Source organism: Escherichia sp. MOD1-EC5433, from assembly GCF_002966005.1.
GTDB classification, from domain to species: Bacteria; Pseudomonadota; Gammaproteobacteria; order Enterobacterales; family Enterobacteriaceae; genus Escherichia; species Escherichia ruysiae.
This window is the reverse complement of record NZ_PTRL01000001.1, coordinates 230,686-461,371: the sequence shown is the minus strand read 5'-3', so window position 1 is coordinate 461,371 and position 230,686 is coordinate 230,686. Positions and strand designations below refer to the sequence as shown.

Here is a 230,686-nt window from a genome sequence, read left to right as displayed (position 1 = left end):
CGCCAAATTCGTGGTCTGCGTTTGCGCAATACCGATAAAGCTGTTCATGATGCCCCAGACCGTACCAAACAGACCAACGAACGGCGAAATCGCGCCAATGGTTGCCAGATAGCCGTTACCGCGTCCCATTTGACGCCCCACTGCGGCGACCCGACGCTCCAGGCGGAAGCTGGTACGCTCTTTAATACCTTCGTTATCGTCGCTGCCTTCTGACAATTCCAGCTCGTTCTGCGCTTCATTGAGCAAATGCAGGCTTAAGCTTTTGCTACCAAAATCAGCGGCGATATCGTTGGCCTGGTTTAAGGAACGCGCTTCAGCCAGCAGTTGCTGCTCGCGCTTAAGGCGACGCTTCTGATTGAAGAACTCTACGCTCTTACTGAAGAAGATTGCCCAGGTGACTACGGAGGCCAAAATAAGCCCAATCATCACGCACTTAACGACAATATCGGCGTGCTGATACATACCCCAGACGGAAAGATCCGTCTGCATTAAATTATTACCCACTGTGTATCTCCAGGACGCAAGTCACAAAATCTGCGCATAATAATATCAAAACGACGTCGAATTGATAGTCGTTCTCATTACTATTTGCATACTGCCGTACCTTTGCTTTCTTTTCCTTGCGTTTACGCAGTAAAAAAGCCACCAGAACGCCATTTGCGAAAATTTTCTTCTTAATGCCAATTCTTCAGGATGCGCTCGCAATTATTCATGCTAGTTTAGACATCCAGACGTATAAAAACAGGAATACCGACATGGCGGACAAAAAGCTTGATACTCAACTGGTGAATGCAGGACGCAGCAAAAAATACACTCTCGGCGCGGTGAATAGCGTGATTCAGCGCGCCTCTTCGCTGGTTTTTGACAGCGTTGAAGCGAAAAAACATGCGACGCGTAATCGCGCCAACGGCGAGTTGTTCTATGGACGGCGCGGAACGTTAACCCACTTCTCGTTACAAGAAGCAATGTGCGAACTGGAAGGTGGCGCCGGCTGTGCACTGTTTCCTTGCGGTGCGGCAGCGGTTGCCAATTCCATCCTTGCTTTTGTCGAACAGGGCGATCATGTGTTGATGACCAACACCGCCTACGAACCAAGTCAGGATTTCTGTAGCAAAATCCTCAGCAAACTGGGCGTAACGACATCGTGGTTTGATCCGCTGATTGGCGCGGATATCGTTAAACATCTGCAACCAAACACTAAAATCGTCTTTCTGGAATCGCCGGGCTCCATCACCATGGAAGTGCATGATGTTCCGGCGATTGTCTCCGCCGTGCGCAGCGTGGTGCCGGACGCCATCATTATGATCGATAACACCTGGGCTGCCGGGGTGCTGTTTAAAGCCCTTGATTTTGGCATTGATGTTTCCATTCAGGCCGCCACCAAATATCTGGTAGGCCACTCGGATGCAATGATCGGCACTGCAGTATGTAATGCCCGATGCTGGGAGCAACTGCGGGAGAATGCTTATCTGATGGGACAAATGGTCGATGCCGACACCGCTTATATGACCAGCCGTGGCCTGCGCACTTTAGGTGTGCGTCTGCGTCAACATCATGAAAGCAGCCTGAAAGTGGCTGAATGGCTGGCGGAACATCCGCAGGTTGAACGGGTTAACCACCCTGCTCTGCCGGAAAGTAAAGGCCATGAGTTCTGGAAACGAGACTTTACAGGCAGCAGCGGACTATTTTCCTTTGTGTTGAAGAAAAAACTCAACGATGAAGAACTGGCGAACTATCTGGATAACTTCAGTTTATTCAGCATGGCCTACTCGTGGGGAGGATATGAATCGTTGATCCTTGCAAATCAACCGGAACTTATCGCCGCCATTCGCCCGCAAGGAAAGATTGATTTCAGCGGCACGTTGATTCGCCTGCATATTGGTCTGGAAAACGTCGACGATCTGATTGCCGATCTGGACGCTGGCTTTACCCGAATTGTGTAACATTGCCAAATTTGGACAATTTTGCAGACATTTAATTGTGAATAGTCTTAAATTGTTGCGTCCGGGATCAAGGCGTCCCGGACGATTCAGGAGTACAATAGGCAAATAAAGGCTTAAACGCTGTTCCACAGGAAAGTCCATGGCTGTTATTCAAGACATTATCGCTGCGCTCTGGCAACACGACTTTGCCGCGCTGGCGGATCCTCATATTGTTAGCGTTGTTTACTTTGTCATGTTTGCCACGCTGTTTTTAGAAAACGGTCTGCTGCCCGCTTCATTTTTGCCAGGCGACAGCTTGTTGATACTGGCTGGCGCACTGATTGCCCAGGGGGTGATGGATTTTCTGCCAACAATCGTGATTCTGACTGCCGCAGCCAGCCTGGGCTGCTGGTTAAGTTATATTCAGGGGCGTTGGCTAGGTAATACCCAAACGGTGAAAGGCTGGCTGGCACAGCTTCCGGCTAAATATCATCAGCGCGCCACCTGTATGTTTGACCGCCACGGTTTGCTGGCTTTGCTGGCTGGACGTTTTCTTGCATTTGTCCGCACGCTGCTACCAACCATGGCGGGGATTTCCGGTCTGCCAAACCGCCGCTTCCAGTTTTTCAACTGGTTAAGTGGATTGCTATGGGTCAGCGTGGTGACCGGTTTCGGCTATGCCTTGAGCATGATCCCGTTCGTTAAACGCCATGAAGATCAGGTAATGACATTCCTGATGATCCTGCCGATTGCCCTGTTAACCGCCGGCCTGTTAGGCACGCTGTTTGTGGTGATTAAAAAGAAATACGGTAACGCCTGACGTTTTTCTCCGTTCCCGGCGGCGATGCCGGGAACACATTTAACTCCCTTGCATCGCCCGCATTCTTGCCGCATCTTCCCCCGGCGTCACACCGAAGTAGCGTTTAAACTCACGGCTAAATTGCGACGCACTTTCGTAGCCGACGCGCATCGCCGCCGCGCTGGCCTTCATGCCATCATGGATTATCATCATCCGCGCCTTATGCAGTCGGTAGTTCTTCAAATACTGCAACGGTGAGGTGCTGGTGACAGACTTAAAATTATGGTGGAACGCTGAAACGCTCATGTTAGCTTCTGCCGCCAGTTGCTCGACGCTCAGGTTTTCGGTGTATTTATTCTCAATCCGTTTCAGCACGCGGCTAATCAGGCTGAAGTGAGTCTGACGACTGACCAGCGCCAGTAATGCGCCACCGCAAGGTCCGGTCAGCACGTAGTAAAGAATTTCGCGGATGATCTGTTTACCAAGAATGCGCGCATCCAGCGGTCGCTCCATCACGTCCAGTAACCGCTCCGCCGCGCATAAAATCTCTTCTGACAACGTAGCGGAGTTTATGCCACTGGCAGCCATCGACGGCTGGAAATGCTCATCTTCACCAATGTCCATCAACAGTTCCTGTAACTGCAAAATATCGACGTTGAGACGTAAGCCCGCTAATGGCACCTCCGGCGTGGCATAGGTTTCGCACTCAAACGGTAACGGCACCGTCAGCAGCAGATATTCATTGGCATCATAACGAAACACGCGTTCATTGATATAGCCGATTTTATGCCCGGAAAAGAGAATTATGATGCCAGGTTCATACATCACCGGCGTACGTGCGCCGGGGTTCTCGCCATACAATAAGCGCACATCGGGCAACAGCTCAGACAAACTATTTTCTTTATTTTTCAGGTTATTAATTTTGTCCGTCAGCAGGCGGCAAATCTCTTCACGTTTCATATCGCGTAATTTCTTAAGAATAATGCGGCAATTTGATTGTGCGCAATTTTGTAACATTTCTCCAGTACTCTGGAGAAATAGGCAAGACATTGGCAGAAATGAGCATTGAGAGCTGCGGCGCTGGCGACCACAATGAAAAACATCAGGCAGACCGATCTCTGCCCTAATATTGACCCAGCAAAGGGAGCAAGTAATGAACAACTTTAATCTGCACACCCCAACCCGTATTCTGTTTGGTAAAGGCGCTATCGCTGGTTTACGCGAACAAATTCCTCACGATGCTCGCGTATTGATTACCTACGGCGGCGGCAGCGTGAAAAAAACTGGCGTTCTCGATCAAGTTCTGGATGCGCTGAAAGGTATGGATGTGCTGGAGTTTGGCGGTATCGAGCCAAACCCGGCTTATGAAACGCTGATGAACGCCGTGAAACTGGTTCGCGAACAGAAAGTGACTTTCCTGCTGGCGGTTGGCGGCGGTTCCGTACTGGACGGCACCAAATTTATCGCCGCAGCGGCAAATTATCCTGAGAATGTCGATCCGTGGCACATCCTACAAACTGGCGGTAAAGAGATTAAAAGCGCCATCCCAATGGGCTGTGTGCTGACACTGCCAGCGACCGGTTCAGAATCCAACGCAGGTGCGGTGATCTCCCGTAAAACCACCGGCGACAAGCAGGCGTTCCATTCTGCCCACGTTCAACCCGTATTTGCCGTGCTCGATCCGGTTTATACCTACACCCTGCCGCCGCGCCAGGTGGCTAACGGCGTAGTGGATGCCTTTGTGCACACCGTGGAACAGTATGTTACCAAACCGGTTGATGCCAAAATTCAGGATCGCTTCGCAGAAGGTATTTTGCTGACGCTTCTCGAAGATGGCCCGAAAGCCCTGAAAGAGCCAGAAAACTACGATGTACGCGCTAACGTCATGTGGGCGGCAACCCAGGCGTTGAACGGTTTGATCGGCGCTGGCGTCCCGCAGGACTGGGCAACACATATGCTGGGACACGAACTGACTGCGATGCACGGTCTGGATCACGCGCAAACGCTGGCTATCGTTCTGCCTGCCCTGTGGAATGAAAAACGCGACACCAAGCGCGCAAAACTGCTGCAATATGCTGAACGCGTCTGGAACATCACTGAAGGTTCCGACGATGAGCGTATTGACGCCGCAATTGCCGCGACCCGCAACTTCTTCGAGCAATTGGGCGTGCCAACCCGCCTCTCCGACTACGGTCTGGACGGCAGCTCCATCCCGACATTGCTGAAGAAACTGGAAGAACACGGCATGACCCAACTGGGCGAAAATCATGACATTACGCTGGATGTCAGCCGCCGCATTTACGAAGCTGCTCGTTAAGCTTTTTCCTCCTCAAACTTTCGTTTTTGGGTATTTCGTCCAGACTTAAGTTCACACCAACTCACCGGAGCCTGCTCCGGTGAGTTCATATAAAAGGAGGAACGTATGGCTAATCCAACCGTTATTAAGCTACAGGATGGCAATGTCATGCCCCAGCTGGGACTGGGTGTCTGGCAAGCAAGTAATGAGGAAGTCATCACCGCTATCCAAAAAGCGTTAGAAGTGGGATATCGCTCGATTGATACCGCCGCTGCCTATAAAAACGAAGAAGGTGTCGGCAAGGCGCTGAAAAATGCCACTCTTGCCAGAGAAGAGTTGTTCATTACAACCAAACTGTGGAACGACGACCACAAACGCCCCCGCGAAGCACTGCTCGACAGCCTGAAAAAACTTCAGCTTGATTATATCGACCTTTACTTAATGCACTGGCCCGTTCCCGCTATCGATCACTATGTCGAGGCGTGGAAAGGAATGATTGAGCTGCAAAAAGAAGGATTAATCAAAAGCATTGGCGTCTGTAACTTCCAGATCCACCACCTGCAACGTCTGATCGACGAAACTGGCGTGACGCCTGTTATTAATCAGATCGAACTTCACCCGCTGATGCAGCAACGCCAGCTTCACGCCTGGAACGCTACGCACAAAATCCAGACCGAATCCTGGAGCCCATTAGCGCAAGGTGGGAAAGGCGTTTTCGATCAGAAAGTCATTCGCTACCTGGCGGATAAATACGGCAAAACACCGGCACAAATTGTTATCCGCTGGCATCTGGATAACGGTCTGGTGGTGATCCCGAAATCGGTCACGCCTTCACGCATTGCCGAAAACTTTGATGTCTGGGATTTTCGCCTCGACAAAGACGAACTTGGTGAAATCGCAAAACTCGATCAAGGTAAACGTCTCGGTCCCGATCCCGACCAGTTCGGCGGCTAACGCGCAAATTCTCCCGGTGGCGGTAATGTTCCGCTACCGGACTTTTCAGAAATCATTTATTCCCCTCACCTCCCGCCCGTTGTTACTCTTCCTTGTTCAGAAATGCCAAATTTAAGGACATCATCATGCAGAGCTGGAAGCTCTTAAAGCAACAAAGCATCTACAATATGGATAAACACGACGGTGAGGTGAAAAACAGATGAAAATAATACTTCTGTTTTTGGCGTTTTTTGCAAGCTTCACTACTCAGGCACAATCACCCTCGCTGACTGCTGAACAGACAGTTCGCCAGATTTATCAAAACTATAAATCTGATGCCAGCGCGCCTTATTTTGGTGAGACAGGAGAGCAGGCGATAACGTCTGCACGCATACAAAAAGCACTTACCCTGAATGATAATCTCACGCTGCCGGGCAATATCGGCTGGCTGGATTATGATCCGATTTGTGATTGTCAGGATTTTGGCGATCTGGTGTTAGAAAGCGTAGCAGTTACTCAAACGGATACCGATCATGCAGATGCCGTTGTGCGCTTTCGTACCTTTGACGACGATAAAGAAAAGACCACGCAAACGCTGAAAATGGTGGCAGAAAATGGTCGTTGGGTCATTGATGATGTCATCAGCAACCATGGCAGCGTCTGGCAGGCAGTTAATAGCGAGAATGAAAAAATCCTGGCAACACTAGCTTCATTACAAAAAGAAGAGCCTGAAGCCTTTGTCGCCGAATTGTTTAAACATATTGCAGATTATAGCTGGCCCTGGACATGGGTTGTTTCCGACACCTATCGTCAGGCAGTCAATGAATTTTATAAAACCACATTCAATAAAAACGGCAATTTCGATCAAGAGATGCAAATAGAACGGCAATTTATTTACGACAACCCGATCTGTTTTGGCGAAGAGTCGCTATTTTCTCGCGTTGATGAAATTCGTATCCTGAAAAAAACCGCCGATTCTGCCCGCATTCATGTTCGTATTGCGCTGACCAATGATAACAGTGAAGAGCAGGATTTAGTTTTACAGCGGCGCGAAGGAAAGTGGGAAATTGCCGATTTTATCCGTCCTGGCAGCGGGAGTTTACTTAAACAGATTGAAGCGAAAACATCCGCCAGATTAAAGCAATAAGCTGAATAAAATAAAAATTAATCGGAACAATAAATAAAAGGGAGCACGATATGAAAAATATTTTCACCGTGGGAGCACTCATTCTGGTAACCGGCTTATTAAGTGGTTGCGTCAATGAGCAAAAGGTCAATCAACTGGCAGGTAATGTACAAACATTAAATACCAAAATCGCCAGGCTTGAGCAGGATATAAAAGCATTACGCCCGCAAATCTACGCCGCAAAATCCGAAGCTAACAGAGCCAATACACGCCTTGATGCGCAGGACTATTTCGATTGCCTGCGCTGCTTGCGTATGTATGCAGAATGATAAAAACATCCCCGGCAGCATTCAGTTACCGGGGATGTTTTACTTAACGACCTGTCGCCGCTTTAGGGCGTTTCTTCGCACCGGCATTCACCGGGCGAGATTGCACAGGCGACGCTTTCTTTGTCGTAGCAGGCGTCTGACGCTGAGTCGCCATTGGCGTATGTTTGGTCAACGCCGGACGGGTGTTACGGTTCTGTCGGCGAGCTTCGCGCATCTCTTCAATGGTTGGCGCAGGCACTAAGCAATCGCGACGGCTGCCAATCAGATGCTTTTTACCCATCGCTTCCAGCGCCTGGCGGATTAACGGCCAGTTTGCCGGATCGTGGTAACGCAACAACGCTTTATGCAGACGACGCTGCTTGTCGCCCTTCGGCACGAAGACGTCTTCGCTCTTATAACCAATTTTCGCCAGCGGATTTTTGCCGGTGTAATACATGGTGGTTGAGTTAGCCAGCGGCGACGGATAGAAGTTCTGCACCTGGTCGAGACGGAAGCGATGTTTCTTCAGCCACAGCGCCAGATTCACCATATCTTCATCGCGCGTACCGGGGTGCGCGGAGATGAAATACGGGATCAGATACTGCTCTTTACCTGCCTGTTTCGAGTAGGTGTCGAACAGTTCTTTAAAGCGGTCATAGCTACCCATACCCGGCTTCATCATCTTCGACAACGGCCCTTCTTCGGTATGTTCCGGGGCAATCTTCAGATAACCGCCAACGTGATGGGTTGCCAGCTCTTTGATATAGCGCGGATCTTCCACGGCGATGTCATAACGCACACCGGAGGCGATCAGGATCTTTTTAATGCCTTTCAGATCGCGCGCGCGGCGATAGAGGTTGATCGTCGGTTCGTGGTTAGTGTCCATATGCGGGCAAATATCCGGGTAAACACACGACAAACGGCGACAAGTTTGCTCGGCGCGTGGTGACTTGCAGCGCAACATATACATGTTGGCAGTTGGCCCACCGAGATCGGAAATCACGCCCGTAAAGCCCGGAACGGTGTCGCGGATCGCTTCAATCTCATTGATGATCGAATCTTCCGAACGGCTCTGAATAATGCGCCCTTCATGCTCGGTAATAGAGCAGAAAGAGCAGCCGCCAAAGCAGCCACGCATAATGTTGACCGAGAAACGGATCATTTCGTAAGCCGGAATACGGGCATTACCGTAAGCCGGATGCGGCACGCGCTTGTACGGCAGCGCAAAAACGCTGTCCATCTCTTCGGTAGAAAGCGGAATAGCAGGCGGGTTGATCCACACATAGCGGTCGCCATGTTTTTGCATCAGCGCGCGGGCGCAGCCAGGGTTGGTTTCGTGGTGCAAAATACGCGAAGCATGAGCGTACAGCACTTTATCTGCCTTTACTTTCTCGAAAGAAGGTAACAAAACGTAGGTTTTTTCCCACGGTTTCGGGCGCGGCGGCTGCACGGTAACGGCATTGGCTTCCTGTTTTTTCGGAGCCACCGGTTTGTTATCCGCACACGGCAAATCTTCACCATACGGATGCGGGATCGGGTCGATTTTCCCTGGTGTATCAAGACGAGTAGAATCCACGCCGCTCCAGCCAGGCAGAGCCTCTTTCACGATAATCGCGGTATTACGTACATCGCGGATTTCGCTAATCGGCTCGCCCATCGCCAGACGATGCGCCACTTCCACCAGCGGACGCTCACCGTTACCGAACATCAGCATGTCGGCTTTGGAATCCACCAGCACGGAACGGCGCACGGTATCAGACCAGTAATCATAATGCGCGGTACGGCGCAGGCTGGCTTCAATACCACCGAGGATCACCGGCACATCTTTCCATGCCTCTTTACAACGTTGGGTATAAACCAGCGTGGCGCGATCCGGGCGCTTACCCGCGACGTTATCCGGCGTGTAAGCATCGTCATGACGCAAACGGCGATCGGCAGTGTAACGGTTGATCATCGAGTCCATATTGCCTGCGGTCACGCCGAAAAACAGATTCGGTTTACCCAGACGCATAAAGTCGTCTTTGCTGCTCCAGTCCGGCTGGGCGATGATCCCGACGCGAAAGCCCTGCGCCTCCAGCATACGACCGCAAATCGCCATCCCAAAGCTCGGGTGATCGACATACGCGTCGCCAGTAACCAAAATGATGTCGCAGCTATCCCAGCCAAGTTGATCCATCTCTTCACGAGACATCGGCAAAAACGGTGCCGGTCCAAAACAGGCGGCCCAGTACTGCGGCCAGGAGAACAGGTCGCGATCCGGTTGGATCAGGGAGATAGAGCTCATTTTGCTTCCAGAAATGATAAAAAAATAATCAAAGGCCGGGGATTATAAGCCGGAACGAAAGAGAAATCGAAAGGTATTCCATACTCGCCCTCCTCGGGCGAGTATGGCGATTAAGGCACTGGATTAACCAGCAACTGCCCAATAGAGCCGCGATCCGCCATTTCCAGTGTCTGGCTACCAAAGTAAAACGGGAAATGCGCCCAGGAAGGCTGACCGTAATAAACAAGCAGTTCCACTTGTCCATCAACCCAGACGGTATCTTTCCAGCCTCTGTCTTCCGGGAATGGCATTGCGCCATTCACGTTACGGATCTGGAACATCACACCTTCAATATGGAATGATTGCGGCTCGTCCGCGCGTACCGTCCAGCGTTCCCACGTTCCCTGCTGGGCAGCAACATCAATGCGATTAACGTCCCATAGCTGCCCGTTGATGCCGGGATCATCGCCCAGGCTAATATCACGGCTGCGAATCGGTGAACCGGCCATGATTTCAGTCGGTAACAAGCGCATCGGCAGGCTGTCAGTGACCAGCGGCAGAAGGCCGGTCGGGCGCAACGTTAGCACCAGCGTGGAAACCAGAATGCTGGACGGCTCAAAGAAGCCACGAATACGATCAACAATGCTCGCCGCTTCGCCACAGGTGATAGACACTTCATCACCGTTGCTCATATCCACCAGAATTTCACGGCGTTCGCCCGGCGCCAGCGAAAGCTGCTTCACCGACACGGGAGCAGGCAGGAATCCCTGATCGCCAGAAATCACGTGCAACGGACGACCATCGCTCATCTGCAGTTGATAGCGACGGGAGTTCGATGCGTTCAGCAGGCGCAGGCGCACCCAACCGCGCGAAACTTCAACGTACGGGCTTTGTACACCGTTGACCAGCAGCGTATCGCCAACAAAGCCGCCACTTCCCGGTTCGTTGTATTCTGGCGTACCAAAGTTATCCAGCCGTTTATCCTGGATAATGACAGGAAAATCATCCACACCATAATGGTTAGGAATGGGCAGCGACTTGCTGACTTCATCTTCCACCAGCCACATCCCGGCAAGGCCGTTATAGACCTGCTGCGCCGTGCGGTTGGGGGTATTAGCGTGATACCACAAAGTCGCAGCATTCTGGCGAATTGGCAGCACAGGCGCCCAGTCAGCGTTTGGCGACATCATGCGTGCCGGACCGCCCATCAGTGGACCTGGCACTTGTAATCCAGCCACTGTCATTGAGACATTTTCTGTCAGTCGGTTGCTGTAAATCAGCTTAACATCGTCGCCCTTCCAGACGCGAATAGTCGGCCCCAGGTAGCGACCATTGATACCCCAAACCGACGCGCGCGTTCCTGGCGTAAATGACCAGTGCGCACGTTGTACTGTCATAAATAGCGGTTGCCCACGGCGAGATTCAAGCAGCGGCGGAACGGGCAGTGGTTGCTGTTGACCGGCTGCGCTTGCCTTCAGGGGGACAGCACCTGCACACAGTGCGATCCCCGATGCCTGAATGAACTGACGCCGACTGAGTGACATATTTGCTCCATGTAAAACTGGCTAAAGTAATACCGTGCAGGAAAACATCCCCGCAAAAAACAGATTGCCGACTTAAACTTTTCCGGCGGCTTCGCGCTCTGCGACTTCTTTATCGAGCTCGGCGATTTTTTGTTCCATTATCGAACGACAATGAGCAGCCAGCTCGCGAACCTGATCTTTACCATATTGACTGATGTCAATTGGCGGCAGCATTTCTACGATCACTAAACCATTATTCAGTCGATTAAGATTAATCTTATTCGAAGTCGTGGAAACACACACGGGAATAATCGGGACGCCTGCCGCAATTGCCGCATGGAATGCCCCAGTTTTAAACGGCAACAGACCGCGACCACGGCTGCGCGTTCCTTCCGGGAACATCCAGATGGAAATACGGCGTTTTTTGAAGTGATTCACCACTTCCGCGATAGTGCCGTGCGCCTTAGTACGGTTGTTTCTGTCGATCAATAAGTTGCCGGTTAACCAGTACAACTGCCCAAAGAAGGGGATCCACAGCAAACTCTTTTTACCCACTGTAACCGTCGGCGGCTGCACGATGTTCGATGCTGTCACCATGTCATAATTGTTCTGGTGGTTAGCAATATAGATAGCATTACCATAGCTTTCAGCATCTGCAGGTTTGCGACACTCAACTTTCAGCCCGTACAGCGGCGCAAGGCGCCCAAACATATGCCCGAAGGTGGCTACATGCTTTGGATTTCGCGGGCTGAAAAGGCAGTAAATGGAGCCGAAAACACAGACTAAGATGCTGTAAATAACGGTAATAATAAGACGAAAGATATATAGCATAACACCCTCTGAAGATCTGAGAGACTGGCATTGTACGTCACCTGAAATCAGGTTAGGGCATTGTTAAAAGCCGCTCTCTGGAAAAGCGTATTGTTAATCGCAACGCATGAATAAACAACGGTTTCAAGGGAATTTTTATCGTTTCCTGGGGCTGATTACGCTGCCGGATGACGACTTAACGTGTCATCCGGCGTTCCTTACAAACGGGAGAAAGCCCCTCCGGCATGTTACTCTTCGCTATCGCTACTGCTGGCGCGGTGAGGTGAGTCAATCTCGACACGGTCGATACGCTGTAAACCGCGCATCAAGGTGCCACGGCGACCACGCTCACCGGTCACTTTCAGCAACTCTTCCGGGCGCAGTTTGATTTTGCGTTTCCCGACATGAATAGTCAGAGTGCTCTGCGGCGGCAGTACATACAGGTGTGCCAGACCATCCTCGCCCCGCGCAGCTTCTGCCGATGGGATGTTGATGATCTTGTTGCCTTTACCCTTCGACAGTTGCGGAAGCTCACTTACCGGGAACATCAACATACGTCCTGCCAGGGTGATAGCCAGTAGCATATCAGAGGCATCTTCAATCACTACTGGCGGCATAACATGCGCATTTTCAGGTAAGGTAATCAATGCTTTACCTGCACGGTTACGGGCAACAAGATCATTAAAGGTGCAGACGAATCCATAGCCAGCATCGGAAGCCATCAACAGTTTCTTATCGTCGCTTTCCATTAGCATGTGATCAACAGTGGCACCTGGCGGTAACGTCAGTTTACCGGTGAGTGGTTCGCCCTGACCACGCGCCGACGGCAGCGTAATCGGGTCGATGGCGTAGCTACGACCAGTGGAATCAACAAATACCACCGGTTGGTTGCTCTTGCCTTTCACCGCCGCTTTGAAGCTATCGCCCGCTTTATAGTTCAGGCCTGGTGCGTCGATGTCATGGCCTTTGGCGCTGCGTACCCAACCCATCTGTGACAGCACAATGGTAACGGGTTCGGACGGCAGCATATCGTGCTCGCTCATCGCTTTCGCTTCTTCGCGTTCCTGCAACGGCGAACGGCGATCGTCGCCATAGGCTTGTGCGTCGGCCTGTAGCTCTTTCTTCAGCAGGTTATTCATCTTGCGCTCGGAAGCCAGAATGCTCTGCAACTGGTCGCGCTCTTTTTCCAGTTCGTTCTGCTCACCGCGAATCTTCATCTCTTCCAGTTTGGCGAGATGACGCAGTTTCAGTTCGAGGATCGCTTCCGCCTGGGTTTCCGTAATGCCAAAACGCGACATCAGTGCCGGTTTCGGTTCATCTTCATTACGAATGATCTCAATCACTTCGTCGATATTGAGAAACGCCACCAGCAAACCTTCAAGAATATGCAGGCGCTTGAGGACTTTCTCCAGACGATAATTGAGACGGCGGCGCACGGTATCGCGACGGAACACCAGCCATTCGGAGAGGATTTCCAGCAGGTTTTTCACCGCCGGACGCCCATCCAGACCAATCATATTGAGGTTGATACGATAGCTCTTTTCCAGATCGGTCGTGGCAAACAGATGATTCATCACCTGATCCATATCCACACGATTAGAACGCGGCACAATCACCAGACGGGTCGGGTTCTCGTGGTCAGATTCATCGCGCAGATCGTCAACCATCGGCAGCTTTTTGTTGCGCATTTGCGCAGCAATTTGCTCCAGTACGCGCGCACCAGAAACCTGATGCGGTAAGGCGCTGATAACTACCGCGCCATCTTCTTTCTTCCACACCGCGCGCATACGCACAGAACCACGACCGTTCTCGTAGATTTTACGGATCTCGGCGCGGGAGGTGATAATTTCCGCTTCGGTCGGGTAGTCCGGGCCCTGAACAATATCCAGCAACTGGTCAAGCGTGGTTTTCGGCTGGTCGATTAAAGCGATTGCCGCCTGGGCGACTTCACGCAGGTTGTGTGGCGGAATGTCCGTCGCCATCCCGACAGCAATACCGGTGGTGCCGTTAAGCAAAATATTCGGCAAGCGAGCAGGCAGCATTTTCGGCTCCTGCAAAGTGCCGTCGAAGTTTGGCACCCAGTCCGCCGTCCCTTGCCCCAGCTCACTCAATAACAGCTCAGAATATTTCGACAGGCGGGATTCGGTATAACGCATTGCCGCGAACGATTTCGGATCGTCCGGGGCCCCCCAGTTTCCCTGCCCATCAACCAGCGGATAACGGTAAGAAAACGGCTGCGCCATCAGTACCATCGCTTCATAGCAGGCGCTGTCACCGTGCGGATGGTATTTACCCAGTACGTCACCCACAGTACGGGCCGATTTTTTAAATTTGGCGGTAGCATTCAGACCCAGTTCTGACATCGCATACACAATGCGGCGCTGAACAGGTTTCAGACCATCACCAATAAACGGCAACGCACGATCCATGATGACGTACATGGAGTAGTTTAAGTAGGCGTTTTCCGTAAATTCATGTAGCGCAAGGCGCTCTGCCATATCGCTCATTAATTCTGATTCCTCAACTTATTCGCCAGCCTTCAAAGGGGCAATATTGCCGGAGATACTACATTATCTGTCGCGTCGAGTCACAGGAGATCAGTGTGAATAGTGCCGCCGGACGTGCTCCGACGGCGATAAAGGCATCAATGTGCCTTGATATACAACTCTTTGCTGTAGACATAATCCTGGGGATTATGCAGCGGGAAACCGCCAACGTAAGGTTTAAGCAGTTTGATCAGTGGCTGATAGTAGACAGGAATGAGCGGTGCCTGCTGGTTGATAATGGCCTCTGCCTGTTGATACAGCGCATTACGCTTTGTCGCGTCAGTGGTCTGAGCGGCCTGGTTTAGTAACGCGTCATACTTTGCATTTTTCCAGTGGCCGACGTTCTCTTCACTATCGCTTTTAAGCGTGTTCAGGAAGCTGGATGCATCATTATATGTCGCATCCCACGACTGCCGCGACAACATGAAATCACCGCTACGCCGGGCATCGAGATACGTTTTCCACTCCATTGTGCGCAGCGTCACCTGTGCGCCAAGCCATTTTTTCCATTCGGAAGACAAGGCTATCGCCGTTTTTTCATGCAGATCGTACTTGTTGTAGAACAGTTCAAAGCGTAGCGGATGAGAGGCGTCGTATCCCGCTTGTTTCAGCAAGGCTTTTGCCATCGCAACACGCTCACCCATTGGCTTTTGCAGTTCCTCGAACGTTGGCGCACGAAATCCTTCTACCTCTGGCGGTGTCAGCGTTGTTGCGGGCGTTCGCAACCCAAGTATCTTTTGCGCGATTAACGGCCTGTCGACCGTAAGATACAACGCCCGCCGCACACGGGCGTCATCAAACGGCGGTTTCCGGGTGTTGAAGTTGTAATATTCGCTGTTCAGACGCGGGATAATTCGCAGCTCGCCAGGAAGTGATTTTTCGATTGCAGGAATTTGCTGCGCCGGAACCCAGGTGAGATCAACCTCTCCCGCGCGATAGCGGTTATAGCCGGTGACCGAATTATCCAGCGCCAGATACTCAACCTGCTGCAAGACAGTATGCTCTGCATCGCGGTATTGAGGATTTTTTCGCGCTGTAATCTTTTCGTTAACTACCCATTTATCAAGCACAAAAGCGCCGTTGTAAACCATATGTCCAGGCTTACTCCAGCTATCGCCATACTTCGCAATCACATGATGCGGAACCGGAAACAGCGTCGGCCAGGCGAGCATGGTCGTGAACCAGGGAACGGGTTGCTCAAGCGTGACTTCAAGAGTGCGATCATCGGTAGCCTTCACACCCAGCGATGCAATATCCGCTTTACCTGCCACAATAGCCGCTGCATTTTTAATATGCGCCTGTGCCAGATAGCCGGCAAAAGGGCTTGCCGTTTTGGGGTCAACCGCGCGCTGCCAGCCGAGGACAAAATCCTGTGCCGTTAAGGGCTGGCCATCAGACCACTGTAAGCCGTTACGTAAATGGAAAACATAGCGTTTGCCGCCATCTGACACCTCCCATGATTCGGCCTGAGCGGGTTGCACTTTGCCTTCACTGTCTATCCATACCAGACCTTCAAACAGATCCAGCACAATCTGCGCAGCAGTATTCTCCTCAACCTTTTGCGGGTCGAGCGTACCTGGGTCGCTATGATTGTTGTAACGAAAGACTTGTTGCGGGGCGAGCGGTGTGTTGGCGGGAACGTCAGCAGCATAGAGAGGAGCCGCACTTACCAGGCTGACCAGCCATAATAAATTTCGCGTATACATGGTATTCCTTACCGGAGAAATTATAAGCCCGACAACAATACGCCGGTGAGATTGTTAGCTCAAACTTATAGCGAGTGATTTGGCTCACACTCCGTTAAAATATTTCCCGTCACGCCAACGGCACATAGACATCTGTTTCCAGCCGTTGCTCTGACATCCCTTCAGCCAGATTAGTGTAGTGAAACAGTATCGGCGCTTTACGTATTTTCTCTCCGCTTTCAGGCAGCCACTGACGAATGATGCCCCATACTGTGCGCGAAATATCGTCCAGTTCGCCAACGTGACGAGCCACGGCATAACGTCCTCCATCAAGCTCACTATTACTCACGCCATAACGATTCTCCGGAATCGCTTCGCTAACGCTGCCGCAGATATCAAAGCGAAACGCTTCCGGCGCGGTGCTGGCAGGATCATCCCAGGCGACGCCAAATGTCTGGCTTTGGTTAACAGGGGAAAGTCCCGTCTCTTTGCGCCACATGATAAATTTCGCCACGCTATAGTTGAGCAACTCAGGGCTACAACGATGCGGCAACAAAGCCACGCGGGTTGAAGGGAAATTGATGATGTTCACGGCCAGTGCCTGGTTTTTCATGTTGCCTCCCTGCGAAATTATTCCCGGGAACGCGTCCCGGGAGCGGTAACAATTACGGATTCACTTTACGAATCTGTTTAACGTCGATCTCAACTGAGTTCCAGTCTTTATCGACCTCCCCCTGAATCTCAACCGTATCTTTCGGTGTCACCGTTACACCGTTCCAGCGTTTGTGGTCGATATCGACATTGATAGTACCGCTGGCATCTTTGAACACGTAGAGATCGTCAGAGATGCGTTCAACGATATTGCCGCGCAGAGTTACCCAGGTATCATCACGCAGGGATTTTGCGTTTTCTACGTTAGTTACACTGCCGTTCGGCCCCTGAAATCCTCCGGCCTGATTTTGCGTTGCTGATGGTCCAGAAAAACCACCCTGCTCTGCTGCCATAACTGGTGCGCTACACAGAGCCATTACTGCAATTACTGCTGCTAATTTTTTCATGTTTGTTACTCCCTTTAATGTCTGTTTTCGAACATTAAACAAGATACTCCTTAACAACTTCTTAAGAAAAAAAAAGAAAATTTAGTACTGTACAGAGCGCGTTACAACACGGTTTACTGACAACGAATACAGCTATCGCAGGGATGAAAAGATGCGAATTTTACTGATAGAAGATGACATGCTGATTGGCGACGGCATCAAAACAGGTCTTAGTAAGATGGGCTTTAGTGTTGACTGGTTTACGGAAGGTCGTCAGGGAAAAGAGGCGCTTTATAGCGCACCTTATGACGCAGTAATCCTTGATCTAACCTTACCAGGAATGGATGGTCGCGATATTTTGCGCGAATGGCGGGATAAAGGTCAGCGTGAGCCAGTATTAATCCTGACCGCGCGCGATGCCCTGGCGGAACGCGTGGAAGGTTTGCGTCTGGGAGCCGACGATTATCTTTGTAAACCTTTTGCATTGATAGAAGTCGCAGCCAGGCTGGAAGCTCTGATGCGCCGAAGCAACGGGCAAGCCAGCAATGAGCTACATCACGGTAACGTAATGCTCGACCCAGGCAAACGTATCGCCACCCAGGCCGGCGAACTCTTAACGCTGAAGCCAAAAGAATTTGCCCTGCTGGAATTACTGATGCGTAACGCCGGTCGGGTACTGCCGCGCAAACTGATTGAAGAAAAACTGTATACCTGGGACGAAGAGGTCACCAGCAATGCCATCGAAGTGCATGTGCATCATCTGCGACGTAAGCTCGGCAGCGACTTTATTCGCACCGTTCACGGTATTGGCTACACATTAGGTGAGAAATGAAATTTACCCAACGCCTTAGTCTGCGAGTCAGGTTGACGCTGATCTTTTTGATTCTGGCCTCGGTGACCTGGCTACTCTCCAGCTTTGTCGCCTGGAAACAAACAATTGATAATGTCGATGAGTTATTCGATACCCAGTTGATGCTGTTTGCCAAACGGTTAAGTACGCTCGATCTTAACGAAATCAATGCGGCAGATCGTATGGCGCAGACACCGAATAAATTAAAACACGGTCACGTAGATGATGATGCGCTGACCTTTGCTGTCTTTACTCACGACGGCAACATGGTCCTTAACGATGGCGATAATGGCGAAGATATTCCCTATAGCTATCAACGTGAAGGGTTTGCTAACGGGCAACTGGTAGGTGAAGACGACCCCTGGCGTTTTGTCTGGATGACATCCCCCGATGGTAAGTATCGCATCGTTGTTGGCCAGGAGTGGGAATACCGTGAAGACATGGCGCTGGCGATTGTCACCGGACAGCTCATTCCCTGGCTTATCGCGCTGCCTATCATGTTGATTATCATGATGGTACTACTAGGTCGTGAACTCTCGCCACTAAACAAACTGGCGCTGGCGCTACGTATGCGCGATCCTGACTCGGAAAAACCGCTCAACGCTGACGGTGTACCCAACGAAGTGCGTCCGCTGGTCGAGTCGCTGAATCAACTGTTCGACCGTACTCATACGATGATGGTTCGTGAACGACGCTTTACCTCCGATGCTGCTCACGAACTGCGTAGCCCGTTAACGGCGCTGAAAGTACAAACCGAAGTTGCGCAGCTCTCTGACGACGATCCACAGGCACGGAAAAAAGCACTGCTTCAATTACATTCCGGGATCGATCGCGCCACCCGCCTTGTTGATCAACTGCTCACTCTGTCGCGGCTCGACTCGCTGGATAACCTTCAGGATGTCGCGGAGATCCCACTTGAAGATCTCCTGCAATCGTCGGTAATGGATATTTACCACACGGCGCAGCAGGCGAAAATTGACGTGCGGCTGACGCTCAACGCACAGGGCATCAAACGCACCGGACAACCGCTATTGCTAAGTTTGCTGGTACGAAATCTGCTGGATAACGCCGTGCGCTACAGCCCACAAGGCAGCGTGGTGGACGTCACGCTGAATGCCGATAATTTCATCGTGAGGGATAACGGCCCCGGTGTGACGCCAGAGGCACTGGCGCGAATCGGCGAACGTTTCTATCGCCCACCGGGACAAACCGCCACCGGCAGTGGGCTTGGGCTGTCGATTGTCCAGCGGATCGCCAAATTGCATGGCATGAATGTTGTGTTTGGGAATGCAAAACAAGGTGGATTTGAGGCGAAGGTGAGCTGGTAGTGGTGATATTGTTGCTAAATTCGCAAAAGACTTTGCACATTTTGCTAATTTCACCGTACCGCTCTGTGACGTACTATAGTCGACAAACTTCTCACCTTGAGGATAAAAAATGAGCAATATCCTGATTATCAACGGCGCGAAGAAATTCGCCCACTCCAATGGTCAACTGAACGACACCCTGACCGAAGTCGCGGATGGCACGCTCCGCGACCTCGGGCATGATGTCCGCATCGTTCGCGCCGACAGCGACTACGATGTCAAAGCCGAAGTACAAAACTTTCTCTGGGCTGATGTGGTTATCTGGCAGATGCCTGGCTGGTGGATGGGCGCGCCGTGGACGGTGAAAAAATACATTGATGATGTGTTCACCGAAGGTCACGGTACGCTGTATGCCAGCGATGGTCGTACCCGCAAAGATCCGTCGAAAAAATACGGCTCTGGCGGCCTGGTGCAGGGCAAAAAATATATGCTTTCCCTGACCTGGAACGCACCAATGGAAGCCTTCACCGAAAAAGATCAGTTCTTCCACGGCGTCGGCGTTGACGGCGTGTATCTGCCGTTCCATAAAGCAAACCAATTCCTTGGCATGGAACCGCTGCCGACATTTATCGCTAATGACGTGATAAAAATGCCTGATGTTCCCCGCTATACTGAAGAATATCGCAAGCATCTTGTGGAAATTTTTGGTTAACTAGAGCTCTGGCTTTAGAAGGAGTTAACCATGCTTACAGTAATCGCTGAAATCCGTACTCGTCCTGGCCAACATCACCGTCAGGCGGTATTGGATCAGTTTGCTAAAATCGTTCCAATCGTACTGAAGGAAGAAGGTTGCCACGGCTATGCGCCGATGGTGGATTGCGCTGCTGGCGTGAGTTTCCAGTCTATGGCGCCGGACTCTATCGTGATGATTGAGCAGTGGGAAAGCATTGCCCATCTTGAAGCGCATCTGCAAACCCCGCACATGAAAGCATATAGTGAAGCCGTAAAAGGCGACGTGCTGGAGATGAATATTCGTATTCTGCAGCCGGGGCTTTGACATTTCTGACCTGAGGCCGGTGCTGTTACCGGTCTCAGGTCAGATTAGCCAGTCTTTCTTCCCGTTTTCAAACCCCGATGGAAATCGTTAATTCGCTTAATGGTTTTAACCGCACGCTGCGGCACTGCGGAAGCCACCGACCAGACAATCATTTCCAGGCACAACAATACCGTACCATGTAGCGGCGTTTTCCCCTTTTCATCGCCGCGCGGAACATGAATCACGATACTGGCGTCTTTGCTAAAACGCGAATCCAGAGCGTTTGTCAGCAAAATAACAGGGATCCCCAGCCGTCTTGCTTCACGCAGCGTTGTCAGTCCTTCCCGGTGTGCGGATTTTTGCGCCATCATGATCAATACATCACCACGCTGAAGCGCGATCAGTTGCTCGGCAAGGCCAATACCAGTACGGTTTAGCGCCGTGGCGGGTAAGCCAATACGATTGAATAACCGTGCAGTATAGTCCGCCAGAATACCCGAAGCGCCAATGCCAAAAATAACAACTTGCCGCGCCTGCACCAGCATAGCTACCGCTTGTGCAAGCGCATGGCGGTTTTCAGGCTCTGACAGGACATTACAGGTATACAAATGCCCTTCAAGAACAAAATCGATTGCGGTGTTAACATCGCTCGTCAAGTTACTCACCGTCGTAGACATCTTTTCGCTGGAACTAAGAGCAGGACCAAGCCACTGTTCCAGAGTGCGTTTCAGATCTCGTAGCCCCGCAAACCCCAGGGCCTGTATAGCCCGAATCACTGTGGCATCAGAAGTGTTCAATGTGGTCGCAATTTCCATCGCCGTTTGCTCGAGTACCACTTCACGATGTTCATTAATGTAGCTGGCGACGGCTCTTAACCCAGGCGTTAACTGACTCGCGCGAGTACGAAAACGCTCACCAAAAATATCAACTCGTGTTTTGTCTTTCTGAATCATTTGGCCTCCGGTAGAGGTCGCCCTGCAATTTGTGATTGTATCTGCGCGGCTATCAGCCCCAGCGATGCAAAGGAGTTAGAAATCGCCTCTTCACGAGAAATCAGCACATAGCGCCCGGAACGACAGGCCGTCAGAAATTGACACCATCCCGGCATGACTTTTTCCATTGCTGCCAGCTCATCCTGAGGTTTACCACCGGTGTCACCACGCCAGGTTGCAAAAACAAAATCGGCATCCAGTTCAGGCAAACGCTCCGCGCTCACATCCATTCGCCCACCTTCAGGAATGCTCTCAATCAGCGGCGGAAAGAGAAAACCAGCATCGCGTAATACACGCCCCAGCGAATGATAGCTATGCATCACATTAATTTTTCCCTGATTTGCCTGAATCACCGATACCGTTATTTTTTGGCTGTCCAGCGTCGCCTTCAGCGCATTGATTTGTGCCTGATAGCGGCGTTCAAGTATCGCCAGCCGCGCCTGCGTTCCTGTAAGTTCTGCCAGCTTGCGGTAGATTTCTGGCGCGCCCCCTTTGAGATGATCAATGCTCACCGTGGGCGCAATTTTTTCCAGTTGTTCAATGGGCGTATTACGGGTCGGTTCTGTGATGATCAGATCAGGCTTTGCCGCCACAATCGCTTCAATATCAATATCAGCAGTTCCAATAAAGGCTATCGATGAATTATCGAAGTCGACGCCTGTTAGTAACGTGCCTGATCGAATGAAATGGCTACCATCAGGCCGTGTTCGCCCGTGGCTGGCGACAGGAGGTACACCGAGCTCAATCAGAGGAATAGTGATATCAAGGTCGTGTAAAGAGACAATTCTCTTTGGATGTGCAGGAACAGTGACTTTGCGCCCCAAATCATCAGTAAAGACCTGAACCGGTTCTGTTGCACGGGCAAAAAATGACAACAGTATCAGCAGAGAAAAAAATAAACGCATATAACTCCCGTTAAAAACTGTTCCTGCGCTGCCAGAGCAGTAGTAAAAAGAATGGTCCACCAATCAGTGAAATAATGATTCCGGCTGGCAGTTGCAAAGGCAAAAAAGCCAAACGACCAATGCTATCCGCCAGGATAACTAATAACGCCCCCGATACTGCGCTCCCCAGCAGTAATGTCGTCTGCCCGCCACGCAGAATAAAACGTGATATATGCGGTGCTATCAATCCGACAAAACCGATGTTACCAACACACGAAACGCAGACAGCTGTCAGGATTATTGGTGCGGCGACACGTAACAACGCCAGACGAGAACTATTCACCCCTAACCCGGTTGCAACCTGATGACCAAGCAGAGCGATATCCGCCGTCCTGGCGGTGAACAGCAATAAAAGAGCGGCTGGCAACATCCAACAGGCTGAAATACCGACTAACATCCAGTTAGCTGCATGCAGGCTTCCCGATAACCACATCAATGCAGTTTGTACATCTCGAACATCTGCAGTGGTCATAAATACACCGATACCGGCGGCGAAAAACCAGGAAACACCAATACCAATCAGAACAAATCGCGGGCGGGAAATATCGCGCGCACAAAAAATCACGATTAAAGCCACCAACAAGCCACCAGCAAGACCAGCCACTGGACGCCAGAACATTCCCAGCATTGGAAACTGGAAAATCAGCCACAGTACCGCCACGCTACATCCTTCTTTGACGCCGATTAAACCAGGATCGGCAAGGCCGTTACGCGCAATGGATTGCATCGCGGCCCCCGCCATACCTAACATGGCTCCGCATAGCAATGCCATGATGACTCTCGGCAAGCGAATATCCTGCACAATATAACGTGCGTCTGTGCTTACGTTTTCTGGAGCAAACAACGCTCGTCCTACTTCCGATGCCGGGACAGAAAAAGAACCATGCATCAGACCGAATATCAGTATTCCAACCGCAAACAGAAACAGCCCACCAAGCAACACCAGATTTTTAGGGCGTACCAGTGTCGAAAACTTACCAACACGTAGTGAACGTAGCCCGACGTTCATTATCCGACTCATTTGAACATCCTCGTCGCCATAATGACAAAAACAGGCGCACCAACTAACGCCGTCATGACACCGGTCGCTAACTCATGGGGCGTGAAAAGCGTCCGGGCAATAATATCTGCCAGTAATAACAAAAGCGCGCCGACACAAGCTGAAAGAGGGAGCAGAACGCGCAGATCCGCTGATACCAGACGCCTGACAATCTGCGGTACTAGCAGACCGACAAAACCAATGGGGCCAGCAATCGATACGGCTGCGCCACAGAGCAACGCGATCGCAAGCAGAGTGAATGTTCGCGTGCGGAGTACCGAGACGCCCAACCCCTGCGCCATGCGATCACCCAGTGCCAACATGTTAAGAGAGGGCGCAAGGTAAATGGCTAACACAACCCCCCCCAGAGAAAACCAGGCGGACGTACCCAGCGTCGCCCAATCCTGCCCCGCTAAATCACCTGCTAGCCATGTCCGCATCGCCAGCAGTGTTTGTTCGTCAAGAATCAGGATTGCAGCCGTTATTGAGGAAACAAACGCCGATAGCGCCACGCCGCATAAAGTAACTTTCATTGGCGTTAACCCTGAACGCCCTGCGGAGGAAAGCAGCAATATCAACAGGAACAATAACGCGCCGCCCGTAGATGCCAGCAGTGGGCGTCCAACCGGAAAGGCCAGCCCAAGCGCACTGGCAGCAACGACAGCAAGAGCGGCTCCGGCATTTAAGCCTAAAATATGTGGCTCCCCCAATGGGTTACGAATGACAGCCTGCAACAAAGCACCAGCAACGCCAAGAGAAGCACCAGTCAGCAATGCTGCCGCTAAACGCGGCAAACGGAGTCTTACAATTACGTTGTGATCGAAGTTTTGCGGTTCAAAATGAAGAAATGCCTGCAACACCGTTTGTGGTGCAATAAATCGGGCACCAATCCCTGGATATACCACGCATCCCACCAGCAGTAAGGCGAGGAAAAATACAGTAACCAGCCCCGCGCGCATCATACTTTTTCTACACCACGAAACGGCATGAAAAACGGTTTCCCCGTCAGAGGATTTATTGATGCGTGAACATCAACGTCAAAGACAGCTTTTACCAGCTCAGGCGTGCAATGCTCCCCCTCATTCAATACACGCACCACTTTTCCCTGGCGTAAAAATATCAACGTATCACCATAATTCACGGCAAAATTCAAATCATGCAACACCACAACGACTGTACGCCCGTGATGACGCGTTAAATCATGTAATAATTCAAGAATTTCAACCTGATAACGTAAATCAAGCCAGGTTGTGGGTTCATCCAGCAGGATATAAGGCGTCTTTTGCGCCAACACCATCGCAATCCAGCAGCGCTGGCGCTGCCCACCAGAGAGTTTTTCAACCGGTAAATGTGCAAACTCCTGCGTACCGGTTAATTTCAGTGCCTCTTCTACCGCCTGTTCGTCGGCGTCGCTCCATTGACGTATGAAATTTTGCCAGGGAAAGCGCCCACGCGACACCAGTTCATAAACGGTTAAGCCCTCCGGCAATAATGGCGACTGCGGCAAGATCCCAAGTCTGCGGGATAACTCTTTCGTTGGTTGCTCGTGAATCGCTTTACCATCCAGCAATATCGAGCCGCCCATGGGTTGCAAGATACGTGCAATGGTGCTGAGCAACGTCGACTTTCCACAACCGTTTGCCCCAACCAGAACGGTCATTTTTTCTGTGGGAACGGAGAAAGAAACACCATCAACAATGATTTTCTTGTGATACCCGGCAGAAACATTGTCGAGGATCAGCCCCTGCCCTTTTGCGTTATGTGCCACGTGTACGCCAACTTAATCAAAGACAAACAAAAATAAAACTCATTCTCCTTTGAGAGTTTGACGCCACAAAATGTAGTAGTCAAGAAGTTAAAAGCCACACAAAAACAAGGTAAATAACAGGTTAAATATTTTTAATGATAAAAATAAAACCATTATGTATTAATAATTTAATCACAACTAAATTGCATTAATCTCTCATAAAAACACATGTAGCAATTTTTTGTTATTTCTCATTTACTACTACATAACCACATGATTGAATGATTCTCAATTACATATCCGATGGCGAAATAACAAACGGATAGTGCTTAGTGAGCAACAAGAAACAATTTTCACTCGCGACAATCCGCGAGTTTTTGGGATAACAGACTAAATGGCTAAGTTCACACCTTCATTCTCAGGAGTCACAGGCCGGGCGCTCTTTTCACTGCTCTTTGCGGCACCGATGATTCATGCAACCGACACTGTAACGACCAAAGATGGCGAAACAATCACTGTTACAGCGGATGCAAATACCGCAACTGAGGCTACCGATGGTTATCAACCTCTGAGCACCTCCACGGCGACATTAACCGATATGCCAATGCTGGATATTCCGCAGGTGGTCAATACGGTTAGCGATCAAGTACTGGAAAATCAGAATGCGACGACGCTGGATGAGGCGCTTTATAACGTCAGTAACGTGGTACAGACCAATACATTAGGCGGGACTCAGGATGCTTTTGTACGCCGTGGGTTTGGCGCAAACCGGGATGGCTCGATCATGACCAACGGTCTGCGAACCGTACTTCCTCGCAGCTTCAACGCCGCAACAGAACGTGTGGAAGTGCTAAAAGGCCCGGCCTCCACGCTGTATGGCATTCTCGATCCTGGCGGACTGATTAACGTCGTGACAAAGCGCCCGGAAAAAACATTCCATGGTTCTGTCTCAGCCACGTCCTCCAGTTTCGGTGGTGGCACCGGGCAACTTGATATCACAGGCCCCATTGAAGGCACTCAGCTGGCATACCGCCTGACGGGGGAAGTGCAGGATGAAGATTACTGGCGGAATTTCGGTAAAGAGCGCAGTACATTTATTGCCCCATCACTCACCTGGTTTGGTGATAATGCAACAGTAACCATGCTCTATTCCCATCGGGATTATAAAACGCCGTTCGATCGTGGAACGATTTTCGACCTTACGACGAAACAGCCCGTAAACGTTGATCGAAAAATACGTTTCGACGAACCGTTTAATATTACAGATGGTCAGTCCGATCTGGCGCAACTCAACGCAGAATATCATCTCAATAGCCAGTGGACAGCGCGCTTTGATTACAGCTACAGCCAGGATAAATACAGCGATAATCAAGCTCGCGTTACCGCGTATGATGCAACGACAGGAACACTGACACGGCGTGTTGATGCAACTCAGGGATCTACCCAGCGTATGCATTCTACTCGTGCGGATCTGCAAGGGAATGTTGATATTGCTGGATTCTATAATGAAATTTTGGGTGGGGTGTCATATGAATATTATGATCTTCTGCGCACAGATATGATTCGCTGTAAAAACGCTAAAGATTTCAATATTTATAATCCTGTTTATGGCAATACCAGCAAATGCACAACGGTCTCGGCGTCGGACAGCGATCAGACGATCAAACAGGAGAGCTACTCAGCGTACGCACAGGACGCACTCTATCTGACCGATAACTGGATTGCCGTCGCCGGGATCCGCTATCAGTATTACACGCAGTATGCGGGTAAAGGCCGCCCTTTTAATGTCAATACTGACAGTCGCGATGAACAATGGACTCCCAAACTGGGGTTGGTCTACAAACTGACGCCATCGGTATCCTTATTTGCTAATTATTCGCAAACATTTATGCCGCAATCGTCAATTGCCAGCTACATTGGCGATCTTCCACCGGAATCATCTAATGCTTACGAAGTCGGGGCAAAATTCGAGCTGTTCGATGGTATAACCGCAGATATTGCGCTGTTTGATATCCATAAACGTAACGTCTTGTATACCGAAAGTATTGGTGACGAAACCATCGCCAAAACGGCAGGCCGCGTTCGTTCAAGAGGGGTAGAGGTCGACCTTGCGGGAGCATTAACTGAAAATATTAATATAATTGCCAGCTACGGCTATACCGATGCTAAGGTTCTGGATGATCCTGATTATGCAGGAAAACCATTGCCGAATGTTCCTCGTCATACCGGTTCGCTATTCCTGACCTATGACATTCACAACATGCCAGGCAATAACACACTGACGTTTGGCGGTGGCGGACATGGCGTAAGCCGTCGTTCGGCAACCAATGGGGCTGACTATTATCTGCCAGGCTATTTCGTTGCCGATGCCTTCGCCGCATACAAAATGAAATTGCAGTATCCGGTCACTCTGCAATTAAACGTCAAAAACCTGTTTGATAAAACGTATTACACCTCTTCCATCGCCACAAATAATCTGGGCAACCAGATTGGCGATCCTCGTGAAGTGCAATTCACGGTGAAAATGGAGTTTTGATAAAAAAGCCCGGTATACGATTGTATACTGGGCTATGTTTTATTCTCCTGACGGGAGGATTATCAGACCTCAATCTCCGCCATGTCGCCTTTCTCTTGCAACCAGTTACGGCGGTCTTCCGAGCGTTTCTTCGCCAGTAGCATATCCATCATCGCGTCAGTACGCTGATCGTCTTCATCATCAATGGTTAACTGCACCAGACGGCGAGTATTCGGATCAAGCGTGGTTTCGCGCAATTGCATCGGGTTCATTTCCCCCAGCCCTTTAAAACGCTGAACGTTCGGCTTGCCTTTCTTGCGTTTTAATTGCTCAAGTACGCCCTCTTTCTCTTCTTCTGTCAGCGCGTAATAAACCTCTTTACCCAGATCAATACGGTAGAGCGGTGGCAGAGCGACGTAAACGTGACCATGTTTCACCAGCGTGCGGAAGTGTTTTACAAACAAAGCGCAGAGCAGCGTGGCAATGTGCAGGCCATCGGAGTCCGCATCCGCGAGGATACAGATCTTGCCGTAACGTAGCTGGCTAAGATCATCGCTGTCAGGATCAATACCGATCGCTACCGAAATATCGTGCACTTCCTGCGAGGCCAGTACTTCATCGGAAGAGACTTCCCAAGTGTTAAGGATCTTACCTTTCAGCGGCATGATCGCCTGATATTCACGATCGCGCGCCTGCTTGGCGGATCCGCCTGCGGAGTCCCCTTCCACGAGGAACAGTTCGGTACGATTGAGATCCTGCGCAGTACAGTCTGCCAGTTTTCCGGGCAGTGCCGGTCCACTGGTCAGCTTTTTACGTACCACTTTTTTGGCGGCACGCATACGACGCTGGGCGCTGGAAATTGCCATCTCAGCAAGTAGTTCCGCCGCCTGGACGTTCTGGTTCAGCCACAGGGTAAAGGCATCTTTCACCACGCCAGAAACGAATGCCGCACATTGACGCGAAGAGAGGCGCTCTTTGGTCTGCCCGGCAAACTGCGGGTCCTGCATTTTTACTGACAGCACATATGCGCAGCGATCCCAGATATCTTCCGCCGACAGCTTCACGCCGCGCGGCAAAATGTTGCGGTATTCGCAAAACTCACGCATCGCATCCAGCAAGCCCTGACGCAGACCGTTAACGTGCGTACCGCCCTGCATCGTTGGGATCAGGTTGACGTAGCTTTCGGTCAGCAGTTCACCACCTTCCGGTAGCCACAGTAGCGCCCAGTCAACCGCTTCAGTATCGCCAGCGAAATTACCAATAAACGGTTTTTCCGGCAGCGTCGGTAAACCATTTACCGCTTCCGCCAGGTAATCGTTCAGACCGTCCTGATAGCACCAGCGTTGCTCAGTGTTGTTGATCTCATCTTTAAAGGTGATCTCAACGCCGGGACACAGTACTGCTTTGGCTTTCAGTACATGTGTAAGCCGGGAAACAGAAAAGCGCGGGCTGTCAAAGAAGGTTTCATCCGGCCAGAAGTGCACGCTGGTGCCGGTATTTCGTTTACCGCAAGTGCCGACAACCTGCAAATCCTGAACCTTTTCGCCATTTTCAAAGGCGATATTATAAATCTGACCATCGCGGCGCACGTTGACTTCTACGCGCTTTGACAGGGCGTTAACCACCGAGATCCCCACGCCATGCAGGCCGCCAGAGAACTGGTAGTTTTTGTTAGAAAATTTACCGCCTGCGTGCAGACGGCAAAGAATCAGTTCAACCGCCGGTACACCCTCTTCCGGGTGAATATCCACCGGCATCCCGCGCCCATCGTCAATAACTTCTAACGACTGGTCAGCATGTAAGATTACATCCACGCGTTTTGCGTGACCCGCCAGTGCTTCATCGACACTGTTATCAATAACTTCTTGCCCCAAATGGTTAGGGCGAGTGGTATCGGTATACATCCCCGGGCGGCGGCGAACCGGCTCAAGCCCGGTGAGTACCTCAATGGCATCAGCGTTATAAGTTTGCGTCATGGTTTAAGTTAGCAATTCGAGTTGATCGTCAGAAATGGTGCAGACCAAGAAAATCGACGATCGGGTTGAAATAATCTTCGAAGCCCGTAAATGCGTGGTTGCCGCCTTCTATTACAGTCTGGCGGCAGGAAGCGTAGTACGCCACCGCCTGGCGGTAATCCAGCACTTCATCTCCCGTCTGTTGCAGCAGCCAGATAAGATCCGGCGCTTCCAGCGGGTCAATCTGCATGACTTTGAGATCGTAAATATGGCGTGACTCTAGCACATATTGCTGCCCGGTGTAGGGGTTCTCGTTCTGACCGAGATAGTCTGTTAGCAGTTCAAACGGGCGCACCGCCGGGTTTACCACTACTGCGGGCAGCATAAAACATTGCGACAACCAGGTGGCGTAATATCCCCCCAGTGACGAACCGACAATACCCAGCGAATCGCCGCCATGTTCCAGGACAATGGATTCCAGCAGTTCTGCCGCGTCGGAAGGATACGGCGGCAACTGCGGAATGATCATCTCAACGTCAGGGTGATGTTCCGCCAGCCAGTTTTTTAACAAGCTCGCTTTTGCAGAGCGCGGCGAGCTGTTGAAACCGTGTAAATAAAGAAGCGTAGACATCAGTAGCCTTCTGAAGCGGTATCAGGTTGGAAACGTGTGTCCGCCAGGCGATGCACCTCGGTGGTCAGCGTGCCATCAGCATGTAACTCGAGAGTACGCCAGCCGGGCGCGATGGTGTCCAGCGTAAAGTTGGAACAGTGCGGCTTAAACTGCACACAGGTCGACGGCGTTGCCAGCAGGCGGCGACCGTTCCAGTCGAGATCCAGCTCCTGATGAATATGACCGCACAGCAAGTATTTGACGTGCGGAAACTTCGCCAGCACGGTATCCAGTTCGCCCGCGTTACGCAGGCTGTGTTGATCAAGCCAACTACAACCCGCAGGTAGCGGATGATGATGCAGCAGCAGCAACGTATGGCGTTCTGGCGCATCGGCCAGTTTACGTTCCAGCCACTCAAGCTGAAACTCGCTCAGCTCACCGTGCGGCACGCCAAACACCTGGCTATCCAGCAACAGGATTTGCCATTGCTCACCAATAAACACCCGCTTCGCCGGGGAGATACCCGCATCCTGTAACGCGCTGTACATCGCGGGCTGGAAATCGTGGTTGCCCGGCAGCCAGACGCAGGGCGCACGAAAACTTGCGATGCCTTCAGCGAAATGCTGATAGGCCGCAGAGGATTGATCCTGCGCTAAATCACCTGTCGCGACAATCAGGTCGAATTCGTGCTGGTGTGGCCGAATCGCCTCCAGCACCGCCTGGTAGCTTTCCCAGGTGTTTACCCCTAACAGGGCTTCGTGCTTTTGCGCAAACAGGTGAGTGTCGGTAATTTGTAAAATCCTGACTCTGGCCTCACCAGCCAGAGGAAGGGTTAACAGGCTTTCCAAATGGTGTCCTTAGGTTTCACGACGCTAGTAAACCGGAATCGCCATCGCTCCATGTGCTAAACAGTATCGCAACCAGTCCGCTAGAAACTGATTAATTTGATGCTTTTCGTCGCGTTGATGCAACTTTTTATTAGGATAATCATACCGCGCTTTGAAGCGAAAAATCTGCTGGCTTGAACACACTTCAGCCACCATCGCGTCATGATACAGACGCACCGTCATTGACGGAAGGCTCCAGTAACTGATCGCGGGCGCAGTCTGTTCTATTGTCACCAGGGTAGTGTATCGGGTCGATTCCACAATCGTCAGCCGATATTGTGCGTTTGCCACCTGATAGCTTACAGTTTCGCCGGGTGCGTCATTGCGCGGCAACAAACGGCGCAATTGTGAAAAGTTCATCTCGCACAGGCGCATCATTTCAGGAAAGTCAGGTGTGTAACGCTTCATTTATGCCCACTCATTTTTTAACGCTTGATGATGCAGCTGCAGCCATTGCAAAGCGATGACCGACGCTGCGTTGTCGATTTTCCCCTCTTCTACCCACTGGTATGCCTGTTCCCGGCTTACCACATGAACGCGAATATCTTCGTTTTCATCAGCCAGACCGTGAATACCGCTTGCGGTCGTGGCGTCCACTTCGCCCACCATAATTGACGAACGCTCACTGGTGCCCCCCGGGCTTGCCAGGAAACTTAACACCGGTTTGGTCCGTTTGACTATCAGTCCCGCCTCTTCAATCGCTTCGCGACGGGCAACATCTTCCACACTTTCACCCTCTTCAATCATCCCGGCAACCATCTCCAGTAGCCAAGGGGTTTCGCTGGTGTCGTACGCTGCAATCCGAATCTGCTCAATCAGCACAACTTCATCACGCACTGGGTCAAAGGGTAGCAAGACTGCGGCGTGACCGCGCTCAAAAATTTCCCGCCGTACCTCATGACTCATTTGCCCGTTGAATAGACGATGACGAAATCTATAAAGATCTAATGAAAAAAAGCCGCGATAAAGTGTTTCTCGTGCAATAATTTCTACATCGTTTTTGCCAAATGTAACGGGCAGGTTGTCTGGCTTAAGCATTGTTAATGTCCTGGCACTAATAGTGAATTAAATGTGAATTTCAGCGACGTTTGACTGCCGTTTGAGCAGTCATGTGTTAAATTGAGGCACATTAACGCCCTATGGCACGTAACGCCAACCTTTTGCGGTAGCGGCTTCTGCTAGAATCCGCAATAATTTTACAGTTTGATCGCGCTAAATACTGCTTCACCACAAGGAATGCAAATGAAGAAATTGCTCCCCATTCTTATCGGCCTGAGCCTTTCTGGGTTCAGTTCGTTGAGCCAGGCCGAGAACCTGATGCAAGTTTATCAGCAAGCACGCCTTAGTAACCCGGAATTGCGTAAGTCTGCCGCCGATCGTGATGCTGCCTTTGAAAAAATTAATGAAGCGCGCAGTCCATTACTGCCACAGCTAGGTTTAGGTGCAGATTACACCTATAGCAACGGCTACCGCGACGCGAACGGCATTAACTCTAACGCGACTAGTGCGTCCCTGCAGTTAACTCAATCCATTTTTGATATGTCGAAATGGCGTGCGTTAACGCTGCAGGAAAAAGCAGCAGGGATTCAGGACGTCACGTATCAGACCGATCAGCAAACCTTGATCCTCAACACCGCGACCGCTTATTTCAACGTGTTGAATGCTATTGACGTTCTTTCCTATACACAGGCGCAAAAAGAAGCGATCTACCGTCAATTAGATCAAACCACCCAACGTTTTAACGTGGGCCTGGTAGCGATCACCGACGTGCAGAATGCCCGCGCACAGTACGATACCGTGCTGGCGAACGAAGTGACCGCACGTAATAACCTTGATAACGCGGTAGAGCAGCTGCGCCAGATCACCGGTAACTACTATCCGGAACTGGCGGCGCTGAATGTCGAAAACTTTAAAACCGACAAACCACAGCCGGTTAACGCGCTGCTGAAAGAAGCCGAAAAACGCAACCTGTCGCTGTTACAGGCACGCTTGAGCCAGGACCTGGCGCGCGAGCAAATTCGCCAGGCGCAGGATGGTCACTTACCGACGCTGGATTTAACGGCTTCTACCGGGATTTCTGACACCTCTTATAGCGGTTCGAAAACCCGTGGTGCCGCTGGTACCCAGTATGACGACAGCAATATGGGCCAGAACAAAGTGGGCCTGAGCTTCTCGCTGCCAATTTATCAGGGCGGAATGGTTAACTCGCAGGTGAAACAGGCCCAGTACAACTTTGTTGGTGCCAGCGAACAACTGGAAAGCGCGCATCGTAGCGTCGTGCAGACCGTACGTTCCTCTTTCAACAACATTAATGCATCTATCAGTAGCATTAACGCCTACAAACAAGCCGTGGTTTCCGCCCAGAGCTCATTAGACGCGATGGAAGCGGGCTACTCGGTCGGTACGCGTACCATTGTTGATGTGTTGGATGCGACCACCACGCTGTACAACGCCAAGCAAGAGCTGGCGAATGCGCGTTATAACTACCTGATTAACCAGCTGAATATTAAGTCAGCCCTGGGTACGTTGAACGAGCAGGATCTGCTGGCACTGAACAATGCGCTGAGCAAACCGGTTTCCACTAACCCGGAAAACGTTGCACCGCCAACGCCAGAACAGAATGCTATTGCTGATGGCTATGCGCCTGATAGCCCGGCACCAGTTGTTCAGCAAACATCCGCACGCACTACCACCAGTAACGGTCATAACCCTTTCCGTAACTGATGACGATGACGGGGCTTCGGCCCCGTCTGAACGTAAGGCAACGTAAAGATACGGGTTATCTGCCGCATTCTTCCCCCTTCTCGCTTCAATTTCGACCAGCCATCCTCTATTCTGATGGGTATTTACCACTGGTCCCGGAAGACAAAAATGAAACGGACAAAATCCATACGCCACGCATCGTTCCGTAAAAACTGGAGCGCACGCCATCTGACACCAGTCGCTCTCGCGGTTGCCACTGTTTTTATGCTGGCTGGCTGTGAAAAGAGTGATGAAACAGTGTCTCTCTATCAAAATGCTGACGACTGTTCAGCTGCAAACCCAGGCAAAAGCGCCGAATGTACCACCGCGTACAACAATGCGCTGAAAGAAGCCGAACGTACTGCGCCGAAATACGCCACCCGTGAAGACTGTGTTGCTGAATTTGGTGAAGGTCAGTGCCAGCAAGCACCAGCCCAGGCTGGCATGGCACCAGAAAACCAGGCGCAGGCTCAGCAATCCAGCGGGAGTTTCTGGATGCCGCTGATGGCCGGTTACATGATGGGGCGTCTGATGGGCGGCGGCGCGGGATTTGCACAGCAGCCGCTGTTCTCCTCGAAAAATCCAGCCAGTCCGGCTTACGGTAAATATACCGACGCGACGGGTAAAAACTATGGCGCAGCCCAGCCAGGCCGCACCATGACCGTACCGAAGACGGCAATGGCACCAAAACCGGCGACCACCACTACCGTTACCCGTGGCGGTTTTGGTGAATCTGTTGCCAAACAAAGCACTATGCAGCGTAGCGCAACCGGCACCTCTTCTCGTTCAATGGGTGGCTGATACCGATGGAAAGAGTCAGTATTACCGAGCGCCCGGACTGGCGTGAGAAAGCCCACGAATACGGTTTCAATTTTCACACCATGTACGGCGAGCCGTACTGGTGTGAAGATGCTTACTACAAGTTGACCCTCGCCCAGGTTGAAAAGCTGGAAGAAGTCACCGCCGAACTGCACCAGATGTGCCTGAAAGTGGTGGAAAAAGTGATCGCCAGCGATGAGCTGATGACCAAATTCCGCATTCCAAAACACACCTGGAGTTTTGTGCGCCAGTCATGGCTGACGCACCAGCCATCGCTTTATTCGCGTCTTGATCTGGCGTGGGATGGCACTGGCGAACCTAAACTTCTGGAAAATAACGCCGATACGCCAACGTCACTATACGAGGCGGCGTTCTTTCAGTGGATCTGGCTGGAAGATCAGCTTAACGCCGGTAACTTGCCGGAGGGCAGCGACCAGTTTAACAGTCTGCAAGAAAAACTGATCGATCGCTTCGTTGAGCTGCGTGAACAGTATGGCTTCCAGTTGCTGCATCTCACCTGCTGTCGCGACACAGTGGAAGATCGCGGAACCATTCAGTATTTGCAGGACTGCGCAACGGAAGCTGAAATTGCTACTGAGTTCCTCTACATCGATGATATCGGGTTAGGTGAAAAAGGTCAGTTCACGGATTTACAGGATCAGGTAATTTCCAACCTGTTCAAGCTGTATCCGTGGGAATTTATGTTGCGTGAGATGTTTTCCACCAAGCTGGAGGATGCAGGCGTACGCTGGCTGGAACCGGCGTGGAAGAGCATTATCTCCAACAAGGCACTTCTACCGCTACTGTGGGAGATGTTCCCGAATCACCCGAACCTGCTGCCCGCTTATTTTGCGGAAGATGATCATCCGCAAATGGAAAAATATGTGGTTAAACCGATCTTCTCCCGTGAAGGCGCAAACGTGTCGATCATTGAGAACGGCAAAACCATTGAAGCAGCGGAAGGTCCGTATGGCGAAGAAGGCATGATTGTTCAGCAATTCCATCCACTACCGAAATTTGGCGACAGTTATATGCTGATTGGTAGTTGGCTGGTGAATGATCAGCCTGCCGGAATTGGGATTCGTGAAGACCGTGCATTAATCACCCAGGATATGTCACGGTTTTATCCTCATATTTTTGTAGAGTAATCAATGATACCGGATGGCATTCGCCATCCGGTTTCATTGCTCAAATAAGGCATTTACGCCGCATCTGACAGCCGTTGCCGGATGTGGGCCGACAAAGGGGGACATTTTCTCCGTTAGCCTACCTGCACCGACAACATGCTTAAACTGCCCATCTCTATGCCATCAACCGGAACAGTCACCGGCTCCTGACCATCCCACGCACCTAATACATACAACAGTGGCAGAAAGTGTTCCGCTGTTGGGTTCGATAACGCCCCACCTTCATGGTCGAGGTAATTCACTAGTGGATGCTCCTCAACCGCCCCTTGCCACGTCAGATTCGCTTTCACATACTCATTAAATGACATCGCCCACGGATACGGTGAACTATCACCATGCCACTTCACCGTGCGCAGGTTATGCACCACGTTGCCACTGGCAACTAACATTATCCCTTCATCGCGCAGCGCCGCCAGTTTACGTCCCATTTCGAAATGCCACGCGGCGGGTTTAGTGCTGTCAATACTCAACTGTACCAGCGGGATGTCAGCGTCAGGATACATCTTAATCAGCACGCCCCAGGAACCGTGGTCAAAACCCCACGCTTCTTTATCCAGGGTAACGGGTACTGGTGCCAGCAATTCGACCAGTCGCTGTGCCAACGCTGGTGAACCCGGAGCCGGATAATGCGTTTCGTATAATTCCTGAGGAAAACCGCCAAAGTCATGAATTGTCGGCGGCGTTTCCATCGCCGTTACTCCCGTGCCACGAGTAAACCAGTGCGCAGAAATAGCGACTATCGCTTTCGGGCGCGGTAATGTCTCGCCTAGCTGCTGCCAGGCCTGGGTATATAAATTATCTTCCAGCACATTCATCGGACTACCGTGACCTAAAAACAATGCTGGCATACGCGTTGAAGACATGATGATATCCTTAATTGAAGGTGTCATTTTGATATCCTCACAATACGCTTGTTCGGTGGGCGAAGAACCCAGATAACCATGATGATGATCATCAGTTATTTTGAAGCTCCACCTGAAGTTGAAGAATTATAAGGAGTTGTCGATGTCAGTACCTCTCATTCTGACCATACTGGCGGGGGCAGCCACGTTTATTGGCGCGTTTCTCGGCGTTCTTGGACAAAAACCCTCAAACCGACTGCTGGCGTTTTCGCTGGGATTTGCGGCGGGGATCATGTTGCTCATCTCATTAATGGAGATGCTTCCTGCCGCATTAGCCGCCGAAGGGATGTCGCCTGTGCTGGGCTACGGTATGTTTATCGTTGGTTTGCTGGGCTATTTTGGCCTGGACCGCATGTTGCCCCATGCCCACCCGCAGGATTTAATGCAAAAATCAGTGCAGCCGCTACCAAAATCAATCAAGCGCACTGCCATTTTGCTCACTCTGGGTATCAGCCTGCATAACTTCCCGGAAGGGATTGCCACCTTTGTCACAGCGAGCAGTAACCTGGAGCTGGGCTTTGGTATCGCTCTGGCAGTGGCGTTGCACAATATTCCTGAAGGTCTGGCAGTAGCAGGACCGGTTTATGCTGCAACAGGCTCGAAACGCACCGCAATTCTGTGGGCCGGGATTTCTGGACTGGCAGAAATTCTCGGTGGTGTTCTGGCGTGGTTAATCCTCGGTAGCATGATTTCTCCAGTGGTAATGGCAGCAATCATGGCGGCGGTTGCGGGTATTATGGTCGCACTTTCCGTTGACGAATTAATGCCATTGGCCAAAGAAATTGATCCCAATAATAACCCCAGCTATGGCGTGCTATGTGGAATGTCAGTAATGGGGTTCAGTTTAGTGCTGCTACAAACGGCAGGAATTGGTTAAAAACGACTTCAGATGTTGTCCCGCGCATGGACAACATCTGCAGACATCACAAAAGCTCTATTCCAGCTTTTCTGCTACTTCTTCTCTCGCACTGCTTAAGTATTTGTTACGCGCTTCCAGCAGTGCGTCTCTGTCCTGGCGGAACGCCCGACAATAACGTTTCAGATGCAGAAAATAACCCACCACAACCAGCGCAATCAATACAATCCAGTACCAGGCGATAAACATCCTTTTTACCCTTAATATTTAACATTATTAAACATTTGGCGAATAAATTTCACACATCCATTTTCGGATATATTCATATGGTCGCATAATAGAGAAACAATTATATGATTTCGATCATATTTAATGAACAGGAACATATCATTTGTTGTTCGAAAAACACCCTTTACATTAAAAATACTTATACTTATTTCAACATAGGGTATCTATTCATTATATATATTTCATTGTTGCCATTTTATGTAACCCATATGTTTACAATATTTCATTAGCATTCAGAATATAAATGAAAAGCTATTACCGACAAGCACAAACCGCCTAACAACGGAGGTTAATTTCACCTGTTTACTCAAAACAACATTCACCACATCAATTAATTTTATTTATTTTGATTGATGTAATAGCAAATTCATTTTCTTTATTTATTGTTTAAGTTTTTCTTAAAGTCAATTTAAAAAAACATAACAAGACTTGCATTTAGCCACGTGATAACATTTTACTGAAATTAATATTTCATTCAAAAAATATATTTTCTCTCATATTTCATACTTCCTATTTATAAAGGATTATACTCATGTTAAAGAAAACCCTTCTGTCTGCATTCGCGGCTACGTTAATTTCTGGTGTCGCTTTTAACGCTCTTGCTGATGATACAAATCAGGGGTCAGGTAAAATCACTTTTAAAGGTGAAGTTATCGATGCACCATGTTCTATCGCGCCTGGTGATGAAGATCAAACCATCAACCTTGGTGAAGTTGCCAGCACTGTATTGAACAGTGGACAAAAATCTCTGCCGGTAGATGTCACCATTCATCTGCAGGACTGCATTTTGTCTGATGGCACAAATACTGTCGATAAAGTCAAAATTACCTTCAGTTCTGCCAGCGTTGATACCACTGACTCCAGCCTGCTGAAAAACACCCTTGATGGCAACATCGGTAGTGCATCGGGTGTTGGTGTTCGCCTGATAAAATCTGACAACACTAATGTGACCCTGGGTACTCCAGTCACCATCAATTTCCCTACCACCAACTCATTCCAGGAGCTGAACTTCAAAGCTCGCATGGAATCCCTGGCTAAAAATGCAACACCAGGTAACGTCCAGGCGCAGACAAACTATGTCCTCGACTACAAATAATAATACTCATAGATAACGCCAGAAAATCAAGCCGATGAAGTTTCATCGGCTGTTTGGGACATTGTAAAAATGGATTTTTATGCAAACTAAAAACACGTTTAGTCGGGATAAATTATCTCTCTCAATAAAAAATGTCCTTTCTGGTGTTGTATGCTCACTGTTATTAGTTTTTCCGACACAAGCGGTAGAATTCAACGTTGATATGATTGACGTTGAAGATCGTGCAAATATCGATCTCTCCCGATTCGAGAAAAAAGGATATATCACCCCAGGCAAATATCTTGTTCGCGTGCAGATCAATAAAAATATATTACCGCAAGCGTCGACGCTGGACTGGGTAAAAGCAGATACAGAAAGCGGTTCGTTACTGTGCCTGACGAAAGAGCATTTAACTAACTTTGGCCTGAATGAAGAATTCATTGAAACCTTACAAACAATACAAAGCACTGACTGCCTTGATTTAAGCCTAAAACCAGAATTAATAACGCGCCTCGATAAGTCAACAATGGTGTTATCACTCAGTGTTCCTCAGGCATGGCTCAAATATCAGGCCAAAAACTGGACTCCCCCCGAATTCTGGGATGACGGTATCGCAGGGTTTATTCTCGACTACAACCTGTACGCCAGTCAGTATGCGCCACATCACGGCGACAGCACCCAAAATATCAGTTCCTACGGCACATTAGGTTTCAACCTCGGCGCATGGCGTTTACGCAGTGATTATCAATATAATCAGAATCTTACTGAAGGCCGTTCCGTTAGCCACGACGGCGACTTTGCGCGCACCTATTTGTTCCGTCCTATCCCCACATGGTCATCAAAATTTACCATGGGGCAATACGATCTGAGTTCCAATCTTTACGATACATTCCACTTTACTGGTGCATCCTTAGAAAGTGACGAAAGTATGTTGCCACCCGATTTACAGGGTTACGCCCCGCAAATTACCGGTATCGCGCAGACTAACGCCAAAGTCACCGTTGCACAAAATGGTCGAGTCCTTTATCAAACTACCGTTTCACCAGGGCCATTTACCATTTCTGATTTGGGGCAATCGCTCCAGGGGCAACTGGATGTCACTGTAGAAGAAGAAGATGGTCGCACCAACACCTTTCAAGTCGGCGCTGCTTCTATCCCTTATTTAACCCGTAAAGGGCAAGTGCGCTATAAAATGTCACTTGGGAAACCAACCTCCGTTGGGCATAACGATATCAATAACCCATTCTTCTGGACGACGGAAGCCTCATGGGGATGGCTGAATAACGTCTCTCTCTATGGCGGCGGCATGTTTACGGCTGATGATTATCAGGCGATTACTACCGGTGTAGGTTTTAACCTTAATCAGTTCGGCTCGCTTTCATTCGATGTCACCGGCGCAGAAGCCTCTCTGCAACAACAGAATAGCGATAAATTACGCGGCTATAGTTATCGGTTTAACTACGCAAAACATTTCGAATCAACTGGGAGCCAGATTACCTTCGCGGGTTATCGTTTCTCTGATAAAGATTATGTGTCGATGAGTGAGTATCTCGCCTCGCGCAACGGCGATGAAAACGTCGATAATGAAAAAGAGAGCTATGTAATTTCGCTGAACCAGTACTTTGCTGCGCTGGAGCTGAACTCTTATCTCAATATTACACGTAATACCTACTGGGACCGTGAAAGTAATACCAATTACTCCCTGTCTTTGAGCAAAAATTTTGATATTGGTGATTTCAGAGGGATCTCCGCTTCGCTGGCAATAAGCCGGATTCGTTGGGATGACGACGAAGAGAATCAGTATTATTTCTCATTCTCTCTGCCTTTACAGCAAAATCGTAATATCTCATACAGTATGCAACGTACCGGTGACAGTAATACCTCGCAAATGATCTCCTGGTATGACACATCAGATCGTAACAATACCTGGAATATTTCAGCATCGGCAACAGACGACAATATCCGCGATGGAGAGCCAACACTGCGCGGAAGTTATCAGCACTATTCTCCGTGGGGACGCCTGAATATCAACGGTAGTATGCAACCAAATCAATACAACTCAATCACTGCTGGCTGGTACGGCTCTCTGACAGCCACGCGTCACGGTGTTGCGCTTCATGATTATAGCTACGGTGATAATGCCCGCATGATGGTGGATACAGACGGCATTGCTGGCGTTGAGATTAACTCTAACCGTACCGTGACCAACGGGATGGGCGTTGCTGTTGTTCCTTCTTTATCGAACTACACCACCGCCATGCTAAGAGTGAATAACAACGAATTGCCCGAAGGTGTGGATGTTCAAAACTCAGTCATTCGCACCACGCTCACTGAGGGCGCGATCGGTTACGCGAAACTGAATGCCAGCACCGGATATCAGATCGTCGGAGTGATCCGCATGGAAAATGGCCGTTTCCCGCCACTGGGAGTAAGCGTAACGGATAAAGCATCAGGTAAAGATGTGGGCCTGGTTGCAGAAGATGGCTTCGTTTATCTCAGCGGAATTCAGGAAAATAGTACATTGCGTTTAACATGGGGGGATAACATGTGCGAAATGACTCCGCCCAATAAAAGTAATATCAGCGAAAACGCTATTATTTTACCGTGTAAAAAAGTCAATTAATTCAGGATGAATGAAATGAAAATGCCAATAATCACAACGGGAATGATTTGTTTACTGGTGATAAGTTGTTTTGCCCAGGCCACGGTTTCACCGGACAGGACGCGCATTATTTTTAATGCTTCTAGTAAAAGTGCGACAGTTCGTCTGACCAATCAAAGCAAAACTGAACCTTATCTGGCGCAGTCATGGATTGAAGATGCCAGCGGCAAAAAAACACGCGACTATATTTCAACACTGCCGCCAATGGAGCGTATCGAAGCAGATGAACAGGTGCAAATTCGTCTGATGGCACTGGCATCGCTCAATAACTTACCACAAGACAGGGAAACCTTGTTCTACTATAACGTCCGGGAAATTCCGCCTCGCGCCAAAGAACAGAATGTAATGCAGATCGCGATGCAAAGCCGCCTGAAATTATTCTGGCGTCCAAAAGCCATTGAATTAAAAGAGGGGCAAATGGTGCCTCTGCAAAAAGTCACGGTAAGCCGTACTGCGACAGGACTCACGCTCAATAATCCAACGCCTTATCATATTACTGTTGGTTATATAGGCACTAACGGAAAAACATTAATGCCTGGGGCAGACAGCATTATGGTAGCACCGTTTGCAACAGCGACTCAGCACCTGAACAACCTGCCAGCCACATTCCTGCTCGGTTTTGTTGGCGACTATGGTGGTCTGGAAATGTTTAAAGTTGAGTGCAACTCCGTCCAGTCTCTGTGTCAAAGCACATCAGCCAGAAAGGGAAAATTATGATTACGCTTTTTAGGCTGTTAGCTATTCTGTGTTTGTTTTTTAACGTTTCTTCTTATGCTGTCGATTGCTATCAGAATAAAAACAAAGGACCTACGCTGATCGAAAAGGAGATGCCCTCCTTCAGAATTCCTCAAAATGCCATTCTGGGTCAGAAAATTTGGGAAAGTGACGATATCGCTGTCCACGTTTTTTGCAACAATGCAGGTAACTGGTCATCTGCTAACCCCACAGAAAATATTCATGCCTGGATCAAATTGGCAGAGTTTAATGATCCCATCGTTCTGAACAACCCGTATTTAATATTTGGTGTGACTTATAACGGTCAGGACTATGAAGGAAATGGTCAGAGCATAGATACGGGAGTGTGTCTGGATCGAAAGAATTCAACGGGGGATCAATATACAACTAAAGCTTGTAATGGCAGCACATATCAGAAAAATAACGAATTCAATGCTCGTTTTCGCTTGTATGTAAAACTCGCTCAATTTCCCCCTTCTACAGAGGGCCTCAGTTGGGACTTTGGGGATGTAAACGTGTTGCAATTTGATGGTGGACAAGGTGCAAACACTAACCCCGGAGCAAAAAACCTTCATGTGAATATTACAGGTCTAGACAATATTTCATTTCTTGATTGCGGCGTAACTATGCGCATTTATCCAGAGAGCCAGATCGTCAACTTTGGTCAAATCGCTGCAAACTCTTTCTCGACATTTCCCCCCAAAGCAGCTTTTAGTGTTTCAACAATAAAAGATGCCACTGCTGATTGCAGCGAACAATTTGACGTTGCAACAAGTTTCTATACAAGTGACACACTCTACGACGATACCCATCTGGAAATGGGAAATGGTCTGTTGATGAACATCATCGACCAAAAAACGAAGGATTCCGTAATATTTAACCAGTATAAAATATTTACCACCTATGTACCGGGACAATCTTCCACCACGGCGACCCATGACTACCTGGCGGAATTAACACAAAAACCTGGCGAATCGCTTAGATTCGGCCCCTTCCAGAAAGACTTGATCGTAAAAATAAACTATCACTAAATAGCAAAAAAGCCGGGGTCAGTCCAGATGCCCGGCTTTTCTATATTCAAAATATACAGGCTATTAACTGGCTTTACGCTCGTGCGCCTGACGATAAGCCACCAGATCTTCGATAGTAACCAGTGCCATATTGTGTTTATTCGCAAACTCAATGCACTCTGGCGCACGCGCCATGGTGCCATCGTCATTAGTCAGCTCACACAGTACACCTGCCGGTTTAAACCCTGCCAGCGTCATCAGATCAATGGTCGCTTCAGTATGACCACCGCGAGTCAGTACACCACCCGCCTGTGCGCGCAGTGGGAAAACGTGGCCCGGACGATTCAGATCTGACGGTTTCGCGCCATCGGCAATAGCAGCACGAACGGTTGTAATACGATCAGCGGCAGAAACACCGGTAGTCACACCTTCAGCAGCCTCAATGGTCACGGTAAAACCGGTGCCATAGGCGCTGGTGTTATTTTCTACCATCATTGGCAGATCGAGTTGCTTACGGCGATCTTCAGTGATGCACAGGCAAACAATACCGCTACCGTGGCGAATGGTCAGCGCCATCTGCTCAACGGTCATCGTTTCTGCCGGGAAGATCATATCGCCTTCGTTTTCACGGTCTTCATCATCAAGCACCATTACACCGCGTCCTTCACGCAGCGCAGCCAGTGCATTTTCAACACGTTCGAAAGGCGTACCAAAAGAGGAAAGTAGCGTCTGATTCATGGTAAAAAAACCTCACTAAAATTATGGTTACCAGAATCAGGGCAGTCTTAGGAGTGGCGGCATATAGCCAAAATAACGTGAGCGGGTCCATGCCCGACAGAATCGTTACTCTCTCCCATCCGGACTCTAACCGTCGGCCCCGGAATTACACCGGATCTGCTGTCCTTTGAGTTTGCCCCCAAAGCGCTCGCGGGCTTTCAACTAAGTTGATTTACCGCCGGTGGGGAATTTCGCCCCGCCCTGAGAATAAGCGGATTCACTATAACGCTAATGATTAGCGGCGGCAACGCACAGGTTCACATAATTCTGGTTTATGACTTACCCTTATCGCACTACAATGGCACTAAACACCTATCAGTACAGGGAAACTACAATGATTGACCCGAAAAAAATTGAGCAAATTGCTCGCCAGGTTCACGAATCAATGCCTAAAGGAATCAGGGAGTTCGGGGAAGATGTGGAGAAAAAAATCCGCCAAACCCTGCAGGCGCAGTTGACGCGTCTCGATCTTGTGAGCCGTGAAGAATTCGACGTTCAGACGCAGGTTCTGTTACGGACCCGTGAGAAACTGGCGTTACTGGAACAGCGCATCAGTGAATTGGAAGCACGCAATAATCCGGTAGCAGAAGTTCAGTCTCCTCCAGCCATCCCACCCGTTGATAAAGCAGAATAAAGCAACACAAAAACGGGCCAAATGGCCCGTAATATCAATGTTCTAATTCCAGTTCTTTTGACTGTGTCATCCGCTGGCAATACCAGGCATAGCGGGCGCAAAACCAGGTCCGATGTTCTTCATCCATATTACCGGTGACGGCCAGAATATCGACCGGGCGGCCTTCAGAATGCATTCTGGCAAAACTACGCGCCAGGAAATCGAAATTATTTAAAGAATTAAGACTATGATCCATAAGCACATCCTCCGGTTATCGCATACCTTTTAAGGCTATATGCTTTTTCTGATTTCAGTATTCCCTAATCAGTGTAGTGCCTTTAAACATAACGTGCGTAAATATATTGTTTAGGATCACACTTTTTCAAAAAATAAAAAATAACATTAAATGACTTCTCCTTTTAAGAACTCACTAACATATGTTATTATTAGCCAAGATAAATGTAAGTAAGGAAACCATACCACAATAAACAATGCGTCACTGAATGGACGATGGAGTGACTGATGATTTTATTTGCCGACTATAACGCACCTTATCTTTTCGCTATTTCCTTTGTACTATTAATCGGTCTGTTGGAAATTATTGCCATTATCTGTGGCCATATGCTATCCGGCGCTCTCGATGCACATCTTGATCATTACGATTCCATAACCAAAGGTAATATTAGTCAGGCGCTTCATTATCTCAATATCGGACGGCTACCAGCCCTCGTCATCCTCTGCCTGCTAGCCGGTTTCTTTGGGCTGCTTGGTGTTTTGCTACAACACGCCTGCATCTTGCTCTGGCAAGCCCCACTCTCGAATCTGTTCGTTGTTCCTGTCAGTTTACTGCTCTCAATTATCATGGTGCATTATACCGGTAAGATAATTGCCCCCTGGGTTCCACGTGACCATAGCTCTGCTATTACCGAAGAAGAATATATTGGCTGCATGGCATTAATTACCGGTCATCAGGCGACTTCAGGTAACCCCTGTGAAGGAAAACTCACCGATCAATTCGGTCAAACACACTATTTATTACTGGAACCCGAAGAAGGGAAATTTTTTAATAAAGGTGACGAGGTATTAATTATTTGCCGACTTTCTCCAACGCGGTATTTTGCTGAAAAAAAATCCCTGGCCAAATATATTATAAGTATTTAATTAAAAGGAAATTTAATAATGGATGATATTGTTAACTTAGTGCCTTCCTGGATGTTTATGGCGATTGTTGCCGTATGCGTTCTATTTATTATCGGTATTATTTTCGCGCGGCTTTATCGTCGGGCATCTGCTGAGCAGGCATTTGTCCGTACCGGATTAGGCGGACAAAAAGTGGTTATGAGTGGCGGCGCAATTGTTATGCCGATCTTCCATGAAATAATCCCTATCAATATGAATACATTGAAACTGGAAGTTAGTCGCTCGACGATTGATAGTTTGATTACAAAAGATCGTATGCGTGTCGATGTCGTGGTCGCTTTCTTCGTGCGGGTAAAACCGTCGGTAGAAGGCATCGCCACCGCCGCTCAGACGTTGGGGCAACGAACCTTGTCACCGGAAGATTTGCGGATGCTGGTCGAAGATAAATTCGTCGATGCTCTGCGTGCCACCGCAGCACAAATGACCATGCATGAGTTACAGGATACACGCGAAAACTTCGTTCAGGGGGTGCAAAATACCGTTGCAGAAGACTTGTCGAAAAACGGTCTGGAACTGGAAAGCGTGTCACTTACCAACTTTAACCAGACGTCGAAAGAGCATTTCAATCCGAACAACGCCTTTGACGCCGAAGGTTTAACCAAGCTGACCCAGGAAACAGAACGCCGTCGCCGCGAGCGTAACGAAGTTGAACAGGATGTAGAAGTTGCGGTGCGTGAGAAAAACCGTGATGCGCTGTCGCGAAAGCTCGAGATTGAACAGCAAGAAGCGTTTATGACACTTGAGCAGGAGCAGCAGGTTAAAACCCGCACCGCAGAGCAGAATGCGAAAATTGCGGCTTTTGAAGCTGAACGTCGTCGTGAGGCAGAGCAAACGCGTATTCTGGCTGAACGGCAAATTCAGGAAACAGAAATTGACCGCGAACAGGCCGTGCGCTCAAGAAAAGTTGAGGCCGAACGCGAAATTCGCATTAAAGAGATCGAACAGCAGCAGGTCACCGAAATCGCCAACCAGACGAAATCGATCGCTATTGCCGCCAAATCGGAACAGCAGTCACAAGCGGAAGCGCGTGCCAACCTCGCACTTGCAGAAGCGGTAAGCGCCCAGCAAAACGTAGAAACAACACGTCAGACCGCCGAAGCCGATCGTGCCAAGCAGGTCGCTCTGATTGCCGCAGCACAAGACGCGGAAACCAAAGCGGTCGAACTGACCGTCCGCGCGAAAGCTGAAAAAGAAGCCGCAGAGATGCAGGCGGCAGCAATCGTAGAGTTAGCTGAGGCAACACGTAAAAAAGGCCTGGCGGAAGCGGAAGCACAACGCGCATTGAACGATGCTATCAACGTACTTTCTGATGAACAAACCAGCCTTAAATTCAAACTGGCCTTGTTGCAGGCGCTACCTGCGGTAATAGAGAAATCCGTTGAGCCAATGAAGTCTATTGACGGTATTAAGATCATTCAGGTCGATGGTCTGAAGCGTGGTGGTACTGCGGGTGATGCGAGCACAGGTAGCGTTGGTGGAGGAAACCTTGCAGAGCAGGCATTGTCTGCCGCCCTTTCTTACCGCACACAAGCACCGCTTATTGACTCTCTCCTCAATGAAATCGGCGTTTCAGGTGGTTCGTTGGCGGCATTGACTTCACCATTGGCTTCATCGATTCCCGTCGCAGATAAAGTAGAGTAGATTTTCTTATATTCACATCCCTGGCACACAAAGCCGGGGATTTTTTATATCTGCGTTCCGCTAAAAAGTGCAAATGATCAGCTTGTTGCAGCGTTTTGCGAGTCGACTCGGGGAAGAGAAAACTGCATCAGGGAAAGCATTGCGCAGGGTCTGATGCTCATCAACAATCGGGGAGTCAGCAAGGGGCTGAAACGGGAAAGCCCCTCCCGAGGAAGGGGCCTTATAGAAGGAAAGGGTTATGATGAAGTTCGTCATCATACTGATTGTGTTGTTACTCGTAAGTTTCGCAGCTTATTAACAGCCAATCAGAGGGGGGAGGAATCCTCCCTTACCCTTGTTCCTTTACTTTAGGTTGAAAAAAAATCAGCGTCAAGAAAGTTTCTGCATCCCACATCCCTGGCTCCAAAAGCTGGGGATTTTTTATATCTGCGTTCCGCTAAAAAGTGCAAATGATCACCTTGTTACAGCGTTTTGCGAGTCGACTCGGGGAAGGTAAAACTGCATCAGAGAAAGCATTGCGCGGGGTCTGGCGCTCATCAACAATCGGGGGGTCAGTAAGGGGCTGAAACGGGAAAGCCCCTCCCGAGGAAGGGGCCTTATAGAAGGAAAGGGTTATGATGAAGTTCGTCATCATACTGGTTGTGTTGTTACTGTTAAGTTTCCCGACTTACTAACAACTCATCAGAGGGGGGAGAAATCCTCCCTTACCCTTGTTCCTTTACTTTAGGTTGAAAAAACAACAGCGTCAATAGGTCTACCTGGCACGAAACGAGATCTGTGAACCGCTTTCCGGTTAGCCTTTTTTATCCTGTTGGATCTTCTTGATGATGTTGGTCGTCGAGCAACCGTCTTCAAAGTTGAGCACCAGCACTTCACCGCCGTTGGCCCAGACTTCTTCACTCCCGGCGATCTCTTCCGGTTTATAGTCGCCGCCTTTCACTAGCAGATCTGGCAAGATGCCGGCGATCAGGCGCTGCGGCGTGTCTTCTTCAAACGACACCACCCAGTCGACAGCTTCCAGTGCGCCCAGCACAATCATACGCTGTTCGAGCGGGTTAACCGGGCGAGAATCCCCTTTCAGGCGTTTGGTGGAAGCATCGCTGTTCACTGCGACAATCAGGCGGTCACCCAGTTTGCGGGCGTTTGCCAGATAGGATACGTGCCCGGCATGTAGGATGTCGAAGACACCGTTGGTCATCACCACTTTTTCGCCGCGTTTACGCGCCGCCGCTACAGCCAGCTTCAGCTCCTCTTCGGTCATCACACCAAAGCCGGTATCTGCACGTCCACGAACCGCGTTTTCCAGCTCGATCGGCGAAACAGTGGAGGTTCCCAGTTTGCCGACCACTACGCCAGCCGCCGCATTGGCAAAGAAGCAGGCTTCTTCCAGAGAATTACCCGCTGCCAGCGTTGCCGCCAGTACGCCAATTACCGTGTCGCCCGCACCGGTAACGTCATACACTTCCTGCGCCTGGGTTGGCATATGCAGCGGCGCTTTACCCGGTTGCAGCAGGGTCATGCCTTGTTCGGAGCGGGTTACCAGCAGCGCAGAGAGTTCGTAATCGGCAATCAGTTTCATGCCGCGCTCAACAATCTCTTCTTCGGTCTTACATTTACCGACAACAGCTTCAAATTCTGACAGATTCGGCGTTAGCAGCGTAGCGCCACGATAACGTTCAAAATCGGTGCCTTTTGGATCAATCAGCACCGGAACGCCCGCCTTACGCGCCAGTTGGATCATCTGCTGTACGCTTGCCAGCGCACCTTTCGCGTAGTCAGAAAGCACCAACGCGCCAATCGAACTCAGCGCCTGATTAATCCGCTCATGCAGCGGCTGCGGATCAACACCTTCAAAACCTTCTTCGAAATCCAGACGGATCAGCTGTTGGTTGCGGGAAAGCACCCGCAGTTTGGTGATGGTCGGATGCGTTGGCACAGAAACGAAGTCGCATTTTACGTTGACGTCCGCCAGTGATTTACTCAGCGCGCGCGCCGCATCATCAATACCGGTCAGCCCGACCAGGCGAGCGTTAGCACCAAGAGAAGCGATGTTCATCGCCACGTTGGCTGCGCCGCCCGGACGTTCTTCAATGGTATTGACTTTAACCACAGGCACCGGCGCTTCCGGGGAGATACGGCTGGTGGGACCGTACCAGTAACGATCCAGCATCACATCACCAACCACCATCACTCCTGCACGTTCAAACTCTGGCAGCGTTACTTTCATTCCTGTCTCCTGAGAGATTCAAAATTTGCGCGCGATAATATCACACTTCATTCCTCCACCAGCCACTTCTGCCAGCTTGCCCGCACCAGTTCACGCTCTGCGGTGAAGCACTCCTCCGGCACATGACCCGGTAATTCCTGTAACGCCAGATGATGAAGTTCATCGCGCAGCGTAGTGTAAGCACGGGTCAGCGCCATCGCTTCCTGCTCTTCCATAATGTCGTTTTGCGCCAGCAGTTCCAGAATGCGTACGTTGTCTGACCAGCGTGTTAACTTCGGTTTTTCGTGAGCGTAGCGCAACACCAGATATTGAGTAATAAATTCGATATCGGTAATTCCGCCTTCATCGGCTTTGATATCAAAGCGATCGCGATGTTTATTGCCGAGATGAGCGCGCATTTTCTCACGCATTTCCCGTACTTCCGTTTGCAGAGTTTTACTTTCACGCGGCAGCATCATAATTTCCCGACGCACCGCGTCAAAGTGCGCAGTGAGCTGTGGATCGCCATACACTACCCGCGCACGCACCAGTGCCTGATGCTCCCACGTCCAGGCCTCGTTTTTCTGATAATCGGCAAACGCTTCAGCGGATGTCACGAGCATTCCCGCCGCCCCGGACGGACGCAGCCGCGCATCCACTTCGTACAAAATGCCGGAAGAAGTACGCGTACTGAACAGATGCATAATGCGTTGCGCCAGACGCAGATAAAATTGCCGCCCGTCGATTTCCCGCTCGCCGTCAGTCATCACATCCATCGGGCAATCATGGAGGAAGATAAGGTCAAGATCGGAACTGTAACCTAACTCCCAACCGCCCAGCTTGCCATAGCCGACTACCGCAAAACCACGGCCTTCGCGTTCGTTTAAGTGATTCGGTTTACCGTAGCGCGCGACCATTTGAACCCACGCCTGCTGAACGACAGCATCTATCATTGCTTCCGCCAGCCAGGTTAAGTGATCGCTCACTTTCATCACCGGTAGCGTACCGGCGATATCCGCTGCCGCAATGCGTAACAGTTGCGCCTGTTTGAACTGACGCAGCGCCTCAAGCTGTTGTTCTTCGTCATCTTCCGGCACGCGCAGCAAATACTGGCGCAACTCATCACGGTAGGCATCGGTCGCCGTCGGTTGGTAGAGGGTATTTGGATCGAGCAGTTCATCCAGCAATAATGGATAACGCGCCAGCTGGCTGGCAATCATCGGCGATGCGGCACACAGAGAAATCAAATGCTTAAGTGCCGCCGGAAATTCACTAAGCAACTCAAGATAAGTGGTGCGAGTAACAATCCCCACCAACAAGGCGGTAATGCGCGACAGCGTGACAGCAGCATCTTCACGCGCACAAACGTCACTCAGTAGATGAGGCATCAGATGGTCGAGCACCTGGCGACCGCGCGGCCCAATGGTACGTTTATCCAGCTCTTTGCGGAAATCGGCAATCAGCGTCAGCACCTGTTTGCGATCATCTTCGCTAAGATGCGCCAGTACCAGCGTAGTGTCATCTTCCTGCAACGCATCCTGCCACAACTCACGCCACTGTTCCGACAGCGACTCTTCCTGAGTTTCGCTTTCGTCGTCGCCAATCAGTTCATTAAACACCCGACGCACATTTGTCATATGTCCGGTCAGTGCCCCGGTCAGTTGCGGCCAGTCAGCGAAATCCATTGCCCACGCTAGCCGCGCACGGTTAAGCTCATCGGCGGGAAGCGTCTGGGTTTGTTCGTCGTTAATGCTTTGCAGCAGGTTTTCCAGACGCCGCAGGAACAGATATGCCACTCGCAATTGTTCGGCATCATTTTCAGAAAGCAGATGCAGCGCGGCAATGGCGCTGAGTGTCGGCAGTAAAGAGCGCGATTGCAGCGACGGTTCACGTCCGCCGCGAATGAGCTGGAACACCTGGACGATAAATTCAATTTCGCGAATACCGCCCGCGCCAAGTTTGATGTTGTCGGTCAAACCGCGTCGACGCACTTCACGGGCAATCATCCCTTTCATGTTGCGCAGCGACTGAATCACGCTGAAATCGATGTAACGGCGGAAAACAAACGGGCGCAGCATTGAACGCAATTCGTTAGCATAGACGCCATCGCTATCGCCCATAATCCGCGCCTTGACCATCGCGTAACGCTCCCAGTCGCGCCCCTGCTCCTGGTAATAATCCTCCAGCGCCGCAAAGCTCAACACCAGCGGGCCGCTTTCGCCAAACGGACGCAGACGCATATCCACGCGATAGACAAAGCCATCCTGCGTTGGTTGATCCAACACTTTAATCAGCCGCTGGCCCATGCGGGTAAAGAACTGAGCGTTATCCAGTTCGCGGCGTCCGCCCTGCGTACAGCCATGTTCCGGCCAGGCAAAAATAAGATCGATATCTGAGGAGAAATTCAGTTCCCCGCCACCCAGCTTGCCCATGCCTAAAATCAGCAACGGTTGCGCTTCGCCCTGCGTATTGCACGGCGTTCCCCACTCGCGACAGCAGGCTTCATACAGCCAGTCGCGCGCCGCGACAATCAGCGTCTCCGCCAGATGGCTGAGTTGCTGCAAAATGCTCTCTTCAGTAACCAGTGCCAGAGTTTGCGCCCAGGCGATGCGCACCATAATGCGCCGCCGGAACAGACGCAGCTCGCGCATTAAACTGACTTCATCGCTTACATCACTGAGCGCCTTCTGCAACCATGCAGCGTAATGCTGCCATTCGTCGGCCTGCGGCGGCTGGCTTTCCAGTTCCGTTAGCCACTCTGGATGCGCAATTACGCTGTCCTGCACAAAATCACTAAAAGTAAGTACTGACTTCGCCTGTGTGCTAAGTGATTCCTCGGCTAAAGGCGCTGGCAGCCGCTCAACAACGGTCTGCCAGTACTGCTGTAACGGTGAAGAGAGCGGCTTCATAAGCGATTTTATCCTTGCCTGATTAACGTTTTCCGCTGTGCAACCAGAACGGTTCCTGATTGTTTGCCTCATTACGGAAATGTTCAATTTCAATGCGTTGCCCGGTCGCAATGGCGTGACGCAGTCCCTGCCAGTTCTCCAGCCAGGCTTGCGCAACGAGAGGATCGTAGTAACCCGCCAGCAACAGTATTGAGTCAATATCACGCGTCAGACGTGGTAACTGGTCACGGTAGCGATCGCCCAACGGTTGGCAAAAAACGCTTCTCAGTTCAGCAGCATGGCGGGAAAGATGGATATCGGCAAAGCGTTTAAAGGAATCGCTCATTTTGCCCTGCGCTTTGGCATCTAAAAACGGCTGCCAGGCTTTGCTGACCAGCCATTCAGTCAACGCCAGTTTCGCCATTGCCGTTTCGGTAGAGTAGACCGCCGTCACGGCAGAAACCGCAGAAGCAATCGTCGCTTCACATTGGGTCAACAGGTCACGTAAGTGAGTGCTCGCTTTCCTTGGCACAATACCACCGAACAGCATCAGCGTATGACGAACAAGGCCGATGGCTGCCAGCACCTGCTCTTTCGCCGCATCGTTGCCGCGCACCCACAGCTCTTCATGATATTGCCATTGCGCTAACGCCAGCTCGAGCGCCGCTTCCAGCCCCTGTTCCACATCGGCTTTTGCTGCAACATGCAAAATGGTGGTGGGTTTGATTTCACGCGCGGGATTGCCCTGCGCCAGATGATAGCCACGCGCCGCTTTACTCAGGCTGCCCTGGCGTAATCCGGTTTGCGATACCAGTTGGTTCGCCAGTTTCAGCACCGCGCGTGTTTCACCGCTAAGCAGCTCCAGTTCCAGCTCACAGATAGGTTCAGCAAATTCACCCGCTTTCACCTCGCCCTGATCGAGAGCGATTTCAATCTGGCTGCCATCGACCTCCACCAGCCATTTTTCGCGATAAAAATCGGTGCTGAACAGCGGCTGCACGCGGGACGCGAGATCGGCAGGTAACTCACCGTTTGGCCAGACTTCCGTCGGTAACAGCGCCAGGTCGAGCGTCGGTTCACTCAACGCCACGTTATATTCCGGGCGCTGGTGCAATCCGCCCGTTACCCGTCCGGCAACTTTCATGGTCATCTCATAGCGACTGTTTTCGCCACGAATACGCAGCCCCATGTCGTGCCCACGCAGCCAGTTATCCGGCGTTTCGTAGTAAATATTCAGCAACTGCACGGGGTCATGGTGCTCGCCGCCCAGCGTATTGAGATGGTCACGCAACGCCTCAACGGCACTGTGATTAACAATAAACTTTAATTCGATTTCCTGAGCCATGGCCTTTACTTATCGGTTATGTCACATAAGTGACGATGAACGGCGAACTAAATGCGATCTTTTTTGTCAGTAGATAGTATTTTGCGCCAAATTGCCATGCAACGAGCATTTTGACGGGCGTAAAAGTTTGAGACAGTGGCAAAAGCTGACACAGAGGATTCCGATTGATACCGAATGCTTTGCGCAGCAACACTGATGCCACTACTATCGTTCCACTTTCCATGACAATAACGACAGCCTGATGCCAAAATTACGCCTGATCGCACTAACTTTACTCGCGCTTAGCGCCACTGCCGTCTCTCACGCGGAAGAAAAACGCTATGTTTCTGACGAACTGAACACCTGGGTTCGCAGTGGTCCGGGAGATCATTATCGCCTCGTGGGCACCGTGAACGCCGGTGAAGAAGTGACATTATTACAAACTGACGCCAACACCAATTATGCCCAGGTGAAAGACAGCTCCGGCCGTACCGCCTGGATCCCGTTGAAACAACTGAGCACTGAGCCAAGCCTGCGCTCCCGCGTGCCAGATCTGGAAAATCAGGTCAGAACCCTGACCGATAAGCTCACCAATATCGATAACACCTGGAATCAGCGCACCGCAGAAATGCAGCAAAAAGTGGCGCAGAGCGACAGTGTGATCAACGGGTTAAAAGAAGAAAATCAGAAGCTGAAAAACGAACTGATTGTCGCGCAGAAAAAAGTCGATGCCGCCAGCGTTCAGCTGGATGACAAACAGCGCACCATCATCATGCAGTGGTTTATGTATGGCGGCGGTGTGCTGGGACTTGGCTTGCTGCTCGGTCTGGTATTGCCGCACCTGATCCCAACGCGCAAACGTAAAGATCGCTGGATGAACTAAATCGCCTTCTTCGTTGCACTGTCTTATTATTAGGAATTGTGTATTTGACGAAGGGAAGATGGCGTGAAGATTTATCTGGTCGGTGGTGCGGTTCGGGATGCATTGTTAGGGCTACCGGTCAAAGACAGAGATTGGGTGGTGGTCGGCAGTACGCCACAGGAGATGCTCGACGCGGGCTACCAGCAGGTAGGCCGCGATTTTCCCGTTTTTCTGCATCCGCAAACCCATGAAGAGTATGCGCTGGCACGTACCGAACGGAAATCCGGCTCCGGTTATACCGGTTTTACCTGTTATGCCGCGCCAGATGTCACACTGGAAGATGATCTTAAGCGTCGCGATCTGACCATCAATGCACTGGCTCAGGATGATAACGGCAAGATTATCGACCCGTACAACGGCCTGAGCGATCTGCAAAATCGTCTGTTGCGCCATGTTTCCCCCGCGTTTGGCGAAGATCCGTTACGCGTTCTGCGCGTGGCGCGTTTTGCTGCGCGTTATGCCCACCTCGGTTTTCGTATTGCCGATGAAACTCTGACGCTGATGCGCGAGATGACCCATGCGGGTGAACTGGAACACCTAACGCCTGAACGGGTATGGAAAGAGACGGAAAGCGCCCTCACCACCCGCAATCCACAGGTGTTCTTCCAGGTACTGCGCGATTGCGGCGCACTACGCGTTTTATTCCCGGAGATCGACGCGTTGTTTGGTGTCCCCGCTCCGGCGAAATGGCACCCGGAAATCGACACGGGTATTCACACCTTAATGACGCTCTCCATGGCAGCGATGCTGAGTCCGCAGGTCGATGTCCGTTTCGCAACGTTATGCCACGATCTCGGTAAAGGGCTGACTCCACCAGAACTTTGGCCGCGTCATCACGGTCACGGTCCGGCGGGCGTGAAGTTAGTGGAACAACTATGTCAGCGTCTGCGGGTGCCAAATGAAATTCGCGATTTAGCCAAACTGGTGGCTGAGTTTCACGATCTCATCCACACCTTCCCAATGCTGAACCCAAAAACCATCGTCAAATTGTTTGATTCCATCGATGCCTGGCGTAAACCGCAGCGTGTCGAGCAACTGGCGCTGACCAGCGAGGCTGACGTGCGCGGCAGAACCGGCTTTGAAGCGGCTGATTACCCGCAAGGGCGCTGGTTACGTGAAGCGTGGGAAGTGGCGCAGTCAGTACCGACAAAAGCGGTCGTTGAAGCGGGATTTAAAGGCGTGGAGATTCGCGAAGAGTTGACCCGACGCCGGATTGCGGCGGTAGCCAGCTGGAAGGAACAACGTTGCCCAAAACCTGAGTAAGTGTTGGATATATAACTGCGAACTGTCCCCTCGCCCCTCTGGGAGAGGGTTAGGGTGAGGGGAACAGGCCAGTACCAGAGCGAACAATTACCCTCCCCCCGGCCCTCTCCCTAAAAGGGCGAGGGAGAAAACCGGGCCTGCTCCGAATCAAAAGAACACAACGTACACCGCAGCCGCCACAATAAAGCGATAAATGGCGAACGGGATAAACGAAATGCGCTTAATCAATTGCAGGAAGGTTTTAATCGCAATCAGCGCCACTACGAAGGCGGTGATAAACCCAACGGCAAACATCGGGATATCGCCGGTTGTCAGGAAGCCCCAGCTTTTGTAGAGATCGAGCGCCGTTGCGCCCATCATCATCGGCACCGCCAGCAGGAACGAGAACTCAGAAGCGGCGTAGCGGCTCACGCCCATCAGCATCCCGCCGGAAATAGTTGCCCCAGAGCGGGAGAAACCCGGCCACAGCGCCAGACACTGGAAACAGCCAATCATAAACGCCTGACGATAGGTCATATCATCCAGACCCGGCGCACGCGGCTCTTTCGGCTTCAGGCATTCGGCGGCAATCAGCAACAGACCGCCGACGACCAGCGCATACATCACATTTATCGGGTTAAACAACGACTTAATCGTATCGTGGAATAAAAGTCCCAACACCACCGCCGGGATCATCCCCAGCAAAATGTGGATCAGCGTTAACCGACCTTTGCTTTCTCCTTCGTGCTGCAACGGACGCCCAAAGTGAATGCCAATCAGGCCAAACAGACGCCGCCAGAACATCACTACCACAGCCAGAATTGATCCTAACTGGATCACGACTTCAAAGGTTTTCGCCGTGTCGCCCTCAAACCCCAACAAATGACCGACAATAATCATATGGCCCGTGCTGGATACCGGCAGAAATTCTGTCAATCCTTCGACCACACCCAATATTGCCGCTATCAGCAGCGAGTGCATATCGCTCATCAATAAACCCCTAAATTATAAAAATGTACCGCTTGTCCGAACTACTGCAGTATGACCAGGTTATAACCGTTTGGTTTAACAGCTGTAAAATTAATTATTTTCTTTCAGATTATTGCCACGCTCAATGATGACGCCAACATTCGCTGCACGCGCCACTGCGCCTGGCTTGCTGAGTTTGATACGCACCCACGGCGAGTTAAAGCGTGCTAACAGCAGTTCCGCCACCTCTTCCGCCACGCGTTCCACCAGCGCAAAACGCGCGCCCTCGACGTGGCTGACCACCGTTTCTGCAATGTCAGCGTAGCTGAGACAATCCGCCACATCATCGCTTTTCGCCGCTTTACGGTTATCCCACGCCATTTCGATATCGAACACTAACTTCTGTTCGATGGTCTGTTCCCAGTCGTAAACACCAATAGTGGTGATTACCGAAAGTTGCTCTATAAATACAATATCCATCACGTCCTGCCTGCTTTTTGGCTAACCGGATACCACTTCCGGCGAAATGTGCGTATTATCCACAGATTCATCGTTGAACACGAATTTTCAAAACGGAACAGCTTATGAGTGCAATCGCGCCTGGAATGATCCTCATCGCGTACCTCTGCGGCTCCATTTCCAGTGCCATTCTGGTTTGCCGCTTGTGTGGGCTGCCCGATCCGCGAACCAGCGGCTCCGGCAATCCCGGCGCAACCAATGTGTTACGTATCGGTGGCAAGGGAGCAGCCGTAGCAGTGCTGATTTTCGACGTTCTGAAAGGAATGTTGCCCGTCTGGGGCGCGTATGAATTAGGCGTCAGCCCCTTCTGGCTAGGGCTGATTGCGATTGCCGCCTGTCTTGGGCATATCTGGCCGGTTTTCTTCGGTTTTAAAGGTGGAAAAGGCGTTGCCACCGCTTTTGGTGCAATCGCCCCGATAGGCTGGGATTTAACGGGCGTGATGGCGGGAACCTGGCTGTTAACCATTTTGCTCAGCGGTTATTCGTCGCTGGGAGCGATTGTCAGCGCACTGATTGCCCCGTTTTATGTCTGGTGGTTTAAGCCACAATTTACCTTCCCGGTTTCTATGCTCTCTTGCCTCATCCTGCTGCGTCATCATGACAACATCCAGCGTCTGTGGCGTCGCCAGGAGACAAAAATCTGGACGAAATTCAAAAGAAAGCGCGAAAAAGATCCCGAGTAATTTCTGGCAGGTTTACAAAACCTGATAGCCTTCATCGGGCTTGCCCAGTCGTTGCTGGCACCACGCCGCCAGAAACTCTACGCAGACGCGCAACTTCATACTGCGATAGAGTGGCTCCCGATAGACAGCCCAGATATTGGCGCTTTGTGCATATTCCGGCAATACTCGCACCAGTTTGCCACTCTCCAGAAACGGCAGCACATCCCATTCGGAACGCAGCATAATCCCTTTCCCTTCCAGCGCCCATTGCAGCACTATCTCACCGCTGTTGGAGGAAAGGTGCCCGCTGACTTTCACCGATTTTTTCTCCTGACCGTCCCCCAGCTCCCATATTCCGTGGTTCATATCGCGCTCTTTAGTCACCAGGCAGTCATGACGACTTAATTCCTGTAAGGATTGTGGTTGGGGATATTTTTGCAGATACTCAGGTGCTGCGCATAATATTCTTTTATTTTTCGTCAAAAGATGCGCAATATAATAATCAGGGATTTCATCATTAATACGAATATCCAGATCAATATTATCCTGCACTAAATCAATTTGCCGATCGAACAATTCAAAATGCACCTGTAACTCAGGATAATTGCGCATCAGTTCGGTAATAGCTGGCGCAATATGGCTGCGACCAAAACCAAAACTACAGCCAATACGAATCATCCCCTCCGGGCGCGTTTTGATTTGCGTGACGTCATCGACCAGTCGCTGATATTGGGTGAGGATTTCCAGCGCATGTTCGTAACAACGTTGGCCACTTTCAGTCAGCGCCACGCCGCGAGCGGAGCGGTTAAGCAGTGTCGTTGCCAGCGTGTTTTCAAGGATTTGGATTCGTTTGGTGACAAATGCGGGCGTCTGCCCAAGCGTCGCCGCTGCGGCACTAAAACTGCCGCTATGGACGATTTCTACCAGTACCTGCAAGTCTTTGGCTAAAGGCCAGCTATTCAGCATCGTTAATTATCCGCAATTTTGACTGGCTCAGTGTATTTCGCAAAACATTGCCATTCCCTGCTCTGGCGCAATATTCATTCTTATTTTCGTGTTGATTCACGAACTGTTAATTACATATTCACGGCGGTAAGAAATATAAAACCCTATTTTTAGTGGTAGTTTGTGGCGGTGAATTTTTCCAGACAAATAGAAAACTGGAGTTGCCATGATGAGCGAATGTAATAAACAACAGGCAGTAAATAAGTTGACGGATATTGTCGCTAACTTTACCGCCATGATTTCTACCCGGATGCCCGATGACGTGGTGGATAAACTAAAACAGCTTCGGGACGCCGAAACGTCGTCGATGGGGAAAATCATCTACCACACGATGTTCGATAACATGCAAAAAGCGATCGACCTGAATCGCCCGGCCTGTCAGGACACCGGCGAAATCATGTTTTTTGTTAAGGTCGGTTCCCGTTTCCCGCTGCTTGGCGAGCTGCAAAGCATTCTTCAGCAAGCCGTGGAAGAGGCGACCGTCAAAGCGCCACTGCGCCACAACGCGGTGGAAATTTTTGACGAAGTGAACACCGGCAAAAATACCGGTAGCGGCGTACCGTGGGTTACCTGGGATATCGTCCCCGACGGTGACGACGCGGAAATCGAAGTTTACATGGCTGGCGGCGGCTGCACGCTACCTGGCCGCTCGAAAGTGTTAATGCCATCGGAAGGCTACGAAGGCGTGGTGAAATTCGTCTTCGAAAATATCTCCACCCTCGCCGTAAACGCCTGTCCACCGGTGCTGGTAGGTGTAGGCATCGCCACCTCGGTGGAAACCGCCGCTGTACTCTCGCGTAAAGCCATTTTGCGCCCAATTGGCAGCCGCCATCCCAATCCAAAAGCAGCAGAGCTGGAGCTACGCCTGGAGGAAGGACTCAACCGTCTGGGGATTGGTCCACAAGGGCTGACTGGCAACAGTTCAGTGATGGGCGTGCATATCGAATCTGCCGCTCGCCATCCCTCTACCATCGGCGTCGCTGTCTCTACCGGCTGCTGGGCGCATCGTCGCGGCACGCTGCTGGTTCATGCCGATCTCACCTTTGAAAATCTGTCTCACACCCGGAGCGCGTTATGAAAAAGATCCTGACAACCCCGATCAAAGCTGAAGATCTGCAAGATATTCGCGTCGGCGATGTGATCTACCTGACCGGTACGCTGGTGACTTGCCGCGACGTTTGTCACCGCCGCTTGATCGAACTGAAACGTCCGATCCCTTACGATCTCAACGGCAAAGCGATTTTCCACGCAGGCCCCATCGTGCGCAAAAACGGCGACAAATGGGAGATGGTCTCCGTCGGCCCGACAACCAGTATGCGTATGGAAAGTTTTGAACGTGAATTCATTGAACAGACCGGCGTGAAACTGGTGGTCGGCAAAGGCGGAATGGGGCCGCTGACCGAAGAAGGTTGCCAGAAATTCAAGGCGCTGCATGTAATTTTTCCGGCAGGCTGCGCGGTACTGGCGGCGACCCAGGTGGAAGAGATTGAAGAGGTGCACTGGACAGAACTCGGAATGCCGGAGTCGCTGTGGGTCTGCCGGGTCAAAGAGTTCGGTCCGCTGATTGTCTCTATTGATACCCACGGCAACAACCTGATAGCCGAAAACAAAAAGCTGTTCGCCGAACGCCGCGATCCCATCGTGGAAGAGATTTGCGAGCACGTCCACTACATCAAATAACCCTCCCGGAGAGGCTCACCCCCTCTCCTTCTTCGCAGGCATAACACGATGAAACCTTCCACTGAATGGTGGCGATATCTCGCACCGCTGGCGGTCATCGCCATTATTGCTCTACTTCCGGTTCCCGCAGGGCTGGAGAGTCATACCTGGCTCTACTTTGCGGTTTTTACCGGCGTGATCGTTGGGCTGATCCTCGAACCCGTGCCGGGTGCCGTGGTGGCGATGGTGGGTATCTCCATCATCGCCATTCTCTCGCCCTGGCTGCTGTTTAGCCCCGAGCAGCTCGCCCAGCCAGGCTTTAAATTCACCGCAAAATCCCTCTCCTGGGCGGTTTCCGGTTTTTCTAATTCGGTTATCTGGCTGATTTTCGCCGCCTTTATGTTTGGCACAGGCTATGAAAAAACCGGTCTTGGACGCCGTATCGCGCTGATTCTGGTGAAAAAGATGGGGCATCGCACACTGTTTCTCGGTTATGCGGTGATGTTCTCCGAGCTAATCCTGGCGCCTGTAACACCTTCCAACTCAGCGCGCGGTGCGGGGATTATCTATCCCATCATCCGTAACCTGCCGCCGCTCTATCAATCACAGCCGAACGACAGCAGTTCACGCAGCATTGGCTCATACATCATGTGGATGGGGATTGTTGCCGACTGCGTGACCAGCGCCATTTTCCTGACGGCGATGGCACCTAACCTGCTGTTAATTGGACTGATGAAAAGCGCATCTCACGCCACGCTGAGTTGGGGCGACTGGTTCCTCGGTATGTTGCCGCTCAGTATCTTACTGGTTCTGCTGGTTCCCTGGCTGGCTTATGTGCTGTATCCACCGGTGCTGAAGTCTGGCGATCAGGTGCCGCGCTGGGCAGAGACGGAACTACAAGAGATGGGGCCACTCTGTTCGCGTGAAAAACGGATGCTGGCGCTGATGGTGGGCGCGCTGGTGCTGTGGATTTTCGGCGGTGATTATATCGATGCTGCGATGGTCGGTTACAGCGTGGTGGCACTGATGCTACTTCTGCGCATTATCAGCTGGGACGATATTGTCAGTAATAAAGCGGCGTGGAACGTTTTCTTCTGGCTGGCCTCGCTAATAACCCTCGCCACCGGACTCAACAACACCGGTTTTATTAGCTGGTTTGGCAAACTGTTAGCAGGCAGCTTAAGTGGTTATTCGCCGACGATGGTGATGGTAGCGTTGATTGTGGTGTTTTATCTGCTGCGCTACTTCTTTGCCAGCGCCACGGCGTATACCTCCGCTCTCGCGCCGATGATGATTGCCGCCGCGCTGGCGATGCCGGAAATCCCGCTGCCGGTGTTCTGCCTGATGGTTGGCGCGGCAATTGGTCTGGGGAGCATTCTTACGCCATACGCCACCGGGCCCAGTCCGATTTACTACGGCAGTGGTTATCTGCCAACGGTGGATTACTGGCGACTGGGGGCGATTTTTGGGCTGATATTCCTCGTGTTGCTGGTGATTACCGGCTTACTGTGGATGCCCGTGGTTTTGCTTTAAGTGAGGGCGGTGCCGGAAATTGCTCTCCGGCACCTGAGAGTTTTACGCAGCCGGTAACTCTGCCAGCGGCCAGCGCGGACGCACGCTAACGCCGAGATCCGCCGTCGCGCCTGCTTTAAACCGCACCATTCCGGCATAGGCGATCATCGCACCGTTATCGGTACAAAATTCCGGGCGCGCGTAGAACACTTCGCCGCGACGCTTTTTCATCATTTCCGCCAGTTTCGCCCGCAACGTGCGGTTAGCACTCACGCCGCCAGCCATGACCAGCCGCTTGAAGCCAGTCTGATCCAGCGCACGCTTACATTTAATCATCAGCGTATCGACCACCGCATCTTCAAAAGCGCGGGCAATATCGGCACGCGTCTGGTCGTCGGTGCCGTTGTCACGAATCGTGTTCGCGGCGAAGGTTTTCAGGCCGGAGAAGCTGAAATCCAGCCCCGGACGGTCGGTCATCGGACGCGGGAAGACAAAGCGCCCGGCTGTACCCTGCGCCGCCATTTTCGACAGCAGCGGCCCGCCTGGATAATCCAGCCCCAGCAGCTTCGCGGTTTTATCAAACGCTTCACCAGCGGCATCATCAATGGACTCGCCGAGCAGCTCATACTGACCAATGCCGGTAACGCTGATTAACTGCGTATGACCGCCAGAAACCAGCAATGCAACAAACGGAAATTCCGGCGGGTTATCTTCCAGCATCGGTGCTAACAGATGCCCTTCCATATGGTGCACCGGGATCGCCGGAACGTTCCAGGCAAATGCCAGAGAACGTCCCACGGTCGCACCAACCAGCAGCGCGCCGACTAATCCTGGGCCTGCGGTATAGGCCACGGCATCAATATCTTTTGCCGTCAAACCAGACTCTTTCAGCGCCGCCTGGATCAACGGTACGGTTTTACGCACGTGATCGCGGGAGGCCAGTTCAGGCACCACGCCGCCGTAGTCAGCGTGTAATTTCACCTGACTATACAATTGGTTGGCTAACAAACCTTTTTCATCGTCGTAAATGGCGATGCCGGTTTCATCGCAGGAAGTTTCAATACCCAGTACACGCATGACTTGTTTTACCTCGCTTTATTACCGCGCAGTGTAGGACCAATGCGGGTTGATGTAAAACTTTGTTCGCCCCTGGAGAAAGCCTCGTGTATACTCCTCACCCTTATAAAAGTCCCTTTCAAAAGAGGTCGCGGTGCTTTACAAAGCAGCAGCAATTGCAGTAAAATTCCGCACCATTTTGAAATAAGCTGGCGTTGATGCCAGCGGCAAACCGAATTAATCAAAGGTGAGAGGCACATGCCGGTAATTAAAGTACGTGAAAACGAGCCGTTCGACGTAGCTCTGCGTCGCTTCAAGCGTTCCTGCGAAAAAGCAGGTGTTCTGGCGGAAGTTCGTCGTCGTGAGTTCTATGAAAAACCGACTACCGAACGTAAGCGCGCTAAAGCTTCTGCAGTGAAACGTCACGCGAAGAAACTGGCTCGCGAAAACGCACGCCGCACTCGTCTGTACTAATTCCCTGAGAGCGTTGCTCTCCGATCAGACCGAGTTGTAGTTGTAAGGCCGTGCTTCCGAAAGGAATGCGCGGCTTATTTTCGTTTATGAATTGCTAAAAATCGGGGCCTATGGCTGGACGAATCCCACGCGTATTCATTAATGATCTGCTGGCGCGCACTGACATCGTCGATCTGATCGATGCCCGTGTGAAGCTGAAAAAGCAGGGCAAGAATTTTCACGCGTGTTGTCCCTTCCACAACGAGAAAACCCCGTCATTCACCGTTAACGGTGAGAAACAGTTTTACCACTGCTTTGGATGTGGCGCGCACGGCAACGCGATCGACTTCCTGATGAACTACGACAAGCTCGAGTTCGTCGAAACGGTCGAAGAGCTGGCGGCAATGCACAATCTTGAAGTGCCATTTGAAGCAGGCAGCGGCCCCAGCCAGATAGAGCGCCATCAACGGCAAACGCTTTATCAGTTGATGGACGGTCTGAATACGTTTTACCAACAATCTTTACAACAACCTGTTGCCACATCTGCGCGCCAGTATCTGGAAAAACGCGGATTAAGCCACGAGGTCATCGCCCGCTTTGCGATTGGTTTTGCGCCCCCCGGCTGGGACAACGTCCTGAAACGGTTTGGCGGCAATCCAGAAAATCGTCAGTCATTGATTGATGCGGGCATGTTGGTCACCAACGATCAGGGTCGCAGTTACGATCGTTTCCGCGAGCGGGTGATGTTCCCTATTCGCGATAAACGCGGTCGGGTGATTGGTTTTGGCGGGCGCGTGCTGGGCAACGATACCCCCAAATACCTGAACTCGCCGGAAACCGATATTTTCCATAAAGGCCGCCAGCTTTACGGTCTTTATGAAGCGCAGCAGGATAACGCTGAACCCCAGCGTCTGTTGGTGGTCGAAGGCTATATGGACGTGGTGGCGCTGGCGCAATACGGTATTAATTACGCCGTTGCATCGCTGGGTACGTCAACCACTGCCGATCACATTCAGTTGTTGTTCCGTGCGACCAACAATGTCATTTGCTGTTATGACGGCGACCGTGCAGGTCGCGATGCCGCCTGGCGGGCGCTGGAAACTGCGCTGCCTTATATGACAGACGGCCGTCAGTTACGCTTTATGTTTTTACCGGATGGCGAAGACCCAGACACACTGGTGCGCAAAGAGGGTAAAGAGGCGTTTGAAGCGCGAATGGAGCAGGCAATGCCGCTCTCCGCATTTCTGTTTAACAGCCTGATGCCGCAGGTTGATCTGAGTACTCCTGACGGGCGCGCACGTTTAAGTACGCTGGCGCTGCCGCTGATTTCTCAGGTGCCAGGAGAAACGCTGCGCATCTATCTTCGTCAGGAATTAGGCAACAAGTTAGGCATCCTTGATGACAGCCAGCTTGAACGATTAATGCCGAAAGCAGCAGAGAACGGCGTTTCTCGTCCTGTTCCGCAGCTAAAACGCACGACCATGCGTATACTTATAGGGTTGCTGGTGCAAAATCCAGAATTAGCGACGTTAGTCCCGCCGCTTGAGAATCTGGATGAAAATAAGCTCCCCGGACTTGGCTTATTCAGAGAACTGGTCAACACTTGTCTCTCTCAGCCAGGTCTGACCACCGGGCAACTTTTAGAGCACTATCGTGGTACAAATAATGCTGCCACCCTTGAAAAACTGTCGATGTGGGACGATATAGCAGATAGGAATATTGCTGAGCAAACCTTCACCGACTCACTCAACCATATGTTTGATTCGTTGCTTGAACTGCGCCAGGAAGAGTTAATTGCTCGCGAGCGCACGCATGGTTTAAGCAATGAAGAACGCCTGGAACTCTGGACATTAAACCAGGAACTGGCGAAAAAGTGATTTAACGGCTTAAGTGCCGAATAGCGATCGGGAAGCCCCCGACAGCCGCACTGAGAGGCAGCGGCAATGATATAAGTACGCCCTCGTAATTATCGTTGGCGGTAAACAACCGTTGGATTTCAGTATTAACGTCTGAATGATATCCGGTCAATCGCCCAACACCAACCTCATGAAATAAGTGTGGATACCGTCTTATGGAGCAAAACCCGCAGTCACAGCTGAAACTTCTTGTCACCCGTGGTAAGGAGCAAGGCTATCTGACCTATGCCGAGGTCAATGACCATCTGCCGGAAGATATCGTCGATTCCGATCAGATCGAAGACATCATCCAAATGATCAATGACATGGGCATTCAGGTGATGGAAGAAGCGCCGGATGCCGATGACCTGATGCTGGCTGAAAACACAGCAGACGAAGATGCTGCCGAAGCCGCCGCGCAGGTGCTTTCCAGCGTGGAATCTGAAATCGGGCGTACGACTGACCCGGTACGCATGTACATGCGTGAAATGGGCACCGTTGAACTGTTGACCCGCGAAGGCGAAATTGACATCGCTAAACGCATCGAAGACGGGATCAACCAGGTTCAATGCTCCGTTGCTGAATATCCGGAAGCGATCACCTATCTGCTGGAACAGTACGATCGTGTTGAAGCAGAAGAAGCGCGTCTGTCCGATCTGATCACTGGCTTTGTTGACCCGAACGCAGAAGAAGATCTGGCGCCAACCGCCACTCACGTCGGTTCAGAGCTTTCTCAAGAAGATCTGGACGATGACGAAGATGAAGACGAAGAAGATGCCGACGACGACAGTGCCGACGATGACAACAGCATCGACCCGGAACTGGCTCGTGAAAAATTTGCTGAACTGCGCGCTCAGTACGTTGTAACGCGTGACACCATCAAAGCGAAAGGCCGCAGCCACGCTGCTGCTCAGGAAGAGATCCTGAAACTGTCTGAAGTATTCAAACAGTTCCGCCTGGTGCCGAAGCAGTTTGACTACCTGGTCAACAGTATGCGCGTCATGATGGATCGCGTTCGTACACAAGAACGTCTGATCATGAAGCTCTGCGTTGAGCAGTGCAAAATGCCGAAGAAAAACTTCATCACCCTGTTTACCGGCAACGAAACCAGCGATACCTGGTTCAACGCGGCAATTGCGATGAACAAGCCGTGGTCGGAAAAACTGCACGATGTCTCTGAAGAAGTGCATCGCGCCCTGCAGAAACTGCAGCAGATTGAAGAAGAAACCGGCCTGACCATTGAGCAGGTTAAAGACATTAACCGTCGCATGTCCATCGGTGAAGCGAAAGCCCGCCGTGCGAAGAAAGAGATGGTTGAAGCGAACTTACGTCTGGTTATTTCTATCGCTAAGAAATACACCAACCGTGGCTTGCAGTTCCTCGATCTGATCCAGGAAGGCAACATCGGTCTGATGAAAGCAGTTGATAAATTCGAGTACCGTCGTGGTTACAAGTTCTCCACCTACGCAACCTGGTGGATCCGTCAGGCGATCACCCGCTCTATCGCGGATCAGGCGCGCACCATCCGTATTCCGGTGCATATGATTGAGACCATCAACAAGCTCAACCGTATTTCTCGCCAGATGCTGCAAGAAATGGGTCGTGAACCGACGCCGGAAGAACTGGCTGAACGTATGCTGATGCCGGAAGACAAAATCCGCAAAGTGCTGAAGATCGCCAAAGAGCCAATCTCCATGGAAACGCCGATCGGTGATGATGAAGATTCGCATCTGGGAGATTTCATCGAGGATACCACCCTCGAACTGCCGCTGGATTCTGCGACCACTGAAAGCCTGCGTGCGGCAACGCACGACGTGCTTGCTGGCCTGACCGCGCGTGAAGCGAAAGTTCTGCGTATGCGTTTCGGTATCGACATGAACACCGACCACACGCTGGAAGAAGTGGGTAAACAGTTCGACGTTACCCGTGAACGTATCCGTCAGATCGAAGCGAAGGCGCTGCGTAAACTGCGTCACCCGAGCCGTTCTGAAGTGCTGCGTAGCTTCCTGGACGATTAATCGGTAGGCCGGATAGGCGTTACGCCGCACCCGGCACTAGTCCCTCTGCACAAACGCCACCTTTTCGGTGGCGTTTTTATCGCCCACGCACCACCAGCGCCTGATCCAGTTCCCGATACGCCTCAACCAGTTTCTCCAGTGAAACGCGACTTAAACCGCTGGGATTCGGCAACACCCAAATCTGCGTCGAACCAATAGTGAGCGTTTGTTTCCCCCACTGTACGCCGCGCTGGCTGAATCCCTGTTCATATGCTTGTTTGCCCAGAATCGCCAATGCTTGTGGTTGGTAATCTTCAATTTTTTCAATCAGCTTACGCCCGCCTGCGTGCAGCTCCTGCTTTGAAACTTCATTGGCTTGCACCGTTGGACGGTCTACCAGTTTGGTAACACCGCAACGATAATCCAGCAGATGCTGCGCTTCCTGCGGCTTCAACTGACGGTCAGTAAATCCGGCCTGATAAATCACCTTCCAGAAGCGATTTGCCGGATGGGCAAACGGAAAGCCAGACTCTGCGGAAGAAAGACCCGGATTGATGCCACAAAACACCACACGCAATCCTGGCGCAAGAATATCGTCAACCATATTAACTCCTGAACAACACAACTCGCAGGAAGTATAACGAATTGAAAACACATTGTTTATAAAAACAGCAGCCGCGCGCTAATGGCTGGATTGCAGCACGGAGTTACTTTATAATCCGCTACCATGGCCCCTTAGCTCAGTGGTTAGAGCAGGCGACTCATAATCGCTTGGTCGCTGGTTCAAGTCCAGCAGGGGCCACCAGATACAGCAAAGGCTGACGAGAAATCGTCAGCCTTTTTTCATATATCAATTACTTTGCGTGCCAGTAAGCCGCTGCGCGTACCCGCTGTGGGTCATATTGTTCCGCTTCAAAGCGGCGGCTTAAATTCTTAACCACCTTGCCTTCGCCGGTTATCCAGATGAAATAATCATCGGCAGGAATTTCCAGCTGTGCCAGACGCGCGTCCACCGCCTGCTCATCATGCGCCAGCCACTCGATGTTAAAACCGTCAAGGTGCGCGAGATAATCCTGACAGGCGTTATCCCGCACGCTGACCAGCGCGGTAACTTGCGGTTTAACGGCAAGTTTGCTCAACGTTTCCAGGCGTCGACGCAGTGCGGGCATTCCGGACTCATCGCAGACATATACCTGATACGCGTAATCTTCCGGCACCACCAGTGAACCACGCGGTCCGGCTACTGTGAGTTTATCGCCCGGTTGCGCCTGCATCGCCCAGCCGCTGGCGACACCACCGTCATGAATAAAGAAATCGATCGCCAGTTCATGGCGCTGCTCATCATACAGTGGCGTATAGTCGCGCGACGGTGGACGTGGCCCTTCCGGCCAGACGATACCCTCTTCAGTTACCGTTGGCGGTACAAAGTGAGCGCCAGGTTGAGGAAAGAAGAGTTTGCTGTGATCGTCAAAACCGCGCGACGTAAAACCGTCCAGCGCCTCGCCGCCGAGGACAATGCGCTGAAAACCGGCGCTGATGCGCTCAACACGTAACACGGTCAGTTCACGGAAGCGCAGATCATTGCGAACGCGCTGTGGGTAGCGGGGAGAGTTATTCATTGTTATCGCCTTCGTGATGGTAATCAGATATATCTAAATAAAATTCGCAAATGATAATGATTGTTAATCATGATAAATGCAAGCAATTTGTAGTACTGATATATCTGAAGTATGTGAAGTCATTCAGCACCGTAGCAAGGCTGCCGGATGCGGCGTGAACGCCTTATCCGGCCTACATGTTGAGTACATTTGCGTTTATAAATCATTTTTGTACTTGCAGCAATGCTCATATCAGATATAAATTAGATATATCTAATTAAGCAAAAGGAGGCTGATATGAGCCATCATCACGAAGGGTGTTGTAAACATGAAGGCCAGCCACGCCATGAAGGCTGCTGCAAAGGTGAGAAGTCAGAACTCGAGCACTGCGGGCACGGTCACCAGCATGAACACGGTCAATGCTGCGGTGGTCGCCACGGTCGCGGCGGCGGTCGTCGGCAGCGTTTCTTTGGTCACGGTGAATTGCGACTGGTAATTCTGGATATTCTCTCGCGCGATGACAGCCACGGTTATGAGTTGATTAAAGCGATTGAGAATCTGACCCAGGGGAATTACACCCCAAGCCCTGGCGTCATCTACCCGACGCTGGATTTTCTCCAGGAGCAGTCGCTAATTACCATTCGCGAAGAGGAAGGCGGCAAGAAGCAGATTGCGCTGACCGAACAGGGCGCGCAGTGGCTGGAAGAAAACCGCGAACAAGTAGAGATGATTGAGGAACGCATCAAAGCGCGTTGTGTTGGTGCGGCGCTGCGCCAGAACCCGCAAATGAAGCGGGCGCTGGATAATTTTAAAGCGGTGCTGGACTTACGCGTCAACCAGAGCGATATCACCGACGCGCAGATAAAAAAGATCATTGCGGTGATCGACCGCGCCGCTTTTGATATTACGCAACTGGATTAATCACCAACTGCCGGATGCGGTGTAAACACCTTATCCGCCTACCCACCCGTAGGCCTGATAAGATGCGTCAGCATCGCATCAGGCATTGTGCTCCAACTGCCGGATACAGCGTAAACACCTTATCCGCCTACACCCACCCGTAGGCCTGATAAGATGCGCCAGCATCGCATCAGGCATTGTGTACCAACCGCCGAATGCGGCACACCGATTAATGCAGCACCGTCACCGCGTCTTCCAGTCGGCTGGCGCGGTGTTTCACCATTGCCGACACCTGCGCACTCTCTTCCACCAGTTCGGCGTTTTTCTGGGTGATCAGGTTAAGCTCATCTACCGCACGGGTCAGGCAGGAAAGCCCATCGGCCTGTTCCAGCGTTGAATGGCTGATCTGGGCGATCAACTGCGTGACGTTTTTTACCTGCACCACAATATCGTCCATCGTCCGTCCGGCGGCGTGTACCTGTTGCGAACCGGATTGCACCTTATCAGCACTGGCATCAATCAGCTTGCGAATATCGTTGGCAGCATTGGCGCTGCGGCTGGCTAAATGACGCACCTCCCCCGCAACCACCGCGAAACCTTTGCCTTGTTCTCCGGCGCGCGCCGCTTCCACCGCTGCATTCAGAGCGAGGATATTGGTCTGAAACGCAATATCGTTAATCAGCGAAGTAATGGTGCCAATACGCTGGGTACTATCAGCAATATCATCCATCGTCTTGATCACCGTGGTCATCGCTTCCCCGCCCTGCACCGCCGCATTACTGGCGGTAATAGAAAGTTTATCGGCAGCCGACGCCGTGGCAGAGTTCTGTTTTACCGACGCTGCCATCTGGTTCATGGTCGCCACCGTTTGCTGAACGTTATCTACCGTCTGCTGAGTATGCTCATTCAGTTCATCTGTGCCTTTCGCCAGCGTCTCGCTGCCGTTTCTGACGCTGGACACCTGGCTTGAGACATCATTAATCAACCAGCGGCACATCAGGCCAAGCTGCCCTACCGCGCGTAATGTCAGCCCCAGCTCATCGCTGCGATTCAAATGCTCAACACTATTACGTTCTCCGGTCGCCACCTTCAGTGCCTGACGGGCAACATTTTCTATCGGGCGCACTATCTGCCATTCAAAACAGACAGTTGCCAGCAACATCACTAACGCGCAGAGGAAATACGTCACCACCGGGGCAGCAACAAACCAAAGCATGGCCGCCAGCACGATAAACATCAGCGCCATCACTCCACGCGCCCGCCAGCGAAGCGGCAATGAAGGCAGTTTTCCCAGCCAGCCTTTACGCACCACCAGACCTTTATGAATACGCTTATTTGTGCGTCCGGCATTCAGCGCCTTGTACAGCGGCTCTACCGCTGCGATCTCGTCATCCGTCGCCCGCGTGCGAATCGACATATACCCACTAATTTTGCCCTCGCGCACCATCGGCACCACATTCGCTCGCACCCAGTAATGATCGCCATTTTTGTGCCGATTTTTCACAATACCACTCCAGGGTTCTCCCTGTTTCAGGGTGTACCACATATCAGCAAAGGCCGCTTTTGGCATATCCGGATGGCGCACCATGTTATGCGGCTGCCCCTGTAGCTCTTGCAAGGTATAGCCGCTAACCTGCACAAAAGTGTCATTAGCATGTGTGATATAGCTTTGTAGATTGGTAGTAGACATCAGAGTGGTATCGTCAGCCAGCGGGATATTTTGCTGGGTGACATACGGATGAGAAGACATAATCGCGTCCTGTGCAGGTTATATTGTTGTTAACTTCTTGTCAGAAGTTATGTCGGCTCCGGTGCGGTTATCTTTAGTGGTTTAATTTGATTTAGATCGCAATTTTCGATTAAAGCACAAAACCTAATTCATTGATTTAAAATACTTTCATTTGGGTACTATCCCGGCACGTTTATTATATTGCTCAACAATCAGGCAATTATTGCCCTGGCATGGTGCATTTACTCCTTGATAACAGGAGGTGCGCCCGATAAAAATCGTGCAAAATAACAACAATGGTTAACAATTGGAATTAAATGTTGCATAAATGATAACGTAATTTGTGTTTATCCCGATTTTCGCGATCGCAACCGGAGTGGCGCAATCCCTGCAATACTTAAATCGGTATCATGTGATACGCGAGCCTCTGGAGCATATTTTGAACAGGTTACCTTCGAGCGCATCAGCTTTAGCGTGCAGCGCCCACGCCCTGAATCTCATAGAGAAGCGAACGCTGGATCATGAGGAGATGAAAGCACTTAACCGCGAGGTGATTGAATACTTCAAAGAGCATGTCAACCCGGGGTTTTTAGAGTATCGCAAATCTGTTACCGCCGGCGGGGATTACGGAGCCGTAGAGTGGCAAGCGGGAGGTTTAAATACGCTTGTCGACACCCAGGGACAGGAGTTTATCGACTGCCTGGGAGGTTTTGGAATTTTCAACGTGGGGCACCGTAATCCAGTTGTGGTTTCCGCCGTACAGAATCAACTTGCGAAACAACCGCTGCACAGCCAGGAGCTGCTCGACCCATTACGGGCGATGCTGGCGAAAACCCTTGCTGCGCTAACGCCCGGTAAACTGAAATACAGCTTCTTCTGTAATAGCGGCACCGAGTCCGTTGAAGCGGCGCTGAAACTGGCGAAGGCTTATCAGTCACCGCGCGGCAAGTTTACTTTTATCGCCACCAGCGGCGCGTTCCACGGTAAATCGCTTGGCGCGCTGTCAGCCACGGCGAAATCGACCTTCCGCAAACCGTTTATGCCGCTGCTGCCGGGCTTCCGTCATGTACCGTTTGGCAATATCGAAGCCATGCGCACGGCCCTTAGCGAGTGCAAAAAAACCGGTGATGATGTGGCTGCGGTGATCCTTGAGCCGATTCAGGGCGAAGGTGGCGTCATTCTGCCGCCGCCGGGCTATCTCACCGCCGTGCGTAAGCTGTGCGATGAGTTCGGCGCACTGATGATCCTCGATGAAGTGCAAACGGGCATGGGGCGCACGGGCAAGATGTTCGCCTGCGAGCATGAGAACGTTCAGCCGGACATCCTGTGTCTGGCGAAAGCCCTCGGCGGCGGCGTGATGCCAATTGGCGCAACTATTGCTACCGAAGAGGTGTTCTCAGTCCTGTTCGACAACCCGTTCCTGCATACCACCACCTTTGGTGGCAACCCGCTGGCCTGTGCGGCGGCGCTGGCGACCATCAATGTGTTGCTGGAGCAGAACTTATCGGCTCAGGCTGAACAAAAAGGCGATATGTTGCTGGACGGTTTCCGTCAACTGGCGCGGGAATATCCCGATCTGGTACAGGAAGCGCGTGGTAAAGGGATGTTGATGGCGATTGAGTTTGTTGATAACGAAATCGGCTACAACTTTGCCAGCGAGATGTTCCGCCAGCGTGTGCTGGTCGCCGGAACGCTCAACAATGCCAAAACGATCCGCATTGAACCGCCACTGACGCTGACCATTGAACAGTGTGAACTGGTGATCAAAGCGGCGCGTAAGGCGCTGGCGGCCATGCGAGTAAGTGTCGAAGAAGCGTAATATCAAATCGGATGGCGATGCAACGTCGCCATCCGATCTCTTTATACGATTCGCACGCCCGCAGGCATCATCCGTTCCGGCGTTAACAGTACGCTTTCACTGCCGTCATCGGTTTCCGCACACAACAGCATGCATTCCGAGGTTTCACCGCGCATTTTCGCTTTTTGCAGATTGCACAAGACCACCACCGTTTTCCCCATCAGCTCTTCTTCGCTGTAGTACGGCACCAGGCTGGTCACGGTTTGCAGCGTTTTTTCCCCCACATCAACCTGTACGATGTACAGCTTGTCGGCGTTTTCATGGCGTTTCACATCCACAATTTTCCCGACGCGCATTTCCAGACGTGCAAAATCAGCGTAAGCCACGGTTTCCATTGTTCCCTCCCTCAAGTAAAATTTTACTAAACTATAGCAAAGGTTTTTCTCAATCCTGTAGGCTAAAAATGGAGAATGCAGGCGTGATCACATTCGTGAGCCGCTGTGTTACCGTTACAGCGTCAAAGAAACGCGCTTTATTTACTGAAAACAGGTGACCCGATAAGCACTTCCTCTACAATGGAGACGCACATCAGGGAAAGTAAAAAAGGTAAACATGGCAACACTAAAAGACATCGCAATCGAAGCTGGCGTATCCCTGGCGACAGTATCCAGGGTCTTAAATGACGATCCGACGTTGAATGTGAAAGAAGAGACGAAACATCGCATTCTCGAGATCGCCGAAAAGCTGGAGTACAAGACCAGTAGCGCCCGTAAACTACAGACAGGCGCAGTCAACCAACACCATATTCTGGCTATCTACAGCTACCAACAGGAGCTGGAGATCAACGATCCTTACTATCTGGCGATCCGCCACGGCATTGAAACCCAGTGCGAAAAGCTGGCGATCGAACTGACCAACTGTTATGAACACAACGGCTTGCCGGACATTAAAAACGTCACCGGCATTTTGATTGTCGGCAAACCCACGCCTGCCCTGCGCGCCGCCGCCAGCGCATTGACCGACAATATCTGTTTTATCGACTTTCACGAACCCGGCAGCGGTTACGATGCGGTGGATATCGATCTGGCACGCATCAGTAAGGAAATCATCGACTTCTACATCGATCAGGGCGTTAATCGTATTGGTTTTATTGGCGGCGAAGATGAGCCTGGCAAGGCGGATATTCGTGAGGTCGCCTTTGCGGAATATGGCCGACTGAAGCAAGTGGTACGCGAAGAGGACATCTGGCGCGGCGGTTTTTCCAGTTCGTCGGGCTATGAACTGGCAAAGCAAATGCTGGCGCGGGAAGACTACCCGAAGGCGTTGTTTGTTGCTTCCGACTCCATTGCCATTGGCGTACTGCGGGCAATTCATGAACGCGGCCTGAACATCCCGCAGGATATTTCGCTTATCAGCGTCAACGACATCCCCACCGCGCGATTTACCTTTCCGCCGCTCTCAACCGTGCGCATCCATTCCGAAATGATGGGAAGCCAGGGCGTTAACCTGTTGTATGAAAAGGCTCGCGATGGTCGCGCGCTGCCGCTGTTAGTGTTCGTTCCCAGCAAATTAAAACTGCGCGGCACCACCCGCTAAATCCCCTTACACACTGTCCGGCAATCGTTTTTGCCGGACAGTGCTGCCGTTTATTTTCGTGATCCAGTTAAAGTAAATGCATTTACCCGCTACTTTTTAGTAAAAATTTTACTAAACTCCCCAGCAATTACACAAACTACCATCACCACGAATGGTTCCGATTTCTCTCCACCGGGAGGCCCTATGAATCGCTGGGAAAACATTCAGCTCACCCACGAAAACCGACTTGCGCCGCGTGCGTACTTTTTTTCATATGATTCTGTTACGCAGGCGCGTACCTTTGCCCGCGAAACCAGCAGCCTGTTTCTGCCCTTAAGCGGTCAGTGGAATTTCCATTTTTTTGACCATCCGTTGCAAGTGCCAGAAGCCTTCACTTCCGAGTTAATGGCTGACTGGGGGGACATTACCGTCCCCGCCATGTGGCAAATGGAAGGCCACGGCAAACTGCAATATACCGACGAAGGTTTTCCGTTCCCCATCGATGTGCCATTTGTCCCCAGCGATAACCCAACCGGTGCCTATCAACGTATTTTCACCCTCAGCGACGGATGGCAGGGCAAGCAGACACTGATTAAATTTGACGGCGTCGAAACCTATTTTGAAGTTTACGTTAACGGTCAGTATGTGGGTTTCAGCAAGGGCAGTCGCCTGACCGCAGAGTTTGACATCAGTGCGATGGTAAAAACCGGCGACAACCTGTTATGTGTGCGCGTGATGCAGTGGGCGGATTCCACCTACGTGGAAGACCAGGATATGTGGTGGTCGGCAGGGATCTTCCGCGATGTTTATCTGATCGGTAAACAACCGACGCATATTAACGATTTCACCGTTCGTACCGACTTTGACGAAGCCTATTGCGATGCCACGCTCTCCTGCGAAGTGGTGCTGGAAAACCTCGCCGCCTCCCCTGTCGTAACGACGCTGGAATATACCCTGTTTGATGGCGAACGCGTGGTGCACAGCAGCGCCATTCCTCATCTGGCAATTGAAAAAATAACCAGCGCCAGCTTTGCTTTTACTGTCGAACAGCCGCAGCAATGGTCGGCAGAATCTCCTTATCTTTACCATCTGGTCATGACGCTGAAAGACGTCGACGGCAACGTTCTGGAAGTGGTGCCACAACGCGTCGGCTTCCGTGATATCAAAGTGCGCGACGGTCTGTTCTGGATCAATAACCGTTATGTGATGCTGCACGGCGTCAATCGTCACGACAACGATCATCGCAAAGGCCGCGCCGTTGGGATGGATCGCGTCGAGAAAGATCTTCAGTTGATGAAACAGCACAACATCAACTCCGTGCGTACCGCTCACTACCCGAACGATCCGCGTTTCTACGAACTGTGTGATATCTACGGCCTGTTTGTGATGGCGGAAACCGACGTCGAATCGCACGGCTTTGCTAACGTCGGCGATATCAGCCGCATAACCGACGATCCGCAGTGGGAAAAGGTCTACGTCGAGCGCATCGTTCGCCATATTCACGCGCAGAAAAACCATCCGTCGATCATCATCTGGTCGCTGGGCAACGAATCCGGCTATGGCTGTAACATCCGCGCGATGTACCACGCGGCGAAGGCGCTCGATGACACGCGTCTGGTGCACTACGAAGAAGATCGCGATGCTGAAGTGGTCGATATTATTTCCACCATGTACACCCGCGTGCCGCTGATGAATGAGTTTGGTGAATATCCGCATCCGAAGCCGCGTATCATCTGCGAATACGCTCATGCGATGGGGAACGGACCGGGCGGGCTAACGGAATACCAGAACGTCTTCTATAAGCACGATTGCATTCAGGGACATTATGTCTGGGAATGGTGCGACCACGGGATCCAGGCGCAGGATGACAACGGCAACGTCTGGTATAAATTCGGCGGCGATTACGGCGACTATCCCAACAACTATAACTTCTGTCTTGATGGTTTGATCTATTCCGATCAAACGCCGGGACCAGGTCTGAAAGAGTACAAACAGGTTATTGCGCCGGTTAAAATCCACGCGCTGGATCTGACTCGCGGCGAGCTGAAAGTAGAAAATAAACTGTGGTTTACCACGCTTGATGACTACACCCTGCACGTAGACGTGCGCGCCGAAGGTGAAACGCTCGCGACGCAGCAGATTAAACTGCGCGACGTTGCACCAAACAGCGAAGCGCCATTGCACATTACGCTGCCGCAACTGGACGCCCGCGAAGCGTTCCTCAACATTACGGTGACCAAGGATTCCCGCACCCGCTACAGCGAAGCCGGACACCCTATCGCCACTTATCAGTTCCCGCTGAAGGAAAACACCGCACAGCCGGTGCCTTTCGCGCCGAATAATGCTCGTCCGCTGACGCTGGAAGACGATCGTTTGAGTTGCACCGTTCGCGGCTACAACTTCGCGATCACCTTCTCAAAAATGAGTGGCAAACCGACATCCTGGCAGGTGAATGGCGAGTCGCTGCTGACCCGCGAGCCAAAGATCAACTTCTTCAAACCAATGATCGACAACCACAAGCAGGAGTACGAAGGGCTGTGGCAGCCGAATCATTTGCAGATCATGCAGGAACATCTGCGCGACTTTGCCGTAGAACAGAGCGATGGTGAAGTGTTGATCATCAGCCGCACGGTTATAGCCCCGCCGGTGTTTGACTTCGGGATGCGCTGCACCTACATCTGGCGCATCGCTGCCGATGGCCAGGTTAACGTGGCGCTTTCCGGCGAGCGTTACGGCGACTATCCGCACATCATTCCATGCATCGGTTTCACCATAGGGATTAACGGCGAATACGACCAGGTGGCGTATTACGGACGCGGGCCGGGCGAAAACTACGCCGACAGCCAGCAGGCTAACATCATCGATATCTGGCGCAGTAACGTCGATGCCATGTTTGAGAACTATCCCTTCCCGCAGAACAACGGCAACCGTCAGCATGTTCGCTGGACGGCACTAACTAATCGCCACGGCAACGGACTGCTGGTGGTTCCGCAGCACCCAATTAACTTCAGCGCCTGGCACTACACCCAGGAGAACATCCACGCCGCGCAACACTGCAACGAACTTCAGCGCAGTGATGACATCACCCTGAATCTTGACCACCAACTGCTTGGCCTCGGCTCCAACTCTTGGGGCAGCGAGGTGCTGGACTCCTGGCGCGTCTGGTTCCGTGACTTCAGCTACGGCTTTACGTTGCTGCCGGTTTCTGGCGGAGAAGCCACCGCGCAAAGCCTGGCGTCGTATGAGTTCGGCGCAGGATTCTTTTCCACGAATTTGCACAGCGAGAATAAGCAATGAGGATCATCGATAACTTAGAACAGTTCCGCCAGATTTACGCCTCTGGCAAGAAGTGGCAACGCTGCGTTGAAGCGATTGAAAATATCGACAACATTCAGCCTGGCGTCGCCCACTCCATCGGTGACTCATTGACCTACCGTGTGGAAAATGACTCCGCGACCGATGCGCTATTTACCGGGCATCGACGCTATTTTGAAGTGCATTACTACCTGCAAGGGCAGCAAAAAATTGAATATGCGCCGAAAGAGACATTACAGGTCGTGGAATATTATCGTGATGAAACTGACCGTGAATATTTAAAAGGCTGCGGAGAAACCGTAGAGGTCCACGAAGGGCAAATCGTTATTTGCGATATCCATGAAGCATATCGGTTTATCTGCAATAACGCGGTCAAAAAAGTCGTTCTCAAAGTCACCATCGAAGATGGTTATTTCCATAACAAATAACAACTACGGCGGCAAAAGGAGTTTGCCGCCACCGCTACCCTACTCATTTTCGGAGATGTGTTATGTCTGATACCAAACGTAATACAATCGGCAAATTCGGCTTGCTCTCGCTGACTTTTGCCGCCGTTTACAGCTTTAACAACGTTATCAATAATAATATTGAGCTTGGACTGGCCTCGGCGCCGATGTTTTTCCTCGCAACGATTTTTTATTTTATCCCCTTCTGTCTGATTATCGCAGAATTTGTCTCGTTAAATAAAAACTCGGAAGCCGGTGTCTACGCGTGGGTAAAAAGCTCGCTGGGCGGACGTTGGGCATTTATTACTGCCTATACCTACTGGTTCGTAAACCTGTTCTTTTTCACCTCGCTGTTGCCGCGCGTTATTGCTTACGCTTCATATGCCTTCCTCGGCTACGAATATATTATGACGCCGGTTGCTACCACCATTATCAGTATGGTGCTGTTCGCCTTCTCCACCTGGGTTTCTACCAACGGGGCGAAAATGCTGGGGCCAATCACCTCCGTGACCTCAACGCTAATGCTGCTGTTAACGCTCTCCTACATTTTACTGGCAGGTACGGCGCTGGTTGGCGGCGTACAGCCTGCCGATCCGATCACCGTTGACGCGATGATCCCGAACTTCAACTGGGCGTTCCTCGGCGTTACCACCTGGATCTTTATGGCCGCAGGCGGCGCGGAGTCCGTCGCGGTGTACGTTAACGACGTCAAAGGCGGTTCGAAATCGTTCGTTAAAGTGATCATCCTCGCCGGGATTTTCATTGGTGTACTGTACTCCGTCTCCTCGGTGCTGATTAACGTCTTCGTCAGCAGCAAAGAGTTGAAGTTTACCGGCGGATCGGTACAGGTGTTCCACGGCATGGCGGCGTATTTTGGTCTGCCGGAAGCGTTAATGAATCGCTTTGTTGGCCTTGTTTCCTTTACTGCGATGTTCGGTTCCCTGCTGATGTGGACTGCAACGCCGGTGAAAATTTTCTTCTCCGAAATCCCGGAAGGCATCTTTGGTAAGAAAACCGTTGAACTGAACGAAAACGGCGTTCCGGCGCGCGCAGCGTGGATCCAGTTCCTGATCGTCATCCCGCTGATGATTATCCCGATGCTCGGCTCCAATACCGTGCAGGATCTGATGAATACCATTATTAATATGACTGCCGCAGCGTCCATGCTTCCGCCGTTATTCATCATGCTGGCGTATCTGAATTTACGCGCCAAATTAGATCACCTGCCACGCGATTTCCGTATGGGTTCCCGCCGCACCGGTATTATCGTTGTTTCAATGCTGATTGCGATATTTGCCGTAGGGTTTGTCGCTTCGACATTCCCGACTGGCGCGAATATTCTGACTATCATTTTTTATAACGTTGGCGGTATTGTTATCTTCCTCGGCTTTGCGTGGTGGAAATACAGTAAATATATAAAGGGACTCACGGCTGAAGAGCGCCATATTGAAGCGACGCCGGCCAACAATGTTGATTAAGCAGACTAATAAAAAATGAGCAGGCATTTTCCCTCTTCCTGGATGGGGTGAGGGAAAATAGTTTCTGCCTTTATATTTTTATAATTACAACGATAAAAGGCTGTATTTTTTCTTTAGCTCATGGATTAACACAATGAAATTAATCACTGCACCATGCAGAGCATTACTTGCTCTGCCGTTTTGCTACGCCTTTTCTGCGGCAGGAGAAGAAGCACGTCCAGCAGAACATGACGACACAAAAACACCCGCAATTACCTCGACATATTCTCCTTCATTTCGTTTTTACGGCGAATTAGGGGTTGGTGGATATATGGATTTAAAGGGTGAGAATAAACATAAATATAGTGACGGCACCTATATTGAAGGTGGCCTGGAGATGAAGTACGGCTCCTGGTTCGGCCTGATTTACGGCGAAGGCTGGACCGTACAGGCCGACCACGACGGTAATGCCTGGGTGCCTGACCATAGCTGGGGTGGTTTCGAAGGTGGGATTAACCGTTTCTATGGCGGTTATCGTACCAATGATGGCACCGAAATCATGCTCAGTCTGCGTCAGGATTCCTCGCTGGATGACCTGCAATGGTGGGGCGATTTCACGCCCGATCTGGGCTACGTCATTCCCAATACCCGCGACATTATGACCGCGCTGAAGGTACAGAACTTAAGCGGCAACTTTCGTTATAGCGTTACCGCCACACCTGCCGGACATCATGACGAAAGCAAAGCCTGGCTGCATTTTGGCAAATACGATCGCTACGACGACAAATACACCTATCCGGCAATGATGAACGGTTACATCCAGTATGACCTTGCCGAAGGCATCACCTGGATGAACGGTCTGGAAATCACCGACGGTACAGGACAACTCTATCTCACGGGTCTGCTTACCCCTAACTTCGCTGCCCGCGCCTGGCACCATACCGGACGCGCCGACGGGCTGGACGTACCGGGAAGCGAAAGTGGGATGATGGTGAGCGCCATGTATGAAGCGTTAAAGGGCGTTTATCTCTCCACCGCTTACACCTACGCCAAACATCGCCCTGACCACGCTGACGATGAAACCACCTCCTTTATGCAGTTTGGTGTCTGGTACGAATACGGCGGCGGACGTTTCGCAACGGCTTTCGATAGCCGCTTCTACATGAAAAATGCCTCTAACGATCCCAGCGACCAACTCTTCCTGATGCAATATTTTTACTGGTAATAAGGACTGTAATTTCATGAAAATCAAAACTATTTTAACGCCAGTAGCCTGTGCTCTGCTGATGAGCTTTTCCGCCCATGCCGCTAACGCCGACAATTATAAAAACGTGATTAACCGTACTGGCGCGCCGCAGTACATGAAGGATTACGATTACGACGATCACCAGCGTTTTAATCCGTTTTTCGATCTCGGAGCCTGGCATGGTCATCTGTTGCCAGACGGCCCGAACACCATGGGCGGTTTTCCGGGCGTTGCGCTGCTGACGGAAGAGTACATCAACTTTATGGCCAGCAATTTCGACCGCCTGACCGTCTGGCAGGACGGTAAGAAAGTCAACTTCACGCTGGAGGCATACAGTATTCCCGGCGCGCTGGTGCAAAAACTGACAGCAAAAGATGTGCAGGTCGAAATGACTCTACGCTTCGCCACGCCGCGCACGTCACTACTGGAAACCAAAATCACCAGCGATAAACCGCTGGATCTGGTGTGGGATGGCGAGCTGCTGGAAAAACTGGAAGCAAAAGAAGGGAAACCGCTTTCCGATAAAACCATTGCTGGCGAATATCCTGACTATCAACGCAAAATCAGCGCCACCCGTGATGGCCTGAAAGTCACCTTTAGCAAAGTGCGCGCCACCTGGGATCTACTGACCTCCGGCGAATCGGAATATCAGGTGCATAAATCCCTGCCAGTGCAGACTGAAATCAACGGCAATCGCTTTACCAGTAAGGCGCATATCAACGGGTCAACGACGCTCTATACCACCTATTCCCATCTGCTGACCGCCCAGGAAGTTAGCAAAGAGCAGATGCAGATCCGCGATATTCTGGCGCGTCCGGCGTTTTATCTCACCGCCTCGCAGCAACGCTGGGAAGAGTATCTGAAGAAAGGGTTAACCAATCCGGATGCGACGCCGGAACAGACGCGCGTCGCGGTGAAAGCCATCGAAACGCTTAACGGTAACTGGCGCTCGCCTGGAGGTGCGGTGAAATTTAACACCGTCACACCGTCGGTGACCGGGCGCTGGTTCTCCGGCAATCAGACCTGGCCATGGGATACCTGGAAGCAGGCGTTTGCGATGGCGCATTTCAATCCGGACATCGCCAAAGAGAATATCCGCGCGGTCTTCTCCTGGCAGATCCAGCCCGGCGATGCCGTGCGTCCGCAGGATGTGGGATTTGTCCCCGACCTGATTGCGTGGAACCTTAGCCCCGAGCGCGGCGGTGACGGCGGCAACTGGAACGAACGTAACACCAAACCCAGCCTTGCCGCCTGGTCGGTGATGGAAGTGTACAACGTCACCCAGGATAAAGCCTGGCTGGCAGAGATGTACCCGAAACTGGTGGCCTATCACGACTGGTGGTTACGTAACCGCGATCACAACGGCAACGGCGTGCCGGAATATGGCGCGACCCGCGATAAAGCCCACAATACCGAGAGCGGCGAGATGCTGTTTACGGTGAAAAAAGGCGACAAAGAAGAGACGCAGTCTGGGCTGAACAACTACGCCCGCGTGGTGGAGAAAGGCCAGTACGACAGTCTGGAAATTCCGGCACAGGTTGCTGCGTCGTGGGAATCGGGGCGTGATGACGCCGCCGTCTTTGGTTTTATCGACAAAGAACAATTGGATAAATATGTCGCTAACGGCGGCAAACGTAGCGACTGGACGGTGAAATTCGCCGAAAACCGCAGTCAGGACGGAACATTGCTGGGCTACTCGTTGTTGCAGGAGTCGGTGGATCAGGCCAGCTATATGTACAGCGATAACCATTATCTGGCGGAGATGGCAACCATCCTCGGTAAGCCGGAAGAGGCCAAACGCTATCGCCAGTTGGCGCAGCAGCTCGCGGACTACATCAACACCTGTATGTTCGACCCGATTACGCAGTTCTACTATGACGTGCGCATTGAAGATAAACCGCTGGCAAACGGCTGCGCAGGCAAACCGATTGTCGAGCGCGGTAAAGGGCCGGAAGGCTGGTCGCCGCTGTTTAACGGTGCGGCAACGCAGGCCAATGCCGACGCGGTGGTGAAGGTGATGCTGGACACCAAAGAGTTCAACACCTTTGTCCCGCTGGGAACGGCGGCGTTAACCAATCCGGCTTTTGGCGCGGATATTTACTGGCGCGGGCGCGTATGGGTGGATCAGTTCTGGTTTGGTCTGAAAGGGATGGAGCGTTACGGTTATCGTGATGATGCCCTGAAGCTGGCGGATACGTTCTTCCAGCACGCCAAAGGATTAACCGCCGATGGTCCGATTCAGGAGAATTACAATCCGCTGACCGGCGCGCAGCAAGGGGCACCAAATTTCTCCTGGAGTGCCGCGCATTTGTATATGTTGTATAACGATTTTTTCCGTAAGCAGTAATTTGCAACGGCTGGCGGATGCGGCGTAAACGCCTTATCCGCCCTACATGTGCAATCCCCCAGGCCGGATAAAACGCGGCAAGCGTCGCATCCGGCGTTACCACCGGGCGTATTCTTTTTGAATCCCATCACAAACCCCGCACTCCCCTTTTCCCTTTTCCCCGGTGACGGCTAAATTAGAACTCATCCGACCACGTAACAATTATTTTACATACTGGACAATTTTATGAGCTACCCGTCGCTGTTCGCCCCGCTGGATTTAGGCTTCACCACGTTAAAAAACCGAGTACTGATGGGTTCAATGCACACGGGGCTGGAGGAATACCCGGACGGCGCTGAACGGCTGGCAGCGTTTTATGCTGAACGCGCCCGTCACGGCGTGGCGCTGATTGTCAGCGGCGGCATTGCGCCAGATTTCACAGGCGTTGGCATGGAAGGCGGCGCAATGCTCAACGACGTCAGCCAGATCCCGCACCATCGCACCATTACTGAAGCGGTGCATCAGGAAGGCGGCAAAATCGCCCTGCAAATTTTGCATACCGGGCGCTACAGCTACCAGCCACATCTGGTGGCACCTTCCGCATTGCAGGCTCCCATCAACCGTTTCGTTCCCCATGAGTTAAGCCATGAAGAGATCCTGCAACTGATCGACAATTTCGCCCGCTGCGCGCAACTGGCGCGGGAGGCCGGATACGATGGCGTAGAGGTGATGGGTTCCGAAGGGTATTTGATCAACGAATTTCTGACACTGCGCACCAATCAGCGTAGCGACCAGTGGGGCGGTGATTACCCTAATCGGATGCGGTTTTCCGTAGAAGTAGTGCGTGCGGTACGTGAACGCGTTGGCAACGACTTTATCATTATCTACCGTCTGTCGATGCTCGACCTGGTAGAAGGCGGCGGTACTTTTGCCGAAACGGTAGAGCTGGCGCAGGCCATTGAAGCGGCGGGCGCGACCATTATCAACACCGGCATTGGCTGGCATGAAGCGCGTATTCCGACCATCGCCACGCCCGTGCCGCGCGGCGCATTTAGCTGGGTCACGCGCAAACTGAAAGGTCACGTCTCGCTGCCGCTGGTGACCACCAACCGGATTAACGATCCGCAGGTTGCCGACGATATTCTCTCGCGCGGCGATGCCGATATGGTGTCGATGGCGCGACCATTTCTCGCCGATGCGGAGCTGCTGTCAAAAGCGCAATCAGGGCGAGCTGATGAGATCAACACTTGTATTGGCTGCAATCAGGCCTGCCTCGATCAGATCTTCGTCGGCAAAGTCACCTCATGCCTGGTGAATCCTCGCGCCTGCCATGAAACCAAAATGCCAATCCTTCCCGCCGCGCAGAAAAAAAATCTGGCGGTGGTCGGTGCCGGTCCGGCGGGGCTGGCGTTTGCCATTAACGCGGCGGCGCGTGGTCATCAGGTAACGTTGTTTGATGCACATAGCGAGATTGGCGGGCAGTTTAATATCGCCAAACAGATCCCTGGCAAAGAGGAGTTTTACGAAACGCTGCGCTACTACCGGCGGATGATCGAAGTGACGGGCGTGACGCTGAAACTCAATCACACCGTGACGGCGGATCAGTTACAGGCGTTCGACGAAACGATCCTCGCCAGTGGGATCGTACCGCGCATTCCGCCCATCGACGGGATCGATCATCCGAAGGTGTTGAGTTATCTCGATGTACTGCGCGACAAAGCGCCGGTGGGCAACAAAGTCGCCATTATCGGTTGTGGCGGGATTGGTTTTGATACGGCGATGTATCTCAGCCAGCCAGGTGAATCCACCAGCCAGAACATCGCCGGGTTCTGCACAGAATGGGGCATCGACAGCAGCCTGCAACAAGCCGGTGGCTTAAGTTCGCAAGGTATGCAGATCCCCCGTAGCCCACGACAGATTGTGATGCTCCAGCGCAAAGCCAGTAAACCGGGTCAGGGGCTGGGTAAAACCACAGGCTGGATCCATCGCACCACCCTGCTCTCGCGAGGCGTGAAAATGATCCCTGGCGTAAGTTATCAGAAGATTGGCGATGACGGACTACATGTGGTGATCAACGGTGAACCGCAAATTTTGGCGGTAGATCATGTGGTGATCTGCGCGGGGCAGGAGCCAAACCGCGCGCTGGCACAACCCTTAATCGATGCAGGAACAACTGTGCATTTGATCGGTGGCTGCGACGTGGCTATGGAGCTGGACGCACGCCGAGCGATTGCCCAGGGAACACGGCTTGCGCTGGAGATTTAAACCGTTATTTGACGTGCCGGATGCTGCGTTCATGCCGCATCCGGCAGTTGCATTAATCAATAAACAAGGCGGGAGAAATACCGAATCGCGCTGCCAGTTTTTTAGCGTGTTCCAGCGTTAATTTCCTCTTCCCGTTCAAAACGCGTGACACCATCGATTTGCTACCAATTTCCGGCAGATCGGAAAGGGTTAAACCGTATTGATCCATCAGGGTACGAATCACAGCAACACCACCTGGCATGGCTTGAGCCATGGCATTAAATTCAGCAAATTCGGGCGCTGATTCTTCCCACGCGGTTATTTTGGCACACACCAGATCCAGCAAGGGATTTTCAGGATCGTTAAGCAGCAGATGATCGACCAGTTCCAGCGCCTGGGCGTATTGTTCTTCGTTCTGGATACCCGCCAGAAAAGGTGCCACAGCAGTTAGCTTTTCTCCCGCCTGCAAGATGTCGGCAATCGCAATCATTTTTTCCCCTTAGTACGATGAATGGCGGTAAAGAAATCGTATTCTTTGTGCGTCATAACTTCACGTATGTAGCACTTTTGCGATTCAAAAAAGACCATTGCGACAACACGTAATTCATTGCCCCCGACATTGAAAACATAATGCTTATCCAGATATTTGAAGTTATCCAGAGATGGGAACACTGCTTTTAATGACTCAGTTTTTTTAAAATATCCCTTAGCAATCGTGTTCCCCAAAGCCACCAGCTCCGTTTTGTGTTGCGGGTATTTTTCCGCAGCATCTTTCAGTGCTTTTTGAGTGATCAGGTGCATTCTTCATCATGTCCGTTGACAAATTGGCAATATGATAACATTCGTTGACAGATTGGCAACGAATGAATTTATCTGTATGACGGAAGAATAAACGTTGAGAAATGCCAAACAAGAGAATGCAGGGGGCGGTGACAGGGATTTTTTGTTTTATGGAAGCGAGATTCCAGAAATGAGCAGCATTGCCGGATGCGCCGCATCCGGCAGGTAGCTGCCAATCTTACCGACGACGCCCCAGCTTCACTGCTTTCAGCACTACAAATTTATTATTCGTCGCAATAGTGGTGCAGTTGCCGAAAATCTTCTTCAGTTTATGGAAGTAATCCAGGTGACGGTTGGCAACGATATACAGTTCGCCGTTAATTTTCAGACAGCGGCGGGCGTGGTGGAACATCTCCCAGGCGACGTTATCGGTCAGCGCATGTTGCTGATGAAACGGCGGGTTGCAGAGCACAGCATTAAAACGGAAAGGCTCCACGCCGGAGAGCGCGTTGTTGATCATAAACTCGCAGCGATCCAGCGCCTCAGGCATGTTGGTTTCAACGTTCAAACGGCTGGAAGCAACCGCCATCGGTGATTCATCGACAAACACCACTTTCGCCTGCGGGTTTTTATCGAGCAATGTCAGGCCAATGACGCCGTTACCACAGCCGAGATCGACAATCTCACCTTCGAGATTCTCCGGCAGATGTTGCATAAAGAAGCGCGCGCCAATATCCAGCCCGGTGCGGGAGAAGACATTCGCGTGATTGTGGATAGTCCAGTCAGTGCCTTCCAGCTTCCAGCTAACAGTCTGCGGCGCATCGGCCAGCGGCGGCTCGTTGAATGTACAGTTAATCAGTCGCGCTTTTTTCCATGCCAGCGTGGTGGTGGTCGGGCCGAGCACTTTTTCAAACAGTTCCAGCGTGGATGTATGGATGTCACGGGCTTTGGCACCGGCAATAATACGTGTATCCGGCGTGACCACTTTGCGCAACGCACGCAGTTGTTGTTCCAGCAATGCCAGCGTTTTCGGTACTTTGATCAGCACCACGCCCGGCTGTTGCGGATAGTCAGCGGTGCTGTCGAGAAACTTCACGCTCGACTCATCAATTCCGTTGAGACGTAAATTCTCGCGCGTAGCCAGTTCGCTGATATATGAGTCGCCAATGCTGTACGGCTTATGTTCTGCCAACGCACAGCTTAACGCGCCGAAGGCATCATTCAGGATCAACACCGGGCCGCAGATTTCTGTATCGTCCAACTGTTGCAGCAGATACTCATCCGCCGCTTCCCACGCCTGCAGCGGGTTAACGTCATCCGTCGCCGGGAAACGTTGTAGTGTCAGTGAACGGAAACCGTTGTCTAAGTGGCTCATCGACCCTCCTGAATGATAAAATTTCGACGTTGCCCCTGAAAAGGGTGCGTGAGTATACCCTTTTTCTCTTTTTCGTGGGCGGTTATGAGCAATCTTACTTATCTTCAGGGTTATCCCGAGCAGCTACTTTCCCAGGTGCGCACGCTGATTAATGAACAACGTCTGGGCGATGTGCTGGCAAAACGCTATCCGGGAACGCACGACTACGCCACCGATAAAGCACTCTGGCAATATACCCAGGATCTGAAAAATCAGTTTCTGCGTAACGCCCCGCCGATCAATAAAGTGATGTATGACAACAAGATCCACGTGCTGAAAAACGCGCTCGGGTTACATACCGCTGTTTCGCGTGTGCAGGGCGGCAAACTGAAAGCAAAAGCGGAGATCCGCGTCGCTACCGTGTTTCGCAATGCGCCGGAACCGTTTTTGCGCATGATCGTGGTGCACGAGCTGGCGCACCTGAAGGAGAAAGAGCATAACAAAGCGTTCTACCAGTTGTGCTGCCATATGGAGCCACAGTACCACCAGCTTGAGTTCGACACCCGGCTGTGGCTAACGCAGTTGTCGCTTGGGCAAGACAAAATCTGAAAATGATGTCAGGCGTTATATTTTCAATCATTAACGCCTAAAATCGACGCCCCTCTTTTCGTTAAGGATAACGACCATGCTGCGCGCATTTGCTCGCCTTCTTCGCCGCGTTTGTTTTTCTCGCCGGACTCTTAAAATTGCCTGTTTATTGTTGCTTGTGGCAGGAGCGACCATTTTTATCGCCGATCGCGCAATGGTCACCGCCAGCAAGCAGCTGACCTGGAGCGATATCAACGCCGTTCCGGCGCGTAACGTGGGTTTATTACTGGGAGCGAGGCCGGGTAATCGCTACTTTACCCGACGCATTGATACCGCCGCAGAGTTGTACCATGCCGGAAAAGTGAAATGGCTGTTAGTCAGTGGCGATAACGGACGTAAAAATTACGATGAAGCGTCCGGAATGCAACAGGCTTTAATCGCTAAGGGCGTTCCGGCAAAAGCCATCTTCTGCGACTATGCCGGATTCTCGACACTTGATTCGGTGGTACGCGCCAAAAAGGTGTTTGGGGAAAACCATATCACCATTATTTCGCAAGAATTTCATAACCAACGCGCCATCTGGCTGGCAAAACAGTACGGCATCGACGCTATCGGGTTTAACGCGCCAGACCTGAATATGAAGCATGGCTTTTATACTCAGCTGCGGGAAAAACTCGCCAGAGTCAGCGCGGTGATAGACGCGAAAATCCTCCATCGCCAGCCGAAATATCTCGGGCCATCGGTCATGATTGGGCCGTTTAGTGAGCATGGCTGTCCGGCGAAAGAATAATGCGTATCTGCGCACGTCGAAGATGAAAAAGGCGTGCTACATTGACGCCATAACCCCTTTATGGAGTATCCACGCGTTATGATACGTTTCGCCGTGATTGGCACGAACTGGATCACTCGCCAGTTCGTCGAGGCCGCCCATGAGAGCGGCAAATACAAGTTAACCGCAGTCTATTCCCGCAGCCTTGAACAGGCTCAGCACTTCGCCAATGATTTTTCTGTCGAGCATCTGTTTACGTCGCTGGAAGCGATGGCGGAAAGCGATGCTATTGACGCGGTGTATATTGCCAGCCCGAACGCTCTGCATTTTGCCCAGACGCAACTTTTTCTTAGCCACAAAATTCATGTGATTTGCGAGAAGCCGCTGGCATCGAATGTGACGGAAGTGGATGCTGCCATTGCCTGTGCGCGGGAAAATCAGGTGGTGCTGTTTGAGGCATTTAAAACCGCCAGCCTGCCGAACTTTCATTTGTTACGCCAGGCGCTGCCGAAAGTCGGCAAACTGCGTAAAGTCTTTTTCAACTATTGCCAGTATTCCTCGCGGTATCAGCGTTATCTGGATGGTGAGAATCCCAACACCTTTAATCCGGCATTCTCTAACGGTTCGATTATGGATATCGGCTTTTACTGCCTGGCGTCGGCGGTGGCATTATTCGGTGAACCGAAAAGCGTGCAGGCAACCGCCAGTTTGCTGGCAAGCGGCGTGGATGCCCACGGCGTGGTGGTGATGGATTACGGTGATTTCAGCGTCACCTTGCAGCACTCAAAAGTGAGCGATTCTGTCCTGGCAAGCGAGATTCAGGGCGAAGCGGGATCGTTGGTGATTGAAAAACTCTCCGAATGCCAGAAAGTGTGTTTTGTGCCGCGTGGCAGCCAGATGCAGGATCTCACCCAGCCGCAGCATATTAATACCATGCTCTACGAAGCAGAGCTGTTCGCTACCCTGGTGGATGAGCATCTGGTGGATCATCCAGGGCTGGCGGTCAGTCGCATCACCGCCAAACTGCTGACCGAGATCCGCCGCCAGACTGGGGTCGTTTTTCCGGCTGATAGCGTAAATCTATAATTGTTACCGTAAAGCAGTGTAAAAGGCATGTAACAGACCATTGACTGGCTGAATGGTCTGTCATACTTTGTTACCTGCAAAGGGGAGTAACTTCATTGCCGGTCGATCGTCATTACGATGTGTGAAAAACCACATCCGGTCACCGGGCAACCCGAAAGGAATACGCAGACGTATTCCTTTTTTGTTGTAAGTGAGACCTTGCCGGAAGGCGAGGTCTATGCATAAAAAGCAGCGGCTGACGTCTTCCGACGTTGGCCGTTTTTTTATGTGTAAGGAACTTCTATGAATACTGTCGGCACGCCGTTGCTATGGGGCGGATTCGCTGTTGTTGTCGCCATTATGCTGGCTATCGACCTGTTATTACAGGGGCGTCGTGGCGCACATGCCATGACCATGAAACAGGCTGCGGCATGGTCGCTGGTCTGGGTGACGCTGTCGTTACTGTTTAATGCCGCTTTCTGGTGGTATCTGGCGCAGACACAGGGGCGCGAAGTCGCTGACCCGCAGGCGCTGGCCTTCCTCACAGGTTATCTGATTGAGAAATCGCTGGCGGTCGATAACGTCTTCGTCTGGTTAATGTTGTTCAGCTATTTCTCTGTTCCGGCAGCATTACAACGTCGCGTACTGGTGTATGGCGTGCTTGGGGCGATTGTTCTGCGTACCATCATGATCTTCACCGGTAGCTGGCTGATTTCGCAGTTCGACTGGATCCTGTATATCTTCGGTGCATTCCTGCTGTTTACTGGCGTGAAGATGGCGCTGGCTCATGAAGATGAATCAGGAATCGGTGACAAGCCGCTGGTGCGCTGGCTGCGCGGTCATTTGCGCATGACCGACACCATCGACAACGAGCATTTCTTTGTGCGTAAGAATGGTTTGTTGTACGCCACGCCACTGATGCTGGTGTTGATTCTGGTGGAGTTAAGCGACGTGATCTTCGCCGTGGATAGCATTCCGGCTATCTTCGCTGTTACCACCGATCCGTTCATTGTGCTGACCTCAAACCTGTTTGCGATCCTCGGCCTGCGTGCGATGTATTTCCTGCTGGCGGGCGTAGCGGAGCGTTTCTCGATGCTCAAATATGGCCTGGCGGTGATTCTGGTATTTATCGGTATCAAGATGCTGATTGTCGATTTCTATCATATTCCGATCGCCGTTTCGCTGGGCGTGGTGTTTGGCATTCTGGTGATGACGTTTATTATCAACGCCTGGGTGAATTATCGGCATGATAAACAGCGGATAGAATGATTTTTAATCTGCCTAAGCCATGTACCCTGTCATCAACATGAGTACCGTTTTCTCCCTCTCCCTTCCAGGGAGAGAGTAATTTTTCGCACCGATGCTGGCCTGTTCCCCTCACCCTAACCCTCTCCCCAAAAGGGGCGAGGGGACTGACCGAGTACTTTTTTGACGTTGTTATCAGTCTGGAAGCCGCACGTTGGGCTTTATTTTTATGTCAAACAAATGTAACCATTAAGTTGCAAAACATGACCTCTCTTTAAAATCCAGCATTTTTCGCTTCCCGAAGCTGTAACTTTCCTTATACTCGACCTTGCAAACACTTTGTTACATCCTGAAAGATGCGTCGACAGAACGCACCAGGGATGTGTGACAACACAATGAAAGGATCGAAAAATGACTACGCAACGTTCACCGGGGCTATTCCGGCGTCTGGCTCATGGCAGCCTGGTAAAACAAATCCTGGTCGGCCTTATTCTGGGGATTCTCCTGGCATGGATCTCAAAACCGGCGGCTGAAGCTGTTGGTCTGTTAGGCACTTTATTTGTTGGCGCCCTGAAAGCCGTAGCACCAATCCTGGTGCTGATGCTGGTGATGGCTTCCATCGCTAACCACCAACACGGGCAAAAAACCAATATCCGCCCTATTCTGTTCCTCTATCTGCTGGGTACTTTCTCCGCCGCACTGGCCGCAGTCGTTTTCAGCTTTGCCTTCCCATCGACCCTGCATTTGTCCAGTAGCGCAGGCGATATTTCCCCGCCGTCAGGTATTGTGGAAGTGATGCGCGGACTGGTAATGAGCATGGTTTCCAACCCCATCGACGCCCTGTTGAAAGGTAATTACATCGGGATTCTGGTGTGGGCTATTGGCCTCGGTTTCGCGTTGCGTCACGGTAACGAAACCACCAAAAACCTGGTCAATGATATGTCGAATGCCGTCACCTTTATGGTGAAACTGGTGATTCGCTTCGCGCCAATTGGTATTTTTGGTCTGGTTTCTTCTACGCTGGCAACCACCGGTTTCTCCACACTGTGGGGCTACGCGCAACTGCTGGTCGTGCTGGTTGGCTGTATGTTGCTGGTGGCGCTGGTGGTTAACCCACTGCTGGTGTGGTGGAAAATTCGTCGTAACCCGTTCCCGCTGGTACTGCTGTGCCTGCGCGAAAGCGGTGTGTACGCCTTCTTCACCCGCAGCTCTGCGGCGAACATTCCGGTGAATATGGCGCTGTGTGAAAAGCTGAATCTGGATCGAGATACCTATTCCGTTTCTATTCCGCTGGGAGCCACCATCAATATGGCGGGCGCAGCAATCACCATTACGGTGTTGACGCTGGCTGCGGTTAATACGCTGGGTATTCCGGTCGATCTGCCTACGGCGCTGCTGCTGAGCGTGGTTGCTTCTCTGTGCGCCTGTGGCGCCTCCGGCGTGGCGGGGGGTTCTCTGCTGCTGATCCCACTGGCCTGTAATATGTTCGGTATTTCGAACGATATCGCCATGCAGGTGGTTGCCGTCGGCTTTATCATCGGCGTATTGCAGGACTCCTGCGAAACCGCGCTGAACTCTTCAACTGACGTGCTGTTCACTGCGGCAGCTTGCCAGGCAGAAGACGATCGTCTGGCAAATAGCGCCCTGCGTAATTAATGTTTAACCCCTTTCGTCAACGGCGGAAGGGGTTTTCTCTACTTTAAACGGATCAATTCCCCTTTTCTGCATCCGCCAGAAACGAATGATATTCAGGCCATTCATCAGTAGAAAACTGCCTTCAATCATCGTGCCGCCAATCGACCCCGCCCAAAAGTTGTGAATCACCCAGCAACACGTTGAAAACCACATTACGCAGCGCATGGTCAGACCTTTACAGCGAAACAGCGCCCAGGTACTGACAATCGTGCCAATAACCGGCAATAGTTCAACAGGATGGTGGAACTTCGCCAGGCCAATTCCGCCAGTCAGCACAATAAAGATCGCCATTACCCATAAGCTGCGCGTGCGTAAGGTAATCAGCGTACGAATGGCATTAAGGATGGCACTGGCACCGGCGGGATAGGTGCCCAGGAGGAAAAAATGCACGCCAATAACGGCGCTATAGACCGAAAGCTGCTTTTTGAAGCGACGTTCGTCACGGTTAAAAAATGTTGTGATACCAATCAGAAAGGCGATGACACCCACGCCCTGGGCCAGCCAATACGCGGTCATGATAAATCCTTAGCAGGTATGGAAAAGCAAACGGCGCTTCACATTATGAAACGCCGTTTTTTATTAACAACTCATTTCGACTTTATAGCGTTACGCCGCTTTTGAAGATCGCCAGTTCGCGGAAGTCGTTACGCTCGTTGCAGGTTTGCTTACCGTTGGCAAACTCAACGATGGTATCGATAAATTCTTCCAGCAACTGCGGCATCGCTTTACCGTGGATCAGCTGACCCGCGTCAAAGTCGATCCAGTGTTTTTTCTTCGCCGCCAGTTCACTGTTGGTGGCAATTTTCACTGTCGGCACAAAACCACCATACGGCGTACCGCGACCGGTACTGAACAGCACCATGTGACAGCCTGCACCCGCCAGGGCGCTGGTCGCTACGGCATCGTTACCCGGCGCGCTTAACAGGTTCAGTCCCGGCGTTTTCAAACGCTCGCCGTAACGCAGTACGTCAACCACTTCGCTGGAACCCGCTTTCTGAGTACAACCAAGTGATTTATCTTCCAGCGTGGTGATACCGCCCGCTTTGTTCCCCGGTGATGGGTTTTCGTAAATCGGCTGGTCATGAGCAATAAAGTACTGTTTGAAATCGTTGACCATGGTGACCAGTTTTTCAAACGTTGCTTCGTCACGGCAATGACTCATCAGCAACTGCTCTGCGCCGAACATCTCCGGTACTTCGGTCAGTACGGTCGTACCGCCGTTAGCAATCACGTAGTCAGAGAAGCGCCCCAACATTGGGTTAGCGGTAATACCGGAAAGACCGTCAGAACCGCCACACTCCAGACCAAACTTCAGTTCGCTGAGTTTGCCTGGCTCGCGTTTATCGTTGCGCATCACGTTATACAACTGATGCAGATGTTCGATCCCGGCCTCGATTTCATCGTCCTGCTGCTGGCAGATCATGAAATGGACACGTTCAGGATCGATATCGCCCAGCGTTTCACGGAAGACATCGACCTGATTGTTTTCACATCCCAGACCAATTACCAGCACCGCACCTGCGTTCGGGTGGCGCACCATGTTTTGCAGCATAGTACGGGTATTGATGTGATCGTCACCCAGTTGCGAACATCCGTAGGTGTGGCTGAAGAGGAACACGCCGTCAGTACCTTCGGCGTTGTTGGTCTCTTTCAGGAAACGATTCTGGATCTGCCGCGCGATGCCGTTAACACAGCCCACGGTTGGCAGGATCCACAGCTCGTTACGCACCCCGACATCACCATTCGCGCGACGATAGATCTGCACTTCACGATCTGCCGCTTGTGCTGGCAGATCATGAAAATCAGGTTGATAGCGATACTGATCCAGATCGCTCAGATTCGTGCGCGTATTGTGGGCGTGAACGTGTTCACCTGCCGCAATATCCGCCAGTGCATAACCAATCGGCAGGCCATATTTGATGACGTTGGCCCCTTTTGCGATATCCGTTAACGCAAATTTATGTCCTCGAGCGACATCCTGGCGCAGCGTAACGGTTTGGTTATCGACACTGACTTCTGTGCCTTCAGCCAAATCAGCTAAAGCAACCGCAACGTTATCCAGTGAATGGATCTTGATGTATTGCATATCAACCCCAGACCTTAGTTCAGTTCAATGGCGAAGTAGTCACGCGCATTGTTAAAGCAAATGTTTTTCACCATCTCGCCCAGCAGGTTGATGTCCGCCGGTGCTTCGCCCGCTTCCACCCAGCGACCGATCATCTGGCACAGAATGCGGCGGAAGTATTCGTGACGGGTGTATGACAGGAAGCTACGGCTGTCAGTCAGCATACCAACAAAGCGGCTCAGCAGACCAAGCTGCGCCAGTTGGGTCATCTGACGTTCCATACCGTCTTTCTGATCGTTAAACCACCAGCCAGAACCGAACTGCATTTTGCCCGGCATACCTTCGCCCTGGAAGTTACCGATCATGGTGCCCAGCACTTCGTTATCGCGCGGGTTCAGGCAGTAGAGAATGGTTTTCGGCAGCAGGTTTTCTTCGTTTTGTTTGCTCAGCAGCTTAGACAGCTCTTCCGCCATCGGACGATCGTTGATGGAGTCAAAGCCTACATCTGGCCCCAGCAGTTTGAACTGACGCAGGTTGTTATTACGCAGTGCGCCAATGTGGTACTGCTGTACCCAGCCGCGACGTGCGTATTCTGCGCCGAGGAACACCAGCACCGCAGTTTTGAACTGTGCCACTTCGTGCTCGCTCAGGGTTTCGCCAGCCAGACGGCGCGCCAGAATGCTGTCCAGTTCCGCTTCGTTCGCTTCAGCAAACATCACCACGTCCAGCGCATGGTCAGACACTTTACAGCCGTGAGCGGCGAAGTGATCCAGACGTTTGGTCAAGGCAGTTTGCAGGTCTGCAAAGCGGCGAATGTCGGTATCGGAAACTTCGCCCAGCTTCGCCATGTAGTCGTTAAAGGTCGCCTGTTCGATGTTAAAGGCTTTGTCCGGACGCCAGCTCGGCAGCACCTTAATGGTGAAAGAGCCGTCTTTGGCAATCTCTGCATGATGCTCCAGAGAATCGATCGGATCATCGGTAGTGCCGACCATTTTCACGTTCATCTGCTGCATGATGCCGCGCGCGGAGAAGTTATCCTGCGCCAGCAGTTCGTTACATTCGTTCCAGATTTCATCCGCAGTAGACGGAGACAGCAGTTTGCCAGTGATGCCGAATGGACGACGCAGTTCGAGGTGCGTCCAGTGGTATAACGGGTTGCCGATAGTGTGCGGAACGGTCGCCGCCCATGCGTCAAACTTTTCACGGTCAGAGGCATCACCGGTACACAGGCGTTCAGCTACGCCATTGGTGCGCATTGCACGCCATTTGTAGTGATCGCCTTTTAGCCAGATGTCATACAAATTCTTAAAGCGATAGTCTTCTGCGATCTGCTGCGGCGGCAAATGGCAGTGGTAGTCGAAAATCGGCTGGTCTTTTGCGTAGTCGTGATACAGGCGGCGGGCAAATTCAGTATCTAACAGGAAATCTTCAGTCATAAACGGAGTCATTATCGTCTTCCTCTTAACGAGTGAGCTAGCTTGCTTATGGTGCGATGCTGACAAAGTTATCACACCAATTTCCAGAGCCAGAAGATATTTTCGTGAGTTAGATCAATAAACGTAGTTAAAAAAATTACTCTCAAAGTGGTAAATATCGCTGCAAGCCGCGCCGTTACTGGCCTCGCTATCATCCTGTAATGTCCCTACAAATATTCGCACATTTGTGATGGCTCTCACCTTTTAAAGTTGTATGACAAGTTATCTTTTTGCTGTCGCAAATCATAAGTCGACGGAATGCAAATTGCCGATTCATTCATTGGATAAATCGGGTTGACCGGTACGGAAGCCGAATTAGCACGAAACTTTCATGGCAACGTTCGGGGCGTGCCGGTTTTTTTTCGGTTACCCGGTCGTAAGTAACATCTTCAGCCTCTGGCGGGATGATGGCCGCGATTACTGCGGATATAACAAAACGATGAGGTTTTACATGCGTAAAATTAAAGGGTTACGTTGGTATATGATCGCACTGGTGACGCTCGGCACCGTGCTCGGTTACCTGACGCGTAACACTGTGGCGGCAGCTGCGCCAACTCTGATGGAAGAGTTAAACATCTCCACCCAACAGTATTCCTACATCATCGCAGCTTATTCTGCTGCTTATACGGTCATGCAACCGGTAGCGGGTTATGTACTGGATGTTCTGGGTACAAAAATCGGTTACGCGATGTTTGCCGTGTTGTGGGCTGTGTTCTGTGGCGCTACCGCGCTGGCAGGTAGCTGGGGCGGCCTGGCGATTGCTCGTGGTGCGGTAGGTGCTGCTGAAGCAGCAATGATCCCGGCGGGTCTGAAAGCCAGTTCCGAATGGTTCCCGGCGAAAGAACGTTCCATCGCAGTAGGTTACTTTAACGTTGGTTCTTCAATTGGTGCGATGATTGCACCGCCGCTGGTGGTATGGGCAATCGTGATGCACAGCTGGCAGATGGCATTTATCATCTCCGGTGCACTGAGCTTTATCTGGGCGATGGCATGGCTGATTTTCTATAAGCACCCACGCGACCAGAAACATCTGACTGATGAAGAACGCGAATACATTATTAACGGTCAGGAAGCCCAGCACCAGGTTGGCACGGCGAAGAAAATGTCCGTTGGTCAGATCCTGCGTAACCGTCAGTTCTGGGGTATCGCGCTGCCGCGTTTCCTGGCTGAACCGGCGTGGGGTACTTTCAACGCGTGGATCCCGCTGTTCATGTTTAAAGTTTACGGCTTTAACCTGAAAGAGATCGCGATGTTCGCCTGGATGCCGATGCTGTTTGCTGACCTCGGTTGTATCCTCGGTGGTTACCTGCCGCCGCTGTTCCAGCGTTGGTTTGGCGTGAACCTGATCGTCTCCCGTAAGATGGTAGTAACGCTGGGTGCGGTGCTGATGATTGGCCCAGGTATGATCGGTCTGTTCACCAACCCATATGTCGCGATTATGCTGCTGTGTATCGGTGGTTTTGCTCACCAGGCACTGTCTGGCGCACTGATTACGCTCTCTTCTGACGTGTTCGGTCGTAACGAAGTCGCAACGGCAAACGGTCTGACCGGGATGTCCGCATGGCTGGCAAGTACGCTGTTTGCGCTGGTTGTTGGTGCTCTGGCTGACACCATCGGCTTCAGCCCGCTGTTCGCAGTGCTGGCAGTGTTCGACCTGCTGGGTGCGCTGGTTATCTGGACGGTATTGCAGAACAAACCGGCGATTGAGGTTGTGGAAGAAGCGCATAACGATCCCGCGCCACAACATTAACGCTTCGTGTAAGTTTTAGTTTCCCTTCAAAGCCGCCTTCTCAGGCGGCTTTTTCATCACTGCGAGTAGAGCTAAACTCGCAAAAGTGGTATAACAAATATAGTCTGCCGTATCATGCCTGGAGCGCATATGGAAATCACTGAACCACGCCGTTTGTATCAACAGCTCGCCGCTGACCTGAAAGAGCGCATCGAGCAAGGCGTCTATCTGGTGGGAGATAAACTGCCCGCCGAACGTTTTATTGCCGATGAAAAAAACGTCAGCCGCACCGTGGTTCGTGAAGCCATCATCATGCTGGAGGTTGAAGGTTATGTCGAAGTGCGCAAAGGCTCCGGCATTCATGTGATTTCAAACCAGCCTCGCCATCAGCAAGCGGCTGACGATAATATGGAATTTGCCAATTACGGCCCATTTGAACTGCTGCAAGCTCGCCAGCTTATCGAAAGCAATATTGCCGAGTTTGCCGCAACCCAGGTGACCAAGCAGGACATCATGAAATTGATGGCCATCCAGGAGCAGGCTCGCGGCGAACAATGCTTCCGCGATTCCGAGTGGGATTTGCAGTTCCACATTCAGGTAGCATTAGCGACTCAAAACTCCGCGCTGGCGGCCATCGTTGAGAAAATGTGGACCCAGCGTAGCCATAACCCGTACTGGAAAAAGCTCCACGAACACATTGATTCCCGTACCGTCGATAACTGGTGTGATGACCACGATCAAATCCTTAAGGCGTTGATTCGCAAAGATCCTCATGCAGCCAAACTGGCAATGTGGCAGCACCTGGAAAACACCAAGATAATGTTATTTAACGAAACCAGCGACGATTTCGAGTTCAACGCCGACCGTTACCTGTTCGCAGAAAACCCGGTTGTGCATCTGGATACGGCCGCCAGCGGCAGCAAATAAAACGCCCATCCGACAGGCGCTGACGCGCGCCTGTACGCTTTGTCAGTAAGCAAAAAGTATAAAGTGTCAGCCTGTGTAAATCCTCTCGCCACCCTCCCCTGCAATCAGCAAAATCAGACTCCACGGACATGTAATTTTGATAACGAACAACGTTGACCTTTGTTACAATTAGATTCAATTTGAATTTATGCTATTAAATGTTTTCTTATCTCACGTTTTAACAGGGAATAGTTCAGGCCGTGTTGGTGTCTCGACCCGCAATCCATACAAAAACAGCAATAATCTGGCGGGAGTACATCATTTAAAACCGGCGTGGCGTTAACCGATTCACCAGGAATAATGAATGGAACTTTTGACCCAATTACTGCAGGCCCTGTGGGCGCAGGATTTTGAAACGCTGGCCAATCCATCGATGATTGGCATGTTGTATTTTGTCTTGTTTGTAATTTTGTTCCTTGAAAACGGCTTGCTTCCGGCGGCCTTTTTACCGGGCGACAGCTTACTGGTGTTGGTCGGCGTATTGATTGCTAAAGGCGCGATGGGTTATCCACAAACGATTCTGTTACTGACCGTTGCCGCCAGCCTTGGCTGCTGGGTCAGTTACATACAGGGGCGATGGCTGGGCAATACCCGCACTGTGCAAAACTGGCTTTCCCATTTACCCGCACACTATCACCAACGCGCACACCATCTTTTTCACAAACACGGTTTATCGGCGCTATTAATTGGTCGCTTTATTGCATTTGTCAGAACACTGCTGCCGACCATTGCCGGGTTATCAGGGCTGAATAACGCTCGCTTTCAGTTCTTCAACTGGATGAGCGGTCTGCTGTGGGTGTTGATCCTGACAACTCTGGGTTACATGCTCGGCAAAACGCCGGTATTTTTGAAGTACGAGGATCAGCTAATGTCATGCCTGATGCTGCTCCCGGTGGTACTGCTGGTATTTGGCCTGGCAGGTTCTCTGGTCGTGTTATGGAAAAAGAAATATGGAAATCGGGGGTAAGGGATGCAAATACCTCGCATGTCGCTTCGCCAGCTAGTCTGGTCCGGCGCTGCTTTATTGCTGGTCGGCACGCTGCTGCTGGCCTGGTCTGCGGTTCGTCAGCAAGATTCGACGCTGGCGATCCGTGCCGTTCATCAAGGCATGACGATGCCAGACGGTTTTTCCATCTGGCATCACCTTGACGCTCACGGCATTCCTTTCAAAAGCATTACCCCCAAGAACGACACTCTGTTAATTACATTTGACTCCAGCGATCAGAGTGCCGCCGCAAAAGCGGTCCTCGACAGAACATTGCCCCATGGCTACATCATTGCGCAGCAGGACGATAACAGTCAGGCCATGCAGTGGCTGACCCGGCTGCGGGATAATTCTCATCGCTTCGGATAACTTCCTGTTATCCGAAACATATCACTCACTTTGGTGATTTCACCGTTACTGTCTATGATTAATGAGGCGGTGGTTAACACCACCGCTTCGTTGTCTGGACAATCGTTCCTTTGTAATAGGTTCGAGTCACAATGGAAGGTTCAAGAATGAAATACCGCATCGCTTTAGCTGTTTCTCTTTTTGCTCTTAGTGCCGGTAGTTATGCCACTACCCTGTGTCAGGAAAAGGAGCAAAATATCCTTAAGGAGATCAGCTATGCCGAAAAACACCAAAACCAGAATCGTATTGACGGTCTGAATAAAGCCCTGAGTGAAGTCCGGGCCAACTGTTCAGATAGCCAGCTGCGCGCCGATCATCAGAAGAAAATCGCTAAGCAGAAAGATGAGGTGGCGGAACGCAAGCAAGATTTAGCCGAAGCGAAACAAAAAGGCGATGCGGATAAGATTGCCAAACGCGAACGGAAACTGGCAGAAGCGCAGGAAGAGCTGAAAAAGCTGGAAGCGCGCGACTACTAATTCACAATAGTCACTACTTACTCACCTGGAGAAAACTATGTCGAAAGAACACACTACGGAACATCTGCGTGCAGAGTTGAGATCCCTGTCTGATACGCTGGAAGAAGTACTAAGCGCCTCAGGAGATAAGTCGAAAGAAGAGTTGAGTAAGATTCGCAGTAAAGCGGAGCAGGCGCTAAAACAGAGCCGCTATCGCCTGGGTGAAACTGGCGAGGCAATTGCCAAACAGACTCGTGAAGCGGCGGCGCGTGCCGATGAGTACGTGCGTGAAAATCCGTGGACGGGTGTGGGCATTGGCGCTGCAATCGGTGTAGTGCTCGGCGTTCTGCTGTCGCGTCGTTAATTATGGCGGACACTCATCACGCGCAAGGGCCCGGTAAAAGCGTTCTGGGCATCGGGCAGCGAATTGTCACCATCATGGTCGAAATGGTGGAGACACGTCTGCGGCTGGCGGTGGTGGAGCTGGAAGAGGAAAAAGCCAATCTCTTTCAACTGTTACTGATGCTGGGCCTGACGATGCTTTTCGCTGCATTTGGTCTTATGAGCCTGATGGTGCTGATTATCTGGGCGGTTGATCCGCAATATCGCCTGAATGCGATGATTGCCACCACCGTGGTGTTGTTGCTACTGGCACTGATTGGCGGTATCTGGACGTTACGCAAGTCACGGAAATCGACATTGTTGCGTCATACGCGCCATGAACTGGCGAACGATCGGCAACTGCTCGAGGAGGAGTCCCGTGAGCGGTAAAGTCGAACGTGAACGCCGCAAGGCACAGCTACTTAGCCAGATCCAGCAACAACGGCTGGATCTTTCCGCCAGTCGTCGAGACTGGCTGGAAGCAACAGGCGCTTACGATCGTCGCTGGAATATACTGTTGAGTCTGCGCTCATGGGCGCTGGTTGGCAGTAGCGTGATGGCTATCTGGACAATTCGCCATCCGAATATGCTGGTCCGCTGGGCCAGGCGCAGTTTTGGAGTATGGAGTGCCTGGCGTCTGGTTAAAACCACCCTCAAACAGCAACAGCTTCGCGGTTAACGCCTTTCTGGCCGGAGTCATTCCGGCCTTATCCCTCAAAATTTTTGAAAAAATTTGACAGTTTTCCTTGCTAACAATCACCATTCACTACGTTTATGCTTCTCTCCATCGACAGCAACGACGCTAATACCGCGTCAATGCACAAAAAAACAATCAGCAGCCTGAGCGGCGCAGTGGAGAGTAAGATGAAAAAATTAGAAGATGTTGGTGTACTGGTAGCGCGTATTTTAATGCCGATTCTGTTTATTACGGCCGGCTGGGGAAAGATTACTGGCTACGCTGGTACGCAACAATACATGGAAGCGATGGGCGTCCCGGGCTTTATGCTACCGCTGGTGATTTTGCTTGAATTTGGTGGTGGTCTGGCAATTCTGTTTGGTTTCCTGACTCGCACCACGGCGCTGTTTACCGCTGGCTTTACACTGCTGACTGCATTTTTATTTCACAGCAATTTTGCAGAAGGCATGAACTCGCTGATGTTTATGAAAAACCTGACCATTTCTGGCGGATTCCTGCTGCTGGCGATTACGGGTCCGGGCGCATTCAGCATCGACCGCCTGCTGAATAAAAAGTGGTAAGCACACGCTATACTTAACGATAAAAAAACGAGGAGAAACACTCCTCGTTTTTGCTATTGGAGGAGAGAAAAATGGGTCAACTGATTGACGGCGTCTGGCATGACACCTGGTACGACACCAAATCCACCGGCGGTAAATTTCAACGTTCAGCTTCCGCATTTCGTAACTGGCTCACCGCTGACGGCGCACCAGGACCAACCGGCAAAGGTGGTTTTGCCGCAGAAAAAGACCGTTATCATCTCTATGTTTCACTCGCCTGCCCGTGGGCACACCGCACGCTAATCATGCGTAAACTCAAAGGCCTGGAACCGTTTATCTCCGTTTCCGTGGTGAATCCGCTGATGCTGGAAAATGGCTGGACCTTCGATGACAGTTTCCCAGGTGCAACCGGCGATACGCTCTATCAACATGAATTTTTGTATCAGCTTTATCTCCACGCCGATCCGCACTATAGCGGACGTGTCACTGTTCCCGTGCTATGGGACAAAAAGAACCACACCATTGTCAGCAACGAATCGGCGGAAATCATCCGCATGTTCAATACTGCGTTTGATGCACTGGGCGCGAAAGCGGGAGATTATTATCCTCCAGCCCTGCAAACGAAAATTGACGAACTTAACGGCTGGATTTACGACACCGTCAACAATGGCGTGTATAAAGCCGGTTTTGCTACCAGCCAGGAAGCCTACGACGAGGCGGTGGTGAAAGTGTTTGAATCGCTGGCGCGACTGGAGCAAATCTTAGGTCAGCATCGCTATCTGACCGGTAACCAGTTAACCGAAGCTGATATTCGCCTGTGGACCACGCTGGTGCGTTTTGATCCGGTGTATGTCACCCACTTCAAATGTGATAAGCACCGTATCAGCGATTACCTGAACCTGTACGGCTTCCTGCGCGATATCTACCAGATGCCGGGGATTGCCGAAACTGTCAATTTCGATCACATCCGTAATCACTACTTCCGCAGCCATAAGACCATCAACCCTACGGGGATTATTTCGATTGGTCCGTGGCAGGATCTCGATGAACCACACGGGCGGGACGTTCGCTTCGGTTAGACAAAGGCACCCTTCGTGGTGCCTCTGATTGTTGGCTAAGTGCGTGTTGTTCATGTCGGATGCGGCGTGAACGGCTTATCTGACCTAAAAATATTGTACATTCAATATATTGCAGAGGCCGCGTAGACCAGATAAGCGTAGCGCATCTGGCGATTTTACGCTTGCCATCAGTCTGAAGTTCCGTTCATTGCACCTCATTAATTCACCATGGTGATATTTACTGCCATTTCATTCATGTCTATTCTTAATTTGCTGCTTTAAAAACAAGTGATTGAGCAAAATTGAGGCAAAAATGGACTGGTATCTGAAAGTACTAAAAAATTATGTCGGATTCCGGGGTCGTGCGCGGCGCAAAGAGTACTGGATGTTTATTCTGGTCAACATTATCTTTACGTTCGTGCTGGGGCTGCTGGATAAAATGTTAGGCTGGCAACGCGCTGGTGGCGAAGGCATCCTGACGACAATCTACGGTATTCTGGTTTTTTTACCGTGGTGGGCGGTTCAGTTCCGCCGCCTGCACGACACCGACCGTTCGGCGTGGTGGGTACTGCTGTTCTTGATCCCGTTTATCGGCTGGCTGATTATCATCGTCTTTAACTGCCAGGCGGGTACACCGGGTGAAAACCGCTTTGGACCAGACCCGAAACTGGAACAGGAATAATAATTAAGCACCTTGTGAAAGGTGCTTAATCGTTTATTTTCCGGCGAATAATTTTGGAATTTCCCGCAAACACCAGGATTTTGCTTCTCCCATACTGTCGCGACGCCAGGCCATAATAATATCGATCTCGCTGGTCGATTCCGGGCTGACGACACGCAGCCGCCCTTCCGCAATATCTTTTTCGACCATCGGATACGGCATCGTCGCCACGCCAAGCCCCGCCAGTAATGCCTGACGTTTATCTTCAATCGTGCTCACCGTTAGACGCGGCTGTTTGTCCAGCAACTGCACCGTCAATACCGGGCGCTCACGAGCGGTATCCGCTACCGCAATTCCGCGATATTTCACGCGCGTCACTTCAGAAAGCGGTTCCGGCTCCTGATGAATCGGGTGATCAGGCGCGGCAACGTAGACGTTCATTAAGGTATAGAGCTTGCGCGAGTTGATCTCCGACGAGGAACGAAAATGCATATCCGGCGCGATAACGATATCCGCTCGCCCCTGCTCCAGCCGCTCCCACGCGCCCGCCAGCACTTCGGTGATGATTGCCAGTTGGGTGTTAGCCTTCACCGCCAGTTTGTCGATCAACGGAAAAAAGGCAGCCGTCGGCACCAGCGCCTCGGTCACAATGGTAAGATGCGTCTCCCAGCCGCGCGCGAGGGCTTCGGCATCGGTAGTCAGTTTATCTGCGGCTTCCAGCAAAACGCGCCCTCGCTCCAGCAACATACGCCCGACATTGGTGAATTTTGTCCGATGACCCGAACGGTCAAACAGCACCACATCCAGCTCTTCTTCCAGTTTTTGCATGGTGTAGCTAAGCGCAGAAGGCACGCGTCCCAGCTCATCTGCCGCTGCCGCAAAACTGCCACGGCGATCGATCGCGTCCATAACACGCAGTGCTTCCAGCGTTAATGCCCTTTCTTTGGCCATGTCGTTCTCATTCAGGAAATTTGAACATACCGGGCAGAATATCTGGCTAACAATGTAGCGTCCAGCCCCTTACCATAAAAGGAAGTAAAGAGAGGTCAATAATTATGATTACTACCCGAACTGCCAGGCAGTGTGGACAAGCAGACTACGGATGGTTACAGGCCCGGTATACTTTTTCCTTTGGACACTACTTCGACCCGAAATTGTTAGGCTACGCCTCCCTGCGCGTGCTCAACCAGGAAGTGCTGGCTCCAGGTGCCGCCTTTCAGCCGCGAACCTACCCAAAAGTCGATATTTTGAATGTGATTCTGGATGGAGAAGCGGAATACCGCGACAGTGAAGGCAATCATGTTCAGGCCAGCGCCGGCGAAGCCTTATTGCTTTCTACTCAGCCGGGCGTGAGTTATAGCGAACATAACATCAGCAAAGACAAACCGTTAACGCGGATGCAGCTTTGGCTGGATGCCTGCCCGCAGCGAGAGAATCCGCTGATTCAAAAACTGGCGCTTAATATGGGCAAGCAGCAATTAATCGCCTCACCCGATGGCACAGAGGGTAGTCTGCAACTGCGCCAGCAAGTGTGGCTGCATCATATTGTGCTCGCTAAGGGCGAAAGTGCGAACTTTCAACTGCACGGCCCGCGCGCCTATTTACAATCGATTCACGGCCAATTTCATGCGATTACGCATCATGAAGAGAAAGCGGCACTGACCTGCGGTGATGGTGCATTTATTCGTGACGAGGCTAACATTACGCTGGTTGCTGATTCCCCGCTGCGCGCTTTACTGATAGATTTACCTGTCTAGTTGTTTTTACAGGGAGAAGATGATGAGTAAAAAATCGGCGAAGAAACGCCAGTCAGTGAAGCCCGTTGTGGCGAAAGAAACCACTCGCGCAACTAAAAACTTTGGCTATGAAGAGATGTTGAGCGAGCTGGAAGCGATAGTCGCCGACGCCGAAACGCGGTTAGCCGAGGATGAAGCCGCCGCATAAAGACAGGTTGCCGGATGCGGCGTAAACGCCTTATCCGGTCTACAAAACCCAATAACATCAATAAATTGCGCACCCCGTAGGCCGGATAAGATGCGCCAGCATCGCATCCGGCTTCAGGCATCCGGCACGATACCCAAGCCCCGCCGCTTATCTGGCCTTGCTCGCCATAATCTCGATAATCTGCCGATCCGTTTGCTGCATCGAATGGCTTGCCAGCGCACACAGGTTGGCAATCGACTGCTCAACATCATGCGCCACAATCCCTTCATTGCCGGTCACAGCGGTATCATCCAACGCCATTAGCACCGCTTTCCACGCAGCCGAAGCACTGGTCGAAACCTTCATCGCGCAACTGTTCGACGCACCATCGCAAATCATGCCGCTGACATCGCCGATCATACTGCTGATAGCCATAGAGATCGTTTCATAACGCCCATCCACCAGCCACGCCATCCCGGCGGCAGCCCCCATTGCTGCCGTCGTTGCAGCACACAGCGCGGACAAACGCGGCAACTGATTATGGATGTAAATCGCGCTCAAATGTGACAGCATCAGCGCGCGCGCCAGCCGTTCATCATCCGCCCCGAAGTGTTCCGCGACCACCACCACGGGCATTGTCGCGGTGATCCCCTGGTTGCCAGAACCGGAGTTACTCATCGCCGGAAGCGTTGCGCCGCCCATACGCGCATCGGATGCCGCGCTGGTACGAATCACAATCGACGAAGAGAGATCTTTCGCCAATAAACCGCGTGCACACTGTTTTTCCAGCGTTGCGCCAATATGCAGTCCCCAGTTGCCACTCAAGCCTTCCTGCGATAATGCGCAGTTTAGCTTCGCAGAATCGAGAATAAAGCGGATCGCCTCAAACGGGACTTCATTGACGAACTTCAGGATCTCGGCCAGCGTCGTTCTGGAGAGCACCGCCAGCGGCGACTCTTGCTCCCCCTCTGTCACACATGCCTGCTGGGTAAACACCACGCCATTGTGCGTCTCAATATGCACAATGTTGGTATGTCCACCGACAATGGTGACACACGCCCACTTCTCGCCGTTCCAGACTTTGGCGCGTGAGAAGAGGATCTCGTCGCAAGGTTCCTGGATCTTAACCGAGACTTTCCCCGCCGCCAGCAATGCTTTGGCATCGGCAATCGCCTGCGCAGTTGCGTCTTTCAGCACTTCCAGCCCGGCTTTGGCATTTCCGCCTAACGCTCCCAGCGCCGCCGCAATCGGCAGCCCCACCATTCCCGTGCCGGGAACGGTGACGCCCAGACCGTTCTTCATCAGATTTGGCGAAACCCAGGCTTCTACACGTTCAACCGGACCTTTCAGTTCTGCCGCAGCAACCGCCGCTGCCAGCGCCAGTGAAATAGGTTCAGTACATCCCAGCGCCGGTTTTACTTCCTCCTGAACGGCGAGGATGTAACGCTGCCATAACGGATTTAAAGTCGAATCAAACATAATAAAAACCTTAAAATTTCAGGTAAATCAAGAAAATGCCAGGAACGGAGAAACGCAAAGCAACAAACCGGTGACGATAATCAGGTACAGAGACATCCCTTTGTATTTGTGCAATGCCGGTACTTTGTAAACCAGCCACGCCGGGATCAGGCACCCTACCATGCCGAAAATCGGGCTACAGATAGAGGTGAAGCTCAACACCGGCGCGTTCAGTACGATGGCGCTCCAGGCCAGTAAAATGGCGAAAATCATGATGCCGCGCTGGACGAGATTTTCGTTAATCTTCTCGGCCGGTATCTTGCGGCGCAGGATATTCATTACGATCCCTTGCGTTGCTTCACGGAAGCCTAAATAGACGCCAAAAAACGCGGTCATTACGGCAAAGATATTGAGAATGACACTAACCACTTTTACCCACGCAGCACCGTCACCGCTAATAAACTGTGCGGCAATCGCCAGCGCGGAAATATTCTGCTCGTAGGCTTTTACCGCTTCGTCATGTCCCATCGCCAGCGTGAACGACACTGCGTAGAAAAAGACAGTGACAAACAGAATGCCGAACGCGATGTTCATTGCCCGCAACGCTTTATGCCGCGCTACTTCAATCGATTTTTCCCGCGAGCGATAGGAAATCACCATCGGGCTTAATGTCTGGATAAACAGAATCGACGTCAGGGTAAACGGCAGCGTAATAATGGCGTTTTTCACCAGCAGCCCCAGCGGCGGCAGCGAACCCACGTTATACAGATGCCACATTCCCACCATCGACACGCCCAGCGCAGCGACTACCAGCAGTTTGGTCAGTACCATGCCAGTCGAAATCTTGAATAACAGTTTCTCGCCGCGTGAGGAGATGGCGACCAGAATGCAAATCAGTACCAGTCCATAAAACGGATTGTCTGATAGCACGCTTTCCGTCACGCCAAAAGTATGTAAATAGGAGGCGCTATCGTTGGTGATGGCGGTGGAATACACGAACATCCAGATCACCAACATCACGAAATAGAGCGCCCCCAACAGGATGCCCCAGTTTTTGCCTAAATAACCGCTGATGACGCTCGGGTAATCTTTACACTCCGGTGATTCTGCCAGCGTATTAATAAACAACCGCTGAAACAGATACATTGCCGGGTAACCAATCACTGATGAGAGCAAAAATACCCACAATCCCATCAAGCCGACCTGCACCGGGAGAAAAACAATCCCCGCGCCAATCGCCATCCCAATACTCATAATTACCCAGCCGGTGTCGGTACTGTCGAATTTGATTGCTTCACGCCATTCACTTTCACTCATTCCAGCACGACCCGCCGGGGTCGAAGCGTCTGCAATGACGCCTTTATTCGTTGCAATTTCCATAATTTCTCGCTCAATATTTTGTAGGGCTTTTTATTTTTTCGAGCCGCATCAAGGCGATACGCGGTCTACGTTTTTTTGCAGGCGAGTTATTAGAATGAAGAAATGATACGCGTGAGGTTAGAGAAAATCTTCACAATCAAGACTTTGAAATAGCAGTTATGGATAATAATTTTCTATCAAATCAACCAAAGAGAAACAGTTATTCTCTATTTGCGGCAGATCACAATAAAAAAGGGTGCACATTTTGTGCACCCAAAGATAAATGCGGATGAAATATCAGCCGCAGACTACTTTTATGGCCAGTCCTCCGCGTGAAGTTTCGCGGTATTTATCGTTCATATCTTTGCCGGTTTCATACATCGTCTCGATCACTTTATCGAGCGAAACACGCGGTGCCGAGGTGCGACGCATCGCCATTCGCGCGGCGTTTACCGCTTTCACAGCGTTGATAGCATTACGTTCAATACACGGAATTTGCACCTGTCCGGCAACCGGATCGCAGGTCAACCCAAGGTTATGCTCCATAGCGATTTCCGCCGCATTGCATACCTGCGCCGGGCTGCCGCCCAGCAGTTCGGTTAACCCTGCCGCAGCCATCGAACAGGCCACGCCAATTTCGCCCTGACACCCCACTTCCGCACCAGAGATGGAGGCATTCATTTTATACAGCGCGCCGATAGCGCCAGCCGCCAGCAGAAAACGGGCGATGGATCGCTCATTGAGCGGACGGCGGAATTTATCGTAATAGGCCAGCACTGCCGGAATAATACCGCAAGCGCCATTAGTTGGTGCTGTCACTACACGTCCGCCAGCGGCGTTTTCTTCGCTGACCGCCAGCGCAAACATATTGATCCAGTCGATGACGTTCATTGGATCGTTAGAGATATTGTCACTAGAGACCAGCAAACGGCGCAACGCCACTGCCCGGCGTGGGACATTGAGCGGGCCAGGCAATACGCCTTCGGTATTCATGCCGCGTTCAATACCGTCGTGCATCACCTGCCAGATACGAGCAAACCCTGCATCAATTTCCGCTTTGCTGCGCAGCGCCAGCTCGTTATGCATCATCAGGCCAGAAATAGACAGGCCGTTGTAATCACACATTTTCAGCAGTTCGCCTGCCGAGTGGAAGTCATAAGGTACGGGTGTTTCGACATCGTGCGACATGCCGAAGTGTTCTTCTTCAACGATAAACCCGCCGCCGACAGAGTAATAGGTTTTGCTTAATAGCTCTTCCTGCCCGTTCCAGGCAGTAATCCGCATCCCGTTCTCATGACGAGGCAACATTTCGGGATGGAAGATAATGTTCTTTGCTACAGGAAAATCAACAATATGCGCACCAGAAGCCACCGGCAGTCGCCCACTGCGCGTCACAAGTTCAATAAATGCAGGGATCTCATCAATAACAACATCCTGCGGGCTGTTTCCTGCCAGTCCCATAATGATGGCGATATCCGTGGCATGGCCTTTGCCCGTCAGTGACAACGACCCGTAAAGATCGACCACAATATGACTTGTTGCAGTTAATAAGCCACTACTCACCAGTCGGTCGATAAAACTTTTTCCAGCATTCATTGGCCCCACGGTATGCGAACTGGAGGGACCAATACCAATTTTGAAAATATCGAATGCACTAATCATAACCACACTCTCGGATTGCCGTTCTGTGAAGAGGAGCGGGACGACTCTACGGTCGCCCCGCTCCGGGCTTTACACGCTACGTACTGCGATAGCTTCAATTTCCAGCTTCACATCTTTCGGCAAACGCGCGACCTGCACGCAGCTACGGGTCGGGTAGGTCGCCTGATGCTCATCGAAGAATTGCTTATAGACTTCATTGATGGTGGCAAAGTCATTCAGATCGGTGATGAATACCGTCATCTTGATGATATCGCCCACGGTGAGGCCAGCAGCAACCACGATCGCTTTGACGTTTTCAAGGCTTAAACGCGCCTGATCTTTCACATCAGCCGGGATCTCGCCGGTCTGCGGGCAAACCGGAATTTGCCCGGAGGTGAAGACCATGCTGCCTAAATCAACGCCCTGAACATAAGGGCCGATTGCGCCTGGGGCTCGTTGCGTTTCGATAATCTTTTTCATACATCCTCCGGCGTCAGAGCGCCTGGGTAAAGGTACGTGAAATCACATCCTGTTGCTGTTCGCGAGTCAGCGCGTTAAAGCGCACGGCGTAGCCAGAGACACGGATTGTCAGGTTCGGGTATTTTTCCGGGTGCTCAATGGCATCCAACAACATTTCCCGATTCATAACGTTAACGTTGAGATGTTGACCGCCTTCGATGTCCGCTTCGTGGTGGAAGTAACCATCCAGCAGACCAACAAGGTTGGTTTTGCGTACCGGATCTTCTTTACCCAGCGCCGCAGGGACGATCGAGAAAGTGTACGAAATACCGTCTTTGGCGTAAGTGAACGGCAGTTTTGCCACGGAAGTCAGCGAGGCTACCGCACCTTTGCGGTCACGACCGTGCATCGGGTTAGCGCCCGGCGCAAACGGCGTACCCGCGCGGCGACCGTCCGGCGTATTACCGGTTTTCTGTCCGTACACCACGTTAGAAGTGATAGTCAGAATCGACTGCGTCGGCACGGCGTTACGATAGGTTGGCAGGGCTTTAATTTTCTTCATAAAGCGTTCAACCAGGTCACAAGCGATGCTGTCTACGCGCTCGTCGTTGTTGCCGTACTGTGGATATTCGCCATCGATTTCAAAGTCCACCGCCAGACCGTTTTCGTCACGGATGGGTTTCACACGGGCATATTTAATGGCGGAAAGTGAATCCGTCGCCACCGACAGACCCGCGATGCCGCAAGCCATGGTGCGATAGACATCACGATCGTGCAGCGCCATCAGCGAGGCTTCGTAGCTGTACTTGTCGTGCATGTAGTGGATGATGTTCAGCGCGCTGATGTACTGCACCGCCAGCCAGTCCATGAAATGGTCGAGGCTGTCCATTACTTTGTTGTAATCCAGCACGTCGTCCATCAATGGTGCCGTTTTCGGGCCGACCTGAATCTTCAGCTTCTCGTCCACCCCGCCGTTGATTGCGTACAGCAGCGTTTTCGCCAGGTTAGCGCGTGCGCCGAAGAACTGCATCTGCTTACCAATCACCATTGGGCTGACACAGCAGGCAATTGCGTAATCGTCGCTATTGAAATCAGTACGCATCAGATCGTCGTTTTCATACTGCAAGGAAGAGGTGACGATCGACACCTGCGCGGCATATTTTTTGAAGGCAATCGGTAATGCTTCCGACCAAAGAATGGTCAGGTTAGGTTCCGGTGCAGGCCCCATAGTGTGCAGGGTGTGCAAATAGCGGAAGGAGTTTTTGGTCACCAGCGTACGACCGTCCAGCCCCATCCCGCCGATCACTTCCGTCGCCCAGATTGGGTCGCCGGAGAACAGCGAATCAAATTCCGGCGTACGCAAGAAGCGCACCATACGGATCTTCATGATGAAGTGATCGATCAGTTCCTGTGCCTGCTGCTCATTAAGCACGCCGGCTTTAAAGTCGCGCTCAATGTAGATATCGAGGAACGATGCGGTACGACCAAGAGACATTGCGCCGCCGTTCTGCGATTTCACCGCCGCCAGGTAAGCGAAGTAGAGCCACTGCACCGCTTCCTGCGCATTCTGCGCCGGGCGGGAGATGTCGAAGCCGTATTTAGCCGCCATCTCCTGAATCTGCAACAGCGCATGACGATGTTCTGCCAGCTCTTCACGCAGACGGATGGTGGCTTCCAGATCTTCACCTTTTTCCAGACGAGACTGGAGATCGGCAAATTGCAGTTCGCGTTCACGTACCAGATAACTGATGCCGTACAGCGCCACGCGGCGATAGTCACCGATGATACGCCCACGACCATAACCGTCTGGTAAACCGGTCAGGACACCAGACTTACGGCAGCGCAGCATATCCGGTGAGTAAACATCAAATACGCCCTGATTATGGGTTTTACGCAGATCGGTAAAGATGTACTCAAATTCGCTGTCCATTTCACGGCCATAGGCGTGGAATGAACTTTTAATCATATTAATGCCACCGAACGGATGCAGCGCGCGCTTTAACGGCGCATCGGTTTGCAGACCAACAATTTTTTCCAGCGGCTGATTAATATAACCAGCATCATGGGCGGTAATGGTAGTGGCAATATTAGTATCGAAATCAACCGGCGCGTGGGTCGCATTTTCGATACGAATGCCTTCCATTACTTTTTCCCACAATTCCGTGGTCGCTGGCGTTGCTTCAGCAAGGAAAGATTCATCACCTTCATACGGTGTATAGTTTTGTTGAATAAAATCGCGGACATTAATTTCGTTTTTCCAGTCCGTACCTTTAAAGCCAAGCCATGCGTCGGCGTACAGCTTATCGCCGGTATCAATATCTACCTTCATGAAAAATAATCTCTCTACAATACTTCAACTAAATTATGCAAACTCTGCGGGGGCGTTAACTTTGCCTAAATGAATTGCATCTAAGGCAATCATTTTTTCTTCATTAGTCGGAATAACGGCGCAAATTACGCGCGCATTTTCACTGGAAATAATTCGTTCACCGTAGGAATTAGATTGATTATTCATTTCCACATCAATCTCAACGCCTAATACGGCTAAATGTTCCATGACCAGACGACGAATTAAACTTGAGTTCTCCCCTATTCCACCGGTAAATATAATGCCATCCAGACGATGTAATGAGGCGGCATGTCCGGCAATATGACGGGCAATTCGATGAACAAAAGTTTTAATTGCCAGTTGTGCGCGTTCGTGACCTTCATGCCAGGCTTTTTCCAGAACGCGTAAATCTGAAGACAGACCGGAAATACCTAATAATCCCGACTCTTTATTCACTACGCGTTCCAGATCGCCCAAGCTCTGATTGGTTTGGCTGGCAACCCAGGACATCGCGCCGAAGTCGACATCACCACTGCGCGTCCCCATCATCAAGCCTTCCAGCGGCGTCATTCCCATTGAGGTATCTACGCTCTGACCGTTACGAACCGCGCAGATTGACGCGCCATTACCAAGATGCGCCACAACCAGCCCGGAGTCATCCTCCACAAGGTTCAGCAGAGAATGCGCTCGCTGGGAAACATAGCGATGTGACGTGCCGTGGAAACCATAACGGCGCACACCTAACTCTTCATAATATTTCCACGGCAGTCCGTATAAATAAGCCTCTGGTGCCATCGTCTGGTGGAAACTGGTATCAAATACCGCCACCTGAGTTACGCCAGGAAATAATTGCTGCGCCGATTCAATGCCACTTAAATTGGCGTAATTATGCAGCGGAGCCAGTGGAGAAACGCGACGGATATTATCAATGACTTCATCGGTAATAATGGCGGACTCGGTAAAAATACTCCCGCCGTGGGCGATGCGGTGGCCAATTAAAGCCACACTGCCATTTAAATTCCGTTTTTCCAGTTCAAATGCGATTGCCTTCAATGCACCTTCGTAGCTGTGGTGAGCCAGCGGTGCTGGCTCTCCCCCATTTACGGATAAGAATGCATTTTCCGAGTTAATACCGTCGGCAATACCTGACATTAATACTTCACAGTCGCTGGCATCAAGCACGGAAAACTTAATCGAAGACGAACCACAGTTAATAACCAAAACAACCGGAAATTCATTCATCTCTTTTCTCATCCTGAGTTATGGATTAAAACAGTTTGTATACGATGTTCAGGATGGTCAGCAGACCAATCACGGTAACAAACACGTTATCCAGACGACCACGGTATTTCGCCAGAGACGGCGCTTTACGGATGGCGTACATCGGCAACAGGCACAGCAAGGATGCGATAATCGGCGCGCCCATGGCTTCAATCAGATCCAGGATGTTCGGGTTGGCGTAGGCAACAACCCAGGTTGAACCCATGATGAAGATCATGCTGATAGTGTTCAGTTTGCCCGCAGAAACTTTGGTTTTGTCGCCTTTATAACCAAACTTCAGAACCAGGCCGTTCAGACCTTCCAGCGTCCCCAGATAGTGACCGAAGAAAGATTTGAAGATAGCAACCAGCGCGATGATGGACGCCGCATATTCCAGAATAATAGCGAACGTCGTTTTGGTGCCGGTCATGGATGCAAAGTGGTTAGCCAGGTAAGAGAGCACCGGAATGTTCTGCGCTTTTGCTTCCGCCATGTTCGCCGGAGACAGCGTAAACAGGCAGCTGAAGGCAAAGAACATGACCACTGCAACCATCAGCATACTGGCGCGAGAGATGATTTGTGAACATTTCTGCTCAGTGAAGTCACGACCAAAGTCTTTCTCATACTCTTCACGCTTAGAAACCACGAAAGAAGAGACGATTGGCGAGAAGTTGAAGGAGAAGACCATGATAGAAATCCCCAGCCAGACGGTGATCAGGATACCGTCATGACCAGTTAACGACAGCGCGCCAAGGTCAACTTGATCGATAACCGCAGAGTTCCAGTAAGGGATCAGCGACAGAGAAATCAGCACCAGGCTGGCGATAAAAGGCCATACCAGGTAGCTCATCACTTTAACCATCAGATCCTTACCAAACCAGATGACGAACGCCATCAGCAGCAGCAGGAACAGCGCCACAAAGCCACGGTTCAGAGGCGCAAAGCCGAGCTGGTTTTCCCAGAATGTCATAAAGGTGTTGGTGATGGTAACGCCATAAATCCACAACAGTGGGCAAATCGCGAAGAAATACAGGAACGTGATGACCACACCGCCGGTTTTACCAAAGTGCTCTTCTACTGTTTCCGTAATGTTGCCGGAAGGGTTAGAGCCAGAGAGACACAGACGCGCCAGCGCCCGGTGGCAATAAAACGCAATCGGGTATGCCAATACCAACATCAGAAGAATCGGGATCAGTCCGCCAAAACCTGCGCGGATAGGGAAGAACAGCACCCCGGCGCCGATTGCCGTACCAAACAAGCCTAACGTCCATGTGGTATCTGATTTACGCCAGGACGATTGTTTTGTCTGGCTGGATACAATGCTATCTGAAGTACTCATATCCTATCCTCAACGAATTAATTAAGCGTCAACGAAACCGGTGATTTGAGAGACGCGAGAAAGATCGATATTACCGCCGGAAATAATACTGACGGTTTTTCTGTTTTGAATATATTGGTCTAATTTACCGCTTAATAATGCAGCACATGCCAGAGCGCCAGCGCCTTCGGTGATGACTTTATTACGCTGAATTAAGGCAACCATACTGTTTCTGATTTCGTCTTCGCTGACCAGCACGATGTCATCGACTAATTCACGAACGATTTCGTAAGTTAAATTACCCGGGCGGGCGACATCACAACCATCCGCCAGGGTGCCGGTAGTTCGGTGCGTGGTTATTTCTCCGGAGTGGAAAGAAGCCGCCATGCCGTGAACGTTTTCTGACTGCACACCAATAACACGAATGGTAGGGTTAATAGATTTAATTGCCACCGCAATACCGGCAATTAAACCGCCACCGCCAATTGGCACAATGACGTTATCGACATCATAAAGATCTTCCATAATTTCCAGCCCAATGGTCCCCTGACCGGCAATCACTTTCGGATCATCATAAGGTGGAATAAAGATGCGACCTTCCGTTTCGACAATTTCGCTCACTTTGGCGATGGTGTCGTTGAAGTTGTCGCCGTGCAGTACCACTTCAGCAGAGTAGTCACACGTTGCTGCAACTTTGGATTTTGGCGCGCCTTTCGGCATTACAACTTTACCATCAATACCCAACATCGCACAGGAAAGCGAAACCCCTTGCGCGTGGTTCCCCGCTGAACAGGCCACTACACCTTTACGTTTCTCAGCATCAGTTAAGGAGCTTAATTTATTAAATGCGCCACGAATTTTAAATGAACCGGTACGCTGCATGTTTTCAAACTTAAGGAATATTTCACCTTTGCAACGTTCACTAAAATAGTTAGATCGAGGCATTCCTGTTTTATAAATTCGCCCAGCCAGACGTTGTTTTGCTTCAATAATGTCATCAATAGCAACCGGCAGATCGTATGTAATATGCATTATAAAACCTCTTAGCCTGAATTAAATATGTAGGTAACCGTAACCAGCACCTGCAAAAAGGCAGGTGGATTATTTATGTTTAAATAAAAAACAAATAACTAACAAGCTTCTATTAATTGCTTTCGTCTACACCCATTATAAGATGAATATTCTTTGGCTAATTCCACCAAAACCGATGCTGCTTTTTTAATACGATAATTTTTCGACCATACTGCGGCATATTGCGCTACCGGTAATGTTTCCTCAACCGGAATGGTAATAAATTGATTAGAACCAAAAGGTGAAGTCATATCGCAGGGAATCACGGTTAAGAAATCAGCATTGAGAACAAGATTATAAATTGTCACGACTGAGTCGGTTTTAACGATGTTTTCAATACTGATGCCATTTCTTTGTAACGTGGTGAGTAGTTCGCTGTAGTATCCCATATTCGTTTGCGGCAACACCCACTGTTCGTTCTTCAAAGACTCCAGCGTGGTGGTGCCGGTGGATGTTCGGGACTTACTGGCAACCAGCACAAACTCTGACTCGAACAGCGGCTCGACATGCAAATCCTGAAGCTTCATTTCTGCACTTAACGTACCTATCGCAAAATCCAGACGCCCGTCGCGGATAGCCGGTAAGAATGAGGACAATTGCGCTTCATACATTGAGACCTGCGCTTTCGGGAACACCTCTTTGAATTTGTTGATCATCCCGGACATAAAGGTAAAGCCAATCAGCGATGGAAAACCAAATGAGACCTCCACGACTGCATCAGAGGACATACCGCTAATCTCATTAACCATATTTTTCATTTCGCGGGTAATGGATTCGGAGCGTGAGAGCAACAATTGACCAGCTGGCGTCAGCGTTACACCGGTATTTTTCCGCACCACTAATTCCACGCCAAAATAATCTTCGATATCGTTAATGATTTTACTTACCGCTGGTTGAGTTAACCCTAATTCTTTTGCAGCCGAGCCAATAGAGCCACTTCTGATGACTTCCTGAAAGACTACCAGGTGTTGCGTTTTAGGAAGAAGAATAGTGCTCATAACAACCCGCGTTAATTACCTCATTGACGGTATGAAGTGTATCAAAATGCAATGAATAGGATATGTGCGACCACTCACAAATTAACTTTCAATAGTTTTCCAGGCATATCCTTAAAGGCATATAATCATTTAATATCAATGAGTTATATAAATAAAATCAACACAAAGGCTGACTTTTATCAAAAAAACAAGGGGGGATAACCATATTTTATGGCGATAACGGCGCACTTAATTTTTGTTATTAAAAAATGCTCTTAGACGATATTTCAAGCAATTATCGTGTATTTCGCAGACGAATTTTAAGTTAAATTTAATGAGCAAGTTATCAAATTTTATTATAAATAAATCATTTCCACAGATAAATAATGCGGTACGTCACATTTTTTTTCGCCATTTGTTGGAGATAGAACATTTATTTTATCAATGTTTTAAAATTTCGAATACAGATATTGATCATCTCGAACAATTGATTAACGTCAATCATTGTCTCTTTTGCAGAACGTCATTTTGTGAATGCAATCGTTTTCCATGATTTATTCTCGCATTCCGGTTGCGGAACAGCATTTTGTGTTGAGGATCACAAAACTAATAATTGCAATTCGCAAGTAAGCTATCAGAAGAGAGCACAGGGTGGCTAAAAAGAGTGTTTATATTGAACCAACAGGCCGCTTTCTTTTGGGTATAGCGTCGTGGATAGTCATTCATCTTTCCGCCTGCTCCAAAAGCAAAAACCCGCCAGTCTGCACTGGCGGGTTTTCGTTAAAATAGGTGAAACTGACCGATAAGCCGCTTTCTTTTGGGTATAGTGTCGTGGACAGTCATTCATCTTACCGCTCGCTCCAAAAGCAAAAACCCGCCGGTTTTGCACTGGCGGGTTTCTGTTGAAGAGGTGAAACTGACCGATAAGCCGGGTTCTGTCGTGGACAGTCATTCATCTAGGCCAGCAATCGCTCACTGGCTCAAGCAGCCTACCCGGGTTCAGTACGGGCCGTACCTTATGAACCCCTATTTGGCCTTGCTCCGGGTGGAGTTTACCGTGCCACGGACTGTTACCAGCCGCGCGGTGCGCTCTTACCGCACCCTTTCACCCTTACCTGATCCCACTTGCGTGAGCCATCGGCGGTTTGCTCTCTGTTGCACTGGTCGTGGGTTTCCCCCCCAGGCGTTACCTGGCACCCTGCCCTATGGAGCCCGGACTTTCCTCCCCTCCGCCCGTCTCCCCCGAAGAGGACGACGACGAAGCGGCGACTGTCTGGTCAGCTTCGGCGCGCAGTATAGAGGGTTTGCGCGCCCTTGTCACCCCGCGTCGCGCATTCCAATCGCCAGCGTCGCGGCGATATTGCGCGAAGCACGGTAAATATTGTCATAAGCCCCGCTGAAAGCTTCATCCAGCGTAACAATACTGTTCAACACGCTGAATACAGCATCGATGCCATACTGATGCACAACGCCGACATCCTTCGTCAGACTACCCGCAATACCAATTACCGGTTTATTGTATTTCTTCGCGACGTTCGCTACGCCAATCGGCACTTTACCGTGAATGCTCTGGCTATCAATGCGACCTTCTCCGGTGATCACCAACGAGCAATCATGAATATGTTCTTCCAGATTGAGCGCCGTCGTCACAATTTCAATGCCGCTCTTTAGCTCTGCGCCAAGAAACGCCATTAGCGCCGCACCCATGCCGCCTGCCGCCCCTGCACCAGGAACGTTTTTCACATCAACATGCAGCGATTTTTTGATGACATCAGCATAGTGAGAGAGATTCCTGTCCAGCTCGATAATCGTGGCCTTATTAGCCCCTTTTTGCGGGCCAAAGATACGCGAAGCACCGTTATCGCCCACCAGCGGATTAGTGACATCGCAGGCGACGCGAATAGCGCAATCTTTTAAACGCGGATCGAGGCCGGAAATATCAATATCATTCAGGGTATTAAGACTGCCGCCGCCAAAACCGATTTCATTACCGTTGACATCGCTTAACTTCGCCCCCAGCGCCTGCATCATCCCCGCGCCGCCGTCGTTGGTGGCACTGCCGCCGATGCCAATAATAATGCTGGTCGCACCACTCTCCAGCGCCTGTAAAATTAACTCCCCCGTGCCGCGAGAAGTCGTCACCAACGGATCACGCTTTTCCGACGGTACTAACGCCAGCCCACTGGCCGCCGCCATTTCAATAAACGCGGTTTTACCATCGCCAGAGATCCCCCAACTGGCATTCACCTTTTCGCCCAGTGGCCCTGTAACCCAGGCGTGACGTTCGAAACCCTGGGTGGCTGCAATCATCGCTTCCACCGTTCCTTCGCCGCCATCAGCAACCGGAACCGAAACGTACTGTGCATCAGGAAAAATTTCCCGAAATCCTTTTTCTATCGCCTGCGCAACCTCGCTGGCAGATAAACTTTCTTTATAAGAGTCTGGGGCGATTACGATTTTCATACCTGTGCCTGTTACCACATGACGCCGGAGGGCGTTTCTCTTATTCGGCCTGGATTCCAGACCCGGATTGCAATACGCCATCCGGGCGCGACGCCATTAACGAGTAACTTCGACTTTTGCCAGTTTTTCGTAGTAGCACGCCAGGGCGCTATGATCCGCCGTTCCCAAACCATCGGCACGCAGTGCCTGCATCATCTCCATAACCGCAGCAGTTAGCGGCAATTGCGCACCAACGCCGTGAGAGGTATCCAGCGCATTCGCCAGATCTTTAATATGCAGATCAATACGGAAGCCTGGCTTGAAGTTTCTGTCCATGACCATCGGCGCTTTAGCATCAAGAACGGTACTGCCAGCCAGCCCACCGCGAATTGCCTGATAAACCAGCTCCGGGTTTACGCCCGCTTTGGTTGCCAGCGTTAACGCTTCTGACATCGCGGCAATATTCAGCGCCACAATGACCTGATTTGCCAGTTTAGTGACGTTACCTGCACCGATCTCCCCGGTATGCACCACGGAACCCGCCATCGCTTTCATCAAATCATAGTATTTGTCGAAAATAACCTTGTCGCCGCCCACCATCACAGACAGCGTACCGTCGATGGCTTTCGGTTCACCGCCGCTCACCGGGGCGTCCAGCATATCAATACCTTTCGCTTTCAGTGCTTCGCTGATTTCACGGCTTGCCAGCGGAGCGATTGAACTCATATCGATCAATACCGTACCTGGCTTCGCGCCTTCAATAATGCCATTTTCACCCAACGCCACCTCTTTCACATGAGGGGAGTTTGGCAGCATGGTTATGATGACATCGCACTGTTCAGCGACAGCTTTAGCCGTAGACGCTGTTTCTGCGCCTGCGGCAATCACTTCAGCAATGGCTTCAGGGTTACGGTCAGCAACCACCAGCGAGTAACCTGCTTTCAGGAGGTTTTTACTCATTGGTTTACCCATAATACCCAGGCCAATAAAACCAACTTTCATAGTCATATCAATCATCTCTCTTGTTGCGGTGGTGGTTATTTTTTAAAGGTATCTGCCAATTTCTGCGTGGCGGAACGGAATACGCCGAGATCGCTGCCGACGGCCACAAACGTCGCGCCCCATTCCAGATAACGACGCGCATCGGCTTCGACAGGGGCGAGGATGCCGCAGGGTTTGCCGTTGGCTCTGGCGCGATTAAAAATATGTTGAATCGCTTTTTGCACATCCGGATGTGACGCATTGCCGAGATGACCTAATGCCGCCGCCAGATCGCTGGGGCCAACGAAGATACCGTCAACGCCTTCAGTTGCGGCGATAGCATCAACGTTATCAACGCCTTGCTGGCTTTCGATTTGCACCAGAATGGTGATGTTCTTATTCGACTGAGCGAAGTAATCCACCACGGTGCCAAACATATTGGCGCGGTGAGAAACGGACACGCCGCGAATACCTTCTGGTGGATAACGGGTAGATGCCACCGCCTGCACTGCTTCTTCTTTCGTTTCGACAAAGGGGATCAGGAAGTTATAAAAACCGATATCCAGCAGACGCTTAATAATTACCGGTTCGTTGGTCGGTACACGCACCACTGGCGCGCTGACGCTCCCCTTCAGAGCCATCAACTGAGGAATGAACGTGGAGATATCGTTTGGCGCATGTTCGCCATCCAGCACCAGCCAGTCAAAGCCAGCTAAACCAAGAACTTCAGTGCTAATTGGGTTAGAAAGTGCTGACCAGCAGCCAATCTGTACCTGTTTCGCTGCCAACGCGGCTTTGAACTTATTTGGGAAAATATCGTTATTCATCGCTTATACCTTTGCTTATTTCTGCAATTCCATACGTTTAATGTCGCCAGTCAGGCTTCCCGGTGCAGTATTGAAAGAGGGCAATCTCTTCGATGACAATAAAAATAGGCAGTAAGATTAAAAAGGCACATGCGTTCCTTATTCAGCAATCCCACTAATTATGTTTATATTCCGTCGATAGTAAAAAGGTCAGTGCTATTTATTAAATATTCTCTTAACGAATATTGACCCTGTTCAATAATAAATCTGTTTTCGACAATGAGTATAATCAGACCAGAAATAATAGGCATTGTGCAAATGCTCATTATGATTGCCTGATATAAATATTATTTTGAGCATATGCCTATCACGCTGCGTGCCAATGCACATATTTACGCTTTGCCGGCCCCTGTCGCCCTGCTATCACGATAATTAGTGATGTTGATCACATACTGACTTTTCATCTCCTGACACTCTTATTCCATCTCACAGATGAAATTATTTCTGTCATCAGAATCACTCAACATAAATTTATTATTATTAGCGACCGGAGAAAACGGGATAATGGCCAACATCGAAATCAGGCAAGAAACGCCGACTGCGTTTTATATAAAAGTTCACGACACAGATAATGTGGCAATTATTGTTAATGATAATGGCCTGAAAGCAGGAACACGTTTCCCGGACGGACTGGAATTAATTGAACATATACCCCAGGGGCATAAAGTCGCATTAGTTGATATCCCTGCGAATAGCGAAATTATTCGTTACGGTGAAGTGATTGGTTATGCCGTGCGCGCAATCCCACGCGGAAGTTGGATCGACGAATCAATGGTCGTACTGCCGGAAGCGCCGCCGTTACACACGCTGCCATTGGCAACTAAAGTGCCGGCCCCCTTACCGCCGCTTGAAGGTTATACCTTTGAAGGCTATCGCAATGCCGATGGCAGCGTGGGTACCAAAAACCTGCTCGGCATCACCACCAGCGTGCATTGTGTGGCAGGTGTTGTCGATTATGTGGTGAAAATTATTGAACGCGACCTGCTGCCGAAATACCCGAACGTCGATGGTGTGGTGGGGCTGAATCACCTGTACGGTTGTGGCGTGGCGATTAACGCTCCGGCGGCGGTGGTACCTATTCGTACCATTCACAACATTTCGCTGAACCCAAACTTTGGCGGCGAGGTGATGGTGATCGGTCTGGGTTGCGAGAAATTGCAGCCTGAACGCCTGCTGGTCGGCACGGATGATGTACAAAGCATTCCGCTGGAGAACGCCAGTATTGTCAGCTTGCAGGATGAAAAGCATGTCGGTTTTCAGTCCATGGTCGAGGATATTTTGCAGGTTGCCAAGCACCACCTGCACAAATTAAATCAACGGCAGCGAGAAACCTGTCCGGCTTCAGAACTGGTTGTCGGTATGCAGTGCGGCGGCAGCGATGCGTTTTCTGGTGTAACGGCAAACCCGGCTGTGGGCTATGCATCTGATCTACTGGTGCGCTGCGGCGCAACGGTGATGTTCTCAGAAGTAACGGAAGTGCGTGACGCGATCCATCTGCTGACACCGCGCGCTATTAATGAAGAGGTCGGCAAGCGCCTGCTGGATGAGATGGAGTGGTACGACAACTATCTTGATATGGGAAAAACCGACCGCAGCGCCAACCCTTCGCCGGGCAACAAGAAAGGCGGTCTGGCAAACGTGGTGGAAAAGGCACTCGGCTCCATTGCCAAATCAGGTAAAAGCGCGATTGTTGAAGTGCTGTCACCCGGACAGCGCCCGACCAAACGCGGATTAATTTACGCCGCGACGCCAGCCAGCGATTTCGTCTGTGGCACCCAACAGGTGGCTTCAGGGATTACCGTGCAAGTATTTACCACCGGTCGCGGCACACCATACGGTCTGATGGCAGTGCCGGTCATTAAAATGGCAACCCGCACCGAACTGGCGAACCGCTGGTTTGATTTGATGGATATTAATGCGGGCACTATCGCCACCGGCGAAGAGACCATTGAAGAGGTGGGCTGGAAGCTGTTCCACTTTATTCTTGACGTCGCCAGCGGGAAGAAGAAAACCTTCTCGGATCAATGGGGACTGCATAACCAACTGGCAGTATTTAACCCGGCACCGGTGACCTGATAATTCAATTCATATTATGCCCGATAGCACACGTTTATCGGGCATATTGAGTCACAGCGAAGACGCGTGATCCCCGACCAGAATCACTTCAACCCCAGCCTTTCGCAGCCCTTCCAGACTATCCGCAGGAATGCCTTCATCGACAATGATCATGTCGATCCGTTGAGTATCGATGATCTTATGTAAACTGGAGCGGTTGAACTTACTGGAATCGGTGACCACGATGATCCGTTCCGCAACTTCGCACATCCGGCGGTTTAAACGAGCTTCATCTTCATTATGCGTACTGACGCCGCGCTCCAGATCGATAGCGTCTACGCCGAGAAACAGCATATCGAAGTGGTAATTTTGCAGCGATTGTTCAGCCTGATCGCCGTAAAAAGATTGCGACTGGCGGCGCAGATGCCCTCCGGTCATCAGCAGTTCAACGCCCTCCGCTTCCAGCAAAGCATTCGCCACGTTCATACCATTGGTCATCGCAATCACATCGGTGTGCTTGCGCATCAGACGGGCAATCTCAAAGGTGGTAGTTCCGGAATCGAGGATCACCCGATGACCCGGCTTAATCAACTCAACGGCAGCTTTCGCAACGCTGCGTTTCATCGCCGTGTTCAGCGCGCTTTTATCTTCTACCGAAGGCTCGACTGACGGCGTCGAGCCATCGCAGATCAGCGCGCCGCCGTAGGCACGCACGGCAATCCCCTGTTTTTCCAGAAACGCCAGATCGTTGCGGATTGTCACAGTAGATACACCATACAATGCCGACAGATCGTTAACCTGCACACTCCCTTGCTGACGCAGGCGCTGAATGATCTGCTCTCTTCGCTCGCTGGTGCCAGTCACTCGCTTCTCACCTGATGCGTCGGTATTACTCATAGTAAATCCTTTCGTAAATCTTTCGTTTCATTTCGTTTTTCTTATTAACGCCTTTCTATTAACCAAATGCAAGCCCACATTGCCTGTTGACGTAAGCGACTCTTGTTTCAGTAACTTTCATTATGTTTCTTTTGTGAATCAGATCAGAAAACCATTACCTTTCGTTTTATTTTCACCTCACCATGGCGCAGTATAAATTGAAACAAAACGAAAGGTTCGCAATGGCAATTATTTGGTCTGGAGAAGAAAGTGAAATATCTGATAGAAATGGTGAGACAGCACAAAGAGGGCAAAACAAATGGGATTTATGCCGTTTGCTCCGCACATCCGCTGGTACTGGAAGCTGCCATCCACTATGCCTTCGCAAACCAAACGCCGTTACTGATTGAAGCAACCTCCAATCAGGTGGATCAGTTCGGCGGTTATACCGGAATGACGCCCGCCGATTTTCGCGGCTTTGTTTGCCAGCTTGCCGACTCGCTGAATTTCCCGCAAAACGCGTTGATTCTCGGTGGCGACCATCTGGGGCCAAACCGCTGGCAGAATCTGCCTGCCGCTCAGGCGATGGCCAATGCCGATGATTTGATTAAAAGCTACGTCGCGGCGGGGTTCAAAAAAATCCATCTTGATTGCAGCATGTCCTGTCAGGGCGATCCGGTTCCCTTAACCGATGACATCGTGGCTGAACGCGCTGCCCGTCTGGCAAAAGTCGCGGAAGAAACCTGCCGCGAACACTTTGGCGAGACCGATCTGGTGTATGTCATCGGCACCGAAGTTCCGGTGCCCGGCGGCGCTCATGAAACCTTAAGCGAACTGGCGGTCACTACGCCCGATGCCGCCCGCGCCACGCTGGAAGCCCATCGTCACGCTTTTGAAAAGCAAGGTCTGAATGCCCTGTGGCCGCGCATCATTGCCCTGGTGGTACAACCCGGCGTCGAATTCGATCACACCAACGTTATTGATTATCAGCCCGCAAAAGCGACCGCCTTAAGCCAGATGGTCGAAAACTACCAAACGCTGATTTTCGAAGCTCACTCTACCGATTATCAAACGCCGCAATCACTACGCCAGTTGGTAATCGACCACTTTGCCATTCTGAAAGTTGGCCCGGCGCTGACCTTCGCCCTACGTGAAACCCTGTTTTCTCTGGCGGCGATTGAAGAAGAACTGGTGCCAGCGAAAGCCTGTTCCAGTCTGCGTCAGGTTCTGGAAAACGTGATGCTTGACCGTCCGGAATACTGGCAAAGCCACTACCACGGTGACGGCAACGCACGTCGTCTGGCACGCGGTTACAGCTACTCAGATCGTGTGCGCTACTACTGGCCGGACAGCCAGATTGATGACGCTTTCGTCCATTTGGTTCGTAACCTGGCGGATGCGCCAATTCCGCTACCGCTCATCAGCCAGTATCTGCCGCTGCAATACGTCAAAGTTCGCTCCGGCGAGCTACAGCCAACGCCGAGGGCGCTCATTATCAACCATATTCAGGACATCCTGGCGCAGTACCACACAGCCTGTGGAGGCCAATAACCAAAACAAAGAGGAACACGCTATGCCAAATATTGTTTTAAGCCGGATCGATGAACGCTTGATTCACGGTCAGGTCGGCGTTCAGTGGGTCGGATTTGCGGGGGCAAATCTGGTTCTGGTAGCCAATGACGAGGTAGCCGAAGATCCGGTACAACAAAACCTGATGGAAATGGTACTGGCAGAAGGGATCGCTGTGCGTTTCTGGTCGTTGCAAAAAGTGATCGATAACATCCATCGCGCCGCTGACCGGCAGAAAATCCTGCTGGTTTGCAAAACACCAGCCGATTTCCTGACGCTGGTGAAAGGTGGTGTCCCGGTGAGCCGCATTAATGTTGGCAATATGCATTACGCCAATGGCAAGCAACAAATCGCCAAAACGGTTTCTGTAGATGCGGGTGATATCGCGGCGTTTAACGATCTGAAAACCGCCAGAGTGGAATGCTTCGTTCAGGGCGTCCCGACAGAACCTGCTGTGGAGCTCTTTAAATTACTTTGAGGGATTCATCATGGAAATCAGTCTGTTGCAGGCATTCGTGTTGGGCATTCTCGCCTTTATCGCTGGCCTGGATATGTTTAACGGCTTAACCCATATACACCGCCCGGTGGTTCTTGGGCCGTTGGTTGGGCTGGTACTTGGCGATCTACATACCGGTATTTTAACCGGCGGTACGCTGGAACTGGTATGGATGGGGCTGGCTCCGCTGGCTGGCGCACAGCCGCCTAACGTCATTATCGGTACTATCGTCGGTACGGCATTTGCTATTACCACCGGCGTGAAACCCGATGTCGCAGTCGGTGTCGCCGTGCCTTTCGCCGTCGCGGTACAGATGGGGATTACCTTCCTGTTCTCGGTGATGTCTGGCGTAATGTCCCGTTGTGACCGGATGGCGGAAAATGCCGATACACGCGGCATTGAGCGAGTGAACTATCTGGCACTGCTGGCGCTCGGCACCTTCTATTTTCTTTGTGCTTTCCTGCCGATTTACTTCGGCGCGGAACATGCCAAAACCATCATTGATGTCCTGCCGCAACGGTTAATCGACGGCCTTGGCGTCGCAGGCGGCATCATGCCAGCAATCGGTTTTGCCGTGCTGCTGAAAATCATGATGAAAAACGTTTACATCCCCTACTTCATCCTGGGCTTTGTTGCCGCCGCCTGGCTCAAGTTACCGGTGCTGGCTATTGCTGCCGCCGCGCTGGCTATGGCGCTGATCGACCTACTACGTAAATCTCCTGAACCGACTCAACCTGCGGCACAGAAAGAGGAATTTGAAGATGGCATCTAATCAAACGACCTTGCCGAACGTCAGTGAAAACGAAGAAACACTGCTGACTGGCGTCAATGAAAACGTATATGAAGATCAGAGCATTGGCGCAGAGCTGACGAAAAAAGATATCAACCGCGTCGCCTGGCGTTCCATGCTGTTACAGGCTTCGTTCAACTACGAACGTATGCAGGCTTCCGGCTGGCTGTACGGTCTGCTGCCTGCACTGAAAAAGATCCACACCAATAAACGCGACCTGGCGCGTGCCATGAAAGGCCATATGGGCTTTTTCAATACTCACCCGTTTCTGGTGACGTTTGTTATCGGCATTATCCTCGCGATGGAACGCTCAAAACAGGACGTGAACAGTATTCAGAGCACCAAGATTGCCGTTGGTGCGCCGCTCGGCGGGATTGGCGATGCGATGTTCTGGCTGACGCTGCTGCCAATTTGCGGCGGGATTGGCGCCAGTCTGGCGCTGCAAGGCTCCATTCTCGGCGCTGTGGTATTTATCGTGTTATTCAACGTGGTGCATCTCGGTCTGCGTTTTGGTCTTGCGCATTACGCTTATCGAATGGGCGTCGCGGCGATCCCGCTGATTAAAGCGAATACCAAAAAAGTCGGTCATGCCGCGTCTATCGTCGGGATGACGGTGATCGGCGCGCTGGTAGCAACCTATGTCCGATTAAGCACCACGCTGGAAATCACGGCGGGCGACGCAGTGGTTAAGCTACAGACTGACGTTATCGACAAACTGATGCCTGCCTTCTTGCCGCTGGTCTATACCCTGACCATGTTCTGGCTGGTACGTCGCGGCTGGAGTCCGCTGCGCCTGATTGCAATCACTGTGGTTCTCGGCATCGTCGGTAAATTCTGTCATTTCCTTTAAATACAATGAGGTATTAGATGTTAAGTATTATTTTGACAGGGCATGGCGGATTTGCCAGCGGCATGGAAAAAGCAATGAAGCAAATCCTCGGTGAGCAATCGCAGTTTATCGCCATTGATTTTCCAGAAACCTCAAGCACTGCGCTGCTTACATCGCAGCTTGAAGAGGCTATCGCCCAACTGGATTGTGAAGACGGCATTGTTTTTCTGACGGATTTGCTGGGAGGCACGCCGTTTCGCGTAGCTTCAACGCTGGCGATGCAAAAACCGGGCTGTGAAGTGATCACCGGCACTAATTTGCAACTATTACTGGAAATGGTGCTGGAGCGCGAAGGGTTAAGCAGCGAAGAATTCCGCGTGCAGGCGCTGGAGTGCGGACACCGTGGGCTGACCAGTCTGGTGGACGAATTAGGTCGCTACCATAAAGAATGTCCGGTCGAGGAAGGAATATAAGGTAAACGCCCCGCCGCTGTTGGTAAAAGACAGTGAGTGGCATTTTACACTTTCGTTTCTTTATCTGGCTTTCACTTCCCCTACGAGACTTTTTTCTTTTGTTTTGACTTTTGCACCGGTGTCGGATGCGACGCTGACGCGTCTTATTCGACCTACGGCTGGGCAGGTGGCAGCCTGGCTGGATCAGGCGTTTACGCCGCATCCGGCAATCGGTGCAAATATCCCCCCATCACGCAATACCTTTATCTTCCCTTGTCTTTTCTTTCAACGATCACAAATTTCGTTTTATTTCTTTCTTCATTGTTGAACTTTCAGTTTCTTTTCTATAAATTTTAATCAACGAAAGATATCATCAAGTGAAATGAAACGAAAGGAAAGCGAAAGCGATAATGCCAGACGTCAAGTTCATCAAACTAAGGATTTAGTTATGCCAGAAAATTACCCCCCTGCGACCACCACCACCGGCACATGGACTGAAGAAGAGATCCGCCATCAGCCTCGCGCGTGGCTTCGTTCGCTCGCCAACATTGACGCGCTACGTTCCGCGCTCAACAGTTTCCTTGCACCGTTACTGCGCAAAGAGGATCTGCGGATAATCCTGACCGGAGCCGGAACCTCGGCATTTATCGGTGACATCATCGCGCCGTGGCTCGCCAGCCATACAGGCAAAAACTTCAGCGCCGTACCGACCACCGATCTGGTTACCAATCCAATGGACTATCTGAATCCAGCGCATCCGCTGCTGTTGATCTCCTTCGGTCGATCCGGCAATAGCCCGGAAAGCGTCGCCGCCGTGAAACTGGCAAATAAGTTTGTACCGGAGTGCTATCACCTGCCGATCACCTGCAATGAAGCGGGCGCTCTCTATCAAAACGCGATCAACAGCGATAACGCGTTTGCCCTACTGATGCCCGCAGAAACGCACGATCGCGGCTTTGCGATGACCAGCAGTATTACCACCATGATGGCCAGCTGCCTCGCGGTTTTCGCACCTGAGATGATCAACAGCCAGACCTTCCGCGATGTGGCGGATCGTTGCCAGGCGATCCTGACCTCGCTCGGCGATTTCAGCGAAGGCGTGTTTGGTTACGCGCCGTGGAAGCGGATCGTTTATCTCGGTAGCGGTGGCTTACAGGGCGCGGCACGCGAGTCGGCGCTGAAAGTGCTGGAACTGACAGCGGGTAAACTGGTGGCCTTTTATGATTCCCCGACCGGATTCCGTCATGGCCCGAAATCACTGGTCGATGACGAAACGCTGGTGGTGGTGTTTGTCTCCAGCCACCCCTACACCCGTCAGTATGATCTTGATCTGCTGGCAGAACTCCGCCGCGATAACCAGGCAATGCGCGTGATCGCCATCGCCGCTGAAAGCAACGACACTATCGCCGCCGGCCCGCATATCATCCTGCCGCCATCCCGTCACTTTATCGACGTTGAGCAGGCATTTTGCTTCCTGATGTACGCCCAGACGTTTGCACTGATGCAGTCGCTACATATGGACAATACGCCGGATTCCCCATCAGCCAGTGGCACCGTAAACCGCGTGGTGCAAGGTGTAATTATTCATCCGTGGCAGGCATAAGAGGATCGCATTATGAGCATTATCTCCACCAAATATCTGTTACAGGACGCCCAGGCCAATGGCTACGCGGTGCCTGCGTTTAACATCCATAACGCCGAGACGATCCAGGCGATCCTCGAAGTGTGCAGTGAAATGCGATCGCCAGTCATTCTCGCCGGGACGCCGGGAACCTTCAAACATATCGCGCTGGAAGAGATCTACGCCCTGTGTAGCGCCTATTCCACAACCTACAACATGCCGCTGGCACTGCATCTCGACCACCACGAATCGCTCGATGATATTCGCCGTAAAGTCCACGCTGGCGTGCGCAGCGCGATGATCGACGGCAGTCACTTCCCGTTTGCTGAAAACGTGAAACTGGTGAAATCGGTTGTCGACTTCTGCCACTCGCAGGATTGCAGTGTGGAAGCCGAACTGGGCCGTCTGGGAGGCGTGGAAGATGATATGAGTGTTGACGCAGAAAGCGCGTTCCTCACCGACCCACAAGAAGCCAGACGCTTTGTCAAACAGACTGGCGTCGACAGCCTGGCGGTAGCGATTGGTACGGCGCATGGCCTGTACAGAAAAATACCGAAAATTGATTTTCAGCGGCTGGCGGAAATTCGTGAAATGGTAGACATCCCTCTGGTACTGCATGGCGCCAGCGATGTCCCGGATGAATTTGTTCGCTGGACTATTAAACTGGGTGTGACGAAAGTTAATGTCGCAACAGAATTAAAAATAGCCTTCGCCGGCGCGGTTAAAGCCTGGTTTGCAGAAAACCCGCAGGGTAATGATCCTCGCTATTATATGCGCGTCGGCATGGATGCAATGAAAGAAGTGGTCAGAAATAAAATTAATGTCTGTGGTTCAGCAAATCGCATTTCAGCATAATCATTAATTTTATAAAATTTATTAATAAGTACTGCTCGACTAATATCGGGTAGTGCCTTAATGGCAAAGGAAATGAGTAAACCGTAATAAATACATCAGTACAATATCGCAACGATAATATATTTTAAAATTATATTATTCAATTTTTATGGTGAGGATTACATAATGAGCAGTCCAAATATTCTCTTAACCCGTATTGATAACCGTCTGGTTCATGGCCAGGTTGGCGTGACCTGGACATCCACCATCGGTGCGAATCTGCTGGTGGTCGTGGATGATGTTGTCGCTAACGATGATATTCAGCAGAAACTGATGGGTATTACTGCGGAAACCTACGGCTTTGGTATCCGTTTCTTTACTGTCGAAAAAACCATTAATGTCATCGGCAAAGCTGCACCACATCAGAAGATTTTTCTGATTTGCCGTACGCCGCAAACGGTACGTAAATTAGTAGAAGGTGGCATTGATCTGAAAGATGTCAACGTCGGCAATATGCATTTCTCGGAAGGGAAAAAGCAAATAAGTAGTAAAGTTTATGTCGATGACCAGGATCTCACGGACTTACGCTTTATTAAACAACGCGGCGTGAATGTTTTTATTCAGGATGTCCCCGGCGATCAAAAAGAACAAATCCCTGACTAGATCTAAAATCGCCTTAATATTAGTTTGAGGTAATAAAATGCATGAAATAACCCTAATTCAGGGATTATCCCTGTCGGCGTTAGTATTCGTTCTGGGGATTGATTTTTGGCTGGAAGCCTTATTTTTATTCCGCCCGATAATCGTTTGTACCCTGACTGGCGCTATTCTCGGTGATATTCAGACTGGCTTAATTACCGGTGGTCTGACAGAACTGGCTTTCGCCGGATTAACCCCTGCTGGTGGTGTTCAGCCGCCTAACCCGATTATGGCCGGTCTGATGACTACCGTTATTGCATGGTCTACGGGCGTCGATGCCAAAACGGCGATTGGTCTTGGCCTGCCGTTCAGCCTGTTAATGCAGTACCTCATTCTGTTCTTCTATTCGGCATTCTCGCTATTTATGAGCAAAGCCGATAAATGCGCCAAAGAGGCGGATACAGCAGCGTTTTCCCAACTTAACTGGACAACGATGCTGATTGTTGCCTTTTCGTATGCGGTGATTGCTTTCCTCTGTACTTACCTGGCGCAAGGTGCGATGCAGGCGCTGGTAAAAGCAATGCCCACATGGTTGACCCACGGCTTTGAAGTGGCTGGCGGTATTCTGCCTGCCGTCGGTTTTGGCTTGCTGCTGCGCGTGATGTTCAAAGCGCAATATATCCCTTACCTGATCGCCGGTTTCCTGTTTGTTTGCTACATCCAGGTCAGCAACCTGTTGCCGGTTGCCGTACTGGGCGCAGGCTTTGCGGTGTATGAGTTTTTCAATGCGAAATCCCGGCAGCAAGCGCAACCGCAGCCCGTTGCCAGTAAAAATGAAGAAGAGGACTACAGCAATGGGATCTGAAATCAGTAAAAAAGATATCACCCGTCTGGGCTTTCGTTCGTCGCTGCTGCAAGCGAGCTTTAACTACGAAAGGATGCAGGCTGGCGGCTTTACCTGGGCGATGTTGCCGATCCTGAAAAAGATTTATAAGGACGACAAACCGGGCTTAAGCGCGGCGATGAAAGATAATCTCGAATTTATTAATACCCACCCGAATCTGGTCGGATTCCTGATGGGGTTATTGATTTCGATGGAAGAGAAAGGAGAAAACCGCGACACCATTAAGGGTCTGAAAGTGGCGCTGTTTGGCCCAATCGCCGGGATTGGCGATGCGATTTTCTGGTTTACCTTGTTGCCGATTATGGCGGGGATTTGCTCATCGTTTGCCAGTCAGGGAAACCTGCTGGGGCCGATTCTGTTTTTCGCCGTTTACCTGCTTATCTTTTTCCTGCGCGTCGGCTGGACCCACGTCGGTTATTCAGTCGGCGTGAAGGCTATTGATAAAGTACGAGAGAACTCGCAAATGATCGCCCGTTCGGCAACCATCCTCGGGATCACGGTAATCGGCGGGCTGATCGCTTCGTATGTGCATATTAATGTGGTGACGTCGTTTGCTATCGACAGTAGCCACAGCGTCGCGCTGCAACAGGATTTCTTCGATAAAGTCTTCCCGAATATTTTACCGATGGCCTATACCCTGCTGATGTATTACTTCCTGCGGGTGAAAAAAGCGCATCCGGTGCTGTTAATCGGCGTGACGTTTGTGCTCTCTATTGTTTGTTCCGCATTCGGCATTTTGTAAATGGAACAAGGCACTGCGCCTGGTGGTGCCTCTTTACTTAAGGAATTTCATCCTGTGCAAACCTTACAGCAAGTTGAAAACTATACGGCGTTAAGTGAGCGCGCCAGCGAATATTTATTGGACGTGATCCGTAGCAAACCAAAGGCCGTGATTTGCCTCGCGACCGGAGCGACACCATTACTGACATATCATTATCTGGTAGAAAAAATCCACCAGCAGCAGGTTGATGTCAGCCAACTCACCTTCGTGAAGCTCGACGAATGGGTGGATCTGCCATTAACCGCGCCCGGCACCTGCGAAACTTTCCTTCAGAAGCATATCGTGCAGCCGCTGGGGTTACGTGAAGACCAGCTCATCAGCTTTCGCTCCGAAGAGATAAACGAGACAGAGTGCGAGCGGGTAACGAATCTGATTGCGCGCAAAGGCGGTCTCGATTTGTGCGTTCTCGGACTAGGGAAAAACGGTCATCTTGGGCTGAACGAACCGGGAGAAAGCCTGCAACCGGCCTGCCATATCAGCCAACTTGATGCGAAAACCCAGCAGCATGAGATGTTAAAAACCGCTGGTCGTCCCGTGACTCACGGGATCACCTTAGGCTTGAAGGATATTCTCAATGCCCGCGAAGTTTTGTTACTGGTGACTGGCGAAGGAAAGCAGGATGCGACAGAACGTTTTCTCACGACTAAAGTCTCCACCACTATCCCGGCGTCGTTTTTATGGCTGCATAACCATTTCACATGCGTAATTGATGAGATGTGTCGTCGTTAACTCGCCAGGAACAGGCGTTGCAGCTCTTATTCCTGCTGCAACGCCTGTAATTACTCCCCTTGCTGCTCCAGCGCATACTTATACAGCGCATTTTTCTTCACGCCGTGAATTTCTGCTGCCAGCGCCGCCGCTTTTTTCAGCGGCAGTTCTGCCTGTAACAGCGCCAGCGTGCGCAGCGCATCGGCAGGCAAGTCCTCTTCCTGCGCTTTATGTCCTTCGACAATCAGTACCATCTCACCTTTGCGGCGGTTTTCATCTTCTTTTACCCACGCCAACAGCTCACCAACGGGCGCGCCGTGAATAGTTTCCCAGGTTTTGGTCAGTTCTCGCGCCAGCACCACGTAGCGGGACTCACCTAGCACCGCGACGATATCTTCCAGGCTATCTAACAGACGGTGGGTTGATTCATAAAAAATCAGCGTGCGCGGTTCCGCTTCAATCGCTTTTAGCGCATCACGGCGGCCTTTCGATTTAGCGGGCAGAAAGCCTTCATAACAAAAACGGTCGGATGGTAAACCAGCGGCGCTTAATGCAGTGATGGCAGCACACGGTCCCGGTAGCGGCACCACGCGAATCCCCGCTTCACGGCAGGTACGCACCAAATGGTAACCAGGGTCGTTAATCAGCGGCGTTCCGGCATCAGAAACCAGCGCAATGTTTTGTCCCTCTTGCAGCTTCGCCAGCAGCGTTTCGGCTTTCTGTTGTTCGTTATGGTCGTGCAGAGCGAACAGTCGGGCGTTTATCCCAAAATGTTGCAGCAGTAAACCGGTATGACGCGTATCCTCGGCGGCAATCAGATCAACGGCCTGTAATACCTCCAGCGCACGCTGGGTGATATCCGCCAGATTGCCGATTGGCGTCGGTACAATGTAGAGCTGACCTTGAGAATTATCCGCCGATTGGTGTTGTTTCATTGTGTCGTCCGTATTGCCGATTTAATATTGAGAATTGCGTAAAAAAAATATCACTGGATACATTATGGTACCCTCAACATTTTCTCGTTTGAAAGCCGCGCGTTGTCTGCCTGTTGTTCTGGCAGCCCTGATTTTCGCCGGTTGTGGCACCCATACCCCCGATCAGTCCACTGCCTATATGCAGGGCACGGCGCAGGCCGATTCTGCCTTTTATCTTCAGCAGATGCAGCAAAGCTCTGATGATACCAGGATCAACTGGCAATTACTCGCCATTCGTGCACTGGTGAAAGAAGGTAAAACCGGGCAGGCGGTTGAACTGTTTAACCAGCTGCCGCAAGAACTGAACGATATCCAGCGTCGTGAAAAATCTCTGCTGGCGGTAGAGATTAAGCTGACACAAAAAGATTTTGCTGGCGCGCAGACCTTGCTGGCTAAAATTACTCCGGCAGATTTAGAGCAAAACCAGCAGGCTCGTTACTGGCAGGCAAAAATCGATGCCAGTCAGGGACGTCCTTCCATTGATTTATTGCGCGCATTAATTGCTCAGGAACCGTTACTCGGTGCGCAAGAAAAACAGCAGAATATCGATGCCACCTGGCAGGCGCTCTCCGCCATGACCCAGCAGCAGGCGAATACGCTGGTGATCAACGCCGACGAAAACATCCTGCAAGGCTGGCTGGATCTGCAACGCGTCTGGTTTGATAACCGCAATGACCCCGAGATGATGAAAGCCGGGATCGCTGACTGGCAGAAACGTTATCCGAACAATCCGGGCGCGAAAATGCTGCCAACGCAGTTGGTAAATGTAAAAGCGTTTAAACCAGCGTCAACCAACAAAATTGCCCTGCTGTTACCGTTGAATGGTCAGGCCGCAGTGTTTGGTCGCACTATTCAGCAAGGCTTTGAAGCGGCGAAAAATATCGGCACTCAGCCGGTAGCGGCTCAGGTAGCAGCCGCGCCTGTCGCTGACGTAGCAGAACAACCCCAGCCGCAAACCGTAGACGGCGTTGCCAGCCCGGCACAAGCGTCTGTTAGCGATCTGACAGGTGAAGAAACCGCCGCACAGCCGGTGCCTGTAAGCGCCCCTCCGGCAAGCACCGCAGCGGTAAGCTCTCCGGCGAATCCATCCGCAGAACTGAAAATCTACGATACCTCATCACAACCACTTAGCCAGATCCTCAACCAGGTTCAGCAGGATGGCGCGAGTATTGTAGTCGGTCCACTGCTAAAAAATAACGTTGAGGAGTTGCTCAAGAGCAACACCCCGCTGAACGTGCTGGCACTCAATCAGCCGGAAAATATCGAAAACCGCGCCAATATCTGTTACTTCGCGCTATCGCCAGAAGATGAAGCGCGCGATGCAGCGCGTCATATTCGTGACCAGGGTAAACAAGCACCGCTGGTACTGATCCCACGCAGTTCGTTGGGCGATCGCGTAGCCAATGCGTTTGCGCAAGAGTGGCAGAAACTCGGCGGCGGCACCGTTTTGCAACAAAAATTTGGTTCCACCAGCGAATTACACGCGGGTGTTAACGGCCGTGCAGGTATCGCTTTAACAGGTAGCCCGATTACACCCAGAGCGACAACCGACTCCGGCATGACGACCAACAATCCAACCCTGCAAACCACGCCGACCGGAGACCAGTTCACCGATAATGGCGGCCGTGTCGATGCGGTGTACATTGTGGCAACGCCAGCCGAAATCGCCTTCATCAAACCGATGATCGCCATGCGTAACGGCAGTCACAGCGGTGCAACGTTGTACGCCAGCTCCCGCAGCGCAGGAGGCTCTGCTGGTCCGGATTTCCGACTGGAGATGGAAGGCTTGCAGTACAGCGAAATCCCGATGCTGGCAGGCGGTAATCTGCCGTTAATGCAGCAGGCGCTCAGTGCGGTAAATAATGATTATTCGCTGGCGCGCATGTATGCGATGGGCGTCGATGCCTGGTCACTGGCGAATCATTTCTCGCAAATGCGCCAGGTTCAGGGTTTTGAAATCAACGGTAATACCGGAAGTCTGACGGCTAACCCGGATTGCGTGATTAACAGGAAGTTATCATGGCTACAGTACCAACAAGGTCAGGTAGTCCCCGCCAGTTAACCACTAAACAGACCGGCGATGCGTGGGAGGCACAAGCGCGTCGCTGGCTGGAAGGCAAAGGACTGCGCTTTGTCGCCGCTAACGTGAACGAGCGTGGCGGCGAGATTGATCTGATAATGCATGAAGGCCAGACCACCGTTTTTGTTGAGGTGCGCTACCGCCGCTCTGCCCTATATGGTGGCGCAGCAGCCAGTGTGACCCGCAGCAAACAACACAAATTATTACAGACTGCCCGCTTGTGGCTCGCGCGTCATAATGGGAGTTTTGATACTGTGGATTGCCGGTTCGATGTGATAGCCTTCACCGGGAATGAGGTTGAGTGGATTAAGGACGCCTTTAATGACCACTCATAATTAAGGTTTAAGGATTAGCGTGCAAGAAAGAATCAAAGCTTGCTTCACTGAAAGCATTCAAACTCAAATTGCAGCGGCAGAGGCGCTTCCGGATGCCATCTCCCGTGCAGCCATGACGCTGGTTCAGTCTCTGCTCAATGGCAACAAAATCCTCTGTTGTGGTAATGGAACTTCCGCTGCCAATGCACAGCATTTTGCTGCCAGCATGATCAACCGTTTCGAAACGGAACGACCCAGCCTACCTGCCATTGCACTAAATACTGATAATGTTGTCTTAACGGCGATTGCCAACGATCGCTTACATGATGAAGTGTATGCAAAACAGGTGCGGGCGCTGGGACATGCGGGAGATGTGTTATTAGCCATTTCTACCCGTGGCAACAGCCGCGATATCGTAAAAGCAGTTGAAGCCGCCGTGACACGTGATATGACCATTGTGGCATTGACCGGCTATGACGGCGGCGAACTTGCCGGTTTGTTAGGGCCACAGGACGTGGAGATCCGCATTCCTTCGCATCGTAGTGCTCGCATTCAGGAAATGCATATGCTGACGGTAAATTGCCTGTGCGATCTGATCGATAACACGCTTTTCCCTCACCAGGATGATTAAGGAGAATACATGAAGGCATTATCGCCAATCGCAGTCCTTATTTCCGCGCTGCTGTTGCAAGGTTGTGTTGCCGCTGCCGTAGTAGGTACTGCCGCTGTGGGTACTAAAGCGGCGACCGACCCCCGCAGTGTCGGCACCCAGGTGGACGATGGTACTCTGGAAGTGCGCGTGAACAGCGCATTGTCAAAAGACGAACAGATTAAGAAAGAAGCACGCATTAATGTAACGGCCTATCAGGGCAAAGTGCTGCTGGTTGGGCAGTCACCAAACGCTGAACTTTCGGCTCGCGCCAAACAGATTGCTATGGGCGTAGACGGTGCCAACGAAGTGTATAACGAGATTCGTCAGGGTCAGCCGATTGGTCTGGGCGAAGCGTCTAACGATACGTGGATCACCACCAAAGTGCGTTCGCAGCTCTTAACCAGCGACCTGGTGAAATCGTCCAACGTGAAAGTAACCACCGAAAACGGCGAAGTGTTCCTGATGGGGCTGGTGACTGAACGTGAAGCAAAAGCGGCGGCAGATATTGCCAGCCGGGTGAGCGGCGTGAAGCGGGTGACCACGGCGTTTACGTTTATTAAATAACTGTCCCTTGTAATGCCTGATGCGACGCTTGCCGCGTCTTATCAGGCCTACAACGGCGCAAACTGTAGGTCGGATAAGGCGTTTACGCCGCATCCGACATGTTTCAGGCCAACAGCGCCAGACTACCGACAATCACACCAGACACCGCCACCATCGTCCCCGTCAGCCATAATGCTTTCGCCGGAAACGCTTTACGCAGCATAATCAGCGACGGCAAACTCACCGCCGGGAGCGTCATCAACAATGCCAGCGCCGGAGCTGTTCCCATACCTGCCAGCATCATCGTTTGTACAATCGGAATTTCTGCTGCCGTGGGAATGACAAACAAGCATCCCGCTACCGCCATCGCAATCACCCACATCAGGCTGTTATCGACAGCACCATCGGCATGGGGGAATAACCAGACGCGAGCGGCACCCAACGCCAGCACCGCCAGGATATAAACCGGGATCGTACTCCAGAACAGAGTCCACAGCGCCCTTCCCCAGCGGGTAAAAAATCCGCCCTGCGCTTCCGGCATGTCAATTTCAACTGGAGCATGGGTTTGCGGTGTCTCATGCACCCATTTTTGCACCAGCGTCGCAATCAGCAACACCATCACCAGCCCTGCCACCAGACGAATCGCCGCAAAACCCCAGCCGAGGACAAACCCCATAAACACCAGCGTCGCCGGGTTTAACAACGGATTCCCCATCCAGAATGCCAGCGCACCGCCCATCGACACTTGCTGGCGACGCATCCCCGCCGCGACCGGAGCCGCACAGCAGGTACACATCATGCCCGGCAGCGAAAACAGCGTTCCCAGCAGCGTTCCGCGAAAGCGCGATTGCCCAAGCGTACGCAGCAGCCAGTCACGAGGGAGCAGCACCTGAATCAACGAACCGAGGATCACCCCCAGCACCGCCGCTTTCCATACCGCGAGGAAATAGATCATCGCGTAATCCAACGCCGCCTGCCACGGATTAGCATCCGCCTGCGCAAGGATAGATTTACCGATACTGTGGGTTTCGGCAGCAGTAAACGCTTTGCCGTAGTAAGGTTGCCATTTCACATACCAAAGACCAGCAATGACAACGAGAAAGAAAAGCGCGGGTTTCCACCACTGAATGGGCGTTGCCGCCTGAGATGAAGACTGACCAGTCATAGCATTCCCCAGGAATAAGTTATGATAATTGAGCGCGTGAATATTACGCTCACTATCAATTCTTGGGAATAATTATTCAGCTCTTTTGCGTAGTTCTGAAGAGCTTAAAATAGTCACCCCTTCATGTTCAGGCCGCATGGCTTCTGCCAGCATGACCCGCGCCACATCCCGTGCATCAATGGATTTCCAGTTGCCAGGCAGCAAACGGAACAGCGGCGCAAAGAGCGTTTCGTTCATCCTCTGCTTGCTACGATCGCCCAGCAACATCGACGGACGCGCAATGGTCAGTTTCGGCCAGTTCTGGGCAATTAGCGCTTCTTCCATCTCCCCTTTGACGCGGTTATAGAAAAACGGCGAATGCGCGTTTGCGCCCATCGCACTAACCACCAGCATATGCTGTGCACCCAGCCGCCGTCCGGTTAACGCGGTGTCCACGACCAGCGTGTAATCGGCATGAATAAATGCTTCTTTGCTACCCGCTTCCCGCCGCGTGGTGCCGAGACAACAAAACACAATGTCGATGGGATCGGTAACCTGCGCCAGCGCGTCGGTCAGTTGTGGATCATGGGGATTGAACACGCCTGGCATATCGCCCAACGGGCGTCGCGTCGGCGCGGCTATGGCGTTAACTTTCGGTTCGTTAATCAACATCCGCAGCAGGTGACCGCCCACCAGCCCCGTTGCGCCTGTAATCAGTACCTGACTCATCTTCGCTCCTTTACAGAATTGTCCGCCTTGCACTCCCCGGTACATGCACCAGGCTTAATAGTCTACGAGGTAATTATCCCCGATTGTGGGAAATTCGCCTCATCCAATGCAACAACGCGGAGGAAGCATGAGTAAAAAGATTGCTGTTTTAATCACTGATGAATTTGAGGATTCAGAATTTACTTCACCCGCAGACGCATTTCGTAAAGCCGGGCACGAAGTTGTCACTATTGAAAAGCAAGCGGGTAAAACGGTGAAAGGGAAAAAAGGGGAAGCCAGCGTCACCATTGATAAATCCATCGATGAAGTGACGCCAGCAGAGTTTGATGCCCTGCTGCTTCCTGGTGGCCATTCACCAGATTATCTGCGTGGCGACAACCGTTTTGTCACCTTCACGCGAGATTTTGTGAATAGCGGTAAACCGGTCTTCGCTATCTGCCACGGCCCGCAACTGCTGATTAGCGCCGATGTTATTCGCGGTCGTAAGCTGACCGCCGTTAAACCGATCATTATTGATGTTAAAAACGCAGGCGCGGAATTTTACGATCAGGAAGTGGTGGTCGATAAAGATCAGCTGGTTACCAGCCGGACGCCGGACGATCTGCCAGCATTTAACCGCGAGGCGTTACGCCTGCTCGGTGCCTGAGCCGCGTAGCCAGACCAGTTTTTTACCAAAGCCCAGCGTGTTGTCGGTGAATTTGATTTCATCGAGCCGGATTTCCCAAACCGGTGCCGACATCATTCTGGCAACCGGAAAGCGACGATTATACGCCTTGCGCGCAAGGTCGCTTTCCTCACCTTCCAGCCTGCGGATCTCGCCTTTAAACTGTACGCCACGGATTAACGCCACCGTTTTCGGCTGACCGTTTACCGTACCGGCAACCGGAGCCTGCGACCCGCTCATCTGTGCATGACGCGTTTTATCTTCCGTGAGAATGTAAAGAGCAACCTTTTGCGAATCAAAGAGATAAAAGGCATTGGCGCACCACAGTTCCCCTTCCTGCTGCACACACCAGGTGACAACATGTTGTTTTGCCAGCCAATGGCTAATAGCGGTGAGTGTTTCCATTTTTGTTCTCTTTTATACTGGTGGCCTGACCTTAACATGTGACACAAACGATGACACCCTGGTATCTCTATTTGATTCGTACCGCCGATAATAAGCTTTACACCGGGATCACCACGGATGTCGAACGCCGCTATCAGCAGCACCAGAGCGGCAAAGGCGCGAAAGCACTGCGTGGGAAAGGAGAACTAACGCTGGCGTTTTCCGCGCCAGTAGGCGACCGTTCGCTGGCACTACGGGCGGAATATCGCGTTAAGCAGTTAACCAAACGGCAAAAAGAGCGTCTGGTAGCGGAAGGCGTAGGGTTTGCAGAGTTATTAAGGAGTCTGCAAACCCCGGAGATTAAAAGCGATTGAAATGCTCGTGGTACTCAACCAGACCAGTTACGCCATTCAGCGCGTCATCCGCTAAACGATGTACCTGGAAGGCGCTTTCAGTGCCCGGCCAGCGACAACGCAGATCGTGATGCGCCGCCAGCTCAAAGCCGAAACGACTGTACAGTGCCGGATCGCCCAGCGTCACCACTGCGGCATAGCCAAACTCATTAAGCGAATCAAGTCCTTCATAGACCAGTTGGCGTGCCAGCCCCTGTCCACGGTATTTTTCATCAACCGCCAGCGGCGCCATGCCAACCCATTGCAGGTCTTCGCCCTGCACATCAACCGGACTAAATGCTACATAGCCAATGACCTGACCTTCGTCATCTGTCGCCACCAGCCCCAGCGTCAGAAAGCCATCTTCACGCAGATCGTGAACCAGCTTCGCTTCCGCATCGCTTTCGAATGAACGACGCAGCAAGGCATCAATACCCGGCGCATCAATGGGAATTTCTACTCGAATTAGCATGGTTCACCTACCGATGTCTGTTTGGTTTCAGGCGCGGTTTTCATTCCCGCCTCAACAAAATCCGCCAGTTGCAGCAGCATCATGCGTAAGGCTTTCGGCATTTGCTCCAGTTCAATGGCGTCCATCAGGTTTTTCACATACAGCCCCAGCTCCGTATCGCCTTCAATCACCAGCCGACGCTGGAAGAAGAGCGTATCCGGATCCTGTTTACGCGCCGCAATCATCAGCAGATCGCTGGCGTCGGCACTAAAACTCACATCAGCTTGCGCGTTCTGGCTGACAACCAGTTTGCCATTCACCACCGAGGTAAACCACTGCAGATCAATATCACGCACATGAATACTTAACCAGCGACCTTCAAGGAACTCCAGCTCGCCGTCGTCCAGCGCCTGGCGAAATTGCCAGCTTAAGACCTGCTCAAGAACCTGGCGTTTTAGCGCAAATGGCGTCAGTTTTACCGGTACACTCAACAGAGATGGCCCCAAATGCACAATACGGGAACGCAGTTTATCCAACACGAGTTTTACTCCCTGTTTCAACAATCGTCCTATTTTGCCATATCAGGAAAATAACATAGCGGTATAAATCAACAATTCCATATGAAATTGCTAATACCACCAATACAACTTTAACTGCCTTAAATCAAAAATTGTCGCAGCAAGGTTAACTAAAATCCCAGTTCGTTAACATTTTTGCGCTTTGATAGCGCAACCTTCAGGAAAAATTATGGAGCTGCTCTGCCCTGCCGGAAATCTCCCGGCGCTTAAGGCGGCCATCGAAAACGGCGCAGATGCTGTTTATATCGGGCTAAAAGATGATACCAATGCCCGCCACTTCGCCGGCCTTAACTTTACCGAGAAAAAATTGCAGGAAGCGGTGAGTTTTGTCCATCAACATCGCCGCAAACTTCACATCGCAATTAACACTTTTGCGCACCCGGACGGCTATGCCCGCTGGCAGCGCGCCGTGGACATGGCGGCGCAATTGGGTGCCGACGCGCTGATCCTCGCCGATCTCGCCATGCTGGAGTACGCCGCCGAGCGTTATCCACATATTGAGCGTCACGTATCGGTGCAGGCTTCAGCGACTAATGAAGAGGCGATCAACTTTTATCATCGCCATTTTGACGTTGCCCGCGTGGTGCTGCCGCGCGTGTTGTCGATTCATCAGGTGAAACAACTGGCACGGGTTACTCCTGTGCCGCTGGAAGTCTTTGCTTTCGGCAGCCTGTGCATTATGTCGGAAGGCCGTTGCTATCTGTCGTCGTATCTGACAGGTGAGTCGCCCAACACCGTCGGTGCGTGTTCTCCGGCTCGCTTCGTGCGCTGGCAACAAACGCCGCAGGGGCTGGAATCCCGTCTTAACGAAGTGCTGATCGACCGTTATCAGGATGGCGAAAACGCAGGTTATCCGACGCTGTGTAAAGGGCGTTATCTGGTAGACGGCGAACGCTATCACGCGCTGGAAGAACCAACCAGCCTCAATACCCTGGAACTACTGCCAGAGTTAATGGCGGCAAATATTGCTTCGGTGAAAATTGAAGGCCGCCAGCGTAGCCCGGCGTATGTCAGCCAGGTGGCGAAAGTCTGGCGCCAGGCTATCGACCGTTGTAAGGCCGATCCACAAAACTTCGTACCGCAAAGCGCGTGGATGGAGACGCTCGGGTCGATGTCCGAAGGCACGCAAACCACCCTTGGCGCGTATCACCGTAAATGGCAGTGAGAAAAGCAATGAAATATTCCTTAGGGCCAGTGCTGTGGTACTGGCCAAAAGAGACGCTGGAAGAATTTTATCAGCAGGCCGCCGCCAGCAGCGCCGATGTTATTTATCTCGGTGAAGCCGTGTGCAGCAAGCGTCGGGCAACCAAAGTTGGCGACTGGCTGGAGATGGCAAAATCGCTCGCCGGTAGCGGCAAGCAGATTGTGCTCTCCACACTGGCGCTGGTTCAGGCATCCTCTGAACTTGGCGAACTGAAACGCTATGTTGAGAATGGCGAATTTCTGATTGAAGCCAGCGATCTCGGCGTGGTGAATATGTGCGCTGAACGCAAACTGCCGTTCGTCGCCGGGCACGCGCTGAACTGCTACAACGCAGTGACGCTGAAAATATTACTCAAACAGGGCATGATGCGCTGGTGTATGCCGGTGGAACTTTCCCGCGACTGGCTGGTGAATCTGCTCAATCAGTGCGATGAGCTGGGCATTCGCAACCAGTTTGAAGTGGAAGTCTTGAGCTACGGTCATCTGCCGCTGGCCTATTCCGCCCGCTGCTTTACCGCGCGTTCGGAAGACCGCCCGAAAGATGAGTGTGAAACCTGCTGCATCAAGTATCCGAACGGGCGCAACGTGCTGTCGCAAGAGAATCAGCAAGTGTTTGTACTCAACGGTATTCAGACTATGAGCGGCTACGTGTACAACCTAGGTAACGAGCTGGCATCCATGCAGGGGCTGGTCGATGTGGTTCGCCTGTCACCGCAGGGTGCTGACACTTTCGCTATGCTCGACGCCTTCCGCGCCAATGAAAATGGCGCTGCGCCACTGCCGTTGACGGCAAACAGCGATTGTAACGGCTACTGGCGACGGCTGGCAGGACTGGAGTTGCAAGCGTAAGTAAATAGCTCACTTTGTTAACAAGTTTAACTACTCTTTAATGCAGTATTAAAGATTAATCGGTAACAAAGTGAGCTGTTATGACTGATAAAACTATTCCTTTTTCGCTACTCGATCTGGCCCCCATTCCCGAAGGTTCTTCAGCGCGAGAAGCGTTCTCCCACTCTCTCGACCTCGCCCGTCTGGCTGAAAAGCGCGGCTATCATCGCTACTGGCTGGCGGAACACCACAATATGACCGGCATTGCCAGTGCTGCCACATCGGTGTTAATTGGCTATCTGGCGGCGAACACCACCACGCTGCATCTGGGTTCCGGCGGCGTGATGTTACCTAACCACTCACCGTTGGTGATTGCCGAACAGTTTGGCACGCTCAATACACTCTATCCGGGGCGAATCGATTTAGGGCTGGGTCGTGCACCGGGTAGCGATCAACGGACAATGATGGCGCTACGTCGACATATGAGCGGTGATATTGATAATTTCCCCCGTGATGTTGCAGAGCTGGTGGACTGGTTTGACGCCCGCGATCCAAATCCGCATGTGCGCCCGGTGCCTGGCTATAGCGAGAAAATCCCGGTGTGGTTGTTAGGCTCCAGCCTTTACAGCGCACAACTGGCGGCGCAGCTTGGCCTGCCGTTTGCGTTTGCCTCACACTTCGCGCCGGATATGTTGTTCCAGGCGCTACATCTTTATCGCAGCAACTTCAAACCGTCGGCACGGCTGGAGAAACCATACGCGATGGTGTGCATCAATATTATCGCCGCCGACAGCAACCGCGACGCCGAATTCCTGTTTACCTCGATGCAGCAAGCCTTCGTGAAGCTGCGCCGTGGCGAAACCGGGCAACTGCCGCCGCCGATTGAAAATATGGATCAGTTCTGGTCACCGTCCGAGCAGTATGGCGTGCAGCAGGCGCTGAGTATGTCGTTGGTAGGTGATAAAGCGAAAGTGCGTCATGGCTTGCAGTCAATCCTGCGCGAAACCGACGCCGATGAGATTATGGTTAACGGACAGATTTTTGACCACCAGGCGCGGCTGCATTCGTTTGAGCTGGCGATGGATGTGAAGGAAGAGTTGTTGGGGTAAGTGCATTTTCCGCGCCGGGCAGTCCCCTCTCCCTGTGGGAGAGGGTTAGGGTGAGGGCATCAGACCTCACCCTTACTGATATACCGGCAGCAAATTAAAGCTCGATAAAATATGGATCAGTGCATTGCCAATGCCAAACACCAGAATCAGGACAATCATCGGCTTGCCGCCCCAGACGCGGAATTTCGGGCTACCGAAGCGTTTACGCGATGCGCGAGCCAGCAGCGCCGGAACAATTGCCGCCCAGATGGTAGCCGCTAAGCCAGCATAACCAATGGCATACAGGAATCCGTTCGGGAACAGCAGGCCACCAACAACAGGCGGTGCAAAGGTCAACAGTGCCGTTTTAAAGCGACCCAGAGCCGAGTCGTCGAAACCAAACAGATCTGCCAGATAATCGAACAGACCAAGCGTTACGCCGAGGAACGAACTCGCTACCGCAAAGTTTGAGAACACTACCAGCAGCAGATCCAGACTACGACTGTTCAGCACACCGCTTAACGCCTGTACCAGCACGTCAATATTGCCGCCCTTCTCGGCGATGCCGATAAACTCCGGACGCGGGATGTTACCCATCGTCGCCAGCAACCAGATGGTATACAGCGCCAGCGCCATCAGCGTACCGTACACCAGACATTTGACGATAGTTTTCGGGTCCTTGCCATAATATTTCATCAGGCTCGGCACGTTACCGTGATAACCAAACGATGCCAGGCAGAACGGCAGCGTCATCAGCAGATAAGGCGCATAAGACGCATTGCTTTCGGCGACGTTGAGCAATGTCGCAGGCTGTACATGCCCCAGCAGGCTGCCGAAAGTGAGGAAAAAGGTAATGACCTTCGCCCCCAGCACAATCGCCGTCATTCGGCTGACGGCTTTAGTGCTCAACCACACCACAAACGCCACCAACAGTGCAAAACCAAAACCCGCCGCCCGTGCCGGGACATTTAGCGACATCTCTGCGAAGGTGTGATGCAAAATCGAACCGCTGGCAGAGATATAAGCGTAAGTCAGGATATAGAGCACAAAGGCAATGGAAATGCCATTGACCACGTTCCAGCCTTTGCCCAGCAAGTCTTTGGTGATGGTGTCAAAGCTCGAACCGATTCGATAATTCAGGTTAGCTTCCAGAATCATCAAACCGGAATGCAACATACAAAACCAGGTGAAGATTAGCGCCGCCATTGACCAGAAGAACCACGCACCGGACATGACCACAGGCAGAGAAAACATTCCTGCGCCAATAATGGTGCCGCCGATAATCACCACGCCGCCAAGCAGCGACGGTGACGTTTGGGTGGTGGTTAGTGTTGCCATAAGGGCTTCTCTCCAGTGAAAAATAGTGCGACTGCGTTGTTATGTGTTGCACTGTACCAGTACGCGAGTACAAAAGACAGAAAAAAAACCCCGATTGTTAAAATCGGGGCTGTATATATTATTTTACAGATTGTGTTCGATGGTCAGCGTGTATTACGCATCACTACCGAAACGACGACGACCGGTAGAGTCATCACGACGCGGTGCGCGGCCTTCACGACGTTCGCCGCTAAAACGACGACCATCACCACGACCACCTTCACGGCGTTCACCGCTGAAGTTACGACCGCCTTCACGACGCTCGCCACCGACACCACGACCACCGCCACGACGCTCACCGCCAGTATGCGGCTGTGCATCGCCCAGCAACTGCATGTTCATCGGTTTGTTGAGAATGCGAGTGCGCGTAAAGTGTTGCAGCACTTCACCCGGCATACCTTTCGGCAGTTCGATGGTGGAGTGAGAAGCAAACAGCTTGATGTTACCAATGTAACGGCTGCTGATGTCGCCTTCGTTAGCAATCGCGCCAACGATATGACGAACTTCAACGCCATCATCACGACCCACTTCAATGCGGTACAGCTGCATGTCGCCAACATCACGACGTTCACGACGCGGACGATCTTCACGGTCGCCACGCGGGCCACGGTCGTTACGATCGCGCGGACCACGGTCATCACGGTCACGGAATTCACGTTTCGGACGCATCGGCGCATCTGGCGGAACAATCAGAGTACGTTCACCCTGTGCCATTTTCAGCAGTGCGGCTGCCAGAGTTTCGAGATCCAGTTCTTCACCTTCTGCGGTCGGCTGAATTTTGCTCAGCAGTGCACGGTATTGATCCAGATCGCTGCTTTCCAGCTGCTGCTGTACTTTAGCGGCAAATTTTTCCAGACGACGTTTGCCCAGCAGTTCTGCGTTCGGCAGTTCTACTTCTGGAATGGTCAGCTTCATAGTACGTTCAATGTTGCGCAGCAGACGACGCTCGCGGTTCTCAACGAACAGCAGCGCGCGGCCAGCACGACCCGCACGACCGGTACGACCGATACGGTGAACGTAAGACTCAGAATCCATCGGGATATCGTAGTTAACTACCAGGCTGATACGCTCAACGTCCAGGCCACGAGCCGCAACGTCGGTCGCAATCAGGATATCCAGACGACCATCTTTCAGGCGTTCCAGAGTCTGCTCACGCAGCGCCTGGTTCATGTCACCGTTCAGCGCGGCGCTATTGTAGCCGTTACGCTCAAGGGCTTCAGCCACTTCCAGAGTCGCGTTTTTGGTACGAACGAAGATAATCGCCGCATCAAAATCTTCTGCTTCCAGGAAACGTACCAGTGCTTCGTTTTTACGCATACCCCAGACAGTCCAGTAGCTCTGGCTGATGTCAGGACGGGTAGTCACGCTGGACTGAATGCGCACTTCCTGCGGCTCTTTCATAAAGCGGCGGGTAATGCGACGAATCGCTTCCGGCATGGTGGCAGAGAACAGAGCGGTCTGATGACCTTCCGGGATCTGCGCCATAATGGTTTCAACATCTTCAATGAAGCCCATGCGCAGCATTTCGTCAGCTTCATCCAGAACCAGACCGCTCAGTTTAGAGAGATCCAGAGTGCCACGTTTCAGGTGGTCAAGCAGACGGCCCGGAGTACCGACAACGATCTGCGGCCCCTGACGCAGGGCGCGTAATTGCACGTCATAACGCTGGCCGCCGTACAGGGCAACCACGTTTACGCCGCGCATGTGTTTAGAGAAATCCGTCATTGCTTCAGCAACCTGTACCGCCAGTTCGCGGGTCGGTGCCAGCACCAGAATCTGTGGTGCTTTCAGCTCAGGATCAAGATTCTGCAGCAGAGGTAAAGAGAATGCTGCAGTTTTTCCGCTCCCCGTCTGGGCCATACCCAGTACGTCGCGGCCATTCAGCAGATGTGGAATACACTCTGCCTGAATTGGAGATGGTTTTTCGTAACCCAGATCGTTAAGGGCTTCAAGGATAGGAGCCTTCAGGCCCAGATCTGCAAAAGTGGTTTCGAATTCAGCCATGTAGTACGTGTGCCTCAAAATTAATGGCGGCCAGTCTACATAACTCATCATGAAATTGATCAGCAATTTTCATTGAAAAGTGTGAACCGGCTCAAAGTAGGTGTATTAACGAACAACAACGCCCTCACCCGTTAAGGTGATGGCAATCAAATAAGATTACGGGCTGATGTGTACGTCAGCTATTGCTGGTCCGATTCTGCCAGGTCATCTTGGTCCTGGCCCAGGAGCGATAATTCCAACAATGCGTATCGGTGCTCAACAAAGTTATGAACGTTGTTGGCAACCGCCAGTTTGAACAGTGCCGTGGCGCTGTCCAAATCCCCCAGACTTAGGTAGTACTTACCTAAATAGAAGTTGGTTTCACTGAGATGCTCAGCGAGCGAGGTGTTATCCGTTGCGTCCGCCTTGAGCCTTTCCATTAACGTTTGTTCGCTAATGTTGCCCAGGTAGAACTCGACAATGTTCCATCCCCACTGCTCCTTGTCCGATTTTTCGAAGTGCTGTTTCAACACTTCTTTAGCCTGCTTCTCATCGAGCTTCTGCTCGGCGAGATAAAGCCACAGACTACGGAAAGGATCATTGGGATCGTCTTGATAAAACGCCAGCAGATCATCTTGCGCTAACTTGTCACGACCGCCGTAATATAATGCGATCCCGCGATTCAAGTGCGCGTAGTTGTAAGTTGGATCAAGCTCAAGTACAGAATCAAACGCTTCATAGGCAGCATCAAAATTGCCTGCCTGCGTTAAATATATGCCTAAGTAATTGAATACTTCAGGCATATCCGGTCGGATTGCCAGCGCCTGCGAAAAATCGTTACGCGCTAATGCCCTCAGACCGAGACTATCATACAACACTCCGCGCTCATATAAAAGCTGTGCGCGTTCGTCATCGGTTAAAGCCCGACTGGCAAGGATCTGTTCCATACGTGCCAGAATCACTTCCTGCTGTAAAGTCGGTTGCAATGGTACTGCGAGGACTTCACTTTTACGCCAGGAAGTATTACTGCATCCTGCAAGCGTAAGTGCTGTCGCAACGAAACACCAGCGCAAAAAAGGCTTCATTTCCCACTCCCGAAGACCACGGTTGAATGAACGTCCTGTTCCCGGTTGCTAACAAGGCGTCCTGCCTGGTTAAAAGCCCCCCGCCGCAGCGGAGGGCAAATGGCAACCTTACTCGCCCTGTTCAGCAGCCGGAGCTTCCGGTGCCGCAGCAGGTTGAGACTGCTCAGTCGCTTCTTTAATGCTCAGACGGATACGGCCCTGGCGATCAACTTCCAGAACTTTCACCGGTACTTCCTGACCCATCTGCAGGTAATCGGTCACTTTCTCAACGCGTTTGTCAGCGATTTGAGAGATGTGTACCAGACCTTCTTTACCGCCGCCGATGGCAACAAATGCGCCAAAGTCAACGATACGGGTCACTTTACCATTGTAGACGCGGCCCACTTCGATTTCCGCCGTGATCTCTTCGATACGACGAATGGCGTGTTTTGCTTTCTCGCCGTCGGTCGCTGCGATCTTCACAGTACCGTCATCTTCGATTTCGATGGTGGTGCCGGTTTCTTCGGTCAGGGCACGGATAACTGAACCGCCTTTACCGATAACGTCTTTGATCTTGTCCGGGTTGATCTTGATGGTATGGATACGCGGAGCGAACTCAGAGATATCACCGCGCGGCGCGTTGATCGCCTGTTCCATTACGCCAAGGATATGCAGACGCGCACCTTTAGCCTGGTTCAGCGCAACCTGCATGATCTCTTTGGTGATACCTTCAATTTTGATATCCATCTGCAGTGCAGAGATACCGTCACGGGAACCCGCAACTTTGAAGTCCATATCGCCCAGATGGTCTTCGTCACCCAGAATGTCAGACAGTACAACGTAGTTGTCGCCTTCTTTCACCAGACCCATTGCGATACCCGCAACGGCGGCTTTAATCGGCACACCTGCGTCCATCAGCGCCAGAGAAGCGCCGCACACGGAAGCCATAGAAGAGGAACCGTTGGATTCGGTGATTTCAGATACAACACGTACGGTGTACGGGAATTTGTCCATATCCGGCATTACTGCCAGCACGCCGCGCTTCGCCAGACGACCGTGACCAATTTCACGACGCTTCGGAGAACCGACCATGCCAGTTTCGCCTACGGAGTACGGAGGGAAGTTGTAGTGGAACAGGAAGGTGTCAGTACGTTCGCCCATCAGTTCATCAAGAACCTGCGCGTCACGTGCAGTACCCAACGTTGCGGTAACCAGCGCCTGAGTTTCACCACGGGTGAACAGCGCAGAACCGTGAGTACGCGGCAGCACGCCAGTACGGACATCAAGACCACGGATCATATCTTTTTCACGGCCGTCGATACGCGGTTCGCCTGCCAGTACGCGGCTACGAACAACGTTTTTCTCGATAGCGTGCAGAATTTCACCCAGTTCGTTTTCGTCCAGGGTTTCGTCTTCAGCAAGCAGCGTCGCGATGGTTTCAGATTTGATCACATCAACCTGTGCATAACGCTCTTGTTTGTCGGTGATGCGGTAAGCATCGCTCAGACGAGCTTCAGCCAGTGCAGCAACGCGTGCGTTCAGCTCTTCGTTTACCGGCTCCGGCTGCCAGTCCCAACGCGGTTTACCGGCTTCTTTCACCAGTTCATTGATGTTCTGAATAACAACCTGCTGTTGTTCATGACCGAACACTACTGCGCCCAGCATCTGGTCTTCGCTCAGCAGTTCAGCTTCAGATTCAACCATCAGTACAGCGGCTTCAGTACCCGCAACAACCAGATCCAGTTTGCTCTCTTTCAGTTCGTCCTGGGTCGGGTTCAGTACGTACTGATCATTGATGTAACCCACACGGGCAGCACCAATCGGACCATTGAACGGAATACCAGACAGAGACAGTGCTGCAGAAGCACCAATCATCGCGACGATATCCGGGTTAACCTGCGGGTTAACAGAAACTACGGTGGCGATAACCTGAACTTCGTTGACGAAGCCTTCCGGGAACAGCGGGCGAATCGGGCGGTCAATCAGACGCGCGATCAGGGTTTCGCCTTCGCTTGGGCGGCCTTCACGACGGAAGAAGCTACCCGGGATACGACCAGCAGCGTAGGTACGCTCCTGATAGTTAACGGTCAGTGGGAAGAAGTCCTGACCTGGTTTGGCTTTTTTCTGGCCAACAACGGTAACGAATACCGCAGTGTCATCCATGCTAACCATAACAGCGGCAGTGGCTTGACGCGCCATCATGCCTGTTTCCAGAGTCACGGTGTGTTGGCCGTACTGGAATTTACGAACGATCGGATTAAGCAATGTAATATCCTTTCTCTTTCTTAGACAGCACCTTAACGGCACTGGTGTTAATACCCGATCTTCTGCGCATCCTCGCGACTAATGACAACCCTAACCCAGCCTGATGTGGGTAAAGCCTCTCATTAGCCGCGCGAACCTCTGCAACGGAAGATCATTCATAGCAACAATACATTAGTTTCCAGTGAATTGCTGCCGTTAGCTTGAAAAAAGGGGCCACTCAGGCCCCTTTTCTGAAACTCGCAAGAATTAGCGACGCAGACCCAGGCGCTCGATGAGCTGGGTGTAACGTGCTACATCTTTACGTTTCAGGTAGTCGAGCAGTTTACGACGCTGAGAAACCATGCGCAGCAGACCACGACGGCTGTGGTGATCTTTTTTGTGCTCTGCAAAGTGACCCTGCAGGTGGTTGATCTGTGCAGTCAGCAGTGCTACCTGAACTTCGGTAGAACCGGTGTCGTTTTCACCACGACCAAACTCAGAAACGATTTTAGCTGTTGCTTCAGTACTTAGAGACATTTTAAAACTCCAAAGTATATAGAATGAAAGGACGCCGATCTCTAATTCAGCGATCCCAGTGTACGTTACGTAAAGTGTTAAACAATTTACGTGACGTTAAGCGGCAGTATTCTACTCGTAGCGACCTGTTATCGCAAGACGGTTAACATTACGCCGGGTATTCAACCACCAGCCGACGAGGCGCGACGCGGCCTTCATCGTCAATTTCGCCCATACCGATAAACTTACCGTTCTCACCTTCCGTAACACGAACCAGTCCTTCCAGCGGCGCACCAGATGTACGAACCGGGTTACCATTTTTGAAGTAAACAGAAGACGTTAACGGAAGATTCACCACCGGATAGTCCGAAGCTGGACTGTCCATTGGCATCAATAATGGATCAAGCAATTGTGCCGCCGGAATCTCCTGCTGTTCAGCTTGCTCAACCAGTTCACGCAGATGTTCCAGAGTCACCATCCGTTCGACTGGATATTTACTTACTGCCAGACGGCGCAGGTAAATAACATGCGCGCCACAGCCGAGTTTTTCACCCAGGTCGTCAATGATGGTGCGGATATAGGTGCCTTTTGAGCAATGAATTTCCAGCTCCAGCTCATTGCCTTCATGACGAATAAACAGCAATTCATAAACGGTAATCGGACGCGCTTCGCGTGGGACTTCAATGCCCTGACGCGCGTACTCGTACAGTTTTTTGCCCTGATATTTCAGCGCCGAATACATCGAAGGGATCTGTTCGATATCGCCACGGAAAGTATCCAGTGCTGCCGCCAGTTGCTCTGCACTAAAGGTTACCGGACGCTCCTCAACGATTTGTCCGTCAGCGTCGGAAGTATCGGTACGCTGCCCAAGACGCGCAATCACCCGATAGCGTTTGTCGGAGTCCAGCAGATACTGGGAAAACTTCGTCGCTTCCCCGAGGCAAATCGGTAACATGCCGGTCGCCAGCGGGTCCAGCGCGCCGGTGTGTCCGGCACGGTTGGCGTTATAAATGCGTTTCACTTTTTGCAGCGCATCGTTGCTGGACATGCCCTGCGGTTTATCCAGCAACAAAACGCCGTTAATGTCGCGACCGCGACGACGAGGACGACTCATTAGTCCTCCTTGCTGTCGTCCGGGTTAACACGACGTTCTTCGTCATGTTTGACCACGCTGGTCACCAGGTTTGACATACGCATCCCTTCAACCAATGAGTTGTCGTAGAAGAAGGTCAGTTCCGGCACGATACGCAGACGCATCGCTTTGCCCAGCAGGCTGCGGATGAAACCAGAGGCTTCCTGCAACGCTTTGATGCCCGCTTTTACCGCATCTTCATCTTTGTCGTTGAGGAAAGTGACATACACTTTGGCATACGCCAGGTCACGAGACATTTCGACACCGGAAACGGTGGTCATCATGCCCAGACGAGGATCTTTAATTTCGCGTTGCAGGATGAGAGCGATCTCTTTTTGCATTTCCTGCGCTACGCGCTGCGGGCGACCAAATTCTTTCGCCATAATAAATTCTCCTGACAAAAAAGGGGCCATAAGCCCCTTTTTAAAATTAATTTCAGGTGGAAGGGCTGTTCACGTAGGCCTGATAAGACGCGCCAGCGTCGCATCAGGCAACGGCTGCCGGATGTGGCGCAAACGCCTTATCCGGCCTACACCCAATCAGCCTTAGGCAATCGTACGCTGAATCTCGATGATTTCGAATACTTCGATCACATCGCCAGTGCGGACGTCGTTGTAGTTCTTAACGCCGATACCACATTCCATACCGTTACGGACTTCGTTAACGTCATCTTTGAAGCGGCGCAGGGACTCCAGCTCGCCTTCGTAGATAACCACGTTGTCGCGCAGAACGCGGATCGGGTTGTGACGTTTAACCACACCTTCGGTAACCATACAACCTGCGATGGCGCCGAATTTCGGTGATTTGAACACGTCACGCACTTCTGCCAGACCGATGATCTGTTGTTTCAGTTCCGGAGACAGCATACCGCTCATCGCCGCTTTAACTTCATCAATCAGGTTATAGATGACGGAGTAGTAACGCAGATCCAGGCTTTCAGCCTCAATCACTTTACGCGCAGAGGCATCAGCACGAACGTTGAAGCCAACCAGGATAGCGTTGGATGCAGCCGCCAGGGTCGCGTCGGTTTCGGTGATACCACCTACGCCAGAACCGATGATCTTCACTTTAACTTCGTCAGTAGACAGTTTCAGCAAGGAATCGGAAATCGCTTCCACAGAACCCTGAACGTCAGCCTTCAGTACGATGTTCACTTCATGAACTTCGCCTTCGGTCATGTTGGCGAACATGTTCTCGAGTTTAGATTTCTGCTGACGCGCCAGTTTAACTTCACGGAATTTACCCTGACGGTACAGTGCAACTTCACGTGCTTTTTTCTCGTCACGAACAACGGTAACTTCGTCACCCGCAGCCGGAACGCCGGACAGGCCAAGGATTTCCACCGGAATGGACGGACCTGCTTCCAGCACTTCCTGACCCAGTTCGTTACGCATTGCACGAACACGACCGTATTCGAAGCCACACAGAACGATGTCGCCCTTGTGCAGAGTACCTTCACGTACCAGTACAGTTGCAACCGGACCACGACCTTTATCGAGGAAGGATTCGATGACCGCACCGCTCGCCATCCCGTTACGCACAGCTTTCAGTTCCAGGACTTCAGCCTGCAGCAGGATCGCATCCAGCAGTTCGTCGATACCTGTACCCGCTTTTGCAGATACGTGTACGAATTGGCTTTCACCGCCCCACTCTTCCGGCAGAATGCCGTACTGGGACAGTTCGTTTTTAACGCGATCTGGATCGGCTTCTGGCTTATCGATTTTGTTCACAGCAACCACAACCGGCACACCCGCCGCTTTCGCGTGCTGGATTGCTTCAATGGTCTGCGGCATTACGCCGTCATCTGCAGCGACAACCAGAACTACGATATCCGTTGCCTGCGCACCACGTGCACGCATTGAAGTAAACGCGGCGTGCCCTGGGGTGTCCAGGAAGGTGATCATGCCGTTTTCAGTTTCAACGTGGTATGCACCGATGTGCTGGGTAATGCCGCCTGCTTCGCCAGAGGCCACTTTCGTTGAACGAATGTAGTCCAGCAGAGAAGTTTTACCGTGGTCAACGTGACCCATGATGGTCACGACCGGTGCACGCGGTTCAGCCGCAGCGCCAGTATCACGGTCGCTCATTACCGCCTCTTCCAGTTCGTTTTCACGACGCAGGATAACTTTGTGGCCCATCTCTTCGGCAACCAGCTGTGCGGTTTCCTGGTCGATGACCTGGTTGATGGTTGCCATTGCACCCAGTTTCATCATCGCTTTGATGACCTGAGAGCCTTTAACCGCCATCTTGTTAGCCAGTTCGCCAACGGTGATGGTTTCACCGATCACCACGTCACGGTTAACGGCCTGAGCTGGCTTCTGGAAGCCCTGCTGCAGTGAAGAACCTTTGCGTTTTCCGCCTTTACCGCCACGAACCGCTGCACGCGCTTCTTCACGATCGGCTTTAGATTCTGAATGTTTGTTGCCTTTCTTCGGACGAGCGGCTTTCGCGTTACGACCACGGCCACGACCGCCTTCGACTTCACGATCGCTTTCGTCTTCTGCCTGGCGAGCATGTTGAGAGGTTGTAACGTGATAATCGCTGGAATCTTCGGTCGGTTCCGCGCTATCAGTCCATTTGTTTTCTTCCGCCATACGACGTGCTTCTTCAGCAACGCGACGTGCTTCTTCTTCGAGTTTACGACGCGCTTCTTCTTCAGCTTTACGCTTGAGCTCTGCAGCTTCCTGCTCACGGCGGGCTTTTTCAGCCTGGGCGTTTTTAGTCATATCGTCTTGTTGATTGCTCACTTTGTCTTTTTCCGCAGCTTCACGTTTCGCTTGTTCAGCGGCTTCACGTTTAGCTTGTTCTGCGGCCTCACGTTCAGCTTTTTGTTGCGCCTCGCGTTTGGCCAATTCTTCTGCCTCACGACGGGCTTGCTCTTCCGCTTCACGCTGCGCTTGCTCTTCCGCTGCAAGGCGTTCAGCCTCTTGCGGATCGCGTTTCACAAAGGTGCGTTTCTTGCGGACTTCGATTTGTACCGATTTGCTTTTTCCACCGGTACCAGGAATGTTAAGGGTGCTACGTGTTTTACGTTGCAGCGTTAATTTGTCCGGTCCTGAATTTTTCTGATTCAGGTGGTCAATTAAAGTCTGTTTCTCTTGTGCAGTCACAGAGTCGTCAGCAGACTTCCGGATACCTGCATCAGCAAATTGCTGTACCAGGCGTTCCACGGAGGTCTGTCGCTCTGCGGCCAGCGTTTTAATCGTTACATCTGTCATGCTGTTCCTTCCTGCTACAGTTTATTACGCTTCGTCACCGAACCAGCAAATATTACGGGCAGCCATAATCAGTGCTCCGGCTTTTTCGTCGGTCAACCCTTCGATATCAGCCAGATCATCAATGCCCTGTTCGGCGAGATCTTCCAGCGTACAAACGCCACGGGCGGCCAGTTTGAATGCCAAATCACGATCCATCCCTTCAAGGTTCAGCAGATCGTCAGCCGGTTTGTTATCACCGAGGCTTTCTTCCTGGGCCTGTGCAATGGTGGCCAGTGCATTTTTAGCACGCTCGCGCAGTGCTTCAACAGTCGGCTCATCAAGGCCTTCAATTTCCAACAGCTCTTTCATCGGCACATAGGCCAGTTCTTCCAGCGTCGAGAAGCCTTCTTCTACCAGGACAGTGGCAAAGTCTTCGTCAATGTCGAGATAACGGGTGAAGGTATCGATCGCTGCGTGTGCTTCCGCCTGATGTTTAGCCTGCAGGTCGTCAACGGTCATTACGTTGAGTTCCCAACCACTCAGCTGCGAAGCCAGACGCACGTTCTGACCGTTACGGCCAATTGCTTGCGCCAGATTACCAGCTTCAACGGCGATATCCATGGTGTGTTTATCTTCATCCACCACGATAGAAGCAACGTCTGCCGGTGCCATCGCGTTGATCACGAACTGCGCCGGGTTATCATCCCACAGGACGATATCGATACGCTCGCCGCCGAGCTCGGTGGAAACTGCCTGAACACGGGCACCGCGCATACCGACACAAGCACCTACCGGATCGATACGTTTATCGTTGGTTTTCACCGCGATTTTCGCACGAGAGCCCGGATCGCGAGCTGCAGCTTTAATTTCAATCACTTCTTCGCCGATTTCCGGCACTTCAATGCGGAACAGTTCGATCAGCATTTCCGGCTTGGAACGGGTTACGAACAGCTGCGCGCCACGCGCTTCCGGGCGAACGGAATAAAGTACGCCACGAACGCGGTCGCCCGGGCGGAAGTTTTCACGCGGCAGCATGTCTTCACGCAGGATGACAGCTTCAGCATTGTTACCCAGATCCAGAGAGATATTATCGCGGTTTACTTTTTTCACCACGCCGGTGATGATTTCACCTTCGTGTTCACGGAACTGATCAACAACCATCGCGCGTTCGGCTTCACGAACTTTCTGCACGATAACCTGTTTTGCCGTCTGGGTCGTAATGCGGTCAAAGGTGACAGACTCAATCTGATCTTCAACGTAATCGCCCAGGTTCAGGCTTTCATCTTCAAAACGCGCAGCTTCAAGGGTGATTTCTTTGGTCGGCTGAGTGACTTCATCAACAATCAGCCAGCGACGGAAGGTGTCAAAATCACCGCTTTTGCGATCGATCTGTACGCGGACGTCGATCTCTTGTTCATATTTTTTCTTGGTTGCTGTAGCCAATGCGCTTTCCAACGCTTCGAAAATTTTCTCGCGAGGCAGCGCCTTTTCATTGGAGACGGCTTCAACTACAGCCAAAATTTCTTTGTTCATCGCGGGGTTTTCACCTCATCCAGACTATTAAAAGTGGGGAACCAGGTTCGCCTTCTGGATATTACTCAGCGCGAACACTTCATCTTTACCTTCGACGGTAACTGTGATCATTTCACCGTCTACCGCTTTGATAACGCCCTGCCATTTACGACGGTTTTGTACCGCCATACGGAGAACCAGAGTCACCTCTTCTCCGACGAAACGGGCGTAGTGTTCAGCCGTGAACAGTGGGCGATCGAGACCCGGTGAGGAGACTTCCAGGTTATAAGCAACGGTGATGGGATCTTCAACATCCAACACGGCACTTACCTGGTGGCTCACATCAGCACAATCATCAACATTGATGCCATCTTCACTATCAATATAGATGCGCAGTGTGGATGTGCGACCGCGAATAAACTCGATGCCAACCAGTTCAAAACCCAGGGCCTCAACTGGCGCAGTAATCATCTCTGTTAATTTTTGCTCTAATGTGGACAAGCCCACCCCCAAGACATAAAAAAAGGGCCTAAAGCCCAGTTATTCTGTAGTCAGATAACAAAAAACCCCGATAAATCGGGGCTTTATATAACTGAACCCTATAACCGCAAATGCGGTCTGGAGCACTTTCCAGAAGGATTTTTTCAAATCCCACTACGAAGGCCGAAGTCTTCACAGTATATTTGAAAAAGAACTCTAAGGGAAAGTGGTTGCGGGGGCCGGATTTGAACCGACGACCTTCGGGTTATGAGCCCGACGAGCTACCAGGCTGCTCCACCCCGCGCCTGAAACGTGGCAAATTCTACTCGTTTTGAGTAAAAAATGCAAATACTGCTGGGATTTGGTGTACCGAGACGGGACGTAAAATCTGCGGTCATTATAGTGATCCACGCCACATTTTGTCAACATTTATTGCTACTCACGTGAATGGATATCCAGTTCACTTTCATTGATTGAATAATTTCTACCTCACCTTACTTCTCTTAAACGCATTATTTTACAAAAAACGCACTAAACTCTTCCGGTCTCCGATAAAAGATGATTAAATGAAAACTCATTTATTTTGCATAAAAATTCAGTGAGAGCGGAAATCCAGGCTCATCATCAGTTAATCAAGCAGGGTGTTATTTTATGACGACGATTCTCAAGCATCTCCCGGTAGGTCAACGTATTGGCATCGCTTTTTCTGGCGGTCTGGACACCAGTGCCGCACTGCTGTGGATGCGACAAAAGGGAGCTGTCCCTTATGCATATACTGCAAATTTGGGTCAGCCAGACGAAGAGGATTATGATGCGATCCCTCGTCGTGCTATGGAATACGGCGCGGAGAACGCTCGTCTAATCGACTGCCGCAAACAACTGGTGGCCGAAGGCATTGCCGCTATTCAGTGTGGTGCTTTCCATAACACCACTGGCGGCCTGACCTATTTTAACACCACGCCGCTGGGTCGCGCCGTGACTGGCACCATGCTGGTTGCTGCCATGAAAGAAGACGGCGTTAACATCTGGGGTGATGGCAGCACCTATAAAGGAAACGATATCGAACGTTTCTATCGTTACGGCCTGCTGACCAACGCGGAACTGCAAATTTACAAACCGTGGCTTGATACTGACTTTATTGATGAGTTAGGCGGTCGTCATGAAATGTCTGAATTTATGATTGCCTGCGGTTTCGACTACAAAATGTCCGTCGAGAAAGCCTACTCCACCGACTCCAACATGCTTGGTGCCACGCACGAAGCGAAAGATCTGGAATATCTCAATTCCAGCGTCAAAATCGTCAACCCGATTATGGGTGTGAAATTCTGGGATGAGAGTGTGAAGATCCCGGCAGAAGAAGTCACGGTACGTTTCGAACAGGGTCATCCGGTGGCGCTGAATGGCAAAACCTTTAGCGATGATGTGGAAATGATGCTGGAAGCCAACCGCATCGGCGGTCGTCACGGCCTGGGCATGAGCGACCAAATCGAAAACCGTATCATCGAAGCGAAAAGCCGTGGTATCTACGAAGCTCCGGGGATGGCGCTGTTGCATATCGCTTATGAACGTCTGCTGACAGGTATTCACAACGAAGACACCATCGAGCAGTATCACGCGCATGGTCGTCAGTTGGGTCGTCTGTTGTACCAGGGACGTTGGTTCGATTCCCAGGCATTGATGCTACGTGACTCTCTGCAACGCTGGGTTGCCAGCCAGATTACAGGTGAAGTTACCCTGGAGCTGCGTCGCGGGAATGATTACTCCATCCTTAATACCGTCTCTGACAATCTGACTTACAAACCAGAACGTCTGACGATGGAAAAAGGTGACTCGGTGTTCTCGCCAGATGATCGTATTGGTCAACTGACCATGCGCAACCTGGATATCACCGATACTCGCGAGAAACTTTTCGGTTATGCCAAAACGGGTCTGCTCTCATCTTCTGCAGCTTCAGGCGTACCGCAGGTTGAGAATCTGGAAAACAAAGGCCAGTAATTCGACGTTAACCCTGCCCATCAAGGGCGGGGTTATCTGGATTTCCTCTGTAAAATCTTTTCTTATAATGCCATGCGCATTATGCAAAGATGAAAGATGAGATAAACAATGAGATTGAAAATAGGGAAGGCGACTCGCAATAAATCTTATAGTCGCCTTCATATGAGTAAAATATTCTCTTTATCGATTTCACCGATGACATTATTACGTCATCCTGTGTCAGGAACCGATCTTCGCACTTATAGCTGACGCTGCTCCAGACTGCTATATATTGCCTTTATTTCATTTTTTACGCCTTCGCCACGGTACACCAAAGACGTATCGTATCGTTGATATTTATCTTCCCGCGCGGCACTGAACCAGTTAAAAGATCCGACGCACAGCAGCTCTTCATCCTCAATCACAATTTTGCTGTGGACACGATTAACCAATTTCGTAGCGATACCCATATTATTGAGCTTTTCAACAGCATCATTCAGCAGATGTCGTTTCTCCTGACGCTTACCATCATCGACATGCGCTATATTGCAGTTTTTATCCGTCACCACGGTAATATCAATGCCCCGGGAACGGGCCAGAGCCATTGACGCCAGAAACCCGGTTTGCTCCACTTTTTGCCAGGATAACCAGGGAGAAATGATCGTTATTTTCTTTTGAGCCCCGGCAAGAGCCTTATTCAAAAATGCATCATGCTGCTCCACACCATGCAGCGTTGAAATTTGTGCATTTGCGGAACTTAAATCTTGTCGTTTCTGAAACTCAAATTGCAACGCATTGTTGTCTGAAGCAAACAGATATGTAGCCAGTAATCCTCGCGGCGAGGAAGCCGGCTGCATCTCAATAAGGTCCATATCCCCAAAAACCAGAAAACTATCTTTCGCACGCGAGACTGCGACATTGAGGATGCTGCTATTGCTATCAATAAACCGCCCATCCTCATGTTTTGAATAGACCGTAGAGAAAAGAACTATCGCCCTCTCCGCCCCCTGCAAGGAATGCACAGTTCCCACGGTCAGCGAATCATCTTCGTCACTGCAATTAATCTCCAGCTTACGCAATGACGTCTTGATGGCATTAACCTGTGCCGAAAATGGCGTCACAATGACAACGACTTTATACAACGGTTTGTAGTGGTCAACAAAAACTGGCCACCGAGTTAGAGTTTTCCAGTATCGATTTTCCGATTCGTTTGGGGGTAACCCACCGTTATATTCGTGCGGTCTTAGTGCGCTGTAATATCCAACGATATAGTCCGTTATGGCGTGAGCTGCCTCGCTGAAGCTTACGTAACCCACCACCGGCATCCATTCGTTCTTCAGACTCCTGAAGAAGCGTTCCATTGGGCTGTTATCCCAGCAGTTTCCGCGCCGGCTCATACTCTGCCTGATCCGGTATCGCCACAGTAACTGCCGGAACTGCCTGCTCGTATAATGACTGCCACTGTATAGTTCTGGTCAACAACCAGTTGAGCGGATTCGCATTTGAATTCAGGACTAAAATTTCTTCTTTTCATTTGTGCACCTGTGTTGTTCTGAGGTGAGCATATCACCTCTTTTCAGGTGGCCAAATTCAGTAAACCACTTCAAATCCTCTATCCCTGTAACATATTGCTCGAATCCTCAGCACAAACCATTCAGATCCCGCCACAACAAACATCCGCTCTTTAAGTGCTTATTGATCGTTTTAATCTATGTCTGTAATCGTTATGATTAGAAAACTTGCTCCAGTGTCGTTTTTGAGAGCTGTCGTGTAATTAGCCGCAACCGCAATAGTCCCCAAAGGTTATTACGCGAAAAATTTATTGAATTATAAAGAATGATGGAGAGACAACTATGTCATTACTTGAATATATCAGTGATGAAGATCTTTTTAACGAAGTTGAAACCTTATTAACGAAAGCTAAAAAGAAAAAAGACGCTGCTGAGAAGACTTTTACCAGCAATGTTATTGACCCTTTTGGCGCACTTTTTGAAGCTCCGGGGTTCTCATCCCATGAAGAGTGGCGAAACTCCGAACTAGCACGACAACAGCAGAAAACCATTCAAAATCATGTTGGTACTTTTCACCAAAAAATCCTCGGCCATGTTGAAGGATGGCGGGATATGGGTATTGGTGGCATCGTTGATCTTCTCAACGAAGAAAGAAAAATCATCGCTGAGGTGAAAAATAAATACTCAACGGTTACTGGCGGGGATTTAGCAGATAAGTATAAAGGTTTAGATGAGTTGGTATCACCGAAACATAGCCGATTTAAGGATTACTGCGCGTACTTTGTTAATATAATCCCTCGTAAACCTATCAGATATGACATCCCTTTTACCCCTTCCAATAAAGGTAGCGGTACTCAGTGTCCTTCGAACCCTAACATTCGAATCATTGATGGTGCGAGTTTCTATGAGCTTGTCACTGGCAGACCAGATGCTCTGCAAGAACTCCATAGTGCTCTTCCTCACGCAATTGAGTATATTTTGAGCGAACGTTTTGGGCAGCAAGGCTTTTCCATCCCTGATAAAGATAGTTTTATTAAGTATTTTGGGCTCGCTTACGGCTAATAACCATGATCAACGTTTGACAAAGTACATGTAAACCCATACAGTAGTAACCATGACTAATGTTGGCATGGTTACTAAATATGTTAAAGGAAGAGTTTTCACTTTCAGAAGTTGCAGACATTTTGGGCGTTTCAAAAGAAACTTTAAGGCGTTGGGATACTGCTGGAAAATTAGTTTCTCAAAGAAATGACGAAAACAACTATCGATTTTATAAAAAAGAGCAACTTAAAAATTTTGAACAAGCTCAGTTTTTATTTAAAAGCCAGTGGTCTGATGAGACTAAAATAAGCAATAATGTTTATACTGTATTAGAGTTATTTGCTGGCGCAGGGGGGATGGCTTTAGGTTTAGAAAAAGCCGGTTTAAAATCTGTTTTACTAAATGAAATTGACTCCCATGCTTGTAAGACGTTACGAAAAAATAGGCCTGAATGGAATGTGGTTGAAGGTGATGTGAGCCAAGTAGACTTCACACCTTATAGGAATACCGTTGATGTGCTGGCTGGTGGCTTTCCTTGCCAGGCATTCTCTTATGCAGGCAAAAAACTTGGTTTTGAAGATACACGGGGCACCCTTTTCTTTGAATTCGCCCGAGCCGCTAAAGAAATCAATCCGAAAGTTCTTTTAGCAGAGAATGTTCGAGGGTTGCTAAATCATGATGATGGACGAACTTTAGAAACAATAAAAAATATTATCACAGACTTGGGCTACACTTTATTTGAGCCGAGAGTACTTAAGGCTATTTTCTACAAAGTGCCGCAAAAACGCGAGCGTTTGATCATTGTAGCTGTAAGAAATGATCTTGCTGATGGCATCGATTATGAGTGGCCTTCTTCTTACAATAAAATATTAACCCTTAAAGATGCATTAAAAAAGGGAGAGTTGTACGATAGCGACGTGCCAGAATCTGAGGGACAAAAATATCCCAAAAGAAAAGCAGAGATCCTAAGTATGGTTCCTCCCGGTGGCTATTGGAGAGATCTTCCAGAAGATATTCAAAAAGAATACATGCTCAAGAGTTTTTACTTAGGAGGGGGCAAAACTGGTATGGCTCGTCGCTTGTCATGGGATGAACCAAGCCTAACATTAACATGTGCCCCAGCACAGAAACAAACAGAGCGTTGCCACCCAGAAGAAACAAGACCATTAACTGTGCGTGAGTATGCAAGAATACAGACCTTCCCCGATGACTGGGTATTTGAAGGCCCAATGTCAGCGAAATATAAGCAAATAGGAAATGCTGTTCCTGTTAATCTGTCATTTGCTGTTGGCAAATCTGTGGTACATCTTTTAGATAAGATAAATAAAAGATAACCATACTGGGTAGGTTTCATGGCCTACCCTTTTATTCTTACCCTATGTTGGATTCGTTAGATTTATTGCAAAATAATTCTTACGATACATCTCCCCTCTCCGCATCATTAGCAGAACGATGTACTACAGCACGTTGGTGCCTGGTTCGATAGCAATGATCCGGCACACGGAAGACATGAGGCGCTGCGGTTTACCTATTGCATCACAATGGCGATATCGATAATTCTAAAGGAAGACGCGGACAGCAGCCTCATCAGTACGGCGCAACTCCAACCGCCGGAACCATTCAACAGGAAACGATACACATCTTCGAATACAGCGACATTTGTAATCTGTTCAGGCAGCGGCATGTTGCCGAGGTATTCCAGATAGCCCCCTTTCGCTTTTATTAATAGTTTACTGTCCGTTAGTTTATAAGCTTTTACTATTATCTAACCGGGAAATACAAGCAGAGGCACTCGCCATCAATAAGTTAATGACTAGTCCTGATATAAGTTGACACTTTTCTGTCTGTAAAACGCCTGATGAACGTCATCGGGCGTTTTGTATTTCAGAGCCAGATGTGGCCGCTCACAGTTATAAATTGTCACGGACTCTTTTACCATTTCCCGGGCCTGCATCAGGTCTGCAGGACGCGAGAGTAAAAACTCATTTTTCAGGATACCGTTTATTCGCTCAGCCAGTGCGTTCTGGTAGCAGTCATAACCATCAGTCATTGAACAGGTTATTCCGTTTTTCTCATGGACTGACTGATAAAGAGCTGAACAGTATTGCAACCCTCTGTCAGAGTGATGTACCAGAGGACCTGTCGTTTTTCTTCGCCTCAGAGCCTGTCTGAACGCTTTTACCACATTTTCTGTCTGCAGATTTTCCCCGACATGGTAACCCATGATTTTTCTGGAGCAGGCATCAGTGACCAGACTCAGATAAGCCATGCCGCTGAGCAGGGGAAGGTAAGTAATGTCGGCAACCCAGACCTGCTCTGGCACAAGGGCGGTAACCTGCTCCGGGTCGTGTTTCAGCAGATTGGGATGCCGGTAAAAGCGGTGATGGCTGTTGGTGGTTTTGTGATATGCCCGTTTTACTGGCACCAGGAGCCGGTATTCATCCAGCAGGTTAAACAGGCGGTCTCGTCCGATATTCAGCCTTTTATCGGCCTGAGTATTCAGCAGATAGTGCAGTTTACGCGCACCGATTCGAGGCTGACGACATCTGATACGGGCAACAAAATCAAGAACCTGAGCATGATGTTCCTGGCGTTTTCTGCGCCTTGCGTTGTCCTGATACCATGCCTGTCTGCTGTGCCCCAGGAACTGACATGCACGCGTAACAGTTATTTTTGGGGCCGAACTTTGCGCGAGGACTTGCCGGGCCGCTTTTTTACGATACTCACCCCGTAATCATTTTTCAGGACATTGATAACCGACTCAAAAAACTCAGCTTTCTGGTTCGCCAGCTCAAGCTGCTCTTCAAGTTCCCTGATTCTTTGCTCGGGTGTGAGCGGGATAGTTGTCTGAGTCACAGGCAGTTTCCTCTTCACCAGATCAGGAAGTCCGGGACTCCAGTCAAGCTGGCCATATTTACGCAACCAGACAAGAACGGTGGAGCGCCCCTGAATGCCATACCGCTGCTGGGCCTGTTTATAGGTCATCTCGCCTTTTTCAACCTGCTCAACAACAGCTATTTTAAAGGATAGAGGATAATCACGTTGGGTGCGTTTGAACTCAGTCATCATCACGTTCTCCGGATTTAAGTCTGGAACGTGTCAACACTATTCAGGACGGGTCATAGACACAAAAAAAGCCGCCCTTGAGCGACTTGATGTGCATACGATGTGGTGCGAAGGCCGCACAGCTCTTTCAAACATAATTCATTGAAATTAATGTGATTTATTAACCCAAAAATCACTTTGTATACTCAGCGCGATTCTCTGAGAAATCAACAACCTGAATAATCAGTCGGTACTTTAACGCTTCACAATGTTTATCGGAATTTCAAGTAAAGACAAATGCTGCATATCAAGTATTCAGGATGGATAACGCTAAGCTCCTAAACCTGGAGTAAGCCTCATCCCATGTGATCTTTCGCTCTCCATACACCATTGGAGAAACAAACTGCTGATAGCGCATCTGGTAGAGAGGATTGTTCGCCAACTCATCCAGTCCCATTTTTAACTCATCAACTGGACACGCGCAAAACTGCGGGTACTGGTTGCCGTAACGCTGAATGTCCTGCTCAATAGTTTGTTGAACAAAATCAACGAGCAGACTCATATCAACATGACTCGTCTCAACAATACAGTTTGTATCGTAGATATGACGTACCAGCGATGCATCATCAAATCGCTCAACATCTCGCACAACTGCCGCAGTACGACGTAACATCGCCACCAGCTTTTCAGCCTGTGTGCTAATGATAGTTGCGCATGGAAACGCTGAAACAATAGCCGCTTTTCCCGTGATCCCTGTTACCAGTGAATGAATATCCCGTAATTCAGAAGGCTCCAGTAACTTCGCTTCCATCAGTTCCAGTCGGATAAAAGGACGCAAACAAGGTGCCTGCACCACTCGCTGTGGATAACGAACAGGTATGTCATTATAGCGATATTCATCCCGCGTCACTTTTGGGTAATCATCATCAAAATTGAACACACCCGATGAAGCTATTGCACTGGAAACTGCCTGAAAAATTTCTTTACGGGTATTTTTTCGCTGAGTGCGGGAAAGTGTCTGAAATGCATCCTTAGGCACCAGTTTGATATCCACATCTTCCGACATGCGATTAAGTGCGACACCTGATTTTGCCAGAGCTGTTCCTCCGGCAAACACCAATTGATGAGTATCGAACACCAGAGGTTTAAGTAATTGCAAAAGCTCAACGATATAGTGATCTTTTTCCACAATTGCGACAGACTCAATACCAAGCGCGTCAGCCACTTCAGAAAAAAGAGTGGTTAAATCATCCATTTAATCTGCTGTTCCCTACAGATAATACGCGTTTAAAACGCCGGGGGGTTTTTATCTCCGGTGAAGCTGGGATCTGCGTAGAAGTACCGCTGTTGTATGCCTGCGTTGCACCAGCAAAACGATAGCGTACTTTCAGGCGTTCCAGCGTTTCGACAATCACCGCTGAAGAGCCTCCGGGAGCCGCTGGCATTACCTTACCTGTAATACTGTTCCGCCGTGCTTTGGTATATACGCCATAACCAACCTTCAACAGTTGCCCTTCCCTGACAAGATCGCGCAATACCCGACCAACCTGATCGTAGCCTGCAATATCTTTAAAGTCGTCACGAGTAAATACGTAACGTTTAGAACGTTTCAGTCGTGACTGAATGCGTGCTTTTATCGTCATATTCGCCTCCTGAGTCATTGCATAAAGAGTAGCAAAAATACGACATTTTAGATAGCAAACATACGACATTCATTTTGCTGATAACGCTGACGGATAGTGCTTCGCCACAATGTCATTCATCTTATCCACCAGATCCAAACGTTTGAAAGTGATATGCCCACTGCCTTTCTGGTAATAGCGGATGACAAATAAATCGTCATCAAATACCTGCTCATGCGGGTGAGCACTAACGAAGTCCATAAACCGAATCGCAACATCATGCCGGTTATCGGGAATGGTCTTCCCATCCAGCAGGTATAACATCCGTTCCAGATCGGCGAGTTGATCTCCTCGCCAGCCCCAGTTCAGGCTGTAGCCCCATCTGTCATGCTTCACCAGATTGTTAACGATAATCTTCTTACCGAAATAACAGGGATTATTGGTTTTGTAATCCCAGCTCAATCCCTTAAATACATTGATAATCCCACGTCCGAAAACGTCCTGCTTGTTGTTGTGGAGTTGTTCAAAGGTACTCAGGATGTTGGCTTCGCTAATCGCCGGAAGATCGCCCTCCTCCAGATTCTTCGCCCACTGACTGCGGGCTTCGGCATCCATCAGAGTCAACATCCCGGACTTCAGCATGAGATCGCGCCAGATGCTGCGATCGATATTGCGGGTGATGTGGGTTGAGTCAGGTTGACTTCAGTTGAGGAGAAAAGCTGGAAAAGCCTTGTGTAGCGCGGGTTTCAGGCATAAAAAAAGACCTCAGTTGAGGTCTATTTACATACTTTTGGTGCGAAGGCCGGACTCAAACATCAAAATAAGTTAATGATAAAAAACAAATAATAAAATACAACAATGAAATATGCCCCCTTTTGTGCCCCCACTGTTTTTCTGACCAATCTATTTTCAGCCATCAATAAATCGGAAAGTTAAATCATTTTTAATCAGTAAGTTTGGATCCGTAGCTCGGATCCAAACCAGTGCATCTTTTATCCACATAAAAAATTTTTTTTCGAAAGAACTGTTCACACTGTTCACCTTTCTGTTTTCTCCTTTTATTTCAGAGTGATAGGTGGTGAATAATGGGTGAAGGGTGAACATTCGATTCTTCACCTCCGGCATTCTGCCGATGTGACTTGTGCAGGGGATTAATCCTCCGTACTGAAATCACACAGGGAGAAAAAAGTTTTTTTTTGATTTGATTGTTCACACTGTTCACCTTTCATTTTTCTCTTTTAATTTCAGTGTGATAACGGGTGAATATACGGTGAAGGGTGAACAGTGGATTGTTCACCTTCGGGGAATTCAGGGATAAAAAAAGACCGGCAGATGCCGGTCAGGTGGGTCAGGCTGTCGCAGGGTCGTCACATTTTGGCAGCCAGTCGCCGTAGCTTTCCTCTTTCAGCGTCAGGTTGGTCTGTATCCCCTGTTTGGTATGGCGCTTCTCGTAATTCAGTCCGTATTCCGCCAGCATCACCGGCAGCCCCAGCCCGAACATTTTCAGACTGAGTACATTCCGGTAGCCGTTTGCCTCCATGTAGGCCAGATAGGCGTGATAGAGGTATTTACGGTAATTGCGCGGGATGATACTGGCGTTCCCCATATACATGCCGCTGGTCTGCGGCAGGGTTTCCAGATAGCCGATAAAATCAAACGTCGGGTCGGCATCCCGTTTGATGTTCAGTGCCTCGTCTGAGTTCTGCTGGGACTGAAGCAGTGACCGGGCGAGCATCGGGTCGCTGAACTTCTGCATCAGGTGACGCACGATGACCGCCAGCTCGCGGGTGATTTTGTCCTTAAGCTGCGGGTCGCGCTCCTGCGGGGCTATCTGTTCCGGGAAGTGAATAATCACCCGCCGGCGTGACACGCCGCCGCTGCGGTCGGTGAAGCGCATCGGGTTGTTGTTCACGGCCAGAATCACCGCCGGGATATGCGTGGAGTACGCATCCCGGTATTTCGGGTCAACGGACACTGCATCGCCGCCGGTGATGGCCTTGAGTCCGGCTCCGTCGCCGCTCCATTTTTCCTGGTCCGGCAGGCGTATCAGTGAGAAGCCAGTTAACGCGGCACGTTCACGCGGGGATTCCAGCGTCTCGATGGTGGCCGACGTGGCGTTATCCTCCCCGGCCAGCAGGGTGGCGATTTCGGCCATGATACTTTTGCCGCTGCCGCCGGGACCGGTCACCTCCAGAAAGAGCTGCCAGTCGTAGCGGTTTGCCAGCACCATAAACAGTGCGGCCAGAATCACGTCGCGTTTTTCCGCACGACCACCGGCGGCACGGTCAAGCCAGCGCCAGAACGCGGGAGCGTGGGTTTCCAGCGTTTCCCCTTCCACCGGCGGGGTGAAATCCACATCGCACAGGGTACGCATCCAGTGGGACGGACTGTGCGGGTGGAACGTGCCGTTCTGCGTGTCGAGCACGCCGTTACGAAAGCCAATCAGGCGGCGGGAGGGGGCTTCCTGCTGCGGAATAATCAGCTTCAGGGTGTCCACCACGGAGGCCACCTTCCCGGAGGAGAACGGCGCGCGCAGACGCTGAAACAGCCCGGCCACATCCCGGGCAAAGTCCTGTGGCGGCAGCACCTTCCAGACACCATTTTCATAACGGGACAGAAGCTGGCCGTTGGCATCAACCGCGAGCGCCTCGCCGTAATGCTCATAGATACGCATGGCCTTTTCGCTGGTACTCATGGCGGAAAACTCCGCTTCGCTCATGGTGTCGAACGGGCTTTCAGCCGGTGGCCGGATGGCATCATAAATGGCCTTACGGGTGGCTTCCCCGCCGTACTGCGTGAAGGCATCATTCCAGTCACCGAAGACCGGCGGCAGGGCAACAACACCTTCACACGCATCTGCGGCTGCGGCGGCCTTTTTCTGGCCGTCACCGCTGAGGTCACGGTCAGCAGCAAGGACAATCTGACAGGCCGGATGCTTCTGCCGGGCAAGGCTGGCCAGAGAAAGGAGATTCACGGAAGAAAGCGCCACCATCACCGTTTCACCGGTCAGGTGATGCACGGTAAGTGCGGTCGCGTATCCCTCCGCTATCCACAGACGTTTTCCGGCCTGATTCTGTCCTTCAAGGGTGTGACAGGTGCCCCTGACCTGTCCGCCTTTCAGGGTGCGCTTACGGCCGTCAGCACTGATTAACTGAAGGTTAACCAGTTCGCCGCTGTCGTCATACAGTGGCACCACAAGGTCACCGGCACGCCAGCTCACGCCACCGGCTCTGTGTGTGCCGGTCAGCATCCGGCATTCCCGGCCGGGAAAGCCCTTGCGGGTCAGGTAGGCGTTACCGGTTCCGGGACGGGTTTTCGCCATCAGGGTTTGTGCCAGTGCGGCGGCGTTCTTCCGGGCAGCGTCTGTTTCAGCACCGGCGGCAGCCGTCACTGCCGGGTCAGCCGGGGGCAGGCTGCCGGTCACGGCAGCCACCTTTGCGGCCGCGTCGGACGGGGAAACACCAAACACCTTTTCAACCAGTTTCAGGCCGTCACCGGCACCACACTGATTGCAGTACCAGGTGCCGCGCCCCTCCCTGTCATCAAAACGGAAGCGGTCACTCCCGCCACAGACCGGACAGGGCTGATGGCGGTTTTTCAGCACCTGAATCCCCAGCGCCGGGAGAATACGCGGCCAGTGGCCGAGCGCATGGCTGACGGTGGCGGTTACGTTCATTTTCATGGTGTTGTTCTCCTTCAGTGCAGTACCGGCGCTTTTATGTGACGGGCACAGAGTTCATCCATCACAACCAGCCCGAGAAAGGACAGCGACGGCGCGGCCTTCAGGGGGCCGGATTCCATTAAATCTTCCAGCAGGGCACAGGCTATCTGACGCCCTTTTTCCTCACCGTGCTGGCGCAGATAAAAGCCTTCCAGCTCAGCGGCGATGGCCGCCTCCAGTGATTCAAGGGTGAGATGCGGGTAGCGGTGCTGACGTTCGCACACGGTCAGCCAGGCACAGGCGACAGCGCGACGGTAAAGGGCAGCGCGTAAGACGGGCGGTAAGGGTATTTTCATTTGTTTTCCTCCCTGTGACAGATGACTGCATTCTGTGCCGGTTGCATTAACTGATAAGGCATATCTGCGTCTCCTGAAGACGTGCGTATCCCTGCGCGAATACGCACATTTAATTTTTCGGGTGTCGTTTTTTAATTACAGATAATTGCGGTAACTGTTATCCGGGGTGATTTCCGGGTCAGGCTCCGTGCGGGGGATTTCCCGCCATTCCCGCGCCACCGGTGCCGTCCGGCTGACCGGAACAGGGTCCTGCGGGTAAATATCCAGATATTTCTCCCGCCATTTCTGTAATTCCGGGTCTCCGGCCATTTCTTTCAGTACCGCATGCCGGTTTACGGGGCTGCGTTTAAACAGGTCAGGACGGTCACAGGTAAATTCCCGCAGAAAACGCCCCAGCGGGATGTCTGTGGTGCGCCCGTCGGCGAGGATACGCACAAGGATACTGAATTTACGGCGGTACGGGTTCCAGACAATGTCCGGGCAGCGGTACGGCATTTCCCACGGAATACCGTCTTCCAGAATGCCGACCACGGCCACATCGGGAAAACCGGCAGAACGGTAAATCTCACCGGGCTGGGGAAAATCAAACATGCGTCCTGTCTCCCCGGTCTTTCTGCTGGGCGAGAAAATCGCGGCACAGGCCTTTGGCTTTCAGTTCATTCAGCACAAAATCAATATCTTCATTCAGGTAGCTGAAAATATGCGGAATGTAGAGCTGATGCAGGCCGGAGAGTTCACGGTGAATCAAATCACCCCCAACAAACTGGGATACGGCGCTGGCGCGGTTGAGCTTATGGTAGGCCTCAATGCTGAGGTGTTCACGGGCGTCATGACGCGCTGAGACGGTCTGAGGGGCTTTTTTATTACGCACGGGACACCTCCACCACCGGCAGACGGGCAGCAAGGGAGAGCACATAGTCACGGACAAGGGAACGGCGGGCGCTGCGTTCATCACCGGCGACGGTGCGAAGCATACAGATACGGGGATGACGGTCTGCGCGACGGACAGCCGCAAACACAAAGACAAATTCAGGGTGTGAGAGGGTAAGGGTTGTAGCCATGATGGCAGCCTCCTGTGAATAGCAAATAACGCTATCGCCGGAGTTTCCACGCTCGATGGCGATAGCCCAGACGGGGGTGGAAATACCGGCTTCACAGGATACCGGCCAGCCCGGAGGCTGCCCCGCCTGAGCTACCATTGACTCTGCGGCATAATGAGCGGACGCGGGCAGGATGCACGGAATGCCATCTGCACGACTGACCACACACCACACCATAATCTGGCGCTCTGTGGCGTTGATTGCGACACAAAAAAAGACGCATGGCGCGTCATATGTCGCCTGTGAATTGCTCGGGTTTCCACGCCCGGCTGCCGATTTTGCGGCAGCGGAAAAACTATATCCGCAAATGCCGGAAAAAGGCAAGCCAGAAAAAGGGACTTTTTGCAGAGCGGGCATCATCATGCGTCGTACCCCCGTTTGCGTCCGGCAATGCGCCCGGCCATCCATGCGGTGACTTCAGAGTGCAGCCAGGCCACATTTTTACCGCCAAGACTCACCTGCGGCGGAAATTCCCCCTTACGGATGAGTTCATAGATGGTCGAGCGTGACAGGCCGCACAGGTGCATCACTTCCGGCAGACGTAAAAAACGCTCCTGTGTGATGTCCGGCAGCGGCATCAGTGGCGTCACTGGGGCGGGAGACGGGGAAGAAAAAACAGCTTGCATCGGGCTACCTCGTTAATGTCCATACAGCACCGGATAAGTCCGTCCGGCTTCGGGTAGCACTTTATTTTGTGAATATTTTTGGCAGACGCAACAGGGGGGATTTGTTCCGGCAGCCTTACAATGGCTGTGTATTTTTTGTTCATCTCCACTTAAAGTCATTTAAAGCCACTTAAAGCAATTCGTAATTTTTATAGTGAAATACAAATCGTTTTTTCTTATTCATTCCCGGCGAATTAATAAAAACAAACAGTAATAAACAGCACAAAAAGCCCATCAACGGGTGAACAGTGGTGAACAGACGGTGAACAGTCATTACTGCGATTGTTCACCCTTTAACTTACTGTATTAATTATCTTTTTTCTTATGGTGAACAGAGGTGAACAGTAAAATATAAAAAAACAAACAGTAAGCCGGTTTTTCCTGCGACCTTTTCCTGGCTTGCCGGTCTGAGGATGAGTCTCCTGTGTCAGGGCTGGCACATCTGCAATGCGTCGTGTTGTTGTCCGGTGTACGTCACAATTTTCTTAACCTGAAGTGACGAGGAGCCGGAAAATGTCTGACAACACCATCCCTGAATATCTGCAACCCGCGCTGGCACAACTGGAAAAGGCCAGAGCCGCCCATCTTGAGAACGCCCGCCTGATGGATGAGACCGTCACGGCCATTGAACGGGCAGAGCAGGAAAAAAATGCGCTGGCGCAGGCCGACGGAAACGACGCTGACGACTGGCGCACGGCCTTTCGTGCAGCCGGTGGTGTCCTTAGCGACGAGCTGAAACAGCGCCACATTGAGCGCGTGGCACGCCGGGAGCTGGTACAGGAATATGACAATCTGGCCGTGGTGCTGAATTTCGAACGTGAACGCCTGAAAGGGGCGTGTGACAGCACGGCCACCGCCTACCGGAAGGCACATCATCACCTTCTGAGTCTGTATGCAGAGCATGAGCTGGAACACGCCCTGAATGAAACCTGTGAGGCGCTTGTCCGGGCAATGCATCTGAGTATCCTGGTACAGGAAAATCCGCTCGCCAACACCACCGGCCATCAGGGCTACGTCGCACCCGATAAAGCTGTCATGCAGCAGGTGAAATCATCGCTGGAACAGAAAATTAAACAGATGCAAATCAGCCTCACCGGTGAGCCGGTTCTCCGGCTGACCGGACTGTCAGCGGCAACACTTCCGCACATGGATTATGAGGTGGCAGGCACACCGGCACAGCGCAAGGTGTGGCAGGACAAAATAGACCAGCAGGGTGCAGAGCTTAAGGCCAGAGGACTGCTGTCATGATTTACTGCCCGTCGTGTGGACATGTTGCTCACACCCGTCGCGCACATTTCATGGACGATGGCACCAAGATAATGATTGCACAGTGCCGGAATATTTATTGCTCTGCGACATTTGAAGCGAGTGAAAGCTTTTTCTCTGACAGTAAAGATTCAGGAATGGAATACATTTCAGGCAAACAGAGATACCGCGATTCACTGACGTCAGCCTCCGGCAGTATGAAACGCCCGAAAAGAATGCTTGTTACCGGATATTGTTGTCGGAGATGTAAAGGCCTTGCACTGTCAAGAACATCGCGGCGTCTGTCTCAGGAAGTCACCGAACGTTTTTATGTGTGCACGGATCCGGGCTGTGGTCTGGTGTTTAAAACGCTTCAGACCATCAACCGCTTCATTGTCCGCCCGGTCACACCGGACGAACTGGCAGAACGCCTGCATGAAAAACAGGAACTGCCGCCAGTACGGTTAAAAACACAATCATATTCGCTGCGTCTGGAATGAGGGCTGCCGGTTAACACCGGCCGTCGCCGCACACCGTATTTTTATTCTTCAGCATGATGAGAAAGAGATAACGATGGAAAGCACAGCCTTACAGCAGGCCTTTGACACCTGTCAGAATAACAAAGCAGCATGGCTGCAACGCAAAAATGAGCTGGCAGCGGCCGAACAGGAATACCTGCGGCTTCTGTCAGGAGAAGGCAGAAACGTCAGTCGCCTGGACGAATTACGCAATATTATCGAAGTCAGAAAATGGCAGGTGAATCAGGCCGCCAGTCGTTATATTCGTTCGCATGAAGCCGTTCAGCACATCAGCATCCGCGACCGGCTGAATGATTTTATGCAGCAGCACGGCACAGTACTGGCGGCCGCACTGGCACCGGAGCTGATGGGCTACAGTGAACTGACGGTCATTGCCCGAAACTGTGCCATACAGCGTACCACAGATGCCCTGCGTGAAGCCCTTCTGTCCTGGCTTGCAAAGGGTGAAAAAATTAATTATTCCGCACAGGATAGCGACATTTTAACGACCATCGGATTCAGGCCTGACGCGGCTTCGGTGGATGACAGCCGTGAAAAATTCACTCCTGCGCAGAACATGATTTTTTCGCGTAAAAGTGCGCAACTGGCATCACATCAGTCTGTGTAAAACTCCCCGAAAATCCGCCCGTTTTTACTGAAAAAAGCCATGCATCGATAAGGTGCATGGCTTTGCATGCGTTTTCCTGCCTCATTTTCTGCAAACCGCGCCATTCCCGGCGCGGCCTGAGCGTGTCAGTGCAACTGCATTAAAACCGCCCCGCAAAGCGGGCGGGCGAGGCGGGGAAAGCACTGCGCGCAAGGCTGATAACATAAATAAAATACAATGAACTCATTACGTTTTATTAAATGCCGCAATGATCACACACAATAATCTATCAATAGAGGATATTAATTTAGTAACTACAAAGGAGAACGTATGCGCGATAAATTCATTGATGCCATTCATAGTTGTTTAAAAATTCAGCTAACTTTTTATTCAAAAGAAGATAACGCGACAATCACAAGATTAACTGCGCCTATGGACTTCGGTCCTAGTCGTAGAGCTCATGATAAAAGTGACAGATTCCATTTTTGGGATTACGAAAGCGATAAAAAAAGTCATGTTCTCAGTTTGCAACCTGAAGCGATTGTATCTCTAGTTGTAATCCCTCAAAACTTTCATCCGCAAGAGTTTGTTAGCTGGACGCCAAACTGGTTTATTGCCAGAGATTGGGGCCAGTACTCTTAAATACATGAGGCTACATACGTAGCCTTTTAAATGGAATCTCCAGGGAATACGCGCGTACATTACCCGCCTCCAAAAGCCCACACTTTAAAAACGCAGGCATCATTATGATTTAATTGATTTTTATTATCTTCTTTGATGCTTAAATTGATGTTATACTGTTTTTATATACAGATACCAGGGCAGATAAGGAGGATAATATGTTAAATAAGCTTGCCAAATATCTTCTTACTGCCAGCTCAGTTGCTCCGGTATTTTTTACCTTAGCTTTTCTTTCATGTATATCAAAACACTATAAATTTATGATTGCTTACTTATCATTGTGTGCAATTATACTTTTACTGTGTGTTTTGATTGTTAAATACGCAATTAAATATAATTCTGTAACCAGTAAAAAATTAACCACCGCTTCTCCAGCAGATAAGGAGATAACAAATTATTTCTTAACCTATTTATTTCCCTTAATCAGTGGTCCAGATGCATTTATGGATATTAGGATTGCTTCTTTCTTTGCTGTGAGTTTATTTTTTTACATCAGTTTTTCAGGTTCCTACAGTTTCAACCCATTATTATCATTTTGGGGATATAAATATTATGAAGCCGAAGACGATACAGGCGTAAGCTTTGTTATATTATCGAAAAAGCCACTATTAAAAGCATCAGGCAATCGTGTTAATTTGATTAAGCTTACTGATTACACATATATAGCAATATAGGAATAAATATGGAATTGTTTGCAATAACAGATAATACAGTTGGCACACGCATTGTAAAAATTGTTACTGACAGGCCGACTCAAAATGTAATCACACAGCTATTCAATGAACAAAAAACTTTTTTTGAAGAACGCTATACAGAAGGCGTAGAATTTTCAGGTGGCTACATCACTAGTGGAGATGAGTTTTTTGTCATTCCTGACTTTGATGATGTTATCGCTGTATTAGATGCTATTAATAATCCCACAACTATCCCTCCATGGGAGCCGGAAGAAATATCAGTCTTCAATATAATCGCTCTGTTTTCAGGCTATCCTGAAGAGGATGGAAAACCTGCAACTGCCTTAATCCAAAGCTTCGATAAAAGGCAAGTTATTGATAACAGAAGAACAATTTTCCAAAAACCATTTCAGGCAAGCAATACCTTTTGCCAGTCTACTGAGCATGGTATAGTCATCGACAATAAGCTAACAGCTATTCTTGCAGGTACAGAATTAAAGTTTAAAAGCTTCCATATGCTCCGCAGGATATTTGATGTAGATGCTTATTTCAGAGAAGCCACTAATGAAGAATTAACAAGTTTTTCTTCTCATGAAAAATTTTCAGTAGCTCCGGGTTTTGATTTAACAACAATTGCTGACTCTGTTATTAGAAAGAAAGTTTCCTTGATTAATAAATCAAGAATACTTGAGGACTACTCTGTGACTGAGTTAAGAATATCAGCGGCTGAAATTGGTGTTGTTCTAGAAACTGAAAAAATCGGTGAATTAGAAAAAATAAAAATGCCGCAAATAAGAAAAGATGTAAAAAGATTATTGCATTTTTTAGATGAGGACTATTTCACATCCCATATAACCAGAACGCTATATCGCGCAAACTCTAAACGTCGAGAAGATGTTTAATTTTTATAAAAGTTGGGGGGGGGGAATCCCCCCGCTTCAAAAGTTGATTTTTATAAACTCACTTTATATTAGATATTTTCCCGTAATCAAATGGTGTTATCATTCTTAGTTTATTCTCGTCCAAATAATCAGCCCACCACTGTACCATCAATCGACGTTCGTCCAAATGCTCAGAAGTATGGATATAAGCCGCGCGTACATTATTTCGTTCTGTATGGCTTAACTGACGCTCTATCGCATCATCGCTCCATAGCCCCGACTCCCCCAGTGCACCACGCGCCATCGTTCTAAATCCATGCCCACAAACTTCGGTTTTAGTGTCATATCCCATCGCCCGTAATGCGTTGTTTACTGTGTTTTCACTCATAACCTTAGTTGCGTCATGATCGCCCGGGAAAAGCAGTTTCTTATCACCACTAATCTGCTTCAACTGGCCTAACAAATTCATCGCCTGACGACTAAGCGGAACAATATGCTCCTCTTTCATCTTCATACCACGATACGAGTAACGCACCCCCTTAATTTCCTCCCGCTTTGCAGGTACGCGCCAAAGGGCTTTATCGAAGTCGAACTCATTCCAACGCGCGAAACGTAACTCACTGGAACGCACAAAAGTCAGTAAGGAAAGCTCGACTGCGATCCGTGTCATTACACGACCACGATATGCAGCGAGACGTGCAAGAAACTCAGGTAACCGGCAGGAAGGTAACGCAGGGTAATGTCGCACTTTGGTTGTAGATAGCGCACCAGCCATATCACTGGCCGGATTCGAGTCAATGTAATCGTTCTGTACAGCATAACGCATAATGGCCGTTACACGCTGTTGCAGGCGCTGAGCGACGTCGTGTTTTCCACTAGCGTCAACTTTTTTAATTGGGGCTAACAGGTGGCTGGTTTTGAGTAGACGAATATCGGACGAACCAATATGAGGGAAGATATAAAGCTCAAGATATCGAAGAACGCGAGATCGATGGTCTTCACTCCAGCGCTTGTTGCTGGCATGCCATTCACGAGCAATGGTTTCGAAAGTATATGCCCCCGAGTTCTCGGCCTGAGCCTCTTTCTGTTCGGCTTTTGGATCAATGCCCTGCACTAATAGCTTTTTGGCCTCATCGCGCTTTGCTCTTGCCTGAGCAAGCGTCACAGTAGGCCAAACACCAAAAGCGAGGCGATCCTCTTTTTTGTCAGAGGGGCGTCTGTATTTCATACGCCAATATTTTGATCCTTTGGCCGAAACCTCAAGGTACAAACCGCCGCCATCGGCCATTTTGTAGGTTTTATCTTTTGGTTTTGCGGTCTCGACCTGTCTGGCGCTGAGCTTCATTTGGGGGCACATTTCTAATCGAAGTTAAGATGCCCCCAATTATGCCCCCAATGACATCCGGATTTCAACGGACAACCTCGGACAACTCAGGACGTAAAAATCGCTGCAATCATTGATTTTTAAGGAATAATTGGACTTTCTCGGATGGTCTTGGAAGAGCTAATGGTGCCGAAGGCCGGACTCGAACCGGCACGTATTTCTACGGTTGATTTTGAATCAACTGCGTCTACCGATTTCGCCACTTCGGCACTGAAGAGGTATGCGGAAAACGTTGTGGATTATACCTGTCATGCGCCGCCATGCAAGCGCCAGCTTACGCCTGCCTCGCTAAGTGCTGAAAATTTCGGCATTGTATTCCACGATGTGTAACCTCTGTCACACTCCAGGCACCTGCCGACCATGCTCTACACTTCCCGCAGCAAAGTCGCACCAACAACCGAACTGTTCCCAATGTCGAAAATTAACGATGCCATCCAGCATGTACGTGACGGTAAGGTGCGCTGCCGCGTGGTCCTGAAAGCCGACTTCTAATCCCTTTATCAGGTCGATTCTGCCCGGCCTTTAAGACATCTCGCAATCGGCTGAATTTAGTGGTGAAAACTTTTCAACCGTGCCTATACTCCAGGCAGGGAACTGGAGGAAATCTCATGAGCGAACCACTTTTAATTGCACGCACGCCTGACACGGAACTGTTTTTATTACCCGCTATGGCTAACCGTCACGGGCTGATTACTGGCGCAACGGGGACGGGTAAAACTGTCACGCTGCAAAAACTAGCGGAATCACTGTCAGAAATCGGTGTACCCGTGTTTATGGCCGATGTGAAAGGCGATTTGACCGGGGTTGCACAGGAAGGTACGACCTCGGAAAAACTGCTCGCTCGGTTGAAAAGTATCGGCGTCAACGACTGGCAACCACATGCGAATCCAGTGGTGGTGTGGGATATTTTTGGTGAGAAAGGTCATCCAGTACGGGCTACGGTCTCCGATCTGGGGCCGCTGTTGCTTGCACGACTGTTAAATCTCAACGACGTGCAAACTGGTGTGCTGGATATCATCTTCCGCATTGCTGACGATCAGGGACTGTTGTTGCTCGACTTTAAGGATCTTCGGGCCATTACCCAGTACATCGGAGATAACGCCAAATCATTCCAGAATCAGTATGGCAATATCAGTAACGCATCTGTTGGTGCAATCCAGCGCGGATTACTGTCGCTGGAGCAGCAAGGAGCGACGCATTTCTTTGGCGAGCCAATGCTAGATATCAAAGACTGGATGCGTACCGATGCTAACGGCAAAGGCGTCATCAATATCCTTAGCGCCGAAAAGCTCTACCAGATGCCAAAACTGTACGCTGCCAGTCTGCTGTGGATGCTTTCTGAATTGTATGAGCAACTGCCGGAAGCGGGGGATCTGGATAAACCGAAACTCGTCTTTTTCTTCGATGAAGCGCATCTGCTGTTTAACGATGCACCGCAAGTGCTGCTGGATAAAATTGAGCAGGTAATACGGCTTATCCGCTCGAAAGGCGTGGGCGTCTGGTTTGTCTCGCAAAACCCTTCGGATATACCCGACAACGTACTCGGGCAGTTGGGGAATCGCGTTCAACACGCTCTGCGCGCCTTTACGCCGAAAGACCAGAAAGCAGTGAAGACGGCAGCGCAAACCATGCGACCCAATCCAGCGTTTGATACAGAAAAGGCAATCCAGGAGCTGGGAACCGGCGAAGCGTTGATCTCATTTCTGGATGCGAAAGGTAGTCCTTCTGTGGTGGAGCGTGCAATGGTGATTGCGCCTTGTTCACGGATGGGACCGGTGACGGAAGATGAGCGTAACGGCCTGATTAATCACTCGCCGGTATATGGCAAGTATGAAGATGACGTGGATCGGGAATCTGCCTATGAGATGCTGCAAAAAGGAGTGCAAACCAGTACCGAACAGCAAAATAATCCACCAGCCAAAGGAAAAGAGATGGCTGTGGATGACGGTATTCTCGGTGGGTTAAAGGACATTTTGTTTGGCACTACCGGACCGCGTGGCGGAAAGAAAGATGGCGTAGTGCAGACTATGGCGAAAAGTGCCGCCCGCCAGGTCACGAACCAGATTATACGCGGTGTGCTGGGAAGCTTGCTGGGAGGGAGAAAAAGGTAAGTAAGGTGCTGTCTGTGCCCCTCACCCTAGCCCTCTCCCCAAAGGGGCGAGGGGACCGATCGAGCTCGTATTTGACTTTATCAAAAATCTGAAAGGGAGCTTTCGCTCCCTTTCTTCACTCATCTGGTTACGATTTTCTCATTAACAGCCACAGGCTGATTAAGAAGAAACTTGCACTTGGCAACAGTGCGCCGATGATCGGCGGGATGCCGTAAACCAACGTCAGCGGGCCGAAGATCTGATCCAGTACATAGAACACAAAACCGAAGCTGATACCAGTAACCACGCGCACGCCCATCGGCACGCTACGCAGTGGGCCGAAGATGAACGACAGAGCCATCAGCATCATCACCGCCACGGATAGCGGCTGGAAGATTTTGCTCCACATGTTGAGCTGATAACGTCCGGCGTCCTGACCGCTCGACTTCAGATACTTCACATAGTTGTGCAAACCGCTGATGGAGAGTGCATCCGGGTCCAGCGCCACCACGCCCAGTTTGTCTGGAGTGAGGTTGGTTTTCCAGGTGCCACTCACGGTCTGTGAACCGGTGATTTGTTTTGGATTAGTCAGGTCAGATTCATCAACCTGCGACAGACGCCAGACTTTATGTTCAGGATCAAACTTAGCGGAAGCGGCATAGCGCACAGATTGCAGACGACGATTTTCGTTAAAGGCATAAATACTGATACCCCCTAACTCTTCGTCACCTTTTACCCGCTCAATATAGACAAAATTATTGCCATCTTTAGCCCATAAACCTTGCTGGGTAGAGAGCAACGAGCCGCCGTACATCGCCTGTGCACGGTAGTTACGTGCCATCTGCTCGCCCTGCGGTGCGACCCATTCGCCAATCGCCATCGTCAGCAAGACCAGCGGAATGGCGGTTTTCATTACCGACAACGCCACCTGCATACGGGTAAAACCAGAAGCCTGCATCACCACCAGTTCGCTGCGCTGCGCCAGCATCCCAAGACCCAGCAACGCCCCCAGCAGAGCCGCCATCGGGAAGAAGATTTGCACATCTTTCGGCACGCTCAGCAGGGTATACATTCCTGCGCCTAACGCGTCGTAACTCCCCTGCCCGGCTTTTTTCAGCTGATCGACAAATTTGATAATGCCGGAGAGCGACACCAGCATGAACAGCGTCATCATGATGGTGGTGAAAATAGTTTTACCGATATAGCGGTCAAGTACGCCAAAAGGTTGCATCACACCGCTCCTTTACGCGAAAAACTGGCGCGCAGGCGGCGGACCGGCACGGTGTCCCAAAGGTTGAGAACAATCGCCAAAGCCAGATAAATCAGGTTAACAGTCCACATCCACAGCGTCGGGTCCAGCTTACCTTTGCCGCCGTTCGATTTCAGGGAGGTCTGGATCAGGAAGAAAAGCAGATACAGCAGCATCGCAGGCAGCATCGACAGTACGCGTCCCTGACGCGGGTTAACCACACTCAGCGGTACGACCATCAACGCCATCATAAACACGGTGAATACCAGCGTGATACGCCAGTTTAGCTCCGCACGGGCGCGATCGGTGTCGGTGTTCCACAACGTGCGCATGTCCATCTGGTCGGTATCGTTCGGGTCGAGCGCCACCGCCTGGTGACCAATGATCGCCTGATAATCCTGGAAGTCAGTAATGCGGAAATCACGTAATAGTGCAGTGCCTTCGAAACGCGTTCCCTGGTTGAGAGTCACCACCTGAGAGCCATCCCGCAACTGAGTTAAATGTCCGGAATCGGCCACCACCACAGAAGGTCGTGCATTACCTTTTGGTCGGATTTGCGCGAGGAACACATCTTTGAAGTCGCTGCCGTCAACGCTTTCGATGAACAGCACCGAGCTGCCATTGGTCGCTTGCTGGAATTGCCCTTGCGCCAGCGCCGCCATACCAGGGTTAGCTTTCGCTTCGGCTAACACCTCATCCTGATGACGCGATGACCACGGCCCCGCCCACATGACGTTAACCGCCGCGACAATCGCCGTGAACACCGCGAGAACCATTGCCGCTTTCACCAGAACCGCTTTGCTCAGGCCGCAGGCATGCATTACCGTAATTTCACTTTCGGTATACAGTTTACCCAACGTCATCAGCAGCCCGAGGAACAGGCTTAATGGCAGGATAAGCTGCGCCATTTCCGGCACGCCCAACCCGAGAAGGGAGAGCACCAGGTTCGCCGGAATGTCGCCGTCAACCGCTGCGCCGAGTATCCTCACTAACTTTTGACAGAAGAAGATCAAAAGCAAGATGAAGAGTATCGCCAGCTGGCTTTTGAGCGTCTCCCGAACCAGATATCTTATGATTATCACTTTAAATACGCCCGTAAAAACTCGTCTTTTGCAGGATTTTAGCTTGTTTCATGGCTTAAACGTCATTTATTCTCTTGAGTCGTCGAAATCGTCGCTAAGATAATTATACTCAACGGATTCACCTCTCAGATTTTGTTCTGACGTGCCAATGCCGTAATAACGTTAAGATTAACACGAAGTCATCGCAACAGCGGACATGAGTTACGAAAGCTTGCAATTCTATCTGTAGCCACCGCCGTTGTCTTTAAGATTCAGGAGCGTAGTGCATGGAGTTTAGTGTAAAAAGCGGTAGCCCGGAGAAACAGCGGAGTGCCTGCATCGTCGTGGGCGTCTTCGAACCACGTCGCCTTTCTCCGATTGCAGAACAGCTCGATAAGATCAGTGATGGGTACATCAGCGCCCTGCTGCGTCGGGGCGAACTGGAAGGAAAACCGGGGCAGACCCTGTTGCTGCACCATGTGCCAAATGTGCTCTCCGAGCGCATCCTCCTTATTGGTTGCGGCAAAGAACGTGAGCTGGATGAGCGTCAGTACAAGCAGGTTATTCAGAAAACCATTAATACACTGAATGATACTGGTTCAATGGAAGCGGTCTGTTTCCTGACCGAGCTGCACGTCAAAGGTCGCAACAACTACTGGAAAGTGCGTCAGGCGGTCGAGACGGCAAAAGAGACGCTCTACAGCTTTGACCAGCTGAAAACAAACAAGACCGAGCCGCGTCGTCCGCTGCGTAAGATGGTCTTCAACGTGCCAACCCGCCGCGAACTGACCAGCGGTGAGCGCGCGATCCAGCACGGTCTGGCGATTGCCGCCGGGATTAAAGCAGCAAAAGATCTTGGCAATATGCCACCGAATATCTGTAACGCCGCTTACCTCGCCTCTCAGGCGCGCCAGTTGGCTGACAGCTACAGCAAGAATGTCATCACCCGCGTTATCGGCGAACAGCAGATGAAAGAGCTGGGGATGCACTCCTATCTGGCAGTTGGTCAGGGTTCACAAAACGAATCGCTGATGTCGGTGATTGAGTACAAAGGTAATGCGTCAGAAGATGCGCGCCCGATTGTGCTGGTGGGTAAAGGTTTAACCTTCGACTCCGGCGGTATCTCGATCAAGCCTTCAGAAGGCATGGATGAGATGAAGTACGATATGTGCGGCGCAGCAGCGGTCTACGGCGTGATGCGGATGGTCGCGGAGCTGCAACTGCCGATTAACGTTATCGGCGTGCTGGCAGGGTGCGAAAACATGCCAGGCGGTCGTGCCTATCGTCCGGGTGATGTGTTAACCACCATGTCCGGTCAAACCGTTGAAGTACTAAACACCGATGCCGAAGGCCGTCTGGTGCTGTGCGATGTGTTAACTTACGTTGAGCGTTTTGAGCCGGAAGCGGTAATTGACGTAGCGACGTTGACCGGTGCCTGCGTAATCGCGCTGGGTCATCACATCACCGGCCTGATGGCGAACCATAATCCGCTGGCCCATGAGCTGATTGCCGCGTCTGAACAGTCTGGCGACCGCGCATGGCGTTTACCGCTGGGTGATGAGTATCAGGAACAGCTGGAATCCAATTTTGCTGATATGGCGAACATTGGCGGGCGTCCTGGCGGGGCGATTACCGCAGGTTGCTTCCTGTCGCGCTTTACCCGTAAGTACAACTGGGCGCACCTGGATATCGCGGGAACCGCATGGCGTTCTGGAAAAGCAAAAGGCGCAACCGGTCGTCCGGTAGCGTTGCTGGCACAGTTCCTGTTAAACCGCGCCGGGTTTAACGGCGAAGAGTAATTGCATCAGGCGATGTTGTTCTTGTCGGATGCGGCGTGAACGCCTTATCCGACCTACACAGAGCACCGAACTCGTAGGCCTGATAAGACGCGACAGCGTCGCATCAGGCAATGCTGTGTATTACAAGATGCATATTTAAATCCACCACAAGAAGCCCATATATGAAAAACGCGACGTTCTACCTTCTGGACAATGACACCACCGTCGATGGCTTAAGCGCCGTTGAGCAACTGGTGTGTGAAATTGCCGCAGAACGTTGGCGCAGCGGTAAGCGCGTGCTTATCGCCTGTGAAGATGAAAAGCAGGCTTACCGGCTGGATGAAGCCCTGTGGGCGCGTCCGGCAGAAAGCTTTGTACCGCACAATTTAGCGGGAGAAGGACCGCGCGGCGGTGCGCCGGTGGAGATCGCCTGGCCGCAAAAACGTAGCAGCAGCCCGCGCGATATATTGATTAGTCTGCGAACAAGCTTTGCAGATTTTGCCACCGCTTTCACAGAAGTGGTAGACTTCGTTCCTTATGAAGATTCTCTGAAACAACTGGCGCGCGAACGCTATAAAGCCTACCGCGTGGCTGGTTTCAACCTGAATACGGCAACCTGGAAATAATGGAAAAGACATATAACCCACAAGATATCGAACAGCCGCTTTACGAGCACTGGGAAAAGCAGGGCTACTTTAAGCCTAATGGCGATGAAAGCCAGGAAAGTTTCTGCATCATGATCCCGCCGCCGAACGTCACCGGCAGTTTGCATATGGGTCACGCCTTCCAGCAAACCATCATGGATACCATGATCCGCTATCAGCGTATGCAGGGTAAAAACACCCTGTGGCAGGTCGGTACTGACCACGCCGGGATCGCTACCCAGATGGTCGTTGAGCGCAAGATTGCCGCAGAAGAAGGTAAAACCCGTCACGACTATGGCCGCGAAGCCTTCATCGACAAAATCTGGGAATGGAAAGCAGAATCCGGCGGCACCATTACCCGTCAGATGCGTCGTCTTGGCAACTCCGTAGACTGGGAGCGTGAACGCTTCACCATGGACGAAGGTCTGTCCAATGCGGTGAAAGAAGTTTTCGTTCGTCTGTATAAAGAAGATCTGATTTACCGTGGTAAACGCCTGGTAAACTGGGATCCGAAACTGCGTACCGCCATCTCTGACCTGGAAGTGGAAAACCGCGAGTCGAAAGGCTCAATGTGGCACATCCGCTATCCGCTGGCTGACGGCGCGAAGACCGCAGATGGTAAAGATTATCTGGTGGTTGCGACCACCCGTCCGGAAACCCTGCTGGGCGATACCGGCGTGGCTGTTAACCCGGAAGATCCGCGTTATAAAGATCTGATTGGCAAATATGTCATTCTGCCGCTGGTTAACCGTCGTATTCCGATCGTTGGCGACGAACACGCCGACATGGAAAAAGGCACCGGCTGCGTGAAGATCACTCCGGCACACGACTTTAACGACTATGAAGTCGGTAAACGTCACGCCCTGCCGATGATCAACATCCTGACCTTTGACGGCGATATCCGTGAAAGCGCCCAGGTATTCGATACCAAAGGTAACGAATCCGACGTTTATTCCAGCGAAATCCCGGCAGAGTTCCAGAAACTCGAGCGTTTTGCTGCGCGTAAAGCAGTCGTTGCTGCGGTTGACGCACTCGGCCTGCTGGAAGAAATTAAACCGCACGACCTGACCGTTCCTTACGGCGACCGTGGCGGCGTGGTTATCGAACCGATGCTGACCGACCAGTGGTACGTTCGTGCCGACGTGCTGGCGAAACCGGCGGTTGAAGCAGTTGAGAACGGCGACATTCAGTTCGTACCGAAGCAGTACGAAAACATGTACTTCTCCTGGATGCGCGATATTCAGGACTGGTGTATCTCTCGTCAGCTGTGGTGGGGTCACCGAATCCCGGCATGGTACGACGAAGCGGGGAACGTTTATGTTGGCCGCAACGAAGATGAAGTGCGTCAGGAAAACAACCTGAGCGCGGATGTCGCGCTGCGTCAGGACGAAGACGTTCTCGACACCTGGTTCTCTTCCGCGCTGTGGACCTTCTCCACGCTCGGCTGGCCGGAAAATACCGACGCCCTGCGTCAGTTCCACCCGACCAGCGTGATGGTTTCTGGCTTCGACATCATCTTCTTCTGGATTGCCCGCATGATCATGATGACCATGCACTTCATCAAAGATGAAAATGGCAAACCGCAGGTGCCGTTCCACACTGTTTACATGACCGGCCTGATTCGTGACGACGAAGGCCAGAAGATGTCCAAATCCAAGGGTAACGTTATTGACCCGCTGGATATGGTCGACGGTATTTCGCTGCCTGAACTGCTGGAAAAACGTACCGGCAACATGATGCAGCCGCAGCTGGCGGACAAAATCCGTAAGCGCACCGAGAAGCAGTTCCCGAACGGCATTGAGCCGCACGGTACTGACGCCCTGCGCTTCACCCTGGCGGCGCTGGCTTCTACTGGTCGTGACATCAACTGGGATATGAAGCGTCTGGAAGGTTACCGTAACTTCTGTAACAAACTGTGGAACGCCAGCCGCTTTGTGCTGATGAACACAGAAGGTCAGGATTGCGGCTTCAACGGCGGCGAAATGACGCTGTCGCTGGCGGATCGCTGGATTCTGGCGGAGTTCAACCAGACCATCAAAGCGTACCGCGAAGCACTGGATAGCTTCCGCTTCGATATCGCTGCAGGCATTCTGTATGAATTCACCTGGAACCAGTTCTGTGACTGGTATCTGGAGCTGACCAAGCCGGTAATGAACGGCGGAACCGAGGCCGAGCTGCGCGGTACTCGCCATACGCTGGTTACGGTACTGGAAGGTCTGCTGCGCCTCGCGCATCCGATTATTCCGTTCATCACCGAAACTATCTGGCAGCGCGTAAAAGTGCTTTGCGGCATCACCGCTGACACCATCATGCTGCAGCCGTTCCCGCAGTACGATGCATCTCAGGTTGATGAAGCCGCACTGGCCGATACCGAGTGGCTGAAACAAGCGATCGTTGCGGTACGTAACATCCGTGCGGAAATGAACATCGCCCCGGGCAAACCGCTGGAGCTGCTGCTGCGTGGTTGCAGTGCGGATGCAGAGCGTCGCGTGAATGAAAACCGTGGCTTCCTGCAAACGCTGGCGCGTCTGGAAAGCATCACCGTGCTGCCTGCCGATGACAAAGGTCCGGTTTCCGTTACTAAGATCGTCGACGGCGCAGAGTTGCTGATCCCGATGGCAGGCCTCATCAACAAAGAAGATGAGCTGGCGCGTCTGGCGAAAGAAGTGGCGAAGATTGAAGGTGAAATCAGCCGTATCGAGAACAAGCTGGCGAACGAAGGCTTTGTCGCCCGCGCACCGGAAGCGGTCATCGCTAAAGAGCGTGAGAAGCTGGAAGGCTATGCAGAAGCGAAAGCGAAGCTGATTGAACAGCAGGCTGTTATCGCTGCACTGTAATCAATGCAGTAAAGAAAACGAAGGCCGGATCATACTCCGGCCTTTTTATTTAGATAAACGGAACATACGGCATAATACCGCGAGAAATCCACATTAACGGACCGCTATCCTGCGGTTTGTCATCATTGGTTAACTCCAGCGAATCAAGGTCACCCTGAACGTGGGTATTGTTGGCAATCCAGCTAATCATCCACATTTTCAACCAGGGGTAAGCCAGGCCACAGGTGATTGAGGCTCCCATTAATACTGCAAACATGCGCAGAAGCATACCGAACGTGGTAATGGACGAATGAAAACGAATTGTTCCATTTGCCAGCGTTAAATTATTCAGAAACAGATTGCGTAACGTGACATAGAGATAACTGGAAAACACAAGAATCGCAACAAAATACAGGAAGTAGGAAGCCGTAATCTGCGGGTAATATTGCAATACAAGCTCACCTCCTGCATCAGACTGCCCCAACATGCTCATCATTATTAACTGCTGGAATACTGGCGCAATCATAATACCAATCACAATGATGAAAGGAGCCATAGTTAATATTGCGAGTGTACATCCTTTAATGCATTCTTTTACGTTTACCTGAATAGAAAATTTATTAATGCCAAAAGTTGCATTATTACCCAGCAATGGCATCCATTTACTATAGGTTATACCATGGACAACACCCAGCCCGATGGCAGAAAGCAAACTTAACGCGACTAAGTTAAAGAATAATCCTCCTATCGATGTCGTCACTTGCGCAATAAGATACAGTGCGAACCAAAAAGCTAACGCCAACAGAACAGGCAGACCTAACATGACCCACCATGCACGGAGCATCGAGCAGTTAAAGCCAAAGCGAATGCCATTCAGTGAGGTCATGTTCGCCTGATATTGCAGACTCTTCACTGCCATGCAAGGAATACCGCAGATCAAGAGAGCAAACAGGAGAAAACCAAGAACAAAGTGCTGGCCTGAAAAACAAGAAATACTGAGAAGATAAACGACCATAATAAGGAACATGCTAACGAAAATGGCACCACCAGTTCCCTTATAACTAAATGGTTGCCCATTGAGTGTCACATGTTGATAAATATAACGACGGCATTTCACCAATGCCCACGGCCCATATATTCCCAGAGTAATAATTGTCAGTAAAAAATTCACAAGACAAATAAGAAAATACTCACCACCTTTGCCTGTAAAAACAAATGAGTGACGAGAATTATCTTTCCCGACGTTTACACCATTCATGAATCATATCCCTAAAATAAATTCCATTCATATAGATAATAATCCCAGTAAATTGATACTGGTACGCCTAGAATACGCTTTCTCAAAGAGATATATGCTTAATATTTTCTGATTTATCTTCTTCTTGCACCGCATAAGCGAGGGTGGTATTAAAGTGAGCTATAAATCATACATTTGAAATTGAGCTATGCTATGAATGTTGTCGCTTCTCCCGCGCTCCGTTTGCGCAAACTTACTGCCGCCGATAATCCCGCCATCGCCAGCGTCATCCGCCAGGTATCCGCAGAATACGGTCTTACCGCTGATAAAGGCTACACCGTCGCCGATCCCAATCTCGACGAATTGTATCAAGTGTATAGTCAGCCTGGTCATGCGTATTGGGTAGTTGAACACAATGGCGAAGTGGTGGGCGGCGGCGGGATTGCGCCATTAGCAGGTAGTGAATCGGACATTTGCGAACTGCAAAAGATGTATTTTCTTCCTGCTATTCGCGGTAAAGGACTGGCGAAAAAACTGGCCTTAATGGCGATGGAGCAGGCGCGAGAAATGGGCTTCAAACGCTGCTATCTGGAAACGACCGCTTTTTTAAAAGAAGCGATTGGTTTGTATGAACATTTAGGTTTTCAACATATCGATTACGCACTTGGTTGCACGGGCCATGTCGATTGTGAAGTGCGGATGCTGCGTAAACTCTAAAAAAATGCCCGCTAGTGTGTACTAGCGGGCATTTTAATCAATTAATTAGTGACGAACACCGTCATCGTCTTCGTCGACATAATCTTCATCGTCGCCGTCTTCGCCGTTAGGATCTTCAAAGTAAGTGCCCCAACCGTCGTATTCAACGTCGAATTTCTCTGCCAGGTTCATCAATTGCTCAACCTGGGCGTCGATAAGATCGGCATTCAACGCGCATTCGCTGAGGATGTCACAGCAAATTACGATATCGCCATCTTCCACTTCCAGCTCTTCAGGATCGGTCACTTCGTAACCGAGTTTAAACGCTTCAACCGCTGCTTTTTCCAGGGTTTCCAGATCGTCTGCGGAAAGGTGATGTTCGATGGTGTACAGCGCGTCCGGATCGCTGCCATCTTCCAGTAATTCTTCAATAATCAAACGCGTTTCTTCACGCTGTTCTTCCAGTTGTTCCGGGTTTGCCATGGCTCATTCCTCTTAATGTCCTGCCGATACTCTTATTGTCACACACCACTGACATTGCCTCCACCTTTGTGACAAAGATTTATGTTTTAGGCTTGCAAATGAATAATCATCCATATAAATTGAATTTTAATTCATTACAGCGTTAGCCACTGGAGGGATCTATGTCCGGGTTTTATCATAAACATTTCCTGAAATTACTCGATTTCACACCAGCTGAACTCAACAGCCTGCTGCAATTAGCTGCGAAGCTGAAAGCCGATAAGAAAAGCGGTAAAGAAGAAGCCAGACTCACAGGTAAAAATATCGCGCTCATCTTCGAAAAAGACTCGACTCGTACCCGATGCTCTTTCGAAGTTGCCGCATATGACCAGGGCGCACGTGTCACTTATCTCGGCCCCAGCGGCAGCCAGATTGGCCATAAAGAGTCGATTAAAGATACCGCCCGCGTACTTGGTCGCATGTATGACGGTATTCAGTATCGCGGCTATGGTCAGGAGATTGTCGAAACGCTGGCGGAATATGCAGGTGTTCCGGTATGGAACGGCCTGACCAATGAGTTTCATCCTACACAGCTTCTGGCGGATCTGCTGACCATGCAGGAGCATTTACCAGGTAAAGCTTTCAATGAGATGACGCTGGTTTATGCCGGAGATGCACGCAACAACATGGGTAACTCAATGCTGGAAGCTGCGGCGTTGACCGGTCTGGATTTACGCCTGGTAGCGCCACAAGCGTGCTGGCCGGAAGCTTCGCTGGTTACGGAATGCCGCGCCCTGGCGCAGCAAAATGGCGGGAATATTACGCTGACAGAAGATATCGCAGCAGGCGTTAAAGGGGCCGACTTTATTTACACCGATGTGTGGGTGTCGATGGGGGAAGCTAAAGAGAAATGGGCAGAACGTATTGCATTGCTGCGTGATTATCAGGTGAATAGCAAAATGATGCAGTTGACCGGTAATCCAGACGTCAAGTTTCTGCACTGCCTGCCCGCGTTTCATGACGACCAAACGACGCTAGGTAAAAAGATGGCAGAAGAGTTTGGCCTGCACGGTGGGATGGAAGTGACGGATGAGGTCTTTGAATCTGCCGCCAGTATTGTTTTTGATCAGGCGGAAAACCGCATGCATACCATCAAAGCGGTAATGGTTGCGACGCTCGCCCAATAACGCCAGTACCGGAGGCGGCGTAACGTCGCCTCCAGCATAATCCACTTACGCCATCAGCATTTTCACAACCGCTTTGCGAACCTGGGCTGGCTCGCCCACTGCGCATAGTGGCTTGTGTACTTCACCCGGATAGAACACGACAAAGTCGCCTTCATTGAGGATAACTGTTTTCTCCTCAACACCTTCTGGCAAAAAGGCGATGTCTTTATCGGCTAACCAATCGGTATCCGGCGTGCCCGCAGGTTGTGTGCTGAAGGTCATGCCTTCCTGCCCTTTTAGTACAATCTGAATATCGAGATAGCGGGCATGGTACTCCGCACGGCGTGCTTCATACGGCTCGGTCATATCTTCAGAGATAAGATAAAACAGGCGGTTGCCTTCGATGTCGTGCTTACCTTTTGGCGTTTCTGCCGTAACGTGCGCTTTAATATACTCAATCGCCTGGCGTAACTCTTCCGGTAACCATTGCTGGAGATTATGAATATTTCCGATGATCATTTTTTCATTCCCTCAATTAAAACATCGTTTCATTTCTCTTGTTATACGTAATTCCTTACTGCCATACCAGCATTTTTTGCCGCCTGATTGCGCCAGCGCATATTTTTCCACCCACATTCCCCCCCCAAATTCATTTCGTTATAAATTCAAATTTGAAGCATATAAATTCACAACAATCGTTTACCTGGGGAATTTCTTGCATTAATCGCTTGATCCCACTTTCTGGCTGAGTATAATGCCGGACAATTTGCCGGGAGGATGTATGGTTCAGTGTGTTCGACATTTTGTCTTACCGCGTCTGAAAAAAGACGCTGGCCTGCCGTTTTTCTTCCCGTTGATCACCCATTCCCAGCCCCTCAATCGAGGGGCTTTTTTTTGCCCAGGCGTCAGGAGATAAACATGGCTAATCCGCTATATCAAAAACACATCATTTCCATAAATGACCTTAGTCGCGATGACCTTAATCTGGTGCTGGCGACAGCGGCGAAACTGAAAGCAAACCCGCAACCAGAGTTGTTGAAACATAAAGTGATTGCCAGTTGCTTCTTCGAAGCATCAACCCGCACCCGCCTCTCTTTCGAAACCTCGATGCACCGCCTGGGCGCTAGTGTGGTGGGATTCTCTGACAGCGCAAACACCTCACTGGGAAAAAAAGGTGAAACGCTGGCTGATACCATCTCGGTTATCAGCACTTACGTCGATGCAATTGTGATGCGCCATCCACAGGAAGGTGCGGCGCGCCTGGCGACTGAGTTTTCCGGCAATGTGCCGGTGCTGAACGCCGGTGATGGTTCCAACCAACATCCGACGCAAACCTTGCTGGATCTGTTCACCATTCAGGAAACCCAGGGACGTCTGGACAATCTTCGCGTCGCAATGGTCGGCGACCTGAAATATGGTCGCACCGTTCACTCCCTGACTCAGGCGTTAGCGAAGTTCGACGGCAACCGTTTTTACTTCATCGCGCCGGACGCGCTGGCAATGCCGCAGTACATTCTGGACATGCTTGATGAAAAAGGGATCGCCTGGAGCCTGCATAGTTCCATTGAAGAAGTGATGGCGGAAGTGGACATTCTGTATATGACCCGCGTGCAAAAAGAACGCCTGGATCCGTCCGAATACGCCAACGTAAAAGCGCAGTTTGTCCTGCGCGCCAGCGATCTTCACAACGCCAAAGCCAATATGAAAGTGCTGCATCCGCTGCCGCGTATTGATGAAATTGCGACGGATGTCGATAAAACGCCGCACGCCTGGTACTTCCAGCAAGCAGGCAACGGGATTTTCGCTCGCCAGGCGTTACTGGCGCTGGTTCTGAATCGCGATCTGGTACTGTAAGGGGAAATTGAGATGACACACGATAATAAATTGCAGGTTGAAGCTATTAAACGCGGCACGGTAATTGACCATATCCCCGCCCAGATCGGTTTTAAGCTGTTGAGTCTGTTCAAACTGACCGAAACGGATCAGCGTATCACCATCGGTCTGAACCTGCCTTCTGGCGAGATGGGGCGCAAGGATCTGATCAAGATCGAAAATACCTTTTTGAGTGAAGATCAGGTAGACCAACTGGCGCTGTACGCACCGCAAGCCACGGTAAATCGTATCGACAATTATGAAGTGGTTGGTAAATCACGCCCCAGCCTGCCGGAGCGCATCGACAATGTGCTGGTCTGCCCGAACAGCAACTGTATCAGCCATGCCGAACCGGTTTCTTCCAGCTTTGCAGTGCGAAAACGCGCCAATGACATCGCGCTCAAATGCAAATACTGCGAAAAAGAGTTTTCCCATAATGTGGTGCTGGCCAATTAATTGCGGTTGGTAATAAAAGTCTGGCTCCCTATAATGAGCCAGACTTTTTACCGCTGTAATAAAGGAGAAATCATGAGCAAAACTATCGCTACGGAAAATGCACCGGCAGCTATCGGACCTTATGTTCAGGGCGTTGATCTGGGCAGTATGATCATCACCTCCGGTCAGATCCCGGTAAACCCGAAAACTGGCGAAGTACCGGCAGACGTAGCAGCACAAGCGCGTCAGTCACTGGATAACGTGAAAGCTATCGTGGAAGCGGCTGGCCTGAAAGTGGGCGACATCGTTAAAACCACCGTGTTTGTGAAAGATCTGAACGACTTCGCAACCGTAAATGCGACTTACGAAGCCTTCTTCACCGAACACAACGCTACCTTCCCGGCACGTTCTTGCGTTGAAGTTGCTCGTCTGCCAAAAGACGTGAAGATTGAGATCGAAGCGATCGCTGTTCGTCGCTAATCTCTGTCAGAAAGATAATCCAGGAATCGCGCCTGGATTATCTGATTCAACCACGGAGGGTTGAAGATGGCTAAATCCCGTTTCACGAATGAACAAATTGCTGAAATTTTACAGCGGTCAAAAGAAGGTACGTCTAATAAGGAGCTATGTGAACACTATCAATTTAGTATTAGCACGCTGCGGCGCTGGCAAGAACAGCACGCTGAAGGCATCAGAAGCGAATTAAAAAAAATAGAATCCAAAGCGCAAATCGTCTTTCTGCTTTTCTTTGCTGTCTCCATTATACTCACGCTTATATTTGGCAAACCAACAGGTGGATGGGTAATACCGCCTTTATTACTTTATTGTGTTTATTATATCCGCCTGTATCGCAACATCTCCTCCAGACACATTAAAAAAGAAGACATCTTTCTCTCTCGTTCGGTAAATAAAAGCTATAGCGCCCTTTATAATTTGAGCTGGACGTTTATTTGTTTTTTTATTTTTGCAGTAATTTATTTTTTTGTTCAGGTCTTTTCGTAGGAGACTGACCAGTAAGAATATTTATCGATCAGTCTCAGCACTCACTTATTGCCAGCCGTAACGACGGCTATAAAATCCTTTCACTAACTGGGTTAACGTCATATACCCTGCCAGAATCGCAATCAGCCACGGGAAATAGCTTAACGGCAGCGCCTGCAGTTGCAGATAACTGGCCAGCGGCGAAAACGGTAACGCGATCCCGACAATCATCACGATCACGGTCATGATCATTAATGGCCACGATGCGCAGCTCTGAATAAACGGTACACGGCGGGTACGGATCATATGCACAATCAGCGTTTGTGACAGTAACCCCACCATAAACCAGCCCGACTGGAACAGCGTTTGCGTTTCCGGCGTGTTGGCATGAAATACCCACCACATCAGGCAAAACGTCAGAATATCGAAGATCGAACTGATCGGTCCGAAGAAGATCATAAAGCGTCCCAGATCCGCCGGATTCCAACGCTGCGGCTTTTGAATTTGCTCATCGTCTACGTTATCAAACGGGATCGCCACCTGTGACACATCATACAGCAGGTTCTGAATAAGCAAGTGTAACGGCAACATCGGCAGGAAGGGCAAAAAAGCACTCGCCACCAGCACGCTGAACACATTACCGAAGTTAGAGCTCGCCGTCATTTTGATGTATTTCAGCATATTGGCGAAAGTGCGACGTCCCTCAATAACCCCCTCTTCCAGCACCATCAGGCTTTTTTCCAGCAGAATGATATCCGCTGCTTCACGGGCAATATCTACCGCGCCGTCCACAGAAATGCCGATATCCGCAGCACGTAAGGCGGGCGCATCATTAATACCATCGCCCATAAAGCCAACCACATGCCCTTCGCGCTTCAGCAACGTTACGATGCGTTCTTTATGCATCGGCGTCAGGCGGGCAAACAGCGTGGTACGCTGCGCGAGACTTGCCAGTTCGTTGTCAGTTAGAGTTTCAATATCACTACCAGTAACCACCTCTCCCGCGTCCAGTCCCACTTCATGGCACACTTTCGCCGCCACTAACTCACTGTCGCCAGTGAGGATTTTTACGGTAATGCCACTCGCTTTTAATGCCTTCAGTGCCGGAGCGGTTGTCTCTTTGGGCGGATCAAGGAAAGCAATATATCCTTCGAGGATCAGGTCGGATTCATCTGCCCGCTGGTAATCCCCTTCACGCGCCGGCAGGTATTTCGTCGCCACCGCTACCACTCGCAGCCCCTGACGATTCAGCGTATCAGTAACCCGCTTAATCTTACGCAGCATGGTGTCATCGAGCGGCACAATCTCGCCATTGTGACGTACCTGCGAACACACATTGAGGATTTCCTGCAATGCGCCTTTGCACACCAGTTGATGGTGTTCGGTATTTTCTGCCACTACCACCGACATCCGGCGACGCTCAAAATCAAACGGTATCTCATCAATTTTCTGCCAACGGCTGGCCAGCGAGCGCGCCGACTCTTCATCCGTACCTTCGAGCACCGCTGTATCAAGCAGGTTTTTAAGCCCGGTCTGGTAATGGCTGTTCAACCACGCGCTATGCAGCACGCGTTCGCTGGTTTTACCGGAGATATCGGTATGATTCTCCAGCACAATTTTATCCTGCGTCAGGGTGCCGGTTTTATCGGTACACAGAATATCCATAGCGCCAAAGTTCTGAATGGCATCCAGATGTTTGACGATCACTTTCTGTTTCGACAGCTTTACTGCGCCACGCGCCAGCGTTGAGGTGACAATCATCGGCAACATTTCCGGCGTCAAACCTACCGCTACCGAAAGCGCGAACAGCGCCGCTTCCCACCAGTCGCCTTTGGTGTAACCGTTGATCAACAGCACCACCGGCGCCATCACCAGCATAAAGCGAATCAGCAGCATACTGACGCGGCTGATCCCTTGCTGAAAGGCATTCGGCTCACTTTCCTGCTCACTGACACGCCCCGCCAGTTGACCAAACCAGGTGTTGCCACCTGTGGCAATCACCATCGCTTGTGCCGTGCCGCTCACCACTGTGGTGCCCATAAAACACAGGGTGTCACACTCCAGCGGATTGCTGTGATCCGGCTGGCGCGTGGTCGCGTTTTTTTCAACGGGCAGAGACTCACCGGTTAACGACGCTTGAGCGACGAACAGATCCCGCGCCTGCAAGATACGTAAATCTGCCGGGATCATATCCCCCGCCGCCAGTTTAATAATATCGCCGGGCACCAACTGGTCGAGCGGGATCTCCAGCCAGCCATTTTCGCCTTTGTCATTAATTACGCGCAGCACCGTCGCGGTATTACTGACCATCGCTTTCAGGGCATCTGCCGCTTTGGTGGAACGTGCTTCCTGAATAAAGTTCAGCAACGTAGAAATAGCCACCATTAACGCGATAACGCCAGCGGCAAATAAATCTTCCGTGGCGTAAGAAATACCGCCAAGGATCGTGAGCAAAATATTAAATGGGTTGCGATAGCAGACCCACAAATGTACCCACCACGGTGACGGCTGTTGCGCAGGTAATTTATTTTCGCCATGTTTTTCACGGGCAACTTCCACTTCCGCCTGATTCAACCCTTCCGGGTGGGTGTCGAACGTTTTCCATAATTCTTCTTCTGGCATCACCGCCATTTTCAGGCAATGCGCGCTTAAGGAAGGCGGGATTGGTGCATTCGCTGTCTGCTGCGCCCCCGGTAGCGGATCGCGACGGATCAGACGGGAAGGTAAATGGCGAATGAGCCGGGTAAAAATTTCTTTAAACATAGAGAGTCCCTCCGCGCTGTCAGGAACAGTGCAGAAATATCTTCAGGCGTGGCGAAGCCTTACCTGAAGGTAATAAAACTGAGCAGGGACGTTAAAACGTCACGGCCTTACGCATCCGGTAACGCCGTGAAAAGACAGGCTTACCGGAAAAGTTTTAATCTCCGTCGAGGGAGAGGCGTGGGATCAGGTTCCATATAACCTCCGGTAAGTGAATAAATAGCGCCGCGAATCCAATAATATTCGTAGCATTTATGCCGATATAATACCTGTCGGCAACTAAACAAACGATAAACCAGACTTTGCCCATTGCTGAATGCGAGGGTAAAGTTAGTCTCTAATAATTAAACAACAAGTTACGGGATAACAGGATGCAAAATCGGCTGACCATCAAAGACATCGCGCGCTTGAGCGGCGTGGGAAAATCCACTGTTTCCCGGGTGCTGAATAACGAAAGCGGCGTGAGCCAGCGTACGCGCGAGCGTGTTGAAGCGGTGATGAATCAGCATGGATTTTCCCCTTCCCGCTCTGCGCGCGCCATGCGTGGGCAAAGCGATAAAGTGGTCGCCATCATCGTGACCCGCCTGGATTCGCTCTCAGAAAATCTCGCGGTTCAGACCATGCTGCCGGCATTCTATGAACAGGGTTACGACCCCATCATGATGGAAAGCCAGTTTTCACCACAATTAGTTGCCGAACATCTGGGCGTTTTGAAACGTCGTAATATCGACGGCGTGGTACTGTTTGGTTTTACTGGCATAACCGAAGAGATGTTGGCCCACTGGCAGTCATCGCTGGTGCTGCTGGCACGCGACGCAAAGGGCTTTGCTTCTGTCTGTTATGACGACGAAGGGGCGATCAAAATCCTGATGCAACGACTGTATGACCAGGGGCATCGCAATATCAGTTATCTCGGCGTACCGCACAGCGACGTGACGACCGGTAAACGACGTCACGAAGCCTATCTGGCGTTCTGCAAAGCGCATAAACTGCATCCCGTCGCCGCTCTGCCTGGCCTCGCCATGAAGCAAGGTTATGAGAACGTGGCAAAAGTTATTACCCCTGAAACCACCGCGTTGCTGTGCGCAACTGACACGCTGGCACTTGGCGCAAGTAAATACCTGCAAGAGCAACGCATCGATACCTTACAGCTGGCGAGCGTTGGTAATACACCGTTGATGAAGTTCCTCCATCCGGAGATCGTCACCGTTGACCCAGGCTACGCAGAAGCCGGACGCCAGGCGGCCTGCCAGTTGATTGAGCAGATAACCGGGCGCAGCGAACCGCAACAAATCATCATCCCCGCCACCCTGTCCTGATCGTTTCCTGAACGATAAATTGTGATCTTCGCCGTGTTTCGGGAACGTTCCCATTTTTAATTTTTCCTTCCCACTATATTCTGCCGTCAACCAAATATGTCATCTGCCACGGGGCCTTATGATGAGCAAAGTGAACCAAACGGATATCGATCGGTTGATTGAACTGGTCGGCGGGCGCGGCAATATCGCGACGGTCAGCCACTGTATTACTCGCCTGCGCTTTGTCCTCAACCAACCAGCCAATGCCAGACCAAAAGAAATTGAACAACTCCCCATGGTGAAAGGCTGTTTCACCAATGCAGGACAATTTCAGGTGGTGATTGGCACCAACGTTGGCGATTACTACAAAGCGTTATTGGCAACGACTGGTCAGGCGCAGGTCGATAAAGAGCAGGTGAAAAAAGCCGCCAGGCAGAATATGAAATGGCATGAGCAGTTGATCTCCCATTTCGCGGAGATCTTCTTCCCATTGCTGCCCGCGCTGATTAGCGGCGGTTTGATCCTCGGTTTTCGCAATGTTATCGGCGATCTGCCGATGAGCAACGGCCAGACGCTGGCGCAAATGTACCCTTCCCTGCAAACGATCTACGATTTTCTGTGGTTGATCGGTGAGGCGATCTTCTTCTACCTGCCGGTTGGGATTTGCTGGTCGGCGGTGAAAAAGATGGGCGGCACGCCGATCCTTGGTATTGTGCTTGGCGTAACGCTGGTTTCTCCACAACTGATGAACGCCTATCTGCTCGGGCAGCAGGTGCCGGAAGTGTGGGACTTTGGCATGTTCAGTATTGCGAAAGTAGGTTATCAGGCGCAAGTGATCCCGGCGCTGTTAGCCGGGCTGGCGCTGGGCTTTATTGAAACTCGCCTTAAGCGCATCGTGCCGGATTATCTCTATCTGGTGGTTGTACCGGTCTGCTCGCTGATCCTCGCAGTGTTCCTCGCCCATGCGCTGATTGGTCCGTTTGGTCGCATGATTGGCGATGGCGTTGCCTTTGCAGTACGTCACCTGATGACCGGCAGCTTTGCTCCGATTGGCGCAGCGTTGTTTGGCTTCCTCTATGCGCCGCTGGTCATTACCGGCGTACACCAGACCACGCTTGCCATTGATATGCAGATGATTCAAAGCATGGGCGGTACGCCAGTCTGGCCGCTGATTGCCCTTTCGAATATTGCTCAGGCGTCGGCAGTGGTAGGAGTTATTATCGCCAGCCGTAAACAGAACGAGCGGGAAATTTCGGTTCCAGCGGCGATCTCCGCTTATCTTGGAGTCACTGAGCCGGCAATGTACGGCATCAACCTGAAATATCGCTTCCCGATGCTGTGCGCGATGATTGGTTCCGGTCTGGCAGGGTTGCTCTGCGGCCTGAACGGCGTTATGGCGAATGGCATCGGCGTCGGTGGCCTGCCTGGTATTCTCTCCATTCAGCCGAGCTACTGGCAGGTATTTGCGCTGGCCATGGCTATCGCCATCATCATCCCGATTGTGCTCACCTCGTTTATCTACCAGCGAAAACACCGCCTGGGCACGCTGAACATTGTTTAATTTTCTTCGGGGCGCACTTGCGCCCCCTCGCATTTGCAGGAATGACGTAATGACTAATCTTCCCCACTGGTGGCAAAACGGCGTTATCTACCAGATTTATCCAAAGAGTTTTCAGGACACCACGGGCAGCGGCACCGGCGATCTGCGAGGAGTCACTCTGCGCCTCGACTACCTACAAAAACTGGGCGTCGATGCTATCTGGTTGACACCTTTTTATGTCTCCCCACAGGTCGATAACGGTTACGACGTAGCGAACTATACGGCGATTGATCCCACCTACGGTACGCTGGACGATTTTGACGAACTGGTGGCGCAGGCGAAATCGCGCGGTATTCGCATTATCCTTGATATGGTGTTTAACCATACTTCTACCCAACACGCCTGGTTTCGCGAGGCACTGAACAAAGAAAGTCCTTACCGTCAGTTTTATATCTGGCGTGATGGCGAACCAGGAATACCACCGAATAACTGGCGTTCTAAATTCGGCGGCAATGCCTGGCGCTGGCACGCAGAAAGCGAACAGTATTATTTGCATCTGTTTGCACCAGAACAGGCCGATCTCAACTGGGAAAACCCAGCAGTACGCGCAGAACTGAAAAAAGTCTGTGAGTTTTGGGCCGATCGCGGGGTAGACGGGCTGCGCCTGGATGTGGTGAATCTGATTTCCAAAGACCAGAACTTCCCCAACGATCTGGATGGCGACGGGCGTCGCTTCTACACCGACGGGCCACGAGCACACGAGTTTTTGCACGAAATGAACCGCGATGTCTTTACGCCACGCGGATTAATGACTGTGGGTGAAATGTCCTCCACCAGCCTTGAACATTGCCAGCGATACGCGGCACTGACAGGCAGTGAATTGTCGATGACCTTTAATTTTCATCACCTGAAGGTCGATTACCCCGGCGGTGAAAAATGGACGCTGGCTAAACCTGACTTTGTGGCGTTAAAAACATTGTTCCGCCACTGGCAACAGGGAATGCACAACGTTGCGTGGAATGCTTTGTTCTGGTGTAACCACGATCAGCCGCGCATTGTTTCTCGCTTTGGCGATGAAGGTGACTACCGTGAGCCTGCGGCAAAAATGCTGGCGATGGTACTGCATGGTATGCAGGGAACACCGTATATCTACCAGGGTGAGGAGATTGGCATGACTAATCCGCATTTCACGCGCATTACCGATTACCGCGACGTGGAGAGCCTCAATATGTTTGCCGAGCTGCGCAACGATGGGCGTGACGCCGAAGAGCTATTGGCAATCCTCGCCAGTAAATCCCGCGATAACAGCCGCACGCCAATGCAATGGAGCAACGGCGATAACGCAGGGTTTACTACCGGCGAGCCGTGGATTGGTCTGAGTGATAACTATCGCGAAATCAACGTGGAAGCTGCGCTGGCCGATGAATCCTCAGTGTTTTACACCTACCAGAAGTTAATCACGCTGCGTAAACAAGAACCCATTCTGACATGGGGCAATTACCAGGATCTCCTGCCAAACAGCACTGTATTGTGGTGCTATCGCCGTGAATGGCTGGGGCAAACTTTATTGGTGATAGCCAACCTTAGCCGTGACGTGCAGCCCTGGCAACCAACGCAAATCAGCGGCGACTGGCAACTATTAATGCATAACTATGAAGAAGCCGCCTCTCAACCGGGAGCCATGACATTGCGACCTTTTGAGGCTGTCTGGTGGTTGCAGAGATAATTCTTCTCCAGGCCCCGGTAAAGCGAGTATTTCCGGGGCCTTACCTGTCAGAGCGTTGTTTTTGTTGGTTTTTTGAACAGAAAATTATTAAAAAATTTACACATCGCTGTAGCGCCCGTCATCCGTACACTCTGCTTTTTACTTTGAGCTAAATCAAAAAAACCTCAAACATCCTTAATGCAAAGCACTATATATAGACTTTAAAATGCCTCTCAACCCAATATGTTGTATCCGTCGACTATACTTGCACCAAGACACACGCCAACAAAGCCGACAAAATTGTGGATAAAGCGGATTGGGATTGCAGTAACTCCCCGTAAAAAGAGCTAAATAAAGCGGGGCGCACTTCCCAACTTTCTGTGTATAACCTGTTCTTAAAAATATGGAGCGATCATGACACCGCATGTGATGAAACGAGACGGCTGCAAAGTGCCGTTTAAATCAGAGCGCATCAAAGAAGCCATTCTGCGTGCAGCTAAAGCAGCGGAAGTCGATGATGCAGATTATTGTGCCACTGTTGCCGCCGTCGTCAGCGAGCAAATGCAAGGCCGCAACCAGGTCGATATCAACGAAATTCAGACCGCAGTTGAAAACCAGCTGATGTCAGGCCCGTACAAACAACTGGCTCGTGCTTACATTGAGTACCGTCACGATCGCGACATCGAACGTGAAAAACGCGGTCGCCTGAACCAGGAGATCCGTGGTCTGGTCGAGCAAACCAACTCTTCGTTGCTCAATGAAAACGCCAACAAAGACAGCAAGGTAATTCCAACCCAACGCGACCTGCTGGCTGGTATTGTTGCTAAACACTATGCGCGTCAGCACCTGTTGCCGCGTGACGTGGTGCAGGCGCATGAGCGTGGCGATATTCACTACCACGACCTCGATTACTCGCCGTTCTTCCCGATGTTCAACTGCATGTTGATCGACCTGAAAGGTATGCTGACCCAGGGCTTTAAGATGGGGAACGCCGAGATCGAACCACCGAAGTCGATCTCCACTGCCACCGCAGTAACTGCGCAGATTATAGCCCAGGTTGCCAGCCATATTTATGGCGGCACCACCATTAACCGTATCGACGAAGTTCTGGCTCCGTTTGTCACCGCCAGCTACAACAAGCACCGTAAAACGGCGGAAGAGTGGAGCATCCCGGACGCCGAAGGCTACGCCAACTCTCGTACCATCAAAGAGTGCTACGACGCCTTCCAGTCGCTGGAGTACGAAGTAAACACCCTGCACACCGCCAACGGTCAAACACCGTTTGTAACCTTTGGCTTTGGTCTGGGCACCAGCTGGGAGTCGCGCCTGATTCAGGAATCCATCCTGCGTAACCGTATCGCTGGCCTGGGTAAAAACCGCAAAACCGCCGTGTTCCCGAAACTGGTGTTTGCGATTCGCGATGGCCTGAACCATAAAAAAGGCGATCCGAACTACGACATCAAACAGCTGGCGCTGGAGTGCGCAAGCAAGCGCATGTATCCGGATATCCTGAACTACGATCAGGTAGTGAAAGTCACCGGTTCGTTTAAAACCCCGATGGGCTGCCGCAGCTTCCTCGGCGTGTGGGAAAATGAAAACGGCGAGCAGATCCACGATGGTCGTAACAACCTCGGCGTGATCAGCCTGAACCTGCCGCGTATTGCTCTGGAAGCAAAAGGCGATGAAGCCACCTTCTGGAAGCTGCTGGATGAACGTCTGGTGCTGGCACGTAAGGCGCTGATGACCCGTATCGCTCGTCTCGAGGGCGTGAAAGCGCGCGTGGCTCCAATCCTTTATATGGAAGGTGCCTGCGGTGTACGCCTGAATGCCGACGATGATGTTTCTGAAATCTTCAAAAACGGCCGTGCGTCTATTTCGCTGGGTTACATCGGTATCCACGAAACCATTAACGCGCTGTTCGGCGGCGAGCATGTTTATGACAACGAGCAGCTTCGCGCGAAAGGTATTGCGATTGTTGAACGTCTGCGTCAGGCGGTTGATCAGTGGAAAGAAGAGACTGGCTACGGTTTCAGCCTTTACAGCACGCCAAGTGAAAATCTGTGCGACCGCTTCTGCCGTCTCGATACCGCTGAGTTTGGCGTGGTGCCGGGCGTGACCGATAAAGGTTACTACACCAACAGTTTCCACCTTGATGTGGAGAAAAAGGTGAACCCGTACGACAAGATCGACTTTGAAGCACCTTACCCGCCGCTGGCTAACGGTGGTTTCATTTGCTACGGCGAGTATCCAAACATTCAGCACAACCTGAAGGCGCTGGAAGATGTCTGGGATTACAGCTATCAGCATGTACCGTATTACGGCACCAATACGCCGATCGATGAATGCTATGAATGTGGCTTTACCGGTGAGTTTGAGTGCACCAGCAAAGGCTTCACCTGCCCGAAATGTGGTAACCATGACACCTCCCGTGTGTCGGTAACTCGCCGCGTGTGCGGATATTTAGGTAGCCCGGATGCGCGTCCGTTTAACGCCGGTAAGCAGGAAGAAGTTAAGCGCCGCGTTAAACATTTGGGTAATGGGCAGATCGGTTAAGCCTTCCCCCCCTCACCCTAACCCTCTCCCTCAGGGAGAGGGGACCGTTCCGTGCCCCTTCTTGACTCCCGACATAATGAGTTGCCTCTAGCCAGTTGGTGTCGTCGCAAGGTGGCAAATGCGTAAGCCTCAGAGGACTTCGCCCCGTACGCACCAGAGCAGTCATGGCGTCAATTGAGAAGCGAAAATGAATTATCATCAGTACTATCCTGTCGACATCGTCAACGGCCCCGGCACTCGCTGCACTCTGTTTGTCTCCGGGTGTGTTCATGAATGCCCCGGTTGCTATAACAAAAGCACCTGGCGGGTAAATTCCGGTCAGCCATTTACCAAAGCAATGGAAGACCAGATCATCAACGATCTGAATGACACTCGTATCAAACGCCAGGGTATTTCCCTCTCCGGCGGCGATCCGCTGCATCCGCAAAACGTGCCGGACATTTTAAAACTGGTACAACGCATCCGCGCCGAGTGTCCGGGTAAAGATATCTGGGTGTGGACAGGCTATAAACTCGACGAACTCAACACTGCGCAAATGCAGGTTGTTGATTTGATTAACGTGCTGATCGACGGCAAATTTGTGCAGGATTTAAAAGACCCTTCCCTGATCTGGCGCGGCAGCAGCAATCAGGTGGTGCATCATTTGCGTTAATCACTCATCCAGCCGTTTAGTCGCGTCTTCATAAACGGCTGAGTTCTCTCTCTTACCAATAGCTATCACCAACACGAGCAACTCTTTATCGTTAACCTGATAAACCAAGCGATATCCCAGTGTGTGCAGCTTAATTTTGTAGCAGTCCGGTAAATCCCGCAGTTTAGCCGATGGATTGCGCGGTCTTTTCAGCACATCCTCAAGCTTTTTTTTAAATTGTTCCCGGACTGTCACGCCCAGTTTTTGCCACTCTTTCAGCGCCCGCAGATCAAAAGCCAGCTCATAGTTCATCCAGTCGGACCTTAATGGCCTCTTGTGGGTTGGCCAGTCGTTCCCTGACAGTGCGTAACAAGGCTTCTTCACTATCACTGACAGTGAGCGTTTTTACCGGCATTCGTCCATTTTCCGCAACGTATTGAAACAGCAGCCGCACTGCTTCAGTAGGCGTGATATTTAATTTTTCCAGCACCGCATAAGCCTCATTTTTCAGTTTGTCATCCAGGCGGACGTTAAGTGTGGCCATTATGCCTCCGGTAATTATGAAAAGTGTAATGCATTATAGCATTACATATGCATTACATTCATTTCTGGAAAACGCCTCGCAAAAATGAGGACGACACGCAGGAATATGCCGTGGTGAAGATAGATATTGCGGTGATTTTATGAAGGGAGAAGAAAGCGTTGGGCGGTAACGTTTCACCGCCCAATAAGGAATTAACGATACTTCTTGTGATAGGCGTTGCGGGTCGTTTTCAGTTGCTCTGCGGCAGCCTGTGCTTCTTTGACTTTACCTTCGTTTGCCAGCTTCAGCGCGTCGTCAATCTGACCGACCAGAATGTCAAAACCGTGGCGGAAGTCTTTCATTTCCGGGCTGTCTGGTGATTTACCTTCCAGCTTCGGCGGCGTCGCTTTTTGCGCATCCAGCGCCGCAGCGCGCATTTTGGTTAACGCATCTTTGATTTGTGCCGCGTTATCCGCCTTTTCGACCACTTTTAAATTGTCATTGAGGGTTTCCATATTGTCTTCCAGCTCAGCGGCAAACGACACCGAACTGAATACCAACGAGGAGACTGCAAGAATAGCTAACAGGCTTTTACGCATTGCTCACTTCCTTTTTTATTATGAAGATTCGGCGCGGCAGGTCGCGCCAGTTTTTTTACTGCCCGGCGATTTTCATCTCCGGCAACAGTACAGAACCACACTGTATATTGCTGCGTGTTTCAATATCGTTACCGACGGTGACAATATTGCGCCACATATCTTTTAAATTACCTGCGATAGTGATTTCACTAACCGGATATTGAATTTCGCCATTCTCGACCCAGAAGCCCGCTGCACCACGGGAATAATCACCGGTAATTGCACTCACGCCCTGGCCCATCAGTTCCGTCACTACCAGGCCGGTGCCCATTTCTTTGAGCATCTGCTCAAAGCTGAGTCCTTGCCCGGCAATACGCCAGTTGTGAATACCACCTGCGTGTCCGGTGCTTTTCAGCCCCAGTTTACGCGCGGAATAGCTGGTCAGCAGCCACTGGGTCAGGATGCCATCTTTAATAATATCGCGACGCTCGGTGCGCACCCCTTCGCTGTCGAATGGCGTAGAGGCCAGCCCTTTCAGCAGATGCGGATGTTCTTCAATGGTCAGCCAGTCCGGCAGAATTTGTTTGCCCAGCGAGTCGAGCAGGAAGGTGGATTTACGGTAGACCGCGCCACCGGCAATTGCGCCAACTAAATGACCAAACAATCCGGTTGCGACTTCATTGGCAAAAATCACCGGCGCTTTCATGGTGGAGAGTTTACGCGGTGACAGGCGCGATAAAGTGCGGCGAGCGCAGTCTGCCCCAACCCACTCTGGCGTTTGCAGATCGCTCATCGCGCGGCCAATGGTGTAGGCGTAATCACGTTCCATATCGCCATTTTCTTCGGCAATCACGCAACTGGAGAGTGAATGACGCGTTGAGCAGTATCCCTGCAACATGCCGTGGCTGTTGCCAAATACTTTGACGCCGTAGTGGCTGTTAAAGCTGCCGCCTTCGGTATTGGTGATACGTTTGTCCGCCTGCAATGCCGCCTGTTCAGCACGAGCCGCCAGTTCAATAGCTTCATCCGGGGAAACTTCTGCAGGATGGAATAAATCGAGATCCGGCGCATCAAAGGCCAGCAGTTCTTTATCTGCCACACCTGCGTAAGGGTCTGGCGAGGTATAACGAGCAATATCCAGCGCCGCCTGTACGGTGCGGGCAATAGCCTGCGGGCTTAAATCGGTGGATGATGCGCTACCTTTGCGGTTCTGGTGATAAACGGTGATCCCCAGCGCGCCATCGCTATTGAATTCGACATTCTCCACTTCACCATAGCGCGTGCTTACGCTAATGCCGGTGGTCTTGCTGACGGCAACTTCCGCACCGTCCGATTTGCCTGAGGCCAACTCCAGCGCAGTCGAAACTGCTTCTTCCAGAATCTTGCGCTGCGCTTCAACTTGAGAGATTACTTTCATTGCAAGTGCCATAATGTAGAGAGTTTCTCTGAAGTCTAACAGAGAACCGTTTTTCAGTGCGCATCTTAACTGGTAACATTAGCCTCTTTTTTTAAGGAGCCTGACATGACTAAGCAGCCCGAAGACTGGCTCGACGACGTTCCCGGTGATGATATCGAAGACGAAGACGATGAAATTATCTGGGTCAGTAAAAGTGAAATTAAACGCGATGCCGAGGAGTTAAAACGCCTGGGCGCGGAAATTGTTGATCTGGGGAAAAACGCGCTGGATAAGATCCCGTTAGATGCGGATCTGCGTGCGGCTATCGAGTTAGCCCAGCGTATTAAGATGGAAGGTCGCCGCCGCCAGTTGCAGCTCATCGGTAAGATGCTGCGCCAGCGCGACGTAGAGCCTATCCGTCAGGCGCTGGATAAGCTGAAAAACCGCCACAACCAGCAGGTGGTGCTGTTCCATAAACTGGAAAACCTGCGCGATCGTTTGATCGATCACGGTGATGATGCCATCGCTGACGTATTGAACTTGTGGCCTGATGCCGATCGCCAGCAACTGCGTACTCTGATCCGCAACGCGAAGAAAGAGAAAGAAGGGAATAAGCCGCCGAAATCCGCACGACAGATTTTCCAGTATCTGCGCGAGCTGGCAGAGAACGAAGGGTAAGTTGTGTTGTTGATGTGAGTATGGTTTGCCGGATGCGGCGTAAACGCTTTATCCGGCAATGCTACTCCAGGCTGAAGCTTCAGAATTACTGCGCAGCTTCCGCCTTCTTCGCCAGACCATCCAGCAGTTTCTGATGAATACCACCAAAACCGCCGTTGCTCATCACCAGAATATGGTCGCCAGGCTGGGCGGTTTTCACCACCATATCTGCCAACGCATCGACATCACCACTCCAGTGCGCAGGCTGAATACAGGCTTCTGCCACTTCAGCTACCTGCCACGGAATATGCGCCGGTTGCAGCAGAAAGACTTCATCGGCACGGCCTAACGACGGTGCCAGATCGTCTTTGCAGACGCCCATCTTCATGGTGTTTGAGCGCGGTTCCAGCACGGCAATAATACGCGCCGTACCACCGACTTTACCGCGCAGCGCCGCCAGCGTTGCCAGAATCGCCGTCGGGTGATGGGCAAAATCGTCATACACCGTCACGCCATTCGCTTCACCGCGCAACTCCAGACGACGACGCGCGTTGATAAACGACCCCAGCGCATTAGCAGCATCTGCCGGCGCAACACCAACATGACGAGCCGCAGCAATCGCCATCAGGCCGTTGTGCATGTTATGTTCGCCAACCAGTGACCATTTCACTTCGCCCACTTTTTCGCCGTCCAGCAATACTTCCCATTCGGAAGCATCGGTGGTCAGCTTTTTCGCCTGCCAGCGTCCCTGCTCGCCTACCTGTTCCTGATCACTCCAGCAACCCATCGCCATGGTCTGTTTCAGGTTAATGTCGTTTTCCGGCCAGATAATACGACCCTGCCCAGGAACAATACGCACCAGATGGTGGAATTGTTTCTGGATCGCTTTCAGGTCATCAAAGATATCGGCGTGATCGAACTCAAGATTGTTGAGGATCAGCGTGCGCGGGCAGTAATGGACAAATTTGGAGCGTTTGTCGAAGAAGGCGCAGTCATACTCGTCCGCTTCGATAACAAAGAAGTCGCTTTCGCCCAGACGCGCCGAAACATCAAAGTTTCCAGGCACACCGCCAATAACAAAACCCGGTTTATAGCCACACTGTTCCAGAATCCAGGTCGCCATTCCCGCCGTGGTGGTTTTGCCGTGTGTACCGGCAACGGCCAGCACCCAGCGGTCGCGCAGCACAAAATCGTGCAGCCACTGCGGCCCCGACATATACGGAATGTTTTTTTCCAGTACCGCTTCCACACACGGATTTCCACGGGTCATGGCATTACCAATAATCACCAGATCCGGCTGCGGATCGAGTTGGCTGGCATCGTAACCCTGAATCAGTTCAATGCCTTGCTTCTCAAGTAAGGTGCTCATCGGCGGATACACATTAGCGTCCGAACCCGTTACTTCATGGCCCAACTGGCGCGCCAGAATCGCCAGACCACCCATAAACGTGCCACAAATTCCTAAAATATGAATGCGCATACGTCATTATCCTTTTTTAATCTACCGCTCATTTTACGCATATGTCGGGCAAGTGAGAAACGCATTTCAGGATAATCCGTAATTTGCTGGCGCGATTCACCTGAGCGCAACATTCAGATTATTTGTTAAGATTGTTGCGGTCGCTTTACTCCATAAACATTGCAGGGAAAGTTTTATGAAAACGTTAGGTGAATTTATTGTCGAAAAGCAGCACGAGTTTTCTCATGCTACCGGTGAGCTCACTGCTTTGCTGTCGGCAATAAAACTGGGCGCCAAGATTATCCATCGCGATATCAACAAAGCAGGACTGGTTGATATCCTGGGTGCCAGCGGTGCTGAGAACGTGCAGGGCGAGGTTCAACAGAAACTCGACCTGTTCGCTAATGAAAAACTGAAAGCCGCATTGAAAGCGCGCGATATCGTTGCGGGCATTGCATCTGAAGAAGAAGATGAGATTGTCGTCTTTGAAGGCTGTGAACACGCAAAATACGTTGTGCTGATGGACCCACTGGATGGCTCGTCCAACATCGATGTTAACGTCTCTGTCGGTACGATTTTCTCCATCTACCGCCGCGTTACACCTGTCGGTACGCCGGTAACGGAAGAAGATTTCCTCCAGCCTGGCAACAAACAGGTTGCCGCAGGTTACGTGGTATACGGCTCCTCTACCATGCTGGTTTACACCACAGGATGCGGTGTTCACGCCTTTACCTATGATCCTTCACTCGGCGTTTTCTGCCTGTGCCAGGAACGGATGCGCTTCCCGGAGAAAGGCTCAACCTACTCCATCAACGAAGGAAACTACATTAAGTTCCCTAATGGGGTGAAGAAGTACATTAAATTCTGCCAGGAAGAAGATAAATCCACCAACCGCCCGTATACCTCGCGTTATATCGGTTCACTGGTTGCGGATTTCCACCGTAACCTGCTGAAAGGTGGAATTTATCTCTACCCAAGCACCGCCAGCCACCCAGACGGTAAGCTGCGTTTGCTGTATGAGTGCAACCCGATGGCATTCCTGGCGGAACAAGCAGGCGGTAAAGCGAGCGATGGCAAAGAGCGTATTCTGGATATCATCCCGGAAACCCTGCACCAGCGCCGTTCGTTCTTCGTCGGCAATAACCATATGGTTGAAGATGTCGAACGCTTTATCCGTGAGTTCCCGGACGCGTAATGGTCTAAAAACGCCGGATTGTTCCGGCGTTTTTGCGTTCTAATTAACAAAAGTTAATTTGACTCGTTTAGAGACTCGGAAATAGGGGACCCAGATAGCCAGATGAATGATATTTTTCAGCACACCCCATGCGTCTAAAAAATCAATTGTGGCATGAAGAAATTGTACTGCTCCCCAGATATCAGCAACATTCAATGCGAAGAGCGCCAGAAGAAGGGCAATATAGTAGTGCGGAAGTTGGCGTTTCTTATTAAAAAACAAAAAGGTAGTATAACTTACCAACAGAAATATCGTGGCAAATCCAGCCACTTCCAGATAAAGCAGAGTTCTGAGCGGTTCTTCCTGACTACTCTGAGCAAGCCCCCATGTTCGTACAAAAGAATAAATGCTCGAAATAATCACCAGCACTAAAGAAATAGCAGGTAAATACAGCCAACCGCCAATCCCCGTAAGTTTTTTATCATCACAGCTTCTACAATAATCATCAGGTGGTAAAACATCCACACCACAACTTTTGCATGTTGTACTTAAACCCTCACCTTCCTTTGCCCACATAAAAATATCCTTATATATCAGTGAATTTACTCTTTTATTGTATTTTCCGGACTCACTCTTATTACTGGCGAACTCTGACGATTCTCCCACAGCACCGTTAACCCACGCTGTAAGGCAATAAAAATAAACAACAAAATTCCGATGGCGATTTTCGTCCACCATGAACTCAGCGTACCGTCAAAGTTTATGTAAGTCTGAATGAGTCCCTGAATCGCCACGCCAAACAGCGTTCCTAATACTGTCCCAACGCCGCCGCTTAAAAGTGTACCGCCAATCACCACGGAGGCGATAGCGTCCAGTTCCACACCAACGCCTGCCAGCGCGTATCCGGCCTGGGTGTAAATAGAGAAGACAATCCCCGCCAGTGTCGCCAGTCCGGTGGAAAGCATATAAATGCGAATCGTGGTGCTGCGGGTGGAAATCCCCATCAGATTCGCTGATGTAGCGTTGCCACCAATGGCATACACCTGATTACCAAAGCGGGTGCGATGTGCGAGAAAAATACCGATAACCACGACCGCCAGCATCAGCAGCCCCATCGCGCTTAAGCGACCGCCGCCGGGAATTTTCCACGCAAGGCCAGAGAGTGTGTCATAAATGGGATGGTTAATCGGGATCGATTCTTCCGAAACGAGGTAGCTGACGCCACGCAAAAAAAACATTCCCGCCAGGGTAATGATGAATGCCGGGATCTTCAGCGCGTCGATCAAAAGCCCCATAAATGCGCCGAATGCACAGCCCATCGCCAGTACCAGTGGGAAGGCCAAGAGTGGTGAAATCCCAAAGTCGCCAATCACCTTTGCCAGAAACACGCCGGTAAAAGCGATCACCGAACCGACGGAGAGATCGATACCGCCAGAGAGGATCACAAAGGTCATACCGACGGCGATGATCCCCAAAAAGGCGTTATCGGTCAGGATATTGCAGATCACTCGCGTAGAAGCAAAACCGGGAAACTGCGTCAGGCAGTAGAGATAGCCCAACACAAAAACGCCGATGGTGATCATCAGTGGCAAATTACGTTTTATCATGACTACGTACTCCTTTAATCAGACTGATAAAGCGTTGCGACTGAACAATCAGCACGCAAAGCACCACCACCGCTTTCACCACCTGGTTCATCTCTGGCGGAAAGCCCGAAAGTAAAATCCCGGTGTTCATTCCCTGAATGATCAGCGCCCCCACTACCGAAAGCAGCAGGTTAAAACGCCCGCCCATCAGCGATCCACCGCCGATCACAACCGCGAGAATGGCGTCCAGTTCCAGCCATAATCCGGCGTTATTGGCGTCCGCACCGCGAATATCCGCAGCCACGATAATGCCCGCTATTGCCGCACACAGCCCACTCAACACGTAGGTGAGCATGACGATAATCCGAGTGTTCACTCCGGCATTTTTCGCTGCCCGAATGTTGATACCAACGGCTTCAATAAACATCCCCAGCGCCGTTTTGCGAGTCAACAGCCAGAACAGGAGAAGCGTCAGCACGGCGATAATGACTGGCGTTGGCAGGAACAGCAGCGATCCACTGCCGAACCACGAGAGATCTGGTGAGTTGAAAGTGACGATCTGCCCGGAGGTGATCAGTTGCGCCACGCCGCGCCCGGCAACCATCAGGATCAGAGTGGCGACAAACGGTTGAATTTTGAGGATCGCCACCAGAATGCCATTCCACAATCCTGCCAGAATGCCGGTGCCCAGGGCGCTTAACAAAACAATCGGCAGGCTGAATCCCGCTACCGTCATCGCGGCAGTTGTGGCTCCGGCGATAGCCATCACCGCGCCTACGGAGAGATCAATCCCACCAGTGGCGATCACCAGCGTCATGCCAATCGCCAGTAACGCAACGGGAGCCGCACGGTTAAGAATGTCGATGGGGCTACCGAACAAACGCCCATCCTGAAGCACCACCTGCCAGAAATGTGGGGCGACCAGACTATCGACCAGCAGCACCAGCAATAGCGCCGCCAGTTGCGGCATTCCCGTCGGCCAGCGAAAACGCCTTTTCGACGACGCGGTGTCAGGGAGAGATTGAGGCATCACACTGTTCTCCTTACGCCGCAATGGCGTTCATGATCGCCGGAACGGAGAGTTCTGCCAGCGGGATTTCCGCCACCTGTTTGCGATCGCGCATGATGATCACCCGATCGGCATAGCCCACCAGCTCTTCCAGTTCGGAAGAAATTACTAATAAAGCCAGACCGTCGGCGCAAAGTGTTTCAATCAGGCGGATGATCTCGGCGTGGGCGCCCACGTCAATACCGCGCGTTGGCTCGTCGAGGATCAGAAATTGCGGACGAGTCAGCAGCCAGCGTGAGAGCAACACTTTTTGCTGATTGCCACCAGAGAGGAACTCTATTGGCTGTTCGGAGGAAGGGGTGCGAATGCCTAACTGGCGGATAAAACGTTCGGCAATCTCTTGCTGTTCTTTGCGAGAGATCGGTCGTAGCCAGCCGCGCTGGGCTTGTAAGGCAAGGATGATATTTTCGCGCACCGAGGCGGCGGCGATGATGCCATCGGTTTTTCTGTCTTCCGGGCAAAAACCAATGCCCAGTACCGAAGCCTGATGTGGCGATCGTAGCGTTTGTGGTTGGCCTTTGATCAGAGCAGTGCCGCTGTCGGCGGGTTTGATTCCGAAGATAACTTCAGCGGTTTCGGTACGACCCGATCCCAGCAAGCCTGCCAGTCCGACGATCTCGCCCGGGCGCACTTCGAGATCAAACGGCGCGATCGTTCCTTTCTTGCCGTAATTTTTAAACGCAGCAACGGGTTTGTCGCTAAGTAATGTCCGTCCGGCACGTTGTAGCGCGTGGGTATCGAGTTCGCGCCCAAGCATCATTTTGACCAGTTCGATCTGCGGTAGCTCGCGGGTTTCCCGACAGCCAACGAAGCTGCCGTTGCGTAAGACAGTGATCCGATCGCTGACCTGATAAACCTGATCGAGAAAGTGCGTAACGAAGATCAAGCTGACGCCGCGATCGCGCAACTGGCGCATCAGGCCAAACAGCAACTCTACTTCCTGAGTATCGAGACTGGCGGTGGGTTCATCGAGGATCAGCACTTTGGCGGAGAGATCGATGGCCCGGCAAATGGCGACGATTTGCTGCATCGCCACCGAAAAGCGGTTGAGTGGTTCCCGCACGTCGAGGGAGAAGCCATACGATGCCATCAGTTCGGTAGCGCGCTTTTCCATCTCTTTACGGCGTAGCAGGCCGAAACGTTTAGGTTCGCGGCCGATAAAAAGGTTGTCGGCTACCGACATGTTGGGTAACAGGTTGACTTCCTGATAGACGGTGCCGATGCCTAGCTGTTGTGCGTGGGCGGTGTTTTTTGGTGAGATAGTCTGACCGTCCAACCAGATAGTACCGCGATCGGCGTGGTAGACACCGGTAAGTGCTTTGATCAGCGTCGATTTACCGGCTCCGTTTTCACCGAGCAGCGCCATAATTTCACCGCGCCGTAGACTGAAGTCGACGTTGTCTAACGCTTTGACTCCGGGGAAAAATTTACTTAATCCTTCGGTACGGAGGATTTCCTGGTGTTGGTCGGTCGTCATGGTTTCTCCCTTAGCCACGCTCTAAAAGTCTGGGAATAGATCGTGCCTGATGTTAAGAGCTGCGCCGTTTGTCCCCCTCACCCTAACCCTCTCCCCGAAGGGGCGAGGGGACAGATTGTGCACGATGTTAAGTCCGGTGCTGTACAACCGCCGGATGCGGCATAAACGCCTTATCCGGCGGCCCACAAGTCGGCATCAGGTATTGATGCCCCTCAATACCCCATGTTTTTCTTCTTCTCTAACTCTTCTTTTGCGGTATCAGGCAGGTAAAGGGTGGACTTGGTCAGCGTCAGCTTTTCAGGCATAGTGCCGTCTTTTTTGTATTTCTCCAGCGCGTCGAAGGCCGGGCCGGCCATGTTTGGCGTCAGTTCAACGCTGGCATTCGCTTCGCCATCAATCATTGCTTTGTAGATGTCCGGCACGCCGTCAATGGAACCCGTGAGGATATCTTTGCCTGGCTTCAGACCCGCTTCTTTAATTGCCTGAATTGCGCCAATCACCATGTCGTCGTTATGGGCGTAAACCATGCAGATGTTTTTGCCGTTGTTTTCCGCTTTGATAAAGCTCTCCATAACTTCTTTGCCTTTACTGCGGGTGAAATCACCGGACTGCGAGCGGATGATTTTGATATTTGGCGCATTCTTAATGGCTTCGGCAAAGCCTTTTTTACGGTCGATGGCAACACTTGCCCCAACGGTGCCCTGCAACTCCACCACGTTGCATGGTTTGCCATTCACTTCTTTTACCAGCCAGTCACCAATCAGCTTACCTTCAAGAATGTTGTCAGCGGTGACAGTGGTCATATAGAGAGATTTGTCTTTCACATCAATGGAACGGTCGAGCAAAAAGACCGGAATTTCGGCATCTTTCGCCTCTTTTAATACCGGCTCCCAACCCGTCGCCACCACTGGAGCGATAAAGATCGCATCTACCCCTTGTGCAACAAAGGAACGTACCGCTTTAATCTGGTTTTCCTGCTTTTGCTGACCATCGGCAATTTTTAGCGTGATACCACGTTTTTCGGCCTCACTTTTCGCCACGTTGGTTTCTGCGGCGCGCCAGCCGGATTCTGATCCGACCTGCGAAAATCCTACGGTTAATGGAGCGGCCAACGCCATAGACGACATGGCTGCCGAGACTGCAGAGACTACAAGTAAGCGTTTCCACATAGGGTTGTCCTCGTCGGGATAGTTATTATTGGTGAAAAGATGTTCGCGAAAAAACTATAGACAATTCGTTATGTAACGGATTGCGTTACATCACACTTCAAAAAAGTAAATAAAACGTTAATCACAAGTTTGTAATCGCTTTCATATCACTATGAAAAATGCGGCTACGGTTATGGATTTTCCTGCTCCACGAGCCGTCTTAAAACTGGCGAAAAAGGAATATGAGGACGAAAACAAGCGAAGACATTCGGCGCGAGTTGGCTATAATACTCGGCACTTGTTTGCCACATATTTTAAAGGAAACAGACATGAGCTTACTCAACGTCCCTGCGGGTAAAGATCTGCCGGAAGACATCTACGTTGTTATTGAGATCCCGGCTAACGCAGATCCGATCAAATACGAAATCGACAAAGAGAGCGGCGCACTGTTCGTTGACCGCTTCATGTCCACCGCGATGTTCTATCCGTGCAACTACGGTTACATCAACCACACCCTGTCTCTGGACGGTGACCCGGTTGACGTACTGGTTCCGACTCCGTACCCGCTGCAGCCGGGTTCTGTGATCCGTTGCCGTCCGGTTGGCGTTCTGAAAATGACCGACGAAGCCGGTGAAGATGCGAAACTGGTTGCTGTTCCGCACAGCAAGCTGAGCAAAGAATACGATCACATCAAAGACGTTAACGATCTGCCGGAACTGCTGAAGGCTCAGATCGCTCACTTCTTCGAGCACTACAAAGACCTCGAAAAAGGCAAGTGGGTTAAAGTTGACGGCTGGGATAACGCCGAAGCCGCTAAAGCTGAAATCGTTGCTTCCTTCGAGCGCGCAAAGAATAAATAAGTTCTTCTAGCGCAATAACCCTGAACGCCGGGCTTCGGTTAGTAAGGGTTTTTTTATGCCCGCAATATATAAACTATCTATTCCACTATCATTATTCTCAGCAGTTGAAAGGCTTGAACGGTAAGAACAAGCTAAACTCGACCACCATTTTGCTGTTCATAGCCACTTGCTGGAAGTTAGCCGACCTCACTCATACTCACCGTTCAAAGCGTGCCCCGGTTTTACCCCTGCGCATTTGTAAACGCCAGCAGAGTTTTTCATGCGTTAACAGATATGGAAAGCGGCTCGGAGAGAAAAGCAAAAGGTGGGGGAATTACAAAAAAGAATGCGAGATACCTCGAAAAAACAACGCCACCCGAAGGTGGCGTGTTTATATTATGACTTATCCCTGTCTAACCAGTCGCCGCTTTCAATCAGCGTTAATCCATCGACGGGTCGTTGATAAACGTACATCCATGCACTCCCGTACGGCGTCTGAATCAACTGGCGCGCGTATTCACCGCCCCTGGTGCGCAAGGCATCAAGTTCGGCCAGCGTGGCGTTGTCAATACGATAAACTTCACCGTGTACCGTTCCGTTTCCCGGAACTGCGCCTGGATAGTGGCCCAGGCTATACAACTGGTAGTTATCGATACTGAAATCGCCCAGCAACTGGGCATTGGTCATCCAGTGGCTGTTGCCTTGTTTGTGACGTAAACTGCCGTAGACAAATATTCGCATCGCTAAAACTCGAACTGATAGAGCAAATCCAGTGCCTGATCTACACCAGACACGGCTTCCAGATATAGCTTTGGCATCAGGCGATAACGTAACGTGAGTGTTGCTATAGAGTCAAATATCCCCACGCCGTATTTCACTTGTAGACCTGGTAATACATAGCCGCTGACCACCACCTGGGAGGAGTCGCCTACTCCCTCGGTGTCGAGAGCTAAATTACTTACGCCAAATGTCTCGCCGATTTTACCCACAATCTGACCACTTTGTGCAACCCCCAGACCAATCAGCATCGAGGTCATCGCCGCACTGTCGCTCTGATCGCTCTCCAGCCCTTGTCCACGCAACAAGTAAGACAACGCAGCCTGTTGCGACATCGCCGGGTCAGAGAAAATCTCCGCTTTCGGTTCATCCGCCAGTCCAGTGACGCGAACACCGGCGATTACGTCATCTTCTGTGGCATCCGGGTTACGAATTGCTTCGATATTAAGATACGGTTGATCCGGTGGACCAGAGAACAGCAACTCGCCTTTGCGAACGATCAGATCCTGACCATAGGCATGGAAGCGCCCTTCCGGTATGTTGATCTGTCCGTTCAGCCCCAGCCCCTGTTTATCCTGCACGACATTGAGATCGCCCGTCAGCCGCGCTTTCAGACCAAAGGCATCAATGCGCACGTTGTTGCCGACGTGGACAATCAGGTTGCTGTTAATCGGAATCGACGCAGTTTTCGCCTCCTCCGGTTGCAGATTATCGTTGAGCATCACGACATCGCTGGAGACGCCCACCGCACTTTCTGGCAAATCATGCACCACAATGCGCGCCCACGGTACGTCAACGCGACCATCAAGGGTAAACAGGCTTGGTGTGGCTTCGAATACGACATCTGGCGACACATCCATGCGCACCATCGGCGGTACGGTGATCCGCACCTTACTGCCTTTTGCCGTTACCCGCGCGCGCCAGTTTTCAATCTGACTCCAGTCTGCATCCCCGTTCAGGTAAATGTCACCCTGCTGGGTTCGCACAGTGCCCGCAAGCGTCGAGCGCATACCGTTAAAGTTGACCGCAAGCTGGCTCGGCTGCATATCAAACGGCATAAAGTTGCCATCAATATCCACACCCGTAACCTGGAGCTGACCAAAAAGCTGCGGGCTTTGTACATCACCGCCCAGACGTAAATTAGCACTCACCATCCCCGCCGCTTTTTCGCCACGCGTAAAGATGGGGTTTACCATCGCGAGGTTAAAGTTGCGGATGTTGACGTTGCCACCGAGATTGCGGCGGCCTTGTGGATCGGTCACCTGCACCTGACCATCGAACTGACCATTATTAGTCAGGCGGATGGTCCAGCCCAGTTCGGCGCGGTTGTTACGCAACTCCGCCGTCAGATTCAGCGTCTGAAACGCCACCGGCAGCGCCGCATCGTTGACGGTTTGCGTCACCTGCACGTTACGCCCCGAAAGGGTGATGCTGCCCTGCGGCAACCCTTCTTTGGTGGTGTCCCAGGCTACGTCTGCTTTACCTGTAAAGATACCGCTTGCCTGAGTCGTTTCCGGCATAAACGGTTTCAGCATGGCCAGGTCGAAACGGTTGAGATTCACCACCGCACGCCCTTCAGCCCCGGCATCAATGGTTTGCGGCACGCACAGTTCCGCGTTCGGGTTAAGCCAGCAGTGCGGCCCGATGCTGATTTTTTGCTCCTGATTGCGGTAATCCAGAGCTATATCGCGGGTCAGCGCCCACGGCCCAACTGGCGTCTGGAAGCGGGTATTACTCAGCGTTCCCTTCCAGCGTTCTTCTTTACGATCAAAGCTACCCGCCAGATTGAGCTGTCCGGAAACCGGCTCACCCTGAATCCGCAGTTGTAGCTCGTGCTGCTTTTCGCTGCCTTTCGCATTCAGGGTAACGAGGTTGATATTCACATCCGGCTGCGAAATTTGCTCAACGCGCACGTCGAGTTTACCCGCAATCTGATCGGTGGATTTTATATCGCCTTCCACGCGAACCTGCGCCACGGAGAGTTCCTGCCAGCGCAGGCTGCGCGCGGTGATATCCGCCAGCAACTGCGGTGCTTCCACCGTGCCTCGAACCTTCACCAACCCTTTCGCTGTACCGCCCAGCCCTGGCAGCGCGTTATCCAGACCTGGCGCGTTGATCGTGGCATCAAGATTGAGATCTTTTACTCCCAGTTCGCCTTTCACTTCGGCACTGTTTGATCCCAGTTCCAGATGCAGACCTGGGATCATCCACTGCATATAACTGTTGCCTTTCAGCGTACCTTCAACGTTCACTTTGTTCTGTTTAACGTTACCGGTCAGCTTCAGCTCCGGCACGTCCATCTGCCAGGTGCCGCCGTACAGGCTGCCGCGCGTTTTGATCAAACCATTGAGTTTCGACGGCCAGTCCGGGAACTCTTTCACGGTGTTAATGCCGTTAAGCGTTAACTCACCACGCCAGCTAATTGCCTGCTGCCAGTCGAGCAACGCTTTCAACTCAGTTTTCCCTTCCAGCGCCGCGACGGTAAGTTTGTCGAGATTCACCTGCTGTTCATTACCTTTCGCGTCGAGGGTAATGGTGGCTGGCGGGATCTCCTGTCCCTTCACTGCCGTGCGCATAGAGAGCGTGTAATCGGTCATTTTGCCAGTGAGTTTCAGTTTCAGATCGTCCGCCTGATACTGCTTCTCGCCGGTAAACGGCCAGTAAAGCTGTTTGCTGTTCACTTCGACGTTAAGCGGCAGTCCAGCCTCCGCCAGCCGCGTCTGGGCACGCAGATCCATATCCACCTGACCAGAAAGGTTAACGCCAATCTCCAGTTGTTCGCGCAGCGCACCGCCTACTTTCAGCTTCACTTTTTCACCCTTCAACGGCTCCACGTTCAGTGTGCTGTTGAGGGTGATATCCACCGGCCAGTTACCGGACAGTTGCGCCGTACCGCTGGCGTTAACGATCCCTTGGTTGGAATCAATATCCAGCGCGTCCAGTTTGGTATTGCCGTCGATACTGCTCACTTTCAGCAGCATGGTGCGCACGGTAATGTCCGTATCGCCCGTCACGCGCAATTGCTCGCCCTTAAACTCTTCAATGTTCAGATTGAGCGGCAAATGCACGTCGGTCATTTCCGGCAATACCGGGCGAGAAAAGAGATCTTTGAGCGTTTCGCCGAGCGGTTTTTCATCCGGCTGCGGATTTTCAATCTTCGGTTCGACCACTTCTTCCTGCGCCACTTCCGCCACTTTCGGCAGGGAAATTAGCAGGCCTTTCAGCGATGTCGGTTTCAGGGTCAGGGTTTTCTCCTGCCAGTTCAGACCGGAGGTGAAGTCCATCACCGACACCGTAGTATCATCAATTTTGATATTGACGTTATCCAGCGCCACCCGCGTCAGGGTAATGGGATACGGCGTGGAGAGATCCAGCGGGCCGCTGTCTTCCTCTTCTTCAACCTGCTCTGAAGGGGGCATTTTTTTGCTGTCGATGTTGACCTGAATATCCTTCAGCGCCAAATCGTTAATGCAAACACTGCTGTCCCACAGGCACTCCAGCCCGAGTGCCAGATGCAGATTGCCTGCTTTTACCGCTACGCCTGGCTGCTCATAACGAACATCAGACAAGGTGAGATCGCGCCAACCGCCGGTGACTTTGCCAATATCCAGCCCTGGCACCCAGCGATCTGCCGCTTTAAATACCAGATGCAAACCACTGGTGGTGCCCACCAGAAATGCCACCGACCCCAGCAATAATAAGAGGACGACAACCACGCCGAGGCTGATTTTTTTCCATAAACTCATAATTCTGGCCCCAGACCGATGTAAAACTGTAAACCATGCTCGTCTTTGTCAGCGACCGGAACGGCGAAATCGAGCTTGATCGGCCCGACTGGTGATTCCCAGCGCACACCAACCCCGGTGCCGGTTTTAAAGTCACTGCGGCGAATATCGCTTACCGCTTCGCCGCTATCAACAAACACCGCCCCCCACCATTTTCCGGTCACGTTGTACTGGTACTCCAGCGATCCGGTTATCAGTTTTGATGCCCCTTTCAGGTCACCATTGGCGTATTTCGGGGCGATAGATTTGTATTTATAGCCACGAATGCTACGATCGCCACCGGCAAAGAAACGCAGATCAGGCGGCACTTTGTCGAAGTCACCCGTTTCAATCCAGCCCAGCGTGCCGCGCGTGACAAAACGATGGCGATCGTAGAGTGTGCGTATCCAGACGTTTTGCGCCTGAAACACTGAGAAATCGACGTCCGAGCCCCAGGCCGTGTTTGAGTAGTCGATTGAGTAGCGTTGCGAGTCGCCCCAGGTCGGCATCAGGCCGCCGCGTGAACGCGTGCGGCTAATCATCACACCCGGATAAAACAGCATCGTAGTGTTGGTAATTTCACCTTGGGTAAAGTGGTCAAGACTCCAGCGTAAGTTAATGGCGCGCTGCCAGCCGCTGGAGAGATCCCAATAACGGGAAGCCACCAGAGTTGTAGAATCGGATTCAGTATCGTTTAGATCGGTGCGCTTAAAACCGCCCTGTACCAGATAATATTGTTCCAGCGGGTTCTTAAGCAGCGGCATTTTATAGCTAAAATCGAGGGTCTGTTCCGGTGCAGAAATACTTGTGCTGGTGGTCAGGCTGTGACCGTAAGAGTTCATCCACGGCTTTTTCCACGTGGCTTTGACACGTGGACCAACGTCCGTTGAGTACCCGACCCCGGTTTCAATCGTATTTTCCGTGCGCGGCGAAACGACGCCGGTAAGTGGCAATACTTTTGTTTCTCGCGCTTTATCAAACTGCGGTGCAACCACCACCGAGTTAAACCAACCAGTGGCGGAGAGACGGCGGTTCAGCTCTGCCAGGTCTTTTGACTCGTATTCATCACCTTCTTTAAACGGAACAAGGTTTTGCAGATACTCATCGCGGATCTGTGAGCCTTCGAAGGTCACATGCCCAAAGCGGTAGCGTTCGCCACTGTTGTAGTCAATATCCCAGTAGGCTTTATGCAAGCCAAGTGCAATACCCAACTGGGCTTTGGTAAATTCACTATCGAAATAGCCTTTGCGCAACGCGATGCTGGTTAAGGACTTTTTGAAATTTTCGTAGTCGCCCTGATTCAGCACCGTGCCTATAGCCGGGCGAGTATCGAGCAACTTCAGATAGTCTTTATCAGTCCGTGCACCACCGCGCAGCACAACATCGGTGCCGCCAATCAAAACGGGCACGCCGGGCGTGACTTTGGCGATCAAAACCTGTCGCCCTTTCTTTGGCGGTGGGCGAAGATCAAATTCAATGGTCGGCTGGTAATAGCCCAGCGCCTTCAGGCCTTCGCGGATGGCATCATCGACACGCGCGCGAAATCGCCGGTCTGGCGTCACTTCATCACTTTCAATCGTAGAAAGCTGTGCACGAACATTTTTTTCCAGCTGCCCTGATAACCCTTCGACCTGTAGACGGACGTTCGCGGCGATAGCAGAACCACCAAAACAGAGTAAGCTTACACAACATAACTGTCGGATATAGCGCACATTTTCTCCTGAATATCCTTTGTTCCTGCCCCTGGAACCCCGTTAAACGGCTTAACAAAAAACCAGCAATATGGATTTAAAAGCAGACTAAATCCAAAATATTTCTTATGTTTTACTTTATACACATTCACGAGAGTTATTGTGTGCAAATACGTCTCTTGTTACAACCTAAACCCCAAAGACCGATTTTCGGGAGAGCGATACCATGAGTTTATTTGATAAAAAGCATCTGGTTTCCCCCGCCGATGCCCTTCCTGGACGTAATACCCCGATGCCCGTAGCCACGCTGAATGCAGTCAATGGTCACTCAATGACAAATGTGCCTGACGGAATGGAAATCGCCATTTTTGCTATGGGCTGTTTCTGGGGCGTGGAACGCCTTTTCTGGCAACTTCCCGGTGTTTACAGCACCGCCGCAGGTTATACCGGCGGTTACACGCCAAACCCGACTTATCGGGAAGTGTGTTCTGGTGATACCGGCCACGCCGAAGCGGTACGCGTGGTTTACGATCCGTCAGTGATCAGCTACGAACAACTGTTACAAGTATTTTGGGAGAATCACGATCCCGCACAAGGGATGCGTCAGGGCAATGACCATGGCACGCAGTATCGTTCCGCGATTTATCCGCTAACACCAGAACAGGATGCTGCCGCCCGCGCCAGTCTCGAACGTTTTCAGGCCGCGATGCTTGCCGCCGATGACGATCGTCACATCACCACGGAAATCGCTAATGCGACACCGTTTTATTATGCCGAAGATGACCACCAGCAATACCTGCATAAAAACCCGTATGGTTATTGCGGAATTGGCGGAATTGGCGTTTGCCTGCCGCCTGAAGCGTAGCAATAAAAGGCAGAACTAAAGCGAAATGAAGCAAAAATTTAACCCTCTGGCGACTTTACAGTACCTTACGCTATACTAGCCACTGAAAATGTCGGTTCACTCTCTTCGAGCCGGCTTTCAATGTGTATTTCGCACAAATTAATCAACTTCCCCTTCCGAGGATCTGACCTGAACGGTCGGATAAGATATGTTAAACAGTATTTTAGTCATACTCTGCTTGATCGCTGTGAGTGCGTTCTTCTCGATATCCGAGATCTCGCTTGCCGCCTCACGCAAAATCAAACTTAAACTGCTGGCTGATGAAGGCAATATAAACGCCCAGCGCGTTCTGGATATGCAGGAAAATCCCGGCATGTTCTTTACCGTGGTGCAAATTGGTCTGAACGCGGTGGCAATACTCGGCGGTATCGTCGGTGATGCGGCGTTCTCTCCGGCTTTTAATAGCCTGTTCTCCCGCTATATATCGGCGGAACTCTCTGAGCAACTGAGCTTTATTCTCTCTTTCTCGTTAGTGACTGGCATGTTTATTCTGTTTGCGGATTTAACCCCGAAACGCATCGGTATGATTGCGCCAGAAGCTGTGGCTTTGCGTATCATCAACCCGATGCGCTTCTGCCTGTTCGTCTGCACCCCTCTGGTGTGGTTTTTCAACGGCCTGGCGAACATGATCTTCCGTATCTTTAAATTGCCAATGGTACGTAAAGATGACATCACATCTGATGACATCTACGCAGTCGTGGAGGCCGGTGCACTGGCTGGTGTATTGCGTAAACAGGAACACGAACTGATCGAAAACGTGTTTGAACTGGAATCCCGTACCGTGCCGTCTTCCATGACGCCGCGTGAAAACGTGATTTGGTTCGATCTCCATGAAGATGAGCAAAGCCTGAAGAATAAAGTGGCGGAGCATCCGCACTCGAAATTCCTCGTCTGTAATGAAGATATCGATCACATTATCGGTTATGTCGATTCAAAAGATCTGCTGAACCGCGTGCTGGCCAATCAAAGCCTGGCACTGAACAGCGGCGTGCAAATTCGCAACACGCTGATCGTGCCTGATACGCTGACTCTCTCTGAGGCGCTGGAAAGCTTTAAAGCTGCGGGTGAAGACTTTGCGGTAATCATGAACGAGTACGCACTGGTGGTGGGAATCATCACCCTCAACGACGTGATGACCACGTTGATGGGCGATCTGGTCGGTCAGGGACTGGAAGAACAGATTGTGGCGCGTGATGAGAACTCATGGCTAATCGATGGCGGTACGCCGATTGACGACGTGATGCGCGTGCTGGATATCGACGAGTTCCCGCAGTCGGGCAACTACGAAACCATCGGCGGCTTTATGATGTTTATGTTGCGTAAGATCCCGAAACGCACTGATTCGGTGAAGTTCTCCGGTTACAAATTTGAAGTGGTGGACATTGATAACTACCGCATCGACCAGCTACTGGTTACGCGAATCGACAGTAAAGCCACCGCCCTTTCGCCAAAACTGCCTGACGCCAAAGATAAAGAAGAAAGCGTCGCATAACCCCAGAAACATCAACGGCTCCTGAATCAGGAGCCGTCTTATTACTGCATAGCACTTGGTTAAGCCATCTCTGTTTGCAGACGCATAACCTGACGGTTAACTTCGGACATCACTGACAAATGCAGTTTATCCTTCACTTTTGGGATAAGAATCTTACCCTTATCAAATTCAAAAGCGCCAACGTCCTTGATGTATAACCGTCCACGGAACAGGATCTTCACGTACTTCGCCACCTGAAGTGGGTTGTACCGTTGGAAAATTTTCATTGTTGTCTCCTGCTGAGTATTACGCCTTTGCGGTGCCACAATCGGCCCAACTATTATGAGGCGCAAATTTTAATGCCTAATGACTATAGACTATCGGGGTAATGTTTCCAGCGTGTATAAATTTTTTTACCCTACTGTTACAATTATTCAGAATTATCTTTTCGCCTAACCACAATCTTCAGTATAAACATTCATTTTTCATATGATTTGTGCGCTTGTCCGCAAACTGGCACCGCGCTTGCGGGAAATTCGATAAATAGCACATATGATTAAAAGCCAGACCCA

215 protein-coding genes, 3 tRNA genes, 1 other RNA gene, 6 pseudogenes and 1 riboswitch (1 of these 226 cut by a window edge) are annotated in these 230,686 nt (G+C 51.1%); of the genes and pseudogenes, 115 read left to right on the top strand and 110 right to left on the bottom strand.

The features are described 5' to 3' along the window. Window positions 1–504: the 5' portion of a tol-pal system-associated acyl-CoA thioesterase gene (exbB, locus tag C3D30_RS02395; RefSeq protein ID WP_000527844.1), read on the bottom strand. Its footprint begins 231 nt before the window's first position; 504 of the gene's 735 nt are visible here — the first part of the coding sequence; its start codon is at window positions 502–504; its stop codon lies beyond the left edge, outside the window. A gap of 251 nt (window positions 505–755) precedes the next feature. Here exbB and metC point away from each other — a divergent pair, with 251 nt between their 5' ends. After that, window positions 756–1,943 (top strand): cystathionine beta-lyase, encoded by a 1,188-nt coding sequence (metC, locus tag C3D30_RS02385; protein WP_010348724.1) that lies wholly within the window; start codon window positions 756–758, stop codon window positions 1,941–1,943. A 139-nt stretch (window positions 1,944–2,082) separates the two neighbouring features. Then, window positions 2,083–2,742 (top strand): DedA family general envelope maintenance protein YghB, encoded by a 660-nt coding sequence (gene yghB, locus C3D30_RS02380; RefSeq protein ID WP_000268434.1) that lies wholly within the window; start codon window positions 2,083–2,085, stop codon window positions 2,740–2,742. Window positions 2,743–2,781: 39 nt separating this feature from the next. Here yghB and yqhC read toward each other — a convergent pair whose 3' ends face one another. Continuing rightward, entirely contained in the window at window positions 2,782–3,681 is a 900-nt protein-coding gene (gene yqhC, locus C3D30_RS02375; protein ID WP_000817719.1) for a DNA-binding transcriptional regulator YqhC, read from the bottom strand. Window positions 3,682–3,874: 193 nt separating this feature from the next. Between yqhC and yqhD the strand changes: the two genes are divergently transcribed. The 4 genes from yqhD (at window position 3,875) to yqhH (ending at window position 7,405) form a co-directional block, all read left to right on the top strand. Further along, entirely contained in the window at window positions 3,875–5,038 is a 1,164-nt protein-coding gene (yqhD, locus tag C3D30_RS02370; RefSeq protein ID WP_105286399.1) for an alcohol dehydrogenase, read from the top strand. Window positions 5,039–5,143: 105 nt separating this feature from the next. Then, entirely contained in the window at window positions 5,144–5,971 is an 828-nt protein-coding gene (gene dkgA / locus C3D30_RS02365) for a 2,5-didehydrogluconate reductase DkgA (protein WP_000013160.1), read from the top strand. Between the two features lie 199 nt (window positions 5,972–6,170). Further along, window positions 6,171–7,097 (top strand): YqhG/Tai3 family protein, encoded by a 927-nt coding sequence (locus C3D30_RS02360; RefSeq protein WP_105285419.1) that lies wholly within the window; start codon window positions 6,171–6,173, stop codon window positions 7,095–7,097. A gap of 50 nt (window positions 7,098–7,147) precedes the next feature. Continuing rightward, window positions 7,148–7,405, top strand: a complete 258-nt coding sequence (gene yqhH, locus C3D30_RS02355) for a lipoprotein YqhH (RefSeq protein WP_105285418.1) — start codon at window positions 7,148–7,150, stop codon at window positions 7,403–7,405. A gap of 43 nt (window positions 7,406–7,448) precedes the next feature. On the opposite strand, the gene C3D30_RS02350 is transcribed toward yqhH, so the two are convergent. From C3D30_RS02350 to ygiW, 7 genes are all read right to left on the bottom strand, one after another. Next, entirely contained in the window at window positions 7,449–9,668 is a 2,220-nt protein-coding gene (locus C3D30_RS02350; RefSeq protein ID WP_105286398.1) for a YgiQ family radical SAM protein, read from the bottom strand. 110 nt (window positions 9,669–9,778) lie between these two features. Beyond that, complete coding sequence (ftsP, locus tag C3D30_RS02345) at window positions 9,779–11,191, bottom strand: cell division protein FtsP (RefSeq protein ID WP_000059392.1); 1,413 nt, start codon at window positions 11,189–11,191, stop codon at window positions 9,779–9,781. Window positions 11,192–11,263: 72 nt separating this feature from the next. Further along, complete coding sequence (plsC, locus tag C3D30_RS02340) at window positions 11,264–12,001, bottom strand: 1-acylglycerol-3-phosphate O-acyltransferase (RefSeq protein ID WP_000965724.1); 738 nt, start codon at window positions 11,999–12,001, stop codon at window positions 11,264–11,266. Between the two features lie 227 nt (window positions 12,002–12,228). After that, the gene (gene parC / locus C3D30_RS02335) at window positions 12,229–14,487 is read right to left on the bottom strand and encodes a DNA topoisomerase IV subunit A (RefSeq protein WP_001281916.1); all 2,259 of its coding nucleotides are present in this window, start codon (window positions 14,485–14,487) and stop codon (window positions 12,229–12,231) included. A 137-nt stretch (window positions 14,488–14,624) separates the two neighbouring features. Further along, the gene (locus C3D30_RS02330) at window positions 14,625–16,232 is read right to left on the bottom strand and encodes an ABC transporter substrate-binding protein (RefSeq protein WP_000288653.1); all 1,608 of its coding nucleotides are present in this window, start codon (window positions 16,230–16,232) and stop codon (window positions 14,625–14,627) included. 109 nt (window positions 16,233–16,341) lie between these two features. After that, window positions 16,342–16,824: an AraC family transcriptional regulator gene (locus tag C3D30_RS02325; RefSeq protein ID WP_000795660.1), complete on the bottom strand. Its 483-nt coding sequence runs from the start codon at window positions 16,822–16,824 to the stop codon at window positions 16,342–16,344. A gap of 52 nt (window positions 16,825–16,876) precedes the next feature. Continuing rightward, entirely contained in the window at window positions 16,877–17,269 is a 393-nt protein-coding gene (ygiW, locus tag C3D30_RS02320; RefSeq protein WP_000731637.1) for an OB fold stress tolerance protein YgiW, read from the bottom strand. 151 nt (window positions 17,270–17,420) lie between these two features. On the opposite strand from ygiW, the gene qseB reads away from it, so the two are divergent. The 4 genes from qseB (at window position 17,421) to C3D30_RS02300 (ending at window position 20,462) form a co-directional block, all read left to right on the top strand. After that, complete coding sequence (qseB, locus tag C3D30_RS02315) at window positions 17,421–18,080, top strand: quorum sensing response regulator transcription factor QseB (RefSeq protein ID WP_001221480.1); 660 nt, start codon at window positions 17,421–17,423, stop codon at window positions 18,078–18,080. After that, complete coding sequence (gene qseC / locus C3D30_RS02310) at window positions 18,077–19,426, top strand: quorum sensing histidine kinase QseC (RefSeq protein ID WP_016159777.1); 1,350 nt, start codon at window positions 18,077–18,079, stop codon at window positions 19,424–19,426. The genes qseB and qseC overlap by 4 nt, the downstream gene beginning before the upstream one ends. A gap of 109 nt (window positions 19,427–19,535) precedes the next feature. Then, complete coding sequence (mdaB, locus tag C3D30_RS02305; protein WP_000065430.1) at window positions 19,536–20,117, top strand: NADPH:quinone oxidoreductase MdaB; 582 nt, start codon at window positions 19,536–19,538, stop codon at window positions 20,115–20,117. A 30-nt stretch (window positions 20,118–20,147) separates the two neighbouring features. Further along, window positions 20,148–20,462, top strand: a complete 315-nt coding sequence (locus C3D30_RS02300; protein ID WP_000958592.1) for a putative quinol monooxygenase — start codon at window positions 20,148–20,150, stop codon at window positions 20,460–20,462. Window positions 20,463–20,506: 44 nt separating this feature from the next. On the opposite strand, the gene C3D30_RS02295 is transcribed toward C3D30_RS02300, so the two are convergent. Genes C3D30_RS02295 through C3D30_RS02275 form a run of 5 tightly spaced genes read right to left on the bottom strand, consistent with a single transcriptional unit; the run spans window position 20,507 to window position 25,184 of the window. Continuing rightward, complete coding sequence (locus C3D30_RS02295; protein WP_000614947.1) at window positions 20,507–21,394, bottom strand: MurR/RpiR family transcriptional regulator; 888 nt, start codon at window positions 21,392–21,394, stop codon at window positions 20,507–20,509. Then, entirely contained in the window at window positions 21,391–22,338 is a 948-nt protein-coding gene (locus C3D30_RS02290; RefSeq protein ID WP_105286397.1) for an iron-siderophore ABC transporter substrate-binding protein, read from the bottom strand. Before C3D30_RS02290 ends, C3D30_RS02295 begins: the two co-directional genes overlap by 4 nt. A 10-nt stretch (window positions 22,339–22,348) precedes the next feature. Further along, complete coding sequence (locus tag C3D30_RS02285) at window positions 22,349–23,386, bottom strand: FecCD family ABC transporter permease (RefSeq protein ID WP_123058514.1); 1,038 nt, start codon at window positions 23,384–23,386, stop codon at window positions 22,349–22,351. Window positions 23,387–23,394: 8 nt separating this feature from the next. After that, window positions 23,395–24,378 (bottom strand): FecCD family ABC transporter permease, encoded by a 984-nt coding sequence (locus tag C3D30_RS02280; RefSeq protein ID WP_000984132.1) that lies wholly within the window; start codon window positions 24,376–24,378, stop codon window positions 23,395–23,397. Further along, complete coding sequence (locus C3D30_RS02275) at window positions 24,375–25,184, bottom strand: ABC transporter ATP-binding protein (RefSeq protein WP_000940877.1); 810 nt, start codon at window positions 25,182–25,184, stop codon at window positions 24,375–24,377. The genes C3D30_RS02280 and C3D30_RS02275 overlap by 4 nt, the downstream gene beginning before the upstream one ends. Window positions 25,185–25,557: 373 nt before the next feature. Here C3D30_RS02275 and C3D30_RS02270 point away from each other — a divergent pair, with 373 nt between their 5' ends. Next, window positions 25,558–27,699, top strand: a complete 2,142-nt coding sequence (locus tag C3D30_RS02270; protein ID WP_105286395.1) for a TonB-dependent siderophore receptor — start codon at window positions 25,558–25,560, stop codon at window positions 27,697–27,699. A gap of 62 nt (window positions 27,700–27,761) precedes the next feature. Here C3D30_RS02270 and parE read toward each other — a convergent pair whose 3' ends face one another. Genes parE through nudF form a run of 5 tightly spaced genes read right to left on the bottom strand, consistent with a single transcriptional unit; the run spans window position 27,762 to window position 32,168 of the window. Beyond that, the gene (gene parE, locus C3D30_RS02265; protein WP_000195277.1) at window positions 27,762–29,654 is read right to left on the bottom strand and encodes a DNA topoisomerase IV subunit B; all 1,893 of its coding nucleotides are present in this window, start codon (window positions 29,652–29,654) and stop codon (window positions 27,762–27,764) included. A 28-nt stretch (window positions 29,655–29,682) separates the two neighbouring features. Continuing rightward, on the bottom strand, window positions 29,683–30,264 hold the full coding sequence (gene yqiA / locus C3D30_RS02260; protein WP_105286394.1) for an esterase YqiA: 582 nt from the start codon (window positions 30,262–30,264) through the stop codon (window positions 29,683–29,685). After that, window positions 30,264–31,091: a 3',5'-cyclic-AMP phosphodiesterase gene (gene cpdA / locus C3D30_RS02255; RefSeq protein WP_000444747.1), complete on the bottom strand. Its 828-nt coding sequence runs from the start codon at window positions 31,089–31,091 to the stop codon at window positions 30,264–30,266. Before cpdA ends, yqiA begins: the two co-directional genes overlap by 1 nt. A gap of 24 nt (window positions 31,092–31,115) precedes the next feature. Continuing rightward, entirely contained in the window at window positions 31,116–31,538 is a 423-nt protein-coding gene (locus C3D30_RS02250) for a DUF1249 family protein (protein WP_000833393.1), read from the bottom strand. Further along, the gene (nudF, locus tag C3D30_RS02245) at window positions 31,539–32,168 is read right to left on the bottom strand and encodes an ADP-ribose diphosphatase (protein ID WP_000917117.1); all 630 of its coding nucleotides are present in this window, start codon (window positions 32,166–32,168) and stop codon (window positions 31,539–31,541) included. Window positions 32,169–32,372: 204 nt separating this feature from the next. Here nudF and tolC point away from each other — a divergent pair, with 204 nt between their 5' ends. The 3 genes from tolC to C3D30_RS02225 all read left to right on the top strand — a co-directional run bounded on the left by tolC (window position 32,373) and on the right by C3D30_RS02225 (window position 35,839). Continuing rightward, window positions 32,373–33,854, top strand: coding sequence for an outer membrane channel protein TolC (gene tolC, locus C3D30_RS02240; RefSeq protein ID WP_105286393.1), 1,482 nt, complete (start codon window positions 32,373–32,375; stop codon window positions 33,852–33,854). A gap of 147 nt (window positions 33,855–34,001) precedes the next feature. Then, window positions 34,002–34,673 carry a DUF1190 family protein gene (locus C3D30_RS02230; protein WP_000831543.1) on the top strand — a complete coding sequence of 224 codons (672 nt, stop codon included), beginning with the start codon at window positions 34,002–34,004 and terminating at the stop codon, window positions 34,671–34,673. Between the two features lie 5 nt (window positions 34,674–34,678). After that, complete coding sequence (locus tag C3D30_RS02225) at window positions 34,679–35,839, top strand: glutathionylspermidine synthase family protein (RefSeq protein WP_000442860.1); 1,161 nt, start codon at window positions 34,679–34,681, stop codon at window positions 35,837–35,839. A 113-nt stretch (window positions 35,840–35,952) separates the two neighbouring features. Here C3D30_RS02225 and ygiD read toward each other — a convergent pair whose 3' ends face one another. Then, window positions 35,953–36,741, bottom strand: coding sequence for a 4,5-DOPA-extradiol-dioxygenase (ygiD, locus tag C3D30_RS02220; RefSeq protein WP_024191170.1), 789 nt, complete (start codon window positions 36,739–36,741; stop codon window positions 35,953–35,955). 142 nt (window positions 36,742–36,883) lie between these two features. Here ygiD and zupT point away from each other — a divergent pair, with 142 nt between their 5' ends. Continuing rightward, entirely contained in the window at window positions 36,884–37,657 is a 774-nt protein-coding gene (gene zupT, locus C3D30_RS02215) for a zinc transporter ZupT (protein ID WP_000115866.1), read from the top strand. Window positions 37,658–37,714: 57 nt separating this feature from the next. On the opposite strand, the gene yqiD is transcribed toward zupT, so the two are convergent. Further along, window positions 37,715–37,885 (bottom strand): protein YqiD, encoded by a 171-nt coding sequence (gene yqiD / locus C3D30_RS20455; protein WP_000469267.1) that lies wholly within the window; start codon window positions 37,883–37,885, stop codon window positions 37,715–37,717. Window positions 37,886–38,456: 571 nt separating this feature from the next. Between yqiD and C3D30_RS02205 the strand changes: the two genes are divergently transcribed. From C3D30_RS02205 to C3D30_RS02190, 4 genes are all read left to right on the top strand, one after another. Then, window positions 38,457–39,020, top strand: coding sequence for a fimbrial-like protein (locus tag C3D30_RS02205; RefSeq protein ID WP_000915004.1), 564 nt, complete (start codon window positions 38,457–38,459; stop codon window positions 39,018–39,020). 79 nt (window positions 39,021–39,099) lie between these two features. Beyond that, the gene (locus C3D30_RS02200; protein WP_105286392.1) at window positions 39,100–41,622 is read left to right on the top strand and encodes a fimbria/pilus outer membrane usher protein; all 2,523 of its coding nucleotides are present in this window, start codon (window positions 39,100–39,102) and stop codon (window positions 41,620–41,622) included. Window positions 41,623–41,637: 15 nt separating this feature from the next. Then, the gene (locus C3D30_RS02195; protein ID WP_016159762.1) at window positions 41,638–42,378 is read left to right on the top strand and encodes a fimbrial biogenesis chaperone; all 741 of its coding nucleotides are present in this window, start codon (window positions 41,638–41,640) and stop codon (window positions 42,376–42,378) included. Further along, complete coding sequence (locus tag C3D30_RS02190) at window positions 42,375–43,427, top strand: fimbrial adhesin (RefSeq protein ID WP_016231454.1); 1,053 nt, start codon at window positions 42,375–42,377, stop codon at window positions 43,425–43,427. The genes C3D30_RS02195 and C3D30_RS02190 overlap by 4 nt, the downstream gene beginning before the upstream one ends. 63 nt (window positions 43,428–43,490) lie before the next feature. Here the strand turns inward: C3D30_RS02190 and ribB are convergent, their stop codons facing one another. Beyond that, window positions 43,491–44,144: a 3,4-dihydroxy-2-butanone-4-phosphate synthase gene (gene ribB / locus C3D30_RS02185; RefSeq protein WP_001076997.1), complete on the bottom strand. Its 654-nt coding sequence runs from the start codon at window positions 44,142–44,144 to the stop codon at window positions 43,491–43,493. Window positions 44,145–44,247: 103 nt separating this feature from the next. Next, a riboswitch (FMN riboswitch) is annotated at window positions 44,248–44,396 on the bottom strand. A gap of 121 nt (window positions 44,397–44,517) precedes the next feature. Between ribB and ubiK the strand changes: the two genes are divergently transcribed. Next, a complete protein-coding gene (gene ubiK / locus C3D30_RS02180; protein WP_010347865.1) occupies window positions 44,518–44,817 on the top strand; it encodes a ubiquinone biosynthesis accessory factor UbiK in 300 nt (99 codons plus the stop codon). Between the two features lie 34 nt (window positions 44,818–44,851). On the opposite strand, the gene glgS is transcribed toward ubiK, so the two are convergent. Next, a complete protein-coding gene (gene glgS, locus C3D30_RS02175) occupies window positions 44,852–45,052 on the bottom strand; it encodes a cell surface composition regulator GlgS (RefSeq protein WP_010348753.1) in 201 nt (66 codons plus the stop codon). 266 nt (window positions 45,053–45,318) lie between these two features. Here glgS and C3D30_RS02170 point away from each other — a divergent pair. The 4 genes and pseudogenes from C3D30_RS02170 to ibsE all read left to right on the top strand — a co-directional run bounded on the left by C3D30_RS02170 (window position 45,319) and on the right by ibsE (window position 48,311). Then, window positions 45,319–45,949 (top strand): annotated as a pseudogene (locus C3D30_RS02170) (OB-fold-containig protein). Window positions 45,950–45,975: 26 nt separating this feature from the next. Then, entirely contained in the window at window positions 45,976–47,637 is a 1,662-nt protein-coding gene (locus C3D30_RS02165) for a flotillin family protein (RefSeq protein ID WP_000341009.1), read from the top strand. 238 nt (window positions 47,638–47,875) lie between these two features. Next, the gene (locus C3D30_RS02155; protein ID WP_105271347.1) at window positions 47,876–47,935 is read left to right on the top strand and encodes a type I toxin-antitoxin system Ibs family toxin; all 60 of its coding nucleotides are present in this window, start codon (window positions 47,876–47,878) and stop codon (window positions 47,933–47,935) included. Between the two features lie 316 nt (window positions 47,936–48,251). Continuing rightward, the gene (ibsE, locus tag C3D30_RS02150; protein ID WP_001387082.1) at window positions 48,252–48,311 is read left to right on the top strand and encodes a type I toxin-antitoxin system Ibs family toxin; all 60 of its coding nucleotides are present in this window, start codon (window positions 48,252–48,254) and stop codon (window positions 48,309–48,311) included. A 119-nt stretch (window positions 48,312–48,430) separates the two neighbouring features. Here the strand turns inward: ibsE and hldE are convergent, their stop codons facing one another. Genes hldE through ygiF form a run of 3 tightly spaced genes read right to left on the bottom strand, consistent with a single transcriptional unit; the run spans window position 48,431 to window position 54,076 of the window. Next, complete coding sequence (gene hldE, locus C3D30_RS02145; RefSeq protein WP_000869188.1) at window positions 48,431–49,864, bottom strand: bifunctional D-glycero-beta-D-manno-heptose-7-phosphate kinase/D-glycero-beta-D-manno-heptose 1-phosphate adenylyltransferase HldE; 1,434 nt, start codon at window positions 49,862–49,864, stop codon at window positions 48,431–48,433. A 47-nt stretch (window positions 49,865–49,911) separates the two neighbouring features. Continuing rightward, complete coding sequence (gene glnE / locus C3D30_RS02140; RefSeq protein ID WP_016231455.1) at window positions 49,912–52,752, bottom strand: bifunctional [glutamate--ammonia ligase]-adenylyl-L-tyrosine phosphorylase/[glutamate--ammonia-ligase] adenylyltransferase; 2,841 nt, start codon at window positions 52,750–52,752, stop codon at window positions 49,912–49,914. A gap of 22 nt (window positions 52,753–52,774) precedes the next feature. Further along, window positions 52,775–54,076 (bottom strand): inorganic triphosphatase, encoded by a 1,302-nt coding sequence (gene ygiF, locus C3D30_RS02135; protein WP_105286389.1) that lies wholly within the window; start codon window positions 54,074–54,076, stop codon window positions 52,775–52,777. Between the two features lie 241 nt (window positions 54,077–54,317). Between ygiF and C3D30_RS02125 the strand changes: the two genes are divergently transcribed. Then, a complete protein-coding gene (locus C3D30_RS02125) occupies window positions 54,318–54,938 on the top strand; it encodes a TIGR04211 family SH3 domain-containing protein (protein WP_001125317.1) in 621 nt (206 codons plus the stop codon). 63 nt (window positions 54,939–55,001) lie between these two features. After that, on the top strand, window positions 55,002–56,240 hold the full coding sequence (cca, locus tag C3D30_RS02120; protein WP_105285403.1) for a fused tRNA nucleotidyltransferase/2',3'-cyclic phosphodiesterase/2' nucleotidase/phosphatase Cca: 1,239 nt from the start codon (window positions 55,002–55,004) through the stop codon (window positions 56,238–56,240). A gap of 147 nt (window positions 56,241–56,387) precedes the next feature. Here the strand turns inward: cca and bacA are convergent, their stop codons facing one another. Together bacA and folB are read right to left on the bottom strand one after the other, a co-directional pair. After that, window positions 56,388–57,209 carry an undecaprenyl-diphosphate phosphatase gene (gene bacA / locus C3D30_RS02115; protein WP_001305111.1) on the bottom strand — a complete coding sequence of 274 codons (822 nt, stop codon included), beginning with the start codon at window positions 57,207–57,209 and terminating at the stop codon, window positions 56,388–56,390. A gap of 90 nt (window positions 57,210–57,299) precedes the next feature. Further along, complete coding sequence (folB, locus tag C3D30_RS02110; RefSeq protein ID WP_001295541.1) at window positions 57,300–57,668, bottom strand: bifunctional dihydroneopterin aldolase/7,8-dihydroneopterin epimerase; 369 nt, start codon at window positions 57,666–57,668, stop codon at window positions 57,300–57,302. Window positions 57,669–57,772: 104 nt separating this feature from the next. Between folB and plsY the strand changes: the two genes are divergently transcribed. Then, on the top strand, window positions 57,773–58,390 hold the full coding sequence (plsY, locus tag C3D30_RS02105; protein ID WP_001272793.1) for a glycerol-3-phosphate 1-O-acyltransferase PlsY: 618 nt from the start codon (window positions 57,773–57,775) through the stop codon (window positions 58,388–58,390). A 12-nt stretch (window positions 58,391–58,402) separates the two neighbouring features. On the opposite strand, the gene ttdR is transcribed toward plsY, so the two are convergent. Then, window positions 58,403–59,335, bottom strand: coding sequence for an L-tartrate utilization transcriptional activator TtdR (gene ttdR / locus C3D30_RS02100; protein ID WP_105286388.1), 933 nt, complete (start codon window positions 59,333–59,335; stop codon window positions 58,403–58,405). Window positions 59,336–59,540: 205 nt separating this feature from the next. On the opposite strand from ttdR, the gene ttdA reads away from it, so the two are divergent. The 3 genes from ttdA to ttdT are packed head-to-tail and all read left to right on the top strand — an operon-like array spanning window position 59,541 to window position 62,566. Continuing rightward, window positions 59,541–60,452 carry a L(+)-tartrate dehydratase subunit alpha gene (gene ttdA, locus C3D30_RS02090; protein ID WP_105286387.1) on the top strand — a complete coding sequence of 304 codons (912 nt, stop codon included), beginning with the start codon at window positions 59,541–59,543 and terminating at the stop codon, window positions 60,450–60,452. Next, window positions 60,449–61,054: a L(+)-tartrate dehydratase subunit beta gene (gene ttdB / locus C3D30_RS02085; protein ID WP_000722957.1), complete on the top strand. Its 606-nt coding sequence runs from the start codon at window positions 60,449–60,451 to the stop codon at window positions 61,052–61,054. Before ttdA ends, ttdB begins: the two co-directional genes overlap by 4 nt. 48 nt (window positions 61,055–61,102) lie before the next feature. Continuing rightward, window positions 61,103–62,566, top strand: coding sequence for an L-tartrate/succinate antiporter (ttdT, locus tag C3D30_RS02080; RefSeq protein ID WP_000804985.1), 1,464 nt, complete (start codon window positions 61,103–61,105; stop codon window positions 62,564–62,566). A 42-nt stretch (window positions 62,567–62,608) separates the two neighbouring features. Here ttdT and tsaD read toward each other — a convergent pair whose 3' ends face one another. Beyond that, entirely contained in the window at window positions 62,609–63,622 is a 1,014-nt protein-coding gene (gene tsaD / locus C3D30_RS02075; RefSeq protein ID WP_001264365.1) for a tRNA (adenosine(37)-N6)-threonylcarbamoyltransferase complex transferase subunit TsaD, read from the bottom strand. 237 nt (window positions 63,623–63,859) lie between these two features. Here tsaD and rpsU point away from each other — a divergent pair, with 237 nt between their 5' ends. From rpsU to rpoD, 3 genes are all read left to right on the top strand, one after another. Further along, window positions 63,860–64,075 (top strand): 30S ribosomal protein S21, encoded by a 216-nt coding sequence (gene rpsU, locus C3D30_RS02065; protein WP_001144069.1) that lies wholly within the window; start codon window positions 63,860–63,862, stop codon window positions 64,073–64,075. 110 nt (window positions 64,076–64,185) lie between these two features. After that, window positions 64,186–65,931 carry a DNA primase gene (dnaG, locus tag C3D30_RS02060; protein WP_000918842.1) on the top strand — a complete coding sequence of 582 codons (1,746 nt, stop codon included), beginning with the start codon at window positions 64,186–64,188 and terminating at the stop codon, window positions 65,929–65,931. Between the two features lie 194 nt (window positions 65,932–66,125). Next, on the top strand, window positions 66,126–67,967 hold the full coding sequence (gene rpoD / locus C3D30_RS02050) for an RNA polymerase sigma factor RpoD (RefSeq protein WP_000437367.1): 1,842 nt from the start codon (window positions 66,126–66,128) through the stop codon (window positions 67,965–67,967). Between the two features lie 76 nt (window positions 67,968–68,043). Here the strand turns inward: rpoD and mug are convergent, their stop codons facing one another. After that, entirely contained in the window at window positions 68,044–68,550 is a 507-nt protein-coding gene (gene mug, locus C3D30_RS02045; RefSeq protein WP_000227304.1) for a G/U mismatch-specific DNA glycosylase, read from the bottom strand. Window positions 68,551–68,675: 125 nt separating this feature from the next. Here mug and C3D30_RS02040 point away from each other — a divergent pair. Further along, window positions 68,676–68,751, top strand: a tRNA-Ile gene (locus C3D30_RS02040). A gap of 49 nt (window positions 68,752–68,800) precedes the next feature. On the opposite strand, the gene nfeF is transcribed toward C3D30_RS02040, so the two are convergent. Further along, the gene (gene nfeF, locus C3D30_RS02035) at window positions 68,801–69,565 is read right to left on the bottom strand and encodes an NADPH-dependent ferric chelate reductase NfeF (RefSeq protein WP_105285400.1); all 765 of its coding nucleotides are present in this window, start codon (window positions 69,563–69,565) and stop codon (window positions 68,801–68,803) included. 276 nt (window positions 69,566–69,841) lie between these two features. Here nfeF and nfeR point away from each other — a divergent pair, with 276 nt between their 5' ends. Next, entirely contained in the window at window positions 69,842–70,465 is a 624-nt protein-coding gene (gene nfeR / locus C3D30_RS02025) for a DNA-binding transcriptional regulator NfeR (protein ID WP_105285399.1), read from the top strand. Between the two features lie 208 nt (window positions 70,466–70,673). On the opposite strand, the gene aer is transcribed toward nfeR, so the two are convergent. Then, window positions 70,674–72,194, bottom strand: a complete 1,521-nt coding sequence (aer, locus tag C3D30_RS02020) for an aerotaxis sensor receptor Aer (protein ID WP_016159749.1) — start codon at window positions 72,192–72,194, stop codon at window positions 70,674–70,676. Between the two features lie 418 nt (window positions 72,195–72,612). Here aer and ygjG point away from each other — a divergent pair, with 418 nt between their 5' ends. Then, complete coding sequence (ygjG, locus tag C3D30_RS02010; RefSeq protein WP_105286386.1) at window positions 72,613–73,992, top strand: putrescine aminotransferase; 1,380 nt, start codon at window positions 72,613–72,615, stop codon at window positions 73,990–73,992. A gap of 41 nt (window positions 73,993–74,033) precedes the next feature. Here the strand turns inward: ygjG and C3D30_RS02005 are convergent, their stop codons facing one another. Further along, window positions 74,034–74,366, bottom strand: a complete 333-nt coding sequence (locus tag C3D30_RS02005; protein WP_000450586.1) for a tRNA-binding protein — start codon at window positions 74,364–74,366, stop codon at window positions 74,034–74,036. A 217-nt stretch (window positions 74,367–74,583) separates the two neighbouring features. Here C3D30_RS02005 and ebgR point away from each other — a divergent pair, with 217 nt between their 5' ends. The 7 genes from ebgR to fadH all read left to right on the top strand — a co-directional run bounded on the left by ebgR (window position 74,584) and on the right by fadH (window position 86,601). Then, window positions 74,584–75,567, top strand: coding sequence for a transcriptional regulator EbgR (gene ebgR / locus C3D30_RS01995; protein WP_000212439.1), 984 nt, complete (start codon window positions 74,584–74,586; stop codon window positions 75,565–75,567). A 183-nt stretch (window positions 75,568–75,750) separates the two neighbouring features. Then, window positions 75,751–78,843 (top strand): beta-galactosidase subunit alpha, encoded by a 3,093-nt coding sequence (gene ebgA / locus C3D30_RS01990; protein ID WP_105286385.1) that lies wholly within the window; start codon window positions 75,751–75,753, stop codon window positions 78,841–78,843. Next, on the top strand, window positions 78,840–79,289 hold the full coding sequence (locus tag C3D30_RS01985; protein WP_001219943.1) for a beta-galactosidase subunit beta: 450 nt from the start codon (window positions 78,840–78,842) through the stop codon (window positions 79,287–79,289). Before ebgA ends, C3D30_RS01985 begins: the two co-directional genes overlap by 4 nt. 62 nt (window positions 79,290–79,351) lie before the next feature. Further along, on the top strand, window positions 79,352–80,785 hold the full coding sequence (locus C3D30_RS01980) for an amino acid permease (RefSeq protein ID WP_001285444.1): 1,434 nt from the start codon (window positions 79,352–79,354) through the stop codon (window positions 80,783–80,785). 133 nt (window positions 80,786–80,918) lie between these two features. Then, the gene (gene ygjJ / locus C3D30_RS01975; RefSeq protein WP_105286384.1) at window positions 80,919–81,989 is read left to right on the top strand and encodes a protein YgjJ; all 1,071 of its coding nucleotides are present in this window, start codon (window positions 80,919–80,921) and stop codon (window positions 81,987–81,989) included. Between the two features lie 16 nt (window positions 81,990–82,005). Then, on the top strand, window positions 82,006–84,357 hold the full coding sequence (ygjK, locus tag C3D30_RS01970) for an alpha-glucosidase (protein WP_105286383.1): 2,352 nt from the start codon (window positions 82,006–82,008) through the stop codon (window positions 84,355–84,357). A 225-nt stretch (window positions 84,358–84,582) separates the two neighbouring features. Beyond that, the gene (fadH, locus tag C3D30_RS01965) at window positions 84,583–86,601 is read left to right on the top strand and encodes an NADPH-dependent 2,4-dienoyl-CoA reductase (RefSeq protein WP_105286382.1); all 2,019 of its coding nucleotides are present in this window, start codon (window positions 84,583–84,585) and stop codon (window positions 86,599–86,601) included. Between the two features lie 52 nt (window positions 86,602–86,653). Here fadH and higA read toward each other — a convergent pair whose 3' ends face one another. The 3 genes from higA to rlmG all read right to left on the bottom strand — a co-directional run bounded on the left by higA (window position 86,654) and on the right by rlmG (window position 88,735). Further along, window positions 86,654–87,070, bottom strand: coding sequence for a type II toxin-antitoxin system antitoxin HigA (gene higA, locus C3D30_RS01960; RefSeq protein WP_000560254.1), 417 nt, complete (start codon window positions 87,068–87,070; stop codon window positions 86,654–86,656). Then, the gene (higB, locus tag C3D30_RS01955; RefSeq protein ID WP_105286381.1) at window positions 87,067–87,381 is read right to left on the bottom strand and encodes a type II toxin-antitoxin system toxin HigB; all 315 of its coding nucleotides are present in this window, start codon (window positions 87,379–87,381) and stop codon (window positions 87,067–87,069) included. The genes higA and higB overlap by 4 nt, the downstream gene beginning before the upstream one ends. A 217-nt stretch (window positions 87,382–87,598) precedes the next feature. Continuing rightward, window positions 87,599–88,735 (bottom strand): 23S rRNA (guanine(1835)-N(2))-methyltransferase RlmG, encoded by a 1,137-nt coding sequence (gene rlmG, locus C3D30_RS01945; RefSeq protein ID WP_000018652.1) that lies wholly within the window; start codon window positions 88,733–88,735, stop codon window positions 87,599–87,601. Between the two features lie 84 nt (window positions 88,736–88,819). Here rlmG and C3D30_RS01940 point away from each other — a divergent pair, with 84 nt between their 5' ends. The 5 genes from C3D30_RS01940 to sstT all read left to right on the top strand — a co-directional run bounded on the left by C3D30_RS01940 (window position 88,820) and on the right by sstT (window position 94,037). Continuing rightward, on the top strand, window positions 88,820–89,323 hold the full coding sequence (locus C3D30_RS01940; RefSeq protein ID WP_001295542.1) for a M48 metallopeptidase family protein: 504 nt from the start codon (window positions 88,820–88,822) through the stop codon (window positions 89,321–89,323). Window positions 89,324–89,399: 76 nt separating this feature from the next. After that, on the top strand, window positions 89,400–90,092 hold the full coding sequence (locus C3D30_RS01935; protein WP_016231472.1) for a SanA/YdcF family protein: 693 nt from the start codon (window positions 89,400–89,402) through the stop codon (window positions 90,090–90,092). A 78-nt stretch (window positions 90,093–90,170) separates the two neighbouring features. Continuing rightward, window positions 90,171–91,157 (top strand): Gfo/Idh/MocA family protein, encoded by a 987-nt coding sequence (locus tag C3D30_RS01930; protein ID WP_105286522.1) that lies wholly within the window; start codon window positions 90,171–90,173, stop codon window positions 91,155–91,157. A 282-nt stretch (window positions 91,158–91,439) separates the two neighbouring features. Next, window positions 91,440–92,405: a TerC family membrane protein Alx gene (gene alx, locus C3D30_RS01925; RefSeq protein WP_105286380.1), complete on the top strand. Its 966-nt coding sequence runs from the start codon at window positions 91,440–91,442 to the stop codon at window positions 92,403–92,405. A 387-nt stretch (window positions 92,406–92,792) separates the two neighbouring features. After that, the gene (gene sstT / locus C3D30_RS01915; protein ID WP_000211637.1) at window positions 92,793–94,037 is read left to right on the top strand and encodes a serine/threonine transporter SstT; all 1,245 of its coding nucleotides are present in this window, start codon (window positions 92,793–92,795) and stop codon (window positions 94,035–94,037) included. A gap of 3 nt (window positions 94,038–94,040) precedes the next feature. Here the strand turns inward: sstT and C3D30_RS01910 are convergent, their stop codons facing one another. The 3 genes from C3D30_RS01910 to uxaC form a co-directional block, all read right to left on the bottom strand. After that, complete coding sequence (locus C3D30_RS01910; protein ID WP_000128138.1) at window positions 94,041–94,592, bottom strand: YgjV family protein; 552 nt, start codon at window positions 94,590–94,592, stop codon at window positions 94,041–94,043. 82 nt (window positions 94,593–94,674) lie between these two features. Then, window positions 94,675–96,162, bottom strand: a complete 1,488-nt coding sequence (gene uxaA, locus C3D30_RS01905; protein ID WP_001199401.1) for an altronate dehydratase — start codon at window positions 96,160–96,162, stop codon at window positions 94,675–94,677. Window positions 96,163–96,176: 14 nt separating this feature from the next. Then, a complete protein-coding gene (gene uxaC, locus C3D30_RS01900) occupies window positions 96,177–97,589 on the bottom strand; it encodes a glucuronate isomerase (RefSeq protein WP_000187442.1) in 1,413 nt (470 codons plus the stop codon). 478 nt (window positions 97,590–98,067) lie between these two features. Between uxaC and exuT the strand changes: the two genes are divergently transcribed. From exuT to C3D30_RS01845, 12 genes are all read left to right on the top strand, one after another. Continuing rightward, window positions 98,068–99,366, top strand: coding sequence for a hexuronate transporter ExuT (exuT, locus tag C3D30_RS01895; RefSeq protein WP_016159739.1), 1,299 nt, complete (start codon window positions 98,068–98,070; stop codon window positions 99,364–99,366). 129 nt (window positions 99,367–99,495) lie between these two features. After that, complete coding sequence (exuR, locus tag C3D30_RS01890; RefSeq protein ID WP_000406484.1) at window positions 99,496–100,272, top strand: transcriptional regulator ExuR; 777 nt, start codon at window positions 99,496–99,498, stop codon at window positions 100,270–100,272. Window positions 100,273–100,459: 187 nt separating this feature from the next. Continuing rightward, complete coding sequence (locus tag C3D30_RS20795) at window positions 100,460–100,594, top strand: hypothetical protein (RefSeq protein ID WP_423779528.1); 135 nt, start codon at window positions 100,460–100,462, stop codon at window positions 100,592–100,594. A gap of 21 nt (window positions 100,595–100,615) precedes the next feature. Then, window positions 100,616–101,278, top strand: a complete 663-nt coding sequence (gene yqjA, locus C3D30_RS01885) for a DedA family general envelope maintenance protein YqjA (RefSeq protein ID WP_000422149.1) — start codon at window positions 100,616–100,618, stop codon at window positions 101,276–101,278. 3 nt (window positions 101,279–101,281) lie between these two features. Beyond that, window positions 101,282–101,665 carry an EnvZ/OmpR regulon moderator MzrA gene (gene mzrA, locus C3D30_RS01880; protein WP_001166775.1) on the top strand — a complete coding sequence of 128 codons (384 nt, stop codon included), beginning with the start codon at window positions 101,282–101,284 and terminating at the stop codon, window positions 101,663–101,665. A 146-nt stretch (window positions 101,666–101,811) separates the two neighbouring features. Beyond that, window positions 101,812–102,180 carry a DUF1090 family protein YqjC gene (yqjC, locus tag C3D30_RS01875; protein ID WP_010346332.1) on the top strand — a complete coding sequence of 123 codons (369 nt, stop codon included), beginning with the start codon at window positions 101,812–101,814 and terminating at the stop codon, window positions 102,178–102,180. A 37-nt stretch (window positions 102,181–102,217) separates the two neighbouring features. Next, a complete protein-coding gene (locus tag C3D30_RS01870; protein ID WP_105286379.1) occupies window positions 102,218–102,523 on the top strand; it encodes an ElaB/YgaM/YqjD family protein in 306 nt (101 codons plus the stop codon). 2 nt (window positions 102,524–102,525) lie between these two features. Further along, window positions 102,526–102,930 (top strand): phage holin family protein, encoded by a 405-nt coding sequence (locus tag C3D30_RS01865; RefSeq protein ID WP_000785727.1) that lies wholly within the window; start codon window positions 102,526–102,528, stop codon window positions 102,928–102,930. After that, window positions 102,920–103,219, top strand: coding sequence for a YqjK-like family protein (locus tag C3D30_RS01860; RefSeq protein ID WP_105285385.1), 300 nt, complete (start codon window positions 102,920–102,922; stop codon window positions 103,217–103,219). The genes C3D30_RS01865 and C3D30_RS01860 overlap by 11 nt, the downstream gene beginning before the upstream one ends. Before the next feature lie 185 nt (window positions 103,220–103,404). Next, a complete protein-coding gene (locus tag C3D30_RS01855) occupies window positions 103,405–103,797 on the top strand; it encodes a DoxX family protein (RefSeq protein WP_000732237.1) in 393 nt (130 codons plus the stop codon). A gap of 71 nt (window positions 103,798–103,868) precedes the next feature. Continuing rightward, the gene (gene yqjG / locus C3D30_RS01850; protein ID WP_000531183.1) at window positions 103,869–104,855 is read left to right on the top strand and encodes a glutathionyl-hydroquinone reductase YqjG; all 987 of its coding nucleotides are present in this window, start codon (window positions 103,869–103,871) and stop codon (window positions 104,853–104,855) included. A 292-nt stretch (window positions 104,856–105,147) separates the two neighbouring features. Continuing rightward, entirely contained in the window at window positions 105,148–105,516 is a 369-nt protein-coding gene (locus tag C3D30_RS01845) for a DUF805 domain-containing protein (RefSeq protein ID WP_000384146.1), read from the top strand. Window positions 105,517–105,549: 33 nt separating this feature from the next. Here the strand turns inward: C3D30_RS01845 and yhaJ are convergent, their stop codons facing one another. Next, window positions 105,550–106,446: a DNA-binding transcriptional regulator YhaJ gene (yhaJ, locus tag C3D30_RS01840; RefSeq protein WP_001041002.1), complete on the bottom strand. Its 897-nt coding sequence runs from the start codon at window positions 106,444–106,446 to the stop codon at window positions 105,550–105,552. Window positions 106,447–106,550: 104 nt separating this feature from the next. Between yhaJ and C3D30_RS01835 the strand changes: the two genes are divergently transcribed. Together C3D30_RS01835 and C3D30_RS01830 are read left to right on the top strand one after the other, a co-directional pair. Continuing rightward, window positions 106,551–107,252, top strand: a complete 702-nt coding sequence (locus C3D30_RS01835) for a pirin family protein (protein ID WP_000633570.1) — start codon at window positions 106,551–106,553, stop codon at window positions 107,250–107,252. Between the two features lie 22 nt (window positions 107,253–107,274). After that, window positions 107,275–107,439 carry a protein YhaL gene (locus tag C3D30_RS01830; protein ID WP_010346326.1) on the top strand — a complete coding sequence of 55 codons (165 nt, stop codon included), beginning with the start codon at window positions 107,275–107,277 and terminating at the stop codon, window positions 107,437–107,439. A gap of 147 nt (window positions 107,440–107,586) precedes the next feature. Here the strand turns inward: C3D30_RS01830 and cyuA are convergent, their stop codons facing one another. The 9 genes from cyuA to tdcA all read right to left on the bottom strand — a co-directional run bounded on the left by cyuA (window position 107,587) and on the right by tdcA (window position 119,311). Continuing rightward, window positions 107,587–108,897, bottom strand: coding sequence for a cysteine desulfidase (cyuA, locus tag C3D30_RS01825; RefSeq protein WP_105286378.1), 1,311 nt, complete (start codon window positions 108,895–108,897; stop codon window positions 107,587–107,589). 27 nt (window positions 108,898–108,924) lie between these two features. Further along, on the bottom strand, window positions 108,925–110,256 hold the full coding sequence (locus tag C3D30_RS01820; protein ID WP_000401617.1) for an SLC5/6 family protein: 1,332 nt from the start codon (window positions 110,254–110,256) through the stop codon (window positions 108,925–108,927). Window positions 110,257–110,532: 276 nt separating this feature from the next. Continuing rightward, the gene (gene tdcG / locus C3D30_RS01815; RefSeq protein ID WP_000622148.1) at window positions 110,533–111,897 is read right to left on the bottom strand and encodes an L-serine ammonia-lyase; all 1,365 of its coding nucleotides are present in this window, start codon (window positions 111,895–111,897) and stop codon (window positions 110,533–110,535) included. 69 nt (window positions 111,898–111,966) lie between these two features. Then, the gene (locus tag C3D30_RS01810) at window positions 111,967–112,356 is read right to left on the bottom strand and encodes an enamine/imine deaminase (RefSeq protein ID WP_000719986.1); all 390 of its coding nucleotides are present in this window, start codon (window positions 112,354–112,356) and stop codon (window positions 111,967–111,969) included. A gap of 13 nt (window positions 112,357–112,369) precedes the next feature. After that, complete coding sequence (gene tdcE / locus C3D30_RS01805; RefSeq protein ID WP_000861697.1) at window positions 112,370–114,664, bottom strand: 2-ketobutyrate formate-lyase/pyruvate formate-lyase; 2,295 nt, start codon at window positions 114,662–114,664, stop codon at window positions 112,370–112,372. Window positions 114,665–114,697: 33 nt separating this feature from the next. Next, a complete protein-coding gene (gene tdcD / locus C3D30_RS01800) occupies window positions 114,698–115,906 on the bottom strand; it encodes a propionate kinase (RefSeq protein WP_010352086.1) in 1,209 nt (402 codons plus the stop codon). Window positions 115,907–115,931: 25 nt separating this feature from the next. Then, the gene (gene tdcC, locus C3D30_RS01795) at window positions 115,932–117,263 is read right to left on the bottom strand and encodes a threonine/serine transporter TdcC (RefSeq protein ID WP_000107716.1); all 1,332 of its coding nucleotides are present in this window, start codon (window positions 117,261–117,263) and stop codon (window positions 115,932–115,934) included. 21 nt (window positions 117,264–117,284) lie between these two features. After that, the gene (tdcB, locus tag C3D30_RS01790) at window positions 117,285–118,274 is read right to left on the bottom strand and encodes a bifunctional threonine ammonia-lyase/L-serine ammonia-lyase TdcB (RefSeq protein ID WP_000548355.1); all 990 of its coding nucleotides are present in this window, start codon (window positions 118,272–118,274) and stop codon (window positions 117,285–117,287) included. Between the two features lie 98 nt (window positions 118,275–118,372). Beyond that, a complete protein-coding gene (gene tdcA / locus C3D30_RS01785; protein WP_000104198.1) occupies window positions 118,373–119,311 on the bottom strand; it encodes a transcriptional regulator TdcA in 939 nt (312 codons plus the stop codon). 313 nt (window positions 119,312–119,624) lie between these two features. Here tdcA and tdcR point away from each other — a divergent pair, with 313 nt between their 5' ends. After that, complete coding sequence (tdcR, locus tag C3D30_RS01780) at window positions 119,625–119,843, top strand: transcriptional activator TdcR (protein ID WP_105286377.1); 219 nt, start codon at window positions 119,625–119,627, stop codon at window positions 119,841–119,843. Between the two features lie 355 nt (window positions 119,844–120,198). Here tdcR and rnpB read toward each other — a convergent pair. From rnpB to garL, 4 genes are all read right to left on the bottom strand, one after another. Then, window positions 120,199–120,575: RNase P RNA component class A (gene rnpB / locus C3D30_RS01775), an RNA gene on the bottom strand. Between the two features lie 32 nt (window positions 120,576–120,607). Continuing rightward, window positions 120,608–121,753 carry a glycerate 2-kinase gene (gene garK, locus C3D30_RS01770; RefSeq protein ID WP_105286376.1) on the bottom strand — a complete coding sequence of 382 codons (1,146 nt, stop codon included), beginning with the start codon at window positions 121,751–121,753 and terminating at the stop codon, window positions 120,608–120,610. A gap of 96 nt (window positions 121,754–121,849) precedes the next feature. Continuing rightward, window positions 121,850–122,740 (bottom strand): 2-hydroxy-3-oxopropionate reductase, encoded by an 891-nt coding sequence (gene garR, locus C3D30_RS01765; protein WP_016159730.1) that lies wholly within the window; start codon window positions 122,738–122,740, stop codon window positions 121,850–121,852. Window positions 122,741–122,769: 29 nt separating this feature from the next. Further along, entirely contained in the window at window positions 122,770–123,540 is a 771-nt protein-coding gene (gene garL / locus C3D30_RS01760) for a 2-dehydro-3-deoxyglucarate aldolase (RefSeq protein WP_001058059.1), read from the bottom strand. Window positions 123,541–124,083: 543 nt separating this feature from the next. Here garL and garD point away from each other — a divergent pair. Further along, complete coding sequence (gene garD / locus C3D30_RS01755) at window positions 124,084–125,655, top strand: galactarate dehydratase (protein ID WP_105286375.1); 1,572 nt, start codon at window positions 124,084–124,086, stop codon at window positions 125,653–125,655. 51 nt (window positions 125,656–125,706) lie between these two features. Here garD and agaR read toward each other — a convergent pair whose 3' ends face one another. Further along, entirely contained in the window at window positions 125,707–126,531 is an 825-nt protein-coding gene (gene agaR / locus C3D30_RS01750) for an aga operon transcriptional regulator AgaR (RefSeq protein ID WP_105286374.1), read from the bottom strand. A 249-nt stretch (window positions 126,532–126,780) separates the two neighbouring features. Between agaR and kbaZ the strand changes: the two genes are divergently transcribed. The 11 genes from kbaZ to C3D30_RS01690 all read left to right on the top strand — a co-directional run bounded on the left by kbaZ (window position 126,781) and on the right by C3D30_RS01690 (window position 136,154). Then, a complete protein-coding gene (kbaZ, locus tag C3D30_RS01740) occupies window positions 126,781–128,061 on the top strand; it encodes a tagatose-bisphosphate aldolase subunit KbaZ (protein WP_105286372.1) in 1,281 nt (426 codons plus the stop codon). Between the two features lie 22 nt (window positions 128,062–128,083). After that, complete coding sequence (gene agaV / locus C3D30_RS01735) at window positions 128,084–128,557, top strand: PTS N-acetylgalactosamine transporter subunit IIB (protein WP_016159723.1); 474 nt, start codon at window positions 128,084–128,086, stop codon at window positions 128,555–128,557. A gap of 10 nt (window positions 128,558–128,567) precedes the next feature. Next, window positions 128,568–129,347, top strand: coding sequence for a PTS N-acetylgalactosamine transporter subunit IIC (agaW, locus tag C3D30_RS01730; RefSeq protein WP_000406230.1), 780 nt, complete (start codon window positions 128,568–128,570; stop codon window positions 129,345–129,347). Then, a complete protein-coding gene (gene agaE, locus C3D30_RS01725) occupies window positions 129,337–130,215 on the top strand; it encodes a PTS N-acetylgalactosamine transporter subunit IID (protein WP_016231475.1) in 879 nt (292 codons plus the stop codon). Before agaW ends, agaE begins: the two co-directional genes overlap by 11 nt. A gap of 17 nt (window positions 130,216–130,232) precedes the next feature. After that, on the top strand, window positions 130,233–130,667 hold the full coding sequence (agaF, locus tag C3D30_RS01720; protein WP_000948830.1) for a PTS galactosamine/N-acetylgalactosamine transporter subunit IIA: 435 nt from the start codon (window positions 130,233–130,235) through the stop codon (window positions 130,665–130,667). Between the two features lie 427 nt (window positions 130,668–131,094). Continuing rightward, window positions 131,095–132,249 (top strand): AgaS family sugar isomerase, encoded by a 1,155-nt coding sequence (locus tag C3D30_RS01715; protein WP_105286371.1) that lies wholly within the window; start codon window positions 131,095–131,097, stop codon window positions 132,247–132,249. A 12-nt stretch (window positions 132,250–132,261) separates the two neighbouring features. Further along, window positions 132,262–133,122: a tagatose-bisphosphate aldolase subunit KbaY gene (kbaY, locus tag C3D30_RS01710; protein ID WP_016159722.1), complete on the top strand. Its 861-nt coding sequence runs from the start codon at window positions 132,262–132,264 to the stop codon at window positions 133,120–133,122. Window positions 133,123–133,287: 165 nt separating this feature from the next. Further along, the gene (gene agaB / locus C3D30_RS01705; protein ID WP_000098036.1) at window positions 133,288–133,764 is read left to right on the top strand and encodes a PTS galactosamine transporter subunit IIB; all 477 of its coding nucleotides are present in this window, start codon (window positions 133,288–133,290) and stop codon (window positions 133,762–133,764) included. Window positions 133,765–133,801: 37 nt separating this feature from the next. Then, window positions 133,802–134,605, top strand: a complete 804-nt coding sequence (agaC, locus tag C3D30_RS01700; protein ID WP_105286370.1) for a PTS galactosamine transporter subunit IIC — start codon at window positions 133,802–133,804, stop codon at window positions 134,603–134,605. Then, the gene (gene agaD, locus C3D30_RS01695) at window positions 134,595–135,386 is read left to right on the top strand and encodes a PTS galactosamine transporter subunit IID (protein ID WP_000534348.1); all 792 of its coding nucleotides are present in this window, start codon (window positions 134,595–134,597) and stop codon (window positions 135,384–135,386) included. Before agaC ends, agaD begins: the two co-directional genes overlap by 11 nt. After that, window positions 135,387–136,154 (top strand): galactosamine-6-phosphate isomerase, encoded by a 768-nt coding sequence (locus tag C3D30_RS01690; RefSeq protein ID WP_105286369.1) that lies wholly within the window; start codon window positions 135,387–135,389, stop codon window positions 136,152–136,154. 50 nt (window positions 136,155–136,204) lie between these two features. Here the strand turns inward: C3D30_RS01690 and rsmI are convergent, their stop codons facing one another. After that, entirely contained in the window at window positions 136,205–137,068 is an 864-nt protein-coding gene (gene rsmI, locus C3D30_RS01685) for a 16S rRNA (cytidine(1402)-2'-O)-methyltransferase (RefSeq protein ID WP_000809263.1), read from the bottom strand. A gap of 64 nt (window positions 137,069–137,132) precedes the next feature. Between rsmI and lpoA the strand changes: the two genes are divergently transcribed. From lpoA to dolP, 4 genes are read left to right on the top strand one after another with little or no spacing between them, the layout of a single operon-like run. After that, entirely contained in the window at window positions 137,133–139,169 is a 2,037-nt protein-coding gene (gene lpoA, locus C3D30_RS01680) for a penicillin-binding protein activator LpoA (RefSeq protein ID WP_000249112.1), read from the top strand. Further along, window positions 139,127–139,522 (top strand): YraN family protein, encoded by a 396-nt coding sequence (locus C3D30_RS01675; protein ID WP_000246838.1) that lies wholly within the window; start codon window positions 139,127–139,129, stop codon window positions 139,520–139,522. Before lpoA ends, C3D30_RS01675 begins: the two co-directional genes overlap by 43 nt. Before the next feature lie 19 nt (window positions 139,523–139,541). Next, window positions 139,542–140,132 (top strand): DnaA initiator-associating protein DiaA, encoded by a 591-nt coding sequence (diaA, locus tag C3D30_RS01670; RefSeq protein ID WP_001158034.1) that lies wholly within the window; start codon window positions 139,542–139,544, stop codon window positions 140,130–140,132. A 9-nt stretch (window positions 140,133–140,141) separates the two neighbouring features. Next, window positions 140,142–140,717: a division/outer membrane stress-associated lipid-binding lipoprotein gene (dolP, locus tag C3D30_RS01665; RefSeq protein ID WP_000646033.1), complete on the top strand. Its 576-nt coding sequence runs from the start codon at window positions 140,142–140,144 to the stop codon at window positions 140,715–140,717. Between the two features lie 103 nt (window positions 140,718–140,820). Here dolP and C3D30_RS01660 read toward each other — a convergent pair whose 3' ends face one another. Both C3D30_RS01660 and C3D30_RS01655 read right to left on the bottom strand, forming a co-directional pair. After that, window positions 140,821–141,861, bottom strand: a complete 1,041-nt coding sequence (locus C3D30_RS01660) for a permease (protein ID WP_105286368.1) — start codon at window positions 141,859–141,861, stop codon at window positions 140,821–140,823. Window positions 141,862–141,933: 72 nt separating this feature from the next. Further along, window positions 141,934–142,569, bottom strand: coding sequence for an NAD(P)H-binding protein (locus tag C3D30_RS01655; protein ID WP_000084526.1), 636 nt, complete (start codon window positions 142,567–142,569; stop codon window positions 141,934–141,936). A gap of 127 nt (window positions 142,570–142,696) precedes the next feature. Between C3D30_RS01655 and yhbO the strand changes: the two genes are divergently transcribed. Continuing rightward, complete coding sequence (yhbO, locus tag C3D30_RS01650; RefSeq protein WP_000037602.1) at window positions 142,697–143,215, top strand: protein/nucleic acid deglycase; 519 nt, start codon at window positions 142,697–142,699, stop codon at window positions 143,213–143,215. On the opposite strand, the gene C3D30_RS01645 is transcribed toward yhbO, so the two are convergent. Next, the gene (locus C3D30_RS01645) at window positions 143,195–143,638 is read right to left on the bottom strand and encodes a YhbP family protein (RefSeq protein WP_105285375.1); all 444 of its coding nucleotides are present in this window, start codon (window positions 143,636–143,638) and stop codon (window positions 143,195–143,197) included. The genes yhbO and C3D30_RS01645 overlap by 21 nt on opposite strands. A 50-nt stretch (window positions 143,639–143,688) precedes the next feature. Between C3D30_RS01645 and yhbQ the strand changes: the two genes are divergently transcribed. Beyond that, window positions 143,689–143,991: a DNA damage response exodeoxyribonuclease YhbQ gene (gene yhbQ, locus C3D30_RS01640; protein WP_010350072.1), complete on the top strand. Its 303-nt coding sequence runs from the start codon at window positions 143,689–143,691 to the stop codon at window positions 143,989–143,991. On the opposite strand, the gene C3D30_RS01635 is transcribed toward yhbQ, so the two are convergent. Next, window positions 143,978–144,481 carry a GNAT family N-acetyltransferase gene (locus C3D30_RS01635; RefSeq protein ID WP_000908554.1) on the bottom strand — a complete coding sequence of 168 codons (504 nt, stop codon included), beginning with the start codon at window positions 144,479–144,481 and terminating at the stop codon, window positions 143,978–143,980. The genes yhbQ and C3D30_RS01635 overlap by 14 nt on opposite strands. After that, the gene (ubiT, locus tag C3D30_RS01630; protein ID WP_001295552.1) at window positions 144,475–144,999 is read right to left on the bottom strand and encodes a ubiquinone anaerobic biosynthesis accessory factor UbiT; all 525 of its coding nucleotides are present in this window, start codon (window positions 144,997–144,999) and stop codon (window positions 144,475–144,477) included. The genes C3D30_RS01635 and ubiT overlap by 7 nt, the downstream gene beginning before the upstream one ends. A gap of 208 nt (window positions 145,000–145,207) precedes the next feature. Between ubiT and ubiU the strand changes: the two genes are divergently transcribed. The 3 genes from ubiU (at window position 145,208) to C3D30_RS01615 (ending at window position 148,178) form a co-directional block, all read left to right on the top strand. Further along, window positions 145,208–146,203: a ubiquinone anaerobic biosynthesis protein UbiU gene (ubiU, locus tag C3D30_RS01625; protein ID WP_000421305.1), complete on the top strand. Its 996-nt coding sequence runs from the start codon at window positions 145,208–145,210 to the stop codon at window positions 146,201–146,203. 8 nt (window positions 146,204–146,211) lie between these two features. After that, window positions 146,212–147,090, top strand: coding sequence for a U32 family peptidase (locus tag C3D30_RS01620; protein ID WP_024212613.1), 879 nt, complete (start codon window positions 146,212–146,214; stop codon window positions 147,088–147,090). A gap of 80 nt (window positions 147,091–147,170) precedes the next feature. Further along, entirely contained in the window at window positions 147,171–148,178 is a 1,008-nt protein-coding gene (locus tag C3D30_RS01615; protein ID WP_105286367.1) for a luciferase-like monooxygenase, read from the top strand. A gap of 72 nt (window positions 148,179–148,250) precedes the next feature. Here C3D30_RS01615 and mtr read toward each other — a convergent pair whose 3' ends face one another. From mtr to C3D30_RS01555, 12 genes are all read right to left on the bottom strand, one after another. After that, complete coding sequence (gene mtr, locus C3D30_RS01610; RefSeq protein WP_000224360.1) at window positions 148,251–149,495, bottom strand: tryptophan permease; 1,245 nt, start codon at window positions 149,493–149,495, stop codon at window positions 148,251–148,253. A gap of 153 nt (window positions 149,496–149,648) precedes the next feature. Further along, window positions 149,649–151,538, bottom strand: coding sequence for an ATP-dependent RNA helicase DeaD (deaD, locus tag C3D30_RS01605; RefSeq protein ID WP_105286366.1), 1,890 nt, complete (start codon window positions 151,536–151,538; stop codon window positions 149,649–149,651). Next, window positions 151,531–151,611 (bottom strand): protein YrbN, encoded by an 81-nt coding sequence (yrbN, locus tag C3D30_RS01600; protein ID WP_010723222.1) that lies wholly within the window; start codon window positions 151,609–151,611, stop codon window positions 151,531–151,533. Before yrbN ends, deaD begins: the two co-directional genes overlap by 8 nt. A 106-nt stretch (window positions 151,612–151,717) precedes the next feature. Further along, window positions 151,718–152,602, bottom strand: a complete 885-nt coding sequence (nlpI, locus tag C3D30_RS01595) for a lipoprotein NlpI (protein ID WP_000802080.1) — start codon at window positions 152,600–152,602, stop codon at window positions 151,718–151,720. Between the two features lie 108 nt (window positions 152,603–152,710). Continuing rightward, window positions 152,711–154,846 carry a polyribonucleotide nucleotidyltransferase gene (gene pnp / locus C3D30_RS01590; RefSeq protein WP_000933927.1) on the bottom strand — a complete coding sequence of 712 codons (2,136 nt, stop codon included), beginning with the start codon at window positions 154,844–154,846 and terminating at the stop codon, window positions 152,711–152,713. A 246-nt stretch (window positions 154,847–155,092) separates the two neighbouring features. Continuing rightward, window positions 155,093–155,362, bottom strand: coding sequence for a 30S ribosomal protein S15 (gene rpsO / locus C3D30_RS01585; protein WP_000059470.1), 270 nt, complete (start codon window positions 155,360–155,362; stop codon window positions 155,093–155,095). Between the two features lie 148 nt (window positions 155,363–155,510). Then, a complete protein-coding gene (truB, locus tag C3D30_RS01580) occupies window positions 155,511–156,455 on the bottom strand; it encodes a tRNA pseudouridine(55) synthase TruB (RefSeq protein WP_000089704.1) in 945 nt (314 codons plus the stop codon). Beyond that, window positions 156,455–156,856 carry a 30S ribosome-binding factor RbfA gene (gene rbfA, locus C3D30_RS01575; RefSeq protein ID WP_001040205.1) on the bottom strand — a complete coding sequence of 134 codons (402 nt, stop codon included), beginning with the start codon at window positions 156,854–156,856 and terminating at the stop codon, window positions 156,455–156,457. Before rbfA ends, truB begins: the two co-directional genes overlap by 1 nt. 162 nt (window positions 156,857–157,018) lie before the next feature. Continuing rightward, complete coding sequence (gene infB, locus C3D30_RS01570; RefSeq protein WP_000133059.1) at window positions 157,019–159,691, bottom strand: translation initiation factor IF-2; 2,673 nt, start codon at window positions 159,689–159,691, stop codon at window positions 157,019–157,021. A gap of 24 nt (window positions 159,692–159,715) precedes the next feature. Beyond that, window positions 159,716–161,203 (bottom strand): transcription termination factor NusA, encoded by a 1,488-nt coding sequence (gene nusA / locus C3D30_RS01565; RefSeq protein ID WP_001031044.1) that lies wholly within the window; start codon window positions 161,201–161,203, stop codon window positions 159,716–159,718. 27 nt (window positions 161,204–161,230) lie between these two features. Continuing rightward, window positions 161,231–161,683, bottom strand: a complete 453-nt coding sequence (rimP, locus tag C3D30_RS01560) for a ribosome maturation factor RimP (protein WP_001300397.1) — start codon at window positions 161,681–161,683, stop codon at window positions 161,231–161,233. A 206-nt stretch (window positions 161,684–161,889) separates the two neighbouring features. Further along, window positions 161,890–161,966: transfer RNA gene (locus tag C3D30_RS01555), tRNA-Met, on the bottom strand. Window positions 161,967–162,313: 347 nt separating this feature from the next. Between C3D30_RS01555 and argG the strand changes: the two genes are divergently transcribed. Then, window positions 162,314–163,657 carry an argininosuccinate synthase gene (gene argG, locus C3D30_RS01550; RefSeq protein ID WP_000207675.1) on the top strand — a complete coding sequence of 448 codons (1,344 nt, stop codon included), beginning with the start codon at window positions 162,314–162,316 and terminating at the stop codon, window positions 163,655–163,657. A gap of 239 nt (window positions 163,658–163,896) precedes the next feature. Here argG and C3D30_RS01545 read toward each other — a convergent pair whose 3' ends face one another. Together C3D30_RS01545 and C3D30_RS01540 are read right to left on the bottom strand one after the other, a co-directional pair. After that, the gene (locus C3D30_RS01545; RefSeq protein WP_105285679.1) at window positions 163,897–164,778 is read right to left on the bottom strand and encodes an AAA domain-containing protein; all 882 of its coding nucleotides are present in this window, start codon (window positions 164,776–164,778) and stop codon (window positions 163,897–163,899) included. A gap of 13 nt (window positions 164,779–164,791) precedes the next feature. After that, window positions 164,792–165,096, bottom strand: a pseudogene (locus C3D30_RS01540) (integrase core domain-containing protein); the annotation flags it as partial. 393 nt (window positions 165,097–165,489) lie between these two features. On the opposite strand from C3D30_RS01540, the gene C3D30_RS01525 reads away from it, so the two are divergent. Beyond that, the gene (locus C3D30_RS01525) at window positions 165,490–166,209 is read left to right on the top strand and encodes an Eco47II family restriction endonuclease (protein ID WP_105285639.1); all 720 of its coding nucleotides are present in this window, start codon (window positions 165,490–165,492) and stop codon (window positions 166,207–166,209) included. 80 nt (window positions 166,210–166,289) lie between these two features. Beyond that, on the top strand, window positions 166,290–167,522 hold the full coding sequence (gene dcm / locus C3D30_RS01520; protein ID WP_105285640.1) for a DNA (cytosine-5-)-methyltransferase: 1,233 nt from the start codon (window positions 166,290–166,292) through the stop codon (window positions 167,520–167,522). 91 nt (window positions 167,523–167,613) lie between these two features. On the opposite strand, the pseudogene C3D30_RS20545 reads toward dcm, so the two are convergent. The 11 genes and pseudogenes from C3D30_RS20545 to C3D30_RS01460 all read right to left on the bottom strand — a co-directional run. Beyond that, window positions 167,614–167,872, bottom strand: a pseudogene (locus tag C3D30_RS20545) (endonuclease domain-containing protein); the annotation flags it as partial. Window positions 167,873–168,001: 129 nt separating this feature from the next. Beyond that, a protein-coding gene (locus tag C3D30_RS01510) for an IS3 family transposase (RefSeq protein ID WP_105285641.1) occupies window positions 168,002–169,257 on the bottom strand; the annotation gives its coding sequence in 2 pieces (ribosomal slippage) (window positions 168,002–168,906 and window positions 168,906–169,257; 1,257 coding nt in all). Window positions 169,258–169,540: 283 nt separating this feature from the next. Then, window positions 169,541–170,488 (bottom strand): nucleotidyl transferase AbiEii/AbiGii toxin family protein, encoded by a 948-nt coding sequence (locus C3D30_RS01505; RefSeq protein ID WP_105285642.1) that lies wholly within the window; start codon window positions 170,486–170,488, stop codon window positions 169,541–169,543. Then, window positions 170,481–170,876, bottom strand: a complete 396-nt coding sequence (locus C3D30_RS01500) for a DUF6088 family protein (protein WP_000152740.1) — start codon at window positions 170,874–170,876, stop codon at window positions 170,481–170,483. Before C3D30_RS01500 ends, C3D30_RS01505 begins: the two co-directional genes overlap by 8 nt. A gap of 69 nt (window positions 170,877–170,945) precedes the next feature. Next, window positions 170,946–171,536, bottom strand: a pseudogene (locus tag C3D30_RS01495) (DUF4942 domain-containing protein); the annotation flags it as partial. A gap of 667 nt (window positions 171,537–172,203) precedes the next feature. Continuing rightward, the gene (locus C3D30_RS01485; protein WP_105286364.1) at window positions 172,204–174,537 is read right to left on the bottom strand and encodes a primase-helicase zinc-binding domain-containing protein; all 2,334 of its coding nucleotides are present in this window, start codon (window positions 174,535–174,537) and stop codon (window positions 172,204–172,206) included. 14 nt (window positions 174,538–174,551) lie between these two features. After that, window positions 174,552–174,872: a DUF5375 domain-containing protein gene (locus C3D30_RS01480; RefSeq protein ID WP_105286363.1), complete on the bottom strand. Its 321-nt coding sequence runs from the start codon at window positions 174,870–174,872 to the stop codon at window positions 174,552–174,554. 135 nt (window positions 174,873–175,007) lie between these two features. Next, window positions 175,008–175,463 (bottom strand): hypothetical protein, encoded by a 456-nt coding sequence (locus C3D30_RS01475; RefSeq protein ID WP_097419756.1) that lies wholly within the window; start codon window positions 175,461–175,463, stop codon window positions 175,008–175,010. Further along, window positions 175,456–175,743, bottom strand: a complete 288-nt coding sequence (locus C3D30_RS01470) for a derepression protein (RefSeq protein ID WP_001244665.1) — start codon at window positions 175,741–175,743, stop codon at window positions 175,456–175,458. Before C3D30_RS01470 ends, C3D30_RS01475 begins: the two co-directional genes overlap by 8 nt. After that, window positions 175,736–176,335, bottom strand: a complete 600-nt coding sequence (locus C3D30_RS01465) for a host cell division inhibitor Icd-like protein (protein ID WP_105286362.1) — start codon at window positions 176,333–176,335, stop codon at window positions 175,736–175,738. Before C3D30_RS01465 ends, C3D30_RS01470 begins: the two co-directional genes overlap by 8 nt. After that, window positions 176,332–176,598, bottom strand: a complete 267-nt coding sequence (locus C3D30_RS01460) for a helix-turn-helix transcriptional regulator (protein ID WP_001149160.1) — start codon at window positions 176,596–176,598, stop codon at window positions 176,332–176,334. Before C3D30_RS01460 ends, C3D30_RS01465 begins: the two co-directional genes overlap by 4 nt. A 552-nt stretch (window positions 176,599–177,150) precedes the next feature. Here C3D30_RS01460 and sid point away from each other — a divergent pair. From sid to C3D30_RS01430, 6 genes are all read left to right on the top strand, one after another. Next, the gene (sid, locus tag C3D30_RS01455) at window positions 177,151–177,885 is read left to right on the top strand and encodes a capsid size-determining scaffold Sid (RefSeq protein ID WP_001392508.1); all 735 of its coding nucleotides are present in this window, start codon (window positions 177,151–177,153) and stop codon (window positions 177,883–177,885) included. Next, entirely contained in the window at window positions 177,882–178,382 is a 501-nt protein-coding gene (locus tag C3D30_RS01450; RefSeq protein WP_000638634.1) for an ogr/Delta-like zinc finger family protein, read from the top strand. Before sid ends, C3D30_RS01450 begins: the two co-directional genes overlap by 4 nt. Window positions 178,383–178,455: 73 nt before the next feature. Continuing rightward, window positions 178,456–179,028 carry a phage polarity suppression protein gene (locus C3D30_RS01445; RefSeq protein WP_105286361.1) on the top strand — a complete coding sequence of 191 codons (573 nt, stop codon included), beginning with the start codon at window positions 178,456–178,458 and terminating at the stop codon, window positions 179,026–179,028. 309 nt (window positions 179,029–179,337) lie between these two features. After that, complete coding sequence (locus C3D30_RS01440; RefSeq protein WP_001205027.1) at window positions 179,338–179,649, top strand: hypothetical protein; 312 nt, start codon at window positions 179,338–179,340, stop codon at window positions 179,647–179,649. Window positions 179,650–179,846: 197 nt separating this feature from the next. Next, window positions 179,847–180,362 (top strand): KwaA family protein, encoded by a 516-nt coding sequence (locus C3D30_RS01435; RefSeq protein WP_000932801.1) that lies wholly within the window; start codon window positions 179,847–179,849, stop codon window positions 180,360–180,362. A gap of 8 nt (window positions 180,363–180,370) precedes the next feature. Then, window positions 180,371–181,264: a Kiwa anti-phage protein KwaB-like domain-containing protein gene (locus C3D30_RS01430; protein ID WP_000418440.1), complete on the top strand. Its 894-nt coding sequence runs from the start codon at window positions 180,371–180,373 to the stop codon at window positions 181,262–181,264. 58 nt (window positions 181,265–181,322) lie between these two features. Here the strand turns inward: C3D30_RS01430 and C3D30_RS01425 are convergent, their stop codons facing one another. Both C3D30_RS01425 and C3D30_RS01420 read right to left on the bottom strand, forming a co-directional pair. After that, window positions 181,323–182,588 (bottom strand): tyrosine-type recombinase/integrase, encoded by a 1,266-nt coding sequence (locus C3D30_RS01425; protein ID WP_000776995.1) that lies wholly within the window; start codon window positions 182,586–182,588, stop codon window positions 181,323–181,325. Window positions 182,589–182,751: 163 nt separating this feature from the next. Further along, a tRNA-Leu gene (locus C3D30_RS01420) sits at window positions 182,752–182,836 on the bottom strand. 151 nt (window positions 182,837–182,987) lie between these two features. On the opposite strand from C3D30_RS01420, the pseudogene C3D30_RS01410 reads away from it, so the two are divergent. Both C3D30_RS01410 and C3D30_RS01405 read left to right on the top strand, forming a co-directional pair. Continuing rightward, window positions 182,988–183,119, top strand: a pseudogene (locus tag C3D30_RS01410) (alcohol dehydrogenase); the annotation flags it as partial. 116 nt (window positions 183,120–183,235) lie between these two features. Continuing rightward, window positions 183,236–184,738, top strand: a complete 1,503-nt coding sequence (locus C3D30_RS01405) for a helicase HerA-like C-terminal domain-containing protein (RefSeq protein ID WP_016160006.1) — start codon at window positions 183,236–183,238, stop codon at window positions 184,736–184,738. A gap of 127 nt (window positions 184,739–184,865) precedes the next feature. Here C3D30_RS01405 and lptG read toward each other — a convergent pair whose 3' ends face one another. From lptG to ytgA, 3 genes are all read right to left on the bottom strand, one after another. Continuing rightward, window positions 184,866–185,948: an LPS export ABC transporter permease LptG gene (lptG, locus tag C3D30_RS01400; RefSeq protein ID WP_010346283.1), complete on the bottom strand. Its 1,083-nt coding sequence runs from the start codon at window positions 185,946–185,948 to the stop codon at window positions 184,866–184,868. Beyond that, window positions 185,948–187,048: an LPS export ABC transporter permease LptF gene (gene lptF / locus C3D30_RS01395; RefSeq protein WP_000584137.1), complete on the bottom strand. Its 1,101-nt coding sequence runs from the start codon at window positions 187,046–187,048 to the stop codon at window positions 185,948–185,950. Before lptF ends, lptG begins: the two co-directional genes overlap by 1 nt. A gap of 62 nt (window positions 187,049–187,110) precedes the next feature. After that, entirely contained in the window at window positions 187,111–187,161 is a 51-nt protein-coding gene (gene ytgA / locus C3D30_RS20540) for a protein YtgA (RefSeq protein WP_211180521.1), read from the bottom strand. Window positions 187,162–187,314: 153 nt separating this feature from the next. Between ytgA and pepA the strand changes: the two genes are divergently transcribed. The 3 genes from pepA to valS all read left to right on the top strand — a co-directional run bounded on the left by pepA (window position 187,315) and on the right by valS (window position 192,286). Next, the gene (gene pepA / locus C3D30_RS01390) at window positions 187,315–188,826 is read left to right on the top strand and encodes a leucyl aminopeptidase (RefSeq protein WP_000397162.1); all 1,512 of its coding nucleotides are present in this window, start codon (window positions 187,315–187,317) and stop codon (window positions 188,824–188,826) included. A gap of 161 nt (window positions 188,827–188,987) precedes the next feature. After that, window positions 188,988–189,431, top strand: a complete 444-nt coding sequence (holC, locus tag C3D30_RS01385) for a DNA polymerase III subunit chi (protein WP_000786399.1) — start codon at window positions 188,988–188,990, stop codon at window positions 189,429–189,431. Next, window positions 189,431–192,286 carry a valine--tRNA ligase gene (gene valS, locus C3D30_RS01380; RefSeq protein WP_016160003.1) on the top strand — a complete coding sequence of 952 codons (2,856 nt, stop codon included), beginning with the start codon at window positions 189,431–189,433 and terminating at the stop codon, window positions 192,284–192,286. Before holC ends, valS begins: the two co-directional genes overlap by 1 nt. Before the next feature lie 49 nt (window positions 192,287–192,335). On the opposite strand, the gene C3D30_RS01375 is transcribed toward valS, so the two are convergent. Further along, entirely contained in the window at window positions 192,336–193,523 is a 1,188-nt protein-coding gene (locus C3D30_RS01375; RefSeq protein WP_001014715.1) for a YjgN family protein, read from the bottom strand. 192 nt (window positions 193,524–193,715) lie between these two features. Between C3D30_RS01375 and C3D30_RS01370 the strand changes: the two genes are divergently transcribed. Further along, the gene (locus tag C3D30_RS01370; RefSeq protein WP_010353854.1) at window positions 193,716–194,219 is read left to right on the top strand and encodes a GNAT family N-acetyltransferase; all 504 of its coding nucleotides are present in this window, start codon (window positions 193,716–193,718) and stop codon (window positions 194,217–194,219) included. 45 nt (window positions 194,220–194,264) lie between these two features. Here the strand turns inward: C3D30_RS01370 and rraB are convergent, their stop codons facing one another. Beyond that, window positions 194,265–194,681, bottom strand: a complete 417-nt coding sequence (gene rraB, locus C3D30_RS01365) for a ribonuclease E inhibitor RraB (RefSeq protein ID WP_000002947.1) — start codon at window positions 194,679–194,681, stop codon at window positions 194,265–194,267. 161 nt (window positions 194,682–194,842) lie between these two features. Here rraB and argF point away from each other — a divergent pair, with 161 nt between their 5' ends. Further along, window positions 194,843–195,847 carry an ornithine carbamoyltransferase gene (gene argF / locus C3D30_RS01360; RefSeq protein WP_000012938.1) on the top strand — a complete coding sequence of 335 codons (1,005 nt, stop codon included), beginning with the start codon at window positions 194,843–194,845 and terminating at the stop codon, window positions 195,845–195,847. A gap of 45 nt (window positions 195,848–195,892) precedes the next feature. Here the strand turns inward: argF and tabA are convergent, their stop codons facing one another. After that, the gene (gene tabA / locus C3D30_RS01355; RefSeq protein WP_000583474.1) at window positions 195,893–196,345 is read right to left on the bottom strand and encodes a toxin-antitoxin biofilm protein TabA; all 453 of its coding nucleotides are present in this window, start codon (window positions 196,343–196,345) and stop codon (window positions 195,893–195,895) included. A gap of 262 nt (window positions 196,346–196,607) precedes the next feature. Here tabA and pyrL point away from each other — a divergent pair, with 262 nt between their 5' ends. From pyrL to C3D30_RS01330, 5 genes are all read left to right on the top strand, one after another. Further along, window positions 196,608–196,742 carry a pyr operon leader peptide gene (pyrL, locus tag C3D30_RS01350; RefSeq protein WP_001296693.1) on the top strand — a complete coding sequence of 45 codons (135 nt, stop codon included), beginning with the start codon at window positions 196,608–196,610 and terminating at the stop codon, window positions 196,740–196,742. Window positions 196,743–196,744: 2 nt separating this feature from the next. Then, complete coding sequence (pyrB, locus tag C3D30_RS01345) at window positions 196,745–197,680, top strand: aspartate carbamoyltransferase (protein WP_000013052.1); 936 nt, start codon at window positions 196,745–196,747, stop codon at window positions 197,678–197,680. A gap of 12 nt (window positions 197,681–197,692) precedes the next feature. Continuing rightward, window positions 197,693–198,154 carry an aspartate carbamoyltransferase regulatory subunit gene (pyrI, locus tag C3D30_RS01340; protein ID WP_000148581.1) on the top strand — a complete coding sequence of 154 codons (462 nt, stop codon included), beginning with the start codon at window positions 197,693–197,695 and terminating at the stop codon, window positions 198,152–198,154. 72 nt (window positions 198,155–198,226) lie between these two features. Further along, a complete protein-coding gene (locus tag C3D30_RS01335; protein WP_000047542.1) occupies window positions 198,227–198,613 on the top strand; it encodes an enamine/imine deaminase in 387 nt (128 codons plus the stop codon). A 66-nt stretch (window positions 198,614–198,679) separates the two neighbouring features. After that, window positions 198,680–199,135: a transposase gene (locus C3D30_RS01330; protein WP_001130090.1), complete on the top strand. Its 456-nt coding sequence runs from the start codon at window positions 198,680–198,682 to the stop codon at window positions 199,133–199,135. Between the two features lie 45 nt (window positions 199,136–199,180). Here the strand turns inward: C3D30_RS01330 and mgtA are convergent, their stop codons facing one another. After that, window positions 199,181–201,877, bottom strand: coding sequence for a magnesium-translocating P-type ATPase (gene mgtA, locus C3D30_RS01325; protein WP_105286359.1), 2,697 nt, complete (start codon window positions 201,875–201,877; stop codon window positions 199,181–199,183). A 140-nt stretch (window positions 201,878–202,017) separates the two neighbouring features. Continuing rightward, window positions 202,018–202,071: a mgtA regulatory leader peptide MgtL gene (gene mgtL / locus C3D30_RS01320; RefSeq protein ID WP_001387276.1), complete on the bottom strand. Its 54-nt coding sequence runs from the start codon at window positions 202,069–202,071 to the stop codon at window positions 202,018–202,020. A gap of 171 nt (window positions 202,072–202,242) precedes the next feature. Between mgtL and treR the strand changes: the two are divergent. The 5 genes and pseudogenes from treR to nrdG all read left to right on the top strand — a co-directional run. After that, window positions 202,243–203,193 (top strand): annotated as a pseudogene (treR, locus tag C3D30_RS01315) (trehalose operon repressor TreR); the annotation flags it as partial. Between the two features lie 118 nt (window positions 203,194–203,311). Beyond that, on the top strand, window positions 203,312–204,733 hold the full coding sequence (gene treB / locus C3D30_RS01310) for a PTS trehalose transporter subunit IIBC (protein ID WP_016159997.1): 1,422 nt from the start codon (window positions 203,312–203,314) through the stop codon (window positions 204,731–204,733). 49 nt (window positions 204,734–204,782) lie between these two features. Then, a complete protein-coding gene (gene treC, locus C3D30_RS01305) occupies window positions 204,783–206,438 on the top strand; it encodes an alpha,alpha-phosphotrehalase (protein WP_105286358.1) in 1,656 nt (551 codons plus the stop codon). Between the two features lie 393 nt (window positions 206,439–206,831). Further along, entirely contained in the window at window positions 206,832–208,970 is a 2,139-nt protein-coding gene (gene nrdD / locus C3D30_RS01300; RefSeq protein ID WP_000187803.1) for an anaerobic ribonucleoside-triphosphate reductase, read from the top strand. Window positions 208,971–209,157: 187 nt separating this feature from the next. Next, window positions 209,158–209,622 (top strand): anaerobic ribonucleoside-triphosphate reductase-activating protein, encoded by a 465-nt coding sequence (nrdG, locus tag C3D30_RS01295; RefSeq protein ID WP_105286357.1) that lies wholly within the window; start codon window positions 209,158–209,160, stop codon window positions 209,620–209,622. Here the strand turns inward: nrdG and C3D30_RS01290 are convergent, their stop codons facing one another. From C3D30_RS01290 to pmbA, 4 genes are all read right to left on the bottom strand, one after another. Then, complete coding sequence (locus C3D30_RS01290) at window positions 209,623–209,913, bottom strand: type II toxin-antitoxin system RelE family toxin (protein ID WP_001105430.1); 291 nt, start codon at window positions 209,911–209,913, stop codon at window positions 209,623–209,625. Further along, window positions 209,903–210,145 (bottom strand): type II toxin-antitoxin system RelB/DinJ family antitoxin, encoded by a 243-nt coding sequence (locus C3D30_RS01285; protein ID WP_000212715.1) that lies wholly within the window; start codon window positions 210,143–210,145, stop codon window positions 209,903–209,905. The genes C3D30_RS01290 and C3D30_RS01285 overlap by 11 nt, the downstream gene beginning before the upstream one ends. Window positions 210,146–210,336: 191 nt before the next feature. Then, window positions 210,337–210,723: a cytochrome b562 gene (gene cybC, locus C3D30_RS01275; protein WP_021551485.1), complete on the bottom strand. Its 387-nt coding sequence runs from the start codon at window positions 210,721–210,723 to the stop codon at window positions 210,337–210,339. A 55-nt stretch (window positions 210,724–210,778) separates the two neighbouring features. Continuing rightward, window positions 210,779–212,131, bottom strand: coding sequence for a metalloprotease PmbA (gene pmbA, locus C3D30_RS01270; RefSeq protein WP_001162191.1), 1,353 nt, complete (start codon window positions 212,129–212,131; stop codon window positions 210,779–210,781). 93 nt (window positions 212,132–212,224) lie between these two features. On the opposite strand from pmbA, the gene yjgA reads away from it, so the two are divergent. Then, entirely contained in the window at window positions 212,225–212,776 is a 552-nt protein-coding gene (yjgA, locus tag C3D30_RS01265; RefSeq protein ID WP_000166265.1) for a ribosome biogenesis factor YjgA, read from the top strand. A gap of 85 nt (window positions 212,777–212,861) precedes the next feature. Here yjgA and mpl read toward each other — a convergent pair whose 3' ends face one another. Continuing rightward, window positions 212,862–214,235, bottom strand: coding sequence for a UDP-N-acetylmuramate:L-alanyl-gamma-D-glutamyl-meso-diaminopimelate ligase (gene mpl / locus C3D30_RS01260; protein WP_001219776.1), 1,374 nt, complete (start codon window positions 214,233–214,235; stop codon window positions 212,862–212,864). A gap of 175 nt (window positions 214,236–214,410) precedes the next feature. Between mpl and fbp the strand changes: the two genes are divergently transcribed. Continuing rightward, entirely contained in the window at window positions 214,411–215,409 is a 999-nt protein-coding gene (gene fbp / locus C3D30_RS01255) for a class 1 fructose-bisphosphatase (protein WP_000853756.1), read from the top strand. Window positions 215,410–215,448: 39 nt separating this feature from the next. On the opposite strand, the gene C3D30_RS01250 is transcribed toward fbp, so the two are convergent. The 5 genes from C3D30_RS01250 to ytfQ form a co-directional block, all read right to left on the bottom strand. Next, a complete protein-coding gene (locus C3D30_RS01250; protein WP_000263318.1) occupies window positions 215,449–215,964 on the bottom strand; it encodes a DUF2569 domain-containing protein in 516 nt (171 codons plus the stop codon). A gap of 26 nt (window positions 215,965–215,990) precedes the next feature. Beyond that, window positions 215,991–216,995, bottom strand: a complete 1,005-nt coding sequence (gene yjfF, locus C3D30_RS01245; RefSeq protein ID WP_000596003.1) for a galactofuranose ABC transporter, permease protein YjfF — start codon at window positions 216,993–216,995, stop codon at window positions 215,991–215,993. After that, complete coding sequence (gene ytfT, locus C3D30_RS01240; RefSeq protein ID WP_010349751.1) at window positions 216,982–218,004, bottom strand: galactofuranose ABC transporter, ATP-binding protein YtfT; 1,023 nt, start codon at window positions 218,002–218,004, stop codon at window positions 216,982–216,984. Before ytfT ends, yjfF begins: the two co-directional genes overlap by 14 nt. Window positions 218,005–218,017: 13 nt before the next feature. Next, entirely contained in the window at window positions 218,018–219,520 is a 1,503-nt protein-coding gene (gene ytfR / locus C3D30_RS01235) for a galactofuranose ABC transporter, ATP-binding protein YtfR (RefSeq protein WP_000205783.1), read from the bottom strand. 212 nt (window positions 219,521–219,732) lie between these two features. Then, on the bottom strand, window positions 219,733–220,689 hold the full coding sequence (gene ytfQ / locus C3D30_RS01230) for a galactofuranose ABC transporter substrate-binding protein YtfQ (protein ID WP_000265933.1): 957 nt from the start codon (window positions 220,687–220,689) through the stop codon (window positions 219,733–219,735). Between the two features lie 308 nt (window positions 220,690–220,997). Here ytfQ and ppa point away from each other — a divergent pair, with 308 nt between their 5' ends. Next, window positions 220,998–221,528: an inorganic diphosphatase gene (ppa, locus tag C3D30_RS01220; protein WP_000055074.1), complete on the top strand. Its 531-nt coding sequence runs from the start codon at window positions 220,998–221,000 to the stop codon at window positions 221,526–221,528. 375 nt (window positions 221,529–221,903) lie between these two features. Here ppa and C3D30_RS01215 read toward each other — a convergent pair whose 3' ends face one another. From C3D30_RS01215 to tamA, 3 genes are read right to left on the bottom strand one after another with little or no spacing between them, the layout of a single operon-like run. Further along, window positions 221,904–222,248 carry a gamma-glutamylcyclotransferase family protein gene (locus C3D30_RS01215; protein ID WP_001219162.1) on the bottom strand — a complete coding sequence of 115 codons (345 nt, stop codon included), beginning with the start codon at window positions 222,246–222,248 and terminating at the stop codon, window positions 221,904–221,906. Window positions 222,249–222,250: 2 nt separating this feature from the next. Next, a complete protein-coding gene (gene tamB, locus C3D30_RS01210; protein ID WP_105286356.1) occupies window positions 222,251–226,030 on the bottom strand; it encodes an autotransporter assembly complex protein TamB in 3,780 nt (1,259 codons plus the stop codon). Then, window positions 226,027–227,760: an autotransporter assembly complex protein TamA gene (gene tamA / locus C3D30_RS01205; RefSeq protein WP_001269289.1), complete on the bottom strand. Its 1,734-nt coding sequence runs from the start codon at window positions 227,758–227,760 to the stop codon at window positions 226,027–226,029. The genes tamB and tamA overlap by 4 nt, the downstream gene beginning before the upstream one ends. Before the next feature lie 205 nt (window positions 227,761–227,965). On the opposite strand from tamA, the gene msrA reads away from it, so the two are divergent. Both msrA and paeA read left to right on the top strand, forming a co-directional pair. Continuing rightward, a complete protein-coding gene (gene msrA, locus C3D30_RS01195) occupies window positions 227,966–228,604 on the top strand; it encodes a peptide-methionine (S)-S-oxide reductase MsrA (RefSeq protein WP_000051459.1) in 639 nt (212 codons plus the stop codon). Window positions 228,605–228,791: 187 nt separating this feature from the next. Then, on the top strand, window positions 228,792–230,135 hold the full coding sequence (paeA, locus tag C3D30_RS01190) for a polyamine export protein PaeA (protein ID WP_000935031.1): 1,344 nt from the start codon (window positions 228,792–228,794) through the stop codon (window positions 230,133–230,135). A 59-nt stretch (window positions 230,136–230,194) separates the two neighbouring features. On the opposite strand, the gene C3D30_RS01185 is transcribed toward paeA, so the two are convergent. Next, window positions 230,195–230,401, bottom strand: a complete 207-nt coding sequence (locus tag C3D30_RS01185) for a DUF1107 domain-containing protein (protein ID WP_000689228.1) — start codon at window positions 230,399–230,401, stop codon at window positions 230,195–230,197. Between the last annotated feature and the right edge of the window lie 285 nt (window positions 230,402–230,686).

Coding starts and splice junctions, on each gene's coding strand:
- yqjA (WP_000422149.1), top strand. CDS start 100,616: ATGGAACTTTTGACCCAATTACTGCAGGCCCTGTGGGCGCAGGATTTT.
- C3D30_RS02205 (WP_000915004.1), top strand. CDS start 38,457: ATGTTAAAGAAAACCCTTCTGTCTGCATTCGCGGCTACGTTAATTTCT.
- ttdT (WP_000804985.1), top strand. CDS start 61,103: ATGAAACCTTCCACTGAATGGTGGCGATATCTCGCACCGCTGGCGGTC.
- C3D30_RS01505 (WP_105285642.1), bottom strand. CDS start 170,488: ATGGATGATTTAACCACTCTTTTTTCTGAAGTGGCTGACGCGCTTGGT.
- ebgR (WP_000212439.1), top strand. CDS start 74,584: ATGGCAACACTAAAAGACATCGCAATCGAAGCTGGCGTATCCCTGGCG.
- C3D30_RS01910 (WP_000128138.1), bottom strand. CDS start 94,592: ATGACCGCGTATTGGCTGGCCCAGGGCGTGGGTGTCATCGCCTTTCTG.
- C3D30_RS01835 (WP_000633570.1), top strand. CDS start 106,551: ATGATTACTACCCGAACTGCCAGGCAGTGTGGACAAGCAGACTACGGA.
- C3D30_RS02195 (WP_016159762.1), top strand. CDS start 41,638: ATGAAAATGCCAATAATCACAACGGGAATGATTTGTTTACTGGTGATA.
- mzrA (WP_001166775.1), top strand. CDS start 101,282: ATGCAAATACCTCGCATGTCGCTTCGCCAGCTAGTCTGGTCCGGCGCT.
- C3D30_RS02285 (WP_123058514.1), bottom strand. CDS start 23,386: ATGAACGTCGGGCTACGTTCACTACGTGTTGGTAAGTTTTCGACACTG.
- C3D30_RS01940 (WP_001295542.1), top strand. CDS start 88,820: ATGAGCAATCTTACTTATCTTCAGGGTTATCCCGAGCAGCTACTTTCC.
- C3D30_RS01290 (WP_001105430.1), bottom strand. CDS start 209,913: ATGAACTATGAGCTGGCTTTTGATCTGCGGGCGCTGAAAGAGTGGCAA.
- ttdA (WP_105286387.1), top strand. CDS start 59,541: ATGATGAGCGAATGTAATAAACAACAGGCAGTAAATAAGTTGACGGAT.
- C3D30_RS02190 (WP_016231454.1), top strand. CDS start 42,375: ATGATTACGCTTTTTAGGCTGTTAGCTATTCTGTGTTTGTTTTTTAAC.
- agaF (WP_000948830.1), top strand. CDS start 130,233: ATGTTAAGTATTATTTTGACAGGGCATGGCGGATTTGCCAGCGGCATG.
- C3D30_RS02230 (WP_000831543.1), top strand. CDS start 34,002: ATGAAACGGACAAAATCCATACGCCACGCATCGTTCCGTAAAAACTGG.
- ygiD (WP_024191170.1), bottom strand. CDS start 36,741: ATGTCTTCAACGCGTATGCCAGCATTGTTTTTAGGTCACGGTAGTCCG.
- tabA (WP_000583474.1), bottom strand. CDS start 196,345: ATGATCATCGGAAATATTCATAATCTCCAGCAATGGTTACCGGAAGAG.
- nfeR (WP_105285399.1), top strand. CDS start 69,842: ATGAGCCATCATCACGAAGGGTGTTGTAAACATGAAGGCCAGCCACGC.
- C3D30_RS01645 (WP_105285375.1), bottom strand. CDS start 143,638: ATGGAAACACTCACCGCTATTAGCCATTGGCTGGCAAAACAACATGTT.
- C3D30_RS20795 (WP_423779528.1), top strand. CDS start 100,460: ATGCTATTAAATGTTTTCTTATCTCACGTTTTAACAGGGAATAGTTCA.
- hldE (WP_000869188.1), bottom strand. CDS start 49,864: ATGAAAGTAACGCTGCCAGAGTTTGAACGTGCAGGAGTGATGGTGGTT.
- C3D30_RS02290 (WP_105286397.1), bottom strand. CDS start 22,338: ATGCGTTTATTTTTTTCTCTGCTGATACTGTTGTCATTTTTTGCCCGT.
- yhbQ (WP_010350072.1), top strand. CDS start 143,689: ATGACACCCTGGTATCTCTATTTGATTCGTACCGCCGATAATAAGCTT.
- C3D30_RS02330 (WP_000288653.1), bottom strand. CDS start 16,232: ATGTATACGCGAAATTTATTATGGCTGGTCAGCCTGGTAAGTGCGGCT.
- agaW (WP_000406230.1), top strand. CDS start 128,568: ATGGAAATCAGTCTGTTGCAGGCATTCGTGTTGGGCATTCTCGCCTTT.
- ppa (WP_000055074.1), top strand. CDS start 220,998: ATGAGCTTACTCAACGTCCCTGCGGGTAAAGATCTGCCGGAAGACATC.
- aer (WP_016159749.1), bottom strand. CDS start 72,194: ATGTCTTCTCATCCGTATGTCACCCAGCAAAATATCCCGCTGGCTGAC.
- qseC (WP_016159777.1), top strand. CDS start 18,077: ATGAAATTTACCCAACGCCTTAGTCTGCGAGTCAGGTTGACGCTGATC.
- nrdD (WP_000187803.1), top strand. CDS start 206,832: ATGACACCGCATGTGATGAAACGAGACGGCTGCAAAGTGCCGTTTAAA.
- alx (WP_105286380.1), top strand. CDS start 91,440: ATGAATACTGTCGGCACGCCGTTGCTATGGGGCGGATTCGCTGTTGTT.
- yqhH (WP_105285418.1), top strand. CDS start 7,148: ATGAAAAATATTTTCACCGTGGGAGCACTCATTCTGGTAACCGGCTTA.
- ytfR (WP_000205783.1), bottom strand. CDS start 219,520: ATGACGACCGACCAACACCAGGAAATCCTCCGTACCGAAGGATTAAGT.
- C3D30_RS01655 (WP_000084526.1), bottom strand. CDS start 142,569: ATGAGTCAGGTACTGATTACAGGCGCAACGGGGCTGGTGGGCGGTCAC.
- C3D30_RS01500 (WP_000152740.1), bottom strand. CDS start 170,876: ATGACGATAAAAGCACGCATTCAGTCACGACTGAAACGTTCTAAACGT.
- mug (WP_000227304.1), bottom strand. CDS start 68,550: ATGGTTGACGATATTCTTGCGCCAGGATTGCGTGTGGTGTTTTGTGGC.
- ygiW (WP_000731637.1), bottom strand. CDS start 17,269: ATGAAAAAATTAGCAGCAGTAATTGCAGTAATGGCTCTGTGTAGCGCA.
- tdcE (WP_000861697.1), bottom strand. CDS start 114,664: ATGAAGGTAGATATTGATACCGGCGATAAGCTGTACGCCGACGCATGG.
- rpsU (WP_001144069.1), top strand. CDS start 63,860: ATGCCGGTAATTAAAGTACGTGAAAACGAGCCGTTCGACGTAGCTCTG.
- metC (WP_010348724.1), top strand. CDS start 756: ATGGCGGACAAAAAGCTTGATACTCAACTGGTGAATGCAGGACGCAGC.
- C3D30_RS01425 (WP_000776995.1), bottom strand. CDS start 182,588: ATGAAGCTCAGCGCCAGACAGGTCGAGACCGCAAAACCAAAAGATAAA.
- valS (WP_016160003.1), top strand. CDS start 189,431: ATGGAAAAGACATATAACCCACAAGATATCGAACAGCCGCTTTACGAG.
- dolP (WP_000646033.1), top strand. CDS start 140,142: ATGAAGGCATTATCGCCAATCGCAGTCCTTATTTCCGCGCTGCTGTTG.
- tdcB (WP_000548355.1), bottom strand. CDS start 118,274: ATGCATATTACATACGATCTGCCGGTTGCTATTGATGACATTATTGAA.
- ubiU (WP_000421305.1), top strand. CDS start 145,208: ATGGAGCTGCTCTGCCCTGCCGGAAATCTCCCGGCGCTTAAGGCGGCC.
- tamB (WP_105286356.1), bottom strand. CDS start 226,030: ATGAGTTTATGGAAAAAAATCAGCCTCGGCGTGGTTGTCGTCCTCTTA.
- nlpI (WP_000802080.1), bottom strand. CDS start 152,602: ATGAAGCCTTTTTTGCGCTGGTGTTTCGTTGCGACAGCACTTACGCTT.
- tolC (WP_105286393.1), top strand. CDS start 32,373: ATGAAGAAATTGCTCCCCATTCTTATCGGCCTGAGCCTTTCTGGGTTC.
- nusA (WP_001031044.1), bottom strand. CDS start 161,203: ATGAACAAAGAAATTTTGGCTGTAGTTGAAGCCGTCTCCAATGAAAAG.
- dkgA (WP_000013160.1), top strand. CDS start 5,144: ATGGCTAATCCAACCGTTATTAAGCTACAGGATGGCAATGTCATGCCC.
- garK (WP_105286376.1), bottom strand. CDS start 121,753: ATGAAAATCGTAATCGCCCCAGACTCTTATAAAGAAAGTTTATCTGCC.
- dnaG (WP_000918842.1), top strand. CDS start 64,186: ATGGCTGGACGAATCCCACGCGTATTCATTAATGATCTGCTGGCGCGC.
- C3D30_RS02225 (WP_000442860.1), top strand. CDS start 34,679: ATGGAAAGAGTCAGTATTACCGAGCGCCCGGACTGGCGTGAGAAAGCC.
- yhbO (WP_000037602.1), top strand. CDS start 142,697: ATGAGTAAAAAGATTGCTGTTTTAATCACTGATGAATTTGAGGATTCA.
- uxaC (WP_000187442.1), bottom strand. CDS start 97,589: ATGACTCCGTTTATGACTGAAGATTTCCTGTTAGATACTGAATTTGCC.
- truB (WP_000089704.1), bottom strand. CDS start 156,455: ATGAGTCGTCCTCGTCGTCGCGGTCGCGACATTAACGGCGTTTTGTTG.
- agaV (WP_016159723.1), top strand. CDS start 128,084: ATGCCAAATATTGTTTTAAGCCGGATCGATGAACGCTTGATTCACGGT.
- agaE (WP_016231475.1), top strand. CDS start 129,337: ATGGCATCTAATCAAACGACCTTGCCGAACGTCAGTGAAAACGAAGAA.
- C3D30_RS01980 (WP_001285444.1), top strand. CDS start 79,352: ATGTCTGATACCAAACGTAATACAATCGGCAAATTCGGCTTGCTCTCG.
- parC (WP_001281916.1), bottom strand. CDS start 14,487: ATGAGCGATATGGCAGAGCGCCTTGCGCTACATGAATTTACGGAAAAC.
- C3D30_RS01285 (WP_000212715.1), bottom strand. CDS start 210,145: ATGGCCACACTTAACGTCCGCCTGGATGACAAACTGAAAAATGAGGCT.
- higB (WP_105286381.1), bottom strand. CDS start 87,381: ATGCACCTGATCACTCAAAAAGCACTGAAAGATGCTGCGGAAAAATAC.
- tsaD (WP_001264365.1), bottom strand. CDS start 63,622: ATGCGTGTACTGGGTATTGAAACTTCCTGCGATGAAACCGGCATCGCC.
- yjgA (WP_000166265.1), top strand. CDS start 212,225: ATGACTAAGCAGCCCGAAGACTGGCTCGACGACGTTCCCGGTGATGAT.
- plsY (WP_001272793.1), top strand. CDS start 57,773: ATGAGTGCAATCGCGCCTGGAATGATCCTCATCGCGTACCTCTGCGGC.
- glgS (WP_010348753.1), bottom strand. CDS start 45,052: ATGGATCATAGTCTTAATTCTTTAAATAATTTCGATTTCCTGGCGCGT.
- tdcR (WP_105286377.1), top strand. CDS start 119,625: ATGAGCAAGTTATCAAATTTTATTATAAATAAATCATTTCCACAGATA.
- garL (WP_001058059.1), bottom strand. CDS start 123,540: ATGAATAACGATATTTTCCCAAATAAGTTCAAAGCCGCGTTGGCAGCG.
- ygiF (WP_105286389.1), bottom strand. CDS start 54,076: ATGGCTCAGGAAATCGAATTAAAGTTTATTGTTAATCACAGTGCCGTT.
- folB (WP_001295541.1), bottom strand. CDS start 57,668: ATGGATATTGTATTTATAGAGCAACTTTCGGTAATCACCACTATTGGT.
- C3D30_RS02125 (WP_001125317.1), top strand. CDS start 54,318: ATGCCAAAATTACGCCTGATCGCACTAACTTTACTCGCGCTTAGCGCC.
- infB (WP_000133059.1), bottom strand. CDS start 159,691: ATGACAGATGTAACGATTAAAACGCTGGCCGCAGAGCGACAGACCTCC.
- tdcD (WP_010352086.1), bottom strand. CDS start 115,906: ATGAATGAATTTCCGGTTGTTTTGGTTATTAACTGTGGTTCGTCTTCG.
- deaD (WP_105286366.1), bottom strand. CDS start 151,538: ATGGCTGAATTCGAAACCACTTTTGCAGATCTGGGCCTGAAGGCTCCT.
- dcm (WP_105285640.1), top strand. CDS start 166,290: ATGTTAAAGGAAGAGTTTTCACTTTCAGAAGTTGCAGACATTTTGGGC.
- C3D30_RS02360 (WP_105285419.1), top strand. CDS start 6,171: ATGAAAATAATACTTCTGTTTTTGGCGTTTTTTGCAAGCTTCACTACT.
- ribB (WP_001076997.1), bottom strand. CDS start 44,144: ATGAATCAGACGCTACTTTCCTCTTTTGGTACGCCTTTCGAACGTGTT.
- ubiK (WP_010347865.1), top strand. CDS start 44,518: ATGATTGACCCGAAAAAAATTGAGCAAATTGCTCGCCAGGTTCACGAA.
- rlmG (WP_000018652.1), bottom strand. CDS start 88,735: ATGAGCCACTTAGACAACGGTTTCCGTTCACTGACACTACAACGTTTC.
- rpsO (WP_000059470.1), bottom strand. CDS start 155,362: ATGTCTCTAAGTACTGAAGCAACAGCTAAAATCGTTTCTGAGTTTGGT.
- agaD (WP_000534348.1), top strand. CDS start 134,595: ATGGGATCTGAAATCAGTAAAAAAGATATCACCCGTCTGGGCTTTCGT.
- ttdR (WP_105286388.1), bottom strand. CDS start 59,335: ATGCTGAATAGCTGGCCTTTAGCCAAAGACTTGCAGGTACTGGTAGAA.
- C3D30_RS01855 (WP_000732237.1), top strand. CDS start 103,405: ATGAAAAAATTAGAAGATGTTGGTGTACTGGTAGCGCGTATTTTAATG.
- treC (WP_105286358.1), top strand. CDS start 204,783: ATGACTAATCTTCCCCACTGGTGGCAAAACGGCGTTATCTACCAGATT.
- parE (WP_000195277.1), bottom strand. CDS start 29,654: ATGACGCAAACTTATAACGCTGATGCCATTGAGGTACTCACCGGGCTT.
- C3D30_RS01330 (WP_001130090.1), top strand. CDS start 198,680: ATGGCTAAATCCCGTTTCACGAATGAACAAATTGCTGAAATTTTACAG.
- C3D30_RS01430 (WP_000418440.1), top strand. CDS start 180,371: ATGGAATTGTTTGCAATAACAGATAATACAGTTGGCACACGCATTGTA.
- lpoA (WP_000249112.1), top strand. CDS start 137,133: ATGGTACCCTCAACATTTTCTCGTTTGAAAGCCGCGCGTTGTCTGCCT.
- yqjG (WP_000531183.1), top strand. CDS start 103,869: ATGGGTCAACTGATTGACGGCGTCTGGCATGACACCTGGTACGACACC.
- pyrL (WP_001296693.1), top strand. CDS start 196,608: ATGGTTCAGTGTGTTCGACATTTTGTCTTACCGCGTCTGAAAAAAGAC.
- yghB (WP_000268434.1), top strand. CDS start 2,083: ATGGCTGTTATTCAAGACATTATCGCTGCGCTCTGGCAACACGACTTT.
- nudF (WP_000917117.1), bottom strand. CDS start 32,168: ATGCTTAAGCCAGACAACCTGCCCGTTACATTTGGCAAAAACGATGTA.
- C3D30_RS02325 (WP_000795660.1), bottom strand. CDS start 16,824: ATGAAAAACCAGGCACTGGCCGTGAACATCATCAATTTCCCTTCAACC.
- sstT (WP_000211637.1), top strand. CDS start 92,793: ATGACTACGCAACGTTCACCGGGGCTATTCCGGCGTCTGGCTCATGGC.
- C3D30_RS02350 (WP_105286398.1), bottom strand. CDS start 9,668: ATGAGCTCTATCTCCCTGATCCAACCGGATCGCGACCTGTTCTCCTGG.
- tdcG (WP_000622148.1), bottom strand. CDS start 111,897: ATGATTAGTGCATTCGATATTTTCAAAATTGGTATTGGTCCCTCCAGT.
- C3D30_RS02250 (WP_000833393.1), bottom strand. CDS start 31,538: ATGAAGCGTTACACACCTGACTTTCCTGAAATGATGCGCCTGTGCGAG.
- C3D30_RS02270 (WP_105286395.1), top strand. CDS start 25,558: ATGGCTAAGTTCACACCTTCATTCTCAGGAGTCACAGGCCGGGCGCTC.
- C3D30_RS01435 (WP_000932801.1), top strand. CDS start 179,847: ATGTTAAATAAGCTTGCCAAATATCTTCTTACTGCCAGCTCAGTTGCT.
- yqjC (WP_010346332.1), top strand. CDS start 101,812: ATGAAATACCGCATCGCTTTAGCTGTTTCTCTTTTTGCTCTTAGTGCC.
- ttdB (WP_000722957.1), top strand. CDS start 60,449: ATGAAAAAGATCCTGACAACCCCGATCAAAGCTGAAGATCTGCAAGAT.
- C3D30_RS01615 (WP_105286367.1), top strand. CDS start 147,171: ATGACTGATAAAACTATTCCTTTTTCGCTACTCGATCTGGCCCCCATT.
- tdcC (WP_000107716.1), bottom strand. CDS start 117,263: ATGAGTACTTCAGATAGCATTGTATCCAGCCAGACAAAACAATCGTCC.
- cyuA (WP_105286378.1), bottom strand. CDS start 108,897: ATGTTTGATTCGACTTTAAATCCGTTATGGCAGCGTTACATCCTCGCC.
- C3D30_RS01215 (WP_001219162.1), bottom strand. CDS start 222,248: ATGCGAATATTTGTCTACGGCAGTTTACGTCACAAACAAGGCAACAGC.
- treB (WP_016159997.1), top strand. CDS start 203,312: ATGATGAGCAAAGTGAACCAAACGGATATCGATCGGTTGATTGAACTG.
- C3D30_RS01865 (WP_000785727.1), top strand. CDS start 102,526: ATGGCGGACACTCATCACGCGCAAGGGCCCGGTAAAAGCGTTCTGGGC.
- C3D30_RS01845 (WP_000384146.1), top strand. CDS start 105,148: ATGGACTGGTATCTGAAAGTACTAAAAAATTATGTCGGATTCCGGGGT.
- C3D30_RS02280 (WP_000984132.1), bottom strand. CDS start 24,378: ATGATGCGCGCGGGGCTGGTTACTGTATTTTTCCTCGCCTTACTGCTG.
- rsmI (WP_000809263.1), bottom strand. CDS start 137,068: ATGAAACAACACCAATCGGCGGATAATTCTCAAGGTCAGCTCTACATT.
- C3D30_RS01440 (WP_001205027.1), top strand. CDS start 179,338: ATGCGCGATAAATTCATTGATGCCATTCATAGTTGTTTAAAAATTCAG.
- sid (WP_001392508.1), top strand. CDS start 177,151: ATGTCTGACAACACCATCCCTGAATATCTGCAACCCGCGCTGGCACAA.
- C3D30_RS01485 (WP_105286364.1), bottom strand. CDS start 174,537: ATGAAAATGAACGTAACCGCCACCGTCAGCCATGCGCTCGGCCACTGG.
- C3D30_RS01445 (WP_105286361.1), top strand. CDS start 178,456: ATGGAAAGCACAGCCTTACAGCAGGCCTTTGACACCTGTCAGAATAAC.
- agaC (WP_105286370.1), top strand. CDS start 133,802: ATGCATGAAATAACCCTAATTCAGGGATTATCCCTGTCGGCGTTAGTA.
- fbp (WP_000853756.1), top strand. CDS start 214,411: ATGAAAACGTTAGGTGAATTTATTGTCGAAAAGCAGCACGAGTTTTCT.
- C3D30_RS01690 (WP_105286369.1), top strand. CDS start 135,387: ATGGAACAAGGCACTGCGCCTGGTGGTGCCTCTTTACTTAAGGAATTT.
- qseB (WP_001221480.1), top strand. CDS start 17,421: ATGCGAATTTTACTGATAGAAGATGACATGCTGATTGGCGACGGCATC.
- higA (WP_000560254.1), bottom strand. CDS start 87,070: ATGATTGCGATTGCCGACATCTTGCAGGCGGGAGAAAAGCTAACTGCT.
- plsC (WP_000965724.1), bottom strand. CDS start 12,001: ATGCTATATATCTTTCGTCTTATTATTACCGTTATTTACAGCATCTTA.
- argG (WP_000207675.1), top strand. CDS start 162,314: ATGACGACGATTCTCAAGCATCTCCCGGTAGGTCAACGTATTGGCATC.
- C3D30_RS01985 (WP_001219943.1), top strand. CDS start 78,840: ATGAGGATCATCGATAACTTAGAACAGTTCCGCCAGATTTACGCCTCT.
- C3D30_RS01870 (WP_105286379.1), top strand. CDS start 102,218: ATGTCGAAAGAACACACTACGGAACATCTGCGTGCAGAGTTGAGATCC.
- C3D30_RS01820 (WP_000401617.1), bottom strand. CDS start 110,256: ATGGAAATTGCAACGAATAAAGGCGTCATTGCAGACGCTTCGACCCCG.
- pmbA (WP_001162191.1), bottom strand. CDS start 212,131: ATGGCACTTGCAATGAAAGTAATCTCTCAAGTTGAAGCGCAGCGCAAG.
- C3D30_RS01715 (WP_105286371.1), top strand. CDS start 131,095: ATGCCAGAAAATTACCCCCCTGCGACCACCACCACCGGCACATGGACT.
- C3D30_RS01620 (WP_024212613.1), top strand. CDS start 146,212: ATGAAATATTCCTTAGGGCCAGTGCTGTGGTACTGGCCAAAAGAGACG.
- ytfT (WP_010349751.1), bottom strand. CDS start 218,004: ATGCCTCAATCTCTCCCTGACACCGCGTCGTCGAAAAGGCGTTTTCGC.
- exuT (WP_016159739.1), top strand. CDS start 98,068: ATGCGTAAAATTAAAGGGTTACGTTGGTATATGATCGCACTGGTGACG.
- paeA (WP_000935031.1), top strand. CDS start 228,792: ATGTTAAACAGTATTTTAGTCATACTCTGCTTGATCGCTGTGAGTGCG.
- C3D30_RS01335 (WP_000047542.1), top strand. CDS start 198,227: ATGAGCAAAACTATCGCTACGGAAAATGCACCGGCAGCTATCGGACCT.
- C3D30_RS01935 (WP_016231472.1), top strand. CDS start 89,400: ATGCTGCGCGCATTTGCTCGCCTTCTTCGCCGCGTTTGTTTTTCTCGC.
- agaB (WP_000098036.1), top strand. CDS start 133,288: ATGAGCAGTCCAAATATTCTCTTAACCCGTATTGATAACCGTCTGGTT.
- garD (WP_105286375.1), top strand. CDS start 124,084: ATGGCCAACATCGAAATCAGGCAAGAAACGCCGACTGCGTTTTATATA.
- C3D30_RS02295 (WP_000614947.1), bottom strand. CDS start 21,394: ATGATTCAGAAAGACAAAACACGAGTTGATATTTTTGGTGAGCGTTTT.
- C3D30_RS01480 (WP_105286363.1), bottom strand. CDS start 174,872: ATGAAAATACCCTTACCGCCCGTCTTACGCGCTGCCCTTTACCGTCGC.
- C3D30_RS01465 (WP_105286362.1), bottom strand. CDS start 176,335: ATGATGATGCCCGCTCTGCAAAAAGTCCCTTTTTCTGGCTTGCCTTTT.
- uxaA (WP_001199401.1), bottom strand. CDS start 96,162: ATGCAATACATCAAGATCCATTCACTGGATAACGTTGCGGTTGCTTTA.
- zupT (WP_000115866.1), top strand. CDS start 36,884: ATGTCAGTACCTCTCATTCTGACCATACTGGCGGGGGCAGCCACGTTT.
- rbfA (WP_001040205.1), bottom strand. CDS start 156,856: ATGGCGAAAGAATTTGGTCGCCCGCAGCGCGTAGCGCAGGAAATGCAA.
- nfeF (WP_105285400.1), bottom strand. CDS start 69,565: ATGAATAACTCTCCCCGCTACCCACAGCGCGTTCGCAATGATCTGCGC.
- holC (WP_000786399.1), top strand. CDS start 188,988: ATGAAAAACGCGACGTTCTACCTTCTGGACAATGACACCACCGTCGAT.
- C3D30_RS01450 (WP_000638634.1), top strand. CDS start 177,882: ATGATTTACTGCCCGTCGTGTGGACATGTTGCTCACACCCGTCGCGCA.
- nrdG (WP_105286357.1), top strand. CDS start 209,158: ATGAATTATCATCAGTACTATCCTGTCGACATCGTCAACGGCCCCGGC.
- C3D30_RS01370 (WP_010353854.1), top strand. CDS start 193,716: ATGAATGTTGTCGCTTCTCCCGCGCTCCGTTTGCGCAAACTTACTGCC.
- C3D30_RS01635 (WP_000908554.1), bottom strand. CDS start 144,481: ATGCTAATTCGAGTAGAAATTCCCATTGATGCGCCGGGTATTGATGCC.
- C3D30_RS02005 (WP_000450586.1), bottom strand. CDS start 74,366: ATGGAAACCGTGGCTTACGCTGATTTTGCACGTCTGGAAATGCGCGTC.
- tdcA (WP_000104198.1), bottom strand. CDS start 119,311: ATGAGCACTATTCTTCTTCCTAAAACGCAACACCTGGTAGTCTTTCAG.
- ebgA (WP_105286385.1), top strand. CDS start 75,751: ATGAATCGCTGGGAAAACATTCAGCTCACCCACGAAAACCGACTTGCG.
- C3D30_RS01375 (WP_001014715.1), bottom strand. CDS start 193,523: ATGAATGGTGTAAACGTCGGGAAAGATAATTCTCGTCACTCATTTGTT.
- C3D30_RS01250 (WP_000263318.1), bottom strand. CDS start 215,964: ATGTGGGCAAAGGAAGGTGAGGGTTTAAGTACAACATGCAAAAGTTGT.
- pyrI (WP_000148581.1), top strand. CDS start 197,693: ATGACACACGATAATAAATTGCAGGTTGAAGCTATTAAACGCGGCACG.
- ytfQ (WP_000265933.1), bottom strand. CDS start 220,689: ATGTGGAAACGCTTACTTGTAGTCTCTGCAGTCTCGGCAGCCATGTCG.
- rpoD (WP_000437367.1), top strand. CDS start 66,126: ATGGAGCAAAACCCGCAGTCACAGCTGAAACTTCTTGTCACCCGTGGT.
- C3D30_RS01475 (WP_097419756.1), bottom strand. CDS start 175,463: ATGTTTGATTTTCCCCAGCCCGGTGAGATTTACCGTTCTGCCGGTTTT.
- exuR (WP_000406484.1), top strand. CDS start 99,496: ATGGAAATCACTGAACCACGCCGTTTGTATCAACAGCTCGCCGCTGAC.
- cybC (WP_021551485.1), bottom strand. CDS start 210,723: ATGCGTAAAAGCCTGTTAGCTATTCTTGCAGTCTCCTCGTTGGTATTC.
- lptG (WP_010346283.1), bottom strand. CDS start 185,948: ATGCAACCTTTTGGCGTACTTGACCGCTATATCGGTAAAACTATTTTC.
- yjfF (WP_000596003.1), bottom strand. CDS start 216,995: ATGATAAAACGTAATTTGCCACTGATGATCACCATCGGCGTTTTTGTG.
- agaR (WP_105286374.1), bottom strand. CDS start 126,531: ATGAGTAATACCGACGCATCAGGTGAGAAGCGAGTGACTGGCACCAGC.
- ygjJ (WP_105286384.1), top strand. CDS start 80,919: ATGAAATTAATCACTGCACCATGCAGAGCATTACTTGCTCTGCCGTTT.
- yqhC (WP_000817719.1), bottom strand. CDS start 3,681: ATGAAACGTGAAGAGATTTGCCGCCTGCTGACGGACAAAATTAATAAC.
- mtr (WP_000224360.1), bottom strand. CDS start 149,495: ATGGCAACACTAACCACCACCCAAACGTCACCGTCGCTGCTTGGCGGC.
- mpl (WP_001219776.1), bottom strand. CDS start 214,235: ATGCGCATTCATATTTTAGGAATTTGTGGCACGTTTATGGGTGGTCTG.
- C3D30_RS01405 (WP_016160006.1), top strand. CDS start 183,236: ATGAGCGAACCACTTTTAATTGCACGCACGCCTGACACGGAACTGTTT.
- C3D30_RS01525 (WP_105285639.1), top strand. CDS start 165,490: ATGTCATTACTTGAATATATCAGTGATGAAGATCTTTTTAACGAAGTT.
- C3D30_RS01660 (WP_105286368.1), bottom strand. CDS start 141,861: ATGACTGGTCAGTCTTCATCTCAGGCGGCAACGCCCATTCAGTGGTGG.
- glnE (WP_016231455.1), bottom strand. CDS start 52,752: ATGAAGCCGCTCTCTTCACCGTTACAGCAGTACTGGCAGACCGTTGTT.
- rraB (WP_000002947.1), bottom strand. CDS start 194,681: ATGGCAAACCCGGAACAACTGGAAGAACAGCGTGAAGAAACGCGTTTG.
- yqiA (WP_105286394.1), bottom strand. CDS start 30,264: ATGTCTACGCTTCTTTATTTACACGGTTTCAACAGCTCGCCGCGCTCT.
- msrA (WP_000051459.1), top strand. CDS start 227,966: ATGAGTTTATTTGATAAAAAGCATCTGGTTTCCCCCGCCGATGCCCTT.
- kbaY (WP_016159722.1), top strand. CDS start 132,262: ATGAGCATTATCTCCACCAAATATCTGTTACAGGACGCCCAGGCCAAT.
- yhaJ (WP_001041002.1), bottom strand. CDS start 106,446: ATGGCCAAAGAAAGGGCATTAACGCTGGAAGCACTGCGTGTTATGGAC.
- mgtA (WP_105286359.1), bottom strand. CDS start 201,877: ATGTTTAAAGAAATTTTTACCCGGCTCATTCGCCATTTACCTTCCCGT.
- C3D30_RS01930 (WP_105286522.1), top strand. CDS start 90,171: ATGATACGTTTCGCCGTGATTGGCACGAACTGGATCACTCGCCAGTTC.
- argF (WP_000012938.1), top strand. CDS start 194,843: ATGTCCGGGTTTTATCATAAACATTTCCTGAAATTACTCGATTTCACA.
- yrbN (WP_010723222.1), bottom strand. CDS start 151,611: ATGAAAATTGCTGATCAATTTCATGATGAGTTATGTAGACTGGCCGCC.
- ftsP (WP_000059392.1), bottom strand. CDS start 11,191: ATGTCACTCAGTCGGCGTCAGTTCATTCAGGCATCGGGGATCGCACTG.
- C3D30_RS01830 (WP_010346326.1), top strand. CDS start 107,275: ATGAGTAAAAAATCGGCGAAGAAACGCCAGTCAGTGAAGCCCGTTGTG.
- fadH (WP_105286382.1), top strand. CDS start 84,583: ATGAGCTACCCGTCGCTGTTCGCCCCGCTGGATTTAGGCTTCACCACG.
- pepA (WP_000397162.1), top strand. CDS start 187,315: ATGGAGTTTAGTGTAAAAAGCGGTAGCCCGGAGAAACAGCGGAGTGCC.
- garR (WP_016159730.1), bottom strand. CDS start 122,740: ATGACTATGAAAGTTGGTTTTATTGGCCTGGGTATTATGGGTAAACCA.
- mdaB (WP_000065430.1), top strand. CDS start 19,536: ATGAGCAATATCCTGATTATCAACGGCGCGAAGAAATTCGCCCACTCC.
- C3D30_RS02165 (WP_000341009.1), top strand. CDS start 45,976: ATGGATGATATTGTTAACTTAGTGCCTTCCTGGATGTTTATGGCGATT.
- ygjK (WP_105286383.1), top strand. CDS start 82,006: ATGAAAATCAAAACTATTTTAACGCCAGTAGCCTGTGCTCTGCTGATG.
- bacA (WP_001305111.1), bottom strand. CDS start 57,209: ATGAGCGATATGCACTCGCTGCTGATAGCGGCAATATTGGGTGTGGTC.
- C3D30_RS02200 (WP_105286392.1), top strand. CDS start 39,100: ATGCAAACTAAAAACACGTTTAGTCGGGATAAATTATCTCTCTCAATA.
- C3D30_RS01675 (WP_000246838.1), top strand. CDS start 139,127: ATGGCTACAGTACCAACAAGGTCAGGTAGTCCCCGCCAGTTAACCACT.
- C3D30_RS01460 (WP_001149160.1), bottom strand. CDS start 176,598: ATGCAAGCTGTTTTTTCTTCCCCGTCTCCCGCCCCAGTGACGCCACTG.
- pyrB (WP_000013052.1), top strand. CDS start 196,745: ATGGCTAATCCGCTATATCAAAAACACATCATTTCCATAAATGACCTT.
- C3D30_RS01185 (WP_000689228.1), bottom strand. CDS start 230,401: ATGAAAATTTTCCAACGGTACAACCCACTTCAGGTGGCGAAGTACGTG.
- C3D30_RS01810 (WP_000719986.1), bottom strand. CDS start 112,356: ATGAAAAAGATTATCGAAACGCAACGAGCCCCAGGCGCAATCGGCCCT.
- yqiD (WP_000469267.1), bottom strand. CDS start 37,885: ATGTTTATCGCCTGGTACTGGATTGTATTGATTGCGCTGGTTGTGGTG.
- yqhD (WP_105286399.1), top strand. CDS start 3,875: ATGAACAACTTTAATCTGCACACCCCAACCCGTATTCTGTTTGGTAAA.
- C3D30_RS02300 (WP_000958592.1), top strand. CDS start 20,148: ATGCTTACAGTAATCGCTGAAATCCGTACTCGTCCTGGCCAACATCAC.